Source organism: Desulfogranum marinum, assembly GCF_963675105.2.
Lineage (GTDB): Bacteria > Desulfobacterota > Desulfobulbia > Desulfobulbales > Desulfobulbaceae > Desulfogranum > Desulfogranum marinum.
This window is the reverse complement of record NZ_CAXXRO010000005.1, coordinates 522,844-701,629: the sequence shown is the minus strand read 5'-3', so window position 1 is coordinate 701,629 and position 178,786 is coordinate 522,844. Positions and strand designations below refer to the sequence as shown.

Sequence of the window (178,786 nt, the reverse complement as noted above, 5' to 3'; positions counted from 1 at the left end):
GATCATGTATGCCTTTGTGGCCCAGGAATCAGTGGGAAGACTCTTTGCAGCCGGCCTTGTCCCGGGGGTAATGCTGGCAACCATGTACATGCTCTACATAGGCTTTAAAGCGTATTCCCAACCAGAACTGGCACCGGCGCTACCACTTGAAGAGCGCGGTACAATCAGAGATAAAATTGTCGCTCTCAAGTACCTGGTACTGCCCTCCTGCATCATTTTCGGTGTGCTGGGCTGTATCTTTACTGGCATCACCTCGCCCACCGAAGCTGCTGCTCTCGGTGCTGCCGGAGCCATAATAAGCGCTGCCATTCGCCGTAATCTCACTTTTAAAAACTTCAAAGAAAGCCTGATGCGGACTCTGAGCCTTTCAGGGTTCAATGCCTATATAATCCTGGGAGCAATTGTCTTCAGTGCTGTTTACAGTGGCCTGGGAGCATCCAACATGATCAGGGAGGCCCTAACCGGCATGGACGTTAGCCCCTGGGTGGTTGTGGTCATGATGCAGCTCAGTTTCTTTCTGCTCGGCATGTTTTTAGACGATATTGCCATCCTTTTTCTCTGCATGCCCATCTATGTCCCAATCATCAAGGCATTGGGGCTTGATCCGGTATGGTTCGCGGTCCTCTATGTCATGAACATGCAGATGGCATACATAACACCGCCATATGGCCTTAACCTGTTTTACATGAAGGCGGTTGCCCCTAAAGAGGTTACCCTGAGTGATATCTATCGTTCGATTGTCCCTTTTTTATTTCTCCAGGCCATTGCCCTCACACTGCTGCTGATATTCCCCAACATCGCCCTGTGGCTGCCAAGTTTACTGTTTGATTATTTCCAAATGATGATCCATCCCGACCTGCTCTTCAGTAAATTGGATGCGATTGTTCAATACCCCAGCCTGTACAAGGTGTTAATAAGTAATCCACATATGCTTTTTGATGCGGGAAATATGACCAACATTGTAAGCAACACCCCAGTGGCTACTCTTCTCTTTGAGAACCGGAACTTTCAAACATTTCTGCTCAACAGCCCTGATTTTGTACACATGCTGCTCAATAATGATTGGTTGATACAGCTTCCGGAAATGAATGAATTCCTGCACCAAAACCAACATTTTTTAGATACGCATCAACAAATTAGATATTTTATGCAGTAAGGAGAAATGATGTCTGATAAAAACATTGTATACCAACCCGTTGATTCCTTGCAATCTCCACGTTTTAGTGGGGTAAGGACATATATGCGATTGCCGCATGGGCAAGGGCTTGAAGGTGCCGATGTGGCGATCTTCGGTGCACCGTTTGATACCGGTGTGTCCTTCCGCCCCGGTACCAGATTCGGGCCTGCTGCAATCCGGGATGAATCTGTTATTCTCAAGCCATATTGTCCGCTTACAGATGTCAATATCGTTGAAAATATATCAGTGCTTGACTATGGGGACGTTGACACGGTTCCCGGATATATTGAAGACAGCTACGACAAAATGGAAGCGATGATTGCGGAAATTTGTCGAGCCGGGGTTATTCCAGTCTGCATGGGTGGTGACCATTCCATCAGCCTGCCCTTATTACGAGGGCTGACCAAAGAGCTGGGAGAACCTGTTGCATTGTTGCATTTTGATGCCCACAGTGACACTATCCCAGAATACTTTGGCCGAAAGTACAACCATGGCACCCCTTTTTACTGGGCCATTGAAGAAGGGTTGATAAAGCCGGAGCACTCAATTCAAGTAGGTATCCGAGGTCCATTGTACAGTAAAGACGCTCTGGATTACCCAAAAAACAAAGGGCTGGAGATAATCACAGGTCCCCAGCTACATGCTATGGGAGTGACAGAGGCAGTAAAAGCTATCAGAAGCCGCATCAACGACCAGCCTGTGTACGTTACCTTTGATATCGATTTTCTTGATGCAGCCTACGCTCCGGGAACAGGAACTCCGGAAATCGGGGGTTTTACCACTCACCAGGCACTGCAGCTCATGGTGGGCTCCTGCCTGGGTATGAATCTTAAGGGAATGGACCTAGTAGAAGTTTTGCCGGCCAATGATAACGCAGGCATTACAGCTCTTGCCGGAGCGTCTCTTATCCACCTCTTCCTGGCCTTAGTTGCAAAAGGGGTCGAAGAAAAATGAACCGCCAAATCGTTACAGGCAAAACTCTTCACCTTCTTTTCACGGGAAAGAAAGAACAGCAGCCTGCATTTCCTCACCCTGCTCTGCAGGGTACCTGATCGCTCAACAAGAAAACGCTTCATCCTGACTCACCTTGGGTCAGGATGGTATTTTCTCCACCTGCTCCCCTACCCTTCAACGAAAAAAACTTCAGTTTTCCGTATAACACTTGAAAACACCCCCGCAAGCGCATTACAACATATTCTCCTAAAATGATTGAAACAAAATAAAGGAGTCCCAAAATGAACAGCAGTTGTGATTTTGCAGTGCCATCAGCCAAAGAGTATACCAAGGCTTTAAAGAAATTAAAAAAAACCATCAGCGACGAGCAACGTCAAATGCTGGAATCCCACTTCAGGTCCGCCAACCAATCAGCTCCCTTTACCAAGCTTGCAGATGCTGTTGGAACTGATGACTATTCAGTGGTTATAGATGAATACGAAAAACTCGGTCGCATGCTTGGTGACACATTACATATGGCCTATTTGGAGAGCGTTGCCAGGCCGGGCGAACCCTTTTATAGCAGTGCCATCGGTTCTGGAAACCCGTACCGCTCTGAAAACGAGCACTACCAACTTGTCATGCACCGCGAGCTGGTCGAAGCATTACGAAATTTAAAATGGTTTAAGTAATTGCACGATACTCTTAAAGTGAGAGGGAGCCAAAAAGGTGTTCCCATGGCAGTATCCAAATATCTTCGCCGGCCATACCTGTGTAGTCTTTACCGTTGCTGTATCCCAGCTAAAAGCAAGCACCCGTGAAGCAGCATTGTAACAGGTAAACACTGCGTTATCCTCCGCAAAAGCCACAGCTCTGGATTTGCGGAGGACAGGTCTATGTGTGTAAATGGTATTACAACCCTTTGCAATTGGCATAATAAGTGACCGTCGCCGGCCAATCTGAAAAAATACCGATAACGCCGACATCCTGGGCAAGCACGTCAAGCACAGTCATCATATCTCCGTCATTATCGATTGCTCCTTTTGTCGTCTGGTAATACCACCCCCCGCCTGAAACCAAAAGACCTGAGCGCTCAAGTGTCCAGGTAATGATATCCAAACCTGCCTCTTTTGCTTTTTGAGCATAAACAGAAGGGACTACTTTGCCGCTGCCATCAACTGCCAGCAGCATCCACATTGGCGGCGCAATAATCCGGACACCATTGCCAACCAATTCGTCCATGGTAGGTGACCATGTTGCAGGGTTGGTATGGTCAAAATTTTCATCATCGTATCTTCCGTCCAGATAAACACCCTGCTTACCGAACTTAGGCTCATTTTTGATCCAATACTGCACATCCTCCACACTAAAAGATTGGGCAAAAACCTGATCTGGTTTCACCCCTGCTTGTTTATACTCATCGATCATCTGCTGCGCATATTGTTGCTGGGTATATGTTCCCCCAAAAGGCATGACAACAAGGGGTTCCTTTAGTTCAGGAGTCATCTTCACTCCCAGCTCCTGAAACAATGCTATACTTTCCTTGTGGGACACCACGGTTCCACATGTTGCATAGAGGTCGGTTCTCCAGTTAGCAGTGCCGCCCATATATTCTTCAACGGTTGTTGCCTCCGGATTCGCCGCATCCATCTTGCCACAAAGCGTTTTAAATTCCTCCAGGGTTATATCACTGGCACAACAATTGGCAGTAGCCGGCTTCAGTAATTCACCCGTGCCGGCATCGAACTCTGCGGGGGTAAATGGTTCGCTGCACTTTGCTGCCAGCTCAGGAATGGCAAGAATATTGGTTGTGGTGTGCAAATCACACTGTGAATGACGGCATACAAGTTCTGTATCCTTGGTAAAGGTCACATCACATTCAACAATACCTGCCCCCATACGGGCGGCAGCCTCATAAGATTCTTTCGTATGCTCGGGAAACTGCATAGCCGCCCCGCGATGACCTATGGAGAAATCGCTACGGATAAATGAACGGTTAGAGCATTTTTGCAATTCTTCCTTTAGTGGACTTTGCTCCATTTCGTTTACCAGAAAGAAGGGGCGTGGCCCTACTTGAACCGGCATGCTTATCACACCACCTTGTTTTTGCTTTGTTACTTGTGCTGCGGAAGCATCCCCCACGCCGGTAAAACCAGCCAGAGCGACAAACATTATCGTCGTGATACACACTATACCCTTACCCGTCATTCTTACTCCCTCCATTTTTGGATTGGTTTTAGAAAATGTACCCAGAGATTAAGCCTGAATCGCTCATTGCCAAATCAGGACAACACATCGTTAAAAACACCTGGGCTATGCCTTAAAAGGCATTAATCGGTCAGCAGGCTTCAGGTCAGCCCCTGATGGCTATTTACCAGGCACAAAAACTATGAAAATCTCATGCACAGAACACGACGACGTGTTTAAACTTAATATATTATCATGCGGTTAGGGTTACATTTCAATGTAATGAAAACGTAACTGCTCAGTGGCATTCCAACTCTCTATGATCTGCCCGTTCAGCATACAAATGTATCGAAGTCGGAGCTTATCTGCTCAATCGGTCAGCTTGTGAACATTTTACGCACTGCTTGTTGGATGGTTACATGAACCAAGACATATATTTGAACCGTGATAGGTAATTTTGCCAAAAACAATTTCATTTAACGCAAGCACGACTTTTCCAAATAGCTCCAGACCAGTCTCCCCCGCACTGCTTTATTCCTCCAATGCGGGAAGTAAGACAGGCTCTGCGTTATCATGTAATATTGGGATTGAGCGTCCATTTAATGAACCAGTCAGCTGCCCCATCTTCCCCTGTTTCGGCATCAAGACAGACAATCCCTGAATTCTGGAACTTATAAACAAGGTTATCTTCGCCGCCTGTGAGCATAAAGGAAACCAAGCGCTGCAAAAAAGGTAAGTGCCCGACCACCATCAGATTCGAATGTGGATCAAGCGTTTCGGCATATTTACGCACATCATCCAGCGGCTTAATACCTGAAATCATTTCTAAAGGGGCTTGCACGGACAGTAGGTCATGAAAAATTAATGCAGTCTGCTCTGCCCGTTTTTTTCCCGAATGGACGATCCGGTTTACGTTTATCGCATATCCAGCAGCAACCTGACCAATCCTTTCTGTTTCTGCTCTCCCCTTGCGTCTCAAACCTTTTTCCGGATCAACATCTTTTGACTCGCTCACACCGTGCTGCACAAGAAAAAGTGCCATGGTCTTCCTCCGTTTTTGGTTCCGATAGTCTATCTTGCTTAGCCATTCACTCACCTGATGCACCATCGCAACTCACAGGTCCCCCACGAAGTCTTCCACTGGTTGCTTACCTTTTCAGAGGGACACGATCTTCCGCATAAATAGGCTACCGGAGTCTTTGCTTACCTGCAAAAAAAATCGCGCCTGTCCAAACATGAGGCACCTGTAAACAGCTGCAGGTTATAGGTAGAATAAATCAAAGAGTTACCAACCCAGCAATTCGTTACGCATCATCAACATATTCGCCCCTTCAGCAGGGCATAAGGGCTAATTCGTTGACCACATGGCCGCCCCACTGTTTTTTATCATTAATATCATCTCTACTTCATTATATATTTTCGAAAGAGACTACGCCACAGGAACCACGGCTACGTCTGACTGAATATTGACATTTAACGCGCTCATCTGTACTGTGATTTTAGCTGTTTCAACTGAAGGGACATGTCCCAAAAAACCCGGCAACTGCGTCAGTTACGTGGCCGCCTCAACAAGGAGTACATCATGAAAATGCTGGATCTGCTCACCAAGGAGCAATGGACCGATTTTGAAAAAAACCTGCACAACAACTGGGGCGTTAATGCCTGTGCCTATAACGAGGCTGGAGCCACGTTCACAGGGTTTAAAAACTTCGTCACCCCCCTGTGTAAGGAAATTAAAGCTCACCCAGAGGGCATCCAGGCCATCTGTTCGGTAGCCCACCAACACATGGCTAAACAAGCCAAAGATAAGGGGGCAACCATCATCGAACCGTGCGACGCAGGGCTGCTCAAAATTTGCACCCCTTTGTTTATAAACGATGAATTCGTTGGTATTATAGGCGGATGCGGTCGCCTCCCTGAAGGCGAAGAAGTGGAAAGCTTCATCGTTCACAAGGCCACAGGAGTTACCCTGGAAAAAGTGGAAGAGCTGGCCAAGGAAGTCCCGACCATCACCATGGAAAAAGCGCAGGAAATGGCTACTTTTCTGGAAAACTTTGTCGCCGATATTCAAGCCAAAGCGGTCGGCAACGCCTAACATAATGTTGAAAAAATTTTCAACCAGCAGCCAACAACATGGCTGCCCACTTAGAACCGGGAGAGACATTCTTATGGATACCACCATGCAGGAAAAACTGCCTGGATTGCTTTCCTCCCTGCCGGAGACCTTCAAGCAGCCCAAAGCCTGCTTGGTAAAATTCAATCAGCAGCGTTAAGACATGAACGGCGTCACCCTTTGCCTGCTATCCCGTCCGAAGGGCTCCTATACCACACGCGCCGCAGAAAATAAACGCTACCTGTTCAGTATGATAGACGTGATCATCAACGACCTGGTCACTCTCCAGCATCCCCACCCGCCATAGCAACTGCATAGGAATTATTTCACACCTTTTGAAAAAACCGCAAATGCTCATAGCCCGGAAGCCACTGTACACACCTTAATAAATACGTAACCAACATGGACGCCGGCTTTCAGGCGCAACTAGAAATGACATAATACCAATGGATCCCAACACTCTTTTCACCTGTTTAATTGCCGTAACGCTACTGACACTTACGCCCGGAATTGACACCCTCTTAGTCGTGCGTAACAGTGCTCGCGGAGGATGGTACGATGGAGCGCTGAGTAGTCTCGGGATTTGCTCAGGACTTTTTGTGCATGCTTCTGTTTCCGCCTGTGGAATATCAATTATGCTCTTACAGACAGCATGGGCGTATAACGGGTTGAAAATACTGGGTGCTGCCTATCTTCTCTGGCTGGGGCTGACTAATTGGAGCAGATTGCTCTTCAATAAAAAAAACTCTGTGTTTGCCGACCTTTCGGTTACCCCACTCAAATTTAATGGCTTGCGATCTTTTCGTGAAGGCTTTCTCTCCAATGTCCTTAATCCCAAGACCATTGTTTTCTATATGGCTTTTCTCCCCCAATTTATTGATCCAAACAAAGGAGCACTTTGGCAGTCACTCACTGTTGCAGCCATTCACTTCATGGTTGCGATGATATGGCAATGTTTACTTGCCTCTATGGTGGACCGGGCAAAAGCGTGGCTGAAAAATCCAAGATGCAGCCGAACATTCGATGGATTAACAGGCTCCATGATGATCTTTCTCGGTATCCGACTGGTGTTTACGGACTAAATAGGTATTGTGTCATTCCAGACTCTACCACAACCGACACTCTTTCTAATTCAGGCACTCGATCAGCAGGGGTTCCATTACATACTGTAAAGGTCCTCCGCCACCTTCAATGTCCCCTACCAATATGCCGGCATTCCAGAACGCAACCACTAACAGAAAAATCACCATACACACTAAAAATGGATACACGATTTTTTCGAGATTGGAAAATGGCGCGCCTCTGCTCTTATGAGCTTTCACGGCATTAGCATTTTCACCCATCCCCATACACTCTCCTTCCATTGCCTACCATTATCATTGAAGCACCTTTCAAGCTACCGATTGCCGAGAGTGCTTCATCAGCAACAAAAGCAACATGGAACAAATAACCATCCACATGATGAGCCTGAAATCATTTAAATAGGCAATGGTCACCGACTGCTTGATTACCTGGGAGTAGAAAGTAACCACACCTTCAATACTTGATAGGCTTTGTTCAAGGGGTGCTTGATCAGTAATAAAAACATCCCTGAAAGGATGGAGCAGCGCAGCAAAATTCGTCTGATTGACCTGGCTGTTTCTCATCAACAACGTCACCACTACGGATATACCGATACTGCTGCCAACATTTCGCATCAAACTATAAAGAGCAGTCCCCTCGGTTCGAAAATGCTGGGGCAGAGTTGCAAAGGTCACGGTGCTAAGGGGTACAAAAACCAGCCCAAACCCAAACCCCTGGATCATTCCAGTCCAAACTATAGTAAAGGCACTTACATCGAGGTTAAAACCGCCCATAATCCTCAGTGCCAGGGCAGTAAGACAGAGCCCGCTGAAAATAAGCAAACGGGTATCAACCTTATTGACCAGACGGCCAACCAATACTAACGCCACCATCGTTCCCATCCCTCTTGGGGCAAGGACATAGCCGGTTGTGACAACTGGGAACCCAAGTAAATTCTGCAAAAAAGGCGGTAGGAGAGCCAAGGTGGCCAGCAGTGTCACCCCAACAGTGAAAATCAGCACCAAGCCAACAACAAAGTTGCGATCACTGAAGAGCTGTGGGGAAATAAAGGGGGTGTCTGTAGTCAAGATGTGGACGATGAACATGTACAGACACAGCGAGGTCACAAGTGCTTCAATAATAATTTCTCGGCTTGCAAACCAATCGAGCGAATGGCCACGATCCAGCATGAGCTGCAAGGCTCCCAGAGATACGCTAAGCAGCAAAAAACCTAACAGATCAAATTTACGCTGATGATCACGCCGGGTTTCCGGAATAGAAAACCAAATGCCCAATGCCGCAACAAGCCCAATAGGAACATTGATATAAAAAACCCAGCGCCAACTGTAGTACTCTGTAAGGTAGCCTCCGAGGGAAGGGCCGAGTATTGGCCCGACCATGATCCCAAATCCCCAGATAGCCATTGCTGAACCGTGCTTTTCCTTTGGATAAATATCCAAAAGGGTTGCCTGAGAAAGGGGCACAAGAGCAGCACCAAAGGCGCCTTGCAGAAACCGAAAAATCACTATTTCTATCAGCGAGTTTGCGGCTCCGCAAAGGATGGAACTTATGGTAAACCCAATTACAGAAGCGAGAAAAAGACGTTTACGACCATAACGAGCCGCCAGTATTCCTGTGGGCGGGGTCATAATGGCAGAGGCCACAATATAGGATGTTAATACCCAGGATATCTGGTCCTGGGTTGAAGACATCCCGCCCTGCATGTTCGGCAACGCCACATTGGCAATGGTCATATCCAATGCCTGCATGATGGTTGCCAGCATGACGGACACAGTAATCAATCCTCTAGGCAAAGTGTGCTGAGGCGTTTTCTTCTTCACACTAACGGCTTGCATGCAGGCCTGTTTCTTTTGAATAAAAAAAAACTTTTGATAAACACATAGATAATGCTTACCTCGCTTGTGCTGCCGTAGCTACAGCAGGAAAACGTTTGTGCAGGCTCGCAAGGATAAAGCGACGATGCTCGGTATCAATACGGACAGTGGTACTCATCCCCGCTCGCAACTCTCGATTTTCATTTGTATGCTCGAAAACTATCTTCACAGGAACCCGCTGTACAACTTTCACCCAGTTTCCGGTCGCATTTTGAGAAGGAATAATGGCGTATTTACTGCCCGTAGCAGGACTAATGCTTTCAACACTACCGGTCCACTCCTGGTCCGGATAAGCATCAATTTCAATCTGCACCTTCTGCCCAGCCAAAATATGGGTGAGATCGGTTTCTTTTACATTTGCTTCTACCCAGAAGCTGGAATCATCAACAAGGCTCATCACTGATGTGCCGGATCGGACAAGCTGTCCGATTGCAGGTATCTTGCTGACCCGTCCGCTAAAGGGAGCACGGACAATAGTCTTGCTCAAATCCAGTTCTGCTTTTTCAAACTTTGCCTTGGCCAAACGATATTCTGCCAGATTTTCCGGCGAGTTGTCGGGGTCGCCCTCAAGCCTGGTTAAAATTTGCCCAATTGCAGCCTCAATGATTCGATATTTCTGTTGATTGACGTCCATCACATGCCTGGCATCATCGAGCTTGGCTCCTGAAACCACCTTCCTCTCAGCCAAGGCAGAAACCCTGCGCAGTTCCTTTGCTGCATATGCAATGTTTTTTTGAGCCAGTTCAAGTTCATCAACCTTTTGCAGGTATGCTGCTTTTTGTCTCTTGATATCTGCACAAACTCCCTGCAAATTAGCGCGAGCCTGGTTAAGCTGAATCTGATAATTGGTATTTTCTATGGTGATAAGCGGCGTTCCCGTTGTGACATGATCATTTTCCCGCACATGAACAACCTCAATCGGACCAGACACCTCTGGCCTGACAGTTATCATATCCGACTGGACATACGCATTATCCGTTGCCACATATCGCCCGCCTGTGGAGTAAATAACGAGGCCCATAAAAACTATCAGGCAAGGCACACAAACCAATAACAGCAGACGAAATCGAGAGCTTTTTGTCCTTTTAGCAGAACAGGGCTCTGCAGCTTCGGTTGTCGTTGGCACGTTAGTCATTACTTAATTCCGGCTGAGGTTAGTCTTCATCTTGCGCAATATATCCAGAAAAACGGCAGTTTCTTCATCACTGATCCCCTGCAACGCTTGTGCTCTTGCTGCAAACGCAAACCCTTTGACCTGATCAAGAAAAGGATGGGCTTTTTCAGCAAGATACAAACAAGCGGCCCTCCGGTCATTGGGATCAGGCCGACGCTCTACCCAACCTGCAGTTTCCAGCCGATCGAGCAAACGAGAAAGACTGATCGGTTTTATCTCCAGCCTGTCTGCAAGAACCTTTTGGTTACAACCTTCATGCCTGGCTATATGCACCAAGGCTCTCCACTGCGTCTGGGTAAGGCTCAGCTCCGAAGTCTGTCGATCAATGAACTTCCTCAGTAGAATAGAGACATCATGCATTAACAAGATAATGGAATCGTTGGGGTCTATTTTTTTCATGCCGCCACCCTAATTTGTCCTGCACTTACAAGCAAGAATTATTATAAGCCATGCTTACTATTTTTCATGGATCGACACTCGTTCTCGAGAACAAAAAAAAACGGCAGAAGGTATCCCCTCTGCCGCCTATTTTTCAGAATGCTTTATAAATAAAGCTTATTCGCCAGCCATCATAGCTGCAATATCATCCTCAACTGTACCGATGGGTTTGATATTAAAATTTTCAACCAATACATCCAAAACAGCAGGAGAAATAAAGGCCGGCAAGGTTGGTCCAAGGCGAATCCCTTTTACTCCCAGGTGGAGCAAGGCAAGGAGTACCGCGACCGCTTTCTGCTCATACCAGCCGATATCAAAGGAGATGGGAAGCTCATTAATATCATCAAGTTCAAATACCTCTTTCAGTTTAAGAGCGATAACTGCCAGCGAATAAGAATCATTACACTGTCCGGCATCCAACACCCTTGGAATCCCGTCAATATCACCAAGGTTGAGCTTGTTATAACGATATTTAGCACACCCGGCAGTTAAGATCACCGTATCCTGAGGGAGATTCTCCGCAACCTCGGTAAAATAGGCGCGGCCTTTTTGTCTGCCATCACAGCCGGCCATAACCACAAATCGTTTAATCGCGCCTGATTTTACAGCTTCAACGACTTTGTCCGCAAGGGCCAATACCTGATTGTGCGCAAAACCACCGACAATGGTTCCGGTTTCTATCTCTTGTGGAGCACTGCATGTCTTTGCCTGTTCAATAATCGCCGAGAAATCTTTGGCCTGGCCATCCACCCGATCAGTGATGTGGGTTACACCAGGGTACCCTGCTGTGCCTGTCGTATAAATACGTTCTTGGTACGAGTTAGATTTTTTGATAGGAATAATACAGTTGGTGGTCATCAGGATCGGACCGTTAAACGATTCAAAATCGCTATTCTGGTGCCACCACGAACTACCGTAATTGCCCTTGAGATTGTCGTATTTTTTAAATGCAGGGTAATAATTGGCAGGCAGCATTTCCCCATGGGTATATACATCTACACCAGTCCCCTGAGTTTGCTCTAGCAGTTCTTCCATATCCTTGAGATCATGCCCGCTGATGAGAATACCAGGTTTGTCGCCAACACCAAGATTCACTTCGGTAATTTCCGGGTTACCATACGCACCGGTATTGGCCGCATCAAGTGTGGCCATGGTTGTGACCGCACACTCCCCGGCCTTCATCACCAGCGCAACCATTTCGTCCACTGAATGATTTTCAGTGGTAGATGCCATCCCTTCGATGACAAAATCATATATTTCGTCTTTTTCAAGCCCAAGCACTGCCGCATGGTCAGCATACGCGCTGATACCTTTAAGGCCTAAAATGAGTAACTCCCGAAGCGAGCGTACATCTTCATTTTCTGTTGCCAGTACACCTACTGTTTTCGCTTTTTCCTGGAACATGGCAGGATCGCTTGAAAACCAAAGCGCAGAAGCATCCAGCTGAGCCGCCGGTGAACGCTCTTCACCAGGGCTCAGGAAACGCATCAGTTTGGTCCAGATTGATGCTTTCCGTGCGGGTGAGGAAATGCTGTCAAATTGATCTTTGAGCTTGGTCTTGATAACCTGAGAACGTTTGATCCAATTCTCCAGACTTTGATCATCAAAGTTGGCATTAGTGATGGTGGTAAACAAGCCCTGACAGATAAACAAACCAACACTGTTGTCGACCGCTACCCCCGCTTCTTTTAAGCTTTTTGCCAAAACAGCAATACCTTTGAGATCATAAATCAACAGATCCTGCAGGTTGGCAGTCGTATCCTGCTTGCCGCAAACGCCTTTAACAGTGCACCCCGTGCCTTTCGCAGCTTCCTGGCATTGAAAACAAAACATATTCATTATACTCGTTCCTCTTTGTATTTATTGAGCCCGTTTTCTGTAGCGTTGAAACGATGCTTGCATGGGCTAGGTATTGAACCGAAAAGGTCTTGCATGCGCAATCGTCCGAGACCCTGCACGCGATACATTATGTGCAACTTTATATACTCTTTTAAGAAACAACTCTTTGACCTGTATCAAGTTTCAACATTTGTTTTTCCGCTTTCTCGCTATTATCTACTGTTCCGGTAAGTAATCCACTCCCCTCTCAAATCGGTGGTGTGATGGTTACCAGAATTCTCATTTTGGTTTTCGCTCTTACCCCATGAGGTTCACTGATTTGCGAGACAAGCAGATCACCGCTGTTTGCCGGAATCTCCGCATCATTTGCGCCAAGGAAGAAGCCCTCTCCAGCAAGGACCAGGATCGATAATTCACCATCCAGATCATGGGAGTGGACAGGAAAGGTGACTCCAGCATCCAGGTTAAAATTTATAATTTTAAAATTCGGTGAATTTTCTACCAAAAAAAATCGTTTCATTTGGCCAGGGGTAAATTCATTGGTGTCATCGAGATGGATAATTTGCATTGTGTGCTCCTGTAAATCCCATTTAAGACTGCTGTTGCAGTGAAGAATAATTCCCTTTCATATTTCCTTAGGATAAAGCAACAGCTATGCCATTTTAAAAATAACCAAATATTAGTGATATACATTTTTAGTTGCAAAAAACACAACACTATAATCGTTGTTTATGTGACAACATGTTGCTCAAAAAACAACAAACTGTTCAAAAACAGAATCAGCAAAGAGAAAAAGAGGAGAGACGGAAAAGACTGTACGCGAAGAGGAAAAGTATGGAACCGGCAAAAAAACGAGATGTATGACAACGTATTTTGCCGGATGATTTTTTTGCTGAAAAGCAGGTAAAGTGACGTTTAAGAGGATGGAAAAACAAAACCATTTTTGAGGTATTTTTTACTCATCCTCCAGCAACTGATACGCCCAGTAACCGAGCCACTCATGCAACGCCTCACTGCTCAACATAAGTGCACCGGCGTTGGGCATAAACGAGTTAATATTTAAGGATCTGCGATCTCTGAAATTTGTTGGTGCAGGCAGCACCTTAAACCCAGCCTGCTCAAAGCTCCATTTTGCCCGCATCATATGGATTGCACTGGTTACAAGGAGAACAGTGGTCTTGTTTTCTTGAGCAAGAAGAGCATAACTGTAACGGCTATTTTCGGCCGTGGTTCTGCTTTCCTTTTCCAGCCATCGCACCTGCACATCGTAGCCTTTAAGCAAATCAAACGCCATGGTCTCGGCAAGACTGCGCGGTTCACCTCCCTGAACAGAACCTCCGCTGACCAGTACCGGCAGACCTGTCTTTTTTTGTAAAAAAGCACCATATCTAATCCTGACAAGTTGTTCTGCACCACTCACAGGTTCGCCAAACTCAGGCGCGTAGACGTTTTGACCGGCAGATAAAATAACAATCGCATCGGCCTTGATAATGCCAAGTTGCTCCGTACCCAGCGCAGAATATTTTTCCAGACTCCGAGCAAGAAACGTCGCCACCACCGGGGTTCCCAACAACCAGAGGCTGCAAACAGCAATCAGGAACAGAGCTTTTGCTATTGCAGGGGCGCGTTTGCGAATTTTCCAGACCATCAAAAGAACAACTACCTGCGTAAATGGGGGAAGCAATAAACCTTTGAGTACATATCGCAAATCCATCAACATGGTACCACCATTATTTGTGTATCTTCTATCGGTACAAAAGCAACTTCAACGGTAACTGCTGGATTCCAGCCAACGCAGCCAACAACCAATATTTTTTACAAATGATTTCCAATATTTCATTTTTTATTATAAAGCATTATGAGTTGGCGTTTGTTTTCGATTTATCACATAAACCAATATAAAAAGACAGACCTACCATGAAGAAAAAAGCTATCAGCTCCCTCCTTTCATGCAGCCTCCTTTTCTCCGGCGCACTCGTTTCAGCGCAAGAACAAGCACAAGAATCGAGTTCCGTTTCCGGCACTATTGGTTTAGGAGCACTCATAATAAACAGCGGCAACAACCTTAACCCAAAAGGTTCAGAAGAACGACTCGACAATCTCCAATCAGGTGCTGACCGTGAAACAACCGTTATCCCCCCCATACTTGTTAATGCCGTGTGGGACGTGGGAGAAGCAGAGGGAATGAAGCTGTATCTCTCAACCACTCCCCCCATTGACGAAGTAGGCGGTTTCACAATCGATATGGGTGGTTCCTATCGCTTACCAGAGGTAGGAATTTTTGAGGGTTCGTTCTTTGTCTCCCCTTTTGCAAAGGTTTATGAAAATCCTTACCTCGTCGGCGTTAATCGCATTGAAACAGATACTACAAAATTCGGTGCTCAGGTTGGCCTGAATAGGATTATGGGCTCTGGACTCCGCGTAAAATTCATCTATCTCAACGATGATGTCGACGACGATGTCATTGGCGCACTCGAACCGACTCTGGCAAGAGACGGTTCCGTGTACGTGCTGAATATGAACTACTCTTTTTACCCGACTGATACCCTGGAGATTCGCCCCCGTGTGGGCGTCCATTTTGGCGATTATGACGGCCAGGCCAACTCGTACACCAAATACAAACTCAGCCTGGAAGCCAGGTACACTCTAGATAAAGTAATGATCGTCCCAAGAGTGTACTACAGCCATAGTGACTATGACGAAGAACATCCGGTATTCGATCAAACCAGGGAAAATGACGGCTATGGAATAAGCCTGATGACAACGTATATGGCGCCATTTAACTTCAAGAATTGGTCCACCACAGCTCTGGTGAGTCTGAGCAAAGGGGATAGCAATATCGACTTCTTTGATACCGAGGCTGTCACAATTGGTGGTTTTATAAATTATCGCTTTTGAGCAAAACTATCCAACACCAGGAGAAGATCTAAATACAAAGGGTGCACTCAAGCACCCTTCTGTAAAAGATGCAAGACATGCTGTTCAAGCTGGTATTGTTTGCTCAGGAGCTGCCCTGTCAATTTTTCCAGCGCATGCAAGTCTGCAGGTGTGCAGGTATCATAAATGTGTTTGCAGGTATAATTGAGACAGAACATAGGCTTAAAAAGAAAAATACAGCCCCGCTCACCTAGAAATAAGCATTCCTGTCCATTGAGCTGGACAACCTTTACCTCAATACCGGCCAGGCTATTGAAACAAAGCTGAACAGCATCCACCTCACCACTCATAAAACGGCTGCAACAGCCACCCGAAGGGCTGGTCGCACACGTCCCGCAAAGTGCGCCAAGCTCCATGTTCGCCATGTGCAGGTTCAACGCCTCTGCATACTCCTGCAACAAGGAAAACTGGTGTCGAAAATCAGCATCCTGCGTCAACTCTTTGCCAACCATCGACAGAATCCTTTTGCTCACCTCAAGCCGATCGCTTACAGAACCAGCATAAATGTGGGAATGACGTATCTGCGTGTTACGCATGTTTCTCCTGGCGAATATCGGAAAGAATGTTTTGTAAAGTGGACCATAGATTCAAATACGCTGTATAAACAATCTAACTCAATACCACCAAACCTTATTACACACAAAGTGCTACAAAATCGGCAACGAAGTCGATCCAGTCACGCAGGTTTTCCCCCGCAATGTATACAAACATCACGTTTCGTAATCAATCCAACCCAAATGTCTCATCAGTTGAGGCGGTGGCAGGCTCAAAGATTTTTGGTATTAAATAGGTAAGCGAAGACTCCGGGTAAGCGAAGACTCCGGGTAAGCTATCGGAGTCTGCGCTTACCTATTCTTGCCGAAACACTGAAAAAACAGCGCAGCATAGACTGATCTTCAGTGAACAATTCAGGCTGAAAAAAACTAGAAGCTGCGAAGAAAACCAATCATCGTGGTCAGGATAACCGCTCCATTTTGACAGTTATTACTATAAGATGGAAGCCAACTCCTTGTGCAACCACGTCGTATATGCTAGGTTTGGCCCCAAGTATCTTCCAGCTTCCTCGTTCACTCATATTGGGATAGCAGGAGATACTTTTTAAATCGTTGTTTATCTTTTGATTCAATACAAAATAATGCAAGGAGAATTACGATGAATCCAATTATACGTTTTGTGGTACTTACTTTGTCTTTTGCCCTTCTTTCCTCCCCTTGTTGGGCTGACAATTATGCAGATACCAAAAAAATGTTTACAGATGCGGGAATCTCAAAAATGTTTCAAACCGCTTACGGGTATGCCCTCTTCCCGACCATCGGCAAAGCTGGTTTCGTCGTTGGTGGTGCGTACGGTAAAGGCAGGGTCTATGAGCAGAACAAATATATAGGCGATACTGCAATGACCCAGGCGAGCATTGGATTTCAGTTGGGCGGCACCGGCTTCAGCCAAGTAGTTTTTTTCCAGGATAAACGAGCACTGGATGAATTTACCACCGGCAACTTTGAGTTCGGTGCCGAGGCACAGGCAACCGCATTGACAGCAGCAGTAGGTGCTTCGGCAAATACGGCTGGAGGGTCAGCAGCAGCAAGTGGCGGCAAAAACAACGCTAAAATAGCAAGCTCCGGGTACAACAAGGGGATAGCAACCTATACCATTACCAAGGGTGGTTTGATGTATGAGGCCAGTGTCGGCGGCCAGAAATTCAGTTTTACAAGACGGGTTGCCGGGGGAAAACATCTGGGACAATAACTCAAAAAATCACTCTCATATTCAGGATAATAGACCGGCAGCAAGTCATAGCCTTTACAAGCTGGGCATACTTGTTAAGATGGCTTGCTGCTTTTTGACCTATTCATTTGGTGAATGAACCCTCCCTGTCGCCTTTTCTCCACCGCCTGCAATATAAAAAATAACAGAACTTCTCTGTTAGCAGCTAAGCCCATGTTCTACGCTTTGTGGGCGCCCTTCGCAACAACGCTCATTCAATCTGCAGCAAAATAAAATGAGTAAAATGAGCAGAAACGATCCACACTGTAAACTAACTGTTTTCACCTCTCCTCCTGATAAAAATTCAAGGCAACAATCAACACCCGCCCTCTTCCCTTTTTTTCACTGCACATGTAAACACAGCGGTACACTTTATTTTTCAAAAAATCAGGTGCCGCCAGGTTTTCAATTCGGTATCATGTATTTTCAGTTTTTTCTACATTGATGCAGCAGACGACTACTGGAGCAGATATGAATGAACCGATTGTGAAAACAAACACTAAAAATGAAATATGTACTGTAACCATTAACAGGCCTGAAAATTTAAATGCTCTCAACAGCGAACTGCTCGACGCATTGGCAAAGAGCATTGAAGAGATCAGCACTGACAACGAAATTAAAATTGTTATTATCACGGGGTCGGGCGACAAAGCTTTTGTTGCTGGAGCAGATATTTCTGAAATGACGGAAATGAATCCTGTCCAGGCGCTCCATTTCTCACGTAAAGGACAAGGACTTCTCGGCAAAATTGAGTCAATGGAGAAAGTTTGTATCGCTGCAGTAAATGGTTATGCATTGGGCGGTGGATTTGAACTCGCCCTCGCCTGTGACTTTATTTATGCATCAAGCAATGCCCAGTTTGGTCTACCCGAAGTCACCCTTGGAATCATACCTGGGTTTGGGGGTACGCAAAACCTGCCGCGGCTTATTGGCCCAAACAGGTCGCGGGAGCTCATTTTCAGCGGAAAAATGCTGAGTGCCGAACAGGCAGAAATATGGGGTATTGTCAACAAAGTGGTCGAACAGGATACTTTGCTGGCAGAAGCAAAAAATATAGCGACAACAATGCTGAAAAACGGACTAACAGCCATTGGCTTTGCCAAAGAAACGATCCGCAGTGGATTGAATATGCCCAAAAACGAGGCCATCCTCCACGAAAGTTCCATTTTTGGCGGTCTTTTTTCTACTTTCGATCAAAAAGAAGGGATGTCCGCTTTTCTTGAAAAAAGAAAAGCTCTTTTTAGCAATGTGTAATGTGCATGTGGCAGACAGGGTACCTGTTCAAAAAGTGTAACCATTTAGAGGTGCTACAGCTGTGTAGGTGAGTCGCCTGCAAAAAATAAGCGGCGGCGAACAATCACCAAGTTAAATCATTTTTTGCAACTCTTCAGCGCACCATAAACACTCTCGCCTTCATCTCGAGCTGAACAGTCACCGATTTTTCTTGCAGACAACAACCATGCTCCCTCCGCGAAAGAGCTTGGCAATTGATCGGGCAAACGGTCGCAAGTACCATTTTGACTTCAATCGTTGATAAACATGTCCCGAACGATACGTGTGCTCATCCACTATGCTAAGCCCCATATTGCTAATCAATTGTCGCAGTGAAGTAGAAGAAAAATGGTGTTGATGATAGGGAATCTGCCACCCTTCCCATTTACGTTCATTCATGCTGCAATCGATAGAGTCATGTACCGGCACATCAATAACGACGACACCGTCATCATGGAGTAAAGAACAAAAGTGCTCCAATGTTGCCGTCGGCTCTATAAAATGCTCCAAGCTGTGCCAAAAGGTAACCGCATCAAAGGGCCCTTGTTGCTCTGTAAACTCCTGCACTTCCCTTTCATCTGTAAATAATTCTATTCCTAATTGTTGCTCGATATACGCCTTGTTGGAAGAAGAGACATCAAAACCATATGGGGTGTATCGATCTTTGCAGGCATACAGAAAAAAACCGAGACCACAGCCGACATCCAACACTTTGCCGTGTGCTATTTGTTTTTTGACTACCTTAATGCGATGGTCTTCCTGCCGTTTTTTGCGCTGGAGTTCTTTTTCTCCCGGAAGACAAGCCTCGTACTGATCAGTAAAATATTCTTCATCATACAGACGATCAAGCTCTCCCGGCGCTAGTCTGGGAAGCGTTATTCCATGGCCGCATTCCCCGCATATTTCTACTCGGTAGTCCATAAAAGAATGCACTTTCACATAATCTGTTTGCTCGCATATGGGACACAACTGATTGTTCATAAAAACACTCCTTGCCTGCTCATGTGTTTTTTCTCTGCCTACGAGGAGAATTGAATATATTCGCCATCATGCCCAGGCATATCCCGGCCAGGATTTTACTTATTTTGTTCTCTGGTTCACAGCACCGACACCATCTTTCATTAAAGGCTCTGCTCCCATTAAATGCAACATATTAGTAAGTTATTCCAAGATAAAACTGACAACCACTTGGTTTCACATCTCTTCTCTCCTTTTCAATTGTTCCCCCCCTGCACGTGGTTGAGGCAGACTAAAAAAAGGATGCATTTATTAAAGCACCAACGTTATCTGTAGAGGCCTTTTTTAACCGGCTGAAATGGAGCAGAGTTTCTCAACATAATGGCCCGAACTATGCAACAAAAGGATGCAATCTTTTTAGGAGAAAATATATGATATCAATTGCCCTTTTCCCTTGTAGGTTCACCGATGCTGCACGGATAATAGGTGAGTTATCCTACACCCTTTGCCAGCCTGTTTATACTGATAGCATGTTGCTTGAAGAAATGAGTAAAAAAGAAGGTATCCCGATTAAGACGCTGCAAGAAAAACTATTTTCCGATGACCAGCTAACACATCGGCGCAGCATGGAAAAGGGGATCCTGATTGATCTCCTCCGGCAACGCTGTACAGGTCTTCTGGCCGACTCTACAAACTATATCTACTACGGTTTTTTCAGTTCATTACTGGAATCCAACGACCATTTGATCCAAAAAATATTGATTTTATCAGATGAAAAAAGCCGAATTCGACGAGCAATCCGTCAAGAGAAAATAAACAAGGAAAGTGCACGAAAATTAATCAAAGAATACGACCAAAAGGCTGCTTGCTGGACCCAATTCCTTTTTAACAAATCCCCTTACAGCCCGGATTTATATGACACGGTTATTCGATATGAAGGCCAGGATCTACTTGATGTGATCGCCTATATTTTCATGCTTCAAGAAGAGCGGGTTCAACATAACAAATCAGACGCTGCACCTTTTTTCACGTAACAAAGCTGATAGATAACCTATGAGAATTCCGAGTTCAACCAGATTGAAAAAGCCATGCAGAGGGCCACATCTTTTCGCATCGCAGTAACGGATGTAAACAGCCATATACGAACTTTGATTCAGCGGGAACTCACCCAAGAGGCCTACTCTGCGTTCTGTGTACATTGTGAAGATGACGTTCATGCCTTAGTTGAGCACCCCCTTATGTGTGATCTGATCATTCTTGATCCTGAACTTTTCCACCCCTATGGCACTCCCCTGCTCAACACCGTACTCAAGACCTATTGTGCAAAGGAAATTATACTGCACACCTACCAGGGAATACTCGCCCCCTTGCCTGAGAGGGAGAATATTGTCCTGATCGAGAAAAATGAGGCAAGTATTGTGGCTATCAAAAATAGGGTTCATAGTTGCCTTAAAAAGGTTCATGAAAAACATATTGGTCATTGAAATTTTTCTAAGAAGTGTCAGCATTTTTTACAGTCTGTAAAAAATGCTGACAAAAGAAACTCAGTCTTTGCGGAATCCCTGTTCGCCAATACAATATTTTTCCATTTTTGCATGTAGAGTCGGCCTGGTGATTCCCAACACTTTTGCGGCCTGGGATTTATTGTTTGCCGTCAGCTCAAGTGCTTCCTTAATCAGGAGTGTGGCAACCTGTTGCAGACAAAATTCATAGGCCTTTTCCTGCTCACCATTTGTGAGTACCGCCCGAACCCACTGTCTAACCTGCTCTGTCCCGACTTTTTTTCTGGTATCCGACTCCTCAACAAGGTGGGGAAAGCTGATATCTTCGGGCGCAATAGGTGCACCACGGTTGAAAATTAGCGTCTTTTTTAAGGTGTTGGATAACTCACGAATATTACCCGGCCAATCGTATTGCTGTAATTTCACCATGGCCTCATCGGTTATCCCAGGGCTTGCACCAGACATTTTATGCGAAAGACGAAGCAACAGATAATTAACCAAAGTAGCGATGTCGTCTTTTCGTTCGCGCAGCGGCGGCATGGTTATGGTAACAACGCGCAGACGGTAATACAGATCTTCACGAAAGCTGCCATTCTTTACCGCAGCTTCCAAATTTTTATTGGTCGCAGCAATAATTCGAACATCGACATCAACGGGTTCTTTGCCACCCAATCTTTCAATGCTTTTTTCCTGCAGCAGGCGGAGCAATTTTGCCTGAATACTGAGCGGCATATCACCAACTTCATCAAGAAAAACAGTGCCGCCTTGTGCCTGTTCTATCTTGCCCAGACGACGGTGGGCAGCCCCGGTAAAGGAACCTTTTTCATAGCCGAACAGTTCGCTTTCCAAAAGTGTTTCCGGAATAGCCACACAGTTGACCACCATAAAAGGCTTATCCGCCCGATTGGAATAATTATAAATTGCCCTGGTGGCCAGCTCTTTGCCTGTACCGGATTCTCCACGAATCAATACCGTGGCATCGGTGGAGGCTACCCTGCCTATCCCCTTGTATACCTCAAGCATTTGCCTACAGTTACCAACCAGGGCATCTCGACTGGAGAAATCCATTTTCTGCGGATTAACATCCACAGGAGAAGACATACAACGCCCGGTGAATACGGCTTTCTCTATAAGTTGAAGCATATCAAGGACATCAAAAGGCTTATAGATAAAGTCATAGGCTCCTTTTCGAATCACCTCAATAGCAGTTTCGGTACTTTCAAAGGCAGTAACAATGAGAACCGGCAGCTTGGGAAACTGTTGATGCAGGATGTCAAAAACCTCCAGACCGGTCATGTCCGGCAGGCGCACATCCAGGACAGCCACATCAGGCTGGGACGCTTGTGCCGTGGCGATACCTTCCTTTCCACTCAAAGCAACTTCTGTTGTGTAGCCTTCCTGGATAAGAATTTTTGAAAAACTGCTGCACAGTTGCCTGTCATCGTCAATGATGAGAATCAAGCTCATGGACACTCCTTGAGACAGGTATTTTTATTATAACTTCCGCTCCGTTCTCTGTGGATGAAACCAGCAATCTCCCCTTGTGTTCATCAACAATTCTTGCAACTATACTCAGCCCAAGGCCGGAGCCATGCTCTTTTGTAGTAAAAAAGGGTGTTGTGATCTTATGGATAATAGGTTCCGGAATTCCAGGACCAGTGTCTGTAATACGCAGAACTGCCAATTCGCCTAGCAACGGGTCTTGCTCACGTGTCTGCCTGATATAAATCTCTCCGCCGTCCTTCATGGCCTCACAACTGTTGGTGATCAAATTAACCAACACTTCCCTTATCCGGTCGCGATCCATCCATATGGTTGCTTCATTGTCGACACTTTCAACAACAAGAACTGTATCATACTGTTCAAGCCTGTATTTGAGCAGATTTGCCACAGAACTGATCAAATCGCCAAGACGATATTCTTTAAACTGGAGTTTGGGGGGACGGGCAAACTCTAGAAAAGCCGTTACTATCTTGTCTATCCGGTCAATTTCGTCTGAGATAACGTGCAAATCTTCATTTTGGGCATCGTTTAAATCAAGAGAGCGGGACAGGGAAAACATTCTCATTTTGATAGAAGTAAAAGGGTTCCGCATTGAGTGGGCCACGCTGGCGGCAAGCTCTCCCACAACGGCCATCCTTTCAGCATGGAGCAAGTTTCTTTTACTTTTTTTCAACTCGTCGTGGGTCCGGTCAAACTCGCGCATCATCCCTTTCAGGGAGTGGCTTAATGATCCCACCTCATTCATATAGCTGTCTTGGGGAGTACTGCCGGTTTCAATGGCCAAATCCCGTATTGGCTGAAGTATCTGCTTATAGAGCACGGAAAAAAACAGCAAACACAAAACAACAAAAACACCTATGCACCAATAAGCCAAAAAGGTGATTTTTGCAGCTCCATGGGTCGCTGTTTTTTCCGTTTCCTGGATAACTATCCATTGTTGCTCACGAAGTGTTTTACACAGTGTAAGCAGGCTGAAAAAAACATCACGCTGCTGTGCGTGGGAATTGGAGATCCCTTCCATGGATTTTCCTGCCTGGTAGTCGTGAATGGCACGTTCTTTGATCTGCCCGTACTTTTCGTACTCAACAACAATCTGCTCCAAAATATCTTTCTGTTTCGGAGCAAAATGTAATGACTGCGCCTTTTTCAATTTTCGTTGAAACATAGAATGGAACCGGTCAACAGCTTCCAACCACTCTTTGTTTCCATCAACAAAGTAGTAGGTCAGCAATCCTTTCTGATCAGCCAGAGCCATTTCCATCTCCTGTGCGGTTCTATACTGGACCAGGTCTTTCTGCACAACCCTGCCAAACATACCCGTAACCTGCCGGGTATTCCACACCATAACCAGACTGCACCCCACTACCATCATAGTCATGGCGGCAAATATACAAATGAGCTTGGTTCTCAGGCTGATGTTCATCACTCCTCTTCTCTCTTTGCAACAATAAGCTACCTTAACAAAAGTAACCTCTCTCCTTCTACAATCATGGTATCGGACTTGCAACAATCTAACCAGAGCAAACCAAAGACATGTTTAATCGACAGAGAACGTCTTCACATAAAACAATGAGTGCTGGATATGAAAAAAGCTGCATCTATTTTTAAGATTATTTTTTTTCTCCTGCTTGCAGGTATGGCTATGGGCACCTGGTACTACTATAAAGGCCAAAATAACAAGAGTCTGCCGCAATATATAGCTTCCGGTAACGGTAGGATAGAAGCAACAGAATACGATATCGCCACCAAATATGCCGGCCGCCTTGACGAGGTAATGGCCGAAGAAGGCGATATGGTAAAAAAAGGACAGCTCCTTGCCAAAATGGATACCTATACTCTGGAAACCCAGCTGCGAGAAGCCAAAGCTTACCTGGTTGAGGCAAAGGATAAAAATGAATATGCCAAAGCCATGGCGGCTGTACGTGAGAGTGAACTCAACTTTGCCTTCCGGGAAAAAGAGCGTGCGATCAAACTTTCCCATTTCAACAACATCTCCCAAAAAAAACTGGATCAGGCCATTACCGATTATGAAAGTGCGAAAGCAGAATTGCAAGCTGCCAAAATTCAGATTACCCGAGCTGCATCGGGCACCGAAGCTGCCGCAGCGCGTATTGAGCGACTGAACGCCGAACTTGCGGAAATGGAACTTGTATCGCCGATTAACGGACGCATTCTCTACAAAATAGCCCAAAGCGGAGAGGTGCTTGCCGGGGGCGGCAACGTTTTATCCGTGCTTGATTTAACGGATGTATACATGACCATTTTTCTCCCCACGGCACAGGCTGGAAAAATCTTTATCGGCAGTGAGTCCCGCATTATTTTTGATGCTTTTCCACAATTTGTCATTCCGGCCAAGGTTTCTTTTGTTGCTCCCCGCACCCAATTTACCCCCAAGGCCGTTGAAACCAGAACAGAGAGAGAAAAGCTTATGTTCAGGGTCAAAGTCAAAATAGATTCCACCCTGTTAAAAAAATATGTAGACGTTGTCAAAACCGGTTTGCCGGGAGAAGCCTTTATCCTCATGGATGCACATGCAGCCTGGCCGGAAAACCTGCGCGTTGCCCTGCCACAATGAAAACTAACGCACCCATTATTCTTTCCGAGCTCAGGCACCGCTATGGAAAAAACCAGGCTCTGCACGAGACATCGCTGACTATCCCTGCCGGTAAAATGGTTGGTTTGATAGGGCCGGACGGAGTGGGGAAATCTACCCTGCTAGGCCTCATTGCCGGTGCCCGTAAAATACAACATGGCAGCATTATGGTTTTTAACGGCGATATACGCAATCAGCACTTTCGCAACACCATTTCTCCGCGCATAGCCTTTATGCCACAAGGACTTGGCAAAAATCTCCATGCCACCCTTTCAGTGTTTGAGAATATAAACTTTTTCGGACGCTTATTCGGTATAAAAACTACACAACGGCACCGGCAGATCAAAAGACTCGTCGAGGCAACCGGACTTGCCCCTTTCCAAGATAGACAGGCAGGAAAATTATCAGGAGGAATGAAACAGAAACTGGGACTGTGTTGTGCACTGATCCATGATCCCGACCTGCTCATTCTTGATGAACCCACCACTGGAGTTGATCCGCTTTCCCGTCGCCAATTCTGGGAGTTGGTAAAGCAAATACGTGATCGGCGCCCAGGCATGAGCATACTTATTGCCACCGCATACATGGACGAAGCTGAAGGATTTGACTGGTTGATCCCCATGAATGACGGCAAAGTATTACAGACCGGCACATCAGCAGAACTCAAACAACTGACTACAACCGAGACTCTGGAAGCAGCCTTTATTGCTCTGCTCCTGCACAACAAAGGGTATAAAAAAAGAGCGCTAACCATCCCCCCCTTGCAAGGCAAGACCGATAAAATTGCCATCTCTGCTCAAGGATTAAGCAAAAACTTTGGCCATTTTACAGCAGTGGACAAGGTAGACCTGGAGATCAGGCAGGGCGAAATATTTGGTTTTCTCGGCTCCAATGGCTGTGGCAAAACAACCACTATGAAAATGCTCACTGGTTTACTGCCGGCCACCAGTGGGAGTGCCCGCCTGTTTGACAACCCGGTGCAGGCCGATTCAATGGCAACCAAGCACCGAGTGGGATACATGTCCCAGGGTTTTTCACTCTATGAAGAACTGACAGTGATGCAGAACCTGCACCTCCATGCACGACTCTTCAATCTTCAGGAAGACGATGCCAGGCAGCGTATCAATTCCCTTTTACAAAGATTTAATCTTGTGTCGTATGCTGATGAAAATGCAGGCACCCTCCCCCTTGGAATACGGCAACGCCTTTCCCTGGCTGTCGCTGTAATCCATACCCCGGATCTCCTTATTCTTGATGAGCCGACCTCTGGTGTTGATCCCATTGCCAGAGATAGCTTCTGGGAACTGTTGATTGAGCTTTCTCGAAACCAGGGAGTCACCATCTTTATCTCCACTCATTTCATGAACGAGGCTGAACGCTGTGACCGTATTTCCCTGATGCATGCCGGCCGGGTACTGGTCACCGACGCGCCAGAGGCTATTCGCCGATCGCGAGGAACGTCAAATATGGAAGATGCCTTTATCGCCTACCTGGAAGATGAACAGGACCCGGAAATACCCTTTCCTCAGAACACGCAACTCAGCGGTCAACGCATCGAGAGTACACACAACAACACATTTGATATTCGACGCCTCCTGGGCTACAGCATACGAGAGTCATTGGAAATCCTTCGAGATCCGGTATTGCTCGCCTTTGCCTTGCTGGGCTCCGCTTTGCTGATGCTGGTTTTAGGATACGGTATTTCACTGGATGTGGAGAATTTAACCTTTGCGGTCCTGGACCGGGATCAGAGTCCGCTCAGCCGTGACTATATCCAAAATATTGCAGGTTCCAGGTACTTTATTGAACGCCCTCCTCTTTACAGTGAGGAGGAATTAGATAAAAGAATGCGTAGCGGTGAGCTCAGCCTGGCCCTTGAAATTCAGCCGGGCTTCAGCGCTGCTCTGAAAAGGGGGCGAATGGCAGAGATAGGTGTATGGATTGACGGCGCCATGCCCTTTCGCGCCGAAACCATTAATGGCTATGTCCAGGGAATGCATCTCAGCTACCTGACTGATCTTGCCAAACGTAAAACAGGAGAAGATATAACGTTACTCCCGGCTACACTTCAACCTCGCTATCGCTATAACCAGGATTTTAAAAGTATTCATGCTATTGTGCCCGCAGTTATTCCCCTGCTGATGATGTTTATCCCGGCAATCCTTACCGCCCTTTCCGTTGTCAGGGAAAAAGAACTCGGCTCCATTGTTAATCTCCACGTTAGCCCCTCTTGTCGGTTGGAGTTCTTACTAGGCAAACAAATGCCATACATTGCCCTGAGTATGGCTGGTTTTCTCTGCCTTATCCTGGTGGCAGTTTTTGTTTTTTCGGTACCGCTTAAAGGGGATATATTTTTTCTGTGCCTTACAGGACTCTTGTATGTAAGCGCTTCCACTGGATTTGGCCTTTTATTATCTTCCTTTACCCGAACGCAGATAGCAGCTCTGGCAGGCACTGCCATTATAACCTTACTGGCAACCGTTAATTTTTCAGGCATGACCGAACCGGTAAGCTCCCTTGAGGGCATGGGAAGGATTATTGGCGACAACTGGCCGGCCTCCTCTTTCATCATTATTGTCCGAGGCGTTTTTACCAAAGGCCTGGGATATGGCGACCTGGCACGCGAATTCAGGCATCTGGTTATTTTTGCACCGGCATTCACTCTTTTGAGTTTGCTGCTCCTGGAGAAACAGGAAAAATGAACGTACAGCACATCTCCGTAAAAACGGTTTACAACCTCTTTCTCAAAGAAATAAGCAGCATCCGGCATGATAAGATATTGCTGGCGCTGATCATATGGGCGTTTTCAGGAGCAATTTATGTTGCAGCAACAGCAACCTCAACCCAATTGCACAAAGCCCCCATTGCCATCGTTGATGAAGATCAATCGCCGCTCTCCAAACAAATTGGTGATGCTTTTTATGCGCCTTATTTTAACAAACCTGTCTCCATTACTTTCCCTGAGGTCGATCCGGTATTGGACTCTGGTAGCTTTTGTTTTGTCCTTATTATTCCATGCAATTTTCAACGTGATGTTACAGCCGGCAAACAACCTGAGTTGCAAATTAATATTGATGCAACCAGAATGACCCAATCATTCATCGGCAACAGCTATATCCAGAGTATCATTCAAGGCGAATTAACGAACTTTACGGGGAGTATAGACAGCGGGACAGAGCTCCCCTTCACACTGGTCCCTCACTATAAATACAACCCCAACCTGAGCAGCGACTGGTTCGGCAGCATCATGGAAATCCTCAGCAATGTTACTTTTCTCTCTATTATTCTTACTGGGGCAGCAGTGCTTCGGGAACGTGAGCATGGAACATTGGAACATTTACTGGCCATGCCGGTAAGCCCGATGGAAATCGTGGCCTCAAAGGTTATTGCCAACGGGGTGGTAGTTTTGGTTGCGGTGGTGTTATCACTGTTTATTATGGTTCGCGCGGTCTTGGGAGTGCCGATCCATGGCTCGATTGCTTTATTTGTGGCAGGAACGGCCCTGCATCTCTTTGCCACCACCTCGCTGGGTATTTTTCTTGGCACCCTGGTCCGCTCCATGCCGCAACTGGGCCTGCTCCTGATCCTGACCATTCTCCCCCTGCAACTGCTCTCCGGCAGCATTACTCCCCGTGAAAGCATGCCTGATATCGTGCAACATATTATGCTGGCATCACCCAGTACCCATTTTGTCTCTTTTGCGCAGGCGATTCTCTATCGGGGAGCGGGGCTGGAGACAGTGTGGCCACAATTTATTGTACTGGCTATCATTGGTTTGATCTTTTTTATTACAGCCACTGCCAAATTCAGGCAATCTGTTGCCGACAATTAGAGGGTACTACCAGCAGTATCAGCAGAGAGATGTGGAGGAATCCTGACCAAAAGAGCTGCTCAGCTTTATATGGCTACGCCCTTATCCCTGGTCAAGAAAGCTATCCCTCTTATACAACCCCATAGCCACACACCTTTCTTTTTCACTCCAATTACTCTAAAGGTATCGCATTAATGCTTTGAACCCAGTACTATCTTCGCCCGAAAATTAACAAAAAAGCAGAGTGACCAATGCGCCGGAAAAAACACTAGCGTCGAAATATCCCCTGCAAAAATGATCACCTTGCCAAAATAATGAATTGCAAAGTATTCAACGACACAATTCAAGGTACAAAACATGCAAAAGTTGGAACGGAAATATGGGATTTGGACAGCTACCGCCATGGTGGTGGGCATTGTCATCGGTTCCGGAGTATTCTTTAAGGCAGACGATGTTCTGGTCGCCTCGGGTGGAAGCTTACCAACAGCATTGCTTGCCTGGGCCATTGGAGGGACGATCATGGTCATCACCGCTTCGGTCTTTGCCAGGATTGCAACCAGAGTAGAGAAGGTCAATGGTGTTGTCGATTATTTTGAAGAGGCGTACGGTCCAAAAGCCGGATATTTGGTGGCCTGGTTTATGACCTTTGTCTATTACCCGACACTGGTAGCCGTACTGGCCTGGGTATCGGCAAACTATACCGTCAGCCTCATGGGCATCGAAAAACAAGTGTGGCTCGTGGCGAGTTTTTACATGGTACTTTTTTTCCTCTTAAATATTTATTCTCCGATATTGGCAGGTAAATGGCAGGTCTCGACCACAATTATCAAACTTATTCCTTTAGCACTGGTGGCTGCGGTGGGCTGCGTTTCAGGACTTGTAAGCGGGCAGACGTTTTCGAGTTTTGCCAATGCAGCACAAAACGTCACCTCCGGGGGTGGTCTTGCTGTAGCAACACTTGCCACAGCTTTTGCTTATGAGGGGTGGATTATTGCAACCTCGATCAATGCTGAATTAAAAGATGCCAAAAAAACGCTACCCAAGGCGCTTTTCTTCGGTGCTTGCCTGGTGGTTGTCATTTATATGCTCTATTACCTCGGTATTTCAGGAATCCTGTCCAACGATGAGGTCATCGTCGCAGGAAACGATGCACCCGTAAAAGTTCTGGCAATTATTTTCGGAAAGCTGGGTGGAACCCTCCTGTCCGTATTTGTGATAATCTCGTGCCTCGGTACCTTAAACGGCCTTATCATGGGCTCGAGCCGCGGAATGTATGCTATCTCCTCACGAGGGCAAGGGCCGAAGCCGGCATTCTTCAGTCGCGTAGACCCACGCACCAACAGTACGATTCTCTCCGCACTCGTCGGTTTTACCATGTCCTGCTTCTGGCTCATGGTCTGGTACGGAAATTTTGCAGGCTGGTGGGGGAGGTTCATGGATATCTCCGAACTGCCCATCGCGTTTCTTTATGTCATTTACATTTCTCTTTATTTCTGGGTAATGCGAACATTTACAGATTGCAGCTTCTTTATCAGATATCTCATGCCGTTGTTTGCCGGCGTTGGTTCGTGTTATATTATTTGGGGAGCTGTGCAAAAGGACATGTTTTTGCATTTCTTTCTGCTCACCCTGATTGTGATAGCGGCAGGCCTGCCCTACATGAAAAAAAATCATTTCCCGCGCTAAAATAAACTGGGCAAGCAAGCTGCTCTACCCATTTCACCAGGCTACGCCTACGGGGTCAAGTGGGCCAAGATGATCATACGATATTTATTGGCCATAACAAGGCAAGTGTAAACTCCCATAAATTGGGCTAAAAGATAATCATACAAGATGCCCGTAACATTACACCAGGGTTAATGGAGACTGATGATGGCAGTTATAAAGTGGCGTGATTCCTATAACACAGGAATTGAGGCTGTTGATTTGGAACATCGCAAACTAGTCGAGCTTATTGAAGCGATGTACATAAACGTCCGGGATAAAAAGCCTAAAGAAGCCGTTGAGAAGGTGATGAAGGAAATTGTAGACTACACGCAAAATCACTTTACCAACGAAGAATCGCTGATGCAAAATGCGCAGTACCCAGAACTTGATGCCCATAAAACGGAGCATCAAAATCTGATAGATGAAGTTGCTGTCTTCCAAGACCGTCTGCTCAATAACTTTCCGGATGGCAGAGAGGACTTGTATCATTTTTTGCGGGAATGGCTAATCAATCATATTCTTGATTCAGATAAAAAATTCGCTGATTATATGGCTGACAAGCAGTAGGCATCCTCAAGTATCAACAATGGCGGTTGTTCTCAGATAAAAAATTTTGACAGCCTTGGAACGTAACCCAACAACAGCATTTGCAGTGAGTCCGGCAAAGGGTCAAGCGTTTTAAAACCAAGCCATAATATGCACAAGCAACGTATTGACACGTTGCGACAGATCTTGCTGTGCTGCAAGGGAATCACAAAAAATCTACTCTCCAATCTACATGATGCTGATCGATAAGCCCTCACAATAGCGCGCAGTTTTATGATCCATATTGCCAATGTAATTGTTTAGCAGGCTCAAAAAGGGTCTCACTGTTGCATTGTCTATTGTGCAACAGCATGGTGGTCATCTCGTCCTCAAATCGAAAGACAATGTCGGCACATCTGTTTTTATCTATCTGCCGGCCACAGCTTAAAAAAATATTTCTCTGAAAAAGTCTTTCTACAGACGACTCGCAACGGGTCTACGGTGCAAAAGCACGGCATCAGATTTATCCAAAGGGGTGGGCTTACCAGTCGCTGAAGTTTACACCAAACGCGCCTTCGATCTCTGCAAGTTTGCGCAGCCTTGCTCGTTGGATGCTTGCCACTAATTTTTCCACTTCAGCCCTTGACGCACGGGATTCCAGGTTGAACTTAACCCCAAACACATATTGCAGGCCCTGATTATCGCGCAGCCTTGTCACATGTCTTACAACTGCGTCCAGAGTCATGAGCAGCATATCATCCGAGGTTATTTGTAAAGATAGCTTGTCGTCAGTTTGTAATGTGGAGTGCTTGCCTTTTGGGTCATACAGGCTCATGCCGTTTATGCTCATATCCATAGGCCGGGTAGTAAACTTGAGCTTATCTCGTTTCCTGTAGGCGATGATGGTTAAGTCCATATCACCGGGGACCTTGACTCTATATTCTCTCGCTCCCTTAACTTGCCGAGCTACTACGGGGAAAGTGGTTTGCAGTACGGGCATTGTATCAATTTTTATCTTTCCATCAAAGTTACAGCAAAATTCCACAGCAGCCTGGGAGGTGAGCACACGTATCAGGATACGTGAGCTTGCATTGATAAGATAATTTCCTTCAGCGGGCTCTAAAGGGGTAAGTATGATGTGATCTGTATCCTCAAGGTATTCCCCTTTGGTGTACAGCACATCCTCATCAGGGGTATCTTCCTCGGGGGGATGGTCCAGAATACGGCAAAAAAAGACGCGTTTGTCGTTGTTCAATTCAACTTCCAGTAAGCTCTCGTCGTGGAGTGCTCCTTGCAGATAGTTTGCCATCTGCGTCGAATTGACGACGATATCACCATTGGTAATACCTTCAACTACTGCTTCGCTGCTATATTCTGTCTGAGGAAAGAAGGCTTGAAGCGTATTGATGAGCTCGCTGCTGGACAAAGATGACTCCCATAGCCTCAGGTTTCGGCGGTTAGGAAAACGGTTCTATTGAAATGGATTAAGAGCACTCCCTCTTTAACACAAAGCTACCGACCTGTAAAATAAGTCTTTCATTAAACTGAAGTCCCTGATTTTTTCACGCCTGCTTGCACCCATAAGTATCTGTTTTTTCTTGGATAAGTGCAGTTTTCCCATGCAACTCTAATGTCTACGTAACCATGTAATGCTTGCGCCACTCCAGTAATCTTTTTTTTATGATTACAATAACTCCAGATAGTTAATGTAGACAGGCCCGTCGCACAATAGTTTTGTCTTACACTTCGAAATCATTCGGTATCTGATCGATTTCGCCTGGGAACTTCAGACTAAACAACAGCAAAAATCGATTTACGCCCACTAGACGATAAATTCACCTGACATTTCTCGAAGTTGCTTGTTGATATCAAAAACACCATGTGTCAGCTATTAAAGTAAGAATACAGGATATTACGTTCGTGGCTCATTTTCAAAAATCACCTGATCAGGGGTAGGCTCACAACTGTTGTCAGTTCTTCCGGTTCAGTGGAAATATGTTAACTTTAGCCAAGAGGAAATAGCCGCACCCATCAACACATGCATCAATGTATGAGATTGTGCCGATCACAGTGCGGCCAGGTCGATAAAAAAGGGATGTAAAGCGTCGAGCATAACCGGCCGGTAGTCAAAAATCACTCAACCTAAGCTGTCTAAAAAAGACTTAATGCATCCACAGCCCTGCTCGATTTTAGAGAAATGGGTTGTGAAATATTTGTCATCAACATTTTCTGCTCCGGGCCACGTGCGTAGCACCTGTTGACCGTCAAAATCGACTCCAGCCACGCGACAACTGAAACTGGTCACAGGCATATAGAAATCAGAACCAGGTAAAACCGCTAAGTTATATTCCTCAAGCAAGACATCCGCCATTTTGCGGGATGTGAGAATGCCGGCATCGTGCAGCTGCCTGGAGTAATTTTCAAAATCAGGAAAGAGATAAAAAGAGCCGGCCGGTTTGGGGCAATTCAAGCCCATGTCGATAAACTGCGTATGGAGATACGAAAGAATATACCGATAAATATCACAGGTTGTTTCCACAAACGGTCGGACCTGTTCAAAATCACCATAAGCCTTTAAGGCTGCATATTGAATAGGAGCACTTACAGCACTGAATGTTTCACTGACCACGGATTTCAATGCCGACATCATCAACTCCAGGGAATCAGGTATCAGCATCACACCCAGGCGGTATCCACCGGCACCAAAGGCTTTTGAAAGCCCTCCGGAAACAATGGTCCCCTCTGGATAGTACTTTGCCAGACTCCCCATAGGCCACTGGTCAAAATCAATCATGGCATATATTTCGTCGGAGATGACTATAACGTTATAGGCCCGACAGATTTCGGCAATCTCTCGAATTTCTTTTTCATGATAGAGAGAACCTGTTGGATTGTTAGGGTTATTGAAGATCAATAACTTCTGTGATTGTCCGGCACTATAGCAGGCTTTGTCCAGGAGTTCCGGGGTAATTCGATAATTATTTTCCCGACTCGTTTGTATGGGAATAATTTCCTTTCCTCGCAGAGCCGCTTGTGGCCCATAACTAACCCAGCTTGGAACAGGTACAAGCAGGGGGCCCTCCATCAAGTAAAAAATCTGAAAGATCAGTTCCTTGCTTCCTGGGCCGATGCACACTTCATGCGGTTTGAAATCGTACCCAAACTGCTCCCTGTAAAAAGTGGCAACCGCTTCACACAGTTCGGGCAACCCCTGAGTGGGGAGATAATCTTTTTTATCTGCATTATTTCGAAGTGCCTCCTGGATAATCTCAGGAACAGGAAACGGCGATTGGCCAAAACCAAAGTGAACAATATTCTCGCCCTGTTGGCGGAGTTTCAAAGCCTTGAGGTTTATGGCCAGGGTGGCCGATTCTTTCAGGCTTAATACTAGTGGATTTAAAGCGGGTCTCATTCCTGGCTAGCTCCTGTTATATTATAAAAAAAATGTATTAAATTCGTTAGTAACGCATACAGTGTGTTGCAAAGAATTGCAAGGACACAGAAGGACGGATTTCACTCATCTATTCTTGTATACCCCACTGTTATTGTCTTAAAATTTATACTTTGAACTTGATTTGCCTAAGGGCCAAAAATGGCGCGTGGCAAAACTAAAAATTGAAACAGAACTCGCAACATAATTCATGTACACGTATTGATCGGCAAGGATGGCACGATCAGCAGCCAGAAAACCGAGGAAAGACAGGGTATTAATTATCGAAAAAGGTATGAAATCGATATCCTGGACGTGGCACTAATAACTTCAAAGCTCGAGTGCTGAAATTACCCAAACAGTTATTATGTTACTCTCCCGGTTGCCTCCACTCTCAGGCTTGCCGATGGATATCTTTCTTGCTGATGGAGCAGAACAAAAAAGGGAACCCCCAACGCCTCCAAAGAACTGTTCGGCATTAGTTGTCAAATCCTTTGATAAAGGTTGGCCATGGAATATGGAGACTTTCATCGATGTGCAGGCATGAAAAACGCCTGCTGCGAGAAACTGTTGCGAAAATTAATAAATATTGCCGGTTTTTGCAGAAAAGGAACCAGCGTGCTTGGTCCATCAGCAGTTATTAGTCTCAGGGTAAAGCATTTGCGAAAAGTGGTGGAAAAAGGTAGCGTTAGTGCATTGTATAGACGACTCTTTGTTGCAATTGGCTTTTTTATGTGTTCCGAAGAAAATGGTTACTTATCACCTCGCCTCACTTCTCTGAGATTAACACGGGATTTGCATGATAATGAAAGCAAAAATCACCTATGAAGAACTGGAAAGACGGGTTCAGGAATTGGAAAAGATTGAATCCAAGTATAACTCTTCCAAGGAAGCATTGCAAAAAAGTGAAAACCTGTTCAAGCTGCTTTATGAAAAAGCCCCTCTCAGTTATCAATCACTGGATGAAAATGGCCATTTCATAGTTGTCAACAAAACCTGGCTTGAGGTCCTAGGGTATGCCAAAGAAGAGGTCATTGGTAAATCCTTTGCAGATTTTCTGCATCCTGACTGGCAGGAGCATTTCAAAGAAAATTTTCCCCGGTTCAAGTCCATTGGTGAAGTTCTGGGTGTTGAGTTTGAAATGGTCAAAAAAAACGGCGACCACATTCTGACTTCTTTTTCCGGGAAAATTAGTAGGGATGAAAAAGGCAATTTTCAGCAGACCCACTGTATATTCCACGATATCACCGACCAAAAAAAGACTGAGGAAGAGTTGTATCAGGAGCACATGATGCTGGCCCGAACAGAGGCTGTAGCGCATGTGGGCAGTTGGGAGTGGGAAATAGAAAATGACAAGGTCACCTGGTCGGAAGAATTGTTCCGCATCTTCGGGCTCGAACCTATGAAAGAAGCCCCTTCATTCAATGAGCACCAGGCTTTCTATGTCCCCGAAGACCGAGTGCGCATGATTGAGGCGGTTGAAGAATGCTTGCGCAACAATGTCCCTTATGATTTAGAAGTGCGTATCATGCGCACAGACGGACAATTACGCCACTGCGTCGTGCGGGGAATTCCAGAGCAAGGTTCCGATGGCGCTGTCAACCGCCTGTATGGCAGTCTGCATGACATCACCGATCGCAAGCGTATGGAAGAAGCAATGCGAGAAAGTGAAAATCTGATCAGCAGTCTTTTCAGAAGCGCACCCGTTGGTATTGGATCTGTTTTAAATCGAGTGCTGATCAAAGTCAACAATCGTCTATGCGAAATGACAGGATACGATGAAACAGAGCTGATAGGCCGGAGTGCCCGGATGCTTTATCCCAGTGATGAAGATTTTGAATTTGTGGGCACGGAAAAATATGCTCAGATAGCTCACCACGGCACGGGCATGGTGGAAATCCGATGGCAGAGAAAAGACGGCACCATCATTGATATCCTTCTTAGCTCTTCACCAGTGGACCTGCAGGACAAATCAAAAGGAGTGACCTTTACCGCTCTGGACATCACCGAGCGTAAGCATGCTGAAATAGCAATGCAGGAAAGCGAAGAAAGGTTCAGAACCATAATGGAGAATATTGATACCATAGCTGTTCAGGGCTATGGACCTGATGGAACTACTCAGTACTGGAACGCAGCATCCGAAAGGCTTTATGGATATAGTCAACAGGAGGCTATTGGGCGTAATCTTCTTGATTTGATTATCCCACCTGAAATGAAAGCTGCTGTTGCCAAAGAGATGAGTGAAATGGCTGAGTCTGGTCAGCCCATTCCTTCGGGAGAACTGTTATTGATGCACAAAGATGGTTCACGTGTGCCGGTTATATCCCACCATACCATTGTTAAAGTGCCGGGACGTGCGCAAGAGCTCTTTTGCCTTGATGTTGATATGAGTGCACTTAAAGAGGCAGAAGCGGAACAGGAAAAGCTCAAAAACCAGCTCACTCAAGCCCAGAAGATGGAATCCATAGGCCGCCTCGCCGGTGGGGTAGCCCACGACTTCAACAACATGCTGAGCGTGATTCTTGGCCATACCGAGATGATCCTTGAGGAATTGGATTCTGCAGCACCACTCTTTGCCGACCTGCAAGCGGTGCAACAGGCGGCCAAACATTCGGCCACTCTGACCCGACAATTGTTGACCTTTGCCCGCAAGCAGCCTATAGCCCCGAAGGTTATCGATCTGAACGAAACCGTGGAAGGAATGTTAAAGATGCTGCGCCGGCTCGTTGGTGAAGATATCTACCTGACCTGGCTGCCCGGCAAGAACCTCGCACCGGTAAAGGTTGACCCCTCCCAGATTGACCAGATCCTTGTCAATTTGTGCATTAACTCCCGGGACGCCATTGTCGACGTGGGCAAAATCACTATCGAGACAGGCGTTATTTCGTTTGATGAAGCTTATTGCGCCGAGCATGCTGGGTTTGTACCCGGCGGGTACATCCTCCTGGCGGTCAGTGACGATGGCTGCGGCATGGACCGGGAGACACTCGATCATATCTTTGAACCTTTTTACACCACCAAGGAGCAGGGCAAGGGCACTGGTCTGGGGCTGGCTTCGGTATACGGGGCCGTCAAGCAGAACAACGGCTTTATCAACGTTTACAGCGAGCCGGGCCATGGGACAACCTTTAGAATCTATCTGCCAAGATTCACCGCAAAATTGGCAGGTATGATAGAAAAAGGGCTGAACCGTCCGGCCGAGGGCGGCCACGAGACCGTTCTCCTGGTGGAGGACGAACCGACGATCCTGCAGATGACTACAATAATGCTTGAAAAACTGGGGTACAGCGTGCTGGCGGCCAGCACCCCCGGCGAGGCCGTCCGTGTGGCTCAAGAACACCCAGGTCGCATCGATCTGCTTTTAACCGATGTGGTTATGCCCGAAATGAACGGACGCGACCTGGCCAAAAACCTGCTGGTTATTTATCCGGACATCCGACGGCTGTTTATGTCAGGCTACACGGCTAACGTCATCGCCCACAAGGGCGTGCTGGACGAAGGCGTGCACTTCATCCAGAAGCCTTTTTCAATGAAAGAGCTGGGAGGGAAGGTGCGTGAGGCGCTGGAGAGTTGACGTGATAATTCAGCAATAGATCATGCGGAGAGTTAATGGGAGATATTGCATTTGGCACAATTGACGTGCGCTGACATTTTACACTTGAGAAAAGCCGAGCAAAGATGCGCCCTCTTTTGTTAAAGAGGATACTCTGTTGCCTTTCCTTATCAGGTCTCGCATTCGGGCAAGCCTTTTATCAATTCCGAGGAGCTCCAAGATAGTTTGTCTCTCCTTATTGTCGGTCTCCAGAACAGCCACAATACCACCGTTACCTATAACGAGTCGACGATCTGCAGAAAGCGCAAGCAGCGGATCATGGGTGGCCATCAACACTATTTTTTCCTCCTTGACCAGAAGCTCCAGGGCGCGACGCCTATCTACACCGGCGTTTTCAATTTCATCAATAAGAACTATGGGCGAGGCACTGAGGCAAGCAACATCAGCTATCATAAGCGCTCTCGACTGCCCTCCGGATAATGCGGTTACAGGCGTTTCAAGGGTAAACGGTTCTCCAGCAAGTTCAACCGCCGTTCTAAATATCTGTTCGATACGCGAATCTACGTCAGACACAAGTCGGCTCTCGGCATGCATGCGGACAAAAGCACCAACGCTAAGATCAATGACAAAATTCATGTTTTGTGACAACTGTGCGACCAATTGCTGGTCCCCGGACAACCGTTTTTTTTCATCCGGCACCTCTCCATCGAGTAGCACCTGTCGTCCGGAAGGAGTATCCTTTTGAGCAAGACACTCAATATCAGCCAATAATCTGCTTTTTCCCGATCCTGTCGGGCCTACAACAGCAACGACCTCACCGACCCTCAGGACCACCTCATGCTGTTCGGGATCGCCATTTTTATCATGACCTGCTTTTATGGTGACTTCAGTAATTGAACGTTGGCCTTGCGAGCTGAATATCTCCATTTGTTCTATAAAATCAAAACATTGGTCTGTTAATGACTGATGATCGAGTGAAAACTCCGTAAGATGAGCGCTTGGGATTGCTTGCAAAAATTCTTTCAGACTCGTCTGGTCCCGTGGCACTGTAATTGCCATCGCGGTGAAAAAATCGAGGAGATACGGACGTTCTTTGACCAGTGTCGACACCTTTTGATCCAGCATGCGTGTTTTTGTCATGAGAAATCCATTGTCTTGACGTTGCCAATCTGGCAATCCTGACCGATCCGTGTCTCTCCCAGACAGTAGGAGCAAAGGGCGGCCGGCATGGTAAATCGAAGCTTGTAGTTCTCGAGGCTTGAAGTTGTCGGCGCATTTTGAAAATGCTTCTGGAGCAGCAGATTGCCCTGCCCGGTGAGCCCGTTTACCGGCAGCACTGCTGCCCTTGCATTAACCTGACGAACACGGAATGCAAAAACCTCACGCTCGGCCTGGGAGACAATATCACCTTTGGTCAGTACAACCACGTCGGCGCTTTTAAGCATTGGTCCGATTTTCCTCGGAGTATGCACACCGCTTAACTGGTCAATAACACAGACGGCAAGCACCTCACGAATATGTGGAGAACAACGGTTGCACAAACCAGCACTTTCGATGACCAGCAGATCAAAACCGCTCTTCTTTCCCCATTGGAGAGCTTGATCTATATTTGCGATAAAGAAGTGATCCGGACATAACCCGCCGGCAAGCCCTTTTTTAACCGAAATTCCGGCTTCGTTATAACGGTGATGATCTTCGCTGGTGAGACAGTCGAACTTCACCACCCCAATCGTGAACCCTCTTGCGATCATTGGCTCGATAGTTCGCAGAATCACCGATGTTTTCCCGCTGGAGGGTGGTCCTGCTACAGTAATGAGCTTGATGGATTTCCGTGCAGGTTTACTCATACTTCCGATTTTACCTGCGGCATAAATATCGTATCTATCTCGTTATTGAGTTCCAGCAGATCATCGCGGCGTAAATAATCCCAGCCAAGCCACATGAGCGGTTTATCCTGAACCTCTCCTGTAATATCACCATGGGGCACAGGAAACCTGGCACCCACCAGCACTTGGCCCAGTTCCTTACCGGTGAGGTAGTCAAGTATCGGACGCAGTTCTTCCACTTTAGACGATTTTACCTGTAAGGTTACTGGACTGGCCAGTGCCCCGTCTTCCGGCCATATGATGCGAATCCTGTCTTTTCTCCTGGCCCTGTGGGCAAAAAACTCAGGCATCACGTAAATCGCACCCGGCGCACCGCTGTCGATACGTTTGATCATTTGTGCCGGGTGCAACCCTTGCAGGACGTTGTCACCCAGTTGTTCCAAGCCTTCTTTTCCATAACGTTGATATGTCGGCAACAGTACCGCATGACAGAAGAAGCCGTTGCCACCACGAAGAGTTACACTCTCTTTCCACATGGGATCTAAAAGATCTTTCCAGCAATGCGGCAGCGATCGATCACCCACTTCGTCGAGATTGGCTACCATCACCAGTGGATTGACGCCAAGAATTGAATATTCTCCATTCGGTTCGACGATGCCGGCATCGGTATAATAAGAGTTGGGCAAAAAATTGCCATACCCGCACATCTGCCCTCCGGAAACAAATTTATCATAGAACCTGCGACCGTAAAACGTATTGAAATCAGCTGATATTATTATGTCGGGCAACTCGTCTACAGACTCGATTCGCTCAACATAGGAGTAGTACGAGAGCTCCTGGTTAAGGTTTCCTTCAACAGCGTATTTCACCTCAATATTCTGTTCACGTTTTAAGCTTTCGAGAAAGGAGGTTATGGCTCTGCTGAATGGCATCTTCAATCCGCACGGCATCAGCGCTAACAGGGTCAGGTCTCCCTGCCTCTTCACATCTTGCAACCCAGGCGCTTCCAACATATCATCTGCCTCGGCGGATTTTTCGAGTATTTTCATAAAACCAGTCTCGCCAATGAAGCGATTTCGCAAAGCAGTCCTCACTGTCAGAAACGGAGACAAAGCTCTCATTCCGTCTTCGGAGACAAGAATATCAAGTCCATGGGCAATAAATACCGCCTTTGTCGAGGGATAATATGTGATAACATCTGCAACTTTCAGATTGGCGGATAAAGCGGGTTTCATAAGAATGCTCCTTGGTAAGACGAGCTAAATAAATAGTACCATTCAGTAAATAGTACCATTCAGCAAATATCTAAAAACTGTCAATTCACCCCGAACTGTAACGGTTCAGCAGTGCTCCAAATGTTCACAAGCCGACCGATGTAGCAGATAAGCTCCGACTTGGATACATCGATATGCTGGGCCTCGGGAGACAGATTGAATTTCTCAGTACAGAGGTAGGGGACTGATTTTTTTTTCATGGTTTTTTATGAAAATTAGATAGCGTAGACTTCGATCTGTCTCCCGGGTTTGAAAGAGAAATAAAATCAGTCCCTTGTCTGCTTAGGCAGATAATTCAGATAATTGGCTGAGTATTGTACGTAATCAGGATAAATATTGCATAGGGATGAGACAGTACAACACGATCCATTTTTATAGTTAGCCAAGCGAATCCAGATAGGCTTTTGTAATCCAGGTATCACCCTCTTCTTCAGTCAGGTCATCCAGCGTTTGGGTAGCTCGACAGATATATTCTTCGGAGAATCTGAGCAGATAGTCTTCAATTTCCAAATTGAGTTCTTTACTGAGTTTTTTAAAAATTTGAATTTGTAATCTGTTCAATTCCATTCTTTTATTCCGTCCAAACATTTCAATGAAGGTTTTGCCATAAACTCATTGTTTATGATCATCACAGGACGTAGAAAGTAGGTTCAAACAACATTCTTTCTATCCCAAGTACCAAGGTAAGGAGGGAGCCGTTCATTCATCAAACCTTGAGACCATCTTGCAGCATAATTGCCTTTTCGCTCACTCTTTTCGTTATGCGTAAAAAAATATCCTCGGAAGCAAGCGAAGACTCCGGTAACCCGTCTATGCGTATAATCATGATCATTCAAAGAGCTAAGCGACCAACGGGAGACTCCGTAGGCTACCTGTGACCACTTACATTGAATTGTGTATTACAAGACTTGAGCCATTCTCTACTTTTCATACTACCATCATATAAAATTGTTTAAATTTAGATAGTTACTTACTGAAAGCCGATTTAGGCGATTTCAAGGCCTAGGCATTGTTTTGTGTAGTTTCCTACAAAAAAGAAATAAAATGTCAGGATGGTAGACAGGAAAGACATTATCGGCATCTTTTATGTGAAAAGATGTTTGCATTGGCAATATAAAGAAAGCCAAAGAGGTACTCGGTTGGAATTCCTGTAAATGGATTGCGATAGTTTCCAGGGCACGGTCCAGATTCGCGCGAAAATACTCTCTAAGTGAAAAAGCTAACTTCTCAATGGTAAGGTTAATCAAACAATTAAAAATTTATAATAATTTCAAAATAATAGGAGCGACGAGTGCAACGCCGAGCATGAGGAGAGCGCATGGAGAGTGCGGAATACGCGTCCCCCTCCTTGCGTTTGTTACACGATATCTTCTACAACTATGACCAATGCGTCAGCCTATGGGCGCAATCTACTTGGGGAAGTGCCCTGTATGTAGGCCCTGTTCCTGATTAATAGCAGGAACATAAATGAGCCTGTTGATTTACTGTCTTTTCGCCCAATCTCTTTGTTATAATGAAAAAATAATCCTCGGAATATCAGATATATGCCTGTGGTTATTTTTTCATTATGCCTCGACCTTGAACGAAAATCCTAGCAAATTAACAGACTCATAAATACGAGACGAAAGCAACGCCGATCTCGCTTAAGGGTGCGTCTGGAGGAAGCTGGAATTTTGGCTAACGAGCTTGCGAGACTCCGCAGTTATGAGCCGCCGAACGTATAAGGTGGCCAATTCAAAATGGACACTTTTGTAATACTTGTTCCTGCTATTGTGTTTTCATGGCTTATCAATTCCAGCGGCAAAACCTTATCCTTAAGGACGCGAGGATGTCGAGATCATGAAATCATGGCCACCACCGGCTTGCCGACAAAATATAGCCCGAGGCCACCAATGCACACCCCCGCCAGTTTTCTAAAAAGCATACTGCCTGTAGACCAGTTGCTGTTATCGAGAATTTTCTTAACAAAAGCTGTGGAACTTCCTGCCACGGCAATAGGAATACAATGCCCCACGCCAAACAGGGTAATAAATATGATTCCCGTCATGACTTTTTGTTGAAGAGTTATGATAGCCAGTATTGGAGCAATAAAGCCAAAAGTGCATGAACCTGATAGAACCCCGTATGCTAGTCCCAAGACAAAGGCTCCAAACATTCCTCTAACCTTTATCTTCGCCATCAATCCACTGGAAAAAGAACATTTGGCAAGACCAAGAAAATCGAGTGCTACCCAGACAAGTACTACCCCAACGAGAATACTCATGTAAGGGCCCACATCACCAAGCATCCTGCCCAGGATGGTACAGATAACTCCGATGATGGCGATGGTGATAAATAAACCTATTGTAAAAACAAACGAATAGAGAGCCGCTCTTCGCTCCTCAACACTCTGATCCTGGGCTGCAACGTAGCTTACAATCAGGGGGATTGAGGCAAGGTGGCAGGGACTGAAAAGGACACTCACCATGCCCCAAAGAAAACAGCCAAGGCCTCCTAAGAGAAGGCCCTGTCCCATCCAGGAGTTAATAGTCAGAAATATCTGATCCATAGACTATTTAACCCCAAGTTTCTGTAATTCTGCCACAATGGAGGCTTTATCAAAGAAGCCTTCATGCCGCAGGACTTCTATTCCTGCTGAGTCGTAAAAAATTTGAGTTGGGATCGCTCTGATTCCAAACTTTTTGCCGGCATTCGGCTTCTCCCAGACATCGATAAAAACGATCGCAGCTCGACCTGCATACTCTTTTTCAAGCTCTTCCATAACTGGAGCCATCATCTTGCAGGGAATACACTTCTTTGCCCCCAGGTCAACCATGGTTACCATTCCGGGGACCGGGATTTCTTGTGTATCTGTAGATGCATATGCACTTCCTGCAACCAGGGACACCAACAGAACAATCTGCACAAGGATCAGGCTCGTATTGTTATATATTTTCATTGTATTATCAGCCGCAAATCAACAGACTCATTTATATCATGTCTTCTTTTCTTCAACTCAGCATCCCTTTAATTTCTTCAACCGTGGGTACCTTGCCGACCGCTTTAACGTCACCGTCAATAGCGAGCGCGGGTGTCATCATTACCCCGAATTTCATCATCTCATTGAAATCAGAAATCTTCACAATTTCATATTCAACACCTAACTCGGCTGCTGCTGCGGCAGCATTCTCTGCAACTTGATTACACTTCGCACATCCTGGGCCCATAACTTGAAAGATCATCATTTCACCTCTTTTATTTTAAAAAAATGTTCCGAATATCACGCCGCTAATTGTGGCCATGACAACAACAAGACAGACAAAAACAACAGTTTTTTGGGTTCCAACTACACTCCGGATTACCAACATGTTGGGAAGACTCAGTGCCGGCCCGGCAAGGAGCAGGGCCAGTGCAGGCCCTTTTCCCATGCCGCTACCAATCAGTCCCTGAAGTATCGGCACTTCTGTGAGTGTGGCAAAGTACATAAATGCACCGGCAAATGAAGCAAAGAAATTAGCACGTAAAGAGTTGCCCCCAACCGCTTTTGCCACCCACTCCGAGGGAATAAGCCCCTCATGGCCAACCCGTCCGAGAAGAATGCCAGCTATAAAGACGCCTATCAGAAGTAACGGCAGAATCTGTTTAGCAAAATCCCAGGAAGAAGAGAACCACCTGCCTGTCTCCCCCGTATCCAGACTGGTAATAACGGAAAGACCGATAAAGCCGATAGTGAAAGCAAGTGCCGGATGCTCCGGCAGAACAAAGCCGGCTACAGCGACGAGCAGTGAGACAAGGCCAACCTTCCAGGCTTTAACATTGAACCAACCGACAAGAATGACGGCAAAGAGAATAGCAAAACCGGAAGTGATCAACCACTTTGCACCATAAATCGATGCCCAGACACCATTTGGATCCTGGGGTTGGCCCCAGTTTGCAAAAACAAGGATTCCGACCATGGAGAAAAAATAAAGACCATTTTGCCACAATGGACGACTGACTTCATCCTCGGGCATTACTATGGCAGCGGCTGCATCGGCTTGTTCATCTTTTCTGAAAATAAACGCCATGGAGGCACCTATGACCACGCTGAAGATAATAGCCCCCAATCCTCGTGCAATACCAAGCTCAGGCCCTAATACACTTGCGGTCAGTACAATTGCCAATACGTTGATTGCCGGACCGGAATAAAGAAAAGCAGTTGCAGGTCCTAACCCCGCCCCCATTCGATAGATCCCCGCAAAAAGAGGAAGGATGGTACAAGAACAGACTGCCAGAATGGTTCCGGAGACGGACGCGACCCCGTAGGCCAGAATTTTGTTAGCACCTGCTCCGAGATATTTCATCACCGAAGCCTGGCTGATGAAAACGCCGATAGCTCCGGCTATAAAGAAAGCCGGGACAAGACAGAGGAGGACATGCTCCTCCGCATACCACTTCACAAGGTGAAACGCCTCCAATACGGCATTATCAAAACGCGCCGTACCGACCGGCAAATAGAAACAGCTTAAAAATATTACTACTACCCATGTAAGATACTTCCACTCAGTTTTCCAATTCATGACCAATGTCCCTATACTATGCCATTTGGCAAAATGACCAAATGACAACGCAAAAAAAAATTACAACAGGTTTACCTGTTCTTCTGCTTGATTTTTGATAACCGCTTCAATGCAGGTCATATATTTAAGAATACAAGGTACTTTGAGCCTGTAGTACACCTGCTTTCCACGTTTTTCATCTGCTACAACGCCTGCTTGTTTCAAAACAGAAAGATGTTTTGAAATAGTAGAAAAATCGGCATCAATGGATTCCGCCAACTCGCAAACACATTTTTCTCCATGCTCAAGCTGCTCAGCCATCCACAACCGGGTTGGATGAGCCAGAGCTTTCAGAACATTTGCTTTTGCTTCTATGATCGCCTTTTGTTTTTTATCCATCCATGTCTCATTGTTTTATATTTTGACATATGGTAATTTGACCAAATGTTATTGTCAAGCATATATTTGCAGCTTGCTACACCAAAAAAGACGTTGCAAAAAAGTAACGCCCAGGCGGGACCGTGGTTGCGTGCCTGCTCGATCCGCTTTACGTAGTGATAATGCAAATATTACGTTTGAAAATAAGTAAAATATTCACCACTGTGTCTTTCACAAGGAATCCCCTATGTGTAACCGTCGTTTTACTTCTGGGACAAAATTTTAACCTCTGAGATATATGCAGATTCAGCGGAAAGATGCTAAACAGTTACAAACAGATTACGATGTTGTGGATAAAGAATTGGCGGACTTCTTTAGAAAAAAAACAAAGGCACCATAGAGGCAGAATGAACAAATGCTACTTATAGGACACAGAGGTTGTTACTATCCCGGATATAATCAGAATACCATCCGCGCTTTTGAAAAAGTGGCAAGTGAGGGCGTTTCCGCTATCGAGTTTGATGTCCAGCTATGCGCTGACGGTTATCTGGTGGTAATCCATAACCTCGATCTTGAGCAGGTATCCACAGGCAAAGGTGCTGTCTCCACCACCAATTCAGCTACATTGAAAACCCTCTATGCAGGGGACCCGACACGAGGCAAGGATCGTATTCCTTTCTTACCTGAGGTTTTTGATTTTTTTGCATCTCTGAACACAAAAATTCGACCGACAATGCATCTGGAACTCAAAGGTGAGAATACCGGCATCCCGACTGGTGCATTATTAAATGATTATGTTGGCTCCGGAAGGCTCAATTACTCTGATGTATTGGTGAGCTCCTTTAACTGGAAGGAACTTACCAATATCCGCAAGGTCTGTCCTAACCTTCAAATAGCTCTGCTTGACGGTGCCATCCGTCGCAAGCAGCTCCTCAAAAAAGCAGGGCAAGCGATGGAGCCCTATTGCAAACGCATCTTTGCCTATGGCGGTGAGCAATATATGCTGCCTCGCTTTACCTCTGTTGGCGAAAACCTCAAATTACTCGATCAAGAATGTTCTTCCCCGCAACTACATCGGCTGCTTGCCGAAGAAATCGAAGCCTGTTTGACTGGTCAATATTACACCGATGAGCTGCTCAATACGGCATGTGACATGAATGCCGGGTCGGTCAATCTCTGGTATCACACAGTCTCAGCTCAATTTATTGAAAAAGCACATAAAAGAGAGCTCACGGTGTTGGTCTATACTGCGAATACTCCCGATGCCTGGCAGATGCTTTCCCAGATGGGCGTTGATGGCATTTTTACCGATTACTATGCAGAAGCTGCGCGGTTCTTTACGGATTCAATATAAAGATATTCTGATTCACCATAGAAGATTTTCTTTTCCGGGCAGGCTGTGACCAGAGGCGTTTGCCTGATATAACCTTTAGCTTGAGCCTAAACCGAAGGGGGAACTTTTTGATTGAAAACGAAAAACAGACTGTTCATTGTGCAATTATTCTTTGAGCAATAATATCAATTAATTGAGTTCAAAATAAAAAAGTTTATGAGCAACTCGGGCTAACACCTCAAGCCAAAGGAAAGGACAGGACGGGTTACCTTCGACTTGGCAGTATTACCCTACCCCGCAAGGATCATTTACTCACATTACCTGACCAGGAACCCCTTTATCAGCCACACACCCTTTATCCTGGTAACCAAATGATATCCATATAGAAACTACTTTTTTCAAGGGGCGTGGGAGGCAACAGGCTAAACCTTGAACTAAGGTGTTCTCAATGTGCTGCAAAATCATCTCTATCCGCCTTGGTTTACGGATTCATTACTTCACGAATTTTATCTGCAATACTTTGCGAGGTAAAAGGTTTATGGATGAAATTTATTCCTGCCTCCAACACACCTTTATGTGCAATCACATCTGCAGTATAGCCGGACATGAACAGCACCTTAATATTTGGTTTTACTACTGTTATATGAGAGGCAAGCTCCTTCCCCGTCATTTCCGGCATGACCACATCCGTCAACAGAAGATCTATATTGTCAGTTTCGTTTTTAATATAGCTGACTGCTTCGGTAGGTGAGTTTATAGCGGTTACACGGCAGTTCAACCCTTCCAGAATCTCCTTGCATACGTTTAGCAGTTGAACATCGTCTTCGACCAAGAGAATGTTCATAGGCTTAAGCGGCTCTAATCTTGAGTCCTGTAAATTTTTTAAATCGTCTTTTCCCCCTGAATATCTAGGAAAATATATTCTGAACGTGGTTCCAAGCCCAGGTTCGCTATAAATATTGATAAATCCTTTATTCTGCTTGATGATGCCATATACTGTCGCAAGCCCCAGCCCGGTTCCCTCATAGATTTCCTTGGTTGAAAAAAAAGGCTCGAATATGTGCTGTCGAATTTCTTCGTCCATACCACAACCATTGTCGCTTACGACAAGACAGACATAATCACCAGGAAGAAAATCTATGTTGCGATCGCAATATTCCTCATCAAAAGAAATATTATGGGTTTCTATGTCTATTCTACCAACACCGGAAATAGCATCCCTTGCATTTACACAGAGATTTGTAAGGATCTGACTAATCTGGTCAGGATCTATATAAATAGGCCAAACGGCTTCCCCGCTTGTTACGTTTAGACGAATATTTTCAGTGATAAGCCTGCGAAGCAATGAAAGTGTGTTCTCTATAGCCAGGTTCAGGTCAACAACTGCGGGCACACTCGTTTGCTTTCTAGCAAAGGCAAGCAACTGCTTGGTTAAATTAGAGGAGTGTACTGCAGCATTTTGGATATCTTTAAAAGTTTTATAAAGAGGATCTTTGGAGTTGATTTTGAGTAAGGCCAATTCGGTATGACCAAGAATAACGAACAGCATATTATTGAAATCATGAGCCACTCCACCGGCAAGTTTGCCGACGGCTTCAAGTTTATTGGCTTGGGCCAACTGTTTTGAAAGCTCTTCTTTCTCCTTCTCTGCCTGCTTTCTTTCGGTGATATCCGTCACCAGGCTTTCAATTTTATCAGGGGTATCGTCTGCATCCAGTACGAGGAAGCAACTGATGGAGATCCATATAGTATCACCATCACGATTGTATATCTGCATTTCGTAATTACGGACAACCCTCTTTTCCAAAAGCAGGGCTAGAAGTTCATTTCTTTCCTCAGGGTTTACATAAAAGGAGGTGACTTGTGAATGTACCTTGATAAGTTCCGGTGCAGAATCGTACCCCAGTATATTTGCCATGGCTGGGTTAGCGGCAAGGATTGTACCGTCGAATTTGGTGAGCATGATCCCTTCAATAGCATTTTCATATATGCTTCGATAGTTGTCTTCGCTCTTTTTCAATCCCTCCAGCGTTCTTTTAAGATTTCCAGTCATGGTATTGAATGACTGTGACAGGATGCCAATTTCATCTGTAGACGTCACATCAATAGCCTCGCCGTCCATATTCCCCCTGGCAATTTCTTTTGTTCTAGTTGCCAGAATTTGTAATGGTAAAAATAAACGGCGCATAACGAACATGATTATGCAACCTGTGAAAATAACACTTATGCAGGTGATAACGACTAAAATTCGCATCATCCGTATTGCCGGAGCCAATAACTCGCTTTCAGGCAGGACAGTGGCTACCGACCAGCCGGAAATGGGCACCGGCTGATAAAATGCCACCATTTTTGTTTCGTTAAAAGTGTAGCGATAGACTCCAAATTTTCCCTCAATCATAAGCATGCCGAGTTGTTTTTCCGATGGCGAGGGATGATCGGTAATCTTCGCTTGCATGATGAGGTCCGAATTTGGATGGTAAATATAGGAACCGTCGCGAGCGATGATAAAACCATATCCGGTTTTTCCTGCCTTTAAGGCCCGAGCGATCTCTTGGATATATTTCAAGGAAATACCAGCTCCAATCAAACCTTGTGGTTGGTTATCATCATCTTTTATGGGTGCTACAATAAAAATAGTCGGAATGCCGGTGGTCCTAGATATAAGCGGGGGAGTAATCTGTGTTGGCCCGCCAGCCATGATCGAAAGGAAGTAAGGCCTGTTTGCAATGTCGCCGATAAAGATGGAATACTCATTCTGAGAATACTGAACCGTATGATACACTCCCTTTTTGTTGGCAGCGTAAATATCCTGAAAAATATCTGAATATCGGGTGTGAAGCATCTTGTGCCGATTGATATTTAAAGCGTCAAATTTCTTAAAATCGTTATTGATATTTTTAGCATCGGGTGTTGAGGCAATACTTTCCGGCTCTATCATAATTGTTTCAAGCCAGCGATTTATACTTTCAGCACTCTTACCGACCGAGTTCAACATGCTGTCAGCCAATTCCTGCTCAATAACATTGACAATATAATAATAGGAGGTGAAACTTAGTAACAGTAAGCAGCACATTACCGTGGGAAGGATAATGGAGGATATTTTAGTCCTCAATGACATTTTGCTAAACAAATTTCTGATCATTGCCTGCCGGACTCTTGGATATCAGGATGAATTATTTTTCATATCCTGAAAGTTTCGCACTTATTCAAGAAATGCTTTTACTTTCTCGAAGGTAACTCACTAAGTTTATAACGATATGATTTTGCTTACTTATGAAATGTAATTGCTCTCAGGTGCTCTCTATTTGGACAAGCGCGATTTGCCGCAGGTAAGCGAAGACTCCGGTAGTCTACCTATGCGGGAAACCGTGATCGTCCGAAGAGGTAAGCGACCAACGGCAGCCTCCTGGAGTGCCTGTGAGACTTACTCTCCAAGTTTTAAATGAGATCCCTGATGTGGGTACGTTACCTGTCAATTTCATTTCTTATAGCTTTGGAAATGGTCTTTATGATATATGGCTTTTTAATGTAACTCCCCGCACCTAAAGCCATAGCTTTTTTTACTCTAGCACTTTCAGAAAATCCGCTTGCAATAACAGCACGTTGATCCGGTTTAAATTTGACAACCTGCTCGTATGTTTCCAGGCCATCCATACCAGCTCCTAACATCATATCTAAAAGCAGGAGGTCGTAATTGAAGTGCCTGCATAGCATCACAGCTTCCTCTCCACTCTCAGCGGTTGATACCTGATATCCTAGATCATCGAGAATGTATGAGGCTATTTCTCTCTGCTCTTGTACGTCATCGACGACCAAGATTTGCTCACCGGTTCCTCGTAAAAGATGGTCCTGGTCGGAGATCGTTTGTTTTTCCTGAGTCAATGCTCTGTCAACGGGGAAAAATAGAAAAAATGTTGTTCCCTCTGATACCACGGATTCGCAATCAATGAACCCACCATGATCTTTAACGGTCGCCTCGACAACGGCCATACCTAGACCGGTGCCACTTTTTCCCATTTTTTTGGTAGTATAAAAGGGCTCAAAAATTTTGTTTTTATCTTCTGCCGAAATGCCTTCGCCTTGATCACATATTTTTATTAGCGTATAGCCCCCTTCTTTCATCTCTTGAGATGTTGCAATTGCGTTATCAATATAAATATTCTCTGACGTAATGCTTAGGGTGCCTTTGTCGGACATTGATTCAAATCCGTTAATGATAAGATTCATCAATGTTTTGTTTAGATGAACAGGCGACCCTGAAATTGGTAATAGATTTTCATCCAGTGTTACTTTTAAGCTGATACCAGGGTGGTCTTGCTGTAATTTTAAGAATTCAGGGCTTTCGAGGTAATCATTGATCAACTTGTTCCAATTCACATACTCTTTTGACACCAGCCCGCGTCGAGCTAAGGTTAATAGATCCTGGACAATAGCAGCTGCATTAACTCCTGACTTTTTGATCGTCTGCAGTGGATTGTAAAAAAAATCATTTTTATCTATTTGGGTAAGAAGAAAATCAGGATAACTCACTATTCCGGTTAAAATATTATTTAGATCATGCGCAACACCACCTGCGAGAGCTCCCATCATTTCCATTTTCTCAGCTCTGGCAAGTTTTAACTCTGCCTCCTTCCTTTGGTTAATCTCTTGTTCGAGTTCTTTTGTCCGTATGCGAACTGTCTCCTCCAAATTTTCCTGATGGGCAGCTAGTTTTTTTTCCACGGCTTTGCGGGCAGCATTTTCAACGTTTAAACTTCCGACCAAAGTATCGAGCTGTTTTATCATTGAATTAAAGCTGTTACTCAAATCAGTTATTTCATCTTTTGAGTTATGTGATGTTGGTATAAGATCTTTGTAATTTCCTTTGGTAACCTCTCTCATACCATCAAGGATCACCCTAAGCCGATTAAGGACTACTACCCTAAACATTACGATCAAAATAATTGAGCTTAGGATAAGGCTTATTACTGTGGCCATGATGATTCCCCCGGCAAGTTGCGAAAGAGGGAGCAGGGTGACATCAAGGGACTGGCTGATGCCAAAATACCATCCTTTTTGATTTAATCGTTTGAAAACATTCAAAAAACTATCATTATTTTTTTCATATATAAACTTTCCAGAAGAACGTAATGAAAAGTTACGAAAAAAATCATCTGTTATGGTTGAATTTTTTTTGTGCTGAGGCTCGTTTGAATTCGCAACTATTTTTCCCCTATGGTTAAGAAGGTAGGCATAGCTTTTCTCTTTTAGGTTAAAGTCATCAACAAAAAGAGAGCTGATACGAATAGTCGGAATTACTCCTGTAAGTACTCCGACGACATTATTATTAACGATAACCGGAGAATTAATAGTGATGACGGAGCTCCCTGTGACCATACCAAGGATGATATCAGAAATTGCAGATTCGCCTTTCATAGCTTCTTGGAAATATCGTCGATTGGAAACATTTATCTCCTGCTGATCAGTTGATTTTGAACTGACAAGCATGTTGCCACTTGTATCTGCAAGAAAAAGGATTGAGTAGTATGGGTAACCCTTCTCCAACAAGGCTAACATATCTTGAGCACCTTTTCCGGCACTTCTGCCGTAATATCCGGTTTCAGTTAAAGCCTCGACAAAAACTTCCTGTAAGCTCCAGGTTTTTATATCTATTGTCCTGTCTGCCAACCAATTATCAATCATCTTTGCGGTCATCGCGACTTCCTGCTCAAGACGTTCTGTCAGTTCATTTTGAAGAACAGCTCTTGCCTTAAACTGCGAGAAGAAAAGACTTATGCCAAAAATAATGGAGAATAAAAGGATAAGTGGATAAAGAACCTTTCTGTTGAGCCCTGAAAACATTATTAGCGAACTAAGATATCGGCACGTTTTATCAAACTGTGCTTGAGATTAATGTTTAAATATTCTGCGGTGTTCAGGTTAAGCTGGATTCTTCCTTTGGAGGTTGGTTTTACAGCAAATGAATCTGGAGAGTTGCCAGCAAGTATGCCCTTGGCCAGTTCACCAGCAGCATAGCCTTGTTCTTTCATTGAAACACTGATACCACACAAAATACCTGCCTGAGCGCTTGAATCAAAGAAACCTACAGTGGGGAGTTTGGTGTGTTTGTTTATGTATGCTATAAGTTCTGTTTCAGGCACTTTTTCCGGCATTCCTTCATGTCTGGCTATCGTACGAATAACATATAAACCTATTGCATCAACCTTGTCTTTGTACTTTTCTGCTACAGCCCTCCATTGTTCAAATGTCTCGACTTGCTCATAGGCAACTACATTTAGAGGCATGACGAGTGACTTGGCGTATTCAATAAACCCATCGGTTGTTGGTGATTTATCGGATAGCATCAATATGTTCTTTGCATCGGGGACAATCTTTTTTAAAAACTCCAATGATTCAATTATATTCGGCCGCTCGAGGACTCCCGTTACGTTTTTCGCTGGAAATCCATAAATTTTCGGATCTTTGTTCACACCACTAAAAACAAACACAGGAGCTCCAGGGATTGCGGCATAATCTTTTGCAAAATACTTCTGGGCATTGTCATCCATTGTTATGACTAATTCCGGCTTGAAATTGGTTACTATCGCTTTAGCTTGTGCTCCAGCTTCACGCTTCCACTCCTCAGACGTCTTTCTTTTGGTGTCCATATGATAATATTTAACCTGTATACCAAGCCCCGATAGTGCCTCTTCAATTCCTTCGGTCATCTCAACGACATGTCCTTGCTGAGATTGATGGTAACTATGAACAACTAAAACACGCTTTTGGGGGGCGGCAGAAACATTTGTTGCCACCACCAAGAAAAGCAGACTTAAACTGTATCTTGCTAATACTCGTAGCCAATTGTTCATTGATCGCCTCATGTAAACAGAAAATTGATGACCACTCTGCTAAACAAAAAAAAACGTGCCTGCCCAAATATGTAAGGTAAATGTAAGCAGACACAGATTTCAGGTATAATACATCAAAGAGTTAGCAGCCCCGTGAGTTACGTTTCGTTGACTAGCGGATAAAGCTATTTATCAGCGATCAATAACGTAGAAATCAAACCTTGAAATTGCCGACGATATGATTCAAATGCGTCGCACTTTCCTGCAATTCACGGGCATTATCCTCGACCTGTTGACTACTCTCAGAAATATTCCGTGCGGCTGTAGATACCTCTGCGATGTCTTGGGTAATTTCAGAGGCAACAGATGAACTTTGAGACACATTCTCGTTGACTTCCTGAATTCCCTGACTGGCCTGAGCGATGTTCTCTGCTATTTCACGGGTAGTGGCAGTTTGCTCTTCAACAGCTGTCGCAATCGAACCGACGGTCTCATTAACGTCAACGATAACCTCAGAAATACTACTGATACCCTTCTCTGTTTTATCAGATGTAGATTGAACCGCTTCGACCAGATTTTTAATCTCAAGGGTCGCCTCTGCAGTCTGCTTCGCCAATTCTTTAATCTCATTAGCGACGACTGCGAATCCTTTTCCAGCCTCACCCGCTCTTGCAGCTTCGATAGTTGCGTTTAGGGCTAACAGATTCGTCTGCTCAGAAATATCGGTTATTGTTTCTGTCATTCTGCCTATTTTGTTTGCAGCAGAACCGAGTTCATTCATATTTTCCGAGGCTTCTTCTGCCTGTTTTACGGCATCTAAAGAAACACCACGAGCCTTCTCAGCGCTTTCTGCTATTTCGTTAATGGTCGCACTCATCTCCTCAGCAGCCACAGCAACCATATTGGCATTTGTGGCTGATTCTTCCATCGCCGCCGCTACACTGGAAAGATTTGTGCTCATTTCTTCAGATGAAGCGGCTACATTTGTAGCCCTGCTCGACGTATCATCAGCATTGCGAAGGAGATCTTTGGAAATATCGGATAGGGTGCCGGAACTGGTGGTGACGTTAAGAGTATTTTCGGCAATCTGTTTAATGATATTCTGTAGCTTATCTATAAAAATATTGAACCATTTTGCAAGCTCGCCGACTTCATCTTTTGATGTTACGTTGAGACGCATTGTCAGGTCACCTTCACCCTCTGCGATATCCTTCAGGTTTGTGACCGCTTGATTTATTGGTCTGGTTATTGCCTTTGCAGTAATAAAAATCGCAACACCTGCGACTATTACAGATAACAAAGTAACAATAATAGTGTTGTTCCTAATTGAAGTCGCTGCAGCAAGAAATTCTGATCTGTCCTGGGTGGTGGCGATGCTCCATTGCTTTGCTTGAACAGGGGCATAACCAGCGATTTTATCTATCCCGTTAAAAGTATATTCCTGCACACCGGTTGTGCTGGCCAACATCTCACTGGTGATACTCTTCATTCCATCAAGAGTTTTAAGATCTAACGTCAAAACAAGATCACCCTTTGGATGTGCGATAATTATCCCTTCTTTATTTGCCATAAAAGCATAACCGGTAGTTCCAATTTTTCTGGTTTGAACTAAATCCGTTAAAGCAGATGCTTTTAACGACATACCGAACGTCCCTAAGAAGACACCGTTTTCCGACAAAATAGGGGCACACGCAACGACAATAAGTTTACCCGTTGATTTGGATTTCACGACCTCACCGACGACTGGTTGCTTTGTTGTTTTTGCTTGTTGGAAATATCCTCGTGAAGAGATATCCGAGCCTTTATATTCTTTTCCGCTCGCAAGCTCACCTGTATATAGAATCCCTTCATCGTTGGTTACAAAAATGCCTAGGTATTTATCACCTAATAGCTTGTATTTACTTTTCATCTGGAGGCGAAGTGGAGCAATCTCTGATTGCGCTTGTTCAATGCCGACTCTATTGACCTTTGCTGTTGTGTCTTTGACGAGTTGTCCCGACGCAAAAGCAGCGACGATTTTCTTTTCATCTTCAAGTGCTTTACTGACCAAATTCGCTATATCTATCGCTGTAGCCGTACTGTTTTCTTTTGCTATCTCTGCCAGAGATTTCGAGGATTTTGCAACTGAAAGGACACCGTTAATTGTTAAGGGAATCAATACCGCCAAACATCCGGTGAAAACCAACTTGAAGCTTATTGATTTAAAATTCATTTCAGCTCCTCTTTTTTTTTTATAATCAAATGTATTATGTAACTTCAGCGAAGATCTAAAAACTGTCGATCTACCTTTGTTCTTTATTTAAGGGCGGCATGCATCAACGCACTGTAAATATGATATGATCTTGAGTTGCTACAAGTCAAACGGATTATTGCGATAGGTCACAATATACTCAACGCTTTGATTTTTCCTGTCGTCTGATATCAGTCACATGAGTGTGCTTCACTCAGTCACGTTATAGATGGGATTGCTGAGGAGGGGAAAGAAGTTCTGATTTTTCAGAGTAGAGAGCAAGAAAAAATCGACCTCGTTTTGTTAGATATGGTGATGCTCAAAATAAATGGCATGTCAATTATCAACCACAGAAAATGACAGGCAAAATCTGAAGGAGCTCTATGCACTCCATTTATGCAAATCACCCGTAAGATTGGCTAGTGGTTTCAAGAAACAAAATGCTCCAGAGCACTGTGCGTATCCAATTGGTTTCTATAAGACGTTGCACAAGTGCTCCTTTTTTGCCCTCGGCGTGTAAACGGTTATGACAGGGGACAGAAAAGCTGAACGTCGAAATCCAAATTGCAGCAATTATGCCGATACGCAGCCATCTTGGGGTCAGAAATAAAACGTGCATTATTTCAATTCCGACCTGAAAAAGCATCAACGGGGTGACGACCAATGCTATCAAGCGGGTATACCTGGCATGCCAAATGATAAAATATTCATCTGCGGTATATCGAAATGAAGGATAAATGATCAGCTGGACAAGCCAGATCAAAATCAAAAGACTGCTGTCGATTATCAGTTGGCTGACTGTCAGATATTCCATAGTACAAGCTCGCGGCAAAAAGCACACCGTCAAGCAAACCACCGTTTCTACAGCAACCTGCACATGGAGGGTAAGGGTTGAAAGTGCTTACAGGTTCCCCATGAAGTATCTGAGTAGTTATACGTTGCAAGAAAGGAGTGGATCTCGCCTATGCAGTAAAATAACGTTTCGTGGTTGCTCTCTTTACGATTCGGCGTCCGCTTTTTGTTTGTTGATAAGTGCCTTTTGGCCGGCAAGCTCTATTTTTTCCACCAGTTCCTGGGTTTCTATGGGTTTAATGCAGTAATCAAAGGCTCCGCCCTGCATCCCTTCAATCCCGGACTTGACAGAGGCATGTCCAGTAAGGATCACCACCTCTATCAACGGCCACTTCTCTTTGACCTTTTTTAAACATTGCAGACCATCGATCTCCGGCATACTCACATCCATAACAATGACATCTATTGCCTGCTCCTCCAATATGTCCAGGGCAACTTTACAGCCCTCAGCCACACTGGTATTAATCTTCCTTCTCCTCAGATGTTTTTCCAGGGTTTCCAAAAATTCCGGTTCATCGTCCACAAGAAGCAACTTAATTTTCAATGCAGCCTCCAAGACCGGATTATGATCACTTTTCATTGGCAATCATCTCCTCAATATCCAGTAAGAATTTATCAAGGTAGCGTTTATACTGACCCGGTGCATCCATCACCATATCAATCTGACGAGTATGAATGGTCAGATAACCAAGAATTTTCAACCGGTTAAACAAAAAAGCCTGCGAACGTTTTTCCACTCTGGCGGTGAGAGCGTCTCCGGCTTTTTCGATTCGAAAATCATAGTGTTCTAAGACTGCAGCAAGCAGTTCTACCCTCCCAACGCGTTTGCTCTCATCTGCAGCCCCTCCTTTAAAACGAAATGTTACATATCGTTCCGTTCGGAGGCTGCTGATATACGCTTCAACCATGGCATAATGATACCCCAATCGTACACTTAAGTTGCAATAATTCCTTGAAACAAGAAAATAATTTTTTTGCACCATAGCTGAAGGGACGGCAGGATCTATTCCTGGTTGACGGGTTGATTGAAAAAAAAGAGACCCCATTCCACGCATGCTTGCCTGAGGTGGGCCTGCCCAGCCATAGGCGTGCATACCTTCCCAAATTGCCAGCATAGGAGAGGAAATAATTTCGGATATATTGATATAGTTGCTACCGGAATCAAAGCCCTCAATAAAACCATCGGCAAGGTTAATCACCCACCATTCAAGCGGCATGTTATCCACCAGTCGTTTTGCAGCCCCCTTCTTAAAGGTGTAGCGTTTACCGAAATCAAACATCTCGACAACCGATTTTTCATGGCAGAAACGGGTAATGTCATGCAGAGACTGACAGCAGGAAGAACGAAAATAAGGAGAAGTGGGATCGGTAAGATGCAAAGGGCTAATCAACTGCAGTGCATCAATCATCGCTTTCTGGACCGGACTGCCATCCATGGGATTATTTTTTGGCTGATCGTGCTGGAGTAATGCTTCAACGCGCCCTTTGTAAATAGTTTGATTTGTTGCATCAATGGTCACAATTTGGCCATTGACTAATTTGGTAGCCCCTTTGGCAGATAAAATTGCAGGCACGCCAAACTCCCTGGCAATGGTAGCCAGATGCCCGGCTTCACTTCCTGTTTCGGCAACCAATGCAGTTGCCTTTCTCAGTAACGGCGCCCACTGCGGTAGGGGATGCTCAACCACCAAGACCGAGTGCTTTGGGATACGTAGGACATCAAGATTTGAACGAACGACAAAAACCGGACCACTGGCGGTTCCAGCACAACCTGTCACCTCACCCTGCAGTAGACAATGCTCGTTTACTGCACGTTTGCCGACCTCGTCTCTCTCTTTTTTACCGGCCACGGAAATGGGCCGACTTTGCAGAATATAAAGCAGGCCCTCTTTATTGATCGACCATTCAATATCCTGAGGAGTACCAAAATGGTTCTCCAATATCATTGCTGCAGTAGCAATATCCTTTGCCCATTCATCCATTAAACGAGCATCCGCCGGCGAACTCTCCGCTGTTTGGCGGATGGTGCCGTAAGGAGCACGCCGTGCTACGAGATAGTGCTGCGTGTCTTTGGTGCCGTCAACTATGCCTTTAGCACTGCCTGCGGAAAAGAAAATATCCATTGCCCCAGGCCTTCCGCTTATGGATTGCGAATAGCACACGCCACTCATTACGGCGTCGATCATCGCCAGGCAGCCCACACACATAATTGTTTCTTCATGGATGAACCCTTTTGTCAAACGATAAATCATAGCCCTGGAAGAATACGTTGAGGCCAGGACAGATTTATAAGAGTATATCAAATCATCCCTATCAACATGCAGTTCGGTATGATAAAGCCCTGCAAAAGAAGCCTGACGGGTATCTTCCCCCAGAGCACTTGAACGTACTGCCAGCTTTACAGGCGTTTTGCTTTTCTGTACGAGTTGATCAAACTGGTTATAAAGCTGTTTTTCAAGGTCTATGGGTAAAGGAGCCCTCTTAATCAGTGATTGCACCTCATTGCTTCGTTCATGCAGATCTTCCATATTGCTGGGATCTGTTTGCTGAAAAATCCTGTTGATTGCCGGATAAAGATTATTTTGCTGAAAAAAATACCTGGTTGCAGAACCAGTGACAACAAAGCCCGGGGGAATTCGGATGCCGGCAAGCGAGCCTGCTTCGCCGAGATTCGCCATTTTTTCACCGGCTAAGTCCACCAACTCTCTTGTTGCCTCATGGAGAGGCAAAAACCATCGACCTTCTACCTTGATGACGTCATGATTGATGATGTTATCGAGTTGCTGCTGGATGTCTGCAAACCTTTCTTCCAGCATACCATAACGACCATCCGCCATAGTCACCAGGCATTGAATCATTTTGTAAATATTCACCGAGATAACAGTGGCATTTGACCTGATAAAAGCCATGGAAAAAGCCCTACCGTCATGCAAGGCATTTTCCATTTGTGCCATGGCTTCCAGGGCATTGTTATTGGCAGTGAGCAATTCACGAAAATTGCAATATTTTTCGGTAAAGAGTCGTTGCAGCTCCTCAAGGGACAACTGAGGAACCGTTGAAAAGCCTAGTAGGCTCTTGATGCGGCCAAGAAGAGAATTCGTCATCAGTCAGGTTACCTCGCTCATACCTACTGCGGTATTTTCCGCAGTAGGTACGTGGATAAATCTCTAGTGTCAATGCTCCAGTTTGATTCCCATCCCTTCAAAAATATACAACAAACCAAATCCATACCATACTGTATAGAGGACATAAAAAATAAGGGCACCGGCCAAGAGCACCATTCCTTCTTTCACAGGCTTTACCTCTACCTTATAAAAATTATACGCCGGTTCGACTGCTTTGCTCATGGATTTTTTCAAAAACTTTGCCTGGCTAAATTTTTTAGCCTGGTTCAGGTCTCTTTCCATGGCCTGGAGAACCAGATACCAACCATGTAGCACAGCCAATTCGTTCATGTCGTATTTGGCAGCAATAACATTGCCGACATTAGCATACATCAGGTCGGCATCCTCAAGAATGATGGTGATAATATCTGCAAAATCGCCCTTCACATCAAGCTCCACCCCCACAGCATTGGCAGAGATGCGGTTGACTGTAAGCAGGCTGGCCACTCTCTCTGCCTGCTGCGGAGAACCCATAACCAAACTGGCAGAATACGTGGTGCCGGCATACGACTGTGCCTCCTGCATCTGCTCCTCAATGTAATACGCAGAGCCCTTGGCCAATTGATTAAAAAAATTATCTAAATAATTTAATCCATTAACCTTATGTCCATTTGTTCCTGGAAAAATTGGCGTAAAAATTATCGCAAGTACTGCGATAAAACTGAAAACCATAATTATGCCACGTCGTTTGAGATGTGCATTATCGTTCATGATACGTAGACCTCCTTCTCAGATTTCAACACTTTGAGATTTGTGAAAAAACTCCAGAAAACCCAAACAGCAAATGCGCTAATAATGACAAAGAAACCAACAGTACCAACAAGATATAAAATGTTGAGTACTTGCGGAGATACATCCACATACCCCATCTTGACCATTTTTGCAGGCAAAGCGCAGGCACGGTTAAAAAAGCCGGCACTTACCGTAATTGCATAAAAAGCACAGATAGTAGTACCGGACACTACTTTAGTCACAATAGAACCGATCTGGATGCCGACCAAAGAGCCAAGCAACATGCCCATCGCCAGTGTATAAAAAATAAAGCCATAAATAGCGTACTGGGTGATTGAGCCATAGCCTGCGGTAAAAACAATCTGAAAAATATCTGTGCCGACAGTGGTCATGGAAGAAACCCCCAGCCCGTAAACAAAGATGGGGAAGGTGAGGAAACCACCGCCGACGCCCATGATAGCAGCAGCCAGGCCGACAATAAAACCTGCGGCAATCAAAAAAACAGCAGAGATCTTACGCCCACCAGGAGTCACACCTTTATCAAAAGTCAGCATCGGCGGAATCTTTACGGATTGTACTTTTTTACCAAGAGGAGGAACATCATCAACCCCACTTGGTTGAACAAGGTCTGCATCCATGGAGATATTTTTTCTGCGTACTGTTTTATACCAGTCTGTCAGTGCATAAAATGCAAGGAAGCCTAGCATAAAGACATAAATCAAGGTGATAAACATATCACTGAGTACGGGATTTAAATCGTAAAGGGCCCGGTTTATATAACCGCCCACAGTGGTGCCGCTGATTGCTCCGATCAAAAAGGTGACAGCCAGAGATACAGAGATATTCCCCATTTTACGGTGCAGCACAGAACCCATGATTGCCTTGGCAAAGATGTGAAAAAGATCCGTACCAACGGCAAGTATACCTTTCACGCCCACACTCATAAGTGCCGGAGCAATAATAAAACCACCGCCGGCCCCTATGCATCCTGTTATCAAACCAGCGCAAAGCCCAACCAGAATTGATGCTCCGAAAATAAGATTTGTATAATGCGATGGGCCGTAAGCTGATTTGCCACCTATAAACGACGGCAGAGCACCGCTCACACTATCAGCAAAGGCAATCCCGCCTAAAATTACGGGGATCAGCAGTAGGCCGAGAATGAACAGCCGCTTTCGACTGCGCAAAATGGTATTTGATACTTCCAACTCCCAATTAGCCTGTGCCCTGGCCCCCACCATCATGAATTGGTACAAGTTACGAAAAAAAGACATAATTTCCTCCTCATTGTTGTTTGCTTACGCATCAAAACCTGTAACTATCCAGCGAATAATTAATAACTTCGATCTGCAACTGTTCAGCAGTACTTTTTAGCTTGGCATAGCCATATGCTTTTTAACTTGCGCCAGTTCTATCTTTTCCATCTGAGTTCGTTTTCGTTCATATGCAGCATCCAGAACCTCAATCAGACGTTCCACATCCATGGGCTTCATCAGGTAGTCAAAAGCACCATGCTTGATGCCATCAATGCCTGATTCTACCGAAGCGTGCCCGGTGAGCATGACAACCTCGGTCATAGGTGCTTTTTGTTTGGCCTCTTTAAGGGTCTGGATGCCGCCCTTTCCCGGCATCTTTACATCAAGTAAAACTACATCATGCTTGTTTGGGTTCAACATATCCAAGGCAGTGTCACCATCCCCTGCCCCCTCGCACTCCAGCCCTCGTTTGTGTAATTTCTTAATCATAATGTCGCGAAAGTCAGCTTCATCATCAACTACCAAAACGCTGTAATTACTCATTTTTATCTCCTTTTAATCGTGATGGGTTAATTGCCGTAAAGGGATAGTTATGGTAAAAACACTCCCCCCTTCTGTTCTGTTTGCAGCTTCAATGTTTCCTCCCAGTGATTGAATAATATTTTGACTGATAGACAATCCGAGTCCGGTCCCTTTGCCCTGCTCCTTGGTGGTAAAAAAGGGATTCCAAATCTGTTTCATCACTTCCGAACTGATCCCCGGACCGTTATCGACGACTTGAATATTGATGCTTTGTTCCGTACTTGAGGTTGTAATGTCCACCTGACCGTCATGCCCCACAGCATCGAGGGCATTATCAATAAGATTAAGCAACACCTGTTGCAGTCGATGCCCTTCGGTAATGGTTGCTGGAAGGTCCGGGTCAAGGTGGAGGTTGACTTTGATATTGTTGTGTTCAGCCTCTTTCTGGAGAAAGGAAAGGGTTTCTTCAACCAGTGCATTAGTCTCTACCGGTTCCTGTTCGGCACGTATCTTTCGGGAAAATCCTAAAAGCCGATGGGTAATGACTGCAGCCCGCTCAACATGATGTTTCATTTTGTTAATGGTGGTCACATACTCATCATAATTTTTTAATGCCTCAGGCTCTTCCTCTGGAAGCAGTTCTTCCAGCCAGCCAATCTGTGCCATAATCATCTGCAAGGGATTGTTGATTTCATGCGCTACCCCAGCAGCAAGGCGACCGACATTTGCCATTTTTTCAATATGTGCCATCTGTTGATCCATTACTGCTGTTTCTCTATCCGTGCCCGCTATTCGCGCCACAAAGAGACGGCTGAAATAATAGGCAATGGCAAGAAAAAAAGAGGCGGTAGCAAGAATGATCAACAATGTATGCTGCCGATGGTCGTAGTAGGCTGTCAACATGTCCGGGATGTACACCTTGAACATGAGCAACCATTTGCCATTGTCCAGCCAAGTGGTTGCATATATGGTGTTGCCTAGCTGTACAACTTCAGCACCGCTGTGGTGACGAATGAGTTTTCTTTCAGGTTCCGTGATTGCTTCTGCTCTCTGAAGACTGGGCGTCTGTAGAGCTCCCGTTGTATTAACAATAAAGGCGTCTCCATGTGTCCCCACCTGGGCCCTATGCAGTAATGAATTAAAAGCACTCGAATTTATAGTGGCTCGTAGTACGTAGCTTTTAAGAGGGTCGGTCAAGGCAACAACAAAATGAGGTAGGTTACGATAGCCACTGAAGATATCACTGACGTAGACGCTCCGCTCCAACACCTCCCTAAACCATGGTTGATCGGTATACTGTTTGCCGGTTACCTGTTCACGGTACGGTCCCACATAGGCTAACTGCCTGCCACTTGCAGCAATGGTCTGCAGATCAACAATGGCTCCGGATTTGCTGGCCGCAAGAAACAACCGGTCCAACGTATCGATATTACTGAAATCGTCAGGTGGAAAAAGATTGATCAGGGTGTTTAGCAAGTCAATTTGATGTTTCAAGAAATTATTGATCACGTCGCGTTGATGGACAATGATTTGGCTCGCATTTCCTTGAATATCCTGGATGGCGACCTGCCTGGAATTGTAGACAGAGGTGATAGCGATGATCAAAATCGGGATGATACCGCAAATAAAGAATCCTCCAGCAAGTAACTTTTGCAGTTTCTTATAATATTTTTCTTTATGCTGCCTCATATCTGCCTCTGCACACAGTTGGAGATAAACGTTGTGAAATCGATATTCCTGTCTCCATGAAAGCTGTAGACAGGCACATCTTTCATCAATGTTGCTTTGATGCTGCTTTTAGTAAGACACTCATTGCACTGGCCAAAAAGCAGAAAAATGATATCTGGATTAAAGGTCATTATTTTCAAAGAGGTGCATGAATCCTCCTCAATAAAATCCAAGATAAAGGATGTTTTCGATCTGAGCTTGTAAAGGACCTGGATGATTTCAGCAGAAAAGCCTTCGGGCATGATGCGTTGCAAAAAAATAAAGAGGATTTTTTTTGCATTGCCCTGCAACAACCCATCGGGGATAGGAATATTGTGTTGAATCAAGTGTTGGACAAGATCACGGGAACGTACAAATGTATCCTCTTCTTTGGTGATGACCGGAATCAACCCTTTGTCTATCCACCGTTTAAAACGCTGCTCAGAAACACAACTGACCAAAGCCGCTTTTTTGATCGTCAAATATTCCCATGTACTGTGATATGGCATTTGTTGATCCCCTACCCATTACATCCCAGATGTTTATCCATTGGTTGCTGTTATTTTTTTCATCGCAAGAGAGGGGCCAAATAGTACAAAAAAAACTTTCTGCCATTTTTCACATTAATTCCAATTAGTAAGCAGACATCGGTGCTGAAAAATGTGAATTAATCAAGAGCTGCCCTTATGTAAAGCTACGGTAACAGTCAGCCCCACACCCGCAGTAACAACTTGATATTTAGAGATTTTTACTAAACGTATAGAATAAGTGACAAACACTGCTTTTTTTGATAACGTCTGTGTACATGTGGTGACATGCAAAGGGGACACAAATGACAAAAGATACAATCAAGATACTTGAACGACAGCGGGAAGACCTTGTTGTTCGCGTACTGAAAAAGCATGAGGAAATTGAGGCGAATCGTTCGTTTACGGAAAGGGTTCTTTCGAGTATTTCCGAGTTGTTAGTGGTCTTTGATCACACTTTCAAGGTGTTGCAGGTTAACCAGGAATTTTTTAAAAAAACAGGGCTGCAGCCTACTCATGAGGCAACCCTTAGCGTAGAGGATCTTGCTGAGCCGGAAGTCGCAAAACATATCCGAAGTGCATTTGGCAACGGAGAAATTGAAGAGCTGGAATTCAATCTGCAAACAAAAGAAGGCAGTCTTCCAGTGAAGGCCAGGGGATCAACCCTCACCAATCCGGAAGGACTATCCCTGCACATGCTTATCTGTTCGGACTGCAGTGAATTTTATGAGCTCATTAATCGCCTGCAGGAAGGGCAAAAGCAACTCATCCATTCAAGCCGCCTGGCAAGTCTTGGTGAGATGACTGCAGGCATAGGCCATGAATTGACCCAGCCGTTGAATGCGATTCTGCTTTTAGCCCGCAACTGCAGCAGAGCAATGGAGCACCCTGAGCAGCATAAGGAAATGCTGAAGGAAAATATTGATATAATCATCGACAGGGTTAACAAGGCCTCCTCTATCATCAATACCATGCGTAGTTTCGGCTGTAAGGTTGAGGAAGACCTGGTTCCCATAGAAATTAACCAGTTAACTCGCAAAACCCTTCGTTTTCTTGAACCGCATTTGCAACTCAACGAAATAGAGATTGATCTCCACCTCTCAGATACACCCTGTTACTTTTTGGGTGTTGATGTACGTATAGAGCAGGTGTTGCTCAATCTTATTCAAAATGCCATCCAAGCCATGGGCTGTGAGCCAAACCCGGTTCTTACCCTGACAACGCATATTGCACCCTGGGTGAACCCCAGAACCATGCGCAAAGAATCGCATGTTATTATCCAGGTAAAAGATAATGGTGTCGGTATCCATGACGAGCAGTTGGAAAAAATATTTGATCCTTTTTTTACAACCCGTACTGTAGGGACGGGGATGGGCCTCGGCCTGTCCATTGTTGAAAGAATTCTCAACAGTTTTTCTGGGTTAATACAAGTAGAAAGCACCTTGGGTGAAGGGACCTGCTTTACTGTGGCCATACCGGAATACGAAACAGACGAGGCTGCACAGGAAGAGAAAATATGATAAAAACAGCCACTCAACCTTCCGCCCCTCTCGTTCTAGTTGTTGACGATGATATTTTTCTCCTGGCTGCCATCAGCCAGACCTTATCGCTCAATGGTTACCAGGTTCAAACCTGCAGCAGCCCTCTTGAGTCCTTGCAGCGGATCGAGGAACAAACATTTGGTGCTGTACTGGCTGATATCCGTATGCCCGAGATGAACGGAATCACGTTACTGGAAAATATAGTCCAAAAAGACAAGGACCTCCCCGTCATATTAATCACAGGCCACGGTGATATCAGCCTGGCCGTGGAGGCCATGAAAAAAGGTGCATACCATTTTCTGCAAAAACCGGTAGATGAGGATCTGATAATTGCCACCCTTGAAAGAGCTATAGAACGGAGGCAGTTGGTTTTAGAAAATCTGCAGCTCGAAAAAAAGCTCCAGGCAAGCAACGCAAACAGAACGCGTTTCTATGGGCTTGTCGGTAATCATCCGGCAATGCATGAACTGTATACCATTATCGAAACCTTTGCGGTGGAAAGCGATCCGGTACTCATTATAGGCGAAACAGGTACCGGCAAAGAGCTTGTTGCACGAGCGCTACACGAAATCAAACAGGATAAAGCCCCTTATGTGGCCGTTAATATGGGAGCAATTCCTGCAGAAATGATAGAATCGGAACTTTTCGGCTATGAAAAAGGTGCTTTTACAGGTGCAGTACAGCGTAAAATCGGCAGATTTGAATTTGCCGGAGGCGGAACAATCTTTCTTGATGAAATCTGCTCCATGCCTGCTCAGCTCCAGTCAAAACTCCTCCGCGTACTGGAAGAAAGAAATTTCTGTCGCCTGGGTAGCAATGAGCTCATCCCCATGACCGCACGGATCGTTGCAGCAACCAATAAAAACCTGGAAAAAGAGGTTGCCAAGGGTCGGTTTCGGCAGGATTTGTTTTTTCGCCTCAACGTTTTACCCATCCACCTTCCACCGTTGCGTAAAAGGAAAGAAGACATCCCTTTGCTTGTCGATTATTTCCGGCGGGAATATTGTGATTCCCATCCAGAAAAACCTGCAGCCCTCCCCAAAAATCTGATCAAGGAGTTCTGTGAAAATGACTGGCCTGGAAATATCAGAGAATTACGCAACGTAGTGCGCCGCCACTGCGTACTCGGGCTTGGGTGTGCGCAACAAAAAACTGACAAGGGGCGGCCCCCCTTTTTTTCCCAGCCAATCGTATTTGAACATGACTGCCCTCCATGGAAAGAGTTCATGGAACAACAGGAAAAGCACTATCTGGAAACCGTTTTACATGCAGTAGCCGGCAAGGTCACAACAGCTTGTAAAGCAATGGGTATTTCAAGAAAAAGTCTTTATGATAAAATTAACAAGCATGCAATAAACCTGGAAGAAGTAAGAAGAAAGCCTCAATAGTAAGCATGGTGCAGGTTTGAGGTGTAATCAATCAAAGAGTGAGCAGCACCGTGAGTTACCTCCGTGCGTAATTACCAATTTCAGCTCGATTTTTTTTATTCACTTTCCCGTCTTTTGTAGTATCAAGCCAACCATCAAATGCTCTATGATAACAGTATCAAAATTGAATATTCTATAAATGAGCCCGTTGATTTACTGTCTTCTCGCCCAATCTCTCGGAGTCTAGCGCTTACCTCGTTATGCTGGAAAAATAATCCATGGAATATCAAGCATATACCTGTGATTTTTTTCAAGCATGCCTTGACCTTGACCGAAAACCCTAGTAAATCAACAGACTCATAAATGATATTCACAAAATCACACTATGGTAACAATAAATGCTTACATGTTCCGGCACACACGGTTGAATATTTTAACAAAATCAAACTTACATTCTTTTACGGAAAATAATGGCTGCTAAAAAAAGAGTTGAGTTACCGATCATCGGTTGGCGGGAGTGGGTCAAGCTTCCTGACCTTGGGATTGATAAAATTAAAGCAAAAGTTGATTCAGGAGCACGCTCTTCATCCATACACGCTTTCAATATCAAAAAATTTCATAAAGATGGCGAACAATGGGTACGCTTTAGCATTCATCCCATCCAACGCTCGAAAATGGACGCTCTCGACGTGGAAGCCAAAGTGCTGGAATCCAGATCGATCAAAAGTTCAAACGGAATAGCAAAAATACGGCCGGTCATCCTGACGAAAATTGAGTTGCTGGGGAAAATTTGGGAAGTGGAATTAACTCTTGCGAGTCGTGATAATATGGGATTTAGGATGCTCTTGGGACGCGAAGCCTTCAGGAACCGATTTCTTGTTGATTGCGGTAGGTCGTATTATGGCGGCAAGCCCGAAAAACAGAAGAAAACCAACACAAACAATCGAACATAATATAGAGGTTAAAGTATACACATGAAACTCGCTATTCTCTCATGCAGCCCAAATTGCTACAGTACTCGTCGGCTCCGAGAAGCCGCTCAGCAGCGCGGCCACAATGTGAAAGTACTTAATACCCTTAAATTCGCGATTGACCTTGAGCAAGGTATGCCTGATCTCTATTTTCGGACAAAACGACTCTCTCATTATGATGCCGTCCTTCCCCGAATTGGATCATCAATCACCTATTTTGGGAACGCTGTGGTGAGACAATTTGAACAAATGGACGTATTTTGTGCAAACTCGTCCAGCAGTATTGCTAATTCAAGAGACAAGCTGCGAAGCTTGCAGATATTGAGTCGACACCATATCGGCATACCTAAGACGACCTTTGTGCGCGATAAGAAAGATGTGCTGCCCGCCATTGAACGCGTCGGCGGAGCACCGGTAATCATAAAATTAATTGAGGGCACGCAAGGTATTGGAGTGCTGTTGGCAAATTCAATAAGTACTGCTGCGGCTATTATTGAGCTGTTGCAAAGCCAGAAACAAAGTGTGTTAATTCAAAAATTCGTCAAAGAGAGCAAAGGTCGTGACATTAGAGCGTTTGTGGTTGGTGATCAAGTTGTTGCGTCAATGCGGCGCGTTGCCCAAGGCCAGGAATTTCGCAGCAATGTTCACCGGGGAGGCGTCACGGAACCGGTTGTCCTTGATGAATCATACCGGGAAACAGCCGTAAGAGCTGCTCAGATTATGGGGCTGCGTGTTGCTGGTGTCGACCTGCTTGAAGGAAAGGATGGGCCGCAAATTGTCGAGGTCAATTCATCACCAGGGCTGGAAGGTATTGAGGGGTGTACCCAGCTTGATATTGCAGGTTCAATCATTGACTATATTGCTGCCCAGGTCAACTTTCCCGACATTGACCTTCGTCAGCGCCTGACAGTGAGCAGCGGTTATGGTGTTGCTGAAATATACATTCCAGAGGGATCTGAATATGTCGGTAAAACCATCCAGGAATCGCAATTAAGAGAAAAAGATATTGTTGTACTCACACTCCATCGCGGCACAAAGGTTATTCCCAACCCACGGTCGCACAGAGAATTGGAAAACGGCGATCGTTTGCTTTGTTTCGGAAAGCTTGAATTAATGCGTAACATGACGCCGTTAAAGGTGCGGAAAAAAAGGCGGCCAATAGTGAAAGACCTTCCAGAGTTACCTGTTGCCGAAGAGGTCTTTAAAGAGTCTGGTGCGATAGACTCAATATCAATTCCACCTGATAACGATGCTATATAATGGAAAAAAAACATGCTAAAAAAATTACCGACGATTGGTTTGGCGAACAAATTGCTGCAGGAGAGGCAAAAAACGTCAATCTCGCAGTAGGTGAAAGCTACAGTGGAATGACCGTCAACATTCAAATCCACATTCAACGGGCGATCGAGGACGGCCCTGTCTTTTTCGTAACAGCTGCGCTGCATGGCGATGAGATAAATGGCTGCGGAGCCATTCGTCAACTCATACAAGATGCTGACTTTGCGCTTCTGAGAGGAACCCTTGTCCTTGTGCCGGTGCTCAACCTGCCGGCATTTGATCGTCATTCTAGATATCTACCAGACCGTCGCGATCTCAATCGATCCTTTCCAGGATCGAAAGACGGCAGTCTTGCAAGTCGAATGGCCTATACTATTTTTAATGAGCTTGTCGCTCGATGTGAGTATGGGATTGATCTGCACACTGCTGCGGTGCGCCGAACAAACTATCCTACAGTCCGAGCTGACTTGGGTGACCCTCAGGTTCGTAAGCTTGCGAAAGCCTTTGGTTCGGAAATTATTATAAACTCAAAGGGACCTAAAAACTCATTTCGCAGGGAAGCCTGTGCTGCAGGCTGCCCAACGATTATAATGGAGGGCGGAGAAGTATGGAAAGTAGAACCCGGCATTGTTGAAACTGCTGTTCGTGGGGTGAAAAATGTACTCCGCAATTTTGATATGATTGAAGGAGATATTAAAAATCCTCCATATCAAATTATAATTGATAAATCTAAATGGATGCGTGCAGAGCATGGTGGATTTCTTGATTTCCATATCCAGCCGGGTGACCTTATAGAAAAAGGGCAGCCTCTTGCCACCAACACTACTATTCTCGGTGAAGCCCAGGGAACTCTCCTCGCCCCATTTGATGCGGTCGTCATGGGAATGACCAGTCTGCCGGCAGTCAGCCCTGGTGAACCTATCTGTAATCTGGGTAAACTGCCTAAAAAAAACAGCCCTGCAAAACTCAGCCAATTACGAGAGGACAAAAACGGCCTTGAACAAAGGGTGGTGGAGGAGCTTGGGTCAAGTGTACTTGTCGTAGAACCATCGGAAGAGACAGAATAAAATTCAAATCAACCCCTATCACAGGTTAAAGGGTATCTTGAATAAATAACTTTGTCGCCCACGATTGAGGCATGCTTAAGAAATCACCACAGGCAGTTAACTACTTTCGGAGTCTTCGCTTACCTTAAAGCATACTTTTTACGGCATGACAAGGTAAGCGCCGGACACCGAGGGCCTGGGCGAAAAAGCAATTATGCAAGATGGCCTACAGTTTCGGTAAAACTGCAGACGCGAAACTGAGAACAAAAAAGAATCCACACATATCAGTAACTGTCGTCAAGAGTGGGCTCGAGACTAATGCAGGATCCATTTTCATCCGCTTGAGCAAAAGCGGCAAAATCCCCCCTAAAATAACAGATACAAGTGTATTTGCGGCCAATGCGCCCCCCACCACTACCCCGAGCCAAATATTGCTTTGCCACATAAAGGCCACTAATCCAAGCAAAGCGCCAAGCACGAGTCCGTTAAGAATGCCCACTTTTGTTTCTTTGAGCACAACCCATACTATTTCGCCTGGTTTTACAAGGCCAAGAGAAAGCTCCCGCATTGAAATAGCAACAGCCTGATTCCCGGAACAGCCGCTCATATCACTGACCATTGGCAGAAACACAGCAAGTGTGATAGCAGCGGCAAGAGTATCCTGATAAAGAGCTATCACACTGGCGGCAATGATATTAAGGACAATGTTCATACTCAACCAAGACAATCGGCGTCCTGATCGCTGCAATAACGGCATTGTTCGAAATTCTTCACCACCAATGATTCCGCTTATTCGCAAAAAAGCTTTTGTTTTTTGTTTGCTATACTCTTCTTCAACAGCACCAGGCAGAACGACACCGACAAGTTGCCCGCGATCATCAATAACCGGTACACCGAAAAACTTATGGTCTTCGAAAAAATCCTTTAACACACTCAGAGGAGTAGTGTCTGCCACTGATAACGGCGAAGGAATCATGATGTCGCCGAGCCGGGTTTTACGTGAGGGAAAAAGGAGGTTGTGCATACGCAAGACCCCTTTCAATTTGTTTTCCGAATCTACAACATAGAAGTACTGGACATTGTAGTCCGCATACTTTTCCTGATTTTCTCGAAGGTCATTAAATACATCCCGAATGGTGTCCTCAGTGCTAAACACCAAAAATTCTGAAATCATAAGGCCACCGGCACAATCTGCAGGATACCTCAGAAGTCTTCTTGCATCAGCCGCATCTTCCTTTTCCATGCTGGCGAGGATCGACTCACTCCTGCCATCATCCATCTCTCCCAGAACATCCGCAGCATGGTCGCTTGGCAATTCTTCCAGGATGGATGCCGCCTGTTGGGATGACATATTCTCAACTAAATCGGCAGCCTGTTTTTCCGAAATACCTTCAATAAGCTCTGCAGCATCCTCCGGAGTCAGCTTATCAAACAAAAGATGCTGTTCTTCCTCGGTAAGTCGGGAAATTATTCGCGCCTTTTCTGATGCTCCCAGTTCATCCAAAAAACTAACGATTGCAGACTCAGTACCGCTCTTTATCAGTTCGCTAAGTATTTCCCACTGCTTTGATGTGTCCTTCATGGAGATATGTACTCTTCTTTTTATTGACATAACTTTGAACCTGTCACCGCTTGAACCGATGAAAAATCCGGGTTGATTTCTCCGTTGGGTGGTCCAGCCTGCCGACATCCTACCCAAACATGATACTACTGCTCTGAAAATGGGAAGTTATGTGCAATGTCAGGGACAAAACTTATCGCAGGCATATACTTAATATCGGAGTCTTCACTTCCCCACCCCGAGGATAATTTTTCTGTATAAAGAGATCAGCGGTGGAATCCGAGAGATTGACAAAAAATAATCCTGCAAGACGGTCAACTGTTTTGCTCGACCTCTTTGCTCTGCTCATGGGTTCGGTTTAACACTTTTATCGCTTTTTCATCGATACTGCGCAGGTGAAGGTCGGTTTGTGGAAAGGGGATTTCAATGCCCGCTAAATCAAACTCAGCTTCAATATCCTGATTGAGCTCGCTACGTACAACAAGTCCCTCGGCAAAGTCTGGTATCCATACCCGCAACTCAAAGTCCAACGAACTTGCGCCAAAAGCCAGAAAAAGTGCTTTTGGTTCTGGTTTGGTAAGCACCATCGGGTTGGCACCGGCACAAGAAAGCAAAATTTTGAGTACTGCAGAGATGTCGGTTCCATAAGCAACACCAACCGGCAATTTCACCCGTACCCGTTTTTCTGAAAGCGTCCAGTTGGTTACTCTACCGGTAATAAGTTCCGAGTTTGGTATAACAACCTCTGCATTATCAAAAGTCTGGACTATGGTTGCCCTGAGCCCTAGCTCCTTTACTTCACCAACTTCCATCCCGATCTCTATCATATCACCGACTTTTATCGGCCGTTCAAAAAGGAGAATAAGTCCACTCACAAAATTATTAACAATTGCCTGTAAACCAAACCCGATTCCAACACCAAGCGCACCACCAAGGATAGTTATTTGACTCAGGCCGAAACCGAGCATCTTTAACAGTACAAAAAAACCAATGGTCAATATTGCATAATGGACAAGTCTTGAGATTGATACCTGAACTCCTAACTCAACACCATAACGCGGAAGAATGGTCTGTTGGAGAAAAGCCCTGAGCCCCCTTGAGAAAACAAAAGTAGCATAACAGATAAAAACGACAATAAGCACTGAACCCGGAGTAATCTTCAGCCCAAAAAGAGACAGCTCAATTGATGTCATGGCAATAAATGCAGCTTCGACAGTTGGGCGTATTCTCAGCACCATGAGAGTGATCGCCAACCAGAGAAGCCCAAGAGCGAGAATCAGCGCCGGAGTAATTTGGTTAACAATCCTCGTCGCATTTTGGCGGACAGTGGCAACCGGCGCATTCAGCAGCATGCATTCCAGTAAACCTGAAGCCATCTCCAACATAAGCAAGATCATCAGACTGACGAGTATTTCAGCAAGCACTATTCCAAAAATATAGACGGCAAACTGATCATAACCTAAGATACCGGAGATGATTATAGTCAACGGCAAACAACACCACAGCCAGATTGCCCAGGTAATTTTTGTACTCGACGAATTTTTCCAGCGACGTCTCAACAGGTACAGATAATAGGCAAGCCCCAATACTGATATATAGAAGACAAAGAGATAGGTAAAGAGTTGCGGCAATCCAATAATACTGAATAAATGAGAAACAGCCAACAAAAGGACTACCCTTCTTAAGAGTGTACTTTGCCAGGGGGTATGACATACATTTTTGGCTAAAATAGCCACAACGACGATTAACGGCAGCTGTGACAATGCCTCCCACTCCGGGGGAAGGTCAGGACGAATTGGGGTGGTGTTTATAATGCCAAAAGATGCACTGGCAATAAAAACTGCCGTGGCAACCGGCCTGGAGGCAAAAGGGTGCCACTTAGAAGAAGCTTTGACCAGTTTTTTGCTGGCATGCACAACAAAAACAAGCAGACATATTGCAAGCAGGCTCATCGCAACGCCCTGCTTATTCTGGTTGAGATAGCGAAGCTGGTATTGGCTAAACAGACGAAGGTCTTCCCACCCCTTCTGCAGGAGTTTTTTCTCAAGACGTTGGTAAAAAGTGGGCGAGAGCATTGATGGCGAGGTCTGCTGGAGGCTAAATCCATTCATATCCTTGATCACGTCAGAGACGGTATCACTGAGCACGTAGACCTGTGTCAAAATTTCACCAATCTCCTTCCCAGCCTGTAGATTTGGTTTAATCTGTTCTTCAATAGTTTGCTGCCCATTACGTACGAGAGTGTCGAGCGTATCAAGAATTTCTGCTACGTCATCAATTTTCCCTTGTTTTTCTGCTTCTATGCGTAATGCATGCAAAACATTTTGTCTTTCCAGCCACTCTTTATAAAGCCTTTCCAGAAGCATGACGTTCGACTTGACCGGTGTATCCAACACTTCGAGCTGTTGATTAATTTTAGCTAGCCGGGATTCAAGGGAAGAAAGCTGGTGATAACTGATATTGGGATCTGATTTGGCCATTATTATTTCCCATTCAAGATCATCTACCTCTGCGGCTATATTAGTTAAGCGCGACAAATGTTCTGCAACATTGGTAATTCCCTCCATCTGATTTTGCAAATCAACCAGATCATTTGGAATCTTGTTACTCCATGAATAAATTTCAATAAGCGAGAGTGCCTGTGCTACCTCAGGTTCGGTTTTAGTCGATTCTTCCTCTCCCGAGCAAGGTATCGAAACCAAGAGAAAGAATATGCAGAGTACGCTGCTGGTAATGATTCTGCTGGTTGTTGTCGGTAACTTCATAATTTAATGTTCAATTTGTTAAGGTGTGTTTTACCGCATTGGTCTATAGCTGCTAGCCCTATCACAACCATTTCTTTTTCTTAAAATAGGCAATTAACCCAATGGGAGTTATTATAAATACGAGCCATACAGTCGGATATCCCCATTTCAATTTAAGTTCCGGCATATACTCAAAATTCATTCCATAAATTCCAGCTACAAAAGTGAGTGGGATGAAAATAGCGGCAAAAATTGTTAATACTTTCATCACTTCATTCATTTTATTACTCACACTTAACATGTAGATATCCAGCAAGCTGGACAGCATATCTCTATACGTTTCCAAACTTTCTGTTACACGGAGCACATGATCAAGCACATCTCTGAAGTATATATGATTTTTTTCATCGATTAAGACTGTATCGCTTCTCAATAACTCCAAGAGCAAATCTCTCAAAGGTGAGATATATTTTCGAATATAAATCAATTCATGTTTGATTCGCTGAATAGTAGTGAGTACTTCCGGGGTAGCGTTAATGGATAGATCCTCTTCAATTGAGCTGACGACTTCATCTAAAGAATCGATGATAATAAAGGTTTTATCCACAATTGTGTCTAGGATTACATAGGTTAAATAATCTGCCCCCAATGTTCTGAGCTTTCCCTTATTGTTATGAAGTCGCTTGTGAAGAGGAAGAAATATATCGTCTTGGTACTCTTTAAAAATAAAAACTACATTTTTGAGAACTAATATACTAATCTGTTGATACCTAACAAATGAATCCCCTTCCGCCAGGGAAAGATCTTTAAGAACGATATAGAGGTAGTCGTCAAATTCTTCAAATTTAGGTCGTTGCTGTGTATTCAGTATATCTTCAAGAACGAGTGGGTGAATATCAAAAACACGCCCGATTGATTCGATGAGCCCGACGTTTTTTAATCCTTCGATGGTTACCCAGGTGATAGCCTCTGCTTCTTGAAACTGATCAACCTTCTCTATGGAGGTAACTACCTTTTCTTCAAGGCGCTGCTTGTTATACTGAACAATGGACACTCGTGATTCTATTGCCTGATCCTCCCCTACGTGGACAAGAGAACCAGGGGGCATTCCAGTCTTCTGAGAAGCGGCATTAACAAAGTTATACATTTTATCCCTCCTCGGAGTAAAAATAATGTTATTGGTAACAATGACTGCCACAAGCTACATCCCTTTACCAAACCGTCATTCTCAAAGATTACCCTATATAGTGATTTACAACACGATCAATGCTACAGATACGGTACCAATACGCGCATTAGCCAATATTTTAAATGGTGCACCACACTACAATATAAAAGCATTGTGCTGTATGGCGTCGGTTTCAACCTGCTCTTACCCGAACACCCGGCTAAAAATATGGCTAAGAGTGCTACCCAGAAGTAATTTTAAAAACCAAATATAAAGGTCACCTCCAAGGAAATATCATCTTATCAATGTTATTTTCTTGTTATTCCCATTTAGATAAAATCAAGGCCGTACCACTTATGTGATACTTTTAGACTAGCAAATGTATCGGTTTATTCAATAGGTAGAAGGCCTAGAAAGGCAGATGAGTGAATACGATTTAAACATTTGACTATATTTGGAATTTAAAAAGTTGAATGTCGAGAAAAAGATCTTAAGATAAAATATGATGTTTTTTTCATAACCTGTCTTTGCGCCAGGCGTTCTAAGTGCAATTGACAGATAGCTCAAAACCTTAAATGAGGAGATTTGTAATGATTAGGGCACCAAAAAACTATGTCGCGGCTTTAATGATTCTTCTACTCTCGGTTGTTGGAACTGCTGCAATAGCTGAAGAAGAAAAACCTTCGGGAACCGTATCCATAGAAACTAAAGCGGTTGCTGTTGGTGTCGGTTTTAGCTGGGGCGAAGGGGTACTCACCTTTCAGGGAAAGGAATATCCATTCAAGATCAAAGGACTTTCCGTAATAGATCTGGGCATTTCCTCTATTTCAGCTCAAGGAGAGGTCTATCACCTTAAAAACATTCCAGATTTTGCTGGAACTTTTTCTGCGGCTGAAGCAGGAGTAGCTGTTGGAGGTGGAGCAGGAGCCCAGGTTATGAAAAACCAAAATGGAGTTGTTATGAAGCTCACTTCCAGAAAAGCAGGGGTTCAGCTCAAACTGGCGCCTGAAGGACTGAAAGTTGAATTGAAGTAGTACCTCACCGAGATAAATTCTTGTAGCTGCACAGCATGCGACACCCTGCATCACGCTATTTTTTTACAATCAGTGTGATGCAGGTCCAAAATGAAAATCGTTCTGTAACCGTTCTTGTTAAACAACACTTAAAACGCATCGCTAACCACATTGGTTAACGTGACTTTTTATCACTTCTTTTCTGTGTTACTTGCTCGTCGTCACGTGGCATTAAAAAAAAATTACAAACAACAAAGTTTTGTGCGAGACATAACGTTGGCATTGATTCTGGGTATTTCTTCACGGCCATTGTTCATTTTGGCACTGAAAAGGTAAAATTACTGGAGCAAAGACAGGTGTTTAATATGACATATCTGAAAACACTTCTTACTCGACCGGCTTTGATTTTCATTTTCGGAATATTATTCCTCCTTGTTGCTCCAGGTGCATTTGGGGCGGACCTCCCAGGAAACAATCTTGATGTACTGCAGCTGGCCATGGGACTGTTTGGTGGTCTGGCTCTGTTTCTTGGAGGGCTAGATCTCCTCTCTGAAGGACTCAAAAAAGCAGCTGGTGAAACGCTGAAGACGCTGCTTTCCAAAATGACCACCAACCGCTTTCTTGGCGCCATTACCGGTGCCTTTGTTACGGCTGTCCTCAACTCATCTTCTGTAACCACAGTATTAGTGGTGAGCTTTATCACTGCCGGGGTGATGACTCTCGCCCAGTCAGTTGGTGTTATTATGGGGGCCAATATTGGTTCGACGATGACGGCACAATTGCTGGCGTTTAATATTGCTGCCTACGCTTTACTTCCGGTCGCCATCGGTTTTTTCATGACCTTTGTCGCGAAAAGAGAAAATGTAAAACATGCTGGGATGATGCTGCTAGGCATCGGTCTGGTTTTTTACGGCATGGGCATCATGAGTGAAGCCATGACACCGTTGCGTACCTATGAACCGTTCATGGTTTTTCTGGAAAGTATGAAGCGCCCCCTGCTTGGCATTTTAGCAGGTGCCTTATTTACCAGCCTTGTCCAGTCATCTGCTGCAACGGTGGGAATTGCCATTGCAATGGCCACAGAAGGATTGCTTTCGTTGGAAGCAGGGATTGGTTTGGCATTGGGTGCAAATATTGGAACCTGCGTGACTGCACTACTTGCGGCTATGGGTAAACCGGTTGAAGCTGTCAGGGCAGCAATTGTTCACGTCCTTTTTAACATTGTTGGAGTGCTTGTGTGGCTGCCTTTTATAGGGTTTCTTGCTGACATAGCGACTGCCATTTCTCCTGCACAAGAGGCTTTGGAAGGAGCCGCAAAAATGGCAAGCGACGTTCCAAGACAAATAGCAAATGCAAACACTCTTTTTAATGTATTTAATACTATAGCCTTCATCGGTTTTACCGGAATATTTGCCAGGCTCGCTGAAATACTTTTCCCTGAAAAGAAGGAAAAAGCTGGTGTTATTATTGAGCCAAAATATCTCGACGAGGCGGCTGTGGAAGTTCCGTCTATTGCTCTTGAGCAAGTTCGTCAGGAATTTGGCAGGATGGGGAAGATTACCTGTGAAATGTTTGGTGGACTCCCTGATGCTGTGCTCAACAAAAGCAAAGAACAGGTAAATAGAATAATAGAGCTCGATGACAAGGTCGATATCCTCGAAGCGGCAATCTTTGGTTTTCTTGGAAAAATACGGCAGCGCCTTCTTACTGCAGAAGAAAGTAAAGCACACCAGGACTTGATGACCGCTACAGTAAGTTTGGAAAACCTTGCCGACCTGGTTGAAACGGAACTTTCAGGGCTGTTGCTCAGATTCATAAAAAAAGAGCGGCAGGTGAGCGAAACAACACGGTTGGTTTTCAAAGAGTTGTACCAAGAGGTATACCAATCGGTTGAACTCGCTGTTCAATCAATACAGAACAATGACCAACATGCAGCCCTGGCTGTTATCAATAAGAAAGAAAACATCGCGCAACTCGTCGAGAGGCTGATGGCGCGTAAAGCAGAAGTGTTAGGACGAGATCAGGCTGGCGATGAGTTGGAAACAGCAAGAATTGAAATTTCATTAATAGATAAAATGACACGGGCATACACTCTCACCAGAAGGCTTGCAAAGATAACCGCTCCACCGGAGATCGTTAGAAATGTATGAGCAGAGCAAGTGATACTATTACGCCAATGGTGCTTTCTTACAATCGTTTTAAAGAAGAACGTAACGTTCGCTACTCATGGCAAGAGCACCATCGGTAATAGTAAGCCCTTCTGTACGGTTACATTGTTCTATTATTTGCCAGCGGATTTTTTTCGTGAAAAACATATGCAAATATCTAAAAAGTCACTGTCCCGCGCCACCCCAAGCTTAACGAGATAGTTTTAGGTACGAGAGACTGAATAATCTAACTTTACCCGGATTTCTCATCAGTTCAGGCGGCGTCAGGTTCATTTTTTTGGCTATGACGAGATAAGCATAGACTCCGAAAGTAGATTATTTTTACTGTCAACATACTGAAAAAGTTGTGATTCTTTATCATTTTTGCAAAAAAAAAAGCAGCCAACACATATCCCATCTATTAATAGTAGTCGAGCAAGCTATCAAAAAAAAACAAAATTGGCTCGGAGTTTACTATTTGACAGTGTACCCTTTGCCTTCAAGACAGGCAGAATAGGCACGGTTATAGCTGTCAATTTGCTGATTGTAGATCTGCTGAGCCTGTTGGTCGGTTGTTGCGGTCGCCTGCTGCTGTCGGCGGTTTTGCATTCCTCCTACCAGACCGCCAACAGCGGCTCCAGCGGCAGCGCCTTTACCGAATTCTCCACCCAATGAGCCTCCAAGTCCACCAACAGCGGCCCCCTTAGCGGCACCTCGCAATACAGGCCTACTATTTTGTTGATTCGCACTTGACGCAGGGGCAGACAGTCTTGCAGGGTCAACACCGCTTTGATTTATAGCCCAGTTTCGACACTCCTGCTCGTCGGCACTCTGTTGCTGAGGTGTTTGTCCTTTAGCGGGAAAGACCATCAGTTCCGCCTCACAAACAGCAACCACAGGGCAACAACCTAATATCACTAACAATACTGTTGATTTAAACATCTTCCCCATACATCCCTCCAAATCTTTGGTCTTTGTCATTGTTGCAAATAAACATACCTCATTATCTACCAACTAAATAATTTCACCTGCTGCAGGCGAGGTGATCATGCCTCTAAGCGTGTTCTATTGAGAGTCGTTAATTTCTCCAACCCGGTATTTACCGTTCAAGAAGCTTTCGGTGATGTACCTGTTGTTATAATCAGTTATGGGAAGTTTATTCAAGCAGTTGTTGATTACACCATTATAGCCTTGACTGTTTTTATGGGTCAAGGCACTCAATTCTCTCAAACGAAAAAAGAGGTTGTGATGCAAAATCGGTTAAACCCCTTCTCAAAGCCCAAAAACCGCCGGCTTCAATGAAAAAAACCGACGGTTTGAGAAGAGAAAAAATTACTTTTTAAGCGTTTCGTAATGCTTGGCAGCAAATGGAGGCATAAAGTTTGCTGTCAGTTCCTGCAATTTGTCAGGGACAATTTTTACATCTTCAAAACCAGCTGCCTTCAGATAGACAAATGCCATCACGGCACGGACACAGCTGGCGCAAAAAGCGGCTATGGTTTTGTCTCTAGGCAGTTCAGCCAACCGGTCCGGCAACTCTTCAATGGGAATGTTATGCGCAAAGGACAGCCCTATCAGCTCAGCTTCTTCTTTGGAACGTAGATCCAGCATCATAGCCTTATTCTCTTTTTTGAGGGCCAGAAATTCTTCCATTGTAATACGGTACGCGCCGCTTTCAAAATAATCCAGTGTGCAAGAACGATAAACTTCGTCTAACTGTTGCATAATAAATGCTCCTTGTATTTTTCCTGTTCGCACAGTTTTTTAAAGACCTGAATGCACCTGAAAAGTGTACATTTTTTCAGTCAGTTACCTCAGCACTCTGTACTATTCCATAACCTATAATGAAATTAGAGAATTTGCTGGGCCTGCCGTCAATTTTTTTTATCACTTGTTCAACCTGCTTCAGGGTAATGAATCCATAACGATTGTGTGCATTTACACATAACTACTATTACAACCATAACTTACTAATTTAAAGTATAAAAAATTAAATTTTCTATTTGGTCTCCCCCCCCACGCACCAATGAAATGATTGAGCAATATTTACGGACAGACTATGATCTTTGCAGGATTCTATTTCCCAGATCGGTCATGATTCCCGGGTAGAGTCTCAACAAACGATAAAGGCTTCTAAAAAATGATTAAAAGTTTCGAATATAAAATCCCATTTGAATTGAAAAAAAGCTTTCAAATGGTCGTGGAAAGCGGGAACGAAATCCCCTCATGGGAAAGCGTCAGCTCAGACGAGCACAAAGGTGTTATTGAATGGAAACAAAAGGGATGGCTGGGAGGACTGGGTGCATCGAGAATCAAAGTGTACCTCAAAGAACCTCGACCAAAAGACACACTGGTCACTATCTATGTTTCTCGTCCAATGCTGCTTATTGTCCCCGCAAAACGGTGTGAACGTGTGTACAAAAAATTAGAAGAAAAGCTCGATGTAAAAACAGCTCAATAATCAATGAGATTCCTTCTTTCGCCGACATGGTGTCGATATTGACAAAGAGTTATTGAAGATCAACGAATAGGCAGCCATTTAAAAACTTGAAGTATTGATGATTTCCCCTTGGCGGAAAAGCTATCCACAACGCCATGGATCTAACAGACGACTTGAACATTAGTTTCCGTGCTTGTCTCTGAGCGTTGTATCAATGCTGCTCAATTTGATGAACACCTTGATTGGAAACTTTTTTTCATGCCGAGCATGCCTTGGCGTATTTGAGTTGAAAAATCATCAGCACCTCAAACCTAGAGAGCCTTCTTGTTCACATGTTTTTTTCAACCCATTGCGACCGGTGAGTAAAGAAAAATGTGGTAGGGTGCATGACTTTTTAAAACATATTGATAATTTTCAGTTAATGTGTAGTTTTGACATGTTTACAAGGGACAAAAAACAGCATCCCATATAACCTGCACCTAACGAGGAACCAGTGGAAGATCTTAACCTCTTTATGCGCTTGATCGAACTTATGCAGCAACAGCATACGTTGATGCTGTTTTTTATTTTAGGCCTGGGATATCTCATTGGAAATATCCGAGTTGGTAGCTTTTCTCTTGGCCCTGTAGCAGGGGTTCTGTTTGCAGGCTTGTTTTTTGGCTATTTTGATTTTCGCATCACCCCTGGAGCCCAATCTGTCGGCTTCGCACTCTTCATCTTCTCTGTTGGTTACCAAGCAGGACCGAGATTTTTTGATGTACTGCGAACAGATGGCTTGAAGTATTTCACCCTTGCTGCGGTTATCGCTGCCACCGGATTTTCAGTAGCCGTGCTGGCGACAAAGCTCCTCTCGCTGGCACCAGGCACCTCTGCTGGATTACTCGCCGGTGGTCTGACAAGCTCACCCACCCTGGCAGCTGCGCAGGAAGCCATCCGGAGCGGACAGGTCATCCCACCTGGCGGGATAACCGCAGATGAAATGATCGGTAACGTTGCGACCGGCTACGCCATTACCTACATATTCGGTCTTGCTGGGTTGATTGCGATCATCAAACTCTTGCCAGGTCTCGTGGGAATTGATTTAAAAAAACAGTCAACAGCCTTGGAAAGCAAAAGTTCTGAAAATGATGAGCCTATAGATCGAAATTACTCCACACGGGCGTTCAGGGTGATAGACGAAAAGGCAACTCTTCTGTCAGCAAATGAGCTTAAGGAGAGATTCTGGGACAAAACAGCAGTCGTCCGCGTCGTCAGGGATGGAAAGCTTCTCAGTGGCGATTATGATGGTGGCCATCAGTTCCAGATGGGAGATGAGATATACATATTAGCAGGTACCCGATATTTTACAGATGTCTTAAGCGAGTTCGCAACCTACTGTGAAGAGATCAACCCTTCGGTGAATCTGAGCGACTACATGCAACCCGCTCAAATTGTTGTGATCAATAAAGACATTATCGGCATGTCTCCGGAGGATCTTAATATTCCTGCCACCTACGGTGTTCTGATTAAAAGTGTGGTTCGCATGCGGATGGAAATGCCCCACTCACCTACCCTGAAGATAAAAAAAGGCGATATCCTCAATGTGGTTGGCTCAAGCCAAAACATCGAAAAACTTGGAAAAAAACTTGGTCATGTTGAAAAGGAGATTGCCGAAACCGATATGGTAACTTTCTGTTTTGGAATCTGCTTCGGCGTCCTTATCGGCTTGTTGGCCATTAACGTCGGCCAACTCTCCATTGGGCTTGGGTCTGCCGGGGGCCTTCTTTCAGCTGGGTTGGTCATTGGCTACTTGCGGAGCGTTTCCCCAACTTTTGGCCGACTTCCAGATGCAGCCCGCTGGATCCTAATGGAATTGGGATTGCTGCTTTTCATGGCTGGAGTTGGTCTCAGGGCAGGCGGCGATATCATAGAGACCTTCATGGCAGCTGGCCCCCTTTTGATCATTGCAGGGGTTATGGTAACGACGATACCTATTTTGGTTGGTTATTTTTTTGGCAGAAAAATACTCAAAATTCACCCGGTTTTCCTGTTTGGCGGCATCTGTGGATCAATGACCAGTGGGGCTTCGCTCAGTGTCGTCACCAAAGAGGCCGACAGCGCAATGCCATCTCTTGGCTATACCGGGGCATACGCCTTTGCCAATGTTTTGCTTACTATTGCCGGAAGCGTGATCTTATTTTTTTAAGCACCCCTTGCCCTGCAAACAACTCAATCCAACAATCAATCGGCACGACGACCTCAACGCCTGCTCTTCTTGCAACCTGTTTTCACGCTGCATTGATGAGATACCACTCAGGTGGAATTGATATTGTATCAGGTAGCCTGCATTTTCAGCATATACAACTTTTTGAGTTTACTGACAATGACCCGTGAAAATGATGCTCATGCTGAATTGACATCCGTATCAATACCGCCTGCATCTTTTGTAGGCTTCTTCGAAGCCTGCCCATTTCAACCAACATATTGAACAGATCGATGAATACAAAAATATTTTTTATGCTCCTTTTCTTTTTTCCTTTCAGTTTCATTCATCTGCAGGCCGCAGAAGGAAGCGGCCCCATCGAATTACTCCACGATGCGTTTGTACTTGGGGAACCTCTTGTCATCCAGGGAGAACCTATCATAGCAACAGGTATCCTCTCCCTCTTTTACCAAAGCCGGAATTTTGAACCGGCATGGAGCGATCTTGATTACGCAAAAAGCATTGTTGCCTTGCTTGGTAGCAGCGACCAGGAAGGACTGTATCCAAAAGATTACCATTACATCGCCCTTACAGGTCTTCTCAAGCAATTACAGGTGAAAGGTCCTCAACACGCTCGAAAGTTGGCAGAGATGGACGTGCTACTGACAGATGGGGTTTTGCTGTATGCCGCTCACCTGGTTAACGGAAAAATCTCACCTGCAAGATTTGAAAAGACATGGAATTACAACAGAGTCGAACTTTTAGACGAAGACATTGTTCTCGCGCTCAATACCCATGTGGACAACAAGACCATCACCAGTGCTTTTGAAAGGTTAAAGCCAAATCTCCCGGTTTACAGGCAACTCCGCCAGGGATTGTCTTTTTTCTCCGACCTTACAGCAAAGGAAGAATTCGTAGAAATACTAGCGGACACAGTATTGAAAATCGGTATGGAGGACACTGTTGTTGCGCAATTACGCAAGCGATTGCAGGTTTTAGGGTTTCCCGCCGGTAATATACATACCACCCTTTTTGATGACCAATTGGAAAAAAGTGTACAGCGATTTCAACAACGTTATGGCCTGGAAGCAGATGGCATTGTCGGGCAGACAACATTCAATGAGTTGAATGTACCGTTTTCTCATCGGGCAGACCAAATTCGGGTCAATATGGATCGCATCCGGTGGGTTGTTAATGATATCTCACCGGAATTTATTCTAGTTAACATAGCCGGTTACAGGCTGTGGTTAGGGAAAAATAATGAGGTAACGTGGTCCACCGATGTGATGACCGGAACGATCAGCAACCAAACCCCTATCTTCAAGTCGACGATGACCTATCTGGTCCTTAACCCAACCTGGACCGCACCGAGAAGTATTATCAGGGAAATGTTTCCCCGCTTCAGCCAAAATCCCTCCTATCTTACTCGAAACAACTATCAATTAATTGGTGCTGACGGTAGGCGGGTCGATCCGGAAAGTCTGAATTGGGACACTTTAACGCAACGTTCCTTTCCCTACACCCTGGTCCAGATGCCTGGTGAAAACAACGCCCTTGGTCGGGTTAAGTTCATGTTCCCTAACCAGCATGCTATTTACCTGCACGATACTCCGCACAAAAGTCTTTTTGTCAAAGCACAACGAGCATTTAGCCATGGCTGCATACGGGTAAAAGATCCCCTGAAGTTTGCCGAATTGCTCCTCAAAGGTCAGGACGGTTGGAACAGGAGGACAATTGACGCAACGGTCAACAGCGGAAAGTTGACTAATATTTCATTGAAAAGGCCGATTGACGTCTTTCTGATGTACTGGACTGTACAACCCGATACAGAAGGGAGGCTTGGTTTCGTACCAGACATATATGGTCGTGACCTTGCCTTGATTGCTGCCTTGAAAAGGCCAATTACACAATCGTTATAGCATGAAGCAGCTGTAGCGATTGTTGGCGAGGTGCTGGCAGAACAATCTGTTTCAATTGGACAGATGCTAAATATACGGGACCGTTCCTCCCGAATCGTTGAATGGTTCCAGGCGACAATTAATAGCGCATTCCGGGATGTCTGGGAATCGTGGACGATGCTGTTCCGTGAAACGAAAGTCCTTCATGATGTATTATCCGTGCTTTATTGTTGCTCTCTTACGCATCACTGGTGAAATCCATGCGACAGCATCTTCTGGGCAGGCTCAACTTGTCATAAAAAAACGCAGTACAAACACATATCAGAGTCCTTTTTCGCATGTCTTTCTCTATAGAGTTAATTTCACATACGCCTTAACACACTAATATGTTTACGGATAACTCACACCTGCGAGATACCTGTAGAGCAAGTTATAGGGATATGATACGTTTTATCTGTCCATATCTTTTTACAAACGTCAACACTCCTTGCGCCAATGCCAAAATCACCACGTTTTTCTGTCCATTCTTCAACGCCACTGATGGCAGTAATTTTCCTGAAATTTATCGTAATAGTTGGAGTAGTAATTTTATCTACTGGTTGCTCCCAGCGAGCAGCCAGCAGCTCAACGGCATTGGTTCATAACAGCTTTAACAGCGTACTCTGGATGCAACAGTCCTCTAACTTCCATGCAACATCACTTCAAACGTATAATACAGCAACTAACAATCTAGAAAAAGCAGTCAAGGATTCCGCATGGACTGCAATCCCCGGTCAGGTCAAGCAGGCTGCATCATTACCCCCGGCAGTTGTATTGGATGTTGATGAAACAGTATTGGACAACACGAAGTACCATGCCAAGATTATCGTCGAAAATGCCGAATACAACCCTCAAACCTGGGACCATTGGCTTTCTCTGCAGCAGGCAACAGCGACGCCGGGGGCGGTCAGTTTCATTAATCATGCAACCGCTGCCGGTGTAGAAATCATATACATCACAAATCGTACATGTAAAGAGCGTGCAGGCACAAAGGATATGTGTCCACAAAAAGCCGACACTATTAATAATTTGAAGAACGTTGGCATTGAGGGGATCAAGCCTGCTAACATCTTGCTTAAAAACGAACAAACAGGATGGTTATCCGAAAAAGAAAGTAGAAGGAAACTTGTGGCCAAAAAATATCGGATTATGATGCTGTTTGGCGATGATTTAGGGGATTTCCTGCCAAATGTAAAAAAGAATATCACCTCTGAGCAACGAGCAGACCTGGTTACTGCGAATGAAAAAAAATGGGGCAAAGTTTGGTACATGCTGCCAAATCCAAAATATGGATCGTGGTGGAACGTCTTAGAAGAACCTAAAACGCAGTATCTAGAGGGGTATTAGGGGATCACCAGGCAACCTGAACCAAAGACAGGTTGCCTGATGCATTACATTATTGAAAAATGTTTCGAAAAAATATGGGTTAGCTGCCTACAGCCAGTCTGTTACTGAAAAACCAATACCAATGACATTGGAGTGCTGATTGTAATCAATAAGACTACGCCCGTAACCGTTAAAGTATTGCACATATCCTTTCAAGTAAGGCCAATCCCAGAGCGGAAAACTCCAACTGAGCTCAACCGCACCTTTCTCAAAGCCTGATTCCAGGTTGTTACGTGACATCACACTGAATACATGCTCTCCCCACTTATACGAGGCAGAGAGTTCATAATGACCGAGATAATCGGTGATATCCGGATTATCATCGTCGTCATCATCTTCTGGAATTCGGTACCACGGCTTAAAGGACATGGCAAGGTTGCCGCGCTCAACCGTAATCCAGGCAAAAAGGCGATTCCAGCTACGGGAAAGCGATCCACCACGGCCATTGGACTGATGATTGATGCCAAATGAATTCCAGGTATTTTTAAAGCCGAATAATTCCCAATCAGGGTGGAACTGTACCCAGGCCTCAGGTTCATGATTGGTTTCACGGAAGGGAGCAGAGTCTTCGTAGTATATCTGCCAGAAAGAACGATTGGTATAGGCCGCATAAATATCAAACGTATCATCCCACATATTAACAAGCAGAGGAAACTTGACACTGAGCTGAAACTGGGCCTCTGTGTCTTCCCAGTCTTCAAGCGTTGGATCACCAAACGTTTCTTTCCATGGGGCTGAATTGAAACCGCTGGCATTGTATGCGGCAAGAAGTATATAGTTTGGTTTATGTGCCATGAGAGTGAAAGGCTGCAGCACATGCTGGCGGTCCTTGTGAACACGATCGGTGACCACAGCTACCTGCTTTTCCTCTTGGACCTTATCATCCCCTCCATCCTGAATTTCTTTCTCGCACTGCAGTCGAAGTTCGCCAATGGTCATGTTCGGATCTGCCGACTGCATGCTTTTACTCATACAATCCATCATGTCATCTGCGACAGCATTCCCCGGCTGGAGTATGCCAGCAGTGAGCAAGAGCATAATTCCAAGGCATACAATGCCCTGCCGACAAGAAAATCCTGTTCGATTAATCTCCCCCCTCATTTCATCTCCTTTTTGATTCGATGATTATTATTATGATCCCTTTCAACCTGCTAACTTATTGTTTTTTTTATAGAATAACGTCGAAATCGTTCAAAAAAAATCTCCCATAAATAGAGCATCAATGAACAATGATACGCTCCATAAAAAATCAACGATGAGGCCTGATCCAGGCAATCAGAGCCAACCGCACTCCATTTCTAGCCTTTTTTCATGCAGAATCCTACTTTTTTTATCTGCAGCAAGATATTCTCTTTAAACCGTCAACCAAAACAAACACATCTTCATCTTTTTCCGCATTGAAGAAGACCTTAAAATTTTAGGGCGTCTTGAAAAATTAGAAAGTCCGCTCAAATTCGCAGCACATCCAAAATTGTACCTCCGGCATAGAGTTAATATCGAAATCTGCGCTTACCTTCGAGGTTAAAATTCAAATTTTACCTGTAATGCAGAAGTTGGAAGGAAAAACAATTATTCACGAGGTAGAGGTGGTTCTATTTGTTTGGACAGTATAATTTGCCTTTAAGGTGGAACCCCTACTCCTATTAAACTGCCGGTTCAACCGTCGGCAGCATGTCAGGTTTCCAGGATGGTGGCTAATTTGGTCCCCTGTACATTCCTGCTCGACCAATCGATTACCGCGGTCGAATAGAGAGAGCATTTAGCCATCGTTCAGGAGGTGGGAGCAATTTTTTTGGTCGTAAACAACAGGTAAATCAAGAATGAAAATGATGTTTCACCCCATCAATGAGCATCACAAGGTGCAAAATTGCTCCGCCTGAAATAAAAAGATGGAAAATCTCATGAAACCCAAAAAAACCTGGTCGCGGGTTCGGTCTCTTACAGGCATAAATGACCGCACCGATTGTATACGAGAGCCCACCTGCTACCAAGAAAATAAGGGCAACCCTTGGCATGTTTTCCACCAGGCTCACCATCGGAACCAATACGAGCCACCCCATAACGAGATAAACAATGGTCCCGAACACTCTTGGCGCATTGATAAACAGGAATTTAAAAAGCGTTCCCAGCATCACCAGCGACCACTGAGCAATAAGAATGCCCCACTTCATTTTTCCCTCAAGATAAAGGAAACAGAGAGGAGTGTAAGTTCCAGCGATGAGAAAAAAAATGGCCGTGTGATCAAGCTTTCTCCAGATTGTTTTGTCATTTTCCATTTGTTTTTTCGAGTGGTACAAAAAACTCGCACTAAAAAGAAAAATACCTGACAATCCATAGATAATAGAGACAAGCTGGATCGAAAGATCTCCCTTTGCCAGTATAACCAGCGCAAGAGAACCGATTGCTATAATTGGAATTGTTGCACAATGGGAGTAAGCAGCAATTTTTTCTGAGGCAAGAATTTTCATAAAATCACCTTAACTCAATTACATTTTTCCTCTGTCGCGTATATCGCCATAACTACATGGCAGCATTAAAGCCTGTGCGGAGCAATGAATCCCGGCTGATCATCCCTTGAAAACAGCCCGCCTCATCAACCACCGGCAAGCGCTTGATTCCCTTTTCCACCATCTGGCTGATAGCGTTTTCGATCAACATATCTTCACGGACCGCTACAAAATCCGTTTGCATAACCTTGCCGACAGTCGTTTCAAGCAAGCACTGTTGCAGGTCTCCATGACAAATATTATGTTGAGTGGAATGTATTCCTTTTGCCAAACGTTGCCAGAATCCTTCCTGCCCGGATTGAAAATAACCAAGCAAGTCCTGATCAGCAATCAGCCCCAGCAATTTGCCTTGCGGGTCAACCACAGCTACCCCTTGCATGTCATCGCTGTCAATGATGCGCATAACCTCGTCCAAGGTTGTTTCAGGAGAAACAGTATGGGTATCCCGACGCAGGATATCTCCCACCCGCTTTAAATCTCCCACTTCCACTTTCTGCTCAGCAAAGGCTTTCCAATCAGGAGTTTCGCGCATGACCGTATTAAAAATATCCAGTCGCGACAGCATTCCCGAGAGTTTCCCTTGCTCATCGACTACCGGTAAACGCTTCACTCCTACGCGCAACATCAAATCCACAGCCTCTGCCAGCGGTTTGCTTTCAGCGATGAAAGTAACTGGTCTTGTCATGATCTCCTCGGCTTGCCGGGTAGACATCGGGTTAAGAACCTCTTTTCGACACTGCTCATCGCACTCTGTCAACAGTCCCAATCTGAGCGACAGCCCACCTTTCCTGATCAAATCGCCCTGGGTAACCATGCCGACAGGGCGACCTTTTGGATCCAGAACCGGCACACCGTTAAAGATAGACGGCAACAGCAGTTGCACCACATCACTTAGCCGGGTGGTCGTGGTAATACTTGCAACATCTGCTGTCATTACATCGCGGACCTTCAGCTGACGCGGAAAAAAGGCATTGCGCACCCGGTGACAGACAACATCAAGATCGTGCAGCACCATGATCCCATCATTGACCATAGGCTCCAAACCATCCAGCACCCGCTCCATCTCTGCGGCAGGGAAGATAATATAAATTCTAATCGGCATACTTACAGAAAGCACTTCCAGCCTATCAGTCGTTATCTCTCCACTTTCAGAACAACCGGCAACCCCTCGACTGACCGTACAACGCGCAGCTATTTTCAACTTTCGAATATACTGCATGGCAGCATCCGCAACCGGTTTATTCCGGTATCGTGCCTCTTCATTGGTGAAAATTTCGACCGCTTTATATTTCAACATTGCTTGATCCTCTATAACTATCCGGCGTCTGTCCGAAAAATGATACCTCTCGGAAAGAACACTACCTGATGAGACTAGCCACCCATATACCCAGAAAAGTGCAGGCAAGACCACCGACATTGTTAGCCAATACATTGACCAGGGACTGAAGTACCATTCCTGCGCGACCGGCGCTGACGGTTTCCAGAGCAAAGGTCGAAAATGTAGTTAAAGCCCCCATGTATCCGGTGATGAGTAATAATCGCATATCTGGAGTTAATAATCTGGCCCTGGCAGCAAGGGTAAACAGCACCCCGATTAAAAAACAGCCAATCAAATTGACAATCAGGGTACCCCATGGAAAACCGGTACCCCAAATCCTCACCGAGAGCAAACTGATACCGTAGCGACTTGCCGCCCCCAGACTGCCCCCACACATTACCAGGGCAATTTTTTTCACTACCGGGCCTATAAAAAAAAGACTATCCGACAAGGCACCTTTTAACTGGATTATTATTTGAGCTAAACTTTCCATATCCTTTTTAACCACTCCACAACTACCCTTTCCTTCAAGGGAAAACCGGGCAAATAGCTCAGCAAAATCTCTGGATCGTGACCTTCTCTGCAACCTTTGCCATTCCCAGCTGAAAGCATAGCTATTTTCTCATTATACCTTGGCGAGGCCAACAAAAATATGCCTGATACATTTACCCACTTTTGTCACTTGCAAACAAAAAAGCCCCAGCCAAATTATTATCCGGCAGGAGCTTGAAAACTTTGAACGGATTCCCCCCACCAGAGAGTTCTTCCAGTAGGAGTCATCAGCCGATTACGGCAGTTATACGGGGAACTCCATCCCCTACGGATTTACAGTCAAAAGACTAGTACGCTACCGAGTAAAGTCAATAAAAAAAAATAGTTAATGTAGCAGGCGTTCATTTCAGGATCAGCTCGTTTGCGATGTAATCACTTTCAACCCCAGGGCGACCATTGCTCCACCAAAAACACGGTCTACGTAGTGCCCACATTTATTAAAACGCCTCGAAACCGGAGGGCTTGAGAGAAGCAGAGCAACCAGAGAAAACCACAAAAATTGAAGTAACATGATCCACACACCATAGATAGCCAAAAACCGGAGCGGTATATCCGGAGAAAGTACAATCGTAAAAAGAGAGACAAAATAGATCGGTGCCTTGGGGTTTAAAACATTGCACAGAAAACCTTTGCCCACGGTTTTCAGTGGAGAACGATATATAATGCGGCTCCCTTCACCCTGCTCAAGCACCTTGGGTTGTGATCGTATCCCCTTAATACCAAGATACATTAAATAACTCCCGCCAAGCAGTTTAATGACAAACAGCAGTGATACGGAATTCGCAATAACAGCGGCAAGCCCTAAAGCGGAATAGATAATATGCACAGACAGCCCGCAGGCTATGCCCAGGCTACATAAGATACCGGAACTTCTCCCGTTTGAAAGGGACTGTTGCGATACCATCACAAAGTCAGGACCTGGAGAGGCGGCAGCCAAAAGATGTACGATCGTGATAACAAAAAGTCCATGTGAAAATTCCATACTTTTACTCCAAGGCCATAGAGTACATATCCAAACTAACTGTTGAAGAGTCTTTTTTTATTACACCTAAGCGGCAGTGCAACTCACTGGGTTGATAACATGTAAAATACTCCTACCATACCTCCCGAACTTTATCGCGTCAAAATGCGTGTTCTATTGAGCACACCAAGAGGATGTCCACAACAGAACAGCCCACCGACAAAGAGTACATATCTGCAAAACATTACATTTCCGTAACACTATTTTCCATATCTTCACATAAACGAACTATTCCTCCATCAAAAACACGTTTATTTATGGTTTTCCAGCGCACGTTTTTTGCATCACTTAAGGCACCACAACAGACAATCGCATCCAATCGAGCGACGTTCTAATAAAAAGAGGTTAGTAATCATGTCGGATTTTTCCCTGAAGGGTATTGTTGATTCTACATTAAGAGAAGGAGAACAGCGTGCCGGAGTATTCTTTGAGCATCACCAGAAACTCGATATAATAGAGAAGCTCACCGCACTTGGTGTCGAAGAAATTGAACTGGGCGTTGCCACGCCCAGGTCACCAGAACTACTAACCCTTGTGCCGGACGCCTTACAAATAGCAAAAAGAAAAGTGAAGATTGCCCTTTGGTCGCGATGCAACGAGGAAGATATACACTTTGCCGGCCAATGCAAACCTGACACACTCTCACTTTCCATACCTGTTTCAGATATACTGATCAGGGAAAAACTTGCTCATACTCGTTCATGGGTACTAGAGAAACTCGACCGCTCCATCACAAAAGCTCTTGAGCTGGGCTTCGAAAAAGTATCTGTCGGGCTTGAAGATGCAACCAGAGCTGAGCCTGAATTCCTTGTTCGCGTCGCTCAACTTATCAACAGTTCAGGCGCATCACGATTACGTCTTGCCGATACAATAGGGATCGGATCTCCCGGAAGTATAACAGCACTGGTAAACAGAGTAACAGAGGCAACATCGCTTGAAGTTGGAGTCCACACCCATAACGACTTCGGCATGGCCACAGCCAATGCCATAGCTGCACTGGAAGCAGGAGCACAGTGGATTGACGCAACAGTTCTAGGGCTTGGCGAACGAACCGGTAATTGCCGACTCGAAGAAATTGTAGGTTTTTTGTCTCTGCAAAAAGAAATGAGGCGCTACCAGGCCGACAACCTGAAAACGCTTTGCGATACTGTTGCAGCAGCAGCGCAGACATATATCCATCCTCACCATCCGGTCATAGGAAAAGAAATATTCACTTGCGAATCAGGACTGCACGTACACGGTTTGGCGGTAAATCCGAAAACATATGAGCCGTATGACCCACTCAAGCTGGGACGCGACAGGACACTTCTCTTTGGTAGTAAAACTGGAAAAAGGGCCATCCAACATACATTACGCTCGGCAGGCATGACCTTTTCCAGCGAACAGGCGGAAGATCTTGTCCAAAAAATCAGATCTCTTGCCAAATCCGGAGCAAAGCCTTTGGTTGAGAATGAACTTATCCGTCTTGCCCAACAACGATTACACTCAGCCTAGACCGGATTGCTCACAAGCATTGCGCTAACTTCTTAATTGCAAACAATTTCTTTATACAAGGCAAGCTCAAAGGCGGTTACAAGCTTACCAATATTCACCTGAGACCAGTCCATCCGGCATAATTTTCTTCAGCACCTTGGTAATGAGCACAGGTCACTATCGGAGTCTACACTTACCCGGAGCCTACGCTTACCCGGAGTCTACGCTTACCTACTCATTACCCAAAATTTTGAACCTGACGCCGCCTGAAATGACAAGAAATTCAGGCTAAAACGTGGGTCGAGAAAGACCGTATTTCTTTACTTTATACCCTATCTGTCGCTGGGTAAGCCCCAGCTCCCTGGCAGCTCTTGCCTGAACCCACCCATGCCGCCTCAAGGCTTTCTCCACCTCCTGCTTTTCAATTTCTTCCAAAGAACGGGGAGAAAGATCTTTATACGTTTGATTTTGAAAAAGATCAGGAGCGGTTTCAGGTTGTCTTGCAGTCTCAGCAGACACCTGATCTAACTCTGCAAAACGAATTGACTCCGGGAGATCCGACACCCTGAGGATGTTCCCATCAGCAAGAATAACCATTCGCTCGACCAAGTTCTGCAGCTCCCTTACATTACCAGGCCAATAGTAATCTATCATAAAATCAAGAAACTCCTGGCTCATCCTCATGTTCTTGTCATTCCTCTTGTTACTAGCCTTGAGAAAATACTCCAGCAGGAGCGGGATATCCTCTTTTCGCTCACGAAGAGGCGGAAGAACAATCGGCACAACGTTGAGCCGATAAAACAAATCAATACGAAAAAGTTTCTTTTTTGCAGCCTCTTCCAGGTCAACATTGGTTGCCGCAAGGATTCGAACATTTGCACTCATGGTACGATTACCGCCAACACGTTCAAACTGTTTTTCCTGGAGCACCCTCAATATTTTCGCCTGAAGGCCGAGGGGCAACTCCCCTATCTCATCCAAAAACAGGGTCCCCTTGTCAGCAATCTCAAACTTTCCGGGCTTAGAAACAATCGCGTCGGTAAATGCTCCCTTTTCGTGACCAAAAAGCTCGCTTTCAAGCAAATTTTCCGGAATGGCTGCACAGTTCACCTTAATAAAAGGCTGCTGCTTCCTCTTACTTGACTCATGAATAGCTCGAGCCACAAGCTCCTTTCCCGTACCTGATTCGCCGGTCATAAGAACGGTAGCTGCACTTTTAGCAACCTTCTCTATAACCCAAAACACCTCCTGCATCGGCTTTGAATGCCCAATAATAAAATGCCTGCTGAACTTTCCATGAAGCTCTGCTTTTAAGTTTTTGTTTTCTTCAACAAGTTCGGCGCGCTCATTCTTGACGACCTGTTGCAAATTAAGAAACTGGGCAATCAAGGTAGACAAAACAGTTAAAAACCGGACGTCCTCTTCAAATGAAATTTCCGAACTGAAAAGTCGATCCACACTCAGCACACCAACGACCACTCCCTGAAGCACAACAGGGACCCCGATAAAGGAAATGGTCGACTTCTTAATCGGCTTACGCGAGCCGGTCCGATTGAGAAAGAGAGGTTCACTGTTGATATCCGGAACAATAAACGGAGACCCACTTTTAAACACCTGCCCCACAACACCTTCATCAATTTTATACACACCGCGCTGCTCTTCTTTGACAGACAACCCGTACGAGGCTCTGATAATCAAATTCTTGCCACCTTCATCCAAAAGAAGCAGAGTCGCCCTTTCCATTCTCAAGGTATCATGCAGAACCTGCAGCACTGCAGAAAGGGTTGAATCCAAATGAACAACTTCACTAATAAGATTGGCTATTTTGTAAAAGGCTTCGACCTCCAGCCTTGCCGTGGCACTATCGGTCGGAAGAGAATCTGAAGTATATCTTTCGGTTGTCATGACCTACACCTTTGCCTGAAATTTCAAAAAATAAATCCACACCACCGAAATTATAGCAATTTTTATTCCACCAGCACAACGAAGAACCCAACACACTGAAACAACATACATTTCACAATAAGCATCACCATAAAAGCGGCATAGGCTCACACATTTTTGCACAATAATGAAAAATCTTTGATTACCTCTATCAACTTTTCCCCTCATCGTCATTTTGTGACAAAGCATATCAATCTAATCGAAGCTCTCACTTAAAACGTTACACACATCAACGTACCACCAACAAAACATCTCAAAAATGTATTCTTTTTTTCATTTGTGTCACAATGTCTACTTCTCTTACTTGCCAACTATTTCAAAAAAGAATCGGCCATTGCCCCTATCAGATTGAATTCATTATACTTTAACAATTAATTTATTTGGCACAACGCTTGCTAGTCAAAAGGAAACCATGTAATGCAACTCATTTACAAAAAGGGTGATCAGCGATGAAAGCTGCAAAAGTACTTGACGAACGACAAGGACAGATCCACCGGAAAGGAACTGCGCCTTTTACTATTGACTGCGACAAAGACAGCCTTGCCGGCGCTGTCAGCCAGAGGGCTTGTGTATTTTGCGGATCGCGGGTTGTACTCTACCCTATTGCCGATGCTATACACCTTGTCCATGGCCCTATCGGATGTGCAGTGTACACCTGGGACATTCGAGGTGCCCTTTCCTCCGGTCCAGAGCTGCACCGTCTCTCATTTTCAACCGACCTCCAAGAGATGGACGTCATTTTTGGTGGCGAAAAAAAACTTGCAGCCGCCCTTGACGAGCTCATCGACCGCCACAAGCCGGCAGCCGCCTTTGTCTACTCGACCTGTATCGTCGGCTTGATCGGTGATGACCTGGAAGCAGTATGCAGCAAGGCTGCCGCCGACAAGGGCATCCCTGTGCTGCCGGTTCAGTCTGAAGGCTTTAAAGGCAACAAGCGTGCCGGATACGAGGCAGCTTGCGATGCCATGGGTCGCCTGGTCGGCACAGGTAACATTAGCGGTATCTCCAAATATTCCATTAATATCCTGGGCGACTTCAACCTGGCTGGGGAAATCTGGCTGATCCGTGAATATTTCGAGCGAATCGGCGTTGAAGTAGTTGCCAATATCACCGGCGATGGTCGGGTCGCAGATATTCAACGTTCACATGGAGCAGCACTTAATGTGGTGCAATGTTCCGGAGCAACCATGGAACTCGCCAACATGATGGAGGAGCGCTACAACATTCCGTCAATTCGCGTTTCTTATTTCGGCGTCGAAGATATGGCGGAAGCGCTTTACGAGGTAGCCAGGTATTTCAAGGACCCAGAGCTCATGGAAAAGGCAGTGGAAGTAGTACGAAGCGAACTTGAAAAACTACTGCCGGAACTCAACCGATACAAAAAGGCACTTAAGGGAAAGAAGGCCGCCATCTATGTTGGCGGTGCTTTCAAGGCCTTTTCCCTGGTCAAGGCTTTCCGACTGGTCGGCATGGATGTGGTCATGGTCGGTTCCCAGACAGGGACCAAGCAGGATTACGATGAACTTGAACAGATCACCGACGAGGGTACGATCATTGTCGACGATTCCAACCCACTGGAACTCTCCGCCTTTATAAAAGAAAAGGATGTGGATCTGTTTGTGGGCGGGGTCAAAGAACGCCCCATTGCTTATAAGCTGGGAGTCGCTTTTTGTGACCATAACCATGAAAGAAAAGAAATGCTGGCCGGCTTCGAAGGTATGCTCAACTTTGTCCGTGAAGTCTATGGATCGGTCATGAGCCCGGTCTGGAAATTTGTCCCCCGCCGAGCAGAGGAGAGTGCGTCATGAGCAAAATGCCTAATTACACTTCAACCACCAATGCCTGTAAACTCTGTAAACCTCTAGGAGCCTCCCTGGCTTTTCGAGGCATAGAAGGTTGCGTCCCTTTTCTCCATGGATCTCAGGGGTGCGCGACCTACATGCGTCGCTACATCATCAGCCACTTCAACGAACCAATTGATATCGCATCCTCGTCCCTGGGAGAAAAACACGCAGTGTATGGCGGAGCAGCTAACCTGAAACTCGGCCTGAAAAACGTAACGTCCAAATACACACCAGAGTTAATCGGAGTAGCCACTACCTGTCTCACCGAAACCATCGGCGACAATGTGCCGATGATCCTTCACGAATATCATGAAGAATTCGGAACAGACGATTCGCCTGCGGTGGTAACAGTTTCCACGCCAAGCTATGCAGGCACCCACATGGAAGGATTCCATGCAGCTACCACTGCTATCGTTGACCAGCTCACCATGCCCACCGCCATGCACGACAAAACAAACCTATTCAGTGGGTTTATCTCAACGGCGGACATCAGGCATCTCAAAGAAATTTGCGAAGATTGGGAAATGCCGATCACACTCATGCCCGATTACTCAGAAACCCTGGACGGGCAAGCCCTCAATGAATATCCGCTGATGCCCAAAGGCGGAACTCCGCTGGTAGAGATCAAACAAATGGGTGGGGCAAAAGCAACCATTGAGCTGGGAGCGACTTTACCTGGCAGGACAGCAGGAAAGGTGCTGGAAGAACGTTTTTCAACCAAATTGTACCAGCTCGGCTTACCCATAGGCATCAGAGAGACCGATGCATTTTTCGAGACACTTACCACCATAAGCGGCAAAACGATCCCAACAAAATACAGTTCTGCCCGTGGTCGGCTGATTGACAGCATGGTTGACGGGCACAAATACATCTTTGGCAAACGTGCGGTTGTCTTTGGCGAAGAAGATCTGGTAGTTGGACTGACCTCATTTCTAGCAGAAATAGGAATCAAGCCGGTACTCTGTGCCTCGGGCGGAAACAGTAAAAAGATGAAAAAAGCCATAGAGAAAGTGATGGAAGGCATGGACTGCGAGATGCCGATCGTAAAGGACAATGTGGATTTTTACGATATCGAGTCCGAGGCCGCTGAGCTGGATATTGATTTAGTCATAGGCCATTCCAAAGGATATGCCTTTGCCAGAAAATTTGAAATCCCAATTATCAGAGTAGGATTTCCGGTCCATGACCGGGTGGGCGGTCAGCGTATTCTCCACCTTGGCTATCACGGTGCCCAGAGTCTGTTTGACACCATCACCAACACCATTATTGCAAAAAAACAAAGCGATTCACCTGTAGGCTATAGCTACATGTAAAAGGTGTTTCCCGCTTACAAAGGGAGAAGACATGAAAAAGATTATAACCAAAGATTATCATCGCCACCCCTGTTTCAATGCAGAGGTAAAAGGGCAATTTGGTCGAGTACATCTTCCTGTTGCCCCAAAGTGCAATATTAAATGCAATTTTTGTGATCGCAAGTACGACTGCGTCAACGAGTCCCGCCCAGGAGTTACCAGTAGTGTCCTCTCTCCGGAGCAAGCTGGAGTGTACATGCAGCAGGTCCTCGAAAAGGAGCCACGGATTACGGTGGCCGGTATCGCCGGCCCAGGCGACCCTTTTGCCAATCCTGAGGAAACCATGGGAACCATGCGAATGATAAGAAAAAATCATCCGGACATGATTCTCTGCCTGTCATCAAACGGCATGAATATAGGCCCCTACATTGAAGAGTTGGCAGTAATAGGGGTCAGCCATGTTACCATTACCGTTTGTGCGGTCGACCCGGAGGTAGGAAAAGAAGTATATTCATGGGTCAAGGACGGAAATATTGTATACCGCGGCAAACAGGCTGCCGAAGTGCTTCTTTCTCGGCAGATCGAAGCAATAAAAAAATTGAAAGCGCATGATATAACAGTAAAAGTAAACTCCATTGTTATCCCCAGTGTCAACGACCATCACATTGAGGAGATAGCGCAAAAAATGGAGGAACTAGGGGTTGACCTGCTCAACTGCATCGCCATGTTCCCCAATGTAAACACCCCTTTTGGGCATCTGCCACAGCCTGACAAAAAAACCATGGCATCGATTCGCTCCATGGCAGAGCAGTACCTCCCACAGATGCGCCATTGCACCAGGTGCCGAGCAGACGCGGTAGGCCTTTTAGATGATGACAAAACCGAAGAGTTCAGGAGCTGCCTCTCAGCCTGCTCAACCTTAAAGCCAATGCCTGCTCACAAGCGCCCTTATGTTGCGGTCGGCACCCTTGAAGGCATTCTCATTAACCAACACCTGGGCGAAGCAAAATCGTTTCAGATATGGGAGACAGATGGTAAGCAGTACAAGAAGGTGGAAGACCGTCCTGCTGCGGAGGCTGGCGGCGGTATAAAACGCTGGCACCAACTCGCGAAAATACTTGGTGATTGTCGCGCGGTATTGGTCAGCGGGGTTGGCGATACACCTGCAGAAATCATGAGTAAGGCCGGAATAAAACCGGTTGAAGCATCTGGATTTATTGAAGAAGGGTTGCGGGTTGTTTACGAGGGCAAAGCTACCGAGAGGCTGAAAGGGAGAAATCCATGTGCCGATGGTTCGTGCGCGGGGACAGGTACCGGCTGCGGCTGAAATACCCCCAGTAAACGCCTGTTTTTCCGTAGTCAAAACGATGGTACAGCTAAAGTGTTTTGGTAGAAATATACATAAGATTCACTTTTCTACCAAAACACCCTAAGTGGAACACCCTCTCGTCTTCCCCCTTCAGCCACCGACCTATCTGTTTGCTGACTGGATGCCATCAATCCTGCTGCGGATATCCTGGGCGGCCTGCGAGTCTGATTAGCCGACTCCTTAATCTCGTCGGCAACAACGGCAAAGCCTTTACCAGCCTCACCAGCCCAGGCAGACTCATTGGTTACATTCAAAGCTGGCAGATTAGTTTGTTCAGATCTTTCCGTTAATAGCTTCAGTCACCTTAGTAATTTCATGCGCAGAAGGCAGGAGAGCTCTCCAGTAAATATCAAAAAGCAGCGATGGCCTAGGCAAAGGGATATCTGCTAGGTAGTACCACAAAAAAGATTGCAACCATCCAGTGTCCGTCCAGAAGCACAACCAACCATAGAACTACACCTACAAAGGACATCAACAAAGCATTAAATCTCATCAAATCACTTGCTGTGACTTGCTTTTTCCACCTCAATTTTTATAATATCGCCCGCCCCCATACAAAGTAGCATCATTTATAACCAATAGGCAATAAAGCATATTCATTCTGCCGCCAGGGAGGTACAGGACAGTTCCAATGAGTACGGTTTTATTTATTCTTGAAGCAAAAAAAGCACCCAATGTTTGGGAGGATATCCAAACAGTCTATCCTCAAAACGAAATTTTTTCTCTTTACAGCAGCAAAGAAGAAGCGAATGCGGCCAAAACCAAGTTAAAATCACTCTTAAGCGCACGGTGGAAGGAAAAGTTTAAAAAATACCCTATTCGTATCCGTGAACTTGACCAATAAGAGCCCCCCATTGCCCTAATGGACCTTAAAAATTTCAGTGTACTGAAAGAGTTCTTATGCGGTCTTTCAACCTAGAAAGATAAAAGGGAACCCTTCACTGCGAGGGTGGACACGTATAGAACATCCACTAATTCCAGGGACCGTATGCCGCATTGATACGCTGTGCTTATCCACCCTGTACCGGACGGATCGAGGGGAAAAAGGTAAGCGCAGACTCCGTAATGTCCTGGTTTCACTGTTAAGAAGCTACCACACACAAAATAGCTTCAGATTAAAAAGGTGCCTCCCCTGCCGCAAGGAAGCACACTTTTCGCTCCCGATACCAGCTACCGTCTATTTTGATAAGCGTTTGGAAATACGGTGGTAGGTTTCCTTCAGCTCTTCACCCACAATCTTGGCTTTGGCGATTACCTCTTCTGAAGTTTCAATGGTATCGTCGGCTATTTCAGAGGCCTTGACTTTCACTTGACCCCATTTTTTTTCTGCCTCCTCATACTCTTTCTTGGCATCCATTGAGGCAAGATGCATCTTCACTTTTACTTGATCTCGCTCCTGCTTCACCTTTTGGACCAGCTTGTCAAATTCTTTTTGCAACTCCACAATTCCTCCTTAAACATTTTGTGTACTAAACCTTCGATTGACGAATTTGCTCTTTCAGCCACTTCGTTTTCATTAAATTAATCATTTTTATTAACAAACAAGTCATTTATTATTCTCATGTTATCTTCTGACGCTGTTTTCAAGACATCACGCTCACCACAGGCCCGATATCGGAGTCAGCATTTACCTCCGAGCATTGATTTTCTATAAAATTACGCGGATATCCCAAGCTATTTACTCCGCAAGGCCTGGGTTCCGACATGTTAAAGCTGTTGACTTCCAAATTCCAGTCTTGTTACCTTTCTTACAATATAGACTGCCCGGAGAAGAGAAATGGAGAGTTAACTCTTTTGTTCATTTTGTTTTCTCTTTGCAGATTATTCCCTATCGAAAAATTTATTTATTATCTCATCAAATTTATCACACGACAACCTTTCAGCGATGGCTATTTTTTCAGCTTTAAACAGTGCTATATGGTTACATAAAATGCCTTTTGCACTGCTGCTTGGTGTTTTGACAAGTGTATTCTCTGCACAGGCGACGACTTTTCCATTGCCGGCCGAAGGTGTCGACCTTGTTGGGTCGAAGATTGCTGTCAAATCGCTCGCTCAGGAGACCTTGCTTGATATCGCCCGTCAGTTTGATCTGGGGCAGGAAGAAATCCTGCTTGCCAATCCGGACGTAGATCGCTGGATGCCGGGAGAAGGAACAGACGTCACCCTGCCAGGCATGTTTATTTTACCTCGTGCCGCCCGTAAAGGAATCGTGCTCAACCTGCCCGAGATGCGACTCTATTATTATCACAAAAGCGAACAGGATAAAAAGCCAATGGTGGCATCCTATCCGGTAAGTGTGGGACGGATGGACTGGACAACCCCGTTGGGAAAAGGTTGGATTGTAAAAAAGGACAAAGATCCGGTTTGGCGCCCACCCGAATCTCTTAAGCTAGAGGCCATCGCTGACGGTGAAGACCCGCTGCCGGATGTGGTTTTACCCGGCCCTGACAACCCTCTTGGAAGTTATGCACTGCGCTTGAGCATCCCTGGTTACCTGATCCACAGTACCAACAAGCCCTTTGGAGTGGGGATGCGGGTGACCCATGGCTGCGTACGGATGTATCCGGAAGACATTGAAGAACTTTTTTCTATTATACCAGTCCAGACCATGGTGCAGATTGTGAACCAGCCAATCAAGCTCGGCTGGCAAAACAATACTCTGTTTATGGAAGTTCACCCATTGATGGATGAAGACCAGGAAAAAAACACGAACCTGATCTGCATGGCCTATGAAATGATACTGACGGAAATCGAAAATATGGACGCAATATTGGATGTAAAAACCATAAAAAAAGCATTGCAGGAGCAAAACGGCATGCCGGTTCCTATCACCGTTTTCGTCTCAAGTGGTTATGAGTTTTGAACAAGGTTAAGTGGATCGGTCCGCAAAGATAAGCGCGCAGGCCCGTAATCAAGTTTGATTTGGCCCCACATTAAGCGAGAACAACAACTAAAAGGTTGTGAACTTGCTGAGATGGAGAACAGGAAAAATATAAACTGGAGAACTGTCAGGGGCAGGATTCCCTCTACTCCCCTTAATTGCGAGCCGCTACAGTTAGAAAATTTTATACTGTATTATGAAAATTGACATATACTACAAGTTAAGCTGATGATTCCAGATGAAAAAGCTTCTGCATATTCAGCCGGTTAAAAAAATTGCTTGGCATCAAGTAGTGGTCTGTTAATTCATTGCATGATGGCATAACCAGTGCTCCTAGCCTGATGAAGAACAACAATGCAGGTTGCCGACAAAATCCTGTTTTTTCACCTCAAAAAAAGCCCTGACTTTAGAACCGTTAACCAGCTATCAGTCTAATTCAGCAATGAAAACCAAATCTACAATCCACAGCCCCATCGGCACCGTTTCGCCCCAAACATCTCCCGCTAATGCGGCGAAAGCCTATTCTGACGCCGCGACTACCCCTCGTCGAACAGTAAGTGATACCACATCGATAATGGGTATACCTGAAGCCGAATTTACGCCAAAAGTTCGCGAAGCGCTTCTAGCTCTCATGCAGGAAGTAGACAATCTGCGTAGAGAGCTAGATGATGTAAAGAAACGTCTTGCTGCGGAAAAACAGATAGCGGACCAGGATCCGCTGCTGCCTATCTATAATCGCAGAGCATTTGTGCGAGAACTGACAAAAATTCAAGCATCAATAGAAAGATATCATGGAAAAGCGAGCCTGGTCTATATTGACCTTAATAATTTCAAAACGATAAATGACAATTATGGTCACCAGGCTGGAGACTATGTTCTGCATGAGTTTTCCAAAAGATTGGTGGAGTCGGTCCGCGAAACTGATGTCGTTGGCAGGCTCGGCGGTGACGAGTTTGGCCTCATTTTATCAAACACGAAACCAGAGGCATCATCTGTTCTGATAAACCGGCTTTCCGAAGGACTGCATACTCGTCCTATTTTTTGGAAAAAGCAACCTCTTGATGTAAGTATGGCCTGTGGGATAGTCACCATTAAGCCCGGAGAGGATGTCCAGGATATCATGGCCATGGCTGACGGTGAGATGTATTTGCAGAAATCGAAATCCAAAGAAGTAAATCGCCCCTAGTTATTGTACACATTGCCAAATTACAGGAGCCTGTCGGCTTGAGTAATTTTTTCTTCAAACCAAGGCATTGTCGGAAAGATAAGCACAGCCATATACTTAACATCGGAGTCCACGCTTACTTTGCACGTAGTATTTTTCAAGCAATAACGAACAGTTGAGGAGAAAGGGTTTATGGACTTCCGGCAATGCCGCTATATGTCCGGACCGAACATACAACATTATCGGTCAGCAGCGGTCACGGTCCATTCGTAACCTGACACGCGCCCAGGTATCGCGATCGCAGACCCGCGAGGAGGCCTCCACCGGAAATTGGATTAAAAACAGATAAAAAACGCCGGATAGGCTTATGCTTACTTAGCATGTGTCCGGTTTAAGCATTATACGGGCCACTACAGTTAAGGCGAAAGGTTTCTGCGCGGAAGCGAGACAGAGCCCCATCTTTACGTGGAGGGGCTCCAATGAAAAAGAGTGTGGAAGATTATTTGTACATTGCCTTTTTAAACATACGGTCGATTTTGCTTTCTGTGGTTTTAGAAGTTGCATCGGCGTCCTGGGCCATAGCGTTGGCATTTTGCGCAATCGTTTTTGCCTCTTGAGCAATAGCCTTCGCCTCTTCTGCAGTTTTCAGAGCCGCATCGGCTGTCTGGTTCGCCTGTTGGGCCTGGAGCCTGACGGCATCTAAATCCTTGGTCGTAGCACAACCTGTAAGCCCGATAGCGATGAACAACGCAAGTACTGCAATAGTGTGTCTCATGATTGAATAGCCTCCTTGTTAGGATTTATGGGATGGTATTTCCGGCAGTTCCCCTTACCTCGTAACACTATTAACTATAATGCTGGCAGATTAGACGGGCCATTCTTTTTCTATGTGAAAGATAAAAAAGCGGACTCATCGTATTTCAACCGAAGTTCCGATGCTGATCCATTTCGTAAGGCGATCAATCTGTTCATTGGTCAGGGCAACACAGCCATTGGTCCAATTATATTGCCTATGGACGTGAATATCTCCCTTCCCTATACCGTGTATTCCCAGGTTGCCGCCAAGAATGGTATCCTGAGGAGGAAGACGCCCTGATGCAAAGGCCCGGCGGATTACGTTCCATGTCTTTTTATCAAGATACCCTGCAAGAAAGGCACGTTCTGCATATTCTTGACTGGGATAGCGAAAGCCAAAAAAGCGATGGAAGGACGTATCCTCAGTTATCCAGGCAATGGTAAAATGCCCCAGAGGGGTAGTGTTATCACCTCTTCTTCTATCAGTATCCGCCCCATAACGACCAATTGCGATATCTGTAAAGGTAACCGCTTCCTTGTCACCTTGCATGACTTTCAAGGTAAGCGCTTTGGTGTCTATAAGAATCCAACTTGTATTTTGGCCACCACTCACCGGACAGACCAGCAGAATCGACATGGCAACAACATATACACTGGAAACCAGGGAAGACAATACCGGTCGTATTATGCGCATAAACAGAGACATATATAAACAAAAACAATCTGTTAACAGTATCAAGCGTTCATCATCCACGCTAGCAGTCTTAACACACTTCTTTTATCATAAAAAATACTGTCGACTCAATGTGCCGATTCTGTCGCTTTTACTTCTTTTTTGTAGGAATCACACCAAGCAGTCAGCCCTCTTTCCTGGCCACCAGATGTCGACTCACCACAGATAACCAAATGATTTTGCATAACAAAATATTTTTCAGGCGAAGATGGATCAAGGTTTGCTTAACATAACTAGACCACCAGCCATCACTGTAATCAATTACGGGTAATCTGAGGAACATAATCATGGCTCAATATATCTGCCCCAGTTGCGGATCAAAATATTTTCTGGTCTCAAAAACAGGTCCGAAAATAATTTTTCAAGTTACACTTGAGCGTACGGTAGAGTTTATCCAATTGGCCACCGGCACTATTAGCGACCTGGTTATTGACACACACAAAATTTACTGCGGTGCTTGTAGCTGGCATGGGAGCTTGAACGAAGTGGTTGAATCACACACAGATTGACAGTATGGGAACCCCATCGTACTACCTGTAACAACAAGAGGCAATCATATGACTTTTATCCAATTTTTTGAAAAACCCGGCTGCATTAACGGCGAAAAACAAAAAAATATTCTGATCGAGGCCGGTAATGATCTTGAATGTATAAATATACTTGAACACCCCTGGAGTCGAGAGGAATTAGCCCCTTTTATTACTGAAAAGGAGCCATCTTTAATCATGAACCATACCGCACCTGCGATTAAGAAAGGAGAAATAGTCCCTGAAAACTTACAACACGATGAAGCGGTTACCCTCATGATCGAAAATCCGATACTCATCAAACGCCCACTCATACGGGTTGACGGCATGTCGATCCAAGGATTTACAGATGAACGGCTTACTCCTTACCTCGGAGCATGGGACGGGAAAGATGATGTCATTACCTGTCCAAACTTACGGTCTATATCCTGTGACGAGAGAAAATAGCCGGGGGCCCGCCCGCCGATGCACCATAAAGCCGAACCGAATACGATTATAGGCCATCTTGAATAATGGCTTAATGGCTTTTATTCAAGATGCCGCATAATAAATTCTAGGCAAAAAACACGCCTCCATATACAAAACCACTCATCACCAGCACGAACCCACCCAAGTTACCCCCGCCTCTAACCCGAACTTCTCATTACCTTTTTGATTTCAACATCAATTGCTTGATATTATTACTTAAAAGCAAATTGCACAATGAACTGTCTGTTTTTCGTTTTAAATCAAAAAGCTCCCCCTTCGGGTCAACAGATTTTTCAGCAGGCTCTACGTTACAAACCACTTGCGGCAGTTTACTACAACTGCGTGGTTTGTGCCTTGCCCTGCGAAAAACTTTATTGATGAGAAATCCGGGCCAAGCATGCTTTTCTAAAAAAATACATAACAGTCATATTTTTATAAATAACTAATTTTTATATAACAAAAATGTACATTAAGCCGATCCGTCACTGATCAACCCTTTTAGCGCCAACCCATTTAAAGAAAACAAATAATCGGACTATCAGCCTTTTAAGTACAGCAGTACGCAGACTTTTCCCTCTCGCAAGCAGCATGGCACGCTTCTTGGTATACAAACGATAATTGCAACAATCTTGATAGGCTTGAAGATTTCTCTACAAAAAATTTTACACAAGAGGACAAAAATGAAACTCAAGAAAAAGGTGACCACAGCGCTTGGCATGACGGCTCTTGCCGTGACGATTTCAGCTTCAGCAATGGCTGCCGACACCATCAAAGTCGGCATACTGCATTCCCTTTCAGGCACCATGGCTATTAGTGAAACTACCCTCAAAGACACGATGCTCATGCTGATTGATGAGCAAAACAAAAAAGGTGGCGTTCTGGGCAAAAAACTTGAAGCCGTTGTTGTCGATCCTGCATCCAACTGGCCTCTTTTTGCTGAAAAAGCCAAAGAGCTTATCGAGAAGGAAAAGGTCGTAGCGACATTCGGTTGCTGGACGTCCGTGTCCAGAAAATCGGTTCTTCCGGTTTTCGAAGAACAAAACAGTCTGCTGTTTTACCCGGTACAGTACGAAGGTGAAGAGTCCTCGAGAAACGTTTTTTACACAGGCGCTGCGCCGAACCAACAGGCTATCCCTGCGGTGGATTACTTGATGACCGAGATCGGTGTCAAACGCTGGGTACTTGCAGGCACTGACTATGTTTATCCGCGAACGACCAACAAGATCCTCGAAGCCTACCTTAAGGCAAAAGGGGTTGCAGCTGCCGATATCATGATCAACTATACTCCGTTCGGACACTCTGATTGGCAGTCTATCGTTGCTGATATTAAAAAATTCGGTTCCGAAGGCAAGAAAACCGCAGTGGTTTCAACCATTAATGGTGATGCCAATGTGCCCTTTTACAAAGAACTCGGCAATCAGGGCATCACTGCCGACAATATTCCGGTTGTCGCATTCTCCGTCGGCGAAGAAGAACTCTCAGGTATCGACACCAAACCTCTGGTCGGCCATCTTGCGGCCTGGAACTACTTCATGAGCGTTGACAGCGAAGTAAACGACGCATTCATTGAGAGCTGGCAAAAATTCATCAAAAGTGAAAACCGCGTAACCAACGATCCCATGGAAGCACATTATATCGGTTTCAACATGTGGGTGAAAGCAGTAGAAAAGGCCGGTACAACCGATGCTGAAGCCGTTCAAGACGCGATAATCGGCGTCACTGTTCCCAACCTCTCCGGTGGTTACTCGGCAATGATGCCCAATCACCATATCACCAAGCCCGTACTTATCGGTGAAATTCAAGATGACGGGCAATTCGAGATTGTCTGGCAAACCTCCGGGCTTGAGGTTGGTGACGCATGGTCTGATTACCTGGAAGGTTCAAAAGACCTGATCTCCGACTGGCGTAAGCCTCTTTCCTGCGGTGCATACAATGTGGTGACCGCCAAGTGCTCGGGTACAAACTAAAATTTTCCCTCCTCTCCCCGGAAATTTACATACTTTCCGGGGAGTACTCTGAGTATCCTCAACCACCAAATAAGCCATGAATACGGTCCTCCAATTTATCATAACGGGTTTACTTTTCTGCCTACCGATACTCTCCACGTCAGTTGCCTTTGGTGCCACTCAATCAGCGGAATTCGAGCAAGGAGTTCAACTCCTGGCAAGCAAGAGTTTCACTGAAAAAGAGCAGGCTATTCACATGATCGGTAACAGCGGCGACCCGTTAGCCATCAAGACCCTCCAGGCCGTATATGCAGGCAAACTTTTTTTTGTAAAAAAAGAAAAAACCCTTGTCTACGGCGAGCCCGACGGATCAACGTATTCAGTTACCGATTTCATATCAGGAGAAGACCTCGGGCTTATAAAAAAAAGAAAACTCAAAAAGATCACCATCAACAATAAGCTGCGCGGGGTTTTAAAAAGTGTTCTGGCAGGATTGAACCTCCAGCACCCTGATCCAAAACAACGATTGGCGGCAGCAGAGGAAATTCTGACAGGATTAAACCCTGAGCTGATAACCTTACTGAAAAAAAGCTTACTAACAGAGCAGGACCCGGAAGTACGGGAAGCGCTGACATCCACTCTTGCGGTAGCAGGGCTGCACCACCAGGACCCTCAACAACGACTGGCTTCCCTGGCGTTGATTGCCGGCAACCTGAACCCGGTTGTTAAAAATGCTATCCAGGCGCTGATTGAAAAAGAGAATGATCCGATTGTCCTCAAAAAGGCTGAAGTCGCGTTAAAGGTAATCGAAGCCAAATCAACATGGTATGCGCGACTGGAAACATTATTTTTCGGCCTGAGCCTAGGCTCAGTACTAGTGTTAGCAGCCATAGGTTTAGCCATAACCTTCGGCGTCATCGGCGTGATCAACATGGCCCATGGCGAACTGATTATGCTGGGTGCCTATACCACCTACGTACTCCAACAGCTCATGCCCAATTACATTGGTCTTGCCCTGGCCCTCTCCATACCGGCAGCCTTTTGCGTATCGGGCTTAACAGGCATCCTGATCGAAAAGTCTGTGATTCGCTTTCTCTATGGACGCCCCCTGGAAACACTGCTGGCCACCTTTGGGATTAGCCTGGTCCTGCAACAAACCGTACGTTCAATATTTTCACCGCTGAACCGAAGCGTCGCCACTCCCGACTGGATGAGCGGCTCGCTGGTTATCAACCCGCTCCTTTCGCTGACAACCAACAGGGTAACCATTTTCCTCTTTGCCATGATTGTTTTTGCAGGTCTGTTCGTCCTCCTGAAAAAAAGCTCACTTGGCCTTAATGTACGGGCAGTCGCTCAAAATAGAAACATGGCCCGGGCCATGGGCGTTAAAGCAGCCCGGGTTGACGCCCTTACCTTCGGCCTTGGGTCCGGCATTGCAGGTATCGCCGGTGTCGCACTTTCTCAGTTGACCAATGTCGGCCCAAACCTCGGTCAGGCATATATAATCGACTCATTTATGGTCGTTGTATTCGGCGGTGTTGGCAATCTGTGGGGAACACTTGTTGGCGGCTTATCCCTTGGTATAGCCAATAAATTTCTGGAACCGTGGATCGGTGCTGTTCTCGCAAAAATTATCATTCTTATTTTCATTATCCTTTTTATCCAGAAACGTCCCCAGGGTCTTTTCCCGCAAAAGGGCCGAGCTGCGGAGTAAGTCATGTCGATAATCAAATCACTCTACAGAGACAAAGTCGGCATGGTCATGCTTACCTTGCTCACGCTTATGGCCGTGATCATACCGGCATGCAATCAGGTGTTTCCGGAAGGTCACACCTTCCATATTTCCACCTTTACCATGACCTTGCTGGGAAAATACCTCTGCTATGCCTTACTGGCACTCTCAGTGGATCTGGTTTGGGGATACCTCGGTATCCTCAGCCTCGGCCATGGTGCTTTTTTCGGCCTTGGCGGTTATGCAATGGGCATGTACCTGATGCGACAGATTGGCGATCGAGGCGTCTACGGCAACCCCCTGCTCCCTGACTTTATGGTCTTCTTGAATTGGCAGGAACTGCCATGGTTCTGGCATGGATTTAACTGGTTTGCCTTTGCCATGCTCATGGTCATGCTGGCCCCGGCGGCGCTGGCCTTTATTTTCGGCTGGTTTGCCTTTAAATCGAGAGTTACGGGTGTATATCTGTCCATTATCACCCAGGCCATGACCTATGCGCTCCTCCTTGCTTTTTTCAGAAATGAAATGGGATTCGGCGGCAACAACGGCTTAACCGACTTCAAAGACATTCTTGGTTTTTCGCTGCAAAACGATGCCACCAAAGCCGGGTTATTTATGGCCTCTGCAATCGCATTAATTTTAGGATATATCAGTTGCCGCTACATCACCCAATCCAAGCTTGGCCGCGTCTGCACCGCTATTCGCGACCAGGAATCGCGCGTACGCTTTCTCGGCTACAGAGTTGAACATGCCAAGCTCTTTATCTTTACCTTTTCCGCCGTTCTTGCCGGTATCGCTGGAGCACTGTATGTACCACAGGTAGGCATTATCAACCCCACCGAATTTTCCCCCCTTAATTCCATCGAGATTGTTATATGGGTGGCTGTGGGCGGCCGCGCAACGCTTTACGGAGCTGTTGCCGGAGCACTGGTGGTCAACTATGCTAAAAGTTATCTTACTGCTGCATTTCCGGATGCCTGGCTGTTCGGTTTAGGTGCCCTTTTTATTCTTGTCACGCTTTTTCTTCCGCAAGGCATTTCCGGCGGGATCACAGCACTTTTCAAAAAGAAGGAGGCAAGATGATGGCCACGCTTGAATCCATGCATCCTGTTTTTAGCCGAAACGAAGTATTTGAATTCCTCAAGCCGGAAGTCCCCCCTTCTCTTGATCTTGATCGAGGGGTCATACTCTACCTTGAGGGAATCAGTGTCAGCTTTGACGGCTTCAAAGCCATTAATGATTTGAATCTCTATATTGACGACGGTGAACTTCGCTGTATTATCGGACCGAATGGTGCAGGCAAGACCACCATGATGGATATCATTACCGGAAAAACAACCCCTGATACCGGGTCTGCATGGTTTGGTCAAAATATCAACCTGCTGAAACTTGATGAACCGGAAATTGCCGCTGCCGGTATTGGCCGAAAATTTCAAAAACCAACTGTCTTTGAAAATCATACGACGTACGAAAACCTTGAACTTGCCATGGCCGGCAACAAGGGTATTATGGCTACTCTTGGCGCAAAGCTTTCCAGTGAGCAGCAAGACAGAATAGCTGAAGCACTGATGTTGATTGGTCTGGTAGAGCAAGCAAAAATCCAAGCAGGAGCCCTCTCACACGGCCAGAAACAATGGCTTGAGATCGGGATGCTCCTTATGCAGAATCCCAAGCTGGTCCTCATCGATGAGCCGGTCGCGGGCATGACCCATCAGGAGATGGATCGTACGGCAGAACTCCTTCATAATCTTGCCGGGGAGCATTCCGTAGTTGTAGTTGAGCATGATATGGATTTTATCCGTTCCATTGCCCAAAAAGTTACAGTACTCCATCAGGGAAGTGTTCTGGCCGAAGGCAACATGGACGACATTCAAAATAATCAAAAGGTAATCGAAGTCTACCTTGGAGGATAACAGCTACATGCTTTCCATTAACAAGCTCAACCAGTATTACGGAGAAAGCCATACACTCTGGGACTTGACCGTCGATATTGAATCCGGCAGTTGCACCGTACTCATGGGAAGAAATGGTGTCGGCAAAACAACGTTGCTTGAATGCATAATGGGATTACTTCCCATTTGCTCTGGATCAATCCTTTACCAGGAACAGGAACTAACCAAACAGGCCGCTGAACTCCGGGCTCGCTCCGGCATTGGTTATGTACCCCAAGGCCGCCAGATATTCCCACTACTCACGGTTGAAGAAAACCTCCGCATCGGACTCGGTGCAACCAGAAGCGATACCAAGGAAATACCGGAACTCGTCTTCCAGCTCTTTCCCGTGCTGCAAGAAATGCTTGGCAGAAGAGGTGGGGATCTTTCCGGAGGACAGCAACAGCAACTTGCCATCGGCCGAGCACTGGTTCTTCGTCCAGACCTCTTAATCCTCGACGAGCCCACCGAAGGGATTCAACCAAATATTGTTCAGGAAATAGGACAGATCATAAAAAAAATTAACAAGGAATTTGGTTTGACCGTACTGCTGGTTGAGCAAAAACTCCCTTTTGCGAGGATGGTCGCAGATAATTTTTTCATCATGGACAGGGGACGTTGCGTAGAATCCGGAGCGATATCACAGCTCAATGAGCATATGGTCAAGGAATACCTCACGGTATAAAACGATGCTTCTTACTACGCAAAAAGAGGTGCCGATTTGCCAGAACGGTACCCATAACAGCGGGTGGCACGCCTCTCTCAATCTTGAAATCAGCAAAAAAGGGAAAAAAAGCATCATCAGCAAAAGCAGGCAAAAAGGGCCGCTCACAGTACAAAGCCCTTTCTACCCCGAAGGATCACTCTGCCACCTTTATCTGCTACATCCACCTGCCGGGATTGTCGGTGGTGACCACCTGGAACTCAACATAACCACCCACAATAAAGGGCAACTCCTGGTCACGACCCCCGGTGCAACAAAGTTTTACCGTACCAACGGCAGGCAGGCTGCGCAGAACCAGTACTTCAAGCTATGTGCAGGCACTTCACTTGAATGGCTGCCCCAAGAAACAATCTACTACCCTGACGCTAGAGCACGTTTGCAAACCACTGTACACCTGGAAGATACGGCAACTTTTATCGGCTGGGAAATACACTGTCTCGGCTTACCGGTGAACGGGAAGGATTTTGAGCAGGGGCAGGCTGAAATACGATTAAACATATACAGAAATAAAAAACCGCTGCTGCTGGAAGCGCTCAATATTACCAAGAAAAAAAAGCCATTCCAGGCTGCTTTCCTGCAGAACAAGCCGGTTGTCGGATCGTTTGTGGCCACTGGTGCCGACAACTCACTCTTAGAGTCACTCAGGGAGCGCTTGGCTCACTCTCAACAGGATCTTTGGGCTGCAACCCTCCTTGATGACATGCTGATTGTCCGCTATCTTGGCACCAGCACCGTTCAAGCCGGAGAACTGTTTCTAATGGCATGGAAACATGTGCGACCTCACATACTGGGACGGGAAGCAACCCCGCCAAGGATCTGGGCGACGTGACCAGGTTACCCTGCACGACGTCTTTAATCGTATCAAAGAGAGTGATCCCTGTTTTTTCACACAACGAAATCATGGAGAGAGGTAAATAATGCATCTGACACCAAGAGAAAAAGACAAACTCCTGTTATTCACCGCAGCCCTGCTTGCAGAAAGACGGCTGGCAAGGGGAGTAAAACTCAATCATCCAGAGGCAATCGCTCTGATAAGTGCGGCCATACTTGAAGGTGCAAGAGACGGCAAGACTGTTGAAGAGCTGATGCATGAAGGCCGCGAAGTTTTGACCAGCGAGCAGGTAATGGAGGGGGTCGCGGAGATGATCGGTGACGTACAGGTCGAGGCGACATTTCCTGACGGGACCAAGCTGGTTACGGTACACAACCCTATAGTTTAAGACTCTCACCCGACAGAATCCTAACAACAATATCTATTTATAGTTGAGTCTGTTGATTTACTAGAATTTCCGTTCAAGGTCGAGGCATAATGAAAAAACAACCACAGGCATATATCTGATATTCCGAGGATTATTTTTTCATTACAACAAAGAGATTGGGCGAAAAGACAGTAAATCAACAGGCCCATAGACGGGGGATACATTGATGACACCTGGAGAAATAATCTGCAAAGAAGGGGAAATAGAATTAAATGCCGGCCGGGAAACAACACGTCTACTGGTTGCCAATCTCGGCGACAGACCGATTCAGGTTGGTTCGCATTTTCATTTTTACGAAGTTAACGAAGCGCTTGATTTTCCACGCGAGCAGAGCAAAGGCTATCGACTCAACATCCCAGCCGGGACCGCTGTCCGCTTTGAGCCCGGCCAGGAACGTACTGTCGAGCTTGTTGCCTATGCCGGTAAAAGAAAGGTCTACGGCTTTAACGCAAAAATCATGGGTGCACTGGAGGATTAAGCGATGGTGACTATTTCAAGAAAGGCATACGCTGAAATGTTCGGCCCTACCACCGGCGACAGGGTCCGCCTTGGCGACACCGAGTTGTTTGCTGAAGTGGAAAAGGACTACACTACTTACGGCGATGAAGTAAAATTCGGCGGCGGCAAGGTAATCCGGGACGGAATGGGACAATGCCAGGAGGTACAAGACAAGGTTGTTGATGTTGTCATCACCAACGCGCTTATCGTTGATCATACCGGCATTTTCAAGGCTGATATAGGTATCAAGGATGGGCGAATTGCCGCCATCGGCAAGGCTGGCAACCCTGATGTTCAACCGGGAGTTGACATTCTGGTCGGCCCGGGAACTGAAGCCATTGCCGGAGAAGGTTCGATTATAACCGCCGGAGGAGTGGATTCCCACATCCACTTCATCTGCCCCCAGCAGGTGGAAGAGGCACTGATGTCGGGCATTACCACCATGCTCGGCGGCGGAACCGGACCGGCAACGGGCACCAACGCCACCACGTGTACGCCCGGCCCCTGGAATATCCACCGCATGCTCCAGGCCTCTGATGAGCTACCGATGAACCTCGGCTACCTCGGCAAGGGAAATGCCAGTCTCACGCCTGCCCTGGACGAACAAATACTTGCCGGAGCAATGGGCCTGAAGCTGCACGAAGATTGGGGCACCACTCCGGCTGCCATTGACGCGTGCCTAAGGGTTGCCGAGGACCATGACGTGCAGGTCGCTATCCACACAGACACCTTAAACGAATCCGGTTTTGTCGAAAATACCATTGAAGCATTTAAAAGCCGGACGATCCATACCTACCATACCGAAGGTGCGGGCGGTGGACATGCTCCGGATATTATCAAGGCGTGCGGCCTTGCAAATGTGCTCCCTTCGTCAACCAATCCTACCAGGCCATACACGGTTAACACGATCGCGGAACACCTTGACATGCTCATGGTCTGCCACCATCTCGATCCCAAAATTGCTGAAGATGTCGCCTTTGCTGAATCACGGATTCGCAGAGAGACGATCGCCGCGGAAGATATTCTTCACGACCTGGGCGCATTTTCCATGATTGCTTCCGACTCACAGGCTATGGGCAGAGTTGGTGAAGTTATTTGCAGAACCTGGCAAACAGCCCACAAGATGAAGGTACAACGAGGCAGCCTTGCCGAAGACACCGGTAAAAACGACAATATGCGCATACGGCGTTACATTGCTAAATACACCATCAACCCTGCCATTGCCCACGGCATAGCGCATGAAGTCGGGTCGGTCGAGGTGGGCAAGCTTGCCGACCTGGTTCTGTGGAGGCCACAATTTTTCGGCGCTAAGCCCCAGCTGATCATCAAAGGCGGCATGATTGCAGCTGCTCCCATGGGCGACCCCAATGCATCGATCCCTACCCCGCAACCGGTGCATTATCGTCCCATGTTCGGCGCCCTCGGCGGCAGCCGATATGCAACGACCCTTAGCTTTGTCTCCAAAGCCGCTTATGACCAGGGCATCGGGGATCAATTACAGCTGCAAAGCCTGCTCAGCTATTGTAAGGGATGTCGATCCTTGACTAAAAAAGACATGATCCACAATAATTACCAGCCAACCATAGAGGTTGATCCGCAAACATACGAGGTCAGGGCTGACGGCCAGTTACTTGTATGTGAACCTGCGGCCGTCTTACCGTTGGCCCAGCGATACTTTTTGTTTTAACCCTACCCAAAGACGCACCATGATAGAATTTATCGAAAAAATTACGGATTGCGGACTGCAGCCGATCACCACCCTCACTCTCCCTTTGGACCTGAGACAAAAAAGCAGACAACGTGTGACACTCGACAACGGACAGGAAGCAGTGCTTGTTTTAAAAAGAGGGACGGTTCTACATAATAACGACCTGCTGCTTTCCACTCAGCAAACCGTTGCCCAGGTTCGAGCAGCGGACGAGCTGCTTTCCGTGGTCGAATCCAACGATCCTTTACTTATTGCCAAAGCATGTTATCACCTGGGCAATCGGCACATGCCGCTCCAGATTGAGGCAGGCCGACTTTGCTATCTGCACGACCATGTGCTTGACGACATGCTGCGTGGCCTTGGGCTCGAAGTAAATCAAATCACCGTTCCTTTTGAGCCGGAACCTGGGGCATACGGGGGGGCCTCAACAGGCCATCACCATGGCCACTGAAATGTTGCCACTCTTTCGGCTGCTGCAGCTGGTGAGTCCCTCTCTGCCCACGGGGGGATTTACCTATTCCCAAGGGCTTGAATGGGCGGTTGAATGCGACTGGGTACATGACCACCGGAGTCTGATCGACTGGCTGCAATCGATTCTCCACTCCGGATTCGTCGAACTGGAACTGCCGCTCCTCAAAAGACTGTACGCCGCCGCCCAAAAGCAGGATCTAGTCACTTTTCTCCATTGGAGCGAATTCGCGCTAGCCTGCCGGGAAACAAAAGAATTACGGCTTGAAGAAATGAATCGTGGCCGTGCTATGGCCAAGATTGTACAAGAGCTCGACCACACAACTGATCCACAGTGGCTCGAGGCCGTCCGCCAATGCCAGGTAGCCGGATTTGCCCTTGCAGCCTTGAGGTGGGATATCAACCTGCAGAATGCCGCACTTGGCTACACTTGGAGCTGGCTTGAAAACATGGTGATGGCGGCAGTCAAGCTCATCCCACTTGGTCAAACCTCCGGCCAACAGGCACTCCATTACCTCAGCACCCATACCCCCGAGGTGGTGAAAGCAGGTTTAGCAATAAAAGATGAAGAAATAGCAGGCTCGTGCCCGGCGTTTACCATTGGTTCATGCCTGCATGAAACACAATATACGCGATTATTCAGATCGTAAGTAACTGTTAGCAGCACCCCATCTACGCACCGCACGATCAGGCAGGAAAACATAGCTTTACTATAGTTATCCTGCCTGCTTGTACGTATCTGGAGCACTGCTAAACAGTTACAGAACGAGGGCAAGACGGAAGCTATTTATTACTCGCGTCTATGTTAAATTTGAGCAAACGACAGCCTTTATATGTGCCCATCAAGATAAAAGGAAAGATATACAATGAAGACAAAAGAACCGGTGAGAATCGGAGTCGGCGGCCCGGTCGGTTCCGGTAAGACAGCACTCTTGGATGCACTGTGCAAAAACATGCGAGACGAATTTTCGCTGGCCGTGGTCACCAACGACATCTACACCCAGGAAGATGCCAAGTTCCTGACCAACAGCAAGGCTCTTGAACCAGGCAGGATAGTGGGAGTCGAAACCGGCGGTTGTCCGCATACAGCCATACGCGAAGACGCCTCCATGAACCTGGCGGCTGTAGAAGATTTGTCCGCTCAATTCCCGGACCTTGATATCGTTTTTATAGAATCAGGCGGTGACAACCTCAGCGCGACCTTCAGCCCTGAACTTGCCGACTTGATGATTTATGTAATTGATGTTTCCGGGGGAGACAAGATACCACGCAAAGGCGGCCCAGGCATCACCCGGTCAGACCTCCTGGTTATCAACAAAATCGACCTTGCTCCCATGGTAGGTGCTTCACTTGAAGTAATGGAGCAAGATTCTCGAAAAATGCGCGGCGACAGGCCGTTTATCTTCACCAATATGCGCTCAGAGACAGGCGTTGAGGAAGTCAAAAAATTTATTATTCGAGAGGGATTATTTATTGATTAATTCCTCTCGGAACGTATCACCTCACCTCCAATATAGCCAAAGCCTATGGACATAGTTCGTAGGCTTTAAGCTCCAAAATGAAGCAATGGGAGATCATTTCCGGAGCTTGACCGCATAATAGCAACCAACTGGAGTCAGGATTCCTTGTTTATGGCAACTCAAGAGGCCTGGACCCGTTTTTTCGTTTTTCTGACCCCGGTTTTTCTTTCGTTATTCAGATTGCATAATTTCCATTAGGGTGTTGATACGATTTTGTGTATCCTCGGTGAAATCATTAAAGTCATCATCAGAAAGAATTCCGTGAGTCTTCCAGCCAGCTAATGTGATTATAGCTGAGCTTCTTGATAGATCATCAAATAACGCTGCTACTATTTTATCTTCCGCGCGCATAGTTTCCCATAGCCGCAAATACGTTTTATGGCTTCCACCTTCACGAGATTCAATTAAAGTGTTGAGTTTTTCGATAATCCGGTTGCTCAATTTCTCTCAAGCAGCGTCTTTAAGAGACCTTAATTTTTTCCAATCTCGTTCGGGAAATTTTTGATGCATATATGATCCTTTTGTGAAGTGCTAGTATTCCGATCAAGGGGTGTGTTTTTTGCGCTCTTGCGCATTTTTTCTTTCACAAAGCAAGTACTTTAGACCATATCGAGAACATTTCAAGTCACTTCTTTTTTTCTCGTTTTCCCCATTCATTCATTGATTCCACTCTTGATACCTCCCCGGATGTTCAGTGCCACGCCCTTGGCTTCCTTAAAGCTCGTCCGGTGGGCAACCACGATGGTCACAAAGCTCTTATTCTTGCCCGTGTTCCGGCAATGCACCCCGATGTTGTAATCCTCATTGACCAGGGAAATATTGTCTGTTCGTTTGCTGATCTTACCGCTGATCTCTGACGCAACACTGGCATATGCCCGCTTCATGCAGATAGCCTGACTGTGGTTGAGCTACAGGAGTGAATAAAAAAGAAAAGGCGGCTTTGCTAAGGCAGGCGTTGCAAATGACGCCGGCAGAACCAGGAGAGGGAGTAGTACCTTTAATCGGTTGTGTTCTGTAAACATAGTTTGTCACCTCAGTTGCATTAACCCAGCCCCTCAACCGATCGGTAATAATCCGTCACACTATGCGATTGTAGCTAGGCAAAGAGGTTGTTCACTTTCAATCAAGTACCCTCTTAGGGAGGTTAGTTTATGTAATAAAATGTAATCCCCTATTGTGGTTTTTCAATAGGGGTAGTTTGGCAGCGTAGAAGAGGATAAATGAAGTCTGGGTTCCTTGTTTATTGTCTGATGTGGTTAGTAAAAATTGGGTATTATTCTGGACACCACAGCGGATTATTCACAAGTGGGCTGACTCCGTTTTTCGCGGTGGAGCAGAAACTAGAATCATGATGTATAGGAGACATTGCCTTTAGGAAAACAAACTATCGGTGATATTGTACACAAGAGTCAAGCAAAGACCTGCCCTCTGCTTTTCTCCTTAGCGTTATGGTGCATTGTCGCTCTCATCGAAAGCTTGTTTTTTCATCGCAAGGGGTCTGACCCATTTTCTACCGGAGTGCAGTACGGTATTTTTATTTCACCGGCTTTTTTGAAATCGTATTGATTGCTTTCTTTAATGCACCGTTAAACTCTTCTGAACGATTCATCATTAAGAAATGGTCCGCCTCTTTCAGAACAATAGCATCGTAGGAAAACATATGTCGCCGGTTTGCTTCATAGTTAATGGGCCACAGGTCTCCGTTCACGGTTATGACGGGAATTCGGATTTCATCAAATACCCTAGCCGCTTCCCCTGTTATGTACTGCGACATCATTTCGTTCATCGCACTAATGGCAACAGCAGGTGGTGCGGCAGACATGTCGGCGATAATCCACTCACGAAGCTGCAAATCAGTGTGAGGTGAAATCATCTCCGCTATGAATTGCCGACTTCCGGTCCGAAAATCCTTTTCGAGCGGACCGATCATTCTTTGAAGCTCCTCGCGGGTCATAGGGTATTCTATATTCTCAAGTGTATCTATACCGATGAGCCCGATGACACGGTCTGGCATGAGCCGGGCAGCCTCCGCAATCACCGAGCCGCCCATGCTATGACCTATCAAAATGACGCTGCGGCTGCCGATTGCTGCTGTCACTGCTCGTACATCTTCTCCGAACGACCGCATGGTGTAGTGCGAACGTGTGGAACCTGAATGGCCGTGGCCTGCAAGATCAAGCACGACCACGCGGTGTTTTTTAGAGAAGTATGGCAGTTGGGCACGCCAGTAGCGGGCATCGCAGCTCCAACCATGCACGAACACGAGTGTGGGCTCTCCAGCGCCATAGACCTCATAGGAAACCGGTGTACCATCTTCGGAAGAAACAACATAAGGCCATTGGGCTTGAGCCTGTATTGCTCCCATGGTCAAAAACAAGAAGACAAAATAGATGGCCAAGCTTATCGAATATTTTGTACCGGGCTTACAACAATTTCTTTGCTCCACAAAAACGTCCTCTCTTGCACCTTGCATTAGCTATTTTCCTCTGCTCCGAACGTGAGCATATGCGGCTTGCCCGCATAACATTTTAGTTGGGTCTTTAATCTGTTAAAAACACATTTTCTGGCTGGGAATAGCCAGCTTAAGGCCATTTCAGGCCCGATATTTTCCTAAATGAATACAAGGGAACAGATTCATCTTATATTTTCTTCTTATTTGTCATGATGTGAAAAACATAACGGAGAGTCCACCGGTGAGGCTCAGCGAGTCAAGCGGAACGCAATGGAGCGATGGTTAAACTGATTATACATTTGCTTTTATGTTTACCTGCAGCGCACCGGCGTCTTCAAAAGCACGGATTAGAACCCCTTCCTCATATCCATTAAGAACAGAATTAAGATTTTGGGAGCCATAACAATTTATAGTTGGCTTTACCATAGCCCGTTTACCTGTCAACTCTGCAATAGCATATGCTAAGAAGGCCGCAAGAGCATGAAATTTACACACCTCTGCCGGCCCTCTGAATAATTCATTTTTTTGTGTATGGCCTTGCTTATGTGGTGCTTTGCCAACAGAGTCTATTGACCAATTCTCTTTTTTCTTTTCTATGTATAAATAGGTGTTGAGAGTTAAAGACTTTCCTCCAGTCTGAAACCTGAAATATTTCAAATTAATATGCACATCTATCTTTTTTGAAATAGCTAAAAAAATAGTATCAGAGAGTCTCATCAAATTTTTTGTATGGATAACGTTGAGTTCACTGGTTTCGCGGCTGTTTGCGAAATCCAGTGGAATGATTTGTTAGATTTTTATTCAAACATATTTTCAATCTTACTCTTCATTTGTGTTGTAATTTCAAACGATTCTTTATTGATTTCTTCAAGGGCAACATAGGGTTTACTGCCAGTACCCTTTGCCATTTGTAGTTCTTCTTCAATATCATTTACCAAAGCTATAGTAGTGCCAAAATCAGAGTCAATGGCAGCCGTTATAGCATCTGTTGCAATATTTGCAGAGTCGATAGCTTGTTGTGATTTACCGTTTTGATGATCAATATCATATACAGCGACATAGGGAATACTGAACTTGTTCAAAAGACCACAATATGCGGGAATGTTATTTTTTGAGCCACAATCAATTACAGAATATTCATGTTTAAAACATTCAATTTTTTGAGCAAGAAACGGGATTACAGTTTTTTCAGTTGCACCTTCGACCAGGATAACTTTTTGAGCAAAAAACAGTTCGCTTCGATCAGGATTCACCCAATAACTTAAGTTAAAATCTTTTTTACTGTCACCAGAAAAAATGTCATCAGTGCACTGACATACTATAGTTCCAGTAGTTGGAAAATCTTTTCGTACGATACAGATTGATTTATACCTCTCTAAATCTACAAGTGCGCTTGAATGGGTGCTAAATGAAACTTGAGCCCCACTGTCAGCTAAAGTAGTAAGGGTTTCAAATAAAGCCCTCTGAGCTTGTGGATGTAGATATAATTCAGGTTCTTCCAAAATGAAAAACATGGAATTCGATGCTCTCCTAGAGCTTGTGCCTTCTTCATTTTCCTGTACGGCTAAATGTTCTTCCCGAAGTGTTTCAGCGATAGTTTTGATTAAAGCGAATATTAGTGCCCTTTGAAGCCCATGTCCTTTTCGATTAATATCAGTTTTAACCCCATCATTAATCCAAACCTTTGTGTTTGCTTTAAAAACATCATCAATATTTGGGGCCACAATTTCTACATCTATTTCAGCGCCCCAAGAAGAGAGGTGTGAACTAAGTTTAGCTTCAAACCGTGTAAGTTCTTGAGGCCTTTGTGCATTGTGGTTGCCATTCTCATCAGTTTTGTTAAGCAAGCCAAATAGGCCTGAAATGTTTTCTTTGGCCGAAATCCAATCTGGGTTCGAAGAAGACATTTGTTCTATCAATTTTGAATACAGAGAACCAAAGGGACTTGAGTCTTTCGTTATATAATCATCTGTAGCATTTCGGACAGCAGGTATATGGAATATTTGGCCAAAAATACCTTTAGCAACGTTTTTCAAACCCAAAAAATTTGTACTTTCTAATTCATAGCTAAACTCAATAGAATCCGAGTTTCTTGAGATATACTGCCTTTGGGCGAAAAGAATATTTGCATTTGTGATTCTACCTGATTCAGGTAAAAATTCTGCAAGGGGTAGTGCTTCTGCAACAGCCCTTGTGGTGTAGGCGCTAGCGTTATTTTCCTGAAGCCATTCAGTAGTGGGATTTTGAACAAAACCTTTATAATCAAAATTTCCTGAAAAATATGCTGTTTTCCGAACTTTAATTTCATTATCAGACGTCAGGTATTTATTGAAAGTTGATTTGTCATTTTCATCTAAATTGGAAAAAACTATTTCGACATGTAGTTCTTCTGATTCATTATAGAAATCTAACTCTTGAGGCTTAATTTCTCCAAAGAAAAAAAGTAGTGCGCTAAGTATGTTAGATTTGCCATGATTGTTTTGGCCTATAAATATCATTAAGTCTTGGAAAGATAAATTGACCGATTGAATCGAGCGCCAATTTTCTATTTTTACTTCCTTGATTTTCAAAATCGACTCCTTGATTCAATTAATGGGAACAAGTAATTTAATAGTTTCTCTTTTTCTACACCTGACGAGAAATATCAAAAACAGAAATTCAGAGACTTACGATACAAAATAGCGCCATAACATTCATTTTAAACGAGTTAAAAAGCCCCTACTTATCACTCAGATGATCTCAATTCCACCGCATGTTTCTAGTCGAGGACACATACATGGGGTCAAGGTTTTGCTTAATTCTTCTTATTTGTACACTGCCCCCTGAAGTTTTTTTCTCCTGAAAAAACAACTTCGATTCATTCAAGGCCTTGCAATGCTACATATTATCCTTGGATAGATTACTCTAGGTCCTGCTACATTGTGGCTAAACTCATTTTTTATAGTAAGTTCAATATATTGCAAGATACCCCTGTCGCTATTTCAAGTCAATTGATATACAGAATTTCGGAAGAAAGCCCCCCCCCCTACCGGATGGTGAGTTCTCTCTGCGCGTCAGCAAAAGAGGTACATTCAGGTCATTGTTAAGAGTGTCTGGAATCCTCCCAACTCACCGCAGTGGAGAATTAATTTGCATTACATTTGATAATCTTTATTGTTTAATTCAGTCTAATCAATCATCTGGAAATATGGATCTGCTGGGCAAGTTCCAGCTAACGCAACTTGCTTACATCTCAAATGACGCTGAAATTTTTACCGGCAATTATCCTGACCGGTTTTTTGCTCACATCTTGCGGTCTGAATCAAGACTGGAGGACAGCCAGGCGTGACTCAGCCGGCATTGCGCCGGACCCAAAAAGTACTGAGGAAGCAATAGTGCTTGTATATGGTGCAGATGCGTGGGGTTGGCGCGGCTGGTTTGCCATCCATACATGGATAGCTGCTAAAAGAACAGGCGAAGACTTTTACACCGTGTATGATGTTGTCGGTTGGCGCAGTTATCGTAATAAACCGGTAATGCGCGTGGCCCGGGACATTCCCGACCGTTATTGGTTTGGGGAAAAGCCACAGGTTCTGAAATACCATCAAGGTGACGGAACAGACAAACTAATCGATGCTATTGATCAGGCGGCTAAGGATTACCCGTGGAAAACAACCTATAAGGCCTTCCCCGGGCCAAACAGCAATACCTTTGTCGCGTGGATTGGCAAACAGGTGCCGGAGCTGGGTTTACGACTGCCTTTTTCCGCCATAGGCAGCGGGTATCTGAAGTAAGTACTTGGTAGAAATCCAGGCAATTCAAAGATCAATATTTTGGCACTTTCAGGTTTGATCGGCAATACCACTGTTGAGAATAATGCTGATCAGGCCTTTCCAGCAACTCGTCTTTTTCCTTTCATTTAACGCACAAAGAACGCCCTCAAGAATTGCTGTTCCCCCCTTAAGCAAGTATCCCTTAATTCCCTGCCACATCACTCCCTGTAATTATGTAAGACAAAAGATGTCTGAAATATCTGAAATTTTCACTTGCAACAAGCTACAAATTGTTCAATTAATGGAGCCCGCCTTTATGGTGTTTTCCCGGCGTTAGTCTCCATAAATTAACCTCTTACCATCTCATGAAAGGAACTTGTGCATGTCTCGAAAACCAACTTACGAGGAACTTGAACAAAGGATTGAGCAACTGGAAAAAGAAAAACATTTGTGGCTGCTCACCGAGGAAGCCCTTCTGCAGAGTGAAGAACGATACCGAATGATTTTCAATCATTCTCCGCTGGGAATTGTCCATTTTGACCAGGAGGGTGTCATCCTGGACTGCAATGACCACTTTCTCGAGATTATGGGAGCACCCAGGGAAAGGGTTCTTGGCTTCAACATGGTCACCTCGGCTCAAAATATGGCGATGCGTTCAGCCGTTCAGACGGCACTGGATGGAGAACTGGGTGTTTACGATGGAGAGTATCGCTCTGTCACAGGCGACAAGAGTACGCAACTGCGGGCCATTTACAACTGTCTCACTTCCGAGGAGGGGAAGTTCCTGGGGGCTGTAGGCCTTTTTGAAGACATCTCGGAAACCAGACGTGCTGAGGAAGCTCTCAAGGCAAGCGAACAACGCTATCGTACGCTTGTCGAAACCATGAATGAGGGAGTATTGATCCGAAATGAAAAAGACCGTATTACCTATGTGAACCAAAGACTCTGCCAGATGTGGGGGTATTCCAGAGATGAAATTTGCGACCACTCATCCACAGACTTCCTGGATGAAGACAATCAAATTATACTCAAAGAGCAACGAATTAAAAGGCAAGAAGGCGACCATACCCCTTACGAGATCACCTGGACAGCAAAAGATGGTCGAAAGATTGCAACGATCATGTCTCCGCGGCCCATTTTCGACGACCAGGGAGCGTTCAAAGGCAGCTTTGGCATCATCACCGATATCACCAACCGCAAACAGGCAGAGGAAGCCCTGTCCCGACAGGCTAAGGAACTGGAACGGTCCAATGCGGAATTGGAGCAATTCGCTTACGTCGCCTCCCACGACATGCAGGAACCATTGCGCATGATCGCCAGCTATGTGCAGCTTTTAGCTCGTCGTTATAAGGGTAAGCTTGATCAGGATGCGGATGATTTCATCGCCTATGCTGTAGACGGTTCCAAACGGATGCAGACGATGATCAACGATTTACTGGCTTACTCACGCGTTGGCAGAATCAACGGAGAGGCGGAGTCCACGGATTGCCAAAAGATCCTTGAATGGGCTTTGGGAAACCTGGGAACAGCCATTGAAGAAAACCAGGCCACTATCACACATGGCAAACTGCCTACTCTGGTTGTCAGTGGAGGCCTGATAGGACTCCTGTTCCAGAACCTTATCGGCAACGCCATCAAATTCCATGGCAAAGAGCCTCCTCAGATTCATATATCTGCGAAACTGGAGGGAAAGGAGTGGCTGTTCGCTGTCCGCGACAACGGCATTGGGTTTGATCCGCAATACACCGACCGCATCTTTACCATTTTCCAACGCCTCCATGGAGTGGGAGTGTATCCCGGCACCGGCATAGGCTTGGCCATCTGCAAAAAAATCGTTGAATATCACGGTGGAAAAATTTGGGCTGAATCAGCACTGGAAAAAGGCACCACATTCTATTTCACCATTCCCGTTACACAAGGAAATCAATAATGCTTTATGAAAAACAAGGTTCACCAGTAGAAATCCTTCTGGTCGAGGACAATCCCGGCGATGTCCGTTTGACGATTGAAGGGCTGAAGGAAGGCAAAGTCAGGAATACGCTCTCTGTAGTGGAAGATGGCGTCGAAGCCTTGGCTTTTTTGCGCAAAGAAGGAAAATATGTTGATGCCGTACGCCCGGACCTCATCCTCCTTGATTTGAACCTGCCGAAAAAAGATGGCCGTGAAGTCCTTACGGAAATCAAATCCGACGAAAATTTACGCAACATTCCGGTCGTGGTTCTCACCACCTCCAAAGCGGAACAGGACATCCTCAAAGCTTACAGCCTTCATGCAAACTGCTACATCACCAAACCTGTAGACCTGGACCAATTTATTTCCGTAGTGGAGTCCATTGAAGACTTCTGGTTCTCGATTGTGAAATTACCACGAGACATTAAGGAATGAACTCTCAATGTATCAAAGTCCTCTTGATCGAGGACAACCCAGGTGACATCCGCCTGATAAAAGAACTCTTTTCGGAATGCGTTCCCAGTTCCTTTGACTTGCGCTCTGCAGAATCGCTTGCCAATAGTTTTGAAATTCTCGACAGAGAGGAGATCGATATCATCCTTTTGGATCTGTCTCTTCCCGACAGCCAGGGGTTTGAAACCTTCACAAGGGTTCATGACCAGACTCCCGAAATCCCCATCATCATCCTGACGGGATTCGATGATGATTCTCTTGCTATTAAAGCGGTCAGGGATGGCGCCCAGGACTACTTGGTCAAAGGCCATGTGAGCCGTCATCTGTTGGCACGAGCTACACGGTACGCTATTGAGCGTAAGCGAACTGAGGAAGCTCTTCGAAGGGTCAGGGACGAGCTAGAGCTCAGGGTTCAGGAACGCACTTCGGAACTTGAAAAAGCTAACGAGGAATTACGCTGTGAAGTTGCCGAAAGGCGCAAGGCGGAAGAAGCCATTTTGCTCAGTGAGGAAAAATATCGCCAACTGTTTGAGGACTCCAGAGATGCCATTGCCGTCGTCACTCGCGCAGGAGAGTTTCTCGATATCAACCAGGCGGGGCTGGATCTGTTCGGGTATACCCGCAGCGAATTGATGACAAAAAACGTCTCTCAACTCTATGTTGACAAAAGTGATCGAAAAATTTACCAGACATACATTGAACGAGAAGGGGTTTTGCGGGATTATGCTGTGAGATTTGTCAGAAAAAACGGCCAGGAAATAGATTGTGTACTCACCTCGACACTCAAGTATTCACAGGATGGAAGCATCCTGGGATATCATGGCATTTTCAGAGACATCACGGATTACAAAAAGGCGCAGCAAGCCTTAAAAGAAAGTGAAGCCCGCTATCGAGCCATTGTGGAGGATCAGACAGAGCTCATCTTCCGCTCACTGCCTGACCAGACCATTACTTTTGTGAACGAGGCCTTTTGCCGTTATTTCAACCGGCAAGGTGAGGATTTGATTGGCACGAGCTTTTTTCCCTTTCTGGCCGAAGCGGACCATAAAAAGGTAAAGGAACACTTCGCCTCGTTACACTCTCGCCATCCCGTTGAAACCATTGAAGTTCAGGTGCTGAAACCCGATGGTTCAATTCGCTGGCAGCAATGGACCAACCGCCTCATTTTTGATGCTCACAACCGTCCGAAAGAATTTCAATCGGTCGGACGAGATATTACAGAACAAAAGCTGATGGAAGAGACACTGAAAAAGAGTTCTGAAAAAATCAAACTCTTTGCCTATTCTGTGTCCCATGACCTTAAAAGCCCGGCCATAAGTGTACACGGACTGACCAAACTTCTGCATAAGCAGTACAAGGAAACTCTAGGCGAGAAGGGAAAAAGCTACATTGAGCAGATCCTGAAGTCTTCTGAACAGATTGTGGCCTTGGTTGAAACGATCAACCTCTATATCTCCACCAAAGAAGTCTCTCTTCTTGTGGAGAGTGTCAATTTGGAGCGTGTCCTTCAAATAATCAAAGATGAGTTCTCCGCCCGATTCAGCATCCGCTCCATCAGGTGGACTGTTCCAGAAAATGGATTGCCTGAGATCAAAGCCGATCGACTTGCACTTTTGAGGGTTCTAAGAAATCTGGTAGACAATGCCTTGAAATACGGCGGAGACGATTTGAGCCAAATTACCATCGGATTTGAGCAATCTTCTTCCCACCACATTATCTCGGTTAGAGATGACGGCATAGGTATAGAGAGTGAAGACAGCAAGAAAATTTTTGACTTGTTTCAACGCAAAGAGGAAAGAAAGGACATTGAAGGATCGGGTCTGGGCCTGGCCATTGTCAAGGAATTATCTGAACAACACAGGGGGAGTGTCTGGGTACAACCAGCTCCTGAAAGAGGGAGTATCTTTTACTTCTCCATTTGCAATAAATTGGAGTGAGAGGAAGTGAAATAGCTTGCAGGTGTAAGTGGCAGCTTCACAGTTACGATTTACTTTGCTAATCGATGCCAGTAGAAATATCCATAGCTGTATGATAAAAGCTGGATTGGCGCACATGGTAGCATGAGTCTCTGTAGAATGGTATGTCACAAAATCAACTAAAAATGAGTTATGCATAATATTCAGGAAAAAGATTGGGCAGAAGATGACTGGAGCAGTCACACAGGGATGGACGCTGACTCTGATTATTGCACCAGTCAGACATTCAATGATGGCAGGCAAGCGGAGAAAGATGTTGCATGTGAAAAGCCCGCTCAACAACCTTTTACAATAGACTATACATTCATTCGCCGGGGAGAGGCTGAGATTGTCTTTACTTTCAACGAAAGGACAATACCGGTCAGGGCATTATTTTTCACCGACCCTCTCCTTGATTTAACCGAATCCGCTCTTCAGTTGCGTAAAGGAGCTCACAATAGCTCGGTGGTGTTTATAGAGAATAGCGGTGAGCACCAACTGGTTTTCAAGCGTGAACAGGAAGGGGAGCTTACTTTTGAAATGAGATGGTTTGCAAAAGGGGAAGATGTGGATCAAAACCCACCTAATGGGTACACGGTCGTTTTCGAGGGGTCTACCACTGTAGATGCCTATAGCCTTCAGGTTCTACAGATTTTAAACAACATTGACCGGGAACCAGGCGTTGAGCAATACAAAACAAAGTGGATTAATGCTGATTTTCCCAGCGAAGCCTATTGCAGGTTGAAAATGGAAATGGACAGCTAAAAGCTACTCTTCATATAAACTGATTCATCTCAGCAACAGAATGGCCCTGAGAGTAATACATTCCTATCCGTTCACCGGGGGCCATTGATAAACAAAATGCTCAAGCTCTAACCCACCGACCTTATTAACGTAGTTGCCTGGGGATCCTGTAACCGTGTAGGGTGGATAAGCGTAGCGCATCCACGCTGAATCCATTGTCCGACATTGGTGGATGCGCTGCGCTTATCTACCCTACTTACTAATATGGTCAAATTAAAGTGGACATTTTCCTGAGGCTGCTTTAATCAATTCCACCATTTTCTTAAAATCAGAGAGCCGATAGCAGCAGCACCTTTTAGGGCCTTTATCAAACCTTTGCCCATAGGGGAGAGTCCTCTCTCTATTTTTTTCAAGAATATTCTTTGTTACTCGCTTTATTCATGACCACACTCTTAATTGCTGAAAAACCATCCGTTGCCAGGGACCTTGCCAAATATCTTGGTATTGCCCGCCAAGGCGACGGCTTTATCACCTGTAAGCAAGATTTTGTCTGCACCTGGTGCGTAGGCCATATCCTTGAACAGGCACAGCCGCATATTTACGACGAGAAATATAAGCAATGGCGAGCAGAAGATTTACCCATAATCCCAGAGAAATGGATAAAAGAACCCATTGCGAGAACCCAAAAACAGTTAACCATTATCCGAAACCTGCTCAAAAACGCAACCGGCGTCATCAATGCCGGTGACCCGGAAAGAGAGGGACAACTCATAGTCGATGAGGTCCTCGATTATCTTGAATACACCGGTCCGGCAAAGAGACTGTGGATATCGGCTCTCGATGAACGAACCATTGCAAAAGGATTTCAAAAATTACGTGATAACCAGGAATTTTTAAATATTAAAAATGCCGCTATCTGCAGGGCCAATGCAGACTGGCTTGTGGGGTTAAATGTTACCCGGGGACTCACCCTTGCCGCCGGCACCAGAGGCACGGTTCTCTCAGCTGGAAGAGTCCAGACGCCGACCCTTTCTTTGGTTGTTGATCGGGACCGGGAAGTGGAAAATTTTATCAAAAAACCGTATTGGCAACTCAAAGCCACGGTTAGCCACCACAACGGCAACTTTATTGCCACGTGGGAACCTGGAGAGCTGGCAAAGGGTGTTGACCCTGAAGGCCGGCTCGTCGAGGAGCAAACAGCAAACGATCTGGTGGAACGACTGACAGGTAGCACCGGGGTCATTAAAGATCGGAAACAGACACTGAAGAAAAAAAGTCCTCCGCTTCCCTTTATGCTGTCTGATCTGCAAAAAAAAGCAGAGGATAAATTCGGGTATGCCCCAAAGCGAACCCTGGAGATTGGTCAGGGCCTCTATGAAAAAAAGAAGTGTCTCACCTACATGCGAACCGAGTGCAGATACCTGCCGGATGAGATGCATGAGGATGCACCGCGGGTTATCGCAGCACTGGCCAAGCAAGGTCTTACAGGGGCCGACAAAGCGGATCCTTCACTGTTATCCCCTGCCTGGAACACCAAAAAACAGGGTGCGGAAGCTCATCACGGCATTATTCCGACTGAAGTTATTCCCAGAGATTTAACCGAGGAAGAACACAACATCTACACGCTGGTTGCAAACCGGTTTTTGAAGCAGTTTTTCCCAGACTACCAATACTACTCAACCAACATTTTAGTTGATTGCCTTGATGAACATTGGCGAGCAAAAGGAATTACGGTAAAAGATCCCGGCTGGATGACACTCAACGACCAACAGACAAAAGACCGCCCCCTCCCAGCGGTAAAAAAAGGAGATCCTGCAGCCATAGAGAAGATCGAAAAAGAACAGAAAACGACGAAACCACCATCACGATTTACGGAAGCATCCCTCCAGGTTGCAATGACTGAAGTTCATAAATATGTTGATGATCCGGTCATCAAAGCCCGCCTCAAAGAGAATTCCGGAATCGGCACACCCGCAACCAGAACAAACATTATCGCAGAATTGCAAAAGCGAGAGTATCTCGACAAAAAAGGGAAATCTCTGATTTCCACCGAGCGGGGGCGTGAGATAATCGACAAAATGCACCCTACCCTCAAATCTCCAGGCATGACCGCAATTTGGGAGGATGCCCTGGATAGAGTGTGCGAAGGCAACCTTGGCAAAGATGATTTCCTGGAGGAACTCACACGACGTATGGCTAAAATGGTTCAATATGCCTTAGCTACGCAATTCTCTGAGATCATCACCGGCAAACGATACGCCTGCCCTCTTTGTGATGGCTACCTGATTCGGATGGAGTCCAAAAAAGCCAAAGGGAAATTCTTCTGGATATGTTCCAACGGCAGGGAAATAAACTGTCCCCCCAGGTCCGACAATAATGGCGCCCCAGGAGCCGCATTTGCAGAACGCCCCACCTCCGGCCCTCTCTGCCCGGCCTGCAAGGAAGGTTTTTTGATGCGATTGGAAAGTAACAACAGACCGGGATATTATTTTTGGGCGTGTTCAACAGGCAAAGAAAAGGGATGTCCGCTCCTGCTCGACAATAACGGCAAACCGGGTAAACTTATGATCGATCCGGATGCCCCGAAAGCACCCTGCCCCCATGAAAACTGTAAAGAACAGATACGACGCATCCAATCTGCAAAAAATGCCTCTTTTTTTTACTGGAAATGTCCTAACCCGCAGCACAAGCTTCTCCAGGATGATAACGGCAAACCTGGCAAGGAAATCGAATTTAAACGGTAAACAAGTTGCCAAGGTATAGCCCGGTGTCTTGAGCCATGATCTGAACGTGTGCATACGAAATGGTATTGTGGACGACGCTACGGGAATCTACGGTTGGGATCGCTGATTGGGGTGAGTTTATCTGTACGAATATTTGCTATCAGCCCATTTCAAAAAAAGGCGAAATGGGCTGATCTTCCTGAATACTGCTACGAGTGAACCTGTAAAAGCCATCAAAGAATGTTTCGCTTTCCCATCACAATACAAACAGAATCTTTTTAAAACCACCAAATCATCCGCTTTGCCGGGTTACCAAAAGACTCAAAAGAATCACCTGATTCACGCAGTACGTCTTCAAGCTCAGCCTGGCTGAATTCGTAACCGTCTTCGCCGGCTATGGTAATGAATTCCTCCATTGTTTTAATCGCATCGTATTTTTTCCGAATGTCCTCATTTTCGCCGCCTGCGATGAGTAATTCTTCAACATTTTTCTTTGACATTATTTCACTCCTTTATCTCTCTATGCCAAGGGCATTCTACTCTGTTATAAATTCAATCTGAAGCGTTTCATCCTCCTGGTTGGCAACCAGTTTATACGCTCCGCTTTTATCTACCTGAAAATTAAAAAGAGGTTCCTGGCCTTTAAAGGCGTCCATTATTTGATCTTTTTTTTCAGACTCGCAATCAACATTGAACCATACACCGATCTCCTCTCCTTTTTCGCCCATTTGAAGAAGGAAGGCATTATGTTCAATAAAAACAAGGTCCTCATGCCAATGACTTACCTGAAAACCAATATTCTCCAACATTGTTACAATCAAACCGAGCGGACGATAGGGTATAGTTTCCCGGGTGGTCACTTTCTCTCTCCAGCTTGGATGTTTGTTATTCAGTTTTTTCACCAAGGGTTCGAACAGATGCAACACTGTCCCAACTGTAATATGTATTGACCGTTTCCCCGGGAAGGGTTTCTGTTATCCGGATAAAATCGTCGCCGAGAAACATCACCGCATCCGCATAGACACGCCCCTCGTTTACCTGCATTTTTACGCCTTTACGCAGTTTTCTGGAAAGTGTTCCATGTACCGGCATAGATGCGTATTCAAATATTTTTTCCATTATTTCTTTTTTCATCCACTCTATCCTTTATCTCTATTTATGGTTTTAGACGTCTGATGTTCTTCAATTCGTCAGATATGGAGTAAGCATCTCCCGCACTTCTTCTCCAATGGCAAGAATAGTCTCAATGTCCGTGGCCGTTGGCGTCTGCACATTGTACGTATCAAGATCGCAAATCTCTTGAAAAGAATCCAAAAACTGCATTTTTTGCGCAAACCCGGGATTTGGCCCCAGATGTTGCTCAATGGCTCGAAGTAAGTCTCCCATTGTATGGTTTTCAGCAAGGTCGCCCCGATGCATTAAAAAGGCCATGACTATCTTTTCAATACCCATGCAGGTCAGATTATAGATGGTATCCGGCGAAAATGCCTTTTTCTGCTGCTCGTGAGCGGCACTTGCAGTTCTCAAGAATTGTTCACCGTCCCGCCGGTATTCCTGCCAATTATCAATGGATATTATATTTTCTGCAGAATCAATCTGTATTATATTCATGGGTATCCGCCGTATACTCTTTACGAAGACAGATAAGTGCTGTCTTCTTCCAATAATTCTCCCTATAAAAACAGAGAGCCGGTTCATTGTTACGATCGGCAAGCAACTGCATTCTGGAAGCACCCTGTTGCTTACCCCAAAAACCTATTTCTCGGATAAGGGCGCTACCAATACCTATTCTTTGCCATGGGCCGGCAACGACAACATCTTCAATAAGCAAGGCCGGTCCGCCTTCGGCAGTGGAAATAACCTTCTGCCCCGTTACCATACCGATTACCTCAGCATCTTTCTCTGCGACAATAATTGCGGCTTCAGGCGAGTCCATCAGTAGCTCAAGCCCCATTTTCTGACGATCAGGGTCAAAGGTAAAATCTTCCTCAATCGTAAACAGTTGATGAAGGAGCTGGAGCAGTGAGGAAATATCACTCCTCACTGCCTGGCGAAAGGTAACAGTCTTCATGGGCATTCAACCAATGAGATATTCGGCCGGCGGCTCGCCATCTTCAACACCGTCCAATATTTCATCAATGATTTCCTCGCTGTTAACGCCCTTAAACCACCAGTTGTCTGGCTGAACAACCATTATCGGTCCGGATTCACATTGTTTCAGGCAGCCTGTTGCAATAACCTGCATATCAAGCCCACGGTCAAGAATTTCTTCCTCTATATATTGAAGGAAACCGTCTGTCTGTTTATGACAAATGCCTTTGGGGTCGCCTTTTAATCGAAAACTTTGGCAGACAAGAATCTGCTTTTCAGGTACAGCCATTGCTACGCCTCCTGTTTCTAAATTCTTTATTGTCAGAGACAGATACGTTCATTGCCGATGCATCGGTCTCGAATGTCTTCACTTTTTACACTTGCCTTTTTTACCACCACCGTAGAGCACATCCACGCATCCTTCTATGGCATCTTCAACCATCATTACCCTCAGCCCGTTTTCGCCTAAAATTTTCCGAGGACTTTCACCAGCACTGGCTGCAAGGAGGACGAAACAATCTCCCAAAACATTTGACAAAGATTGCCATCGCCCTTTCCCTCCCCCTGGTTCCGGTGCTTCTCTTGTTTCCAGGAGACAGGGAAGAGCATCGGTTCCCCGCGGCCCGTAAATAAGAATTCTGGTGGCATGTCCCAGGTGAAGATCCACATCCATGCCATTAGAACTTGCCACAGCAACATTAGGGCGCTCTTTTGTTGCTGAAGGATAATCATTTCCGCAGGATGGCAGCCCATTTCCAACGCCATCTTCGGGCTGATATACAAGCAGAGAGTTGATAACCGGTAACAACTCAGCAGCATGAAGCACCAGACTCGCTATTGTTTCATCACCAATCGAACTCACAACCCCCGCATCATCAGATTCTTCTTTTGCAGAATGTACAGCTACAGCATCGGCACCAAGCTCTTTGAGCACCTCGCAGACAGGAATAACCTGATCGAGATTGCACTCCGGATACAGGGTGATACTCCCGCAAACGGTCATATTATGCTGCTTGAACGCTGCTGCCGCACGACGCTGCTCTTCAAAAACTATGGGCGCAGCCTTTGCCATAGGGAGTGTCTTGCGCGCCGGCCGGATCCACATATAAATTTTTTCAAGCGTATCGACAGTTACGGCATCCATTACGAGTTCAACATACTCTACACCAGCTTCCGCCAACGTCTGAGCATACGTCTCTCCCCCCATACCTAGAGTCCGAAGGGCAAAACGCGCCTCTGGATATTTCTGCCGTATAATTCCTATGGTCTCGAGTGTCTCTTTGGGTGTTGCAAGAGGATCTCCGGGACCGGCTATGGATATTATAAACCCTTTCCCTTCAAAGCTGTCGGCCTGTTCAGCAACCCAAGCAAGAGATTCATGAGGCAGCATACAATTGGATCTCACCTGACCTGAAGAAGCAAATTTTGTCCTGGAGACTTCCACTGGAGCAACCGGCAGATTTATAACCATATTGCCGAAATACGACTTTTCATGGGTCTGATTATTTTTATAGGCTGTCATCGATAAGACGCTCATGCTCTCTTGGTCCTCAGGCAGATATACATGCAGCAGCGATCATTGCCGATCGCCGCTGCACCGGGTGTGCATTACAATACAAGTTCAAACTTGCTTGGAGTATCATCACGATCTTTTCTATCCAGCAACGCATCTGTAATTTTTTCCAGCAGACGCAGGCCGCCCATATACCCAACTGTCGGGAAATGCTGATGCCCCTGACGATCCAAAATCGGGAATCCCCAGCGAACAAACGGTAAGTCTTCATCACGGGCTATATACTTGCAATAGGTGTTGCCGATGATGAGATCAACCGGATCATTTTTGATCCACTGGTGGAGCAGGAACATATCTCCCTTGGCCTTGACGTTCACCTCACAATCCATGCCTGCGGTCAGTTCTTTAATCCTTTTTTCAAACTTCTTCCCTGGTGTTCCAGTCACAATGTGGACCGGACACATATCAATGGAGACAAGAAATTCAGTCATGGCAATCAATTGATCAGGGTCACCAACCAAGGCTACTTTTTTGCCGTAAAGCCATTGGTGCATATCAGAAATAAAATCAACCAGGCGTCCACGTTCAGACGCCACTTCATCTGGTACGGTTGTTCCAGCCAAGGTGCGAAGGGCATCAATAAATCTATCGGTTGCGTTCAAACCAAAAGGCATATCAAGAACCGAACAAGGCACCTTGCATTTCGTATCAAGCAGCCTGGCGCCGTCAGCAGAACACCATTCACCAAGGGCCAGTGTCCCAATAGCCCCGCCGCTCGCTTTAATGTCCTCTATAGGCGTACCAGCATCGGGAAACATCGAATATTCACCAGTCAGGGCCCCATTAAGAACGCCGGAGGTATCTGGAAACATGGTGATATCAATTCCAATAAGATCCGCGAGCCTTTTAAGCTCAGCCATATCAGAAGGCTCAACCCAGCCTGGAATTATATTTATTTTGCCGTTCTTTTTTTCCTGCGGTTCGGCAAGCGCAGCCATGGCCTTGACCATGTTGGAGAAACCGGTCACATGCGATCCCACATAGCTTGGGGTGGGCGCTCCGAAGACTGTCTTTCCTTCAGGTATCTTTTTTTCCTTGTTCGCCTTGTGAAAAATCTGCGGTAAATCATCGCCGATTGTTTCGGACAAACAGGTTGTATGAACCGCTATTACTTCAGGCTCATATACGGTAAAAATATTATTAATAGCCTGGATCAGGTTTGCCTGTCCGCCGAACACCGATGCTCCCTCGGTAAAGGAACTGGTGGCAGCCGAGATGGGCTCTTTGTAGTGCCTGGTCAACGTACTTCGATGATAGGCACAGCATCCCTGTGAACCGTGACTGTGCGGCAGACACCCTTTTATGCCAAGTGATGCATACATGGCACCAATAGGCTGACAGGTCTTGGCCGGATTGATCATCAAGGCTTTGCGATCAGCAATTTCTTTTGGTGTATGTCGTAGTAACATGATCGTACCTTCCTAAAATTCTTTGTTATTCCCACACATATGTTGCGGAAAGTTCCGGATTTTTCTGCCAGGGAGCCTTCATGTAGCTCCAGATTTTACTGCTGACCAGCCGGTCTATCTCGTTATAAAAATTAACAGCTCCCACAAACCCGGCATACGGACCGCCCGAGTCATAACTGTGCAACTGCTTCATGGGCACGCCCAACTTCTGGATGGAATATTTCTCTTTAATTCCTGCACAAAAGAGATCCGGCTTCAGCAACTCAACCAATTTTTCGGCTTCATACTGATTCAAATCATCAATGACCAGAGTGCCCTCGTCCATCGCTGGGTTCAAGCCCTCGTACTCTTTAAACTTCAATCCAGCCTTTTCCAACGCCTCAATTTCTGCTGCTGTCTTCCGAGGATTGTACAATTCAGGGTCAGCCTCGACCTCAATTTCTTCAATATTGCGGCTGTCGGCATCAACTTTAAGATTAGGAATTACATGGCGACCTTCATAATCATCCCGGTGTCCGAACTCATAGCCTGCAGAAAGGGTCTTCATGCCCATTTCTTCAAATAATTCCTGATAATGATGCGCACGCGAGCCGCCGACGAAAATCATCGCTGTTTTGCCTTCTGTTCGAGGAAGGACTGATTCCTGTGCGGCTTTTACAGCCGGCATTTCTTCTGCAATTACTTCCTCTACCTTATCGATAAGCTCCTGATCGCCAAAATACTGGGCGATTTTCCGTAGTGATTTTGCAGTTGCCTTTGCCCCGATAAAATTGATTTTAATCCACGGGATACCGTATTTTGTCTCAAGCATGTCCGCAACATAGTTAATGGAGCGATGACACATGACGCAACTGAGGTCTGCCTGGTTTGCCGAGGCAAATTGGTCGTAGGTGGAATTACCGGAAAATGTGGCAATATTAGTGATGCCGCACTTCTTCAGGACACGGTCGATCTCAAAACCGTCACCACCGATATTATATTCACCAAGGAGGTTAATCTTGTATTTATCAGTTTTTTCGTTCTCACTCGTCCCAACAAGATGGGTAAACACCTGGTTGTTGGCGATATGGTGACCAGCCGACTGGGATACCCCCTTATACCCTTCACAACTGAAGGCAAAAACATTACAGTCACCAAACTTCTCTTTCATCTTCTTGGCAACAGCATGGATATCATCACCGATCAACCCCACTGGGCAGGTTGCAAAAACTGCAATCCCTTTAGGGTGAAAGGTGTCGTATGCTTCCTGAATAGCCGCCTCAAGTTTTTTCTCACCACCAAAGATGATGTCTGAATCCTGCATATCAGTGGTAAAAGAATACGGTATATAATTATCTTCTCCTTTTTCACCGGCATCATGCTGATTGCGTCGAGTGAGCCAGGCATAAAAGCTGCAACCCACCGGGCCATGCACCAGGTTAATAATATCACTGGTCGGCCCCATGATAACGCCTTTACAACCGGCGTAGGTACAACCGCGCATGGTGATAATACCTGGAATTGTTCGTACATTTGCTGTAATTTCCGGCGTAGTATTTTCAAGCGCCTCGTTAATCATTATCTGCTTGGCACGTTTTCGGGCGACCTTAGGCGGATACTTTTCAAGGAGTTTCCCCTTGATATCATTTGGCTCCCACTGCACCATTTTTTCTGTTCTTCCCATAACCTCTGCTCCTTAAAGGAAATTACTGAATCGACTTTGCGCCGCGTTCGTTCGTCCGAACTCTGGCAGCATCTGCCATGGGGAGGATAAATATTTTACCGTCACCCGCTTTACCTGTCTTGTTAATGGTTATGATTGCTTCCACGATATCATCAACCTTATCGTCCTCAACAACGACAGTTACCATTCTCTTGGGATACAGGTTTCCCTTCTCTCCCAGCAGCGCTGCAGCCTCTTCATACCCTTCTTCAACGCCATCCATCAGCTTGCGATTGACAAACCCAACCCCCCTGCCCTGTACTTCATGGGCAAAGAAGGCATCAACACCGGCATCAGTCAGTGCAGTCTTAGTTTTGTTCATCATATTCATGCGAACAATAGCGATTATTTCTTTCATGCGGCCACCTCCTCGGCAGAGGCCCCCTCTTTAACGCCGGAACTGATGGTGTATACTTCTTCAACTTCCGATACAAATATCTTACCGTCACCAAAAGCACCTTTTTTGCTCGATCTGGCAGTATCCATAATCGTATCAATGACGAATTCCTTATCAGCTTCCGGCACAACACTGATCAGCATAGTTTTTGGGATTTCATCGTAGGTGACTTCACCAATCTTAATCCCCCGTTGCTTTCCGCGCCCTGCAACAGAATACTTTGTCACAGCTGGAAAGCCTGCGTCCATAAGTGCTGCAAGCACCTCATCAGATTTCTCCGGACGAACAATTGCTCTAATCATGATCATCATTGCTTTTCTCCTGTACTATCAATTTTATTAAGCTTCCAACAAACCAAAATCGAGTAACAACTGTTCGAGTTCTTCAATCTCCAGCGGTGTTGGTATTACAAAATTTGTATTTTCATCGATTGCCTTGGCAAGCCCACGATATTCACCTGCTTGCGTACATTCACCATTCCATTCAATAACAGTTTTCCGGTTGATCTCTGCTCGCTGAACATCGTTGTCGCGAGGCACAAAATAGATCATCTGGGTGCCGAGTTTTTTGGCCAACTCTTCAATCATTTCTTTTTCATTGTCAACGGTTCTGGAGTTACAGATAAGGCCGCCGAGACGGACAGAACCTGACTGCGCATACTTCCCAATCCCTTTGCATATATTGTTGGCAGCATACATAGCCATCATCTCGCCCGAACAGACAATATAGATTTCCTCTGCCTTGCCGTCCCTGATTGGCATTGCAAACCCACCGCAAACAACATCGCCAAGTACATCATAAAAAGCAAAATCCAGACCTTCAGACTCTTCGTATGCACCAAGGGACTCAAGCATATTAATAGAGGTGATAATTCCACGACCGGCACACCCTACCCCCGGCTCAGGTCCACCAGACTCAACACACCAGGTGTCGCCGTATCCAAGCTTACGGATATCATCCAGTTCAACATCTTCACCTTCTTCTCTCAAGGTATCCAGTACTGATTTCTGGGCCAAACCACCTAAAAGTAATCGTGTTGAATCAGCCTTGGGGTCACAACCGACTACCATTACTTTGCGTCCCATTTCTGCCAGACCAGCTACGGTATTCTGTGTTGTTGTAGATTTGCCGATACCGCCTTTTCCGTAGATTGCTACCTTTCTCATTTTGTTCTCCTACGTTGTTGATATGATAATTGCTGACATTACCTGTTCTGCAGTAGTACCTTTCTGCAGTGTGCTTTTGTTTTCGTGTTTGCTTTTCTATCGCAAGGCCTGTGCCAAAAATCAAAATTAAAAATAAAACCTTAATTTCAATCACTTAACAAAAAAATAAGCCCTCTCTAAAACAAACAACTTTGTACAAGACTTTTCACCATTTTGGAATTAACGTACAAAATTGTAAAAAATAAGACAGTAATGCAACACTGGTAACAACCAGTTTTAAAGAGTTACGTCCATGGTCACTATAGATTTGGAGCCATTACATGTTCCATGTGGTGCCGGGGGCTGCGGGAATTTTATTCTAGAGAAAAAGAAGTGATCAAGTTTAGGAAAAACCTTTAGGGAGAGAAAATCGGAATGAAAGAAGCAAAAAAGAACGTTGACCTGAACGAGTGGGCAATACAAACTACTTTTACACGACACCGTTGACTTTAAAATACCCGCATGGAAAAATTCGGTAGTCGCTGTCCACTACATCTCTTCCAGGCAGACTACCCTGCCAGGGAGGGGGTATAAAATAGATATCCAGATATTTTGCCTGGTTCACAGTAGATTGTTACCCACTGAACCTACTCGACTTTCCTCCCTGGAGGGATAACCGGACAGGTTGTTGTATCTGAAACACATTTGTTATGAACAGAATTTTAAAAAAGCTTGGAAGAGCCGGAAAAAAGAGATAGGTTGTTCGACAATTTGCCGAACGAGAATAGTTTGCAGCAAAACGAACCCAAGCTGCAGCTCCAAATCACATTGCATGTCTGGAACATATCTCCATTACATTGGTCACATACGCAGTTACTCGTAGTACCGTTTGGATCCGCTTCTAGGCTTTGAATATTTCCCAAAAAATCTAGGAGAAAACAATGGTGGAAGAAATTCGACTGCTCACATTACAAAACCTTTCTGCTGATGCGCGTCAGAAACTCCTTCTGCGCACAGAAAGCGACCTCGGGCACTATCTGAATACTGCACAAACAATCATCAAGGCAGTACAAGAGGAAGGCGACGCTGCACTGGTTCGCTTTGGCCGTGATTTTGACAAGGCGGCAATTGAACCGGGCACCATCAAGGTTACAGAGGAAGAATTTGCTCGTGCTGAAGCTGCAGTTCCCGCAGAACTGGTGGAAGCAATTCGTTTTGCCACGGAGAGTATCCGTATTTTCCATCAACAGCAGATGCCGGAACGAATGCGGATGGAGGAAATGCGACCGGGAGTGTTCTGTGGTGAAAAATATGCGCCAATCCCTTCTGTTGCCTGCTACGTTCCCAGGGGTAAGGGATCGTTTCCCAGTGTATTGATGATGACGGCTGTTCCTGCTGTTGTTGCTGGTGTGCCGAAGGTGTGTGTACTCACCCCAGCAGGCCCTGATGGTCGGGTTGACGATGCAACTCTTTTTGCTGCCCAAGAGGTTGGGGTAAGCGAAGTGTATAAATGCGGCGGCGCCCAGGCAGTAGCTGCAGTTGCTTATGGCACTGAAACGGTCCCCAAAGTCGATAAAATCGTTGGCCCGGGGAGCCCCTGGGTTGTAGCTGCCAAACAATTGCTTGCTGATGTCATCGATCCCGGTACACCAGCAGGCCCCAGCGAATCAATAGTTTTTGCAGACAGTTCAGCGGATGGGGCCCTGGCTGCTCTGGACCTGATCATTGAGTCTGAACACGGTCCGGACTCTTCAGCGTATCTCATTACCGATAGTGAGCAGGTGGCCCAAGCCGCACTGCAGGCAATTCCTGGGTACTGGGAGCAACTGGGTGAGACCAGGAGATCTTTTTCCAAAACCGTGCTGAGTGGAGAGCGTGGTGGCATTATCATTGCTGAAGACATCCGGAGTTGTATCGATTTCATTAATGATTATGCCCCAGAGCACCTGATGATCCATAGCCGCGAACCCTTTGCTCACCTTGGCTCCATAACCAATGCCGGCGAAATTCTACTCGGCGAGCATACCCCTATTTCCCTTGGCAATTATGTGCTGGGTCCCAATGCAGTGCTGCCCACTTCCGGGGCAGCTAAACTTCACTCTCCCCTTGGAGTATATGACTACCTTAAGGCTACCGGTATCGGCTACGTCACTTCAAACGCATACACTACCTTAGCCAAGCATACCCATGCACTTGCCGTCTATGAGGGATTTGACGGTCATGCGCTTGCGGTTTCCGAGCTGCGGGACACACTCCAGCAACAAAAAGGGTAAACACAATGAACGGCGATCAAGCTCCACCCATTATAGCTCCAAAATTTGACCTTTCAGGAAAGAAAGCCCTGATAACCGGCGCTTCAAGGGGAATAGGCAGAGCACTTGCGATTGGACTTGCCCAGGCCGGGGCAGAGGTTGTTCTTGCCGGCAGAAACACACAACTCCTCTCCGCTGTTGCAGCGGAGATCAGTGCTGAACATGCTCGCCCCACAGTCCTCTGTTTAGATGTGACGGATGTTGAGGCGCTGCCGGACGCAGTTGAAACCTGCTGCAGCAAGATAGGTGGCCTTGATACCCTGGTTAATAATGCCGGCTTTGAGCGGGTACAAGATTCCCTGCAAGTCACCCCGTCAACCTGGGATACCATAGTTGATACCAATCTCAAAGGTGCTTTTTTCATGGCACAGGCTGCAGCCAAGGTTATGCTTGAAAGCGGTAGTGGGAGTATTGTGAATGTCTGCTCGCTCGCTTCCAGCGTTGGTATCCCCACGGCAGTACCATATACCAGCTCCAAAAGCGGATTACTTGGCATGACCCGGGCTCTGTCTTCGGAATGGGCACCTAAAGGCATCCGCGTTAACGGCATTGCTCCTGGATATTTCAGAACGGCAATGACCGATGTCTTTTTTCAAGACAATGAATGGGCAGAGGCTATGCTTGCTAAAATTCCTGCGGGAAGATTTGGTCGAGTCGAAGACCTCATTGGTGCGGTGGTCTTTTTTGCAAGCCCTGCCGCAGAATACATAACAGGGCAGATGCTGACCATTGATGGTGGTTATCTTGCCTCTATATAATTATATTCATTGATGATAAAACCCGTGACGCAAACCTCTCCTCTTGTCGAACTAAGCAACGTAAGCAAACGGTTTGGCAAGGTTACCGCTGTAGACAATGCAAACTTTTCCCTCTCCCAGGGATCGGTTCTGACCATCCTCGGCCCCAGCGGTTGTGGTAAAACCACCCTGCTGAGGATGATCGCCGGCTTTGAATCACCAACAACAGGCAATATTCGTATAAACGGGCAGCCTGTTCAGGCTGTTCCGCCGTATAAACGCTCCATAGGCATGGTGTTTCAGAACCTTGCTCTTTTCCCCCATATGACAGCAGGAGAAAATATTGCCTATCCTCTAAAGATGAGGCGATTTCCCCCTCAGGATATTCCCGGGCTTGTTGAACGTTATCTTGACATTGTTCGTTTGTCTGGTATGGGAGAGAGAAGAATTCAGCAATTATCAGGCGGGCAGCAACAGCGAGTTGCCATCGCCCGAGCCCTGTCATTCAATCCGGATTTATTGCTGCTTGACGAACCTCTGTCGGCACTGGATAAAAAGCTGCGTGAAGAAATGCAGCTTGAGTTCAGACGGATTCAACAACAACTCGGTGTAACCACTATCAATGTCACCCATGATCAGCGGGAGGCTCTGGTCATGTCTGATGAGATTATCGTCATGTCTGAAGGCGCCATTCAGCAGATTGCCGATCCGGTATCCCTGTACAGACAACCCAGCAACCGATTCGTTGCCTCGTTTATCGGACTCACCTCCCTTATCAGAGGAACAGTAGAGGATGCCAGAGAAGGCAAGGTTACCTTTCGTACAACTCATACTACTCTTCAGGGGCAGGCAAGTGAACGTTTTCGATTTGGTGAAACCGTTGAAGGAGCGATACGCGCGGAACAAGTCCGTATCAGTACGGATATTAAGGGGGCTGAGGGTATGGATAACATACTTGATGGCGTTGTCGAACAACAGATTTTTGAAGGAGACAGGATGGTCTACCAGATATCGTGTCCTGCGCTTGGCACAGCTCCTCTGTTCGTATTTGATCATGACCCTAGCCATCATACGCCCCATGCACAGGGGGATAGAGTAGTGGTGAGCTGGAAAGTGAGAGATCTGTTGGTGTACCCATGCCAAAAATATCGAGTTTCAAACCCTTGAACAATTCAACCCAAGGAGGAATTGCATGAAGAACAAGCCATTGGAGAGCCTGACGATGGACAGGCGGGACTTTTTAAAAACATCAGCCGTAGTTGCCGGTAGTGTTGCACTGGGGCCTTCCATAGCCCTTGCCGAACAAAAGAAACCAAAGGAAATTATTGTCCGTGCCTGGGGCGGGTCTTGGGGAGAAGCACTCAAGACCGGCGTAGCTGATGGGTTTACTCAAGCAACAGGCATAAAGGTGCGCCTTGACTTTACAGAAGACAATGAAATCAAACCCAAAATATGGGCTGCGGTTGATCAGGGCCGGATACCACCGATTCACGTCAACTGGGATACGACCACTAACGCCACTATTTCGGCTCTACGCGGTGTCACCGTAGATCTAAGTGATCTGAGCAACCTGAAAGGGCTGCTCCCTCTCGCCAAACCGGTAGGAATGGAAGGATATCCTTTGGTCAATACCTATGCCTATGTCTATGTTTGCGCTTACCGTCCGGAAGCCTTTCCTGATGGTCCCCCTCAATCATGGAATGTACTGCTTGATCCAAAGTTCAAAGGCAGAGTCGCGCTGTACGACGACGGAATCGGCTTTAACCCAATAGCCGTTATTGCAGGCGGCGGGAGCTTAAAAGATATTCCAGGTAACATGGAGCCCGGGTATGCATTTTACAAAAAATTGAAGGCAAACAAGCCATTACTTGGCGAAGATGCGGATTTCACCACCTGGTTTCAGAAAGGTGAAATCGATCTTGCCTGCACAATCAGCGTAAATGCACGCGCAGCCAAGCAAAGCGGCATCGATGTAGCATGGACGGTGCCCAAAGAAGGCTGTAAAGTGGATACCGACGGCTTATGGGTACCTAAAGGTCTGCCTGCAAATGAGGAGTACTGGGCTAAGGAATTTGTGAACTTTGCACTAACCAAAGAAGCCCAGAAAAAATGGTGTTCACTGTTAGGCCTGCCTCCTGTCTACCCTGGAATCGAGCCTCCTGCCGACTTGGCTGGAGATGTTTCCTACCCTACCAAACCTGAGGATTTTGCAAAACTGGTGCGTGTACCGTCCAAGGTGTTGGTTGAAAACCAACCCAAATGGTTTGCGAAATTTAATGAAATTTTCCAGGGTTGATGTGGTCTGATTGACTGTTTTTGCCCCGCCGCATGCTGTTGCAGCGGGGTTTTATTTTTTAGTAACTGCTCACAGGCACCCCATCTATGCGGGAAACCGCGATCGATCAAAGATGGGGTGCCTGTGAGCAGTTACAGCTTACGAGTTAATGAAAACAGTAGGTTACAACCTGTGTGAGTAGTTACATTTTTTAAAAGGTATTGCTTTGGCTTCAAATTCTTCTTCAAAGCTGCCCCGCAGGTGGCATCTGTTTGATATCGCCGAGCGCAACGCAGCTGCACTCTGGCCAAAAACAATGCACAGGTATAGCGGCTACCTGCTGCTGGTACCGGCAATTTTGCTTGTGTTTGTCCTGGTGCTGGGCCTGGTGTATATTGGCGGCTATAGTCTGCACGAACTGGATCTTGCCACGTACAGGTTAAAAGAAACTTTCAGCCTAACCAACTATAGTGCGGCGCTAACCAGCACCACCTACCAGTCCGTGGTTTTACGATCGATCGGAGCATCGATACTGGTAACATTTTTCACCTTGCTGCTGGCATTTCCCTATGCCTATCTGATGGTGCGGGCCAGGCAGGCGGCGACGAGAAAATTTTTATTGATTAGTCTCTTTTTACCGTTTTTCATCGGCCAGATTGTCCGTGCTTACGGCTGGTTGATTATCCTCGGCCAGGAAGGATTGATCAACACCTTATTCACCGGTCTTGGCTTACCTACTATGGATCTTATCTATAACTACCCAGCAGTGATCCTCGGTCTGGTACAATACATGCTCCCTTTTGCAGTACTCCTGCTGGCACCTGCCATTACAGCCATTGGCCGCGATGTGGAACTGGCCTCTGAAAGCTTGGGTGCAAACTGGATGAGAACATTTCTTCACGTGGTCCTTCCCATGGCAAAACCAGGACTTGTAGGGTCATCCGTGGTGGTGTTCACCCTCACGCTGACGGACTTTGCTATGCCGGAAATACTTGGTGGCGGCACCACGGATTTTATTGCCAATGCCATTTATGATGGTTTTTTTCAGCTTTCCAACTCTGGCCTGGGGTCTGCCCTGGCCATGATTCTCGTCACACTGGGAACGGCTTTTGTTGTCATCCTGTTTTTTCTTGCCGGCACCGGTACGCTTGGGTTTAACGGGAGGGAACAATGATCGGTTCTCGCAGTAAGGGAGTGGTATTGTGGACAATTGTCTGGTTCGACCTGCTGCTGCTAAGCCTGCCGACTCTGATTATCATTGGTGCGTCTTTTACTTCAGGCGATATTGTTCAGTTCCCGCCAGAGGGTTTTTCGCTGAAATGGTACAGCAAGCTCTGGCTGCTGGACGATTTCAAGTCAGCCTTTTTGAGAACCCTGTACGTCTCGATAATTTGTACCCTGGTAAGTATACCGGCTGGAACGTTAGCTGCCATTGGCCTGGCAAGGTATCGAATTCGATTCCATACCACCATCCAGGTCTATCTCCTGCTTCCATTTACCATCCCGTTGGTTGCATCCGGCCTGGGTATGATGATTTTTTTCGGTGAAATACGCATTCTTGGTCAGCTGTGGCCGGTGGGATTAGCTCTTTGCATTATCAACCTCCCCTTTATGATCTGGGCTGTCAGCGCTGCCGTAAACGGCCTCGACGATCAGTTGGAAAATGCGGCCGCAAACTGTGGCGCGCCTCCACTTCAAGCTTTTTTCACTGTTACCCTTCCCGGGGTTATGCCGGGGGTCATCACCGGCGCGCTGCTTATGTTCATCCTGGCCTTCAATGAATTTTTGGTCAGCCTTTTTCTGACTGACGCCCGAACAGTGACCCTGCCGGTTTCCATCTATAATTCTATCCGCAGTGTGATAACCCCTGATCTGGCAGCAGTTTCGGTAGTGTATATCGTCATCGCCTTTCTTGCAGTATTGCTGCTGGACAAGCTGGTGGGGTTAGAACTGTTTCTGAAATCAAAATAGGTTAGCAAAACATGAATCACATTGAGCTGCAGGTCGGCCAGGTAACCAGCAAACACATAAACACTGCCAATGATTTTATAAGCCACATGCTTGAACATATCGCATGGCGTATGGGATGCAGCATTCAACTGGAGTGGGACAACAAAAACTGGCAAGAGCTGGGACGAGCACTGGCAGCAGAAATAAAAAAATTTGTTCCATTGCAGCGAGAAGCCGCGACACTAGGCATGATTGATGATGGAAGCGCTGAGGTGGGAGTAGAGCTCGTTGAAACGGCCGAACTCAACCTGGATGCTGCGGAAGGTATCGACCTGGACTACTTCCTTTCCCTGCGTTGTGAGCAACTTGCCTCTGGGCAACCCCTCATAGAACTCTTGCTAGGGCTTACTCTAGGTATTGGAGCCCGAATTACGATTTTGGTGGGCAGCCTCAACGATCCGCATCATACGTGGGAAGGGATCTTTCGCGGGCTTGGCACTGCGCTAAGTAAGCTCTATGTTGTTCCTGCTGAAAAAGTAGCTTTTTCCACAACCATCCATGAAGCAAAAAAACATGAAGGGGTGCAGCTACACTGGAGCTCATGCCAGGGTGCTGAAATAGAGCGCGAAACGGCAGAAAGTAAATTACTGGTATCCATTGATTACAATGCACAACCTGGAGCATCTTTTTCTTACCTGGGCACACCCATTGAGCATTACGATGCTGCCGCCCTTGATGGACTACACAGTCTCTTAAAACGTATTGCAACAGAATGCGGCTTTCATCTCCGTATTATATTCACAGCCAAGGCGTTGAGCTCAAGCCATGTGCTGCTTGAAGATACCGGCATGGTGCTCGGCAGGGTTCTGCGGGAAATCTTAGTACAACGGATGATGGATCAGGGAATTAACGGAGCGGGCTCTTCTTTGCAGGTTCCATCCGACATCCGGCAGCAAGCTCTTTCTGTTGGCATCAGCGTGGAAGGCAGAAAATCTTGCCTGTTTGTTCCCTTTACGACAGACAAAAGTCTGCTGTACAGAGACTTCATTCTAGGACACACGGTTTTTGGCGGGTTATATTCGGAGGACCTGGATGATTTTTTTGATGGATTTTCCTGGGGGCTGGGTTGTTCAATCATAATCCATTGTAAGGAAAAACTAAGCCCGGAGGCTGGCTGGGGACAACTGTTCAGCCATTTCGGCAGCGCGTTACGCGAAGTTTTACTGCCGAATCCTAATCGCAAAGGGGTTCCACCGGGGGTAAAGGCTAATCTCTATTAAATGGTATGCAAAAAGAAGCTTTTGCCTACGCGAACAGTGCGTAGAAGGGGTGCAAAGTACCGGATGCTCATGCCGGTTGACGGCATAAACTCACGCCTCGGTTCCTCTCTCACCTTTTGGTAACGGCGTTGGATAAACCACTCCCGCTCACCGAGATGTATTCTATTAGGATGCTCATCGGCCTGGATGTGGATTTTTAAAGCACAACAGCTTTTTCTTCAGTTCCACTTGCCCGGAAAAAAGACCAAACCTTTTTTCCGGGCAATGCTGGAAACAACGCCCCGATCTCCCGAAATTAGATCAATTTGCCGTTTACCAGAAAATGGACCCAGATACTCGCCGCATATCCCAAGGCAATTGCCGGTGCCCATTTAAGGTGCCCAAAGAAGGTGTATTTCCCTCGAGCCTGCCCCATCAGGGCAACGCCTGCAGCGGAACCTATGGACAGCATAGAACCGCCGACTCCTGCGGTTAAGGTAACGAGTAGCCACTGGCCGTGAGACATATCAGGCATCATAGTTAATACTGCAAACATTACAGGAATATTATCGACTATGGCTGAAAGAACTCCAACCAGGATATTAGCTGTAGTTGGTCCGAGATCAAGGTACATAAACTGCGAGACAAGTCCCAGGTACCCCATAAAGCCGAGGCCTCCAACGCACAGTATTATACCGTAGAAAAAGAGCAAGGTGTCCCACTCTGCGCGGGCAACTTTGGTAAAAACATCGAACGGCACTATCTGGCCAATACGCTCTTCGGCTTTTTGAGGATCATAGGTCGCAGCATTTTGCTTATGCGTTTTGTTGAGATAGTAGCCGAATATTTTGAGAAGCGATAATCCTGCCATCATACCAACCATAGGTGGCAGGTGCAGGAAATTATGAAAACTCACCGCTGTAGCAATGGTCCAAAGAAAGAGTCCGATAATGATGAGTGCGCCTCGTTTGAGCTCAATTTGCTCGGTGCTCGCTTCCGGCTGAAGGTTGGGGACAGCAAAGTGCATTATCGCTGCAGGAACAAGCCAGTTCACGACGGAAGGGATGAACAGCACCAGAAATTCCTGGAATTGAACTATACCTTTTTGCCAAACCATCAGGGTGGTTATGTCTCCGAAGGGGCTGAAAGCACCTCCTGCATTGGCTGCAACAACTATATTGATACAGGCCAGGAGGATGAATTTATTATTCTCTTTACCGATTGCCATAACAACCGCACACATCAGAAGGGCTGTCGTGAGGTTGTCTGCAATCGGTGAGATAAAAAATGCAAGTAGACCTGTAATCCAGAACAGTTTGCGAAAGCCGAAGCCTGCATTGACGAGCTTTACACGCAGAGTCTCAAATACCAGCCGTTCTTCCATGGCGTTAATAAAGGTCATTGCAACCAGAAGGAACAGGAACAGTTCGGCATATTCAAGTATGTTATGCCTGATGGCGACCTCCGCCACTCCAGTAATACCATTCATAGCGTATATCAGGCCGATCATTCCCCATATGATACCGGCTGCCAACATTACCGGTTTTGATTTTCTCATATGGGTTACTTCTTCCATCATGACAAAAGCATAGGCAACAACAAAAACTACTATCCCGATATAACCAACCCAATGGCTTGTGAGTGATAGTATTTCCTGAGATCCACCTGGAGAGGAGGCCGCTGAAGCCAGCCCCAGAGTGATGAGTAACGTCAACATAAATGCCGACAGGCTGAAAAGGTACTTTTTGTGCATGTTCTACTCCTCTTGGTTACATGTAAAATAAGCCGGCTGGCGCCGGCTTGGTTTAAGCTGATATATTGAATTTACCCGCTAACAGACGGGATGATCGTTTCCATACCCATCATAGGCCAGATAACCGCCACGGCGAGCCAGGTTACAAGCATCAAAAGGATTGACGCTGGAATACCATACATGGCAAACTCACCAGTGGTAAATTGTTTCGAGTTATAAGCAATGGCGTTGGGCGCAGCACCCACCAGAAAAAGAAAAGGCATTCCTGCTACAACCAGTGAAGAAAACAGGATTACTTCGCCTGCCACACCGAGGTAGGGTGCAATAACTAATGCAACCGGCAGGGAAATAGCAATGGCAGCTACGTTCATGATGAAATTGGTCATCATCATTACAAAAAAGGCCATCCCCAAGATAAAAAGCATTGCTGGTGCATCAGTGAACAGCTTCAGCCAATTTACGGCCAGCCACTTGGCTGCACCGGTCTCCCAGAGACAGAAGCCAATTGACATGGCACCGGCAAACAGCAGGATAATGTTCCACGGGATCTCTTCCAGATCATCTATGTCGAGGATATTTAGCATGAAAAATGCCACGGTCGAGCAGAGCATGATCCCGGTTTTGTCAAGAGAGGAGAGTGCAGGGATGAAGTTCTTGAGAGCGATAAGTATAATTGTCGCAAGCACGATGGTTACTGTCAGGATTTCCTTACGACTCCAGGCTCCCAATTCCGCATACATTATTTTTGAACGTTCCTTGAGGCCTTCGATTACAGCTTTTTCCGGCTTGAAAAAAATCATGAAAAAGCCCCACAGCAGAAAAACCATGATCCAGCCTATGGGGAACATATACATCGACAATTCAAAAAAGCTGATATCAACATTCATGATGTCCTTATAAAACCCTAAAGCCACCGCCCCTCTGGCTGCTCCCAGAAGGGTGACGATACTTCCAGCTCCGGCTACATATGCCATCCCAATAAAAAGCCCTTTCCCAAAACGTGTCGGCTCATCGCTGTCTGCATACAGAGCGTGTATTGCCATCAAAAGAGGAAACATGGTTGCTGCGACAGCTGTATGGGCCATAAGATGAGCAAGAGCAGCAGTCATAACAAAACAGCCCAGGTATATCATGCTGGTGCGCTCGCCTACTATGGACAACATTTTGTAGGCAAGTCTCTTGGTGAGGCCGGTTTTGGTAAAGACCATCCCTATGACTATGGAGCCAAAAATGAACAGCACTGAAGGGTCCATAAAGTCTTTAAACGCGACACTTGGTGAGCGAATCAGGAAGAGAGCCTGCAAAGTGCCGATAAAGATACTCGTTACACCAATGGGCACTACCTCAAAGACCCACCAGGTGGCAGCCAAAGCAAATATTGCCAGTGCCCCTTTAGCCTCTCTACTCAGCTCAAAATTGGCACCCAAGGGGTCAATGGCGTCAGGCCATGGAGGCGACCAGTAAATTATTGAAAAAAACAAAATCCCCAAAAACATTAAAAAGAATCGTTTGTAGTCAATCGGACCACTTACTTCCCGTGCTTCCGTTACAGTTATCTCGCTCATATTAATACCCTTTTTACGCTATCATAATATTGTTAATCCAAATCACATGGTGCAGTAGCTGCCAAGTGCCCGGAAGATGTCAGTCACCCTGACCGCACCAAGCAGAATCCCGTTTTCAGTAACGGGTAAGGTTCTTTCCTGGTCCTTTATTATTATCTCAAGAGCATGCAGTATATGCATGGAGGCATCAATGGATCGGTGTGGTTTGTGCATATACTGTCGGACCGCTACTGCTGTTTGCCTTTTGCACTCCACACGAAAATGATCTTCGAGCAGGATCGACAGGTCAGTATGGGATTGTTTTTTACCGACGAAAACCTGCTTCGTGGAATTGCCCAGGATCGAGGGAAAAAAACTTCTCAGTATACTGGCAACATCGAGCATACCGACCAACTGATCATCACTGTCAATTACCAGTAGCTCCTTGTAGTGAAGGTGCCGGTTGTCTGAGGAGCTATGAGCCAGTATAAGGGCCACAGCATTGCCAATAGGCTCGTCCTCTCGAATGCTGGGGTACTCGTCTACTGGGATCATGATTTTTTGGACATTGAGGTTTTTACTATGCATGACTTCTCCGTAGGTTACATTGCTCTTTATAATCTGCTCACCATCAGGCTCAGCGTTCTGTACAAAGTATCAACCTGCATAAAGCAAAACGCATTCCATTCCGATTTTTTTAAACTTTTACGCTTCTATATTAACTATTTAGACTCACCACTAAATCTTTTTCACTTGCAAATATCAGCCCTCCAACAAACAACACTGTTACTTTTTGTTACATTACGTTGCTCAACGGGTTAACTCCTCACAAAATACGTCTAGTCACGCCAGGACGATTACTCTTCTATATACTTAATAATATGAAATTATTGAATCAACGAACAAAACTATTCTTCAAGCTTTAGAGCAAAATGTTACTTAATGTTACTTATCGTTACACATCGCAACATTTCATCCCCCCCTGAACTTACCCATCACTCACAAGAATAGCTTAACAAATTGATATTGCTTGCTTTTACCACACAGGACAGATATGGCACGGTTAGTGCTTTTAAGCTGGAAAGGATGCTGTATCAACCCATTATCAATCAGTTAATATGCTCAAGGAATTTCAAAGAGGTAGGTCATGTCATCAATCGCCATATTCCCATGTCGCCACACTCCTGCTGAAAATATTGCTAGTGAACTAGCCAGCAGGCTTACCCTGAAAATATATACTGACGAGAACCTGATAACAGACACTGCCGCCACATCCGGCGTCAGCCAAGACAAACTAAGAAACGCAATGTTCGGCAAGACTTCAGTGTTTAACAAGTTTACACTAGAAAGAGAGAAACTGATCAATATGTTCAAGCAAACATTGCACCAGAGACTCGACAGTACAGATCAGTATCTATTTGAAGGGTTTCTTACTTCACTCATCCCCTCCAGCATCAATCACGTTCTTAAAGTTTTGATTGTCGCTTCCCAAACGGATCGCATTTTTTACGCCGTTGCTAGTGGAATGAGCGAAAAACAGGCACAAAAATCCAGAAAAGAATTTGATAAATCGGCCTATAGCTGGACAGATTTTCTCTTTAATAAGGAGGCCTATGAAACCTCCCTGTACGACCTGGTCATCCCTGTCGAGCAAAACACTGGAAAAGAATCAGATAAAGCAATCAACGTGCACGACAGTGTAACTCCTGTAGGTCGGAAAACTGAAGTAGAGCTGGTGGAGGCAATTATAAAGTGTTTTCACACAACTTCTGTATTACGCACCTATGCGTCGCAGCAAGCAGTCAGCGACATGCTGACGGAGACAAAAATTGAACACAATCTCCTCGAAAAAGGCCATAAAGTTGATATACTTGTCGTAAAAGGAGATGCAACTCTGACCATTCAGGAAGATGTTTTTAATTTTAGAAAACTTGAAGAGGAGCTTTCTCAACTGGCTCGTCAAGTGGAAGGTGTGGGTAAGGTCACCGTCAAGAAAAGCCCCAGTGCGAAAAATTCTATTTACCGACGGCAAAAGTTCGAACTGCCGTCCAAGGTGCTCTTTGTTGATGATGAAAAAGAATTTGTAAAGACAGTATCCGAGCGACTAATCAGCCGTGATGTTGGAACCTATTGTGTGTTCGACGGTGAGGCTGCACTTGAAGTGGTCAACGAGGACCAACCAGATATTATGGTGCTTGACCTTAAAATGCCCGGTCTTAATGGAGTTGAGGTACTGCGCCGGACAAAAGAGCTTGCTCCGGAGGTTGAAATAATCATTCTCACAGGCCATGGCACCATGGACGACATGCAGCAGTGTATGGAGCTAGGTGCATTTGCCTACATAAATAAACCTGTAGACATCGAAGAGCTGTCTGCCACAATAAAGGCTGCCGGTGAAAAAGCCGCTGCGGCTGTCGGCAAAAACGGTACCCCAAAAAATAGGCTATAAAAGGAGATGAAAGTGGATAAAAAATTTCACGCGAAAGTACTTCTGGTGGATGACGAGGAGGATTTTACCGATGCCCTCTCCAAGCGGCTTGAGGCTCGCAATCTTAAGGTAATGACCGTCAACTGTGGCGAGGACGCAATCCATATGGCTAATGAGCACTCCTTTGACGCCATAATATTGGACCTTGCCATGCCAGGTATGGACGGTCTGGAGACATTACAGCAAATTAAAGCTAAGCACCCTGATGCAGAGATTATCATACTTACCGGCCATGCCTCCGTTGAAAACAGTGTCAAGGCTATGAAAATAGGGGCAGAGGACCTGCTGGAAAAACCGGTCGATATAGCTGACCTGCTGAACAAGATTGAAACAGCCCATAATAAACGGGTTGTTATCCTACAAGAAAAATCCAAGGAGGAAATTGAAAAAATTCTTAAAAGTAAGGGTTGGTAAAGTAATCGATCCGCCGGTTGCAGGAGCTTGTTCCATGAACAGCATATGGACAAGTAAAACCGGACTTTTTTTGACGAACCGGCAGTAAATGCAAGAGGTACAATGTTTACTCCAGACATAAAATCCCTGCTTGAAGGAGTACCATCTCCAGCCATGGTTCTTGACGATATGCTCAGAATCGTTGACATGAACCGACTCATGGAGGCAATGAGTGGCCACGTTATAGATGAGGTGCGGGGCATTCATGGTGAGCTGGTGTTGCGCAGCAATGTGGGCAACAATAGGGATCGCCTTTTCAAAGCAGTGCTGGAAACGGGGGAACCGGTAGCTTCGGAAGGGGATATTCTCAACTGCTATCGACGCAAGATCCCTGTGCATTGTTATATTTCGCCTCTTGCAAACAGAAAAAATAACAGGAGAGGTTTGTTTGTTGTCACAGAATTGGTCCAGCTTGATGAGGTTAAAAAAGACCCGACCAACAAAATTTTTTCCTTGAATGAAATAATTGGTTACAGCCCCAAGATGCAGCAGGTTTTCGATAAAATACCACTTATCTCACAAACCGATGCATCTGCGCTAATTACGGGTGAGACTGGTACAGGTAAAGATAAAATTGCAGAAATAATCCACAACCATTCACCCAGATCCAGATTTCCCTTCATTAAAATTAACTGTGGCGCCCTTCCTCTAGGCCTTCTCGAGTCTGAGCTATTTGGTCATACAAAAGGGGCTTTTACCGGAGCAACACGCAACAAGGCGGGGATGTTTAAACTGGCTGACCGGGGCACGCTCTTTTTGACAGAGATCGGTGACATGCCTCTACCGTTACAGGTAAAACTACTTTCCGTGCTGGACGATAGACAATTTTTCCCTATTGGCGGAGAGCAGAGTATCAGTGTAGACGTACGAATTATCGCAGCAACCCATCGCTCACTTCAGGAGCAGGTGAAAAAGAAAAAATTTAGAGAGGACCTCTTTTATCGCTTGAATGTGCTCTACGTACACCTGCCGCCCCTGCGCGAAAGAGAGGTCGACATCCGTTACCTTGCTGACCATTTCCTGGAAAAATTTACAGCTGCCCTGAGGAGTAATATAGTTGGCTTTACTTCTGAGGCCATGGATTCGCTACTCAGTTACAGCTACCCAGGGAATGTCAGGGAGATGAGTAATATTGTTGAGTATGCCGTAAACATGTGCAAAGAGAAGAAAGTTGGCCTGGAACATCTGCCGGGTTATATCTTTGAACCAATCCCGGAGGCTCCCGCTGAATCTCACATCAGTGACGATGAGAATTTTTACGAGCAACCACAGCAGGATACAACGGCGCAACCCAGCCCTTCAATGGTTTTGTCTGAACAAAAACAGGAGAGCTGGAACGATATTGAGCGCCAGATGATCATTGATACCCTAAAAGAGCATGGTGGCAGCAGAAAGAAGGTAGCATCCCATCTCCGATGGACTCGGATGAAGCTGTGGCGAAAGATGAAAAAATACGGCCTACTGGCCTGAATTCGAGAGCTACATGACGACTCTATCAATTTACCATTGATTAATATGAACCGAGGTTTCTAATGTGCATAAATTAATGATTCCCATTCAAGGCGATTTTGTCGCACCCAGGTTCGATCTGGCAACCGAGGTTCTCATTGCCAGATATGAAGATGGTTCACTGCTCGGAGAACCTAAGACTATAATCATGGAACGCCCATCGGATGAAGAGCTATGCCATATGATTATTGAAGAACACATTACGGCTATGGTTTGCAATGGCATTGAAGAGTTACATTACAACTTTCTGGTCTGGAAAAAAATAAATGTGCTCGATGGCATTATCGGCGACTGGCAGACCGTCCTTGAAAAAACACTTAATGGTACACTGCAGCAAGGTGCGGTGTTTTACCCAGACAAGAAAGAAACATCCTCTTATAAAACCCAATAAGCGCGAAACTGTATTTCCCAAGCTGAGCCCCAATGCCTTTAAAGTTTTTTTTTGATCTCCGGCTGAAAAAGAGAAGTTACAAACAACCAGGGCAACTCGCCTCCACTCAGGATCTGTCGCCGGGATGTATTGAATAGTATTACATTACCATTTCCCTTCTTACTCATACTCAAATTCAGTTCAAACAATGGGACCCTTTCCATCCGTTGATCGTGTATATGCAGCATGCCCCGATGTTCAATGGCATGTGTTTGTAACACACTAAATATAAATAAGACTTTTTTCTCTTTATGGAGAAGTCAGCTTCTAACTCGAATTTCTCATGAACACTTTGTCATTTTTGAAAAAATATTTTAGTAACTGTTCAGTGGAGAACTAAAAGCTGACAATTTCCCCCGACCTGCAACTGCTCAGCAGTGCTCAAAATGTTCACAAGCTGACCGATTAGCAGGTAAGCCCCGAACTCGATACATCGGCATGCTGGGAGGGCAGATCGTGGAGAGAGGTAAGCGCAGACTCCGTGGGGTGCTGCTGAACAGTTACCTATTTTTTTCAAAACGATACAGTGAAAATCAATGCGATTTAAAGAGAGCAGAATGTTCATGAGAAATTCGGGTTAGGATGAAAAAGAGTGTATGATGCTGTCCTCACAAATAAAAGCAGCCTTAATTGAAATCGTTGGCGCAGATCGTTTTAAAGATGATCCGGTCGCCATATCTGCCCACTCATACGACGCATATATTGAAGAAGCCAGTGCATGGGCCGTTGTTTTTCCAAAAACAACCGAAGAAGTTTCAGCAATCATGCAAGTGGCAAGTGAAGAGAAAGTTCCGGTCACGGCCCGAGGGGCCGGTACGAACCTCAGCGGCGGTTCCATTCCGGCTGAAAAGGGGATAGTGCTCTGCCTGACACAGATGAACCGGATTGTAAATATCGCACCTGAAGACCGTTATGTCGTGGTGCAGCCGGGGGTTATAAACGGGGACCTGCAAAAAGCGCTTTCGAGCCATGGGTATTTTTTCCCTCCGGATCCAAGCAGCTTCATGATCTCAACCATCGGCGGGAACATCGCGGAAAATGCAGGGGGACCCAGGTGTCTGAAGTACGGGGTAACTGTCGATTATATCCTGGGGCTTGAGGTGGTTCTGGCATCCGGTAAAGTGATCCGGATGGGTAGCCCTAATGTCAAGGATGTCACAGGATACCGGCCTGCCGGGCTTTTTTGCGGTTCCGAAGGAACCCTTGGCATTGTTACCGAGGCTACCTTGAAAATCGTGCCCGCACCCAAAGCGGTCAGAACCGCCATGGTGGTTTACAATAACTTGAATGACACGGCAAAAACCGTTTCCCAGGTGATCCGTCAGGGAATTTTGCCGGCAGCCATGGAGTTGATGGATAATGAGGTGATCAATCTCATTGAAAATCACATGAACATAGGTCTGCCGCGGGATGCAGAAGGCATCTTACTGGTGGATGTGGACGGGCCCGAAGAACAGGTTGAAAAAGAAATTCATGAAATCGGTCACATTGCCAAAAACAATGGCGCAGGCAACATCGTGATTGCACACAGCAAAGAACAGGCCGATGAACTCTGGAAGGGAAGACGTACGGTATACGGGCTTTTAAGCCGGTTATCCCCGACCACGATTGTTGAAGATGCCACGGTTCCGGTCAGCAAAGTCCCTGCCATGATCCGGGGGTGCAGAAAAATTGCAGAAGAGTTTGATTTGAAGATCAGTATTGTCGGCCACGCCGGTGATGGGAATCTGCATCCTACGATTTCCACCGACATCAACAACAAGGAAGAATGGCAGCGGGTGGAAAAGGCAATTGAAAAAATTTTTGAACTGGCCCTGGAAATGGGAGGGTGCCTTTCCGGAGAACATGGGATCGGGCTTGCCAAAAAATCATTCCTTCCAATGTCCATGAATCTGGATACGATTGAGTTCCTGCGCACGGTCAAAAGATCCGTTGACCCGGACAATATATTAAATCCTGGCAAGTTTGTATAAAAGGGGTAAATGAATCTTCATCAATGCGACAGGTCAGAGGCCCAGGAGTGTGCAAGATGCGGCATTTGCCTTGAAAAATGTCCGGTGTACCAGACGACCTTGGATGAAACCGTGAGTCCACGATCCAAGGTGCAGCTCAGCCGTTTTGTGACGGAAGACAAACTGAGCTTGTCTGATCCGCTCAATGAGGTGTTCTCAAAATGCCTGATGTGCGGCACCTGCACTGCAGGTTGCCCGAGTTCCCTTGCGCATGACCTTCTCTTTATGAAACTTCGAAGTGCTTTGTCCTCAGAGCTTGGAACCACCTGGCCGCTACGCATCATTTATCATCTGCTCAGCGATCAAAAAAAACTTAAATTTGCCGCCGGTGTCGCAAGATTTGGCCGCAACAAAGTGCTGAAGGGACTGTTTCGTGATGTGGATATTGGCGATTACAATCTTAAGCAGGTGCCAAAACTCAATGCTCGTCCTTTCCTGGATCAGATGCCCGAGACCAATACACATGTGGGGGATTACCAGGGAACAGTTCTGTATTTCACAGGTTGTGCCACCAATCATATATTCGAAGATACCGGCAAGAGCATTGTCCGGGTATTGACAATAATGGGGTATGATGTGGTGATCCCCAAAGGCCAGGTCTGCTGTGCTTTGCCGATATTTATCCATGGCGAGACCGACAAAGCCGCCTCCAATATCGAAAAAAATATCAAGCTGTTCAATCAGGACGATGCGCTGGCTGTTTTAACGGATTGTGCCACCTGTGGTTCCGCACTGCGACATGGGTATGGGGCTCTGCTCAAATCTTTAGGGCGCCCTGCAGAAGAGGCGGTGTCCTTATCCAAAAAAGTATTTGATGCCTCCGAATTTATTGCCGACCATTTTGAGTTGCTAGCGCCTCATTTGAATGCGAATGCAACAGTTCAACCTGTCACCTACCACAATCCATGCCACTTGAGAAACGCTCAGGGGGTTCAAAACAAGGTTGAAAAGCTGATTGCAAAACTGCCGAGCATTGATTTCCGCCCGTCCGTAGATGCGGATTCCTGTTGCGGTGGTGGCGGGTCCTTTGCCTATGAACACCCTGATATTGCCGGAAAGATTGCCGCCAAAAAGATACAACATGCAAAAGAAACCGGTGCCCGGCTTTGGGCCACGGGATGTCCCGGATGTCATTTGCATCTCAGGCTGCATCTGAAACCGGACGATCCTTTGAAAATGGTTCATCCCATACAGCTGGTAGATGAGAATTTGTAACTGCTCACAGGAACCCACGGAGTCTCTCTTCGGTCGCTTACCTGCTGCCAATCGTGCTAGTTCAAATCTGGGCCACCTGTGACCAGTTACCTGCCTGTAGCATGAAAAACCAAGGAGCTGCAAACCCTGTGATCAGTTACGAGAATTTAACCGCATGAGTTGACACGGGTACAAAATACGGATAATAACCCATTTCAGTTTAGTAATATTTCTGTAACTGTTAACAGGCACTCCACGGAGTCTTCCGCTGGTCGCTTACCTCTTCAGTCAAGCTTGATTCCCCGCATGGGCCAACGATAACGAAGAATCACGCCTGGCCAAATCTGTGGGACATGAAAACAGTTACGGTTTGGAGGATATCAATTACGCCCAGTTAAACTCCCGTGAGTAATTACATATTTTGATTGTAGTGCCGGCCAAATTAAGAGATGCCGCTATGCAGCCGCATGAAATAAGAATGGCATCAAATTTAACAAACAACACTGGTGAAAGGAGCTAAGGAGGATGAATCAGGTGAAATTCAAAAGGGTAACACCAAAAACGTTCAGCAGGCTTATGGACACGGGGCTGATCATGGCCCTGGCATTTGCCTTCTTAATGGGCGGGGCCGGTCCGGCTCTGGCTAAAAAAGTCTTGCTTAAGGTGCCCTGTTCGGTGCCTTTCAGCGTGCCGGTGCTGGGTGATGACATCATCGGCTTTATCGCCGACCGGATCAACAGCACCAGCCAGGGCACCATTAAAATGCGCCTGTATGAACCCGGCAAACTGGTTCCCCCGCTGGAAGTACTGGACACAGTGAGCAGCGGTAAAACCAACGCCGGTTACACAGCCGCGTTCTATTATGCGGGCAAAAATCCAGCAAGTGTACTGTTCAGCTCCTTTCCCTTTGGCCCGGAACCCGCTGAATACATTGCCTGGTACTACTATGGAAATGGTCTGAAGTTGTATCAGGAGATGTATGACCACTACGGTTACAATGTTAAAGTGCTGCCTGCCGGAATCATCAGCGCGGAGACCTCGGGCTGGTTCACCAAACCTATTAACTCTCCTGAGGACCTTAAAGGCATCAAAATGCGCATCGCTGGCATTGGCGGCAAAGTCGTGACAAAATTAGGGGTGGCCGTCACCATGCTGCCTGCAGGTGAGATCTTCCAGGCCCTGGAAAAAGGGTTGATTGATGCCACGGAATTTTCCCAGCCGGTGTGCGATGTTCCTTTGGGCTTCCACAAGGTTGCTAAATACAACTATTTTCCCGGATGGCACCAGCCCTCCACCGTGCAGGAACTGCTGATCAACAAGGACGTATGGAATCAGCTGGATGACCAGCAAAAGACATTGATTGAAACTACCTGCATGGCCGCGACCCTGTACTCATTGGCCCTGAGCGACGGCATGCAGGGCAAAGTGCTTCGCGAAAATAGCGAAAAGCACGGCGTCAAAACAATGTATTGGTCTGACGAAATGCTGACTGCGTTTGAAAACGCATGGCTGGAAGTGGCTGCCGAGGAAGCCGCCAAAGACGAGATGTTCAATAAGGTATGGAAGGATATTCAGCAATTCCGCGCTGACTATAAACAGTGGGCCTCAGTGGGCTTTTTGCCCCGCCCAGAACCCCCCACCGCCAAGTAACTACTAATCGGGTACGCTAAGCGATCAGGAGGCTGCCTCGGAATACCCTTTTAAAATTGCTATTCCGGGACAACCTCCTTGACCCCTGTCTGCCTGATCGCCCTTAACCCTGCCTTGATGAAAGGACGTTTCCCATGAACAACCCCACAGCCCCGCAGAGGCCCCACAGCCTTTTTATATTTGTCAGGGGGATAGAAAAGCTGGTTGTCTGCATTGGTAAGACTGTGGCCTGGCTCAACCTGCTGCTGATTGGTGTTATTCTGGTTCAGGTAAGCATGCGTTACATTTTCAATTATAACTCGGTCGCCCTGGAAGAGCTCCAGTGGCACCTGTACGGTGTGGGCATCATGATGGGCTTGTCCTATGCTCTGACCACCAACAGCCACGTCCGTCTGGACCTTTTCCACGCCAGGTTCAGCCGTACCACCAAGGCATGGATCGACATGGTGGGTCTACTCATCCTGGTGCTGCCCTGGTGCTATGTGGTGATCAGCCATGGGATGGACTTTGTAGCCGCTGCATGGCGGGTGAGTGAACGCTCCAACTCCCCTGGTGGTCTGTGCTGTTACTGGATCATCAAATCTGTGTTACCCATCAGCTTTGGTCTGTTTTTTTTGGCAGCCCTGGCCCGCATTGCACGGGCTGTACTGTATTTAACCGGCAGCATAGAAAGGAATCAGCAGCATGGAGCCTAACGATATTCTGGTCATCGCCATGATGCTGACCTTCATAGGTCTACTGTTCACCGGGTTTCCCATTGCCCTGATTCTGGGGGGAGTGGCCATGCTGTTTACCCTGGTTGGCTATCTTTCCGATATGTATCTGGACACCATGACCGGTCTGGATTTTATGGCTATCGGGATGGTGGTCAACCGCATGTTTGCCACCATGAGCAACTGGATCATGGTGGCGCTGCCCATGTTTATTTTCATGGGCCTTATGCTGGATCGTTCCGGCATTGCCGAAAAAATGATGCACAGCATACAAGCGCTTTTCGGCAAGGTGCGCGGGGGGCTTGCGGTTACCGTCACCCTGATCGGCATTATCCTGGCGGCAAGCACCGGTATCATAGGTGCATCAGTGGTACTTTTGGGGCTCTTGAGCCTGCCGGTCATGCTCAAGCAGGGGTACTCCAAGACACTGTCCATCGGCACGATTTGCGGCGCAGGTACGCTGGGCATCCTGATTCCCCCCAGTATCATGCTGGTCATGATGGCCGACCGTCTGGGCCTGTCTGTGGGCGACCTGTTTATGGGCGCACTGTTTCCTGGCCTGCTTTTGGGCACTCTTTATATTGTTTATATTTTAGTCCTGGCACTGATTAAACCAGGTGAGGCCCCCCTGCCGGAAGCCCAGGCCGACACCAGGATGGATGTCTGGCTTGTACTCAAGGTGCTGTGGACCTGTATTCCACCTGTCATACTTATTTTCACGGTGTTGGGCAGCATTTTTTTCGGGGTTGCCACCCCAACGGAAGCCAGCGGCATTGGTGCCGTGGGCGCGTTGGTGCTGACCGTGGTCAACAGGCGAATGAGCCTGACCGTTCTTAAAGAAGTGGTGTATCAAACCTTCAGCACCACGGCCTATATTTTTGCGATCGTACTCGGAGCCACCTGTTTCGCTCTGGTCCTCAGGGAACTGGGCGGAGACGCGTTCGTTGAAAATGCCTTAACCAGTCTGCCGTTGGGCCCTTATGGTTTGGTGGCTGTTATCCTGGGTGTGGTCTTTCTGCTGGGATTTTTCCTGGACTGGATTGAGATCACCTTGATCATCCTACCGCTCCTAGCGCCCATCGTGCCCAACTTAGGGTTGGACATCGGCCACTGGCCCCATCTGGATAATCCCACCCTGATCTGGTTTGCCATCCTGGTGGCAGTAACCCTGCAGACTTCGTTTCTCACGCCTCCGGTGGGATTCGCACTTTTCTATCTTCGCGGGGTGTGCCCCCCTGAGATAGAACTGCGCGATCTTTACAAAGGGGTGATTCCCTTTATCATACTGCAGGTCATCGGCCTTTTGCTGGTGGTTTTCTGGCCCGAGCTGGTGTTGTGGCTGCCTTCTGTGGCGTATCAGTAAAAATCAGATCATAACAAACAAAATACTTCCTAAAACAGTCATATACGATATTAACGCTTTAAACACTAACCCCGCCGATTTAGAACGAATCTGCCTGCCTTTTTTTGCGTAGTATTTATAATCAATCGTTCCATATTCATTTCTTTTAATTGGCATATCGTCACGACAGTCTTGGGAATGAGTGACGATTTTAGAGACTTTTGCGCCAACAAAAACAAAATCCTGATGCGTTTTCAGAGTACCTATCCAAAAGTTTCTGGCAATGTCGGTAGATTTCATCACTCAACTCCAGTTAAAACTTTTTGAACCCCTCTTTTCATTTGCACCATCCGAGTTTCCAGGTCGCCGGTGTATCCCAAAGCAATCCTGAGCAGCCCTGGTGATAAGCCCATCTTCTGCTGGTCTTCAGTCTTGATCTCGGAAGATGTGGAGGAGCCGGAGCAGCTGATCAGCGTATCGAAATACCCAAGGGAAACGGCAATCATGCCAAAAGATTCTTCGTTCTGCAGTACATCCATCAATTCTTCCGCTTTTTCCCGTGTTCCACAGTCAATGGTCAGAATGCCACCTAAGCCATATCCGTCATTGCCTAAATCCTGAGCTTTTTCATGTTGGGGATGCTCCGGTAAGCCGGGATAGCAAACCTTGACGTCCATCTGTTTCAGCATTTGCGCCATTGCTTGCCCTCTTCTACTGTGCTCCCGCATACGGATGGGAAGATGTGGGATCCGCTGCAGGATATCAAAAGCTACCCGAGGATCCATAGTCGGTCCCAGCAGCATGATTCGGCCGGTATGCAGATCCATTAAATCCTGGATAAAGGACTTATCTGCGCAGACCGCGCCTGCGATTAGGTCACTGGCCCCGTTGATGTACTTTGTCAACGAATACACCACCACATCGGCACCGAGGATCTTGGGCGTAAAAATCAGCGGTGAAAAGGTATTGTCTACCACCAACTTGATATCCCTTTGGTGTGCTGTTTCTGCAAGCGCAGGGATATCAGCAATTTTAAGGGTGGGGTTACCCATGGTTTCCGTGTAAATCACTTTTGTTTGTTGCGTCATTGCAGCTTTAACCGCTTCAAGATCCGTGATATCAACAAAAGTTGTCCTGATATTCATCTGGGGTAAAAGGGATTCAAAGAGAGCATGGGTCCCTCCATATATACTTTCACTGGCCACAATATGGTCGCCGCTGTTACATATTTGCAGGATAGTACAGGATATGGCTGACATGCCGCTGGCTGTGCAGATTGCGGCTTCAGTACCTTCCATGGCGGCAAGATAACGGGACAGAACATCTACAGTAGGATTGAAATGGCGACTGTACAAGAAACACCCACCTTGTTCAGGGCCTCTGAGACCAGCAAAAATTTCCGGCATGGTTTTGGGGTGCATGACCGTAAATGTAGAAGACCTTGAAATGGATGGGGCAACACCGCCGTGTTCTCCGAATTCTCTACGCGCTTTTAATAGTGCATGCTCAGGGTTGTAAGCTTCCATAGTTAACCTCTGGTGACTCATTAAAATGAAGGATTTAATGAAAACTTTACCATCTAATCATTGGAATATCCTTGCTTTTCCTTCTTAATATAAGGCAATATTCGAAAGATTATTTCATTTTTAACCGCACAGAGGAAATAAATTGCCAAAACATAAAATTGATGAAACAGATTGCGCCATACTCAACCTGCTCCAAGAAGATGGTCGAGCACCCAACGTAAAACTGGCAGAGACACTCAATTTGAGCGAAACACCCTGTTGGCGTAGACTTAAACGCCTCGAAGAAGAGGGGTACATTCAGGCCTATCAGGCTAACCTGAATCGTAAGCTTTTAGGCTTTGGGGTATTGGCTTTTGTGGAAATCAGTTTTTCCACACATATGGAGCAAACTTTGGTTAAATTTGAACAGGCTGTTCAGGAAATCCCAGAAGTCTTGTTTTGCCACAATATCTCAGGAGAGTCGGATTACCTGTTGCAGGTCGTGACGGAAAACTTGGAGTCTTATGAAAAATTATCACGAAATGTTATCCGACGGCTTCCAGGAGTAACGTCGGTAAAAACAAGTTTTGCTTTAAAAGAAATAAAAGCGTCGACAAAGTTGCCGGTATCTACTAGTCGGAATTTCTCATGAGCATTTTGCCTTTTTATTAAAAGACCAATTAGTTCAAATTTATACTATTTCAATCAATCAGATAGAAAATGAACAAAATGCTCATTTTTTTATAATATCAAGTGGAGATCAACTCATGTTACATAACTTATCTACTATGGCTGGAGACCCTCTATGGGAGCTGATTAGCCTGTTTAACCAAGACAATCGAAAAGAAAAAGTTAACCTGATTGTCGGCGTTTATCGGGATGAAACAGGAGTAACTCCCGTTATGCAGGTTGTGAAGGACGCTGAGCACGAATTAGCAAAACAAGCGAAATCAAAGTGTTACGGCGAGTTATCCGGCAATCTGAAGTTTAATGACCAGATAGCCAGTTTCCTATTGGGTGACAGTGAGAATCTTAACAGGCAGTGCACCATTCAAACCGTGGGTGGTACTGGTGCTTTACGATTGCTCGCAGAGTTCGTTGCTCACCTTTCCCCAAATTCTATTATCTGGAACACAGATCCCGGCTACATCAATCACAAGCCAATAATGGAGAGTGTTGGTCTTACAGTAAAGCCATTTAGATGGCAGCAGCAAGCAGGAGAACTGGATATTCAAACTTGTCTCACCGACTTGGAAGATGCACATGAGGGGGATATCGTATTGCTCCATGGATGTTGCCATAATCCAACCGGAATTGACCCAACCCCTGAGCAATGGCAACAGTTTGCTGACGTTTTTAAAGCAAAGGGCATTGTTCCCCTTGTCGATATTGCCTATCAGGGATTTGCTGAAGCTCCTGACAAGGATGCAGCAGGATTAAGGTTGTTTGTTGACCAACTGGACCTGGTCCTTGTTGCAGCCAGTTGCTCAAAGAATATGGGGCTTTACTGTGAACGAACCGGGGCTGCAATGATAGTAACACCTGACTCCAATAAGTTGCAGAGCATCCGTACCCTTCTGGAGTCTATTACTCGTGCAAACTACTCGATGCCGCCGGAACACGGCGCTGCTGTTGCCAACTTGTTATTCGACAACCCCGTTCCATGGCTGAATGAATTATCGGTTTATCGAAACCGTATTAAGCAAACTCGTCAGAAGTTGGGGGCTATTCTGGCCGATCTCAACGCTGCACCCGAACTACAGCTCATTTCGCAACAAAACGGTATGTTTTCCATGCTCCCTCTCACCAAAGAACAGATGGCTGTGTTGCGAGAGAAGTATGCTATTTATGGAGTGACCAATGGTCGTATCAATATTGCAGGGCTAAAACAATCACAAATTGAGCCTCTTGCTGAAGCTCTCGTTGGTGTAATGAACCAATAAAACAGTACGAATAGTCATAACCGAAATTTGTGATACAGGGGCATAAATGCATAATATTTTTTGCTCACTTTTTCTAGCCCCGATTTTTCATCAATAAAATTTTTCGCAGGGCAAGGCACAAACCGCGCAACAGGTAAGCGAAGACTCCGGTAATAAACTACCGCAAGCGGTTAGTAGCATAGATCCTGCGGAAAAATCTATTGGCCCGAAAGGGAAACCTTTTGATTGAAAACGAAAAATAGACGGTTAATTAAAACACTCTTCTTTAAGCAATAATATCAATTATTTGAGTGTAAAATCAAAACGTTCATAAGGAATTCGAGCTGGTGAAGTGTCGGATACAGTAAAAAATATTTGATATTGCCAGCTATCGCTTGCATCATACTTGCGTTTTCGGGCCAAACCCGAGGCCGCCTGCTTATTCTTTCCTTGTGGGCTGGTTCGTCTTCTTCATGAACAGATCCAGCTCCTTGATCTTTTTCTTGTAACATTCCGGACAGATACCATGGCTCAAGTCACTGCCTGTGGTCTTGCTCAGATACTTTTCAATGCTAATCCAGTTTTCCCCTTTTTCTTTTGTTGTCGAACTGTCATCACGTATTTTTTTACATTCGCTGCAAATGGACAACAGGTTTTCATACATTTTAAGAGTTTTCTCCATTTTCTGCATGGCCAGACAACGTCCAACTCGAAGAATCATCTCATCATAGTCGTAAGGTTTCAGCAAGTAGTCTGTTGCCCCCAGCCGCAGCGCAGCGATTGCCGACTCCAACCGCCCGTAACCGGTAAGAATAAATACAGCCTGCTCTGGACGCTTTTGCTTGATAGCATCCAGTAAATCAAGACCGTTCATTTCTCCCATTATAAGATCGGTGATAATGAGAGAATATTCCTTCTTGGCCAGCTTTTGCAAGGCGATCTCGCCCCCTTCTGCAGAATCAACCAAATATCCCTGGTCGAGTAGGTCCTGCTGCAGGGTATGGCGTACAATGGGCTCATCATCTACTATTAAAATGGAATGTTGTTCCATTAGTACCTCACCGTATTTGAAAGTGGCTCAACAGGCAGCAATACCTTAACCACCGTTCCTTTCCCAGGGGTAGCTTGCACATTGACATCACCGCCATGATTTCGAACAATACTCTGCGACATGGCAAGCCCTGCTCCCCCTCCTCTTTTCGCAGAACAGGAAGAATCAAGTGGATCCCAAAGCCCCATGACTTCCTCTGCGTTAAGCCCTTGGCCATCATCGGCTATAACTAGTTCGATGTGGTCGGCGTGACGAGTTGTGGTCAGAATAATAGAGCCTCCGGTTTCCGGTATGCTATTTATGCTTCTGATGATTAAAGAAAGACAAACCTGCTTGAGCTGATCCTTTGCCCCTACCACCTGAAGCGTCCCTGTGTAGGCAAAATTAAGCGACACCTTATTCTGCTTAAGATATTTCTTTAAAAACAATGCAACACTGTCCAGCATTGTATGCAGGTCAAATGCAACTTTTTCTGTTGTTGGCGGCACACTGAAATTTTGAAGATCGCGTACCATTTGCTCGATCCGTTTACATTCATCCAGAGCCAGCTGCATGAGAGAGGACTCCATCTCACCCATATCAGCCTTGCGAAGTACTCGCTGCAGAACATTCTTTATGCCACAGACAGGACTATTAAATTCATGGGTAATCGAAGCTGTCAAGGCACCGATTGCGCTGAATTTTTCCGCCTGTATCAGTTGTTTTTGCGTATGTTCTAAATCTCTCTGGATTTTTCTCTGAGCCGAAATATCCAAAAAAGTAAGCACTATCCCTTTTAACTTTCCATCGGTGTCCTTGAATGGGACAGCATGCACTGTACAAATCTTTTCCTGCCCATTAATGGTACGTTCAACATCCTCCACTATGTTTGCAGCCCCTGCTGCAAACATTTTTAAATAACACTTGGCAGTGTGGCAATGGTTGCATAACCACAACTCTTCACCCGTTTTTCCCAGTATATTTTCTTCGCTCAAGCCAAGGAAATGGCAAAAGGCCTGATTCACCCTGACGACTCGACACGCAGTTGAAAGCAGGCAAAGAGGAATGGCAACGTTATAGATCTGATCAAGTTCATTATACGCCTGTAAGGCTTCTCTTTCGGCCTGTTTTGCGGCAGTAATGTCAAAAGCAGTAACAAGCAAATCGCCCTGAGCTTGATTTTCCTTCACAACTGACTGTACACTTAACAATACGTTACAATACGTATTGTCCTTCCTGCGCCACAGTCTTTCAACGGGCTGGTTACTATCGTCCTGATCACTATTGTTGTTCATCTCAACAACGGAATTGGCTCTGTCGGAAGAGGTGAAAAGCATCTCCCACTGTTTACCGACCAGCTCTTCAGCCTTATACCCGGTAAGTTTCTCCATGGTGTCATTGACATAGCTGAATATGCCTTGGCTGACAATACCGATTCCCGCTGCAACGGTATCCAGTGCATTTTGCAGGAGCTGAGTATTTATAAACAGTTCCCGGGTTCGGATTTCAACCATCTTTATCAAACGCTGATTGAACAAATGGAGTTTTTCTTCATACTGTTTTCGTTCTGATATATCTCGCACTATCCCCTGAACGCCTGCAATCCCCTCTTTTTTATAGTAAGGGGTTGCATGAATCTCCATCCACACGGGCATCCCGTCTTTGCCGAAGGTATGCAGAATGAGGCTTTCCTTGTCCTTACCTGCAAGCAGTTCTGAAAATGCTTTACCGGCAAGTGCATGATCTTCATGGGCTATACCTGAAAGGTAATGACGGCCATCCCACTCCTCGTGATTGACACCGAGCAACACACTGCTTGCAGGCGACAGGTACGTAATGCGCCCAGTTCTGTCGAGCCTGAAAAAAACATCCTGCGATGTTTCAGCAAAGGAACGAAAAAGAGCTTCACTCTGCTCTAGTTGCTGCTGCTGTTTCCTTTGCCTGGTGACTATTCTACCGCTGCCCATAGTACCGATCAGTGTCCCCTGGTCATCAAAAAGCGGTGATTTATATACATCCAGATAAAGAAATTTACCTTGGACGTTGCCAAACTCATCAAAGCGTTGCGCTTTGCGCTCTTTGATAACAACCTGATCTGAATCCATACACAGTTCGCCAAAGGTATGCCAGTTGGGATTGTCAGGGTAAAGTGCCCGTTGTCGATGGGCAAAAAAGAGATCTGTTTTTCCCAAAGGCTCTTCTATCCCGTCGGCGATCAGCAATTTTTCGCAGACGACACTGTTGACAAAAATATATCGCCCTTCCAGGTCTTTTGCCCACAGAAGATCCCTAGAATTTTCTGCAAGTAAGCGGTATATACTGTCCTTAGGTAAATTATTCATGGCATGAGCAATGGTATTTATCCTGACGGGGTTGCAATTATTAGCCTTTGTGAAACAACGCTACACAACAAACCTTGTGCAAAAAGGACAAACATACAAATACACAAAAAGAATCAAGTACATAGTAGCTGTGACACGTTTGCAAAACAAGTGAAAACAGCCCATACCCAGAGTGAAAACCGGAATACTTCATGGCTCATCCCCCCGAGCTCTGGTCAGGCGAGCCTAAGAAGAAAATCAGCTATATGTTCGGCACCGTTCTCCTGGACCGGAAAAAACGCCTGCCCCTTGAGTGCGATAAGATCATCAAGTTCCTCCGCCCACCTGCCGCTGTAAAACGCTTCTCTTGTTATCTGCTTCGAGGCCATATGCTCTGCCGCAAACTTGCACAACACTTCAGCCTCCGGAAAATAAGGCCTGGATATGTAGGCAAACACACTTCCTGCCTGATAAACCTCGGCCAGGGTGGAATAACCGACTTTGCCAACCACGATATCAGCTGCTGCTACAAGATCCGGATGATACACTGAAGAGCACCGGTCAAGATAACAAATATTGCCATCATTTATCGTTGGCCCCTCATTGCCCGTGACGACAAACGAGTACCCTTTTTTGGCCCGTACCCCTACCGAGGAAAAGGAATCCCGATTCGTACCGCCCATGGTAACAAGTACCAGTTTGTCGCTGCCTTGACTAAATCTGCTCCGCAACGCCGGCGCTGATGCTTTTATACTCCTTGCAACCGGCGGGACACGGCAATCACAGCCTATAGACAGGCAGACAGGTTCTGTCTGCACGTGAAAATCGGCCTGTTGAAAAAGGTGATCGAGATAGTCTATGTGGCTACGAAGGGAGGCACTTTTCTGTTCATAAGCCGCATAGATCCAATCCCATGTAAAATTTTCCACCAATATCGAAGGGATTTTTGCCTGTTTTGCAGCCAGGATTCCCAATGGCGCAATATCGCAAATCACCATTCGACATTGAGAAAAGAAAGCAGCGCAAGCCTCTATTTTTGACCGAGTCAAAGGATAGAAAGTATCCAGGGCTGCTGCTGTGGCTGGAATATTCTCCTCCAGTCCCGTCAGCTGCACCATGCCGATATCAGTGAGTATGGAATGATAGATGAAGGGGGCCTCCAGAGATTGGCTGAAAAACCATTTCGGAACAGTGGTGGCAATAACAAACTCCACACTCTCTCTTTTAGCCAGAGCCTGCATCACCGCTACGGCTCTAGCTGCATGCCCGAAGCCATGAGAGGTAATGCAAAAGCCTATCTTCATGGGCCTCAGTTTGTTTCCGCTGGTTGCACAGGCAGAATGATGGTAAAGCTGCTTCCCACTCCCATTTGACTCTGTACAGTTATCTGTCCGTTGTGCTTTTCAACAATGCTTTTGGCAATAGACAACCCCAGCCCGGTCCCTCGATTTTTCTCAGTATAAAATGGGGTGAAAATCTGTTCCTGTTTATCAAGCTCAATACCCGGTCCAGTATCATCGACCGTCAACCACACCTGCTCTTGGTCAATATCAAAACCGGTTTTCATCGTCAACGTCCCGCCTTGTTCCATTGCCTGAATTGCGTTGAAAACAATATTAAAAACGACCTGGTAAATTTGCTCGCTGTCCATAGAAACAAGTGGCAGATCAGGGGAAAAATCCACCTCAACGGCTATCTGTTTCTTTGCAAATTCTGATTCCATAAAACGCATCACCCGCTCGCCGACATTATTTATGAATTCCTGCTTCACGGCACCTTCCCGTGGACGTGCAAAATCAAGAAATTCTCGGACGATGTTATCCAAACGGGTTGTTTCTTCTACGATAATGCCGGCAAGATGCTCATTTCCAGGGGCAACAGACGCAATTCGTTTGAGTAAAATTTCCGCAGTGGATCTAACGATACCCAAGGGGTTTTTTATCTCATGGGAAACAGAAGCCACCATTTTACCAAGTGATGCCAACCGCTGAGCCTTGTTGAGTTGTTCTTCCAGCTGAATACGTTCTGCTGCGCGCCGAGTCATGGTACGGTTAGCCTTGACAACTATCAAGCTGAGGATGGCAAAAAGAACGCCCATAATGGATAAAGAAAAAACGATGATCCTGGCCTGGAGCTTGATGATAGCTTTTAGGTCATCGGAAAGATCCTGGCGAATTTCAACCACACCCATTATTTCGCCGGTACGCTTGCCCAATCGGTCTTCCTGGTGAAAAGGGACAAAGGTTTTGAGTGTACAAAAAACTTCCGGCATTCCAGGCAGTAAACTGAAAAGCGACCCACCGGTTATGACGATGGTTGTATTCTCTCCCTCCAACGCTTTTTGATATTCTAGACCACCCATATTGAGTTTGCCCATTAATTCCGGCTTGGTCGAATAGCTGATCCTGTTTTCACCTGCATCAAAAATGGTCACAGAATCGATACGTAATCCACGGGTAATATTACGAACAATCTGGTCAAGACGGTTATACTGTTTTTCTTCGGACAGAGCGATGCGGCCATAGCGAACGACGGTAGGCAAAACAAATTGAAGAAAAACCTGACGATTAAGATTATCTGCAAAAAGTTGCGAATAGGCCTCGCTTCTTTTGAGCAGTACACTTCGGGCGTTGTTTGAAATCATCCAGGAAAGGACGAAAGAGGTAATCAGCATAGCCAGCAAGGCTGTAAAGGAAAAATACTTTACCAGCTCAAACGGCAGTAGACCGTCACCTTTTTTTCCGTGTTTGAAAAAATTTCCCAGCCGATGAATATCAGGACGGGGGATTTTCGCCACATATACCGCAGCGGCGGCATAGAGTTGTTTCGCATGGCGGAGTAAATTGCCCTGCCATTGATTTTGCATATTCCTTCCAGAGATATCCAGGTTTCAGCCCATGATCAACGACTTCCCAGCACATACGTTCATCACCTTCCCGAGGTCGAACAGCATACTGCCAGCTACTGAGATCATATTGTTTAAGAGCCTGTTTAAATGTTAACCGGCCCATGCCCACATCAATCAGCAACGGGGCAATCCTCCTGTCTGCTCTGGCATACACGGCCTGCTGTAAAACCCGTTCAGGACGATCGACCTTGATCCGAAAATTGGGCACTTTAGTCAAGGCTTTTCGAAGATACTTTATTTTTTGTTTCAACGCCATGACTGACTGGGCAGTAGACTGTTCTCCCGTTGCCTGCCCAGTATCAATCCCTCCAAAAGAACAGTATTGAAAGGGAGTCCATGGTTTAGGTACAAAAGAATTCACGGACAGGCTGATTTCCGTTAACCTGCCACGTTTGCGGCCAATGGGTAAAAGTGCTTGCTGTACTTTTTTAACGAGGTTGACAAACTCCTCAAGATCCTGGTTGGTTTCCGTGGGTAACCCAATCATAAGATAGAGTTTCAAGTGAAAAATCCCTACCTCTGCTAATCTGATGGCAGCAGAAAGCAGATCCTCTTCACTCAGTCCTTTATTGATGAGCCTGCGTAACCTCTCTGAAGCACCATCTGGAGCGATCGCAACACTTTTGAGATGAGAGGCGGCGAGCAGTGAGAGTAATTTATCAGAAATATGATCCGCTCGAAGAGAGGAGAACGAAAGCGAGCAGTTATTTGTGTGCAGGTACTGGGCTATGGTATCAAGGGTTTCGGAGTGAGCCATCTCCATGCCAAGCATTCCTACCCGATCGACACTTGCCGGTCGCTCAGCAAATGCTTTTAAAATTGCTTCACTGTTCCACAACCTGGGAGGACGATAGATGTATCCGGCAGCGCAAAAACGACAGCCTCGACTGCAGCCGCGCCCGAGTTCCACCATGTACATATTAAGTTCGGCCTCAGGTGACAGCAATTGCGAATGTCCTGCTCTTTCCTGTGGCGGAGCTATAACCTTTTTAATTCGAGCCGGGATTCCCGGTGGAGCGGTCACTTGCTCCACTTTTCCCAGATCATCATAGGCAACAGTATATAGGCTCGGCACATAGCATCCTTGGCATTGCCTTGCTATCTGCTGCAAAACATCTTTCCTGTCAGCGCCGGCACACTGCTCCACCACAGTGAGCAGACTCGCAAGAATGCCTTCAGCCTCGCCGATAACCATAACATCGGCAAAAGGCGCGAGTGGCTCTGGATTCATAAAAACCGCCACTCCCCCCAATATCACCAGGGGGCTGCCTGGAGCAATGAAAGCAGCTCTTTTTTCCGCAAACGGTTCGACCCGTCCAGCAGGCAGCATTGCTGCCAACCGGGTATAATCCTCTTCAAAACTGATAGAACCACAAATTACAGGGAAATCACAGAGGGCTCGCCCACTTTCAAGAGAGCGAAAAGAGGAACCTGTATCAGGATAGATAAACCTTTCACAGACAATCCCCTCGTATGCATTGAGCAAATTATAAACAATTTGCAGGCCAAGGTTGGAAACCGCTACGGAATAAGTATTGGGATAAATTAAGGCAACAGGCAGGCGGTTTGCCCATTTTTTGTGGACAGTACCGATTTCTTTAGCGAGTAAGGGGAACAAGTATACAATACACCGGTTGAACTGCACATAAGGTAGAACCAGCACCATCTTGTGGATCCAGGCGTCGACGGTGCAGTTGTTCTGTTAACAGGGAGTCGGTTCGATAATGTTATTTTCGCCCGACTCAGGGGGCATACTCACAAAATAAAGTTTGGAGGTAAACGCAGGCTCTAATATCGTATATGTGCCGGTGCTTGTTTTTTAAGCGCCCCCTGATACAAATAAAATGCCCTTTTCTCGGACAAACTCCTAGTCTGACTCAGGGGCATCTTCTCTCTTTCCCTTGAAATTTATTTAATTTGCCTTCTTCCTCAGGTAGGCAGGCTCATCATAATCGTGGTTTTCACGATCTTCAAAAATCGGCCTTGGCATCGAAGGCAATCCTTGGGGCTGTCTGTTAGGTTTGGCTGCGGCAAAGGAGTTACTTTCCCCCCCTGTAAATTTGCCATCGGCTTCCGCTACGGATTTTACCTGGCTCGTTTTGGCGGTGGGCTGTGGCGGCTCCTGATTTCTCCTCACAACTTCGAGCTGAGATATGGTTTCCGTTTCATCAATGCTTGAAATACCAGTGGCGATGACAGTGACCCGTAATTCATCTCCCAGCGATTCATCAAACAAGGCACCGATAATAATATTAGCCTCATCATGCGCCTTTTCCTGAATCAAGGCAGAAGCCTCCATGAACTCATTCATGGTCAGGGTTTCTTCGGCGGCCGAGATATTAATAAGGATTCCTCTTGCACCATCTATACCGACATCTTCAAGCAGTTGATTATCGATCGCCCGCTTGGCAGCCTCACTGGCACGATTCTCACCGACTGCTGCACCAGATCCCATAATTGCCGGCCCGACTTCTTTCATGACTGTTTTAAGGTCGGCAAAATCCACATTGATATGACCGGGGAGATTAATAAGGTCGGTAATACCTTTTACGGCCTGTAAAAGGACATTATCAACCATCTTCATCATATCCACCAAGGTGGAATTTTTGTTCATCAAACCAAGGAGCCGATCATTGGGTACGGTGATAATGGTGTCGGCATACTCTTTGAGTTTTTCCCAACCAGCCTCTGCGTTACGCATCCGCTTTTTGGCCTCAAAATAGAATGGCTTAGTCACAACCGCAACCGTCAGTGCTCCTGCTTCTTTACTGAGCTTCGCTATCTCAGGTGCAGCGCCTGTTCCCGTGCCGCCACCAAGTCCGGCGGTGACAAAAACCATATCCGCACCCCGCATAGCTTGCTGCAGGTCCTCGTAGCTTTCCTGGGCAGATTCTTTCCCCATCTCGGGGTCAGCACCGGCGCCCATGCCCTTGGTTATCCCTGGTCCCAGTTGCAGACGGACATCAGCACGTGATTTCTCAAGTGCCTGCATATCCGTATTGGCCACAATAAACTCCACTCCGGCCAACCGGTTTTCAACCATTGTATTGATAGCATTACCACCACCGCCACCAACACCGATTACCTTGATTACAGCAACAGATTCTTCTTCAGCCATTCTAAACGGCATGCTCATCTCCCATGAACAATATTCCTA

At 45.9% G+C, this 178,786-nt stretch carries 152 protein-coding genes and 1 riboswitch; of the genes, 73 read left to right on the top strand and 79 right to left on the bottom strand.

The genetic code is table 11. The features are described 5' to 3' along the window. From ACHZCY_RS23580 to ACHZCY_RS23570, 3 genes are all read left to right on the top strand, one after another. Positions 1–1,156: TRAP transporter large permease (locus tag ACHZCY_RS23580; protein ID WP_319550625.1), on the top strand; the 1,156-nt coding region annotated here is incomplete at its 5' end. Positions 1,157–1,165: 9 nt separating this feature from the next. Next, entirely contained in the window at positions 1,166–2,131 is a 966-nt protein-coding gene (gene speB / locus ACHZCY_RS23575) for an agmatinase (protein ID WP_319550624.1), read from the top strand. Positions 2,132–2,412: 281 nt separating this feature from the next. Next, positions 2,413–2,802: a hypothetical protein gene (locus ACHZCY_RS23570; protein WP_319550623.1), complete on the top strand. Its 390-nt coding sequence runs from the start codon at positions 2,413–2,415 to the stop codon at positions 2,800–2,802. Between the two features lie 220 nt (positions 2,803–3,022). On the opposite strand, the gene ACHZCY_RS23565 is transcribed toward ACHZCY_RS23570, so the two are convergent. Both ACHZCY_RS23565 and sixA read right to left on the bottom strand, forming a co-directional pair. Then, positions 3,023–4,318: a glycerophosphodiester phosphodiesterase family protein gene (locus ACHZCY_RS23565; protein WP_319550622.1), complete on the bottom strand. Its 1,296-nt coding sequence runs from the start codon at positions 4,316–4,318 to the stop codon at positions 3,023–3,025. Positions 4,319–4,868: 550 nt separating this feature from the next. Continuing rightward, positions 4,869–5,339 (bottom strand): phosphohistidine phosphatase SixA, encoded by a 471-nt coding sequence (gene sixA, locus ACHZCY_RS23560; RefSeq protein WP_319550621.1) that lies wholly within the window; start codon positions 5,337–5,339, stop codon positions 4,869–4,871. Positions 5,340–5,819: 480 nt separating this feature from the next. On the opposite strand from sixA, the gene ACHZCY_RS23555 reads away from it, so the two are divergent. Together ACHZCY_RS23555 and ACHZCY_RS23550 are read left to right on the top strand one after the other, a co-directional pair. Next, positions 5,820–6,392 (top strand): PocR ligand-binding domain-containing protein, encoded by a 573-nt coding sequence (locus ACHZCY_RS23555; RefSeq protein WP_319550620.1) that lies wholly within the window; start codon positions 5,820–5,822, stop codon positions 6,390–6,392. Between the two features lie 464 nt (positions 6,393–6,856). After that, positions 6,857–7,492 (top strand): LysE family translocator, encoded by a 636-nt coding sequence (locus ACHZCY_RS23550; protein WP_319550619.1) that lies wholly within the window; start codon positions 6,857–6,859, stop codon positions 7,490–7,492. A 45-nt stretch (positions 7,493–7,537) separates the two neighbouring features. Here ACHZCY_RS23550 and ACHZCY_RS23545 read toward each other — a convergent pair whose 3' ends face one another. The 7 genes from ACHZCY_RS23545 to ACHZCY_RS23515 form a co-directional block, all read right to left on the bottom strand. Beyond that, complete coding sequence (locus tag ACHZCY_RS23545; RefSeq protein ID WP_319550618.1) at positions 7,538–7,759, bottom strand: hypothetical protein; 222 nt, start codon at positions 7,757–7,759, stop codon at positions 7,538–7,540. Positions 7,760–7,801: 42 nt separating this feature from the next. Beyond that, positions 7,802–9,328, bottom strand: a complete 1,527-nt coding sequence (locus ACHZCY_RS23540; protein ID WP_319550617.1) for a DHA2 family efflux MFS transporter permease subunit — start codon at positions 9,326–9,328, stop codon at positions 7,802–7,804. A 55-nt stretch (positions 9,329–9,383) separates the two neighbouring features. After that, a complete protein-coding gene (locus ACHZCY_RS23535; RefSeq protein ID WP_319550616.1) occupies positions 9,384–10,502 on the bottom strand; it encodes an HlyD family secretion protein in 1,119 nt (372 codons plus the stop codon). A 3-nt stretch (positions 10,503–10,505) separates the two neighbouring features. Next, a complete protein-coding gene (locus tag ACHZCY_RS23530; protein WP_205220651.1) occupies positions 10,506–10,940 on the bottom strand; it encodes a MarR family winged helix-turn-helix transcriptional regulator in 435 nt (144 codons plus the stop codon). 156 nt (positions 10,941–11,096) lie between these two features. Further along, positions 11,097–12,812, bottom strand: a complete 1,716-nt coding sequence (gene hcp, locus ACHZCY_RS23525) for a hydroxylamine reductase (RefSeq protein ID WP_394713467.1) — start codon at positions 12,810–12,812, stop codon at positions 11,097–11,099. Between the two features lie 253 nt (positions 12,813–13,065). Then, positions 13,066–13,386 carry a cupin domain-containing protein gene (locus ACHZCY_RS23520; RefSeq protein ID WP_319550614.1) on the bottom strand — a complete coding sequence of 107 codons (321 nt, stop codon included), beginning with the start codon at positions 13,384–13,386 and terminating at the stop codon, positions 13,066–13,068. Between the two features lie 387 nt (positions 13,387–13,773). After that, on the bottom strand, positions 13,774–14,538 hold the full coding sequence (locus tag ACHZCY_RS23515) for a YdcF family protein (protein WP_205220653.1): 765 nt from the start codon (positions 14,536–14,538) through the stop codon (positions 13,774–13,776). A gap of 197 nt (positions 14,539–14,735) precedes the next feature. On the opposite strand from ACHZCY_RS23515, the gene ACHZCY_RS23510 reads away from it, so the two are divergent. Further along, a complete protein-coding gene (locus ACHZCY_RS23510) occupies positions 14,736–15,716 on the top strand; it encodes a DUF2860 family protein (protein WP_319550613.1) in 981 nt (326 codons plus the stop codon). A 47-nt stretch (positions 15,717–15,763) separates the two neighbouring features. Here the strand turns inward: ACHZCY_RS23510 and ACHZCY_RS23505 are convergent, their stop codons facing one another. Next, the gene (locus ACHZCY_RS23505; protein ID WP_319550612.1) at positions 15,764–16,291 is read right to left on the bottom strand and encodes a hypothetical protein; all 528 of its coding nucleotides are present in this window, start codon (positions 16,289–16,291) and stop codon (positions 15,764–15,766) included. A gap of 616 nt (positions 16,292–16,907) precedes the next feature. Here ACHZCY_RS23505 and ACHZCY_RS23500 point away from each other — a divergent pair. Beyond that, positions 16,908–17,501, top strand: a complete 594-nt coding sequence (locus ACHZCY_RS23500; protein WP_319550611.1) for a lipid-binding SYLF domain-containing protein — start codon at positions 16,908–16,910, stop codon at positions 17,499–17,501. 489 nt (positions 17,502–17,990) lie between these two features. Beyond that, the gene (locus ACHZCY_RS23495; RefSeq protein ID WP_319550610.1) at positions 17,991–18,773 is read left to right on the top strand and encodes an enoyl-CoA hydratase/isomerase family protein; all 783 of its coding nucleotides are present in this window, start codon (positions 17,991–17,993) and stop codon (positions 18,771–18,773) included. Between the two features lie 177 nt (positions 18,774–18,950). Here the strand turns inward: ACHZCY_RS23495 and ACHZCY_RS23490 are convergent, their stop codons facing one another. Beyond that, positions 18,951–19,772: a class I SAM-dependent methyltransferase gene (locus ACHZCY_RS23490; RefSeq protein ID WP_205220658.1), complete on the bottom strand. Its 822-nt coding sequence runs from the start codon at positions 19,770–19,772 to the stop codon at positions 18,951–18,953. Between the two features lie 407 nt (positions 19,773–20,179). Between ACHZCY_RS23490 and ACHZCY_RS23485 the strand changes: the two genes are divergently transcribed. Both ACHZCY_RS23485 and ACHZCY_RS23480 read left to right on the top strand, forming a co-directional pair. Further along, a complete protein-coding gene (locus ACHZCY_RS23485) occupies positions 20,180–20,782 on the top strand; it encodes a cytidylate kinase family protein (protein ID WP_319550609.1) in 603 nt (200 codons plus the stop codon). A 54-nt stretch (positions 20,783–20,836) separates the two neighbouring features. Beyond that, positions 20,837–21,232, top strand: a complete 396-nt coding sequence (locus ACHZCY_RS23480) for a hypothetical protein (protein WP_319550608.1) — start codon at positions 20,837–20,839, stop codon at positions 21,230–21,232. A 60-nt stretch (positions 21,233–21,292) separates the two neighbouring features. On the opposite strand, the gene ACHZCY_RS23475 is transcribed toward ACHZCY_RS23480, so the two are convergent. Beyond that, positions 21,293–22,717 (bottom strand): sigma-54-dependent transcriptional regulator, encoded by a 1,425-nt coding sequence (locus ACHZCY_RS23475; protein ID WP_205220661.1) that lies wholly within the window; start codon positions 22,715–22,717, stop codon positions 21,293–21,295. Then, entirely contained in the window at positions 22,695–24,176 is a 1,482-nt protein-coding gene (locus tag ACHZCY_RS23470) for an ATP-binding protein (RefSeq protein WP_319550607.1), read from the bottom strand. Before ACHZCY_RS23470 ends, ACHZCY_RS23475 begins: the two co-directional genes overlap by 23 nt. A gap of 159 nt (positions 24,177–24,335) precedes the next feature. Here ACHZCY_RS23470 and ACHZCY_RS23465 point away from each other — a divergent pair, with 159 nt between their 5' ends. The 5 genes from ACHZCY_RS23465 (at position 24,336) to ACHZCY_RS23445 (ending at position 31,431) form a co-directional block, all read left to right on the top strand. Further along, positions 24,336–25,328 (top strand): HlyD family secretion protein, encoded by a 993-nt coding sequence (locus ACHZCY_RS23465; protein WP_319550606.1) that lies wholly within the window; start codon positions 24,336–24,338, stop codon positions 25,326–25,328. Beyond that, positions 25,325–28,048 carry a ribosome-associated ATPase/putative transporter RbbA gene (gene rbbA / locus ACHZCY_RS23460; RefSeq protein WP_319550605.1) on the top strand — a complete coding sequence of 908 codons (2,724 nt, stop codon included), beginning with the start codon at positions 25,325–25,327 and terminating at the stop codon, positions 28,046–28,048. Before ACHZCY_RS23465 ends, rbbA begins: the two co-directional genes overlap by 4 nt. After that, positions 28,045–29,178 carry an ABC transporter permease gene (locus tag ACHZCY_RS23455; protein WP_319550604.1) on the top strand — a complete coding sequence of 378 codons (1,134 nt, stop codon included), beginning with the start codon at positions 28,045–28,047 and terminating at the stop codon, positions 29,176–29,178. The genes rbbA and ACHZCY_RS23455 overlap by 4 nt, the downstream gene beginning before the upstream one ends. Before the next feature lie 336 nt (positions 29,179–29,514). Further along, positions 29,515–30,843, top strand: coding sequence for an APC family permease (locus tag ACHZCY_RS23450; protein ID WP_319550603.1), 1,329 nt, complete (start codon positions 29,515–29,517; stop codon positions 30,841–30,843). A gap of 183 nt (positions 30,844–31,026) precedes the next feature. After that, positions 31,027–31,431, top strand: a complete 405-nt coding sequence (locus ACHZCY_RS23445; protein WP_205220667.1) for a bacteriohemerythrin — start codon at positions 31,027–31,029, stop codon at positions 31,429–31,431. 499 nt (positions 31,432–31,930) lie between these two features. On the opposite strand, the gene ACHZCY_RS23440 is transcribed toward ACHZCY_RS23445, so the two are convergent. Both ACHZCY_RS23440 and ACHZCY_RS23435 read right to left on the bottom strand, forming a co-directional pair. Next, positions 31,931–32,815 carry a flagellar brake protein gene (locus ACHZCY_RS23440; protein WP_319550602.1) on the bottom strand — a complete coding sequence of 295 codons (885 nt, stop codon included), beginning with the start codon at positions 32,813–32,815 and terminating at the stop codon, positions 31,931–31,933. 711 nt (positions 32,816–33,526) lie between these two features. Further along, the gene (locus ACHZCY_RS23435) at positions 33,527–34,801 is read right to left on the bottom strand and encodes a pyridoxal phosphate-dependent aminotransferase (protein ID WP_319550601.1); all 1,275 of its coding nucleotides are present in this window, start codon (positions 34,799–34,801) and stop codon (positions 33,527–33,529) included. Between the two features lie 817 nt (positions 34,802–35,618). Between ACHZCY_RS23435 and ACHZCY_RS23430 the strand changes: the two genes are divergently transcribed. Next, the gene (locus tag ACHZCY_RS23430; protein WP_319550600.1) at positions 35,619–38,393 is read left to right on the top strand and encodes a PAS domain S-box protein; all 2,775 of its coding nucleotides are present in this window, start codon (positions 35,619–35,621) and stop codon (positions 38,391–38,393) included. Positions 38,394–38,471: 78 nt separating this feature from the next. Here ACHZCY_RS23430 and ACHZCY_RS23425 read toward each other — a convergent pair whose 3' ends face one another. From ACHZCY_RS23425 to ACHZCY_RS23385, 9 genes are all read right to left on the bottom strand, one after another. Beyond that, positions 38,472–39,512 (bottom strand): ATP-binding cassette domain-containing protein, encoded by a 1,041-nt coding sequence (locus ACHZCY_RS23425; RefSeq protein ID WP_319550599.1) that lies wholly within the window; start codon positions 39,510–39,512, stop codon positions 38,472–38,474. Continuing rightward, positions 39,509–40,195: a GTP-binding protein gene (locus ACHZCY_RS23420; protein ID WP_369125028.1), complete on the bottom strand. Its 687-nt coding sequence runs from the start codon at positions 40,193–40,195 to the stop codon at positions 39,509–39,511. The genes ACHZCY_RS23425 and ACHZCY_RS23420 overlap by 4 nt, the downstream gene beginning before the upstream one ends. Positions 40,196–40,215: 20 nt before the next feature. Further along, the gene (locus tag ACHZCY_RS23415) at positions 40,216–41,433 is read right to left on the bottom strand and encodes an ABC transporter substrate-binding protein (protein ID WP_319550597.1); all 1,218 of its coding nucleotides are present in this window, start codon (positions 41,431–41,433) and stop codon (positions 40,216–40,218) included. 417 nt (positions 41,434–41,850) lie between these two features. After that, positions 41,851–42,039: a hypothetical protein gene (locus ACHZCY_RS23410; RefSeq protein WP_205220674.1), complete on the bottom strand. Its 189-nt coding sequence runs from the start codon at positions 42,037–42,039 to the stop codon at positions 41,851–41,853. 1,270 nt (positions 42,040–43,309) lie between these two features. Further along, a complete protein-coding gene (locus tag ACHZCY_RS23405; protein ID WP_205220675.1) occupies positions 43,310–44,020 on the bottom strand; it encodes a cytochrome c biogenesis CcdA family protein in 711 nt (236 codons plus the stop codon). 3 nt (positions 44,021–44,023) lie between these two features. Further along, a complete protein-coding gene (locus ACHZCY_RS23400) occupies positions 44,024–44,410 on the bottom strand; it encodes a thioredoxin family protein (protein WP_205220676.1) in 387 nt (128 codons plus the stop codon). A gap of 52 nt (positions 44,411–44,462) precedes the next feature. Continuing rightward, entirely contained in the window at positions 44,463–44,696 is a 234-nt protein-coding gene (locus tag ACHZCY_RS23395) for a thioredoxin family protein (protein ID WP_232370805.1), read from the bottom strand. Between the two features lie 15 nt (positions 44,697–44,711). Then, positions 44,712–46,010, bottom strand: coding sequence for a permease (locus ACHZCY_RS23390; RefSeq protein ID WP_319550596.1), 1,299 nt, complete (start codon positions 46,008–46,010; stop codon positions 44,712–44,714). Between the two features lie 60 nt (positions 46,011–46,070). Further along, complete coding sequence (locus ACHZCY_RS23385; protein ID WP_319550595.1) at positions 46,071–46,388, bottom strand: ArsR/SmtB family transcription factor; 318 nt, start codon at positions 46,386–46,388, stop codon at positions 46,071–46,073. Between the two features lie 394 nt (positions 46,389–46,782). On the opposite strand from ACHZCY_RS23385, the gene ACHZCY_RS23380 reads away from it, so the two are divergent. After that, complete coding sequence (locus ACHZCY_RS23380) at positions 46,783–47,721, top strand: glycerophosphodiester phosphodiesterase (protein ID WP_319550594.1); 939 nt, start codon at positions 46,783–46,785, stop codon at positions 47,719–47,721. 460 nt (positions 47,722–48,181) lie between these two features. On the opposite strand, the gene ACHZCY_RS23375 is transcribed toward ACHZCY_RS23380, so the two are convergent. The 12 genes from ACHZCY_RS23375 to ACHZCY_RS23320 form a co-directional block, all read right to left on the bottom strand. Beyond that, positions 48,182–50,812: a hybrid sensor histidine kinase/response regulator gene (locus ACHZCY_RS23375; protein WP_319550593.1), complete on the bottom strand. Its 2,631-nt coding sequence runs from the start codon at positions 50,810–50,812 to the stop codon at positions 48,182–48,184. A 353-nt stretch (positions 50,813–51,165) separates the two neighbouring features. Then, entirely contained in the window at positions 51,166–53,541 is a 2,376-nt protein-coding gene (locus tag ACHZCY_RS23370) for a cache domain-containing protein (RefSeq protein WP_319550592.1), read from the bottom strand. A 2-nt stretch (positions 53,542–53,543) separates the two neighbouring features. Next, positions 53,544–54,551 (bottom strand): ABC transporter substrate-binding protein, encoded by a 1,008-nt coding sequence (locus ACHZCY_RS23365; protein ID WP_319550591.1) that lies wholly within the window; start codon positions 54,549–54,551, stop codon positions 53,544–53,546. A gap of 193 nt (positions 54,552–54,744) precedes the next feature. Further along, a complete protein-coding gene (locus ACHZCY_RS23360) occupies positions 54,745–56,742 on the bottom strand; it encodes a methyl-accepting chemotaxis protein (RefSeq protein ID WP_319550590.1) in 1,998 nt (665 codons plus the stop codon). Between the two features lie 421 nt (positions 56,743–57,163). Then, positions 57,164–57,574, bottom strand: a complete 411-nt coding sequence (locus ACHZCY_RS23355; protein WP_205220685.1) for a hypothetical protein — start codon at positions 57,572–57,574, stop codon at positions 57,164–57,166. Positions 57,575–57,757: 183 nt separating this feature from the next. After that, positions 57,758–58,192 carry a response regulator gene (locus ACHZCY_RS23350; RefSeq protein WP_205220686.1) on the bottom strand — a complete coding sequence of 145 codons (435 nt, stop codon included), beginning with the start codon at positions 58,190–58,192 and terminating at the stop codon, positions 57,758–57,760. Next, positions 58,182–60,716, bottom strand: coding sequence for a PEP/pyruvate-binding domain-containing protein (locus ACHZCY_RS23345; RefSeq protein ID WP_319550589.1), 2,535 nt, complete (start codon positions 60,714–60,716; stop codon positions 58,182–58,184). Before ACHZCY_RS23345 ends, ACHZCY_RS23350 begins: the two co-directional genes overlap by 11 nt. 69 nt (positions 60,717–60,785) lie before the next feature. Next, positions 60,786–61,487, bottom strand: coding sequence for a hypothetical protein (locus ACHZCY_RS23340; RefSeq protein ID WP_319550588.1), 702 nt, complete (start codon positions 61,485–61,487; stop codon positions 60,786–60,788). Further along, entirely contained in the window at positions 61,484–62,782 is a 1,299-nt protein-coding gene (locus tag ACHZCY_RS23335) for a sulfite exporter TauE/SafE family protein (protein WP_205220689.1), read from the bottom strand. The genes ACHZCY_RS23340 and ACHZCY_RS23335 overlap by 4 nt, the downstream gene beginning before the upstream one ends. Positions 62,783–62,878: 96 nt before the next feature. Beyond that, positions 62,879–63,307 carry a response regulator gene (locus tag ACHZCY_RS23330; RefSeq protein ID WP_319550587.1) on the bottom strand — a complete coding sequence of 143 codons (429 nt, stop codon included), beginning with the start codon at positions 63,305–63,307 and terminating at the stop codon, positions 62,879–62,881. A gap of 12 nt (positions 63,308–63,319) precedes the next feature. Then, positions 63,320–64,975, bottom strand: coding sequence for a sensor histidine kinase (locus ACHZCY_RS23325; protein ID WP_319550586.1), 1,656 nt, complete (start codon positions 64,973–64,975; stop codon positions 63,320–63,322). Next, the gene (locus ACHZCY_RS23320) at positions 64,972–65,502 is read right to left on the bottom strand and encodes a hypothetical protein (RefSeq protein ID WP_319550585.1); all 531 of its coding nucleotides are present in this window, start codon (positions 65,500–65,502) and stop codon (positions 64,972–64,974) included. Before ACHZCY_RS23320 ends, ACHZCY_RS23325 begins: the two co-directional genes overlap by 4 nt. A gap of 323 nt (positions 65,503–65,825) precedes the next feature. Here ACHZCY_RS23320 and ACHZCY_RS23315 point away from each other — a divergent pair, with 323 nt between their 5' ends. The 5 genes from ACHZCY_RS23315 to ACHZCY_RS23295 all read left to right on the top strand — a co-directional run bounded on the left by ACHZCY_RS23315 (position 65,826) and on the right by ACHZCY_RS23295 (position 71,744). Next, positions 65,826–67,040 (top strand): PAS domain-containing sensor histidine kinase, encoded by a 1,215-nt coding sequence (locus ACHZCY_RS23315; RefSeq protein ID WP_319550584.1) that lies wholly within the window; start codon positions 65,826–65,828, stop codon positions 67,038–67,040. Further along, positions 67,037–68,449, top strand: coding sequence for a sigma-54-dependent transcriptional regulator (locus ACHZCY_RS23310; protein ID WP_319550583.1), 1,413 nt, complete (start codon positions 67,037–67,039; stop codon positions 68,447–68,449). The genes ACHZCY_RS23315 and ACHZCY_RS23310 overlap by 4 nt, the downstream gene beginning before the upstream one ends. A gap of 449 nt (positions 68,450–68,898) precedes the next feature. After that, complete coding sequence (locus ACHZCY_RS23305; protein ID WP_319550582.1) at positions 68,899–69,381, top strand: ATP-dependent zinc protease family protein; 483 nt, start codon at positions 68,899–68,901, stop codon at positions 69,379–69,381. Positions 69,382–69,402: 21 nt separating this feature from the next. Continuing rightward, the gene (locus tag ACHZCY_RS23300; protein ID WP_205220696.1) at positions 69,403–70,659 is read left to right on the top strand and encodes a RimK family alpha-L-glutamate ligase; all 1,257 of its coding nucleotides are present in this window, start codon (positions 69,403–69,405) and stop codon (positions 70,657–70,659) included. Further along, a complete protein-coding gene (locus ACHZCY_RS23295) occupies positions 70,659–71,744 on the top strand; it encodes a succinylglutamate desuccinylase/aspartoacylase family protein (protein ID WP_319550581.1) in 1,086 nt (361 codons plus the stop codon). The genes ACHZCY_RS23300 and ACHZCY_RS23295 overlap by 1 nt, the downstream gene beginning before the upstream one ends. A 205-nt stretch (positions 71,745–71,949) precedes the next feature. Here ACHZCY_RS23295 and mgtE read toward each other — a convergent pair whose 3' ends face one another. The 3 genes from mgtE to corA all read right to left on the bottom strand — a co-directional run bounded on the left by mgtE (position 71,950) and on the right by corA (position 77,175). After that, positions 71,950–73,305: a magnesium transporter gene (mgtE, locus tag ACHZCY_RS23290; protein ID WP_319550580.1), complete on the bottom strand. Its 1,356-nt coding sequence runs from the start codon at positions 73,303–73,305 to the stop codon at positions 71,950–71,952. A gap of 293 nt (positions 73,306–73,598) precedes the next feature. Continuing rightward, a complete protein-coding gene (locus tag ACHZCY_RS23285; protein ID WP_319550579.1) occupies positions 73,599–76,049 on the bottom strand; it encodes a mechanosensitive ion channel family protein in 2,451 nt (816 codons plus the stop codon). 61 nt (positions 76,050–76,110) lie between these two features. Further along, a complete protein-coding gene (gene corA, locus ACHZCY_RS23280; protein ID WP_319550578.1) occupies positions 76,111–77,175 on the bottom strand; it encodes a magnesium/cobalt transporter CorA in 1,065 nt (354 codons plus the stop codon). A gap of 611 nt (positions 77,176–77,786) precedes the next feature. Between corA and ACHZCY_RS23275 the strand changes: the two genes are divergently transcribed. Together ACHZCY_RS23275 and ACHZCY_RS23270 are read left to right on the top strand one after the other, a co-directional pair. Beyond that, the gene (locus ACHZCY_RS23275; RefSeq protein ID WP_319550577.1) at positions 77,787–78,230 is read left to right on the top strand and encodes a hypothetical protein; all 444 of its coding nucleotides are present in this window, start codon (positions 77,787–77,789) and stop codon (positions 78,228–78,230) included. Between the two features lie 344 nt (positions 78,231–78,574). Then, the gene (locus tag ACHZCY_RS23270) at positions 78,575–80,359 is read left to right on the top strand and encodes a Na/Pi cotransporter family protein (RefSeq protein WP_319550576.1); all 1,785 of its coding nucleotides are present in this window, start codon (positions 78,575–78,577) and stop codon (positions 80,357–80,359) included. Positions 80,360–80,830: 471 nt separating this feature from the next. Here ACHZCY_RS23270 and ACHZCY_RS23265 read toward each other — a convergent pair whose 3' ends face one another. Together ACHZCY_RS23265 and ACHZCY_RS23260 are read right to left on the bottom strand one after the other, a co-directional pair. Continuing rightward, positions 80,831–81,307 (bottom strand): glycine zipper domain-containing protein, encoded by a 477-nt coding sequence (locus ACHZCY_RS23265; RefSeq protein WP_319550575.1) that lies wholly within the window; start codon positions 81,305–81,307, stop codon positions 80,831–80,833. A 381-nt stretch (positions 81,308–81,688) separates the two neighbouring features. Next, positions 81,689–82,081: a rhodanese-like domain-containing protein gene (locus ACHZCY_RS23260; protein ID WP_205220706.1), complete on the bottom strand. Its 393-nt coding sequence runs from the start codon at positions 82,079–82,081 to the stop codon at positions 81,689–81,691. 415 nt (positions 82,082–82,496) lie between these two features. Here ACHZCY_RS23260 and ACHZCY_RS23255 point away from each other — a divergent pair, with 415 nt between their 5' ends. From ACHZCY_RS23255 to ACHZCY_RS23240, 4 genes are all read left to right on the top strand, one after another. Continuing rightward, on the top strand, positions 82,497–82,817 hold the full coding sequence (locus tag ACHZCY_RS23255; RefSeq protein WP_205220707.1) for a hypothetical protein: 321 nt from the start codon (positions 82,497–82,499) through the stop codon (positions 82,815–82,817). Between the two features lie 472 nt (positions 82,818–83,289). Beyond that, the gene (locus ACHZCY_RS23250) at positions 83,290–84,981 is read left to right on the top strand and encodes an aspartate:alanine exchanger family transporter (RefSeq protein WP_319550574.1); all 1,692 of its coding nucleotides are present in this window, start codon (positions 83,290–83,292) and stop codon (positions 84,979–84,981) included. 290 nt (positions 84,982–85,271) lie between these two features. Next, positions 85,272–86,897 carry a L,D-transpeptidase family protein gene (locus ACHZCY_RS23245; protein WP_319550573.1) on the top strand — a complete coding sequence of 542 codons (1,626 nt, stop codon included), beginning with the start codon at positions 85,272–85,274 and terminating at the stop codon, positions 86,895–86,897. A gap of 474 nt (positions 86,898–87,371) precedes the next feature. Continuing rightward, positions 87,372–88,262 carry a 5'-nucleotidase, lipoprotein e(P4) family gene (locus ACHZCY_RS23240; RefSeq protein WP_319550572.1) on the top strand — a complete coding sequence of 297 codons (891 nt, stop codon included), beginning with the start codon at positions 87,372–87,374 and terminating at the stop codon, positions 88,260–88,262. Between the two features lie 87 nt (positions 88,263–88,349). On the opposite strand, the gene ACHZCY_RS23235 is transcribed toward ACHZCY_RS23240, so the two are convergent. The 5 genes from ACHZCY_RS23235 to ACHZCY_RS23215 form a co-directional block, all read right to left on the bottom strand. Beyond that, the gene (locus ACHZCY_RS23235; RefSeq protein WP_319550571.1) at positions 88,350–89,402 is read right to left on the bottom strand and encodes a phospholipase A; all 1,053 of its coding nucleotides are present in this window, start codon (positions 89,400–89,402) and stop codon (positions 88,350–88,352) included. Positions 89,403–90,115: 713 nt separating this feature from the next. Further along, positions 90,116–90,769, bottom strand: coding sequence for a PAQR family membrane homeostasis protein TrhA (gene trhA, locus ACHZCY_RS23230; protein WP_319550570.1), 654 nt, complete (start codon positions 90,767–90,769; stop codon positions 90,116–90,118). Positions 90,770–90,821: 52 nt separating this feature from the next. Further along, positions 90,822–92,105, bottom strand: a complete 1,284-nt coding sequence (locus ACHZCY_RS23225; protein WP_319550569.1) for a DUF190 domain-containing protein — start codon at positions 92,103–92,105, stop codon at positions 90,822–90,824. 61 nt (positions 92,106–92,166) lie between these two features. Then, a complete protein-coding gene (crcB, locus tag ACHZCY_RS23220; RefSeq protein WP_319550568.1) occupies positions 92,167–92,619 on the bottom strand; it encodes a fluoride efflux transporter CrcB in 453 nt (150 codons plus the stop codon). Positions 92,620–92,889: 270 nt separating this feature from the next. After that, positions 92,890–92,953, bottom strand: a riboswitch (Fluoride riboswitch). A 77-nt stretch (positions 92,954–93,030) separates the two neighbouring features. Continuing rightward, positions 93,031–93,660, bottom strand: coding sequence for a LysE family translocator (locus ACHZCY_RS23215; protein WP_205220712.1), 630 nt, complete (start codon positions 93,658–93,660; stop codon positions 93,031–93,033). Positions 93,661–94,053: 393 nt separating this feature from the next. Between ACHZCY_RS23215 and ACHZCY_RS23210 the strand changes: the two genes are divergently transcribed. Continuing rightward, the gene (locus ACHZCY_RS23210; protein WP_319550567.1) at positions 94,054–95,193 is read left to right on the top strand and encodes a LeuA family protein; all 1,140 of its coding nucleotides are present in this window, start codon (positions 94,054–94,056) and stop codon (positions 95,191–95,193) included. 267 nt (positions 95,194–95,460) lie between these two features. Here the strand turns inward: ACHZCY_RS23210 and nifA are convergent, their stop codons facing one another. Continuing rightward, a complete protein-coding gene (gene nifA, locus ACHZCY_RS23205; RefSeq protein ID WP_205220714.1) occupies positions 95,461–97,077 on the bottom strand; it encodes a nif-specific transcriptional activator NifA in 1,617 nt (538 codons plus the stop codon). A gap of 488 nt (positions 97,078–97,565) precedes the next feature. Between nifA and nifE the strand changes: the two genes are divergently transcribed. From nifE to ACHZCY_RS23190, 3 genes are read left to right on the top strand one after another with little or no spacing between them, the layout of a single operon-like run. Then, on the top strand, positions 97,566–98,924 hold the full coding sequence (gene nifE, locus ACHZCY_RS23200) for a nitrogenase iron-molybdenum cofactor biosynthesis protein NifE (RefSeq protein ID WP_319550566.1): 1,359 nt from the start codon (positions 97,566–97,568) through the stop codon (positions 98,922–98,924). After that, positions 98,921–100,273 carry a nitrogenase component 1 gene (locus tag ACHZCY_RS23195; RefSeq protein WP_205220716.1) on the top strand — a complete coding sequence of 451 codons (1,353 nt, stop codon included), beginning with the start codon at positions 98,921–98,923 and terminating at the stop codon, positions 100,271–100,273. The genes nifE and ACHZCY_RS23195 overlap by 4 nt, the downstream gene beginning before the upstream one ends. A 31-nt stretch (positions 100,274–100,304) precedes the next feature. Further along, positions 100,305–101,579: a NifB/NifX family molybdenum-iron cluster-binding protein gene (locus ACHZCY_RS23190; RefSeq protein ID WP_319550565.1), complete on the top strand. Its 1,275-nt coding sequence runs from the start codon at positions 100,305–100,307 to the stop codon at positions 101,577–101,579. An 89-nt stretch (positions 101,580–101,668) separates the two neighbouring features. On the opposite strand, the gene ACHZCY_RS23185 is transcribed toward ACHZCY_RS23190, so the two are convergent. After that, positions 101,669–101,875, bottom strand: coding sequence for a hypothetical protein (locus ACHZCY_RS23185; RefSeq protein ID WP_319550564.1), 207 nt, complete (start codon positions 101,873–101,875; stop codon positions 101,669–101,671). A gap of 377 nt (positions 101,876–102,252) precedes the next feature. Between ACHZCY_RS23185 and ACHZCY_RS23180 the strand changes: the two genes are divergently transcribed. Continuing rightward, a complete protein-coding gene (locus ACHZCY_RS23180) occupies positions 102,253–102,465 on the top strand; it encodes a hypothetical protein (RefSeq protein ID WP_319550563.1) in 213 nt (70 codons plus the stop codon). 333 nt (positions 102,466–102,798) lie between these two features. On the opposite strand, the gene ACHZCY_RS23175 is transcribed toward ACHZCY_RS23180, so the two are convergent. Then, complete coding sequence (locus ACHZCY_RS23175; protein ID WP_205220723.1) at positions 102,799–103,065, bottom strand: hypothetical protein; 267 nt, start codon at positions 103,063–103,065, stop codon at positions 102,799–102,801. A gap of 486 nt (positions 103,066–103,551) precedes the next feature. Between ACHZCY_RS23175 and ACHZCY_RS23170 the strand changes: the two genes are divergently transcribed. Next, positions 103,552–104,484 carry a L,D-transpeptidase family protein gene (locus ACHZCY_RS23170; protein ID WP_319550562.1) on the top strand — a complete coding sequence of 311 codons (933 nt, stop codon included), beginning with the start codon at positions 103,552–103,554 and terminating at the stop codon, positions 104,482–104,484. Positions 104,485–104,944: 460 nt separating this feature from the next. Beyond that, positions 104,945–105,688: a GGDEF domain-containing protein gene (locus ACHZCY_RS23165; RefSeq protein WP_205220725.1), complete on the top strand. Its 744-nt coding sequence runs from the start codon at positions 104,945–104,947 to the stop codon at positions 105,686–105,688. Between the two features lie 478 nt (positions 105,689–106,166). On the opposite strand, the gene ACHZCY_RS23160 is transcribed toward ACHZCY_RS23165, so the two are convergent. Further along, on the bottom strand, positions 106,167–106,442 hold the full coding sequence (locus ACHZCY_RS23160; protein ID WP_205220726.1) for an Lpp/OprI family alanine-zipper lipoprotein: 276 nt from the start codon (positions 106,440–106,442) through the stop codon (positions 106,167–106,169). A gap of 135 nt (positions 106,443–106,577) precedes the next feature. Next, on the bottom strand, positions 106,578–107,156 hold the full coding sequence (locus tag ACHZCY_RS23155) for a L,D-transpeptidase family protein (RefSeq protein WP_205220727.1): 579 nt from the start codon (positions 107,154–107,156) through the stop codon (positions 106,578–106,580). Between the two features lie 326 nt (positions 107,157–107,482). On the opposite strand from ACHZCY_RS23155, the gene ACHZCY_RS23150 reads away from it, so the two are divergent. The 14 genes from ACHZCY_RS23150 to ureG all read left to right on the top strand — a co-directional run bounded on the left by ACHZCY_RS23150 (position 107,483) and on the right by ureG (position 119,937). Next, entirely contained in the window at positions 107,483–107,704 is a 222-nt protein-coding gene (locus ACHZCY_RS23150) for a hypothetical protein (RefSeq protein ID WP_319550561.1), read from the top strand. 48 nt (positions 107,705–107,752) lie between these two features. Further along, a complete protein-coding gene (locus ACHZCY_RS23145; RefSeq protein WP_205220729.1) occupies positions 107,753–108,169 on the top strand; it encodes an ArsC/Spx/MgsR family protein in 417 nt (138 codons plus the stop codon). A 701-nt stretch (positions 108,170–108,870) separates the two neighbouring features. Next, positions 108,871–110,157, top strand: coding sequence for an urea ABC transporter substrate-binding protein (gene urtA, locus ACHZCY_RS23140; RefSeq protein ID WP_205220730.1), 1,287 nt, complete (start codon positions 108,871–108,873; stop codon positions 110,155–110,157). 76 nt (positions 110,158–110,233) lie between these two features. Continuing rightward, positions 110,234–111,850, top strand: a complete 1,617-nt coding sequence (gene urtB / locus ACHZCY_RS23135) for an urea ABC transporter permease subunit UrtB (RefSeq protein WP_319550560.1) — start codon at positions 110,234–110,236, stop codon at positions 111,848–111,850. 3 nt (positions 111,851–111,853) lie between these two features. Then, positions 111,854–112,951: an urea ABC transporter permease subunit UrtC gene (urtC, locus tag ACHZCY_RS23130; RefSeq protein WP_205220732.1), complete on the top strand. Its 1,098-nt coding sequence runs from the start codon at positions 111,854–111,856 to the stop codon at positions 112,949–112,951. Beyond that, the gene (urtD, locus tag ACHZCY_RS23125; RefSeq protein WP_369125031.1) at positions 112,951–113,781 is read left to right on the top strand and encodes an urea ABC transporter ATP-binding protein UrtD; all 831 of its coding nucleotides are present in this window, start codon (positions 112,951–112,953) and stop codon (positions 113,779–113,781) included. Before urtC ends, urtD begins: the two co-directional genes overlap by 1 nt. A 7-nt stretch (positions 113,782–113,788) precedes the next feature. Continuing rightward, entirely contained in the window at positions 113,789–114,484 is a 696-nt protein-coding gene (gene urtE, locus ACHZCY_RS23120) for an urea ABC transporter ATP-binding subunit UrtE (RefSeq protein ID WP_319550559.1), read from the top strand. 4 nt (positions 114,485–114,488) lie between these two features. Next, positions 114,489–115,352, top strand: a complete 864-nt coding sequence (locus ACHZCY_RS23115) for an urease accessory protein UreD (protein WP_319550558.1) — start codon at positions 114,489–114,491, stop codon at positions 115,350–115,352. Between the two features lie 88 nt (positions 115,353–115,440). Next, positions 115,441–115,743, top strand: coding sequence for an urease subunit gamma (locus tag ACHZCY_RS23110; RefSeq protein ID WP_205220735.1), 303 nt, complete (start codon positions 115,441–115,443; stop codon positions 115,741–115,743). Positions 115,744–115,948: 205 nt separating this feature from the next. Then, on the top strand, positions 115,949–116,260 hold the full coding sequence (locus ACHZCY_RS23105) for an urease subunit beta (protein ID WP_205220736.1): 312 nt from the start codon (positions 115,949–115,951) through the stop codon (positions 116,258–116,260). Positions 116,261–116,263: 3 nt separating this feature from the next. Then, positions 116,264–117,967, top strand: a complete 1,704-nt coding sequence (gene ureC / locus ACHZCY_RS23100) for an urease subunit alpha (RefSeq protein ID WP_319550557.1) — start codon at positions 116,264–116,266, stop codon at positions 117,965–117,967. A gap of 19 nt (positions 117,968–117,986) precedes the next feature. After that, positions 117,987–118,439, top strand: coding sequence for an urease accessory protein UreE (gene ureE, locus ACHZCY_RS23095; RefSeq protein WP_205220738.1), 453 nt, complete (start codon positions 117,987–117,989; stop codon positions 118,437–118,439). Continuing rightward, positions 118,429–119,106 carry an urease accessory protein UreF gene (locus ACHZCY_RS23090; RefSeq protein ID WP_319550556.1) on the top strand — a complete coding sequence of 226 codons (678 nt, stop codon included), beginning with the start codon at positions 118,429–118,431 and terminating at the stop codon, positions 119,104–119,106. Before ureE ends, ACHZCY_RS23090 begins: the two co-directional genes overlap by 11 nt. Before the next feature lie 216 nt (positions 119,107–119,322). Continuing rightward, positions 119,323–119,937 (top strand): urease accessory protein UreG, encoded by a 615-nt coding sequence (gene ureG / locus ACHZCY_RS23085; RefSeq protein ID WP_205220740.1) that lies wholly within the window; start codon positions 119,323–119,325, stop codon positions 119,935–119,937. Between the two features lie 210 nt (positions 119,938–120,147). On the opposite strand, the gene ACHZCY_RS23080 is transcribed toward ureG, so the two are convergent. The 5 genes from ACHZCY_RS23080 to ACHZCY_RS23060 all read right to left on the bottom strand — a co-directional run bounded on the left by ACHZCY_RS23080 (position 120,148) and on the right by ACHZCY_RS23060 (position 124,998). Next, a complete protein-coding gene (locus ACHZCY_RS23080) occupies positions 120,148–120,417 on the bottom strand; it encodes a hypothetical protein (RefSeq protein ID WP_319550555.1) in 270 nt (89 codons plus the stop codon). A 212-nt stretch (positions 120,418–120,629) separates the two neighbouring features. Further along, on the bottom strand, positions 120,630–120,860 hold the full coding sequence (locus ACHZCY_RS23075; RefSeq protein WP_319550554.1) for a hypothetical protein: 231 nt from the start codon (positions 120,858–120,860) through the stop codon (positions 120,630–120,632). 650 nt (positions 120,861–121,510) lie between these two features. Then, positions 121,511–122,449 (bottom strand): alpha/beta fold hydrolase, encoded by a 939-nt coding sequence (locus ACHZCY_RS23070; RefSeq protein ID WP_319550553.1) that lies wholly within the window; start codon positions 122,447–122,449, stop codon positions 121,511–121,513. Between the two features lie 270 nt (positions 122,450–122,719). Next, positions 122,720–123,145 carry a hypothetical protein gene (locus tag ACHZCY_RS23065; RefSeq protein WP_319550552.1) on the bottom strand — a complete coding sequence of 142 codons (426 nt, stop codon included), beginning with the start codon at positions 123,143–123,145 and terminating at the stop codon, positions 122,720–122,722. Positions 123,146–123,225: 80 nt separating this feature from the next. After that, positions 123,226–124,998, bottom strand: coding sequence for an AAA family ATPase (locus ACHZCY_RS23060; protein ID WP_319550551.1), 1,773 nt, complete (start codon positions 124,996–124,998; stop codon positions 123,226–123,228). Positions 124,999–125,664: 666 nt separating this feature from the next. On the opposite strand from ACHZCY_RS23060, the gene ACHZCY_RS23055 reads away from it, so the two are divergent. From ACHZCY_RS23055 to ACHZCY_RS23030, 6 genes are all read left to right on the top strand, one after another. Further along, complete coding sequence (locus ACHZCY_RS23055; protein WP_319550550.1) at positions 125,665–126,201, top strand: DUF3750 domain-containing protein; 537 nt, start codon at positions 125,665–125,667, stop codon at positions 126,199–126,201. Between the two features lie 361 nt (positions 126,202–126,562). After that, positions 126,563–128,110, top strand: a complete 1,548-nt coding sequence (locus tag ACHZCY_RS23050) for a sensor histidine kinase (protein ID WP_319550549.1) — start codon at positions 126,563–126,565, stop codon at positions 128,108–128,110. Beyond that, positions 128,110–128,565 carry a response regulator gene (locus tag ACHZCY_RS23045; RefSeq protein ID WP_319550548.1) on the top strand — a complete coding sequence of 152 codons (456 nt, stop codon included), beginning with the start codon at positions 128,110–128,112 and terminating at the stop codon, positions 128,563–128,565. Before ACHZCY_RS23050 ends, ACHZCY_RS23045 begins: the two co-directional genes overlap by 1 nt. Beyond that, positions 128,562–130,520, top strand: a complete 1,959-nt coding sequence (locus tag ACHZCY_RS23040) for a PAS domain S-box protein (protein WP_319550547.1) — start codon at positions 128,562–128,564, stop codon at positions 130,518–130,520. The genes ACHZCY_RS23045 and ACHZCY_RS23040 overlap by 4 nt, the downstream gene beginning before the upstream one ends. 171 nt (positions 130,521–130,691) lie before the next feature. Then, positions 130,692–131,303 carry a hypothetical protein gene (locus ACHZCY_RS23035; protein WP_319550546.1) on the top strand — a complete coding sequence of 204 codons (612 nt, stop codon included), beginning with the start codon at positions 130,692–130,694 and terminating at the stop codon, positions 131,301–131,303. 419 nt (positions 131,304–131,722) lie between these two features. Further along, positions 131,723–134,026 (top strand): DNA topoisomerase 3, encoded by a 2,304-nt coding sequence (locus tag ACHZCY_RS23030; protein ID WP_319550545.1) that lies wholly within the window; start codon positions 131,723–131,725, stop codon positions 134,024–134,026. A gap of 257 nt (positions 134,027–134,283) precedes the next feature. Here the strand turns inward: ACHZCY_RS23030 and ACHZCY_RS23025 are convergent, their stop codons facing one another. The 12 genes from ACHZCY_RS23025 to nifH all read right to left on the bottom strand — a co-directional run bounded on the left by ACHZCY_RS23025 (position 134,284) and on the right by nifH (position 142,343). Beyond that, entirely contained in the window at positions 134,284–134,505 is a 222-nt protein-coding gene (locus tag ACHZCY_RS23025; RefSeq protein ID WP_319550544.1) for a Nif11-like leader peptide family natural product precursor, read from the bottom strand. A gap of 36 nt (positions 134,506–134,541) precedes the next feature. After that, complete coding sequence (locus ACHZCY_RS23020; RefSeq protein WP_319550543.1) at positions 134,542–134,865, bottom strand: hypothetical protein; 324 nt, start codon at positions 134,863–134,865, stop codon at positions 134,542–134,544. Positions 134,866–134,890: 25 nt separating this feature from the next. Further along, positions 134,891–135,139 (bottom strand): hypothetical protein, encoded by a 249-nt coding sequence (locus ACHZCY_RS23015; protein WP_205220756.1) that lies wholly within the window; start codon positions 135,137–135,139, stop codon positions 134,891–134,893. Between the two features lie 48 nt (positions 135,140–135,187). Continuing rightward, a complete protein-coding gene (locus ACHZCY_RS23010; protein ID WP_205220757.1) occupies positions 135,188–135,616 on the bottom strand; it encodes a protein-tyrosine phosphatase family protein in 429 nt (142 codons plus the stop codon). Further along, entirely contained in the window at positions 135,597–136,076 is a 480-nt protein-coding gene (locus ACHZCY_RS23005; RefSeq protein WP_232370809.1) for a GNAT family N-acetyltransferase, read from the bottom strand. The genes ACHZCY_RS23010 and ACHZCY_RS23005 overlap by 20 nt, the downstream gene beginning before the upstream one ends. 6 nt (positions 136,077–136,082) lie before the next feature. Continuing rightward, positions 136,083–136,385 (bottom strand): (2Fe-2S) ferredoxin domain-containing protein, encoded by a 303-nt coding sequence (locus tag ACHZCY_RS23000; protein ID WP_205220759.1) that lies wholly within the window; start codon positions 136,383–136,385, stop codon positions 136,083–136,085. A gap of 78 nt (positions 136,386–136,463) precedes the next feature. Continuing rightward, positions 136,464–137,633, bottom strand: a complete 1,170-nt coding sequence (locus ACHZCY_RS22995; protein WP_319550542.1) for a NifB/NifX family molybdenum-iron cluster-binding protein — start codon at positions 137,631–137,633, stop codon at positions 136,464–136,466. Between the two features lie 71 nt (positions 137,634–137,704). Further along, positions 137,705–139,078, bottom strand: coding sequence for a nitrogenase molybdenum-iron protein subunit beta (gene nifK, locus ACHZCY_RS22990; protein ID WP_319550541.1), 1,374 nt, complete (start codon positions 139,076–139,078; stop codon positions 137,705–137,707). A 25-nt stretch (positions 139,079–139,103) separates the two neighbouring features. After that, positions 139,104–140,741 carry a nitrogenase molybdenum-iron protein alpha chain gene (gene nifD, locus ACHZCY_RS22985; RefSeq protein WP_205220762.1) on the bottom strand — a complete coding sequence of 546 codons (1,638 nt, stop codon included), beginning with the start codon at positions 140,739–140,741 and terminating at the stop codon, positions 139,104–139,106. 22 nt (positions 140,742–140,763) lie between these two features. Then, positions 140,764–141,138, bottom strand: coding sequence for a P-II family nitrogen regulator (locus ACHZCY_RS22980; protein ID WP_205220763.1), 375 nt, complete (start codon positions 141,136–141,138; stop codon positions 140,764–140,766). Next, complete coding sequence (locus ACHZCY_RS22975) at positions 141,135–141,488, bottom strand: P-II family nitrogen regulator (RefSeq protein WP_205220764.1); 354 nt, start codon at positions 141,486–141,488, stop codon at positions 141,135–141,137. The genes ACHZCY_RS22980 and ACHZCY_RS22975 overlap by 4 nt, the downstream gene beginning before the upstream one ends. A 27-nt stretch (positions 141,489–141,515) precedes the next feature. Continuing rightward, the gene (gene nifH, locus ACHZCY_RS22970; protein ID WP_205220765.1) at positions 141,516–142,343 is read right to left on the bottom strand and encodes a nitrogenase iron protein; all 828 of its coding nucleotides are present in this window, start codon (positions 142,341–142,343) and stop codon (positions 141,516–141,518) included. 920 nt (positions 142,344–143,263) lie between these two features. Here nifH and hisD point away from each other — a divergent pair. The 7 genes from hisD to ACHZCY_RS22935 all read left to right on the top strand — a co-directional run bounded on the left by hisD (position 143,264) and on the right by ACHZCY_RS22935 (position 150,876). Next, positions 143,264–144,595 carry a histidinol dehydrogenase gene (gene hisD / locus ACHZCY_RS22965; RefSeq protein WP_319550540.1) on the top strand — a complete coding sequence of 444 codons (1,332 nt, stop codon included), beginning with the start codon at positions 143,264–143,266 and terminating at the stop codon, positions 144,593–144,595. A gap of 5 nt (positions 144,596–144,600) precedes the next feature. Continuing rightward, positions 144,601–145,392, top strand: coding sequence for an SDR family NAD(P)-dependent oxidoreductase (locus tag ACHZCY_RS22960; protein WP_319550539.1), 792 nt, complete (start codon positions 144,601–144,603; stop codon positions 145,390–145,392). Between the two features lie 12 nt (positions 145,393–145,404). After that, a complete protein-coding gene (locus ACHZCY_RS22955; RefSeq protein ID WP_394713459.1) occupies positions 145,405–146,538 on the top strand; it encodes an ABC transporter ATP-binding protein in 1,134 nt (377 codons plus the stop codon). Positions 146,539–146,563: 25 nt separating this feature from the next. Then, positions 146,564–147,667, top strand: coding sequence for an ABC transporter substrate-binding protein (locus tag ACHZCY_RS22950; RefSeq protein WP_205220769.1), 1,104 nt, complete (start codon positions 146,564–146,566; stop codon positions 147,665–147,667). Positions 147,668–147,872: 205 nt separating this feature from the next. Then, positions 147,873–148,820 carry an ABC transporter permease gene (locus tag ACHZCY_RS22945; protein ID WP_319550537.1) on the top strand — a complete coding sequence of 316 codons (948 nt, stop codon included), beginning with the start codon at positions 147,873–147,875 and terminating at the stop codon, positions 148,818–148,820. Beyond that, entirely contained in the window at positions 148,817–149,617 is an 801-nt protein-coding gene (locus ACHZCY_RS22940) for an ABC transporter permease (protein ID WP_319550536.1), read from the top strand. The genes ACHZCY_RS22945 and ACHZCY_RS22940 overlap by 4 nt, the downstream gene beginning before the upstream one ends. A gap of 11 nt (positions 149,618–149,628) precedes the next feature. Beyond that, a complete protein-coding gene (locus ACHZCY_RS22935; RefSeq protein WP_319550535.1) occupies positions 149,629–150,876 on the top strand; it encodes a hypothetical protein in 1,248 nt (415 codons plus the stop codon). Positions 150,877–151,171: 295 nt separating this feature from the next. Here the strand turns inward: ACHZCY_RS22935 and nhaD are convergent, their stop codons facing one another. From nhaD to ACHZCY_RS22920, 3 genes are all read right to left on the bottom strand, one after another. Beyond that, positions 151,172–152,608: a sodium:proton antiporter NhaD gene (gene nhaD, locus ACHZCY_RS22930; protein WP_319550534.1), complete on the bottom strand. Its 1,437-nt coding sequence runs from the start codon at positions 152,606–152,608 to the stop codon at positions 151,172–151,174. Between the two features lie 71 nt (positions 152,609–152,679). Next, positions 152,680–154,173, bottom strand: a complete 1,494-nt coding sequence (locus ACHZCY_RS22925; RefSeq protein WP_319550533.1) for an SLC13 family permease — start codon at positions 154,171–154,173, stop codon at positions 152,680–152,682. A 42-nt stretch (positions 154,174–154,215) separates the two neighbouring features. Continuing rightward, the gene (locus ACHZCY_RS22920) at positions 154,216–154,740 is read right to left on the bottom strand and encodes a CBS domain-containing protein (RefSeq protein WP_205220774.1); all 525 of its coding nucleotides are present in this window, start codon (positions 154,738–154,740) and stop codon (positions 154,216–154,218) included. A gap of 559 nt (positions 154,741–155,299) precedes the next feature. Here ACHZCY_RS22920 and ACHZCY_RS22915 point away from each other — a divergent pair. From ACHZCY_RS22915 to ACHZCY_RS22875, 9 genes are all read left to right on the top strand, one after another. Then, positions 155,300–156,601, top strand: a complete 1,302-nt coding sequence (locus tag ACHZCY_RS22915) for a response regulator (protein ID WP_319550532.1) — start codon at positions 155,300–155,302, stop codon at positions 156,599–156,601. 12 nt (positions 156,602–156,613) lie between these two features. Then, positions 156,614–157,054, top strand: coding sequence for a response regulator (locus ACHZCY_RS22910; protein WP_319550531.1), 441 nt, complete (start codon positions 156,614–156,616; stop codon positions 157,052–157,054). Positions 157,055–157,156: 102 nt separating this feature from the next. After that, the gene (locus tag ACHZCY_RS22905) at positions 157,157–158,563 is read left to right on the top strand and encodes a sigma-54 interaction domain-containing protein (RefSeq protein WP_319550530.1); all 1,407 of its coding nucleotides are present in this window, start codon (positions 157,157–157,159) and stop codon (positions 158,561–158,563) included. 64 nt (positions 158,564–158,627) lie between these two features. Further along, the gene (locus ACHZCY_RS22900; protein WP_205220778.1) at positions 158,628–158,993 is read left to right on the top strand and encodes a NifB/NifX family molybdenum-iron cluster-binding protein; all 366 of its coding nucleotides are present in this window, start codon (positions 158,628–158,630) and stop codon (positions 158,991–158,993) included. Between the two features lie 635 nt (positions 158,994–159,628). Beyond that, positions 159,629–161,005 carry an FAD-binding oxidoreductase gene (locus tag ACHZCY_RS22895; protein WP_319550529.1) on the top strand — a complete coding sequence of 459 codons (1,377 nt, stop codon included), beginning with the start codon at positions 159,629–159,631 and terminating at the stop codon, positions 161,003–161,005. 9 nt (positions 161,006–161,014) lie between these two features. After that, a complete protein-coding gene (locus ACHZCY_RS22890; protein WP_319550528.1) occupies positions 161,015–162,259 on the top strand; it encodes a (Fe-S)-binding protein in 1,245 nt (414 codons plus the stop codon). 573 nt (positions 162,260–162,832) lie between these two features. Then, entirely contained in the window at positions 162,833–163,888 is a 1,056-nt protein-coding gene (locus ACHZCY_RS22885; protein WP_394713466.1) for a TRAP transporter substrate-binding protein, read from the top strand. Between the two features lie 134 nt (positions 163,889–164,022). Continuing rightward, on the top strand, positions 164,023–164,583 hold the full coding sequence (locus tag ACHZCY_RS22880; protein WP_319550526.1) for a TRAP transporter small permease subunit: 561 nt from the start codon (positions 164,023–164,025) through the stop codon (positions 164,581–164,583). Then, positions 164,573–165,964: a TRAP transporter large permease gene (locus tag ACHZCY_RS22875; RefSeq protein WP_205220783.1), complete on the top strand. Its 1,392-nt coding sequence runs from the start codon at positions 164,573–164,575 to the stop codon at positions 165,962–165,964. Before ACHZCY_RS22880 ends, ACHZCY_RS22875 begins: the two co-directional genes overlap by 11 nt. A gap of 3 nt (positions 165,965–165,967) precedes the next feature. Here the strand turns inward: ACHZCY_RS22875 and ACHZCY_RS22870 are convergent, their stop codons facing one another. Continuing rightward, on the bottom strand, positions 165,968–166,243 hold the full coding sequence (locus ACHZCY_RS22870; RefSeq protein ID WP_319550525.1) for a hypothetical protein: 276 nt from the start codon (positions 166,241–166,243) through the stop codon (positions 165,968–165,970). Further along, positions 166,243–167,469 carry an aminotransferase class I/II-fold pyridoxal phosphate-dependent enzyme gene (locus ACHZCY_RS22865; protein ID WP_319550524.1) on the bottom strand — a complete coding sequence of 409 codons (1,227 nt, stop codon included), beginning with the start codon at positions 167,467–167,469 and terminating at the stop codon, positions 166,243–166,245. The genes ACHZCY_RS22870 and ACHZCY_RS22865 overlap by 1 nt, the downstream gene beginning before the upstream one ends. 142 nt (positions 167,470–167,611) lie before the next feature. Between ACHZCY_RS22865 and ACHZCY_RS22860 the strand changes: the two genes are divergently transcribed. After that, complete coding sequence (locus ACHZCY_RS22860; protein ID WP_205220785.1) at positions 167,612–168,100, top strand: Lrp/AsnC family transcriptional regulator; 489 nt, start codon at positions 167,612–167,614, stop codon at positions 168,098–168,100. Between the two features lie 115 nt (positions 168,101–168,215). Beyond that, entirely contained in the window at positions 168,216–169,391 is a 1,176-nt protein-coding gene (locus ACHZCY_RS22855; RefSeq protein WP_319550523.1) for an amino acid aminotransferase, read from the top strand. A gap of 418 nt (positions 169,392–169,809) precedes the next feature. Here ACHZCY_RS22855 and ACHZCY_RS22850 read toward each other — a convergent pair whose 3' ends face one another. The 6 genes from ACHZCY_RS22850 to ftsZ all read right to left on the bottom strand — a co-directional run bounded on the left by ACHZCY_RS22850 (position 169,810) and on the right by ftsZ (position 178,759). Then, complete coding sequence (locus ACHZCY_RS22850; protein ID WP_205220787.1) at positions 169,810–170,421, bottom strand: response regulator; 612 nt, start codon at positions 170,419–170,421, stop codon at positions 169,810–169,812. Then, the gene (locus ACHZCY_RS22845) at positions 170,421–172,742 is read right to left on the bottom strand and encodes a PAS domain-containing sensor histidine kinase (protein WP_319550522.1); all 2,322 of its coding nucleotides are present in this window, start codon (positions 172,740–172,742) and stop codon (positions 170,421–170,423) included. Before ACHZCY_RS22845 ends, ACHZCY_RS22850 begins: the two co-directional genes overlap by 1 nt. A 215-nt stretch (positions 172,743–172,957) precedes the next feature. Then, positions 172,958–174,025, bottom strand: coding sequence for a glycosyltransferase family protein (locus tag ACHZCY_RS22840; RefSeq protein WP_319550521.1), 1,068 nt, complete (start codon positions 174,023–174,025; stop codon positions 172,958–172,960). Between the two features lie 5 nt (positions 174,026–174,030). Continuing rightward, positions 174,031–175,587, bottom strand: coding sequence for a two-component system sensor histidine kinase NtrB (locus ACHZCY_RS22835; protein ID WP_319550520.1), 1,557 nt, complete (start codon positions 175,585–175,587; stop codon positions 174,031–174,033). Continuing rightward, positions 175,496–177,295, bottom strand: coding sequence for a radical SAM protein (locus ACHZCY_RS22830; protein WP_319550519.1), 1,800 nt, complete (start codon positions 177,293–177,295; stop codon positions 175,496–175,498). The genes ACHZCY_RS22835 and ACHZCY_RS22830 overlap by 92 nt, the downstream gene beginning before the upstream one ends. A gap of 246 nt (positions 177,296–177,541) precedes the next feature. Then, positions 177,542–178,759, bottom strand: coding sequence for a cell division protein FtsZ (gene ftsZ / locus ACHZCY_RS22825; RefSeq protein WP_205220792.1), 1,218 nt, complete (start codon positions 178,757–178,759; stop codon positions 177,542–177,544). Positions 178,760–178,786 lie beyond the last annotated feature (27 nt).

Coding starts and splice junctions, on each gene's coding strand:
- ACHZCY_RS23325 (WP_319550586.1), bottom strand. CDS start 64,975: ATGAGGCAGCATAAAGAAAAATATTATAAGAAACTGCAAAAGTTACTT.
- urtD (WP_369125031.1), top strand. CDS start 112,951: ATGGCCACGCTTGAATCCATGCATCCTGTTTTTAGCCGAAACGAAGTA.
- ACHZCY_RS23055 (WP_319550550.1), top strand. CDS start 125,665: ATGACGCTGAAATTTTTACCGGCAATTATCCTGACCGGTTTTTTGCTC.
- ACHZCY_RS23235 (WP_319550571.1), bottom strand. CDS start 89,402: ATGAGGGGGGAGATTAATCGAACAGGATTTTCTTGTCGGCAGGGCATT.
- ACHZCY_RS22940 (WP_319550536.1), top strand. CDS start 148,817: ATGATCGGTTCTCGCAGTAAGGGAGTGGTATTGTGGACAATTGTCTGG.
- ACHZCY_RS22840 (WP_319550521.1), bottom strand. CDS start 174,025: ATGAAGATAGGCTTTTGCATTACCTCTCATGGCTTCGGGCATGCAGCT.
- ACHZCY_RS22850 (WP_205220787.1), bottom strand. CDS start 170,421: ATGGAACAACATTCCATTTTAATAGTAGATGATGAGCCCATTGTACGC.
- ACHZCY_RS23050 (WP_319550549.1), top strand. CDS start 126,563: ATGTCTCGAAAACCAACTTACGAGGAACTTGAACAAAGGATTGAGCAA.
- ACHZCY_RS23425 (WP_319550599.1), bottom strand. CDS start 39,512: ATGACAAAAACACGCATGCTGGATCAAAAGGTGTCGACACTGGTCAAA.
- ACHZCY_RS23160 (WP_205220726.1), bottom strand. CDS start 106,442: ATGAGACACACTATTGCAGTACTTGCGTTGTTCATCGCTATCGGGCTT.
- ACHZCY_RS23110 (WP_205220735.1), top strand. CDS start 115,441: ATGCATCTGACACCAAGAGAAAAAGACAAACTCCTGTTATTCACCGCA.
- ACHZCY_RS22920 (WP_205220774.1), bottom strand. CDS start 154,740: ATGCATAGTAAAAACCTCAATGTCCAAAAAATCATGATCCCAGTAGAC.
- nifD (WP_205220762.1), bottom strand. CDS start 140,741: ATGGGAAGAACAGAAAAAATGGTGCAGTGGGAGCCAAATGATATCAAG.
- crcB (WP_319550568.1), bottom strand. CDS start 92,619: ATGGAAAGTTTAGCTCAAATAATAATCCAGTTAAAAGGTGCCTTGTCG.
- ACHZCY_RS23270 (WP_319550576.1), top strand. CDS start 78,575: ATGACATATCTGAAAACACTTCTTACTCGACCGGCTTTGATTTTCATT.
- urtC (WP_205220732.1), top strand. CDS start 111,854: ATGTCGATAATCAAATCACTCTACAGAGACAAAGTCGGCATGGTCATG.
- ACHZCY_RS23465 (WP_319550606.1), top strand. CDS start 24,336: ATGAAAAAAGCTGCATCTATTTTTAAGATTATTTTTTTTCTCCTGCTT.
- ACHZCY_RS23340 (WP_319550588.1), bottom strand. CDS start 61,487: ATGAACGATAATGCACATCTCAAACGACGTGGCATAATTATGGTTTTC.
- mgtE (WP_319550580.1), bottom strand. CDS start 73,305: ATGAAGGACACATCAAAGCAGTGGGAAATACTTAGCGAACTGATAAAG.
- ACHZCY_RS23335 (WP_205220689.1), bottom strand. CDS start 62,782: ATGTCTTTTTTTCGTAACTTGTACCAATTCATGATGGTGGGGGCCAGG.
- ACHZCY_RS23405 (WP_205220675.1), bottom strand. CDS start 44,020: ATGGATCAGATATTTCTGACTATTAACTCCTGGATGGGACAGGGCCTT.
- nifK (WP_319550541.1), bottom strand. CDS start 139,078: ATGTTACTACGACATACACCAAAAGAAATTGCTGATCGCAAAGCCTTG.
- ACHZCY_RS23245 (WP_319550573.1), top strand. CDS start 85,272: ATGAATACAAAAATATTTTTTATGCTCCTTTTCTTTTTTCCTTTCAGT.
- ACHZCY_RS23295 (WP_319550581.1), top strand. CDS start 70,659: ATGGAAAAAAAACATGCTAAAAAAATTACCGACGATTGGTTTGGCGAA.
- nhaD (WP_319550534.1), bottom strand. CDS start 152,608: ATGCACAAAAAGTACCTTTTCAGCCTGTCGGCATTTATGTTGACGTTA.
- ACHZCY_RS23430 (WP_319550600.1), top strand. CDS start 35,619: ATGATAATGAAAGCAAAAATCACCTATGAAGAACTGGAAAGACGGGTT.
- ACHZCY_RS23350 (WP_205220686.1), bottom strand. CDS start 58,192: ATGAAAAGTGATCATAATCCGGTCTTGGAGGCTGCATTGAAAATTAAG.
- ACHZCY_RS23225 (WP_319550569.1), bottom strand. CDS start 92,105: ATGTTGAAATATAAAGCGGTCGAAATTTTCACCAATGAAGAGGCACGA.
- ACHZCY_RS23215 (WP_205220712.1), bottom strand. CDS start 93,660: ATGGAATTTTCACATGGACTTTTTGTTATCACGATCGTACATCTTTTG.
- hcp (WP_394713467.1), bottom strand. CDS start 12,812: ATGTTTTGTTTTCAATGCCAGGAAGCTGCGAAAGGCACGGGGTGCACT.
- ACHZCY_RS23510 (WP_319550613.1), top strand. CDS start 14,736: ATGAAGAAAAAAGCTATCAGCTCCCTCCTTTCATGCAGCCTCCTTTTC.
- ACHZCY_RS23255 (WP_205220707.1), top strand. CDS start 82,497: ATGATTAAAAGTTTCGAATATAAAATCCCATTTGAATTGAAAAAAAGC.
- corA (WP_319550578.1), bottom strand. CDS start 77,175: ATGTATAACTTTGTTAATGCCGCTTCTCAGAAGACTGGAATGCCCCCT.
- ACHZCY_RS23045 (WP_319550548.1), top strand. CDS start 128,110: ATGCTTTATGAAAAACAAGGTTCACCAGTAGAAATCCTTCTGGTCGAG.
- ACHZCY_RS23520 (WP_319550614.1), bottom strand. CDS start 13,386: ATGCAAATTATCCATCTCGATGACACCAATGAATTTACCCCTGGCCAA.
- ACHZCY_RS22835 (WP_319550520.1), bottom strand. CDS start 175,587: ATGCAAAATCAATGGCAGGGCAATTTACTCCGCCATGCGAAACAACTC.
- ACHZCY_RS22950 (WP_205220769.1), top strand. CDS start 146,564: ATGAAGAACAAGCCATTGGAGAGCCTGACGATGGACAGGCGGGACTTT.
- ACHZCY_RS22935 (WP_319550535.1), top strand. CDS start 149,629: ATGAATCACATTGAGCTGCAGGTCGGCCAGGTAACCAGCAAACACATA.
- ACHZCY_RS23455 (WP_319550604.1), top strand. CDS start 28,045: ATGAACGTACAGCACATCTCCGTAAAAACGGTTTACAACCTCTTTCTC.
- ACHZCY_RS23070 (WP_319550553.1), bottom strand. CDS start 122,449: ATGCAAGGTGCAAGAGAGGACGTTTTTGTGGAGCAAAGAAATTGTTGT.
- ureC (WP_319550557.1), top strand. CDS start 116,264: ATGGTGACTATTTCAAGAAAGGCATACGCTGAAATGTTCGGCCCTACC.
- ACHZCY_RS23265 (WP_319550575.1), bottom strand. CDS start 81,307: ATGGGGAAGATGTTTAAATCAACAGTATTGTTAGTGATATTAGGTTGT.
- ACHZCY_RS23435 (WP_319550601.1), bottom strand. CDS start 34,801: ATGAGACCCGCTTTAAATCCACTAGTATTAAGCCTGAAAGAATCGGCC.
- ACHZCY_RS23385 (WP_319550595.1), bottom strand. CDS start 46,388: ATGGATAAAAAACAAAAGGCGATCATAGAAGCAAAAGCAAATGTTCTG.
- ACHZCY_RS23345 (WP_319550589.1), bottom strand. CDS start 60,716: ATGACGAATTCTCTTCTTGGCCGCATCAAGAGCCTACTAGGCTTTTCA.
- ACHZCY_RS23470 (WP_319550607.1), bottom strand. CDS start 24,176: ATGAACATCAGCCTGAGAACCAAGCTCATTTGTATATTTGCCGCCATG.
- urtA (WP_205220730.1), top strand. CDS start 108,871: ATGAAACTCAAGAAAAAGGTGACCACAGCGCTTGGCATGACGGCTCTT.
- ACHZCY_RS22905 (WP_319550530.1), top strand. CDS start 157,157: ATGTTTACTCCAGACATAAAATCCCTGCTTGAAGGAGTACCATCTCCA.
- ACHZCY_RS23300 (WP_205220696.1), top strand. CDS start 69,403: ATGAAACTCGCTATTCTCTCATGCAGCCCAAATTGCTACAGTACTCGT.
- ACHZCY_RS23505 (WP_319550612.1), bottom strand. CDS start 16,291: ATGCGTAACACGCAGATACGTCATTCCCACATTTATGCTGGTTCTGTA.
- ACHZCY_RS23165 (WP_205220725.1), top strand. CDS start 104,945: ATGAAAACCAAATCTACAATCCACAGCCCCATCGGCACCGTTTCGCCC.
- ACHZCY_RS23410 (WP_205220674.1), bottom strand. CDS start 42,039: ATGGAATTGAACAGATTACAAATTCAAATTTTTAAAAAACTCAGTAAA.
- ACHZCY_RS22875 (WP_205220783.1), top strand. CDS start 164,573: ATGGAGCCTAACGATATTCTGGTCATCGCCATGATGCTGACCTTCATA.
- ACHZCY_RS23320 (WP_319550585.1), bottom strand. CDS start 65,502: ATGCCATATCACAGTACATGGGAATATTTGACGATCAAAAAAGCGGCT.
- ACHZCY_RS23000 (WP_205220759.1), bottom strand. CDS start 136,385: ATGGCTGTACCTGAAAAGCAGATTCTTGTCTGCCAAAGTTTTCGATTA.
- ureE (WP_205220738.1), top strand. CDS start 117,987: ATGATAGAATTTATCGAAAAAATTACGGATTGCGGACTGCAGCCGATC.
- ACHZCY_RS22885 (WP_394713466.1), top strand. CDS start 162,833: ATGGCCCTGGCATTTGCCTTCTTAATGGGCGGGGCCGGTCCGGCTCTG.
- sixA (WP_319550621.1), bottom strand. CDS start 5,339: ATGGCACTTTTTCTTGTGCAGCACGGTGTGAGCGAGTCAAAAGATGTT.
- ACHZCY_RS23275 (WP_319550577.1), top strand. CDS start 77,787: ATGATTAGGGCACCAAAAAACTATGTCGCGGCTTTAATGATTCTTCTA.
- ACHZCY_RS23030 (WP_319550545.1), top strand. CDS start 131,723: ATGACCACACTCTTAATTGCTGAAAAACCATCCGTTGCCAGGGACCTT.
- ACHZCY_RS22895 (WP_319550529.1), top strand. CDS start 159,629: ATGATGCTGTCCTCACAAATAAAAGCAGCCTTAATTGAAATCGTTGGC.
- ACHZCY_RS23540 (WP_319550617.1), bottom strand. CDS start 9,328: ATGCAAGCCGTTAGTGTGAAGAAGAAAACGCCTCAGCACACTTTGCCT.
- ACHZCY_RS22880 (WP_319550526.1), top strand. CDS start 164,023: ATGAACAACCCCACAGCCCCGCAGAGGCCCCACAGCCTTTTTATATTT.
- ACHZCY_RS23390 (WP_319550596.1), bottom strand. CDS start 46,010: ATGAATTGGAAAACTGAGTGGAAGTATCTTACATGGGTAGTAGTAATA.
- ACHZCY_RS23365 (WP_319550591.1), bottom strand. CDS start 54,551: ATGAACAATTGGCTACGAGTATTAGCAAGATACAGTTTAAGTCTGCTT.
- urtB (WP_319550560.1), top strand. CDS start 110,234: ATGAATACGGTCCTCCAATTTATCATAACGGGTTTACTTTTCTGCCTA.
- ACHZCY_RS23450 (WP_319550603.1), top strand. CDS start 29,515: ATGCAAAAGTTGGAACGGAAATATGGGATTTGGACAGCTACCGCCATG.
- trhA (WP_319550570.1), bottom strand. CDS start 90,769: ATGAAAATTCTTGCCTCAGAAAAAATTGCTGCTTACTCCCATTGTGCA.
- ACHZCY_RS22855 (WP_319550523.1), top strand. CDS start 168,216: ATGTTACATAACTTATCTACTATGGCTGGAGACCCTCTATGGGAGCTG.
- ACHZCY_RS23550 (WP_319550619.1), top strand. CDS start 6,857: ATGGATCCCAACACTCTTTTCACCTGTTTAATTGCCGTAACGCTACTG.
- ACHZCY_RS23010 (WP_205220757.1), bottom strand. CDS start 135,616: ATGAATATAATACAGATTGATTCTGCAGAAAATATAATATCCATTGAT.
- rbbA (WP_319550605.1), top strand. CDS start 25,325: ATGAAAACTAACGCACCCATTATTCTTTCCGAGCTCAGGCACCGCTAT.
- ACHZCY_RS23190 (WP_319550565.1), top strand. CDS start 100,305: ATGAAAAAGATTATAACCAAAGATTATCATCGCCACCCCTGTTTCAAT.
- ACHZCY_RS23315 (WP_319550584.1), top strand. CDS start 65,826: ATGACAAAAGATACAATCAAGATACTTGAACGACAGCGGGAAGACCTT.
- ACHZCY_RS23005 (WP_232370809.1), bottom strand. CDS start 136,076: ATGAAGACTGTTACCTTTCGCCAGGCAGTGAGGAGTGATATTTCCTCA.
- ACHZCY_RS23015 (WP_205220756.1), bottom strand. CDS start 135,139: ATGAAAAAAGAAATAATGGAAAAAATATTTGAATACGCATCTATGCCG.
- speB (WP_319550624.1), top strand. CDS start 1,166: ATGTCTGATAAAAACATTGTATACCAACCCGTTGATTCCTTGCAATCT.
- ACHZCY_RS23565 (WP_319550622.1), bottom strand. CDS start 4,318: ATGACGGGTAAGGGTATAGTGTGTATCACGACGATAATGTTTGTCGCT.
- ACHZCY_RS23555 (WP_319550620.1), top strand. CDS start 5,820: ATGTCCCAAAAAACCCGGCAACTGCGTCAGTTACGTGGCCGCCTCAAC.
- ACHZCY_RS23495 (WP_319550610.1), top strand. CDS start 17,991: ATGAATGAACCGATTGTGAAAACAAACACTAAAAATGAAATATGTACT.
- ACHZCY_RS23570 (WP_319550623.1), top strand. CDS start 2,413: ATGAACAGCAGTTGTGATTTTGCAGTGCCATCAGCCAAAGAGTATACC.
- ACHZCY_RS22960 (WP_319550539.1), top strand. CDS start 144,601: ATGAACGGCGATCAAGCTCCACCCATTATAGCTCCAAAATTTGACCTT.
- ACHZCY_RS23285 (WP_319550579.1), bottom strand. CDS start 76,049: ATGAAGTTACCGACAACAACCAGCAGAATCATTACCAGCAGCGTACTC.
- ACHZCY_RS23500 (WP_319550611.1), top strand. CDS start 16,908: ATGAATCCAATTATACGTTTTGTGGTACTTACTTTGTCTTTTGCCCTT.
- ACHZCY_RS23115 (WP_319550558.1), top strand. CDS start 114,489: ATGCTTCTTACTACGCAAAAAGAGGTGCCGATTTGCCAGAACGGTACC.
- ACHZCY_RS22925 (WP_319550533.1), bottom strand. CDS start 154,173: ATGAGCGAGATAACTGTAACGGAAGCACGGGAAGTAAGTGGTCCGATT.
- ACHZCY_RS22865 (WP_319550524.1), bottom strand. CDS start 167,469: ATGGAAGCTTACAACCCTGAGCATGCACTATTAAAAGCGCGTAGAGAA.
- ACHZCY_RS23380 (WP_319550594.1), top strand. CDS start 46,783: ATGCTACTTATAGGACACAGAGGTTGTTACTATCCCGGATATAATCAG.
- ACHZCY_RS23370 (WP_319550592.1), bottom strand. CDS start 53,541: ATGTTTTCAGGGCTCAACAGAAAGGTTCTTTATCCACTTATCCTTTTA.
- ACHZCY_RS23355 (WP_205220685.1), bottom strand. CDS start 57,574: ATGGAATATCTGACAGTCAGCCAACTGATAATCGACAGCAGTCTTTTG.
- ACHZCY_RS23035 (WP_319550546.1), top strand. CDS start 130,692: ATGCATAATATTCAGGAAAAAGATTGGGCAGAAGATGACTGGAGCAGT.
- ACHZCY_RS23530 (WP_205220651.1), bottom strand. CDS start 10,940: ATGAAAAAAATAGACCCCAACGATTCCATTATCTTGTTAATGCATGAT.
- hisD (WP_319550540.1), top strand. CDS start 143,264: ATGGTGGAAGAAATTCGACTGCTCACATTACAAAACCTTTCTGCTGAT.
- ACHZCY_RS23240 (WP_319550572.1), top strand. CDS start 87,372: ATGCCAAAATCACCACGTTTTTCTGTCCATTCTTCAACGCCACTGATG.
- ACHZCY_RS23075 (WP_319550554.1), bottom strand. CDS start 120,860: ATGAAGCGGGCATATGCCAGTGTTGCGTCAGAGATCAGCGGTAAGATC.
- ACHZCY_RS22830 (WP_319550519.1), bottom strand. CDS start 177,295: ATGGTGCTGGTTCTACCTTATGTGCAGTTCAACCGGTGTATTGTATAC.
- ureG (WP_205220740.1), top strand. CDS start 119,323: ATGAAGACAAAAGAACCGGTGAGAATCGGAGTCGGCGGCCCGGTCGGT.
- ACHZCY_RS23025 (WP_319550544.1), bottom strand. CDS start 134,505: ATGTCAAAGAAAAATGTTGAAGAATTACTCATCGCAGGCGGCGAAAAT.
- ACHZCY_RS23305 (WP_319550582.1), top strand. CDS start 68,899: ATGGCTGCTAAAAAAAGAGTTGAGTTACCGATCATCGGTTGGCGGGAG.
- ACHZCY_RS23515 (WP_205220653.1), bottom strand. CDS start 14,538: ATGTTGATGGATTTGCGATATGTACTCAAAGGTTTATTGCTTCCCCCA.
- ACHZCY_RS23395 (WP_232370805.1), bottom strand. CDS start 44,696: ATGATGATCTTTCAAGTTATGGGCCCAGGATGTGCGAAGTGTAATCAA.
- ACHZCY_RS23545 (WP_319550618.1), bottom strand. CDS start 7,759: ATGGGGATGGGTGAAAATGCTAATGCCGTGAAAGCTCATAAGAGCAGA.
- ACHZCY_RS22870 (WP_319550525.1), bottom strand. CDS start 166,243: ATGAAATCTACCGACATTGCCAGAAACTTTTGGATAGGTACTCTGAAA.
- nifA (WP_205220714.1), bottom strand. CDS start 97,077: ATGACAACCGAAAGATATACTTCAGATTCTCTTCCGACCGATAGTGCC.
- ACHZCY_RS23490 (WP_205220658.1), bottom strand. CDS start 19,772: ATGAACAATCAGTTGTGTCCCATATGCGAGCAAACAGATTATGTGAAA.
- ACHZCY_RS23310 (WP_319550583.1), top strand. CDS start 67,037: ATGATAAAAACAGCCACTCAACCTTCCGCCCCTCTCGTTCTAGTTGTT.
- ACHZCY_RS23415 (WP_319550597.1), bottom strand. CDS start 41,433: ATGAAACCCGCTTTATCCGCCAATCTGAAAGTTGCAGATGTTATCACA.
- ACHZCY_RS23105 (WP_205220736.1), top strand. CDS start 115,949: ATGACACCTGGAGAAATAATCTGCAAAGAAGGGGAAATAGAATTAAAT.
- urtE (WP_319550559.1), top strand. CDS start 113,789: ATGCTTTCCATTAACAAGCTCAACCAGTATTACGGAGAAAGCCATACA.
- ACHZCY_RS23485 (WP_319550609.1), top strand. CDS start 20,180: ATGATATCAATTGCCCTTTTCCCTTGTAGGTTCACCGATGCTGCACGG.
- ACHZCY_RS23535 (WP_319550616.1), bottom strand. CDS start 10,502: ATGACTAACGTGCCAACGACAACCGAAGCTGCAGAGCCCTGTTCTGCT.
- ACHZCY_RS23180 (WP_319550563.1), top strand. CDS start 102,253: ATGAGTACGGTTTTATTTATTCTTGAAGCAAAAAAAGCACCCAATGTT.
- ACHZCY_RS23445 (WP_205220667.1), top strand. CDS start 31,027: ATGATGGCAGTTATAAAGTGGCGTGATTCCTATAACACAGGAATTGAG.
- ACHZCY_RS22955 (WP_394713459.1), top strand. CDS start 145,405: ATGATAAAACCCGTGACGCAAACCTCTCCTCTTGTCGAACTAAGCAAC.
- ACHZCY_RS23260 (WP_205220706.1), bottom strand. CDS start 82,081: ATGCAACAGTTAGACGAAGTTTATCGTTCTTGCACACTGGATTATTTT.
- ACHZCY_RS23150 (WP_319550561.1), top strand. CDS start 107,483: ATGGCTCAATATATCTGCCCCAGTTGCGGATCAAAATATTTTCTGGTC.
- ACHZCY_RS22845 (WP_319550522.1), bottom strand. CDS start 172,742: ATGAATAATTTACCTAAGGACAGTATATACCGCTTACTTGCAGAAAAT.
- ACHZCY_RS23170 (WP_319550562.1), top strand. CDS start 103,552: ATGCCTTTTGCACTGCTGCTTGGTGTTTTGACAAGTGTATTCTCTGCA.
- ACHZCY_RS23360 (WP_319550590.1), bottom strand. CDS start 56,742: ATGAATTTTAAATCAATAAGCTTCAAGTTGGTTTTCACCGGATGTTTG.
- ACHZCY_RS23040 (WP_319550547.1), top strand. CDS start 128,562: ATGAACTCTCAATGTATCAAAGTCCTCTTGATCGAGGACAACCCAGGT.
- ACHZCY_RS23065 (WP_319550552.1), bottom strand. CDS start 123,145: ATGAGACTCTCTGATACTATTTTTTTAGCTATTTCAAAAAAGATAGAT.
- ACHZCY_RS23145 (WP_205220729.1), top strand. CDS start 107,753: ATGACTTTTATCCAATTTTTTGAAAAACCCGGCTGCATTAACGGCGAA.
- ACHZCY_RS22890 (WP_319550528.1), top strand. CDS start 161,015: ATGAATCTTCATCAATGCGACAGGTCAGAGGCCCAGGAGTGTGCAAGA.
- ACHZCY_RS23090 (WP_319550556.1), top strand. CDS start 118,429: ATGGCCACTGAAATGTTGCCACTCTTTCGGCTGCTGCAGCTGGTGAGT.
- ftsZ (WP_205220792.1), bottom strand. CDS start 178,759: ATGCCGTTTAGAATGGCTGAAGAAGAATCTGTTGCTGTAATCAAGGTA.
- ACHZCY_RS22915 (WP_319550532.1), top strand. CDS start 155,300: ATGTCATCAATCGCCATATTCCCATGTCGCCACACTCCTGCTGAAAAT.
- nifH (WP_205220765.1), bottom strand. CDS start 142,343: ATGAGAAAGGTAGCAATCTACGGAAAAGGCGGTATCGGCAAATCTACA.
- nifE (WP_319550566.1), top strand. CDS start 97,566: ATGAAAGCTGCAAAAGTACTTGACGAACGACAAGGACAGATCCACCGG.
- ACHZCY_RS22995 (WP_319550542.1), bottom strand. CDS start 137,633: ATGAGCGTCTTATCGATGACAGCCTATAAAAATAATCAGACCCATGAA.
- ACHZCY_RS23330 (WP_319550587.1), bottom strand. CDS start 63,307: ATGAGTAATTACAGCGTTTTGGTAGTTGATGATGAAGCTGACTTTCGC.
- ACHZCY_RS23155 (WP_205220727.1), bottom strand. CDS start 107,156: ATGCGCATAATACGACCGGTATTGTCTTCCCTGGTTTCCAGTGTATAT.
- ACHZCY_RS23480 (WP_319550608.1), top strand. CDS start 20,837: ATGCAGAGGGCCACATCTTTTCGCATCGCAGTAACGGATGTAAACAGC.
- ACHZCY_RS22980 (WP_205220763.1), bottom strand. CDS start 141,138: ATGAAAGAAATAATCGCTATTGTTCGCATGAATATGATGAACAAAACT.
- ACHZCY_RS23210 (WP_319550567.1), top strand. CDS start 94,054: ATGTCGGATTTTTCCCTGAAGGGTATTGTTGATTCTACATTAAGAGAA.
- ACHZCY_RS23475 (WP_205220661.1), bottom strand. CDS start 22,717: ATGAGCTTGATTCTCATCATTGACGATGACAGGCAACTGTGCAGCAGT.
- ACHZCY_RS22975 (WP_205220764.1), bottom strand. CDS start 141,488: ATGATGATCATGATTAGAGCAATTGTTCGTCCGGAGAAATCTGATGAG.
- ACHZCY_RS23400 (WP_205220676.1), bottom strand. CDS start 44,410: ATGAAAATATATAACAATACGAGCCTGATCCTTGTGCAGATTGTTCTG.
- ACHZCY_RS23195 (WP_205220716.1), top strand. CDS start 98,921: ATGAGCAAAATGCCTAATTACACTTCAACCACCAATGCCTGTAAACTC.